A 230686-nucleotide genomic window follows, 5' to 3' on the forward strand; every position below is an offset into this window, starting at 1 on the left:
CTGACGGCGAAGGAAATTGCATATAACAGTCTGCTCATTGCCAGCGAAATATGCGTATTCACCAATGACAATATAATAGTAGAATCTATCGATTAAAGGAGCGTTTATATTGAAACAGAATTTGACTCCAAGAGAGATTACATCGAGGCTCGATGAGGACATCATCGGCCAGGATGAAGCAAAAAAGAAAGTTGCAATAGCAATGCGCAACCGGTTCAGACGCATGATGCTTGAAGATGAACTCCGTGATGAGGTCATCCCTAAAAACATATTGATGATTGGACCGACGGGTGTCGGTAAAACAGAAATAGCAAGACGTATGGCCAAACTGACCGGATCTCCATTTACAAAAGTGGAGGCGACCAAATTCACTGAAGTCGGTTATGTCGGACGAGACGTCGAAAGCATGGTCAGAGACTTGGTACAGTCAAGTGTCAAACTGGTCAAGGATGAAAAGATGGTGCTCGTCAAAGACGATGCTGAAGATCTTGCAAACGAAAGATTGATTGCATTGCTCGCACCAGGATTTAAAAAGGAAAAAACGACGACGAATCCTTTCGAAGCTCTGATGAACCAGCAGGGCAGTGAAGAACCAGAGGAAGAAGTCACTCCTGAAGTGAAGGACAAACGGCGAAATCTCCGCTCCAAGCTGCTGAACGGCTATTTGGAGGATGAGGAAGTCAGCATTGAAGTCCAGGAAGAACAAAATCCGATGGGCATGATGATGCCGGGCATGGACGAATCCGGAATGCAGGATATGTTCAAACAGTTTATGCCTAAGAAAAAACATAAACGTACGATGTCTGTTAAAAAGGCACGTGAGTATTTGATTCGGGAAGAAGCTGAAAAAATCATTGATACTGATAATGTCAACGACGAAGCCATTCATTTGGCGGAAACGATGGGCATCATCTTTATCGATGAAATGGATAAGATTGCCAAAGGCGGCCAGAATTCCGGCGATGTTTCAAGAGAAGGCGTCCAGCGGGATATCCTTCCGATTGTCGAAGGCAGCCGGGTCCAGACTAAATACGGCTCCATCGATACAGAGCATATATTATTCATCGGTGCCGGTGCATTCCATGTTTCCAAACCGAGTGATCTGATCCCTGAGCTTCAGGGCAGATTCCCGATCAGGGTGGAGCTGGATAAACTGACCGAAAAAGATTTCGAGAAAATATTGAAAGAGCCGAAGCGTTCATTGATCAGACAATATGAGGCATTGCTTCAAACCGAAGAAGTATCCATTTCCTTTACAGATGAAGCAATCGTCCAGCTGGCGAAAACTGCACATCAGGTCAATACGGACACTGACGATATCGGTGCGAGAAGACTTCATACGATACTGGAAACACTGCTCGAGGAACTGTTGTTTGAAGCGAGCAATATGCAAGGTGCACATGTGGAAATTACAGAACAGTATGTAAACAGTAAATTATCCCATATTCAGGGAGACAAAGAATTAAGTCAATTTATATTATAAAAAAATAAAGGAGAATTCTAAATGAGTTCACTATTACAAAAAACAAGAGAAATTAACACACTAATTCAAAGTGTTGCAGGCGTTAAAGTAGATTTTAATGAGGTCTCGGAAAAAGTAAGCCGGGTACTCGAATGTAATGTTTTCATCGTCTCCCGTAAAGGTAAACTGCTCGGTTTCGGTGTGAACCATAAAATTGAAAACGAACGTATTATTGAAATGCTTGAGAACCGCCGTTTCCCGGAGGAATATGTTAATAAAATTATGAGAGTCAGCGAAACAACAGAAAATATCGACTTTGATAATGAATTGACAATTTTCCCTACTGAGGATTCGTTCCAGGATTCTGAAACAACAATTCTGCCAATCTATGGCGGCGGAGAGCGCCTGGGTACATTGGCACTCGGCAGAGTGACAGAACAGTTCAGCCAGGACGATCTGGTACTTGCTGAATATGCAACAACTGTAGTCGGCATGGAAATTTTAAGAGAAAAACATGAAGAAATTGAAAAGAAAGCACGCGACAAAGCGAGCATTGCTATGGCGATCCGTTCATTGTCTTATTCAGAGAGAGAAGCCATCGAACATATTTTTGATGAACTGAATGCTGACGAAGGACTTCTTGTTGCATCAAAAGTGGCGGACAGAGTAGGCATCACACGTTCAGTAATCGTTAACGCACTGCGTAAATTGGAAAGTGCGGGTGTCATCGAATCACGTTCTCTTGGCATGAAGGGTACTTTCATCAAAGTGAAGAAAGAAGACTTCCTGCCTGAACTCAGGAAAGAAAACTAATATAAATTTGATTTATGTGTTTATATATGGTATATTATTTAACGGCAAAAAAATTGCCGATTACGCACAATGTTATGCATGATGAAATCGGTGCTCATCACTGAGTGGTTTCGTTTAGTAGCATTGGAGGTAACAACAAAAGGAGGAAATATCATGGCAGTAATTACAATGAAACAATTACTTGAAGCTGGTGTTCACTTCGGTCACCAGACACGTCGTTGGAACCCTAAGATGAAGAGATACATCTTCACTGAGAGAAACGGCATCTACATCATCGACTTGCAGAAAACAGTTAAGAAAGTTGCTGAAGCATACAACTTTGCTAAAAGCATTTCTGAAGACGGCGGTAAAATCTTATTCGTCGGTACTAAGAAACAGGCTCAGGACGCTATCAAAGAAGAAGCGGAAAGAGCTGGACACCTTTACGTCAACCAGAGATGGTTGGGCGGTATCTTAACTAACTACAAAACAATTTCAAAGCGTATCAGACGCATTGACGAAATTGAAAAAATGGAAGCAGACGGCATTTTTGACGTACTTCCTAAAAAAGAAGTTGTTGAGATTCGTAAGGAATATGACCGTTTAATCAAATTCTTAGGCGGTATCCGTGACATGAAAGAAATGCCGAAGGCATTATTCATCGTTGACCCTCGTAAAGAGCGCAACGCAATCGCGGAAGCTCACAAACTGGGTATTCCTATCATCGCAATGGTGGACACAAACTGTGATCCGGATGAAATAGACTATGTTATCCCTGCAAACGACGATGCAATCCGTGCAGTACGTCTTATGACAGGTAAAATGGCAGACGCTGTTTTAGAAGGACAGCAAGGTGTTTCTGATGATGAAGTGGCAGCAGAACAGAATATTGATTTGGAAGAATCAACTGAACCTGCTAAAGAAGAAGAAACAGCAGAAACTAAAAGCGAATAGTTTTTAATAGATTAAATGTTTAATATTGGTGATAAGTAAATTCTCTTATCACCTTTTTTAAAATATGATTCCAGGAGGATTAAGTAATGGCTACTATTTCGGCAAAATTAGTAAAAGAACTACGTGAAAAAACAGGTGCGGGAATGATGGATTGTAAAAAGGCACTTCAGGCAACTGACGGTGACCTTGATGCAGCAGTTGATCATTTACGTGAAAAAGGTATTTCAAAAGCGGCTAAAAAATCAGATCGTATCGCAGCAGAAGGTCTTGTACACGTTGCTTCCAAAGGCAACGACGGAGTGATTGTAGAAATCAACTCTGAAACGGACTTTGTTGCACGTAACGAAGATTTCCAAAAGCTTGTTCAAGATATAGCAAACCATATCCTCGATGTTAAACCAGCAGATGTCGATGCTCTAAACAAATCAGAGCTTGATGGTCAGACTGTTGAAGATAAAATTACAGAAGCAGTATCAAAAATCGGTGAGAAACTGACTTTAAGAAGATTCGTTCTTGCTGAAAAAACTGACAATGGTGCTTTTGGTGAGTACCTGCACATGGGCGGACGCATCGGTGTTCTTTCTATAGTGGAAGGCACTACTGATGAGGAAGTTGCAAAAGGTGTAGCAATGCACGCAGCAGCACTTAACCCTAAGTATGTATCTAAAGATCAAGTATCTGAAGAAGAGCTTAACCACGAGAGAGAAATTCTCAAACAGCAGGCGCTTAACGAAGGTAAGCCTGAAAAGATCGTTGATAAAATGGTCGAAGGCAGAATGCGCAAGTATCTTGAAGAAATCTGTATCGTAAACCAGCCATTCGTAAAAGACTCAGAAGTAACTGTAGAAAAATATTTACAACAGCACGATTCAAAATTGGTTGATTTTGTTCGTTTCGAAGTTGGAGAAGGTCTTGAGAAAAGAGAAGAGAACTTCGCTGATGAAGTTATGGGTCAGGTTAATAAGTAATAAAAAAGACACTTCGGTGTCTTTTTTTCTAAAATAAGCTCATCAAATATCATAAGTGAGGGAATTATAATGGCTGTATCTTCAACGTATAAAAGAATCGTTTTAAAATTGAGTGGAGAAGCATTGGCAGGCGATGATGGTTTCGGCATCAACCCTGAGGTCATCAAAAATATTGCTGATCAAGTATCAGAAGCAAAAGACCTTGACGTGGAAATTGCAGTTATCGTCGGCGGCGGTAACATATGGAGAGGTAAAGTAGGCAGTGACCTTGGCATGGACCGAGGCACGGCTGACTACATGGGCATGCTCGCAACTGTCATGAATTCACTGGCTCTTCAGGACAGTCTTGAACAGCTTGGCTGTGAAACAAGAGTTCTGACTTCAATTGAAATGAAGCAGGTTGCAGAACCATATATCCGCAGACGTGCAATCAGACATTTGGAAAAAGGGCGCATTGTCATTTTTGCTGCAGGCATCGGCAACCCATACTTTTCTACTGATACAACCGCGGCGCTCAGAGCTGCTGAAATCGAAGCAGATGTAATACTAATGGGTAAAAACAATGTCGACGGCGTTTATTCTGCAGATCCTAAACTGGACAGCGGAGCATTTAAATATGATAATTTAACATATATGGAAATGCTTCAGGAAAATCTGCAGGTAATGGATGCAACTGCATCTTCGTTCTGTATGGACAATGACATCCCGCTTGTGGTATTTTCAATTACAGAGCAGGGTAATATTAAACGTGCAGTTTCCGGTGAAACAATTGGAACGACTATTAATAAATAAAAAAATCAGTAGGAGAGAATCATATGAGTGATGCAATTTTAAAAGATGCTAAAAACAGGATGCAGAAAACTGAGGAGAGCCTTCAGAGGGAACTTGCAGGCATCCGTACAGGTCATGCAAATGCAAACCTTTTGGAAAGAGTGACTGTTGATTACTACGGCGCACCGACACCGGTCAACCAGCTGGCAACGATTGCTGTACCGGAGGCGAGAATGCTGACTGTTACTCCGTATGACAAAGGTTCGGTTGATGATGTGCTTAAAGCAATCCAGCAGGCGGATCTTGGCATCAACCCTACAAGTGACGGTACGATGATCCGTATTACAGTACCACAGCTTACCGAAGAACGACGCAAAGAATTTGTCAAAGATGCAAGAAAAGAAGGCGAAGATGCAAAGGTTTCTGTTAGAAACATACGTCGTGAAGCGAACGATAAGTTAAAGAAACAGGAAAAAGACGGTGAGCTTTCGGAAGATGAACTGCGTTCATACACAGATGATGTGCAGAAGATCACTGATCAATCAATTGCCAAAATCGATCAACTTTGCGATGAAAAAGAAAAAGATATTTTGGAAGTTTAGCCAAAAAAGAGCAGGTTGAACCTGCTCTTTTTTTTGTGTCCGGATTTTATGGTACAATAAACTAATTGAGTCAAGATAACTATAGATGTATACTAATAAATATAATTCTTGTGGAGGACCATATGTTAGGTAGAAAAAAAGAAGCAGACAAAACGAAGGACTTACCTTTACATATAGCAATGATAATGGACGGCAACGGGCGTTATGCAAAGTTAAAAAGGCGGCCGAGGGTGCACGGTCATTATGAAGGGATGCAAAATGTAAAACGTATCACGAGACATGCCTCTGATATTGGGATAAAATATTTAACATTGTATGCATTTTCAACAGAAAATTGGAGCAGACCAAGTGCTGAAGTGAGTTATTTAATGAAGCTTCCGGGAGATTTTTTAGGATCATTCCTGCCGGAGCTGATTGAAAAAAACGTTAAAGTGACGACGATAGGCAACATGGATGATTTACCGAAGCATACGATAAAGGCAGTCGCAAAAGCTGTGGATGATACAAGGGGTAACACCGGACTCAATCTCATATTTGCACTGAACTACGGCGGCAGAAATGAATTGATACAGGGATTCAAAAAAATGCATGAAGATATCAACGATGGAAAACTTGAAGTTGAAGATATTGATGATACTTTAATTCAGCAGTATTTGATGACGTATAACATACCGGACCCTGAAATGATCATCAGAACAAGCGGCGAGTATAGATTAAGCAATTTTTTATTATGGCAGTCTTCTTACAGTGAATTATTTTTCACTAATACTTTATGGCCGGAGTTCGGACCTGACGAACTGGATGAACTCATCATACAATACAGAAAAAGGGATAGACGTTTCGGCGGACTAAATGATAAGGAGGTTTAAAGATGAGGACAAGAACAATTACGGCGATTATTGCACTGATAATTTTCATACCGATTGTTGTCATCGGTTCTTTGCCGATGCTCATTGCAGTATACCTCCTTGCTCTTACCGCGCTTTATGAAATACTTAAGATGAACAGAATACATATATTTTCAATACCGGGGATACTGTCTCTTATTGCGTTATCCATATTGATAATGCCACGGGCGGATTATTCCTATATCACTGTCATTACCGAATCCCAGGTCGATATGATTATTGTCATGGCACTGTTGATGCTCAGCTTTACCGTCATCAGTAAAAACAGGTTTTCATTCGTTGATATGGGGTTTTGTGTGCTTGCTGTGGCCTATATCGGCATTGGTTTCATGTATTTTTACGAAACACGGGAAGCGGGGATATTATTTATCCTGTATGCACTGCTGATTGTCTGGATGACGGATACTGGCGCCTACCTTGCCGGAAGAACATTCGGTAAGAGAAAACTGTGGCCACAGATCAGCCCGAACAAAACTGTCGAAGGATTTATCGGTGGGATTTTATCGAGTGTACTGCTGGCAGTCATATTCAGCGTATTCGGCCTGGTTGACAACGTGCCGATGTTCATGCTGGTCATCTACACGATGATATTAAGTGCTGCGGGCCAGCTCGGCGACCTGGTGGAATCTGCATTGAAACGTCATTTTGACGTCAAAGATTCAGGGAACCTGCTGCCTGGACACGGCGGTGTTCTGGATCGTTTCGACAGCTTTATATTTGTCCTGCCACTGATGAACATACTGCCATTGGTGGGCTAGGGATATTGGAGTGAAAATCATGAAGAAGATTTCAATTTTAGGAGCAACAGGCTCCATCGGCACACAGGCAATCGAAGTTTTGAAAAATAATCGTGATCAGTTTAAACTGATCAGCCTGTCCGCCGGCAGAAATATAAATAAATTACGCGAGATTTTAAAAGTGGTGACCCCCGAACTCGTCTCAGTCATTGATGATGGAGATAGGAAGCTGCTTGAATCAGAGTACCCCGGGGTTACATTTTTAAGCGGGGAAAACGGCCTCGATACCATTGCAGGCGACGACAGTGATATGCTGCTCACTGCAATTATGGGAAGCGTCGGTCTCGGCCCAACTTTAAAAGCGATAGAGAACGGCAAAGACATTGCTCTTGCAAACAAAGAAACGCTGGTTGCTGCAGGCGGCCTGGTGATGGATGCAGCACATAAAAACAATGTGAACATCATCCCGGTCGATTCGGAGCACTCAGCGATTTTCCAATGTCTGCGCGGTGAAAAACATTCTGAAGTCAAGCAGTTGATCATTACGGCAAGCGGCGGCTCATTCAGAGACCTGACGAGGCCGCAGTTGGATAATGTTACGCTTTCGGATGCGCTGAACCATCCCAACTGGTCCATGGGACAGAAAATTACAATCGATTCTGCAACGATGATGAATAAAGGTCTTGAAGTCATTGAAGCAAAATGGCTGTTTGATCTGGAAGTGGATCAGATCTCCACGCTGCTGCACAAGGAAAGCACTATCCATTCCATGGTGGAGTTCGTCGACAACAGCATCATCGCACAGCTCGGCAATTCGGATATGAAAGTACCGATCCAATTTGCATTCAGCCATCCGGACCGTCTGCCGATGAATAATCCGCTTGATTTCAATTCACTCAGCCAGCTGAACTTCAGCCCGATGGACTTTGAACGCTTCAGGATGTTGGAATTGGCTTATGATGCGCTTAAAATCGGCGGTACGATGCCGGCGGTGATGAATGCGGCGAATGAGTACGCTGTAGACAGATTTTTACAAGGGGAGATTTCTTTCCTTGATATAGAAAAGATAGTAGAATTACGGATGAATGAACATGAAGTGATTGGCGACCCTGACCTGGAAACCATCCTTTATTATGATAAACTTTTTAAATCAAATATGAGGTGATAGATTTGACCGGCATTTTAGCTTTTATAGTAGTATTCGGTGTGCTGGTCACTGTTCATGAACTCGGCCATTTAATCGTTGCAAAACGTGCAGGTATAATGTGCCCCGAGTTTGCTATTGGAATGGGACCAAAGATTTTTTCTTATAAATTCAATGATACAGTTTATACGATACGCCTGCTCCCGGTCGGCGGTTATGTCAGAATGGCTTCCAGTGATATGGAAATCAACCCCCTCAATCCGGGAATGCGTGTCCAGCTCAAATTGAATGACCTCGGTGAAATCACTCATATATTACTTGATGACAAACACAACTTTAACGATATTGAAGAGATAGAAATCGTCAGCTCTGATATACAGGATGCGATGATCATCAATGCAATGCGTACATATGATAATGTGGAAACATCTTATAAGATTGCCCACGAAGCCTATTATGTACAGGACTCGGAACTTGAGCGCATTGCGCCTAAATCAGCCAGATTTGAATCGAAGTCGGCCATGGCAAGGTTCTGGACTTTATTTGCAGGACCACTTATGAACTTCGTTCTGGCTTTCGTATTGTTTACATTATTATTTTATATAAACGGCAAGCCGGTGGATGAACCGCTCGTCGGCATGGTTGCTGAAGATACGCCGGCTGAAGAGGCTGGACTTGTTGAAGGCGACAGACTGATGACCATCAATGATACTGAAGTCGACAGCTGGGACCATATGTCCGCCATCATCCAGGAAGAAGGCGAGACGACACTTGATATCGAAGTCGAGAATCAGGACAGCGGTGAAGTCAGAGACGTTGAAATGACGCCTGTGATAAATGTTACGGAATACCCGGATGGTGAAACGGAGGAACGGCTGATCATCGGCATCGGTGCAGCCTCTGAAGAAGGTACCGTTGCACCGTTGTGGTGGGGCGTCCAGCAGACTTATGAAATGGGTACGTTAATATTCGAACTCGTTGTCCAGCTGTTCATCAGCATTTTCGAAGGAACATTCTCATTTGATATGCTGAACGGTCCTGTCGGGATTTATAAAGTCACCGAAGAGGTGGCGGCACAAGGCCTGCTCGTACTGATGAACTTTACGGCGGTGCTCAGTGTAAACCTCGGCATCATGAATCTGCTGCCGATTCCGGCACTTGACGGCGGACGCATACTGTTCGTTCTGTATGAAGGTATATTCAGAAAACCGCTGAATAAGAAAGTGGAAATCAATATCCAGCTTCTCGGGGTATTGTTCCTGCTGATTATAATGGTACTGGTTACATGGAATGACATAAAAACATTTTTCCTATAGGAGTGAGTTGAATGAGACAATCGCAAATGTTTATCCCAACTTTAAGAGAAACACCGCAGGATGCTGAAAGTCTTAGCCACCGTCTGATGCTGAAAGCGGGTATGATCAAGCAGATGGCAAGCGGTATTTACACTTATTTACCGATCACAAAGCTTGTATTGAACAACATTGAACAGATCGTCCGTGAAGAGATGAATAGAATTGGCGGTGTGGAAATCCACATGCCTGTCCTTCACCCGAAAGAGTTGTGGGAAGAGTCCGGCAGATGGGATGCCTACGGCAGGGAGCTCATGAGAATGAACGACCGCCACGATCGAGAGTTTGCTCTCGGGCCGACGCATGAGGAAATGATCGTTGCAATGCTCCGCGATGAGCTGAGAAGCTATAAAAAGCTGCCGCTCACTTTATTCCAGATACAGACTAAATTCAGGGATGAATTAAGACCGAGATACGGCCTGCTCCGCGGCAGGGAATTCATCATGAAGGATGCTTACTCATTCCACACTGATGATGAGTCACTGACAAAGACTTACAAAGATATGTACGATGCATATTCAAGAATATTCAAGCGTGTCGGTCTGAACTACCGTGCAGTCGAAGCGGATTCAGGTGCGATCGGCGGCAGCCATACACATGAATTCATGGCGCTTGCAGATATCGGTGAAGATACGATTGCGTATACCGAAGAAAGTGACTATGCGGCGAATATCGAAAAGGCTGAATGTCAGCCGGTTGAAAAATCGACGGATGAAATGAAAGAAATGTCGAAAGTTGAAACACCGGGTGTCACGTCATGTCAGTCACTGGCGGATCATCTCGATATCCCGCTTCATGAAACGACGAAGACGATGGTCGTAAAGATCAACGGTGAATTCATCATGATTCTTGTACGCGGTGATCAGGAACTGAATGACGTTAAAGTGAAAGCTTTCTTCAATGCTGAAGAGGACATTGAATTTGCAACGGAAGATGAAATCATGCAGCACTTCAACGCGACACCGGGGAGTCTCGGTCCTGCAGGAACGGATATTCCTGTCTATCTGGATTATCAGGTGGATGCGATGGTGAACTATCCGACTGGCGCGAATGAGACGGATTATCACTTCATCAATGTCAATCACAACCGCGACTTTGACGTACGCGGTACAGGTGACTTCAGATTTATAAACGAAGGTGAAATGGCAATCGACGGCAGCGGTAAAGTGAAGTTCATGAAAGGTATCGAAGTCGGGCAGGTATTCAAGCTCGGTACGAAGTATTCCGAATCGATGGGACTGAATGTTCTTGATGAGAATGGACGCAGTGTGCCTGTAATGATGGGGTGCTACGGTGTCGGCGTTTCAAGGACGCTTTCAGCAATTGTTGAAAGCCACCACGATGACCGCGGGATCATCTGGCCGAAATCGGTCACACCGTTTGATATTCATATCGTTACTGCGAACAATAAAGATGAAGCGATTTTGAATACGGCTGAAGAATTATATGCATCACTGCAGAAAGAACATAAAGTTCTGTATGATGACCGTAAAGAAAGAGCCGGCGTTAAATTTGCAGATTCAGATCTGATCGGACTGCCATACAGAATCGTTGTCGGCCGCGGTGCCAAAGATGGCATGGTTGAAATTAAGAGACGTACCGATGAAAAATCTGTCGATGTAAATATTGCTGATGTTTTAAGCTTTATAGCAGAGGATTCAAAATAGCCCAACAATAGTGTTTAAAGTTCTAGGAGTGTTGTAAATGCAAGGGCATGAGCAATTTAAAATATTATTATCACAAGCAAAAATAGAAATGAATGAGCACCTCGCCAGCGGGGTGCTTAAAAAGGTTATAGTGGATGATGATGAACGGCTTTTCCAGTTCCATATCCATTTTGATAAAGTCATCCCCGCTTCTTTAAGGCAGCTGCTGATCAACAGCATAAAAAATGCTTTCGCTGAAATTGCGGATATAGAAGTGAAGCTCTACAGTGAATATTTTTCAGATGACAATGTGATCGACTATCTGGAAGATATTCTCTTATATCTGAATATTAACGATAACGTCAGGTTCCAGCTGCTCAACTGTAAAAAGGAATACAGGGACGGTGTGTTGATTTTCAATGTTCAAAATGAAATAACAAGAGCGCATTTCAATAAGCACGTCAACGGCAACCTGAAAGCGGCGTACCATGATTTCGGCATGCCGGTGGGGGAAATTGAATTTACCGTCGATGCGAATCTGGATGAGGAAAAGAGAAACAATCTTGAAAACCGTCTGCAGGAAGAGCGGACAGAACTGGTTCAAAACTTCATCAGCCAGCAGGAAGAGATGAAAGAACAGCAGAACAATGCTGAAGCACATGTTGAAAAACAGATCGGTAAACATGTGACATTCGACGGCGCAAGACCACTCAATAATATTTTTGATGAAGAATACAATGTAAAAGTTGAAGGTGTCATCTTCGATAAGGATGTCAAAGTGCTCCGCACCGGCAGACAGATCCTGAATATTAAAATTACGGATTACAGTGACTCGATCAGTGCAAAAATGTTTTCGAGAAACAATAAAAATGATGAAGCGGTATTTGCAGCACTCAGTGAAAATGACTGGGTCGTCATCGAAGGTCATGTTGAATATGATGATTTCGTCAAAGACCTGGTACTGAACATCAAAAACCTGACTGCAGTCAAAAAGCCGCCCAAACGGGATGATATGGAAGATAAACGCGTTGAACTGCATCTCCATTCGGCAATGAGCCAGATGGACGGCCTGAACAATGTCGGCGAATTTGTCAAACGGGCCAACGATTACGGTCATAAGGCAATCGCGATTACGGATCACAACAACGTTCAGGCTTTCCCTGATGCGTATTATGCATCCCAGGACACCGGCGTCAAGGTGATTTACGGCATGGAAGGGCTGCTTGTGGATGATGGCGCTAAAATCGCCTACAAGCCTCAGGACATCGATCTTCAAACACATGAGTTTGTCGTATTTGACGTAGAGACCACCGGCCTTTCTTCAAAGTACGATAAAATCATCGAGCTTGCGGGCGTCAAAGTAAAGGGCGGCGAGATCATCGACCGCTACGAGGCGTTCAGCAATCCGAACGAGCCGCTGACAGAAACGATTAAGGAAATTACGGGCATCACAGATGATATGCTTGTCGATGCGCCGCCGATCAGTGAAGTGATCACCGAATTCAAGGAGTGGGTCGGCGACGCGATTTTCGTTGCGCATAATGCAAGCTTTGATATGGGCTTCATAGAAGCTGCCTATCAGAAAGAAAACCTTGGAAGTTATGAAAACGGGGTAATCGATACGCTCGAACTGTCGAGGACGGTCAACACGGACTTTAAAAAGCATGGTCTGAACATACTGGCCAAAAAATATAACGTCGAACTCACACAGCACCACCGGGCAATCTATGATGCGGAAGCCACAGCATATATCTTCATCAAGATGCTCTACCAGCTGAAACAGCTGAATGTTGTGAACCATAAGGACATCAATGACAGGCTTATGACACAGGACGCATATAAACGCGCGATGCCAAGCCATATCACCCTATTAGTGAAAACGCAGGAAGGGCTTAAAAACCTGTTTAAAATCGTTTCTTATTCATTGACGGACAACTTCTACAAAACACCGAGAATTCGTAAAGATGTGCTTGAAAAATACAGGGACGGCATATTGGTCGGCAGTGCGTGTGACCAGGGTGAAGTATTTACTGCAATGATGCAGAAACCTTATGAAGATGCCAAAGAAATCGCTGAATTTTATGATTATCTCGAAGTATTCCCCAAACCGCTTTACAGAAGGCTGCTTGACAGGGAAATCGTCAGAAGTGAAGAAACGCTGGAAGAAATCATCACGAACATCATCAAAGTCGGGGAAGAGTTGGATAAGCCGGTCATTGCGACAGGCAATGTCCACTATCTGGATGAATCGGATAAACTGTGCCGTGAAATTCTTGTGAAAAGTAACCCGGGGAACCCGCTCAGCCGGGGCAACCTGCCTGAAGCGCATTTCCGTTCCACAGCTGAAATGTATGAAGACTTCGCATTTCTTGACGAAGCGACAAGAAGAAAAATCGTCATTGATACTCCGAATGAAATCGCCGACAGCATCGATGTCGTCAAGCCGATCAAAGATGATCTGTTTACACCGAACATCGAAGGTGCGAATGATGAAATCAGGGATATGAGCTACAACAATGCTAAAGCACTGTACGGTGAAGATCTGCCTGAAATTGTAGTGGAGAGAATAGAAAAAGAGCTCGACAGTATTATAGGTAACGGCTTCAGTGTTATTTACCTGATCAGCCAGAAGCTCGTCAAGCAGTCGCTGGATGACGGCTACCTGGTCGGTTCCCGTGGTTCCGTCGGTTCGAGTTTTGTTGCGACCATGACGGAAATTACGGAAGTGAACCCGCTGCCGCCGCATTATATTTGTCCAGGCTGTAAAAACACGACCTTCTTTACGGACGGCAGTGTGTCTTCCGGATACGACCTGCCTGACAAATCATGTGATGAATGCGGTACTGAACTCATTAAGGAAGGCCAGGACATACCGTTCGAAACTTTCCTTGGATTCAAAGGAGACAAAGTGCCGGATATCGACTTGAACTTCAGTGGAGACTATCAGCCGAAAGCCCATAACTATACTAAAGAGCTGTTTGGTGAAGATTATGTATTCAGAGCAGGTACAATCGGTACTGTTGCCGAGAAAACGGCGTACGGTTATGTCAAAGGTTATATGAATGACCACGGCATTACAAAACGCGGTGCAGAAATCGACCGCCTGGTCAAAGGTTGTTCGGGCGTCAAAAGGACGACCGGTCAGCACCCGGGCGGTATTATCGTTGTACCTGACAATATGGATATATTCGACTTTACACCGATACAGTTCCCGGCGGATGATATCGAAGCGGAATGGAAAACGACACACTTCGACTTCCATTCAATCGATAACAACCTGCTCAAGCTGGACATACTCGGCCACGATGACCCGACGATGATCCGTATGCTGCAGGACTTGTCAGGCATCGACCCGACAACACTGCCGACGGATGATGAGGAGACGATGGAGCTGTTCAGTTCACCTGGAACACTCGGCGTCACCGAAGATGAAATCGTCTGTAAAACAGGCACACTCGGTGTTCCGGAGTTCGGTACAGGTTTCGTCCGTCAGATGCTTGAGGATACGAAACCATCGACATTCAGTGAACTCGTGCAGATTTCAGGTTTATCCCACGGCACGGACGTCTGGCTGGGCAACGCCCAGGATCTGATCCGCAGCGGTACGTGTGACTTGTCCAACGTTATCGGGTGCCGTGACGATATCATGGTCACCCTGATGTATAAGGGACTTGAACCTTCACTTGCCTTCAACATCATGGAGAAAGTGAGAAAGGGTAAAGGTTTAACAGAAGAGCATGAAGCGGCGATGAGAGATAAAGGCGTTGAAAACTGGTATATCGATTCATGTAAGAAAATAAAGTACATGTTTCCGAAAGCGCACGCCGCAGCATACGTCCTGATGGCAGTGCGTATTGCATACTTCAAAGTGCATTACCCGCTGTTCTATTACGCAAGCTATTTTACTGTGCGTGCATCCGACTTCGACCTGCTTACGATGGTCAAGGATAAATCGACAATCCGTCACAGAATAAAAGAGATGAACAGCAATTTCCATGAGCTCTCCAAAAAAGAGAAAGATACACTGGTCGTACTGGAAATTGCGAATGAGATGGCACACAGAGGATTTAAAATGCATCCGGTGGATGTTGAGAAGTCGGAGGCATTTGAATTCAAAATTACCGAAGACGGACTGATACCGCCGTTCATCTCGGTTCCGGGCCTTGGTGCGAACGTTGCAAGACGTGTCGTAGAAACCAGAGAAGAGGAGCCGTTTATTTCCAAAGAAGATCTGAACAAACGCGGTGGCGTCGCCCAGAAGGTCGTTGAATATCTGACAGAGCTCGGCACGCTTGAACATCTGCCGGACAAAGCTCAGCTGTCCATATTCGACATTTGATGAATTTGCATAACAATTTTGATTATGGTATTATATTAATGATATTAATACTCATTGCACATGGAGAAGAACGGGTCCGCCCGTTCTTTTCTTACGTTTAAAGGAGGCGATTTGAACATGAATCATACTGAACAAAAAGTTTTTGACAATGCAGCTCCAGTAGTAGAGAAATTAAATTTCAAACTGATTGAAGTGGAGTTCGTCAAAGAAGGTAAAGATCACTTTTTAAGGTTATACCTTGATAAAAAAGGTGGTATTACTTTAGAAGATTGTGCTGCTGCCAGTGAAGTGGTCAGTGAAAAACTGGATGAGTGGGAGATTATTAAAGGTGCATACTTTCTGGATGTTTCCTCACCGGGAGCCGAACGTCCGATAAAAAATGATGATGATCTGGAATTGACGCTGGACAATGGTATATACGTGAAAACGTACCAGCATATCAACGGTGAGAAAGAATGGACCGGCGTATTGAAATCATATGATGAGGATACTGTCACGGTTGAATATAAAGACAAAGCCAAAAAGAAGACAATCTCTATTGAACGTAAAAAAATCGCTACTTTAAGAAAAGCAGTATTAATCTGATTGGAGGAGATAGGTTGTGAATCAAGAATTATTGAATGCTATGGACTACCTCGAAAAGGAAAAAAGCATTCCAAGAGAAATACTCATAGAAACAATCGAAGCAGCACTGCTCACTGCTTATAAAAAGAATTATACCCAGCATAAAAATGTCAAAGTGGATTTGAATTTGACAAATGGCAGTTACCGGGTAATTTCAAGAAAAGATGTGGTCGAAGAAGTTGAAGATGAGACGGCGGAAGTCAATCTTGAAACAGCACGCACGGTCAACCCTGCATATGAAATCGGTGACCCGTACGATGAAGATGTGACGCCGAAAGATTTCAACCGTGTCGGTGCACAGGCGGCGAAGCAGGCAGTAATGCAAAGGTTGAGAGATGCTGAACGCGGCATTTTATATGATGAGTTCGTCGACAAGGAAGATGAAGTCATGACCGGTCTGATCGACAGAGTCGACCACCGTTTCGTATATATTCAGCTCGGCCGTACAGATGCTGTACTGAGTGAGTCCGAAAGGATTCCGAACGAGGTTTACCGTCCGAATGAACGGATAAAGGTTTATGTGAATAAAGTCGAACAGACGACGAAAGGTCCACAGATTTTTGTTTCACGTACGCATCCGAACCTGCTCAAGCGCCTTTTTGAAAAAGAAGTGCCTGAAATTTATGACGGTACAGTTGAAGTCATGAGTGTTGCGCGTGAAGCGGGCGAACGTTCCAAAATCAGCGTCCATGCTGAAAACCCGGATGTTGATGCTGTCGGTTCATGTGTCGGAGCAAAAGGTGCAAGAGTCGAAGCGGTTGTGAACGAACTGTCCGGTGAAAAAATTGATATCGTTCTATGGGATACGGATCCAAAAGTATTTGTAAGAAATGCACTGAGCCCGTCACAAGTCGTAGATGTACAGGTGGATGAAGAAAATCAGTCCACAGTCGTCATCGTCCCGGATAATCAATTATCACTTGCAATCGGTAAAAAAGGTCAGAACGCGAGACTTGCAGCAAAACTGACAGGATGGAAAATCGACATAAAAAGTGAATCGGACGCGATAGAAGAAGGCATCGTTGAAGAAGAATAAAAACATTAATTTTAATGGGTGATAACATGGCAAGAAAAGTTCCACTTAGGAAATGTATATTGACCAATGAAATGTATCCAAAAAAAGAACTGCTCCGTATCGTGGTGAATAAGGAAAACGAAATATTCGTCGACCCGACAGGAAAGAAAAACGGCCGCGGCAGTTATGTCGTCAAAGATCTGGAAAAAGTAGAAACTGCCCGGGAGAAAAAGGTTCTTGAAAGAAGGCTGGACCTTTCGAGTGATGAATTAGAACCGATATATGATGAAATCATCAGGCTCATTTACAGAGAGGACATTCCAAAGCGATGAGAGATCCAATACTGAACCTGCTCGGACTGATTACTAAGGCCGGCAAACTGGTAAACGGTGAAGAGCGCACCGTGGAAGCGATCAGAAACCAAAATGCCAGAGTTGTTTTCATAGCTGCAGATGCAGGTGCATCAACATTTAAAAAGGTTACTGATAAAGCTGCATACTACGAAGTTTATTTAATAAAAAAATATAATAAAAGAGAACTGAGCATAGCTACAGGAAGTGAAAATCGTGTAGTACTAGCTGTCACAGATAAAGGTTTTGCCAATAAGTGCATCGACCTTTTTGAGAAAGGAAAGTGATTCAATGAGTAAAATCCGAATCCATGAATATGCCAAGAAAAATAATTTAACAAGTAAAGAAGTGATGGAATTTCTGCGTCAGGAAGGTATTGAGGTAAACAGCCACATGCGTTCTTTGGAAGATAACGAAATTCCGATGCTGGATAAGCACTTTAAAAAATCATCAAAAGAAAATAAATCCGGCGAGGCGAAAAAACCGCAGCAGAATGCTCAATCCGGTAAAAAACCTCAAAATAACAAACAGAAAAAGAATCACAACAATAAAAACAAACCTAAGCAGAAACAAAATCAGCAAAAGGATGCTAAAAGACAGCAGCCTAAAGAAGAGCAGGATACAGCATCCGATAAGAAAGTCTTCACTTACGAAGATGGCATTTCAGTCGGTGAGCTTGCTGAAAAAATAGGTGCTGATGCTTCTACTGTAATCAAAGATCTGTTCATGCTTGGCATCGTGGCCAACATCAACCAGTCCTTGGAAAAAGAATCAGTGGAAATCATTGCGGATAACTACGGCTTCACCGCCGAAGAAGAAGTCAATGAAGATGCGGCTGATCTGGAAAATTACTTTGAACTTGACGAAGAATCACTGACTGAAGAAAGACCAAGTGTCGTAACAATCATGGGCCACGTGGACCATGGTAAGACAACACTTCTTGACTCGATCCGTGAAACGAAAGTGACTGCCGGAGAAGCAGGCGGTATCACTCAGCATATCGGTGCATACCAAATTGAATCGAGCGGCAAGAAAATCACATTTCTGGATACACCGGGACACGCGGCATTCACAACGATGCGTGCACGCGGTGCGCAGGTGACTGACATTACAGTATTGGTTGTTGCAGCGGATGACGGTGTCATGCCTCAGACGATTGAAGCATTGAACCACGCCAAAGCTGCAGGCGTACCGATCATTGTTGCGGTCAACAAAATTGATAAACCGACAGCAAACCCGGACCGTGTCATGACAGAACTTGGCGAACATGGTCTATACCCGGAAGATTGGGGCGGCGACACAATTTTCGTACCACTTTCTGCTTTAAGCGGAGACGGTATTGAAGATCTGCTTGAAATGATTGGTCTTGTCGGCGAAATTCAGGAGTTGAAAACTCACAGCGACCGTCCGGCAGTCGGTACAGTCATTGAAGCTGAACTGGATAAATCAAGAGGACCTGCTGCATCACTGCTTGTACAGCATGGTACTTTGAATGTCGGCGACTCACTTGTTGTCGGTAACACTTACGGTAAAGTGCGTGCGATGGTCAATGACCTCGGCCAGAGAATCAAGAGCGCAGGCCCGTCAACGCCTGTTGAGATTACAGGTCTGAACGACGTGCCACTTGCAGGTGACCGTTTTGTAGTGTTTGCAGACGATAAGAAAGCACGTTCAATCGGTGAATCCAGACAGAGCGATCAAATTGTCCGCGAACGTGAACAGACGCAGAAGGTCAGCCTTGATAATCTGTTTGAACAGATGAAAGAAGGAGAAATGAAAGACCTCAACATCATCATCAAAGGTGATGTACAGGGTTCTGTCGAAGCATTGAGCGCATCACTGTTAAAAATAGATGTGGAAGGTGTCAATGTACGTATCATTCACACTGGTGTCGGTGCAATCAACGAGTCAGACGTTACTCTGGCCAATGCATCCAACGCAATCATCATCGGTTTCAACGTCCGTCCGGATACGAACGCGAAGAAAGCGGCGGAACAGGAAAAAATCGATATGAGATTACACCGTGTCATCTATAAAGTGATTGAAGAGATCGAGCATGCGATGAAAGGTATGCTGGACCCTGAATATGAAGAACAGGTCATCGGTAACGTCGAAGTCAGACAGATCTACAAAGTATCTAAAATTGGTACAATTGCAGGTTCCTACGTGACTGACGGTAAAATTACCCGTGATTCAGGTGTTAGAATCATCAGAGAGGGTATAGTCATTTACGAAGGTGAGCTGGATACCCTGAAGAGATATCAGGATGATGCCAAAGAAGTGGCTGCAGGCTACGAGTGCGGTATTACCATCAAAAACTTCAATGATATCAAAGAGGGCGACCAGATCGAACCTTATATCATGGTAGAGATTGAAAGGTGATTAGATGTCTAACAGAAACGAAAGAGTGGCTGAAGAAGTCAAGAAAGTGGTCAGTGAAGCTCTGAGAACTAAAGTGGACGACAGTGATATCGGCATGGTGACGGTCACAGAAGTCGAAGTGACCAAAGAACTTGAAACTGCAACAATCTACTATACTTCTTTAAACGACAATAAAGAACAGGTTGCAGAAGGACTGGACCGGGCAAAAGGCCTGCTCCGTTCCGAAGTGGCTAAAGAGATCAGATTGAGAAAAGCGCCGGAACTCGAATTTAAATATGACAGTTCGATAGAATACGGCAATAAAATCGAATCACTGCTCAACGAAATTAAGGATAAATAAAAATAATGGCAAACCGTACCGGTTTGCCATTTTAACTTATTACGGGTGATAAAAATGTATAATGGTGTATTTCCGATATTTAAGGAAAAAGGGCTGACGAGCCATGATGTCGTCTATAAAATGCGTAAAATATTACATATGAAAAAAGTGGGGCATACGGGGACTCTGGATCCGGATGTTACAGGCGTGCTGCCGATTGTCGTCGGGGAAGCGACCAAACTGACAGAGTATATGCAGATAAAAGATAAATCCTACAGTGCAGAAGTGACACTCGGAATTTCAACTGAAACTGAAGATGCATCCGGGGAAGTGACGGACACGCTGAAGATGGAGCCATTATCGGATGAGGCAGTCGATAAGGTGATTCAGTCCTTTACTGGAGCATATAATCAGCAGGTGCCCTTATATTCATCAGTCAAGGTGGACGGCAGAAAATTGTATGAGTATGCGAGAAGCGGTGAAGCCGTGGAACGTCCGACCAAGACGGTCTTCATACGAAATATTGAAAGAACAGGCGAAATCGAGTCTGATGGTTCTACAGTAAAATTCAATATTGATGTGACGTGTTCGAAAGGGACATATATCCGCACACTCGCTGTCGATATCGGACGCGCACTCGGCGTGCCTGCACACATGTCCGGACTGATCAGAACGGCATCGTGCGGCTTCAATATCAGCGACACGATCACTCTGGATGAACTTAACGCGCTTGAAGATGAGAAAAAGGAAGAATATGTGCAGCCGGTCAAAGATATTGTCAGCGCAGAAAATCTATTGGAGATTGAAGATGAACAGCTGCTTTTTAAAGTACAGCATGGGCAGAAACTGTTCAAATCTGATATTATGGAATTGGTCAGCCAAAAAGACAGATATATTGTATTTTTAAAAGATGGCAAACCTATTGGAATGTATCATCAGCATCCCGAAAAGGCAGAAGAGCTAAAACCATATAAGATGTTCAATAGACTATAGTTAAGAGGCGATTGTAATGGAAATTATTCAACTGAATTATACAGATGATGCAGGTATTGAAAAGCTGGAAGAAAGTGCTACAGCGATCGGTTTTTTTGACGGTCTTCACCGCGGGCATTTAAAAGTGATCAACAAAATGAATAAAATTGCTGAAGAAAAAAATCTGAAAAAAGGGATTATGACATTCGATCCGCATCCGTCGGTGGTGTTGAATCCGAAATTCCAGAGAACGACGTATCTGACCCCGCTTGAAATCAAACTGGAAATGTTTGAATCCATGGGGATTGATTATGTTTTCATCATCAACTTCTCAAGTAAGCTTGCAAAACTTGAGCCGGACGATTTTGTCAAAAAGTATATCATCGGCGCGAATGTAAGCGAATTGATTTCAGGGTTCGATTATACATACGGTGCAAGAGGCAGAGGCAATACTACCAATTTGACCCAGTATGATGAATTCAATACGACCATTGTCGGAAAATATGCTTTTACGGATGAAAAAGTGTCGACGACACAGATCCGTACAAGTCTCGCCAACGGTCAGCTTGAAGAGGCGAATAAAATGATCGGCCGCACGTACACGATCTCAGGCGTAGTGGTGCAGGGTGAAAAGCGGGGCCGTACCATCGGTTTTCCGACAGCGAACATTGAAGCGGATTTCAGATATTTCCTGCCTACGAACGGGGTTTATTCCGTCACTCTCAAAGTACACTCGACCGACGAGATTCATAAAGGCGTCGGCAATATTGGTGTAAAACCGACTTTCCATGATGATATAACCAAACCGATCATCGAAGTGCACCTCTTTGATTTCAATGAGAGTATATACGGTGAATCGGTGACCATCTACTTCCATCACTATATTCGCGGCGAAGTGAAATTTGACGGTGTGGATGAGCTCGTCGATCAGATGGAACTTGACCGTGAAGATGCGATAAAACTACTTGAAGATATAGACTGACATGTGTATAATGGTTTGAGTACCTTATCTTGGCTTTCAGAAACTCCAACTGTTGCTCGGATACAGGTGAATATTAATAAAGGAGGCGTTTCTTAATGGCTATTTCACAAGAACGCAAAAATGAACTGATTCAGGAGTACCGCGTACACGAAACAGATACAGGTTCTCCGGAAGTACAGATTGCTGTACTGACAGATGAGATTAACTCATTGAACGAGCATTTGAAAATGCACAAGAAAGATCATCACTCAAGACGTGGTCTTTTGAAGATGGTTGGTCGTCGTAAACACTTACTGACTTACCTTCGTGGAAAAGATGTTCATAGATACCGTGACTTAATCGGAAAGCTTGGCTTGCGCCGTTAATCACATGTGGCATATCCTAAAAGGATATGCCCTTTTTTTATATATATTTTAAAGTAAAAGTGATATGATTATTAATAAGTAGTCATACTAAGGAGAGAATATTGAACATGACAGGATCAGAAAAAAAGATATATAAAACAACAATGGGTAAACATGATTTAATAGTTGAATATGGTGAAATGGCAAAGCAGGCCAGCGGTTCAGTACTCATCAGATACGGTGATACTGTTGTGCTGTCAACAGCCACGGCATCAAAAGGCCCTAAAGACATCGGCTTTTTCCCTTTAACAGTAGCATACGAAGAAAAATTATATGCGGCAGGAAAGATTCCCGGCGGCTTCAATAAGCGTGAAGGCAGACCGAGTGAAGAGGCGACATTGACAAGCCGTCTGATCGACCGTCCGATTCGTCCGCTGTTCCCTGAAGGGTACAGAAGAGATGTCCAGGTCATTTCAATGGTATTGTCCGTAGACCCGGATGCTTCACCGCAGATGGCAGCGATGTTCGGTTCATCACTTGCCCTCAGTGTAAGTGATATTCCATTTGAAGGGCCGATTGCGGGCGTAACAGTCGGATTGGTTGATGGAAAATTCATCATCAATCCTTCAGCCGAAGAAATGGAAAACTCAGAACTTGATCTGCAGGTTGCAGGTACAAAGGACGCTGTAAACATGGTTGAATCCAGTGCAAAAGAAGTGACTGAGGACGTCATGCTTGAAGCGATTCTGTTCGGTCATGAAGAAATTAAAAAACTGGTCACTTTCCAAGAAGAAATCGTTGCAGAAATCCAGCCTGAAAAGCACGGGGCGGATCTGGAAGAAGACATTGAAGGCTTAAGAAGCGATATCGAAGAAAAAGTGAAAACACACGGTTTGTACGAGGCGATTCAGGAAGTCGACAAACAAACACGTGAAGCAGGCATTACAAATGCAAAAGACAGCATACTCGAAACTTTCGATGAAGAAAGTGAAAACTATGAAGAAACAATCAAAGAAGCGGGTAATATCATCGATGAACTGCTGAAAGCGGAAGTACGCCGCCTCATCACTGAGGAGAAACTCCGTCCCGACGGCCGTAAGCCCGATGAAATCAGACCGTTAGATTCACAAGTCGGACTACTGCCAAGAGCACACGGTTCCGGTTTATTTACACGTGGCCAGACTCAGGCATTGACTGTAGCGACGCTCGGCGGTCTGGGTGAATATCAGATCATCGACGGTCTGGGTGCCGAAGAACAGAAACGCTACATGCACCAGTATAATTTCCCGCATTTCTCAGTCGGTGAAACAGGTCCGATCCGTGGACCGGGACGCCGCGAAATCGGTCATGGTGCCCTCGGCGAGCGTGCATTGCTTCAGGTGATACCGAGTGCTGAAGAATTCCCGTACACAATCCGCGTCGTTTCCGAAGTGCTTGAATCGAACGGTTCATCTTCACAGGCATCAATCTGTGCTTCAACACTCGCATTGATGGATGCAGGTGTGCCGATTAAAGCACCGGTTGCAGGTATTGCGATGGGTATGGTTAAAAAAGGCGAAAACTATACGATTCTTTCCGACATTCAAGGGATGGAAGATGCACTTGGAGACATGGACTTTAAAGTTGCAGGGTCTGACAAAGGCATCACTGCGATTCAGATGGACATCAAAATTGACGGTCTAGGCGAGAGCATTTTAAAAGAAGCGCTTGAGCAGGCGAGACTCGGCAGACTTGCGATACTCGACAACCTGATTTCAACAATCAGCGAGCCGAGAGAAACACTTTCACGTTATGCGCCGAAAGTCGAAGTCATGAAAATCAAGCCGGATAAAATCCGTGATGTTATTGGACCGGGCGGTAAAAAGATCAATGAAATCATTGATGAAACCGGCGCTAAACTGGACATTGAACAGGACGGTACAGTATATATCGGACACAGCGATCCTGAAATGATTGAGAAGGCTAAAAAGATTATTGAAGATTTGACACGCATTGCAGAAGTCGGTCAGGTATACATGGGTGAAGTGAAACGCATTGAGAAATTCGGTGCTTTCGTACAGATATTCCCAGGCAAAGATGCTTTAGTGCATATTTCCAATATGGATACAAAACATATTAAAAATGTTGAAGACGTGGCAAAAATTGGTGACCAGTTCCTTGTCAAAGTCATCAACATTGATAATCAGGGACGTGTGAATGCTTCCAGAAAAGCAATGATGGAGGATAAGAAACAGGAGGATAAATAATGATTTTTGATACTTTAATTTTGAATGACAGAAAATTTGATGTTGAAGGCCAGCTTAGGATTAAAGAAAATCATGAAGTGAAAATCATTTTTGAAGATTTGGATTTAGGAACATACTTGAAAGAACTGCCTGATAATGACAGAGATATCGACCATTTGGAGCTCCGGAATGTTCAGGAGACAAGATACGATACTAAGGACGTGGCCCTCATCCACATTACGATTGATGGCAAACATTATCATGCCACGTTCAAGTGATACTAGGAGGTAAAGTTTTGAATTCAGCAAAAACAGAGACAGGAAATATCAAAATCATTCCGCTCGGCGGCGTTGGCGAGATTGCCAAAAATATGTATGTCGTTGAAGTGGATGATGAGATGTTCATTTTAGATGCAGGACTGATGTTTCCGGAAGATGAAATGTTAGGTGTCGATATTGTCATCCCTGATATTTCCTATATAAAAGAAAATAAAAACAGATTAAAAGGAATTTTTCTGAGCCATGGACATGAAGATGCCATCGGTGCGATTCCATACATTGTCAGTGAATTGAATGTGCCGATCTACGGCTCTAAATTAACATTGGCACTCGTTAAAGACCGTCTTAAACAGAAGGGCGTCAATAAGAAGGTCAAGTTTTATACCATCAACAGCAAATCAAAAATGAAATTTAAAAATGTTGCGATGAACTTCTTTGAAGTGAGTCACAGCATCCCGGATGCATACGGTGTGAGCCTTGAAACGAAATATGGCAATATCGTCTATACCGGTGAATTTAAATTCGATCAGAGTCTGACCGGCGACTACCGCTATAATATGGCGAAAATGTATGAAGTGGCAGGTCAGAATGGTGTGCTGGCGCTGATCAGTGACTCGACCGAGGCGGAGAAGCCGGGTTATAATACTGCAGAGAATGTGGTCGAAGAGCAGATACTGGATGGTTTCTATAAAGCGAACGGACGCATCATCGTGTCCTGTTACGCTTCGAACTTTGTCAGAATCCAGCAGGTGATCAACAATGCTGTAAAGACAAAGCGCAAAGTTTCATTTTTGGGCCGTACTTTGGAAAGTTCATTCAAAACGGCGAGAAATATGGGATATTTCAATATTCCTGATGGACTGCTGGTACCGATCCATGAAATCAAGGACTATCCTAAAAATGAGACGGTCATCATTGCCTCCGGCTCCCAGGGTGAACCGATCGAGGCACTCGGACAGATGTCGAGAGGCAGCCATGACGTAACAAACATTAAAGAAGGCGATACGGTCTTTATTTTAACGACACCGTCTTCAAATATGGAAGTCATTCTTTACAGTACATTGAATGACTTGGTGAAAGCAGGCGCGAATGTTGTTACGCCTTCTCAAAACACTCATGCTTCAGGCCATGGTCTGAGCGAGGAATTGAAAATGATGCTGAACGTCATGAAGCCGAAATACTTCATACCTGTTCAGGGTGAATTTAAAATGCAGATTGCGCACGCAAAACTTGCAGCGGAAACAGGTGTTGCACCTGAAAACATCTTTTTACTCGAAAAAGGTGACGTCGCATCATATGACGGCGATACAATGATCAGTGCTGAAAAAGTGACAGCTGGAAACACGCTGATAGATGGCAGCGGTGTCGGAGATGTCGGCAACATCGTACTCAGAGACAGACGTCTGTTAAGTGAAGACGGCATTTTCATCGCAGTCATCACAATCGACCCTGTCGAGCGTAAAATTATAGCAGGACCGGAGCTTCAGTCACGCGGCTTTGTTTATGTTAAAAAGAGCGAAGATCTGCTGAATGAAGCAGAGAGCAGAGTGACTGACATTGTCAACGATGCGCTGATGGAAAAGAAACTCGATTGGAGTACAATCAAGCAGGGCATCCGTGATGATCTGGGCAAGTACTTATATGACAGCACGAAGCGCAGACCGATGATCATACCAATCATATCTGAAATATAAACTATAGTGAGACTGCCGTTTTGGCAGTCTCATTATCAATCGAAAGAGGAGTTTTTATGACTTCAAAGCGTAAAAAAAGTACAACTAATAGAAAAAAACAAAAACAAAATAACAAAACTTATTATTCACTGTTAACATTTGCGTTCATTGTGATAATAATTATTGCAATTTTACGACTCGGAGTAGTTGGTGCTTTTTTAGATGCTAGTGTTGCATATATTTTGGGAACGAGTCGTTATTTTACATATATTATTGCGATTTTAGCGGGTATTTATATGATCAGGGAACAAAAAATACCATTCACTAAACGCATGTCCGGTTATTTGCTGTTTCAGTTCGGGCTGCTGTTCTTACTGCATTCCATTTTATTTTTATCCAACCAGCCGAGAACAGAAAACTACTTCACTTTTAATGAGATATTTTCAATCATCCGTGAGCCGGGCGGTCCCGAATTTTTCGGCGGCGGTGTATTTGGACAGTTGCTGTTCGCATTCTCCTCAACGGGCATCTCGCTGATCGGGACATTGCTCCTCAGCGTGATATTCATTTATTTCAGTATTTTAATGATTACCCATAAGAACATCGCAGACTCATTGACTGCCCATACAAATAAATTCGTTGAAGTCATCAGAACAATTGCTCTGGGTATCATGAGTCTTTTCGCATGGCTGTATAAAAGCATTGCCGAAGGCATCGGCAGACTTAACGACAACAGGAAGAAAACGGCAGCTGAAGGCAGTGGTGCAGAGAAGCCGGCCAAAAAGAAAAAGTCCGTCGCGGCCAATAAAAAACCAGAAAAAGATCCGAAGGCCGATGCGCTTGCTTATGCTGAACCGAAACAATTGGACGACTTTACGCATGATGAGACAATCATTGAAGATATGTACAGCTATGAGCGTGAAGATGAGGCAGAGGATGAGAAAGCGAACGAAAAAGCACTTGAAGAGCTGTCGGACAGTATTGACAGGGACGAGAATATCCAGGAAGAAACAAAGCCGGCAGATGAGCCTGTAAGGTCCGAACCTGACAGAGAAAACTCTCTTGAAATTGCGGAAGCGGAAGATGAACCGCAGCAGATTGAATATGAGAGTGAAGACTTCACAAATACCGTTGCACCGGCTGAAACATCAGGCGAGAGCACGGTTGAAGAATTCGATGATGATGAACTTAGACAGTTGAAACAGTATCAACTGCCTTCCATCAGCATTTTGGATGATGTGGAAGTTTCAGAGAAGATGGATAACAAAGAAGTATTAAAATTGGGTAAAATACTGGAAGAAACACTGCTGAACTTCGGCGTTAACGCAAAAGTGTCGAAAATCAGGGTCGGTCCGGCGGTCACACAGTTTGAAGTGCAGCCGGATATCGGTGTAAAGGTGAGCAAAATCATCAACCTTCAAAATGATATTGCGTTAAGTCTTGCAGCGAAAGATATCCGTATTGAAGCGCCGATCCCAGGTAAATCGGCAGTCGGTATCGAAGTGCCGAACTCTGTAGTCAGCATGGTCACGGTCAGAGAAGTGCTGAAGCGGAAATCATCGGATAATCCGCTTGAAGTGGTGCTCGGTAAAGATATATCCGGTGCACCGATTCTTGCTGAACTGAACAAGATGCCCCACCTGCTTGTCGCAGGGGCGACGGGCAGCGGTAAGTCAGTCTGTATCAACGGCATCATTGTGAGTCTGTTGATGAATGCGAAACCGCACGAAGTCAAACTGATGATGATCGACCCTAAGATGGTTGAGCTGAATGTCTATAACGGCATTCCGCATCTGTTGTCACCGGTCGTGACGAACCCGCAAAAAGCAAGTGACGCACTGAACAGAATCGTTTCTGAAATGGAACGGCGCTACGATCTGTTCTCACATTCTCATACGAGAAATATTGAAGCATACAATCAGTATTTGGAACGTGAAAGCGACGATCCGGAAAAAGTTCAGAAACTGCCTTATATCGTCGTCATCATCGATGAGCTGGCAGACTTGATGATGGTGGCTTCAAAAGATGTTGAAGCGAGCATCACGAGAATTGCTCAGATGGCAAGGGCAGCAGGGATCCACCTGATCATCGCAACCCAGAGACCGTCCGTCAATGTCATCACGGGTATCATCAAGGCGAACATACCTTCAAGAATTGCATTCAGCGTGAGTTCACAAATTGACTCAAGAACAATCATAGACTCTCAAGGGGCCGAGAAGCTTCTTGGCAGAGGGGATATGCTGTTCCTCCCTTCAGGAAGATCGAAGCCGCTCCGTGTACAGGGCGCATTCCTGTCGGACAATGAAGTTCAGGATGTGGTTGAATTTATTACAAGCCAGATGAAGGCGAACTATGAGAAGTCAATTATGAATAAAGAGCCTCAAAAAGAGGAAGTAGAATCAGAAGATGAATTATACCCGGATGCAAAATGGTTCGTCATCGAAGAGCAGCGCGCGAGCGCTTCGCTTCTGCAGAGACAGTTCCGCATCGGATATAACCGTGCGGCACGACTTGTGGACGATCTGGAGGCAAACGGCGTCATCGGTCCTGCCAGCGGCAGCAAGCCGAGAAACGTATTAGTCGAAAACGATGAGTAAGGAGTTAATTATGTATAATGTGCAATCAAAAACGATAGATAATATTCCAACGGTCTTTATTCATACAGAAAAATTCAAGACGATCAATTTGAAAATACAGTTCAGAAGCGGCCTTGAAAGAGAGCGGGTATCAAAAAGGTATCTGCTCAGCCGCATGATGGTGAAGAAAACCGGTTCATTTGAAACTGAAAGTGAATTTTTGAAGTATTTGGCGCATCATTACGGTGCGCATCTCACTTCAGCCGTGACGAAAAAAGGACGGGACCATCTCGTCGCTTTCAATCTGGAGTTCATCAATTCCATGTTCGTCAAGGAAGACTTGAACCTGCTTGAAAAAATGTCTGAAGTATTGAGAGGCGTATTGAAGACGCCGTTTGATTACAGCGCGGAAGACGCTCAGTTTTTCGAACGTGAAAAGCGTCTCTATATCAACAGGTTGAAAGGCCTTAAGGATAATAAAGCCCAGAAAAGCTTTGAAAATCTTTTAAATATCATGTTTGAAGATGAGCCTTATAAATATTTGTCCCACGGTATCCTTGAAGACATCGAAAATATCACTTTGGAAGATATTAAAGATGAGCATGAGGAAATGATGAAAAGCGATGAAGCGGTCATTTTGATTGCAGGCCATTTGGACGAAGTGACGGACGACAGTTTGAAAGGTCTGATTACCCGTGATGAAACCATCCGACTGCCGTATGAAGGATACAGCTTCAAAGAAGTGACGGAGAAAGAGCAGACGGATCAGGAAAGCGTCGAACAGGCGAAGCTTAATATGGGCTTCAGAGTGGATGTGGATTCAGCGGAAGAAAGAATGGCGCTGAATGTTGCCAACCAGATGTTCGGCGGCAGTGCGACGAGCTATTTATTTAAAAATATCCGTGAAAAGGAAAGTCTTGCCTACCAGATCCACTCCCAGACGGATATTAAAAATGGCTTTCTGTTTGTACTGGCCGGGATTTCTCCCGACCAGGTCGACAAGGCGAAAAGTGCAGTGCTGCATGAACTTCAAAGAATCAAGGACGGAGACTTCACAGAAGAATTTTTGCAAGAGACGAAGCATCTCATGCAGGTGAACAGAAACGAAATCGTCGATAAGCCGAAAGGTCTGATCGCTCTTGTCTACAATCAGTACTTGAACGACAGCACCGACGGTGACTGGGAAAAATCATTGAATAAAGTCGATCATGAGCTGATCGTTAAAGTTGCCAATCAAATTTATCTGGATACGGTATATACATTAACAGGGAAGTGAATGAATGAGACACATAGAATATAAAGATATAGACGAAAATGTTTACCAGGAGACTTTGGATAACGGTCTTGAAGTATTTATCATTCAGAAGGCGGGCTACAATAAAAAGTTTGTAACTTATACTTCAAAATACGGTTCGATCGACAATCATTTCAAAGTGGATGGTAAAGAACATCAGGTGCCGGACGGCATCGCACATTTTCTCGAGCATAAAATGTTTGAAAAGGAAGATGGAGACGTCTTTGATCTGTTTGCTAAAGGCGGCGCGAACGCCAACGCATTCACTTCATATGACAGGACGTCCTATCTGTTCAGCACGACGGAAGATTTTTATAAAAACCTCACATTGCTGATGGAGATGGTGGAGAAGCCGTACTTTACAGAGGAAAGTGTGGAACGGGAAATCGGCATCATCAATGAAGAAATCAAGATGTATCAGGACAATCCGGGATACAGATTGTATTTCGATACAATCGGCCAGATGTACGATGCGCTGCCTGTAAAAATTGATATCGCAGGCACATTGCCGTCAATCAGTGAAATCACAAAAGACCACTTATATTTATGCCACGACACATTTTATCATCCATCCAATATGGTCCTCATCATGGTGGGCGACTTCGATGTGGATGAAACGATGAATTTCGTCAAAGATCATCAGAACGCCCGCGGGGAAATAAAACCGTTGGATGTTGAAAGAATTCTGCCTGATGAGACGCGGGATGTAGTGAAACAAAAGCACAACCTCTATCTTGATGTTGCGGAGACAAAAGTGATGCTCGGTTTTAAAAATGAAAAGATTGATTCCGATAAAGAAAGACTGACACGTGACCTTGCGATGATGTTCGGTCTTGACATGGTCTTCGGCGAACAGTCAGACTACTATTATCAGATGCTGGAAGATGGCATCATCGATGATTCATTCAATTTCGCCCACAATGAAGAAAAAGACTTCGCCCATATACTGATGACCACACAGACCGATGATCCTGAGAAGTTTACACAGACGATTCTTGATATTATAGAAGATATTAAAAATAAAGATATTTTCGAAGAAGACAAGCTGATCAACCAGAAGCGTGAAGTGCTCGGAGATTATTTGTCGAGTTTGAACTCACCGGAGTATATAGCAAACCAATATACAAAATATCATCTGGACGGCTATGATCTATATCAACTGCCGGAAATCATCGAACAGATTACTGTTGAAGATATTAAGAAGTATATATTCGACGCTTTGAATCCGGAATATCTGGTCGAATGCGTGCTGCAGCCTGAAGATAAAAAAGTGAGTGCTGATGGCTGATAAAACATATCTCATCGTCGGTGCTTCCGGGGATATCGGACAGGCCATACACCATGACCTGGAAGATGAGAATATTATATCAGTGTCAAAAACACAGTTGCCAAAATATAAAAGTGAACATCACTTTATCGACCTGTCAACTGCGATTACCGAAGCGGACGTCCGTGAAATTACAGACCACCTCGATATCATCGACGGACTGATCTGGTCGCCGGGGGTCGACCTGTTTGAGATGTTGCAGGATACAAATGTGGAATCCATGGATGAACAATATAACGTTTCAATACGTTCACTGATTATTTTTATAAAAGTGATATTGCCAAAACTAAAATCAAGTAAAAGTGGTAGAATAATAGTAATTACTTCTGTATGGGGGACTGTGGGTGCCAGTTTTGAAAGCATCTACGCCACGATGAAAGGTGCACAGAATACACTGGTCAAGTCTCTTGCAAAAGAACTTGCAGCGACAGATATCACTGTAAACGCGGTCGCGCCGGGTGTCGTAAATGGCAGTATGACGCATAAACTTTCTCCGGAAGACTTGCAGGCAGTGCTCAGTGAACTGCCCCAGCAGAGGCTGGTCGAACCGTCAGAAGTCAGCAGTTCGGTCTGCTTTATACTGAAGGACAGCTCAAAAAGCATTAATGGTGAAATACTGAATATAAACGGAGGATGGTACACATGAGTGACGCAAAAGATATGTATCCTGAAACTGATTTAGAGCAGTACCCAGAACGTAATATGGAGCAGTATTTGGAGTATGAGAATGTCATCAACAGGGCCGGGCTTCTCGGGGATATATCATCTCTGCTTGGCAACCTCGGCATCAGTATCAATACGATCAACGGTGTGGAAAAAACACGCCGCGGATTAATTGTGCGTACAGATGATATCGATAAACTCAGACGGTTTGTATATATCAGCCAGTATGTGGACGACATCAATATCATCAAAGTCAGAGAACCGCAGGTCAGAGACCGTCTTGCAGTCAGACACGGCCGATTCATAAAAAGGGACGAAGATAAGAAGACATACAGATTTACACGTGATGAAATCGGTATACTCGTCGACTTTCTCGGTGAGATATTTCTTGAAAAGAAGCACCGCCTGATCGGTATCCGCGGGATGCCCCGGGTGGGAAAGACCGAGTCAATTGTCGCCGCGAGTGTCACAGCAAAGAAAAAATGGCTGTTTCTGTCGAGTACACTGATTAAACAGACAGAGCGTAAAAGTCTCTTGAAAGGCGAGTATGATGACGGGAATGTTTTTATCATCGACGGTGCGGTAACGGCAAATTCCTCCAACAGGGAGCATAAGAATCTGATTAGGGAATTAATGAGCTTCCCTGCTGTGAAAGTTGTCGAACACCCGGACCTGTTCAATGATGATATGAAGTATACGATGGATGACTTCGATTACATCATTGAGCTCAGAGAGCATGAAGATCAGAAAATCACATATGAAAAACATAAGAAGAAACATTGGTTCGAAAATGAGGACATGGACTTCTTCAGTGGGTTTTAGGAGGCATTATGAAACTAGGCGCGTATTTAAGAGATAAACGTGAAAAATCCGGCGTTACCTTAAAAGAAATGCAGCAAAAATCAGGCATTAGAAAAAGTATAATAAGAACAATCGAAGCGGACGATTTCACTCAATTGCCCGAACCGAACCATGTATACTTTTTAATTGAAAAATACGCTAAAGTCTTAGGACTCGATGCTGATAAATTATTTTTCAGATTCTCAGAAGACCTTCCTGAAGAGAATGAGCAGTCAAAAAAACGACAGCAGTCGGAAAATGAAGACTTCAAATATTTAAGGAAAGTATTGATCAGCTTTGGCGCAATGATCGGTATTTTGTTTGTACTTTGGCTGATTTTGCTGCAGGTCGGCTCTGAAACCGATGTGTTCGAGTCCAAACCTATTTATGAATCAACCGCATTTGATATTGAATCATACAGTTCGGAAGATGAATCTTCTGAAGAACAGCAGGAAGAGGAAAACGAGCAGCCGGCTGAAGAGGAAGAGAGTGCTGAAGAAGACGAGGCCTCTGAATCAGGCGCTTCAGCGGATGTCAGTTACGTCGGCATGGATAACAACACATTATTCTATGATGTGACTGTCAGTGGTGACCTTGTACTGACACTTTCAGGAGAGAATTCCTGGGTCAGCCTGTCTGACGATGCAGGCAACACTTATGCCTATGAAGAATTGTCAGAAGGTGAATTTGATATAGAGGAAAACGCCTCGGCATTGTATCTGACCATCGGTAATGCGCCGGCACAGGAACTGACTGTCGGCGGAGAAACGGTGGCGAGCAGTGAATCGACAGATGCAATCACAGTACATTATGAATTTAACATTGTAAGGGAGTGATAGTATGAACATACCTAATCAGCTCACAGTTTTCAGAGTTGTTCTGATACCTGTTCTAATGGTATTTGCTCTGGCCGATTTCGGTTTTGGAAATATGGAATTTCTCGGCGGAGAGCTTATCAGAGTGGAACAGTTCATCTCAGCAGTTATTTTTGTTGTAGCAACATTTACAGATTTTCTTGACGGCTACCTTGCCCGTAAATGGAATATGATTACGAACATGGGTAAATTCCTGGACCCGCTGGCAGATAAACTCTTGGTCACAGCAGGTTTGATTGTTCTCGTGGAGTGGCATACTATATCCTCCTGGATTGCTGTTGTCATCATCGCAAGAGAATTTGCGGTCACGGGTCTGAGACTGCTACAGATCGAGCAGGGCTTCGTCAGTGCTGCATCCAACCTCGGAAAAGTGAAGACGACCTTCCAGATGCTCGCACTGATCTTTTTACTGTTCGGAGATATATTCACACAGTTTTTACCATTTTCATTAGGTATGCTGATGATGTATATCGCAGTGTTCTTTACTGTTCTGTCCGGTATCGAGTATTTCTATAAAGGACGGGAAGTATTCAAGGTAAAGCCTGAATAAAAGTAGTTCTGTATGCTTTACCGTACAGAAACTGGATTTTGGTATATAAAAAAGTCGGGAATATGACTTGTACAACACAAAAATTGAATTTCTGCAGAATAAAAGCGAATATATGTTCGCTTTTTTATTTTCTACATGATATAATATTTTCGAAGTAACATTTGGAGGGATAATATGGACGATAGACAAAAAGCATTAGATACTGTAATTAAAAATATGGAGAAGTCTTTTGGTAAAGGATCCGTCATGAAACTTGGTGATGATACCGGGAGAAACGTATCCACAGTTTCTAGCGGTTCAATCACATTGGACAAAGCACTGGGTGTAGGTGGTTATCCGAAAGGAAGAATCATCGAGATTTACGGTCCTGAATCCTCTGGTAAAACGACAGTCGCACTGCATGCGATTGCAGAAGTGCAAAAAGAGGGCGGCATCGCGGCGTTCATAGACGCAGAGCATGCTTTAGACCCTGTATATGCTAAAAACTTAGGTGTCGACACTGAAAACCTGTATTTATCACAGCCGGACCACGGTGAACAGGGACTCGAAATTACAGAGGCATTTGTCAGAAGTGGTGCTGTTGATATCGTTGTCGTCGACTCGGTTGCGGCACTTACACCGAAAGCGGAAATTGAAGGTGAAATGGGAGACACCCACGTCGGCCTGCAGGCACGTCTGATGTCACAGGCACTGAGAAAACTCTCAGCGGCAATTTCCCAAAGTAATACAACAGCAATTTTCATTAACCAGATCCGTGAAAAAATCGGAGTGATGTTCGGCAACCCGGAAACGACGCCGGGCGGACGTGCACTTAAGTTCTACAGCTCTGTAAGGCTTGAAGTGCGCCGTGCAGAACAGCTGAAGCTGGGGCAGGAAATCGTCGGCAACAGAACGAAACTTAAAGTTGTTAAAAATAAAGTGGCGCCACCGTTCCGGGTGGCAGAAGTGGATATGATGTACGGTAAGGGAATTTCCAAAACCGGTGAAGTAATCGATCTTGCTTCTGAAGCGGAAATCGTTCAAAAGAGCGGTGCATGGTATTCATATAACGGCGAGCGTTTAGGCCAGGGGAAAGAAAATGTTAAAGAGCATCTTGAGCAGAACCCTGAATTGTTTGAAGAAATCTCAGGCAAATTGAGGGATGAACTCGGTTTCGGCAAAGATTCGAATGAAGATGTTCCCGAAGATTCAGTCGCAGATGAGAATTCACTTTTTAAAAACGATGATGAGTAAATAAAGAATTATTAGCACCAGCTCATATAAATATGAAGCTGGTGCTTGATTTTATTCATGTTTATATTTAGAATTGTTATATATAATATTTTAATAACTATATTATATATATTAGCTTGAGCCTTTTAAGGAGGTGTTTATTGTGGGTTTGATAGACATTCTCTTAATCTTGCTCGGCATAATTCTAGGCGTTGTAATCGGATATTTTATAGTTAAATCAATTTTGACTAAGCAACAGCAGGAAGCGCGTTCGTCAGCTGAACATATAATCGGTGAAGCTGAAAAGGAAGCAAACAGTATTAAGAAAGAAAAGCTGTTGGAAGCAAAAGAAGAAAACCAAAATCTCAAAGATGCCATGGAACGTGAAGTTGACAATCAACGAAATGATCTGAAGGCATTTGAATCCAGACTGCTTCAGCGTGAAGAGACTCTTGACCGTAAAAGTGAAACTATGGACAAGAAAGATGAGGCATTGGAGACAAAAGAGGCGAAAATTGAAGAAAAACAGCAATTGGTTGATGCCGAGGATGAAAAGATTAAAGAAATAATCAATCAACAAGAAACAGAATTATCCCGCATCTCCGGTTTAACACGTGTGGAAGCACGCGAAGAACTATTCTCTGAATTAGAGAAAGAACTGTCACATGATATGGCTGTTATGGTAAAAGAAAAAGAAAACCAGGTGAAAATGGATGTAGACAAAAATGCGAAGGAATTACTCGCATTGACAGCACAAAGATATGCTGCCGAGTACACTTCCGAGTCTACCGTCTCCGTTGTGAATTTACCAAATGATGAAATGAAGGGACGTATAATAGGTCGTGAAGGACGTAATATACGGACACTTGAAACTCTTACAGGTGTAGATTTAATCATTGACGATACACCAGAAGCGGTGATTTTATCAGGGTTTGATCCAATACGGCGGGCAATTGCCAAAAACGCATTGGAATCACTGGTACAGGATGGTCGCATCCACCCTGGAAGAATTGAAGAAATGGTGGATAAAGCAAAACGTAATATGGAATCGGACATTCGCGATGCAGGTGAAGCTGCTGCTTTTGAACTCGATATTCATAACTTGCACCCTGAATTTATCAAGCATCTAGGAAAGATGAAGTATCGTTTAAGCTACGGACAGAATGTGTTGAAACATTCGGTTGAAGTCGGATACCTCGCAGGTATGCTTGCAAGCGAACTGGGTGAAGACGTTGCGGTTGCGCGCCGCGCTGGCCTGTTACATGATATCGGTAAAGCGATCGACCATGAAATTGAAGGCAGTCACGTTGAAATCGGTGTAGAATTAGCGAAACGCTATAAAGAATCTGAAACTGTAATCAACGCGATTCATTCACATCACGGTGATGTTGAACCGAATAATGTAATATCTATTCTGGTGGCGGCAGCAGATGCATTAAGTGCTGCAAGACCGGGTGCACGTCGTGAAACACTGGAAAACTATGTGAAGCGTTTAGAGCGGCTGGAAGAAATTGCAGACAACTATCCAGGCGTTGAGAAAACGTTTGCAATACAGGCAGGCCGTGAAATCAGGGTGATGGTTGCACCTGACAGCATCGATGACCTGAATGCACATAGATTGGCGAGAGACATTAAGAAACAAGTAGAAGATGAACTGCAGTATCCAGGACACATTAAAGTGACAGTCGTCCGTGAGATGAGGGCAGTGGAATATGCCAAATAAAAAAATTCCCGAACTTTTAAAGTTCGGGTTTTTTAATGTCTTATTTCTGAGAAGTTTATGTATATTAAATGAAATTTTTAAAAAAGTACCCGTTTTGGCTTTAAAATCGCTCTGAACCGGTATAAGTCCAGGGCGATTTCATGTATAATTACATTTTGGAATCATTGTCCTTCAGCATCTGGAGGATTTCAGCAGTTTCCTGAGTATTGTGGGAGGTCGATAATCTCTCATATTTTTCAGCAAGACGATATGCTGTCAAATACAGTTCCAAACCTCCCATCGCCTTTTCCTCTGCTGTGGATTCAGTGGATGGATTAGCGATCAAAACATTTTTTGCAAACTCTTTCGGGTCGATTGATAGTGACACAATGCTCACTCCTATAAATTTTTATAATTTATAATACCCAAAGTTTTTCACTATAAACTTCAACATAAAAAATCAGTAAGGATGAAATTCATGCGGATCTTATTCATAGGTGACGTTGTCGGTAAAATCGGCAGACGAATGGTGAGAGACCATCTATTAAAATTAAAAAAAGAACACGGTGCCCAGATTGCGATAGTGAACGGCGAGAATGCCGCTCACGGCAAGGGAATCACAGAAAAAATCTATAAAGAACTGCTGGGTTATGGGGCGGACTTTATTACGCTCGGCAACCATGCATTTGCCAAAAGTGATGTTTATGAACTTTTGGACAGAGATATCAATATGATCAGACCTTTAAATTATCCTGAATCGGCACCCGGCCGCGGCCATAAGACGATTAACATCAACAATAAAAAGCTGCTCATCGTCAATCTGCAGGGCAGAAGTTTCATGCCGGCCATCGACTGTCCGTTTAAAGCGGCGGATAAAGTTCTTGAAGAAAATGAGCATGACTATGCATTTGTCGATTTTCACAGTGAAACGACAAGCGAGAGTCTGGCGATGGGTTATTATCTGGATGGCAGAGTGACAGCAGTTGTCGGCACCCATACACATGTACAGACGAATGATGAACAGATACTCCCTGGCAGAACTGCCTATATTACAGACGTCGGAATGACGGGATTCAAAGATGGCATACTCGGTATACGTAAAGAGGAAGTCATCGAACGGTTTTTAAACCAGCTTCCTGTCAGACATGATGTTCCGGAAGAAGGAAAAGGGATATTATCCGGCGTTATTATTGATACGGATTATAAAAAGATTGAAAAGATAAGAATAACTGAGTAATACGCTCGGACTCAAGTATGATTTTAAGCTGAAACGGCAGTCTCGTCATGCTTGAAGGACGTTTATCTGATATAGTTTTAATTGAATAAGGAGGCATTTATATGAAAGAACAGTTGTCTTGGAAAGTCGGCGGACAGCAGGGTGAAGGGATTGAATCCACAGGTGAGATTTTCTCAACCACACTTAATCGTCTTGGTTATCACCTTTACAGTTACCGCCATTTTTCCAGCCGTATTAAAGGTGGACATACAAACAACAATATAAGAATTTCAGTGGATGAAGTGCGTTCAGTTGATGATAATATAGATATTCTTGTGGCATTCGACCAGCAGACAATCGATGTGAACAGCCACGAGCTTTTTGAAGGCGGCATTATTTTAGCGGATGCGAAATTCAAGCCGACAGTGGATGAATCTTTGAACGTGACATTGGTTGTGATTCCATTTACGGAAATTGCCAAAGAGCAGGGCAGCCAACTGATGAAAAACATGGTGGCGATCGGTGCGAGCGCGAGACTGATGAATCTGCCGATGGAACCATTCAAAGATATGATTCACACGATGTTCATCAGAAAAGGTGAAGAGATTGTCCAGAGCAACCATAATGCACTGCGCCTCGGGTTTGAAGCGATGGATGAAAAATATAATGAGCTGTCGATCAATGGGGATTTCGACCTTGGTGAATCTGACGGTACGGAGAAGCTTTATCTTATCGGCAACGATGCCATAGGGTTCGGTGCAGTCAATGCCGGCGTACGTTTTATGCCTGCCTATCCAATTACACCGGCAAGTGAAATTATGGAATACATGATCAAGCATCTGCCGAAACTCGGCGGAACAGTCATTCAGACAGAAGACGAAATTGCTGCAGTGACGATGGCAATCGGTTCAAACTATGCAGGTGCGAGAAGTTTCACAGCATCAGCGGGACCAGGTCTGTCATTGATGATGGAATCGATCGGTCTGTCAGGTATGACGGAAACACCGCTGGTCATCGTCAACACGATGAGAGGCGGACCGTCAACGGGGCTTCCGACGAAACAGGAACAGGCCGACTTAAATCAGATGATTTACGGTACGCATGGGGATATCCCTAAAATTGTTCTTGCCCCGACCGATGTTGAAGATGCTTTTTATTCAACAATCGATGCATTCAACTTAGCAGAATATTACCAGGCGCCTGTCATTCTGTTGTCAGACCTGCAGATGTCGCTGGGTAAACAGACATCCGAACCGTTTGACCTTTCCCGCGTTGAAATCAACCGGGGTAAGACGATACTTGAAGATATAGAACGCGAAGAAGACGATACCGAATACTTTGAGAGATACGGCGACAGTGAAGACGGCATTTCATCACGTCCGATTCCTGGGTTGAAGGGCGGCATACATCACGTTACAGGTGTTGAACACAGCCCGACAGGTACACCGAGCGAAACGGCGGACAACCGCCAGGTCATGATGGAAAAAAGAATGCGCAAGCTGAACAACTTTGTAATGGATGAACCTTTCAAAGTGAACGGTAATAAAGACAGCGATCTTCTTGTCATCAGTTTCCTGAGTGTCAACGGTGTGGCAGCAGAAGCGATCAGCCGTTTCGACGAAGAAATCGTCGGTGACATTACTCATGTTCAGCTGAAACAGCTGCATCCATTCCCGGCGGAAGCTTTGTATCCGTACCTGGAAGGTGCAAAAGACGTACTCGTCATCGAACAGAACTACAGTGCGCAGTTATTCAATATCGTGAAGATGAACTATCCTATGCACAGCAAAATGAAGTCATTCACGAAATATAATGGAACGCCGTTTAAGCCGAATGAGATTGAAAAGTATATCAATTCGATTTTAAAAATAAAGGAAGTTTTATAAATGGCTACTTTTAAAGATTTCAGAAATAATATCAAACCCAACTGGTGTCCGGGCTGCGGAGATTTCAGTGTGCAGGCTGCAATTCAAAAAGCCTGTGCAGGCAACGGGCTTGAGCCGGATGAACTGGCAGTCATTACAGGTATCGGGTGCAGCGGCCGTCTGAGCGGCTACATCAAGTCATACGGTTTCCACGCGACTCACGGACGCAGTCTGCCGGTCGCTCAAGGCGTTAAAATGGCGAATAAAGACCTCACGGTTATCGCTTCAGGCGGCGACGGCGACGGGTTCGCCATCGGTATGGGACACACGGTCCACGCTCTGAAACGTAATATTGACATTACTTACATCGTCATGGACAACCAGATTTACGGACTGACAAAAGGTCAGACGAGCCCTTCTTCTTCTAAAGGTTTCGTTACGAAGTCAACACCGAAAGGTTCGATTGAACAGCCGATCCAGCCGATTAAAACTGCACTTGCGAGCGGTGCGACATTCGTTGCTCAAAGTGTGAGTTCGGACATCAAGGAATTGACGTCCATCATCCAGCAGGCGATTGATCATAAAGGATTCAGCTTCGTCAACGTCTTCAGTCCCTGTGTGACTTACAACAAGGTAAATACTTACGACTGGTTCAAAGAGAACCTGATTTCGATAGCGGACCTTGAAGGCTACGATGTTCATAATGCGACTGGCGCAATGAACTCAATCATGGAGAATGATGGCCTGCTAAAAGGGATCATCTATCATAATCCGGATGCGCCTTCTTACGAAGAGCATATTGAAGGATATGACGATCAGCCGCTCATCTCACGTGAAATGAGACTTGAGAGAGAGACTTTCGATGATATGATGGCAGAATTCAAATAGAATACGTTTATTATGTGCCCGGGGCCGTTATAGGTCTCGGGCATTTTTTATAGTCATTTACAGATTTGTAATTTTTGCTGCCGGAAATTGGATAATTGTAGAGTTTTGAAGCAGGTTTGCTATTTTGACGGTGAATCTCGTGCAGAAATTGAATTGCTGCGATATGACAACAATTCAAGGCCGGTATATGATGAAAATAAAAACCGGAGGCCAGTGAATTGAGAGAGAAAACAAGGCGTCATCAGCAGCTTGAGATATTGAACCGCAGATATCAATTGTCATCTTATGAAAAGGAAGAACTGTTGAAGCTTGAAGCGGGGCATGAAGGGGAGTTGATTTTTGACGGGGTGATCGAGGACTTTATTGCCGGAACAAATATCATTCATCTTAAGGATTATAATTTTTATCCTGAAAATATCGACCGGCGGCTTTTGACCCGTTCGAAGACGGATCGACCGTACGTGCAGATTGATAATGTGGTTTTAGCGAAAGATTTTCTATACACTTTTGAAATCAAAAACTACAGTTTCGATCTGGAATACAGAGATCTCCAGTGGTTTTTTGAGAATGGCAGTGAATTCCCTGACCCGCTCGTGCAGGTGACGAAACAGCGGAACATGGTGAACAAGCTGCTTGGCGGCCTCGGTCATCAGTTGCGGATGTTCAATGTATTGGTTTTTATTAACGAAAACCAGACCATCTTTAACCTGCCTTCAATCAATGAAATCATCGTCAGGAGTAATCTGCGTAAAAAATTGTCGAAGGCGATGGTGAGCAACCATTATGATTACAGCAGACTGGTCGCTGACCTGGAATCCCGGCGGTTGTCCGACTTGAAATACCAAGGCGACACGACGGTGGAATTCCGCAAACTGGGTAAAGGCGTGTTCTGTGTGAAATGCGGCGACCGGCTGGTGCGGGTGAACCGGTATAAATTCAAATGTATCAGATGTGTTAGTGAACTGGCAGTTTTAGATGTTTTGACTCAGCTTATATGGGAGTTGAAGACTTTAAATGGTACCTGGAATATTACGCCAACACTTATTCAACGATATTCTAATGACGAAATTAGTGATTACTGCATTAGAAGTAATAAAAAGAAAGGGTTACTGGATTTTTAATGCCTTTCAGGGTTTAAAACGATTTGAAAGTATCAAAAGTGGAACGCAAATCGGAATTATAAAGTGAAAACGATTTGGAGATTGAAAACTGTTAGGGCAAATCGGGATATCGTGTCTAAACCGATTTGAAGGGTTCGAAATGACAGCCTAAATCGGAATATCATGTGGAAAACGATTTGGATGTTGAAAAATAGTAGGGCAAATCGGATTGGAATGTCTAAACCGATTTGAAGGGGTCAAAATGTCAGGGCAAATCGGAATATCATGTGGAAACCGATTTGAAGGGGACGAAATGACAGCGCAAATCGGAGCCTTGATGAGATCGTCGTTTATACTGGATATTTGACTACACATGCATTCAGATTCCACCCCCAAGCTCTATTAAATGACCTCAACACCATAAAATAGTAAAATTGAATCAAATGATAGGAGGTTCGACAATGCTTGTTGCTATAGATTTGCAAAATGATATTTTTGATGACAGGGGATCGGGATACGCCAAATGGACTGAAAAAGTGAAAGACGGTATCGAGGCGAGGATTCAAAGGGCGGTCGAGGAGGATGAGCCGATTATATATACGAGAAATCTGTATCCCGAGTTTGAGTACGGGAAACGCTCGGAGGAGAGCATCCGTTTTGACGAGGCGATCTATCCGCAATTCCGTGAGCTTCTTGAAACGCACGGCGATGAATACACGAAAACGTTTTACGGGATTCCGCCGGACGAGGCGAAGAGCCTTCTTAAAAAGTACAGGGAAGATGTTGAGAGCAACCGTCCAATCGAGTTTGTCGGTGCTGAGACGAACATCTGTATCCTTGCGAATGTCATGGTGATACAGAATGTCTTTCCTCAGGCGGAGATCATGTTGAATAAAAATCTGGTCGCCAGTACGAGTGATAAACTTCATGATATGTCGATCGAAGTACTATCCAATATGAATGTGACAATTACTGGATAGGCCGGCTGTTCATAAGCAGCCGGTTTTTATTTTTTTGAAAAATCGGACTACTAATTATTACGAAATTATGTCATAATATAACTAATACTTCGGTACTCGAAAGAAATGTGGTGTGGCATGTGTTAAAGATTTTTAAGAAATCATTTAAATATAAGTGGTTTATGGCGATAGCGCTGTTATGTATGTTGACGGAACTGACTGTCGAGCTGCTGCAGCCATTTTTCATTTCCAAAGTGATTGATGACGGTATTGTCATGGAGGAGCTTGAAGTTGTGTGGTTGTACCTTGGTGTCATGCTTGGGCTCAGTCTCCTGTCATTCATTGCGGGAATCATCAACTCGTATTTTGCGAGTTTCGTCGCGACAAGTTTCAGTCACGACCTCAGAATGGCGATTTTTAAAAGGATTCAGAATTTCACTTTGACGACGCTGTCCAAATTTCCGACGTCGAGTCTGATTACACGTCTGACCCAGGATGTTCTGATGACAGAAATGCTGTTGTACATGTCGCTCAGAATCGTGCTCAGGGCACCGCTTCTTGTCATCGGTTCTCTCGTCATGTCATTTGTCGTCAATCCGACGCTCGGTTTTTATTTATCTTTACTGACGCCGGTCCTTTTAATATTTTTATACATAGCGGCAAAACACGGTGCAAAAATATTTTTACGCGTCCAGAGACGTCTGGACAAGCTGAACCGTTTCATCCAGCAAAACCTGGAAGCGGTGCGTCTGATCAAGGCGAACGATCGTGCATCATTTGAAAACAACAAGTTTTTCGGTGTTGCAGGCAAGCTTAAAAATGATACGGTCAGCGGGCTCAGATTGATGGAGTCGATACTGCCTGTATTGCTCCTCATCATGAACTCGAGTCTGTTGATTGTCATATGGGCATCCTCGGATCTGCTGTCAGCCGGCAATGTTCAGATTGGTGAAGTGGTTGCGGTCATCAACTACGGCCTCAGAATGCAGGGCGGATTCTCGATGTTTGCATTCATCATCATTGCATACTCACGTTCCAAAGCGAGTAGTGAGCGTATGAACGCGGTGCTTGATTCACCGATTACAGAAAATAATCATGAGACAATCAATCAGGAAGCGAAAGCAGGTTCTGTACGCTTCAGCAATGTATCGTTCAAATATCCGGGCTCGACCCGATATGTATTAAAAGATATTTCATTTGAAGTTGCTGAAAATGAAAATCTCGTCATCATGGGCGGTACCGGGTCCGGCAAGAGTACTCTGATCAGCCTGATTCCAAGAATGTATGATGTGGTCGAAGGGAATGTCTACGTCAATGACATCAATGTGCAGGACTGGAATGAAGAAGATCTCAGACAGACAATCGGCTATGTGCCGCAGTCAGCGATACTCTTTTCCGGTTCGATTTATGAAAATCTGCTGTGGGGCGACGACGAAGCGCTTCATTCCGATATCATCGCTTCGACAGAAAAAGCACAGATTCATGAAAACATCGAAGGGTTCGACCATCAGTATAAAACGATTGTCGGCCAGCGCGGTGTGACACTTTCCGGCGGACAGAAACAGAGATTGTCGATTGCGCGTGCACTTGTGCGTCGGCCGTCGATACTCATTTTGGATGACAGTACATCCGCACTCGACATCAAAACCGAGTCGGCTCTGTGGGAAGCCTTGAATGAAGAGAAGGCGACACGCATCGTCATCACACAAAAAATCGTCACTGCAGAAACGGCGGACAGGGTCATTCTTTTGGATGACGGCAGAATCAGCGCAACCGGGACGCATTCGGAGCTGCTTGAAAAGTCTGAGCTGTACCGCCGTATCAACGCATCCCAAAATGAAGGGGGGCATATCGATGATTGATAAAATAAAAAGACCGTTCGGCTATGAACCGATTTTAACGAAGGAAGATCTGAAGAGTAAAAAGAAAAAAGAGGATCAGCGTGCTAATGATTTCTGGGGGACGCTGGCCCGCCTCTGGCAATTCATGAGAGGGGAGCGGCGTTTATTATACTTCATCATCTTCGTTGTGATGATAACAAGTCTATTGACCATCGCCGGTCCGTTCCTCGTCGGACAGACGGTGGACAACTATCTCGTCGTCCAGGAGTTCGACGGACTGATCGGGGTATTAGTGTTCATCTTCTTTGTATATCTGATGTCATCGGTTACCCAGTACGTGGCATCATTTTTGATGGTGGGGCTCGCACAAAGGACAATCTATAATTTAAGGGTCCGTTTATTTTCACATATGCAGGAGCTGTCGGTCCGATTTTTTGATAAAAGGCAGCACGGTGAACTGATGAGCCGTATGACGAATGATATTGAAACATTGTCACAGACGATGAACTCGTCATTCATCCAGTTTACAACGAGTATAGTCACGCTGATCGGTACAGTTTCGGTGATGTTATATTTAAGTCCGCTGCTGACACTGCTTACCATGACCATCATCCCGGTGCTCATCTTCGGTGTGGCATTCGTGACGAAAAGGACCGGTCCGCTTTATAAACAGAGACAAAGGCGGACCGGAGAGCTGAACGGCTACATTGAAGAAGTCGTCTCCGGCCAGGAAATCGTCAAAGTCTTCTCTCAGGAAGACAGGACGATTGATGATTTTGAGAAACGTGCAGGCAAACTGAAGCACGTGACGTTCTGGGCGTTGCTTTATGCAGGTTTCATCCCTAAAATAATGAACATGCTGAACAACATCAGCTTTGCGATCGTTGCCGGTGCCGGCGGTCTGATGGCACTTTACACTGACGGTCTTGTGACGATCGGTACGATTGTTATTTTCGCAGAATTTGCAAGGCAGTTTACGCGTCCGCTTGCGGATTTGTCCAACCAGTTCAACCAGGTGCTGTCCGCAATTGCGGGTGCTGAGCGCGTGTTCCAGATTATCGATACACAAGAGGAATCCGATGACGGCACAATCGAAGATCAGACGATCGAAGGTAAAATCGATTTTAAAAATGTGTATTTTTCTTATGACAAGGAACAGTTTGAACCGACCATACGGGATCTGTCATTTTCCATCGATGCCGGTGAGTCTGTCGCCCTGATCGGTGCGACGGGCGCCGGCAAGACGACGGTCATGCAGCTGCTCGCCCGTTTCTACGAAGTGGACGGCGGGGAAGTGCTGATCGACGGAACGAATCTGACGGATTACAAACGTCATAATGTCCGTTCGCAGACGGCATTTGTCCTGCAGGATCCGTACTTGTTCGAATCGACCATCAGGGAAAATATCCGCTACGGCAAACTGGATGCAACGGACGAGGAAGTGGTTGAAGCGGCGAAGCTCGCGAATGCGCATGACTTCATCGTTCAGCTTGAAGACGGTTATGACACAGTACTCGAACTGGATGAAGGGTTTATTTCACAGGGACAGAAGCAGTTGATTTCCATCGCCCGTGCACTCATTACAGATCCCGCCATCCTCCTTCTTGATGAAGCGACATCCAGTATCGACACGGTGACCGAGCTCAAAATCCAGGAAGCGCTCGAGCATCTGATGAAAGGGCGGACGAGCATCATCATCGCCCACCGTCTGAACACAATCAAGGCGGTGGACAGAATATTTGTATTGGAACAGGGACAGATGCTGGAATCCGGTTCGGAAAAACAGCTCCTTGAGAAAAAAGGCCGCTACTATGAAATGATAAATGCCAAATAACTTCACAAAATACATTAAGTGTACTATCATACTAATTAACTGAATAATAAACACATCCACTAGGGGTGCCCGTCATGGGCTGAGATTTACCCTTATACCTGATCTAGATCATGCTAGCGTAGGAAAGTGGCATATTTCATATATGCACACCGTACGTTTGCGGTGTGTTTTTTTATTTGGAAATATAATTTTAGGAGTTTGGTTATGGCAAAAAGAAACGGTCTGACTTTGACGGATGTACTCATTACTGTTGTCATCGGTTTTGTATTTGCAGTGATTTATTCGCTATGGGGCGCAGTGTATACGGTGCTTCAGCCGCTCGGACTGCATTTGAATGAACTTGCATACGGCATGTGGTTCATTGCAGCAGTCGTTGCGTATTTAATTTTGAGGAAGCCGGGTGTTGCACTGCTCGCCGAGTTTGCGGCAGGTGCCGGTGAAACGATTGTCACGCTGCAGTTCGATGTATTTTTAATCGTCTATGCGCTGCTTCAGGGACTCGCATGTGAAATTGTTTTTGCCCTGTTCAAATATGAAAGCACAAAGATGATGACGGCGGTATACGCAGGAATTGCGGCGGCACTGATTACACTGCCAATCGACTGGTTTTACGGATATCTCGCTGAAGTGGCGACATGGAATATCGTATTGATGTTCTCGTTAAGAATTTTAAGCGCAGCATTAATCGCGGGTGTGCTTGCACATCTTATATACCAGGCATTGAAAGAGACCGGCGTACTGAAGTTTGTAGGCGGACGCAAATTAAATCACGATGAAGGATTGTAGACGACTTGGCTATTGAAATAAAGAACCTCAGGCTGAAATTTCCTGAAACAGACAAAAGACAGTTCAGCAATTTGAATATAAAAATAAACACCGGAGAAAAGGTGCTGATGCTCGGGCCATCAGGTTCGGGAAAAAGTACACTGCTCAATCTGCTCGGCGGCAATATACCGAGAAGCATGGACATTCCTTTTAAAGCGGACGTCCTTGATGTCGACACCGGTGCCGCATATGTCTTCCAGGATCCGGATTCACAGTTTACGATGCCGACCGTCGTTGAAGAGCTCGCGTTCATTTTGGAAAACAGAAGTGTCCCGCAGGGTGAGATGGAAGAGAAAATCCGGGATGCACTGGACAAAGTGGGGCTGAAAACGGATTTTAAGATGCCGATCAACAATTTATCCGGCGGCATGAAACAGCGTCTCGCAATCGCTTCGGCACTGCTTCAAAAGAGCGGCACGCTGCTCCTCGATGAACCGACAAGCATGCTTGGTGCGGCATCGGTCGGCGGGCTTTGGCAGACGCTTGAAAATGTCTGGGCGGATAAAACCGTCGTCATTGTGGAGCACCGCGTCAATGAAATCTGGGACAAAGTCGACCGGGTCATCTTAATGAACGCAGCAGGCGAACTGATCATGGATGAAACGCCGGGCACCATTATGAACAATCACATTGAGCTGTTGAACGAGTACGGCGTATGGCATCCGTACTCATGGGATTATGCGCCTGATTTCAACAAAATAGAGCCACATGATGAAACACTGATGGAAATAAACGGCATGACGCTCAAAAGAAGCAAAGAGACGCTTTTGAACATTGACAATTTAATAATTAAAAAAGGTGAATGGCTGACAATTGAAGGAGAGAACGGCACCGGAAAGACGAGTCTGATGCTCGCACTGATGAAACTGATCAAGTCAGACGGCATCATTCTTGTGAATGGCAAAAAAGTCAGACAGACGAAAGATATCGCCGGTACGGTATATCCCGTCTTTCAAAATCCGGAGCTGCAGTTTATTACGAACAGAGTTTACGATGAAGTATTCATCAATCTGGAAATGCATTACCCGCCTGATGAGGCACATGAAAAGTGTGAGGCGCTGCTCAGAAGAATCGGGCTCGATCATGTGAGTCATCTGCACCCGCTCGAGATTTCGACCGGGCAGAAGCGACGTCTGTCTGTTGCGACCGCAACCGGCGGTGTGCCTGAAGTGATGATCTTTGACGAGCCGACGTTCGGTCTCGACCAAAAACTTTCATATGAACTGCTCAAAATGTTTTATGAGCGTGTCGAAGACGGCGTCACTGTCATCATGATCACTCACGACCGCGGCATCACCGAAAGGTATCCGACAAGAAGGCTGATACTTGAAAATAAAGGGATTAAGGAAGTCCGGGGTGACGGTCATGCTTGAGCATATTAAAAAGTATTATACGTTCGTCGATAAGACGAATCCGCTCACTAAAATGTTGATTGGCCTGCTGTTATTCCTGCTCGTTGTCTTGATGCATAATCCGAACCAGCTGTTCTATCTGGCAATGATTATGCTCGTTGCTTTGGTTATTTTGTCAGGCATCCGGCTCCGGTATCTTTTGGTGATGCTGGCATTATTCCTGGTGTTCGGTGCATTTTCAGCGATGTACATGGTATTTTACGGCGCCGGAACGACGACGCTGTTCCGTTTCGGGCTCATCCATATTACCGAGGAGAGTCTGATAAGAGGGATCCACATTATGATGCGCGGTCTGACACTGTCGTTTTTTGGTGCGCTCGTCATATTCACGACCAAACTGACGGACGTCTTTTACAGCCTGATGATCCAGCTCAGGTTAAAGCCGAAATTTGCATACTCGTTCATGGCGGCGATCCGCATGGTGCCGATTATAGCCGGCGAGTATATGATGCTGAGGCAGGCAAGAAAAGTCAGGAAGCCGCTCATCCATAAAAGACATATTTCAGGACTGAAAGGCTTCATTACGACAGTGATCACTTTATTGTCACAAAGCATCAGACGGGCCTACCGTCTCGGTGTCGCAATGGAGGCGAAACAGTTCGATGACGGACCGAGAACGTACTACTACCAGACTTCATTCTCGAAGTATGATGTTTTATTTGTAGCGATGGTCATTGTAATCGCTTTTGTCTCATTCTTCCTGGGAACTGAATTCAGTCTCATTAATGTCACCGATGCAAGGTAATCGGTCAAATGTACTTTAAATTACAGATGAAAACCGATATACTATATAAAGATATTTCAATGGAGTAAATGGGGTTTTAAGATGAATGAAGAACAGAGACTGGATGCTTCAAAAGTCAAACAGAAAACAGAAGAAAAAGACTACAGCCAATATTTTCAACATGTCTATCAGCCGCCGAATTTAATAGATGCGAGAAGACGCGGAAAGACGGAAGTTGAGTATCATAAAGATTTTGAAATTGATGAACGCTTTAAAGATCTCGGCAAAGGGCGCAAGTTCTACATCAGAACATATGGCTGCCAGATGAACGTGCACGATACGGAAGTCATCGCCGGCATATTTACGGCACTCGGATATGAGCATACGGATACGACGGATGATGCGGATGTCATCCTGCTGAACACTTGTGCCATCCGTGAAAATGCGGAGAACAAAGTGTTCAGTGAGATCGGTAACTTGAAACATGTGAAGCAGAACAACCCGGAAGTACTGATCGGGGTTTGCGGATGCATGGCCCAGGAAGAATCAGTGGTAAATAAAATTCTCAAATCATATCAGAACGTCGATATCATTTTCGGCACACATAATATACACCGTCTGCCGAACATCCTGGACGAAGCATACATGTCCAAAGAGAAAGTGATAGAAGTGTGGTCCAAAGAAGGCGACGTCATCGAGAACCTGCCGAAAGTCCGCGAAGGCGGAACGAAAGCATGGGTCAACATCATGTACGGCTGTGATAAGTTCTGTACATACTGCATCGTTCCTTTCACACGCGGTAAAGAGCGTTCAAGAATGCCTGAAGATATTCTTGAGGAAGTCAGAGACCTCGCGGCGAGAGGCTACCAGGAGATTACGCTGCTCGGGCAGAACGTAAACTCATACGGAAAAGACCTGGATCTGGACTACAGCTACGATCTTGGTGACTTGATGAGCGATGTTTCAAAAACGGAAATTCCGCGCGTGCGCTTTACAACAAGCCACCCATGGGATTTCACAGACAATCTGATCGATGTGCTTGCGACAGGTGAGAACCTGATGCCGCATATTCACCTGCCTGTACAGTCCGGTAACGACGATGTACTTAAAATCATGGGCAGAAAGTATACAAGAGAAGCCTACCTCGAGCTCGTCGGAAAAATCAGAGCGAAAATGCCTGATGTAGCACTCACGACGGATATTATCGTCGGCTACCCGAATGAAACCGAGGCGCAGTTCCAGGATACGATGACACTTTATCAGGAAGTCGGATTTGAGCATGCCTATACGTACATCTACTCACCGAGAGACGGCACACCGGCAGCAAAAATGGAAGACAATGTGAGTGATCAGGATAAAAAAGACCGACTGCAGAGGCTGAACCGTCTCGTGACGCATTACACGCGTGACGCGCTCAGCAAATACGACGATGCGTATGTGAACGTCCTTTGCGAAGGTACAAGTAAGAAGCGTGATGATATTTACGCAGGTTATACAGATAAAAGTAAACTTGTGAATTTCACAGCGCCAAGTGATGATGTAATTGGTAAAATAGTCAAAGTAAAAGTCACGGAAACAAGGAATTTTTCTCTGATGGGTGAATTCGTAGAAGTGCTTAATGAAGAAAAGGTGGAAGCGTAATGTATACAAAGCAGGAAATAGTTGAAGAAGCGAAAAAGTTGGGCAAGATGATGGCTGAAACGGAACAGGTTGAATTTTTCAAAAAAGCAGAAGCTAAAATTCATGAAAACAAAGACGTTCGTGAAGGCATGGCGAGCTTGAAGAGTTTACAGAAGCAATCAGTCAATTTCCAGAACTACGGTAAGGAACGTGCCTACCAGATGACGGAAGAGAAAATAAAGAAAATCCAGGATGAACTGGATGAAATGCCGATTGTGGAACAGTTCAAAGATTCCCAGCGCCAGATGAACGAACTGCTGCAGCTGGTATCACATGCAATCAGCAGAACTGTTACAGAAGAAGTCATCACATCTACAGGCGGAGACCTGCTGATGGGTGAAACAGGGGCGGCAGTGGAAAACAGACCGAACCAAAACAATGACGAACTATAAATGAAATTTCAAAACCGGCTGGACATCTTTTATTGATGTGCAGCCGTTTTTTATTTAAGAAAAAGGGGAGATTCACTATGACAAGAAAGTTGACATTGACAAGCATACTCGTCGCACTGAATGTAGTACTCGGAATGATTGTAACAATACCGCTCGGCGCCATACGGGCGGCGCCTGTACAGCATCTGATCAATGTCCTCGGGGCGGTGCTCACCGGTCCGTGGGTTGTGCTGCAGGCTTTTGTATCATCGACGATCCGTATATTAATGGGGACCGGCACACCGTTTGCTTACCCCGGAAGCATGGTGGGTGCGCTGCTTGCGTGGCTGATGTACCGTCAGTTCAAAAAGCTGCATTATGCGGCCATCGGTGAAGTGGCAGGTACGGGGATCATCGGTGCGCTGATGACATACCCGCTCATATTGGTACTCGGACTGGAAGGCGAATTCTTCTTCGTACTGGCACCGGCGTTTATTATAAGCAGTCTGCTCGGAGCTGTTTTATCATGGTTCATACTGATGCAGCTGGAAAAGCGCAATGTTCTTCATAAAATGCAGGATTAGCCCTTATTTCTTCAATCATAAGTTTGAATGATGATATAATTAAAGAGATAAAATTATTAATTTGGAAGTGTTATTATGGCCGCGTCAACAACGCCGATGATGAAACAATATCTATCTATCAAAGATGAGCACCCGGATGCATTGTTATTTTTCAGACTGGGTGACTTTTATGAATTATTTTATGATGATGCAATCACAGCAAGCAAAGTGCTGGAAATCACTTTGACTGCACGGGATAAAAAGAAAGATCCGATACCGATGTGCGGTGTGCCGCATCATTCCGCGAGAAATTATATAGAAAAGTTAATAGAAAATGGTTTTAAAGTCGCCATCTGTGAACAGATGGAAGACCCGAGAGAAGTTAAAGGGATGGTCAAACGTGCAGTGGTGAGGGTCATTACGCCCGGTACTCTGATCGATGATTTCGGTATGGATGACGGCAGAAACAACTATCTGCTTGCACTGCACACTGACGGTCATCAATACAGCGCGGGCTATGCGGACATTTCAACAGGTGAATTATATTCATTCCAGACAGCTGACGAAAATGAGCTGAAAAATGAAGTGGAAAGAATCGGTCCGTCAGAACTTGTCGTCAATAAAGACAGCGAACGGTTAATTGAATTCATATATAATGATCCGCCGCTTTACACCGTCTATGAAAATATTCAGGAATATGATGTGGAAAAAGAAGACAATGTGGGTGAGGATGATGTCATCAATTTACTTCTGTCCTACATCACGGCCAACAATATGAAGAGTCTGATGCACTTCAGACCTGTAAAAAAACATAATATCAGCGGTGCGATGCAGTTGAGCAGTACCGCAATTTCAAATCTTGAACTGCTCAGCAATATTCAGACGAAAAAAGAGAAGGGATCGTTGTTCTGGTATTTGAACCGTACGGAAACCCCGATGGGAAAAAGGAAACTCAGAGCGTGGATAGAACGGCCGCTGATGAACGTCAACCAAATTAAAGCAAGGCATGACGTCGTCAGTATCTTTCTCGATCATTTCATTGAAAGGGCAGATCTGATCACACTGCTGAATCAGGTTTATGACATTGAACGTCTTGTCGGCCGCCTCAGTTTCGGTAACATTGATGCGAAGGATCTGGTGCAGATCAGAGATTCACTGGAAGGTCTGCCTGAAATAAAAAGCACACTGTCGGCCCTCGGTCTGCTGGATTTCCGCATTTTCAAGGGTTTTGATGCACTGGAAGATGTCTTTCATATTTTAAATGACAGTCTATTGGATCCGCCGCCGAAAACTGTACGGGACGGTAATATATTCAAATCGGAATATGACGAGAAACTATCTGAACTCAGATATATACAGGATAATGCGAGAAGTTATCTGAATGAATATTTGGAAGCTGAACGCGAGCGTACCGGCATTAAAAATATTAAGATCGGATTCAATAAGGTATTCGGCTATTTCATCGAAATATCCAAAGTGAATGCGATGAATTTTGATGCCGAAAAATTCGAATACAGCCGTAAACAGACATTGACGAATGCAGAACGTTTCATCACTCCGGAACTCAAGGAGATGGAGACGAAAATACTGACGGCTGAAGACGAGAGCATCGTACTTGAATACCGTCTGTTCACTGGACTGCGGACGCAGATGGAAAGTTACATCGAGCGCCTTCAACGGACTGCAGAAATGATTTCTTCATTGGACTGTCTATTGGCCTATGCGGAAGTGTCCAACACATACCGTCTGACTGAACCGGATTTCAGCCAGGATAAATTCGAAATCGAAGAAGGCAGACATCCGGTCGTGGAAAAGGTCATCGGAGAAAATACGTATGTACCGAACGACCTGAAAATGGATGAGGCAGATTTCATGTACTTGATTACCGGACCGAACATGTCAGGTAAAAGTACTTATATGCGCCAGGTGGCAATCATCAGCATCATGGCTCAGATGGGCATGTTCGTACCGGCGAAAAGCGCCACACTGCCGGTGTTCGATGCGATATTTACAAGGATCGGAGCGAGTGACGACTTGTCCAGCGGTAAATCCACGTTCATGATTGAAATGATGGAAGCGAATGATGCATTGAGAAAAGCGACGGAAAACAGTCTGTTGATATTCGATGAAATCGGCCGGGGAACGTCGACCTATGACGGTATGGCGCTGGCGGAAAGCATGCTTGTATATATTCACAACTTCATCGGAGCGAAGACTTTATTTTCCACGCATTACCATGAACTGACGAAGCTCGATTCAGAGCTCGACGGCCTTTCAAACTATCATGTTAAAGCGACTGAATATGACGGCAAACTGGTATTCCTTCATAAAGTGAAGCCCGGTGCGGTGGAAAAAAGCTATGGTATCCATGTGGCGCGGCTCGCCGAGCTGCCTGAAGAAGTCACTTCCTACGCACGAGAGAAGCTCGCAGCACTCGAGTCCGGCAAAAGTGCTTCCGGCGAGTCCGACAACTACCAGCTGGAACTGCCGCTGGATGATATGGAAACCGCCGGCAGAACTGACGAGGCACAGGACGTCATGGACAGATTGACGGCGGTCGATGTCAACAGCATGACACCGCTTGACGCGCTGCAGACTTTAAATGACTTAAAACACATGATTAAAGGTGATCAGAATGAGTAAGATCAAAATTCTAGACCCAAAAATACAAAATAAAATAGCCGCAGGAGAAGTGGTCGAGCGTCCGAGTTCGGTCGTCAAGGAACTGATCGAGAACTCACTTGATGCCAACGCCACTGAAATCCAGGTGAATATCGAAGAATCGGGCATGAAAGAAATCAGGATCATCGATAACGGGGACGGCATTGAAGCGGATGATGCAAAACTCCTGTTCGAACGTCATGCAACGAGTAAGATCAATGATGATTATGACCTCTTCCAGATCCGTTCACTCGGTTTCAGGGGAGAGGCGCTTGCGAGTATCGGCGCGGTGTCCAAAGTGACACTGGAAACGCTGAATGAGGATTCAGAGCCGGTGAAGTTACAGTATGACGGCGGTACAGAGACGAGCTATGAACCCGGCAGGGCAAGAGCAGGGACGGATATCACCATCAGGGAACTGTTTTTCAACACGCCTGCCAGACTAAAGTATGTGCGCTCACTCAGAACCGAAGCGGGCAAAGTCATCGGTATCATCCAGCGCATGGCACTGAGCTATCCGGATGTCAGTTTCCGACTGATGATTGACGGCAAAGAGAAGCTCCGCACGAGCGGCAAAGGAGATCTGAAGGCGGTCATCGCAGATATTTATGGCATCAATATCGCGCGGCTCGCCGTACCGATTGAAGCATCCTCACCGGACTTTCACGTGAGCGGGTTCCTGATTCGTCCCGAAGTGACGAGAAGCCACCGGAACTACATCAATCTGTCGGTCAATCAAAGATTCATCAAAAACTTCAGGCTCTCACAAAGTGTCATCAAGGGTTACCATACGCTGCAGCCGAAAGATAAGTATCCAATCGCAGTCATCAACATTGAAATGGACCCCAAAATCGTCGATGTCAACGTACATCCGGCAAAAACAGAAGTGAGATTCTCGAAAGAAGCAGAGCTGAATCAGCTCGTCGAGGATACAGTGAGAAATGCGCTGCGTTCGAAAACATTGATACCCGACGTTGAAAAGAAGCCCGAAAAGGAACCTAAAGAGAAGATAGAACAGTCTCAGTTCGATTTCATGAATAATCCAGACAGAAGGCCGGCCAGAAACGAGGGAAAACCAGAAACGACAGACTTCCGCCAAAGGGAAAACGTCAGTGAACCTGTCACTGAAGAGACAGAAGACCGTCCGGCAATCAACACCGGCAACGCTTTCATAAAGACTGAAGACACACCTGCCTATCGTAGGACTGAGCCTGTCCCGGAGCGTAATAAAAAACCATTCCAAAAGGTAGCGTCAACTTCTGTTCAGGACACACCGCCGTTGAAAAAAGAAAAACTGCCTTACCTTGAAATTATCGGCCAACTGCACGGTACGTATATATTGATGCAAAATGATACGGGTATGTACATGATGGATCAGCACGCCGCCCAGGAAAGAATCAAATATGAGTATTACTACGAAAACATTCAAAACGACGGTGACGGCGTACCGCTGCTGATTCCATATACATTCGAATTCCCGCTGGATGACGTCATTACAATCGATGAAAAAATGACCGATCTGAATGCACTTGGTTTCGAGATTGAAAAGACAGGCATAAAAAACTATTCAATCTCCCGCTATCCGAACTGGATCAAAGCGGATAAACCGGAAGAGGACATTGCATCACTGATCGATTTCATCAGCCATTCCGACAACTTCAGCGTCAACGACTACCGGGAAGAGATGTCCATCATGATGAGCTGTAAACAGTCGATCAAAGCGAATCATTATCTGGATAAAAGCCAGATGGAAGCGCTTCTTAAAGAGCTGAATGAGTGCGACAGTCCGTACACATGTCCGCACGGCCGTCCTGTAATCATACACATGACAACATATGAGATAGAAAAGATGTTCAACAGGATAATGAAGTAAGGGGGGATAAGGTGATTTCTTATAAAAAGGTATATAATGGGAATGATGAAATAGAGGCGAAAGTTTTTGCACCTGCCCATCCGGTAGCTGCCATACAGATTCTTCACGGCATGGCAGAACATCTGGAGCGGTATAATGAATTCTGCACCTGGCTGATGGCGAATGATATTCATGTAGTGATCCACAATCACAGGGGACATGGTAAAAATGCCGATAACCTGGGTCACTTTGACAGATTCAATGATTTGATTACCGACGCACTTGCAGTGAAGACACTGATTCCAGACCACTTGAAAACATTCATACTGGGCCATTCCATGGGTTCGGTTGTAGCGAGAAGACTGCTTGCGATAGATCGGTATGATGCCGGAATCATTGTCGGGACAGGCAATAAGGACGGTATTATGGACGGTCCCTTGGTACAGGCGATGAATCTAACAAAGCGCATCAGACCTCGGATGAAGGGTGATTTTCTTATGAACCTGGCTTTCCTCGGCTACGATAAACATTTTCCTGAACCACTTGAAAACCGCTGGCTGTGCAGTGACATGGAAGTGGTTCAAAGCTATAATGAAGATGAATACTGCGGGCAGCACATGACGTTCAATGCCCTGGCTGAAATCGTCAAAAATATCAGGCTGACAAACAGCAACCATGTCCTCGGCAAATATCAGACGGACATACCGATATTGCTGATCGGCGGGAAGCAGGACCCGTTTTCCGATTTCGGCAAAGATATCAGGGCGCTCGCAAAAAACCTGATCCGCTATACCGATTCGGTCACGGTCCAGCTCTATGAAAAAAGCCGTCATGAAGTGCTGAATGAAAAGAACAGGGAACAGGTATATCAAAAACTTTTGGAGTGGGTGATGTTACGTGTCGACTAATGAAAAATTAATCGTATTGATCGGCCCGACGGCGGTCGGGAAAACGACTTTATCAATTGACATAGCTGAAACATTTGATCTGGACGTCATCAGCGGCGATTCCATGCAGGTCTATCAGGATATGGATATTCTTACGGGGAAAATAAAACCCGAAGAGACAAAAGGGGTCATTCATCATATGATAGATATTAAAAAGCCGAGTGAAAGTTTCTCGGTGCATGACTTCAAGCATGAAGTGGATGATCTGATTGACACTTACCATGAAGATGATAAAGTGCCATTTATTGTCGGCGGGACAGGGCACTATATACGTGCATTGATTTATGATTATGACTTCCATGATGAAGACGACCAGGAAAAGCGGGACCTGATGGAAAAGTTCGATAAACTGAGCACGACAATCTTATACGGCAGGCTGAAAGAAATCTCGGAAGAACTGGCAGCGGGCGTCCATCCGAATAACCGCCAGAGAATTTTAAGGCAGCTCATTAAATTTGAACTGTCCGAGAGAATCAGCCACCGGGTGACCGGCAAGGACTCAAACTATCAACAAGAGCCCAAATATGATACATTTATAGTAGGATTAGAGCGTGAGCGCTCTGTATTATACGACAGAATCAATCAAAGAGTCGAAGAGATGTTTGAGGCGGGTATAGAGAAGGAAGCTGAGAAGTTATACAAGGAACACAGCTTGTCGACAACCGCAAAAGGCGCAATAGGCTATAAGGAGTTCATACCTTACTTTGAAGGCGAATGTCCATTAAATGATGTGAAAGAAAAAATACAGCAGAATACGAGACAGTTTGCTAAAAGACAGCTGACATTTTTCAGGAATCAATTGAATGTTGAATGGTATGATCTGGATGAAGAAGAGAGTAGAGAACAAATCTTTAAAGATATATCAGAATTTCTGAATAAATAAAGAGGGGAAGTGCAAAATGAGCAACTTAAATCTGCAGGATGAATTTTTGAATGGTATTAAGAGTGAAGATCTCGAAGTGACGGTAATTTTGCAAAATGGTTATCAGATGAAAGGCAAAGTGAAAGATTTTGATAAGTATGTCGTCAAAGTTGAATCCGGCGGCAAGACCCACCTGATCTACAAACATGCAATCAGTACATTTGTGAAACAATAAAAACCCATCCCACTGCCGGGTGGGTTTTATTTTAGCCGATTAAGAGCTGCTGGATTTCATCCTCCAGCTGCATGACGGATTTCTGCGGTGCGTACCTTGATACGACCTTGCCTTCCCGGGAGACGATGAATTTCGTGTAGTTCCATTTCACTTTATTGATGAACAGGCCGGATCTGCCCTCTGTTAAATATTGAAAAACCGGATGGATGTTATGTCCTCTCACGTGTACATCTTCCATTAGAGGGAATGTAGGAGTATAGGGCACTTTATTATCATTGTTTATGAGCGGGTTTTGAATAGGAAGTTTTTTGTTGAAATCATCGGAAGGAAAACCGAGGACTGCAAGCCCTTGATCTTTATATTTCTGATATATATGATCTGCATCGGTCAACTGCTCACTGTTCTCGGTTTCAACAGGAGTATTGATGATTAAAATCACTTTTCCTTTATAAGACTCCATCGACTGTTCTTCGCCTTGTGCGTCGTTGAACTTCAAGTCGTAGAAATGAGTTTTCACTTGAAGGGCCCCTTTCTGGTTAACAAAAAAATACTGTATATATATGTTATGTACACAACTTATTATGTTTTTAAACATTTATTAATGAAATTATTATTCCGATGGAGGTGTTTTGACAACATGGCGGAGAATTTTAAAGGCATCATCATCGCTGTGAATACATTCGATGTGAAAGATATCGATTCGGAGATCGAAGAGCTGAAGAGCCTGGCGGTAACGAGCGGCATAGAAGTGATCGGCTCACATATACAGAACAGAAACTCAATGGACCCGAAAAGCTATGTCGGCATGGGCTTTTTGGAAACTGTTGCCGAAAGCTATGACGAAGAAATCGATTATTGTATCATCAACAATGAAATCACTGCCAGTCAAAACAGAAAGATAGAATCAGTACTCGATACCAAGGTCATCGACCGGACCCAGGTCATTTTGGACATATTCAGTTTAAGGGCGCAGAGTAAAGCGGGCCAGCTGCAGGTTGAACTTGCCCAGCTCGAATATCTGGTGCCGAGGCTGAAAGGGCAGGGCATCAACCTGTCGAGACTCGGTGCGGGTATCGGTACGAGAGGACCGGGTGAAACGAAGCTCGAGACGGACAGACGTCATATCAATACAAGAATTAAAGAAATAAAAAACCAGTTGAAGACGATTATCAACCACCGGGAAAGATACCGCGAACAGCGGCGCAAAAATCAGGTGGTCAAAGTATCGCTCATCGGCTATACGAACGCGGGTAAATCCACGCTGTTCAATGTCATGGCGGAAAGCGACACGCTGGAACAGGATAAACTGTTCGCAACACTTGATCCGAAAACGAGGAAAATGGAATTGCCGAGCGGCTTCAACTGTGTGCTGACAGATACGGTCGGATTCATTCAAAATTTACCGACGACGCTCGTTGAAAGTTTCAAATCAACGCTTGAGGAAGCGAGTGACAGTGATTTCATCATCCATGTCATCGATAATGATGCCGACAATATTACGGCGCATTATGATACGGTCAAAGGGCTGATGGAAGCGCTCGATATGACAGATATCCCCCAGATCATCTTCTTCAACAAGACGGATCTCAATGATGAACTGAACCTGATTCCGTCCGAACACAGTGTATATGTTTCAAAAAATACACCGCAGCAGGAAATGAATCAGCATCTCGAAGATTTTATGAAAAAAGAATTTGAAGATTATAAAGTTGAATTACCGGCTGAAAGCATGCATTTATACTACTCGCTTAAAAGCGCAACGATTATCGAAAATAGTGAAATGGATGAAGACACCGGTACATTAAAAGTAGAAGGATATTCACCGGAAGGTGGATGGATTGAAAGGATTGTAGGCAGTGACGACATTAGCAGTACAAAATCTGATTGAAGAATCATTGGAAGAAATTGAACCAATCATCAAGGAAAATAAAAAGCTCGGCTATAAAAACTTTTCAAAAGTGATGAGGGCTTTTCTAGAGAATGAAGTGACGGATACTGATTTCTCCGGGACCACTGGCTACGGATACAACGATATCGGACGCGACAAGCTTGAAGATATATACAGGGACGTGTTCAGGGCTGAAGATGCACTCGTCAGAACACAGATCATCTCAGGTACACATGCCATCAGCCTGGCGCTGCTGTCTTTATTAAAAAAAGGGGATGAACTGTTATATATTACGGGCACGCCATACGACACGCTGGAAAAAGTGATCGGCAGCAGTGAAGCGGATATCGGCAGCCTGTATGACGAAGGCGTTTCCTACAAAGAAGTGGAACTGAAAGATGATACTTTCGATACAGAAGCGGTTTTAGAGGCGATTACAGAAAAGACAAAAGTCATCGGCATCCAAAGATCACGCGGATATTCGCTGAGAGCATCGACGACGATTGACGAAATAGAAAATATCTGCAGTAAAATCAAGGAAAAGCATCCTGAAGTCATCATTTTCGTCGACAACTGTTACGGCGAATTTGTAGAGGACAGAGAACCGTTGGAAGCGGGTGCTGATATTATCGCAGGCAGTCTCATTAAAAACCCGGGCGGCGGGCTTGCCAAAATGGGCGGCTATGTCGCAGGACGGGCAGATCTCGTTGAACGTGTCAGCTACCGTCTGACCGTGCCGGGCATCGGCAAGGAGATGGGTGCGAGCTTAAATGCACTGACTGATATGTTCCAAGGGTTCTATATGGCGCCGCATGCAGTGGTTGAAAGTCTGAATGGCGCTGTACTGACCAGTCATGTACTGGGAAAAATCGGCATGACGACGGATCCCGCGCCTGCAGATCAACGCACGGATCTCATTCAGACAGTGCGCTTCAACAGTGAAGATGAAATGATCAAATTTACTCAGATGATTCAAAAAGCGAGCCCGGTGAATGCGAAATTCATGCCGATTCCGGACCTCATTCCGGGTTACCAGAATCCGGTCATCATGGCAGCGGGCACATTTGTCCAGGGTGCATCACTTGAATTGAGTGCGGATGGACCAATCAGACCGCCTTATACGGTGTTCGTCCAGGGCGGACTTGTTATGGAACACGTCATCTATGCGCTGCATATGGCTTTGGAAGAACTTATTTAAAATGGAGATGAGAGAATGACATTTGGTTTCAATTTTGAAACGACGTACAAGAATTTATCTTCACACTTTTATACGGAGACAATGCCTGAAAAGGCGTCAAACCCTGAAATTGTACTTTTCAACGACCGTCTAGCAGACAGTCTTGGACTCGATAAAGAAGCCCTTAGTTCAGAGAAGGGTGCGGGTATACTTTCAGGCAATGAAGTGAGTGGTGAGACACCGCTTGCGATGGCATATGCAGGCCACCAGTTCGGGCAGTTCACCATGCTTGGCGACGGCAGGGCACTGCTGCTCGGTGAGCATAAGCACAAGGGTGAAAGATACGATGTCCAGCTGAAAGGTTCCGGACGGACTGAATATTCCCGTGCAGGTGACGGGCGTGCACCGCTCGGACCGATGCTCCGGGAATACATCATCAGTGAAGCGATGCATGCGCTTGGTATTCCGACGACACGAAGTCTTGCCGTCACTTTGACCGGTGACAGCATTATGCGGGAACAGGCATTGAAAAGTGCGGTGCTGACACGTGTGGCAAGCAGTCACTTGAGAGCAGGCACTTTCCAGTATGCAATTATAGAAAGTGAAGAAGCACTCAAAGAACTGACCGATTATGCCATCGAGCGCCATTATCCTGATTTTGCCGACAAAGAAAACAAGTATGAATTATTTTTGGAAGCGGTCATTCATGCACAGAGCTATCTCATTGCCAAGTGGCAGTCGATCGGTTTTATTCACGGTGTCATGAACACGGATAATATGGCCATCAGCGGCGAAACAATCGACTATGGTCCATGCGCATTCATCGACCATTATGATCCGGCAAAAGTATTCAGCTCCATCGATGTGCAGGGCAGATATCAATTCAGAAACCAGCCCGGCATCGCACAGTGGAATCTGGCAAAATTTGCTGAAACACTCATTCCGCTGCTTGATGAGGATCAGGACAAGGCGATAGAAATCGCCCAGGAAAAACTGGATAACTATAAAGATTTATACCAGACTTACTGGTTGACGAACATGGTGAATAAGCTCGGTATTGCAACACCTGAAGAAAGCGATGTGGAACTGGTCCTTGAGTTTCTGGAGATATTGGAAAAAGAGGCACTCGACCACACCTCAACATTCAGGGCGTTGTCACTCGGAAACGTGGCTGAAATTGAAGTGGAAGATCAGAAGACGTTCGATACATGGGTGAAGAAGTGGCAGACTGCACTGGAGAATAAAGACCAGTCGGCTGAAGATGCGTACACCCTCATGAAAAGTGTCAATCCGGCCGTCATCCCGCGTAATCACCTGGTGGAAGAGGCTTTATTCTACGCAGTGAAAACAGATGATATGTCGAAAGTTGAAAAGCTGGTGGAGATATTCAAAAATCCATACAGTGATGCACATGATGAATATTACAGAAGACCGCCGAAGGCAGAGGAAATGATCCAAAACACTTTTTGCGGCACATAAAAAGCTATCCGGCACAACTTGTGCGGGATAGCTTTTTCATTGGATAATTTAAGCGGGGGTGCCTCGGCAGCTATGCTGTAAACTGCCGTCCATTCAATTTTTCCCGACAGTATACCCCTTCAGTAAAGTGCATGTCACATCAAGGACCGGGGTATGGAGATCGCCTTTATTGTCATAGAAATATTGCTGGATAAACTCATATTCAGTCTCTTTTTTATCCATGACATCATAATACATACTGGTTCCCATATGGTCGGGATAGCTCTGAAACAGCTGGATTGAATGGTCTATAAAATCGTCGGTAATGATTTCTGAATGGCGGTTGATGATCTCCTGGCCTTCTTTCAACAGCTGTTCAGTCAGAGTGACAATATCCGCATCCTGAAATATTTGCGCAGTATTTTGGGATAAGGCGGTCATTGTATTTACGCCCAGGTTGATGAGCAGCTTTTCATAACGCAGTTTTTCAAACTGATCATTTTTAATGATTTCAAGTTCAACATCTTCATCGGCCGCCAGCAGGGCAATCAGTTCATCCAGGTGATGATATCTTTTATTTTCAATGATGAGCCTGCTGTCTCTGAAGTGTTCGATGTAATCCTGCTTCTTCTGTCCGCTGATATAGACGACCGACGGGATGCTGTTTTTAAACCAATGATCATAGCCCATGCCGTTCTCACACAAAATGATATCGGTGTGCTCATGAGACATTTGAGGGATGATATCAACCAGATACTTGAAAACTGTCGCTTTTGTGGAAATAAAGATCACATCGAATGTTTTATCTTCATGATCACTGATGGACTGAATTGGATAATCATACCGTGTATATTCATCATTTTCCAGTATGGTAAAGCCGCTCTGTTCTGTTCTTGAGTATAAAGTGACGTCCAAATCCATCGATTTTAATTCTCTTGCAATGATGCTGCCGACTGCTCCGATGCCGATACAGGCAATTTTCATGAATATTCCTCCGAATGATTATATATTAATATGGTAAAATAATTATAACTTATCTAACATACAGGGGGAAGATTAATGAAATCTACTATGGATTTTATTGAGATGAAAAAAAACGGTGAAAAGATTACGATGCTGACGGCATACGATTATCCGAGTGCGCGGCAGGCAGAGGCGGCCGGGGTGGACACAATACTCGTCGGGGACTCACTCGGTATGACGGTGCTCGGTTACAGTTCAACGGTTGAAGTGACTCTTGAAGATATGATTCATCATACAAAAGCGGTCAGAAGAGGGGCACCGGATACATACATCGTTGTGGATATGCCTTTTGGCACTTATCATGTGAGCAGTGAAGAAGCGGTGAGAAATGCCATCAGGCTGTATCAGGAAAGTGGCGCCAATGCAGTTAAGATTGAAGGCGGACATCTGCAGAATTTTGTACATACATTAGTCGATGCAGGTGTACCTGTTGTCGGCCATCTGGGACTGACGCCGCAGTCGGTGGGCATTACAGGTTTTAAAGTGCAGGCATCCACAAGAAAGGAAGCAGAAGAGCTGCTCGATACACTCGAGACATTTGAAACGCTCGGTGTCGTCATGACCGTTCTTGAAGCGATTCCAAGCGATCTTGCTGTGAAGGCTTCAGAACGCGTCGGTATCCCGCTGATCGGTATCGGGGCAGGCGTCGGCACTGACGGACAGGTACTTGTGTATCATGATATTTTAAAATACGGTTCAGGTAAGCTGCCAAAATTCGTAAAACAATATGCAGATTTTGATGAAATCGGGGTAAAGGGTATTAAGGAATATGTTCAGGAAGTAAAAGACCTTAAATTCCCTGATGAAAATACTACTTATAAAAAGAAGGTTTATGAGGATGAAAACAACCAGTAAAATTAATGAAATAAGAGACTTTTTAAGTGCTGAAAATATTGGAAAAATCGCATTGGTGCCGACAATGGGCTATTTGCACAGCGGCCATCTGAAGCTGGTAGACACCGCAAAAACACATGGTGATACTGTAGTGGTCAGCATATTTGTGAATCCTCTGCAATTTGGACCGGATGAGGATTTTGACAATTATCCAAGAAATCTTGAACGGGACCTTGATCTATTAAGGGAGAACGGCGCTGACTTTGTATTCCACCCTGATGTCGCGGAGATGTATCCGTCAGATTTGGAGCTGGACATCTCTTTGAACAGTATGGCGGATGTACTCGATGGTGTTAAACGCCCCGGCCACTTCGAAGGGGTGGTCACCGTCGTCAACAAATTGTTCAATATCATTAAGCCGGACTATGTCACTTTTGGCGAGAAGGACAGGCAGCAGCTGATGATTGTTCAGAAGATGATAGAAGACTTCAATCATGATATTGAAATTCTGCCGGTCAAAACTGAACGTGAGGACTCAGGACTCGCAAAGAGCAGCAGAAATACAAATTTGAGCGAACAGGAACTGCTCGAGGCACCGCATGTCTATGAAAGTCTTCAGCTCGGAAATAAACTGATTCAGAACGGCGAGAGGAATGTTGCAGAAATAGTGGGGCAGATGACTGCTCATATTAATGAAAATACTTCAGGCACCATGGACGATCTGCAAATCTTAAGCCATCCTGATCTGGATACGATGACGCATGTGGACTCGGATGTTATAATATTCATTGCTGTACAATTTGAAAAAGCACGATTGATTGATAACCTGATGGTGGAAATTGACAAATAGCGGACGCTCGCATCAATATTATCCCATTAGGATGATTGTTAACGGATAAAATGATAGTGTTAAATAGAACTGTGCAGAAATAAGAGCGACAGAATTTTATTGATAAATGATTTTATCGATACTGAAGCAGGTGAAGCCGTGATTAAAAAAACAACATCCTTTTTAATGTTATTACTGGTTTTATTTTTCATATATCCAGCTGTAGAATCATATAATTTTAAAAATGGATTAAATAAAAGTTATGCCAGTGAATGGCTGAATCTATATGTGCTGCCGAACTATGATACTTCTAAAATAGAACAGGTCAACAGTGAGCAGTCCTACTCGATTGAATACACTATAGGTGAGTCATTTGAAGCCGGAGATCATGACGTTGAAGCGGTGATTGACAGCGAATTCGGCGGGAAGTTCAATATCATTAACAAAGACGGAATCTTTCACATCCTTTTAGTGAACGAGGGGGAAATTACCGGTCTCTATACTAACAATGAGGAAGTATCCATTGATTCCATCAACATCCAGGGTATGGACCGGGACAGTATAAGAAAGATTTACGAACGTCCCGTGAAAACAGTCGATAAAGGCAGCAAGCACCTGATAGTGGAAAATGAAGAGTATGATGTTTTTGATATTAACGATAAATATGTTTACTTCTTTTACGATGTTTATGAAGAAGACAAAGTCAACGGCCTGCTGACAGTAAAAAAATCAGAGATGAAACACAGCGACAGTATGTATAATCATCCGCCTGAAGAAGATAATGAAGTATTAAACCATCATCTGATAAATGCAACAAGGATAAAGTATGGTGCCGCACCACTCGAACATGACCCGACAGTCAGTGAAGCGGCTGCAGGGCACAGCAAAGATATGTCGGACAATGACTATTTTTCGCATACTGCACCGGATGGAAGTACTTTAAAAAATAGAATCGAAGCAATGGATATATCATACAGGCTCGCTGGTGAAAATATAGCGATGGGACATACATCTCCAATATTTTCCCACCACAGTCTCATGAACTCCAAAGAGCACAGAGTAAATACACTGAATGATTCATATACACATCTGGGAATCGGAGTGGATTACAACACGGACGAAGTCCCGTACTATACAGAGAATTACATTAAAAAATAGAGGGTAATCGGAAAATAGTGTGGAAAGAGAGTTAAAAAGTACCCTCTTCCATAGCCTTAATCAGTGTGGAAAAGTCAGCACCATAGATTTCTTCATACACCCATTCATATTCTGGTTTTAACCAATTCGGCATTTGATCAGGCAACATTTTTCCGAAAGTAACTTCAACTTCTTTGAATTTCTTTTTCCTTTTAACTTTACGATAGCCTTGTGTAAACAAAATCTTCGCTCTGAGGGCTTCAAAGGAGTAACCACGACCAATATGATTTATCGTCTTAATTAAGCGATTCAAGGACTCTGTATAGGCGTTTGTGATAGGTGAAGTGAAATAGTTGAATATCTCTTCTTCCCAATTGGTCATAGCCTTAATGAGATCCCCGAAGTAGGTCATTAACTCTTTAGGTACATTTGAAAGCCATTCTTGATAGAGTTTATATGCTTCATCGACTGTTTTAGCTTCATAAATATCAAAGAACTGTTCTTTGAGTTCATAGGCATAACCAAGCAATGGGAACATATCAGTCCATACTTGTAGTTTTATTTCGTCATCAAATTCGTTGAGGTCTTTACGCCTTGTCAGAAGCACATAACGGTCTCTCATAAGTTGCCTACGTTCTTTGGCTGATACACTTTGACGATTAGCCTTTCGTATCTTCTCTAAGGCTTCATTTGCTAATTTAACAACGTGAAACTTGTCGATAACTATTTTGGCGTGTGGAATTACCATGTTAACTGCATCTTTATAAGGTCTCCACATATCCATTGCTACAAGTTCAATTTTATCAATGTCTTGGAGCTTCGAAAGATAACTGACAACAGTATCCTTATTACGTTTTCGTAAGATGTCAATTACTGACTTGTTTTCAACATCTGTGATGACACAACGATAGTTTTTAAGCAAATGGACTTCATCAATTCCAAGCTATTTAGGAGTTCTAAAATCAGTTTGAGTTTCAAGTTCAGTAACGTAGTCATTAAAGATGTTTCGTACAGTCTTTTCGTCAACACCAATCTCTTCTGCAACACTGGTAAACGTTTTTTCAAGGCTTGCTTCTTGAATCCAATTAATTAGCCTATTAGTAACAGATCGATTAACATCCATATCTGGTAGATTTTCAAAAAATGTTTCATTACATTCCCTACATTTATATCGTTGGCGATTGACATAGATACCGACACGTTTTGCGTGCATTGGCAGGTCAAAAAATAGCTGTTGTTTCTTACCATGTTTATATAAGTTTGCAACGGTTCCACATTTTGGACAGTGTGAAGGAGATATAGTAGTGGACTCAACTAAGAATCTATAATCATACTCACTTTCTTTCATATCCAGAATCTTAAAGTTTGATAGATTAATCATATTGGTTAACATTTTATACTATCCTTTGCTAAATATCGGTTCTTTGTTAAAACCTGTTTTAAAATCCTATTACCTTCTTTTAATGATAAGAGCACCTATCCCTACAATCCAAATATAAGCAAAGAAAAAGAGCCATAGATAAAGAATTGAAATCGACTCATTTCCTAAAAGTGTGAAAACTGCTAAAGCCACAAATAAAATAGCTAAGGAAATATGAGATGTATATGCAAAAAAACGGAAAACATTGTGGATGACTCGTTCATCTGCTTCGGGCAAATTATCTCTTTTGCGTTTCTGTTTAATCACCTGAATTACTGTCAAAATGATAGTTGCTACCAAACCACCTGTAAGCACTTCATACGGAAATTCACCTTGAAAAATATAAGCAAGAAATGAACCCAGAACAGCACCAATAAAAGTACAAGTAATAATAAAGTATGGAGTCCACTTTTCTAAAATCTTTCCCCATTTTTTTCTGTCCTTTACACTCATTTGTCATCCTCCTCTAAAATAAATATTTCATTTATTGGCATATCAAAATATGCTATTAATTTTAATGCCAACTCAAGACTGGGATTATACTTATTTTTTTCAATTGCATTTATAGTTTGACGTGTAACTTGTAGATCCTCAGCCATTTTAACTTGAGTTATCCCCTTTTTTTGGCGGATTTCTCGAATATGGTTAATTACCCTCATTAATCACCCCTCCAAATCAAAGTAAAGATATCTTTACACATACAATAACAAAAAACCGACCTAATGTAAAGAAGTCTTTACAGTCGGTCGGTATTATTTCTACACGATAATCCGATTTATGATATCGTAGCTATTATACTTTTTAACTGGTATTCCACACGATAATCCGAATACCCAAAATAGATTCGTCCGGTTAATCCGGACGAATCTATTTTTGTTTCAGATGATTATTTTGTTTTAAAATTCCCTGAACAGACCCACAACTTTTCCAAGGACAGTCACGCTGTCAAGGTAGATCGGTTCGAGTGCAGGGTTTTCAGGCTGCAGACGATAATATCCTTTTTCTTTATAGAAGCGTTTAACAGTTGCTTCATCCTCATCGGTCATAGCGACAATAATATCACCATTATGGGCGATATTCTGTTTGCGGACAATGACGCGGTCTCCATCAAAAATACCCGCATCAATCATACTGTCTCCGGCTACATTGAGCAGGAATATTTCACTATTGTGATTCGCAGTGAAATGTTCCGGTAAAGGGAAATATTCATCAACATTTTCAACTGCTGTAATAGGCAGACCAGCTGTGACCTTACCTAGAACAGGCACTTGAATTACTGGAGTATATGCCTGATTTTCCGCCTGGACAATTTCAATTGCTCTCGGCTTTGTCGGATCTCTCTTTATATATCCTTTATCCTGTAATTTTGCCAGGTGTCCATGAACGGTGGAGCTGGATTGCAAACCCACTGCATTACCGATTTCTCTGACACTCGGCGGGTAACCTTTTTCCTGAACTGTTCTCTTTATATATTGATAAATCTGTTTCTGTCTGTCACTGATTTCTTTCATAGTAAGACCTCCAGCCCTTTATTAAATATAATGATATCACAAATTTTAGTGTCTTACAAACGTTTGTTCGTAAAAGTATTGACTAAGAACAAGTGTTCTGTTACTATATGAATACAAACAAATGTTCGAGGAGGATGACTAATGCTTAAAGAAATCAAAGGTTTTTCTTTATTATTCATAGCAGTAGTGATGATCGGCACAATTTATATCTATTCTAACAATAATGGAAAGAACGCACATTCTGATAATATATACACACAGGAAGTACACAATGAAACAATGGCAATCGAACAGGATACGAACGCAATTGATGAAATCATAGAGGAAAAGATGCTTTCAGAACAGGAATCCGACAGTGGAATGAAGTCCGTCACAATGGGAAAATAATTATTTAAGTATGAGAATGTACTCATACTTTTTTTTGTGTTAAATTATATAAGAAAGGATTGAATTTTATGCTTGAAAAGAAGAAACTCGATCGCATCAATGAACTTGCGAAAAAGAAGAAAGAAGGTACTCTGACGAAGTCAGAAGCAAAAGAACAGCATGAATTAAGACAAGAGTATTTGAAAACTTTCCGCAAGTCATTCAAAGCTCAGGTCGAACAGACTAAAGTCATCGACCCCGAGGGCAGTGACGTGACTCCGGAAAAGTTAAAATCAATTCAACGAGAGAAAAATATTAGAAAATAGAGGAGATATTAAGATGGCTTTTGATAATACTGATCAATTAGCAATTAACACAATCCGTACTCTTTCAATTGATGCAATTGAAAAAGCAAATTCAGGTCACCCTGGTCTGCCTATGGGCGCTGCACCTATGGCCTACACACTATGGAGCAAACATTTGAACTTCAACCCGAATTCAATGGGCTGGTTCGACCGTGACCGATTTGTACTGAGTGCCGGACATGGCTCAATGCTGATCTACAGTTTACTTCATTTATCAGGTGGACTGGAACTTGAAGAGATTAAAAACTTTAGACAATATGAGTCCAAAACACCCGGGCATCCTGAATTCAAACACACTGAAGGTGTGGAAATTACAACAGGACCGCTGGGACAGGGCTTTGCTATGAGTATCGGTATGGCTATGGCTGAGAAGCATCTCGCCGCTAAATATAATACTGAAAATTATAAAGTGGTAGATCACTACACTTATGCACTTGTAAGTGACGGTGACCTGATGGAAGGGATTTCTCATGAAACAGCATCATTCGCAGGTCATTTGAAATTGGATAATCTGATTGTGCTTTACGATTCCAATGATATTTCACTCGATGGCGATTTGGATAAAAGTTTCTCCGAAGACATTAAAAAGAGATTTGAAGCTTACGGCTGGGATTATCAATTGGTAAAAGACGGCAATGATCTGGAAGAAATCGATCAGGCGATTAACAATGCAAAAAAAGCGGATAAACCTGCGATGATTGAAGTGAAAACTGTAATCGGCTATGGCGCGCCGAACAAATCAGGCAAGAGTGATGCACACGGTGCACCGCTAGGCAGTGAAGAACGTCAGGCAGCCTTTGAATACTACGGCCTGAATCCTGAAAAAACGTTCCATGTTGAAGATGAAGTTTATAAGCGATTCAATGAAACTTTAAACAAACGCGGTAACGAAGCGCAGGAAGCATGGGTTGAACTTGTTGAGGAATACGGCAAGGCAGAACCTGAAAAACATGCTGAGTTCATTGCAGCAATCAATGAAGAAGTACCGGAAAACTACGATGCAGATCTTCCGAAATATGAAGCGGGTACTAAAAAAGCGACACGCGGCACTTCAGGAGATATGATTCAGGCATTGTCCGAATCTGTACCTTCATTATTTGGCGGTGCAGCTGACCTTGCAGGAAGTAACAAAACTGCTGTCAACGGACAGGAAGATTTCAGCAGAGATAATTATGCAGGGAAAAATATCCGGTTCGGTGTGCGTGAATTTGCGATGGCAGCTGCACTGAACGGTATGTCTGCACACGGCGGAATCAAACCATACGGCGGAACATTCTTCGTGTTCAGTGACTACTTGAAACCGGCAATCCGTCTAAGTGCACTGATGAAGCTTCCTGTAACGTATGTTTTAACACATGACTCCATTGCAGTAGGTGAAGACGGCCCGACGCACGAACCGATCGAACAGCTTGCAGGATTACGTGCAATTCCGAACTTGAACACGATCCGTCCGGCAGACGGCAATGAAACAAGAGCTGCATGGAAAGTTGCTATTGAGGCGACAGATATGCCGACTGCATTGGTACTGACACGTCAGAACGTCGAAGTGACTGATGTGGATTACGATACGGTGGATGAAGGTGTAAAACGCGGCGGTTATATCATCTACGATAAAGGTGATGACGCGATTATCTTCGCTTCAGGAAGTGAAGTTTCCCTTGCAGTGAATGCAGCGAAGAAGTTAGAGGAACAGGGCGTTAACATTAAAGTTGCATCCATTCCTAACATGCAGGCATTCTTAAACCAGGACCAGGAGTATATCGACAGTGTCCTTAACAAAGATATTACGAACAGAACAGCTGTAGAGATGGCTGCGAGCCTGGGCTGGCACAAATTTACAGGCATTGACGGCAAAGTATTGACTATCGATACATTCGGTGCAAGTGCGCCTGGAGACATCGTAGTAGAAAAATATGGTTTCACAGTAGAACAAGTGATGAGAACCGTTTTAGAAAAATAGTTTGTTGAAAAAGTAATGATTTTAAGATAAACTATATAATGGTTTATGTACGGAGAAAGAGGTGAAGTCGCTTGGCTACATGGATTTGGATACTCATCGTTATCGTTGCACTTGTTGGTGGTTTAGCTCTAGGATTCTTCCTTGCGAGAAAGTATATGATGGATTATTTGGAGAAAAACCCGCCGATTAATGAAGATATGCTACGCATGATGATGATGCAAATGGGTCAAAAACCATCGCAGAAAAAAGTGAATCAGATGATGAGTATGATGAATAAAAACGTAGGCTCACAAAAAGAGCGCGCTAAAAAATAACGATGATTTTATAAATCGCCGGTCTTCCATTGAAGACCGGCGGTTTTTTTGTGTCTTTTCATTGCAATTCGATTTGTCTGTCAATTTTGAGGTGTACAAATCGGATTTGAGGACGTTTTTCGATTTGAGGATCTGTTTTAGCTGTTGCAAATCGGATTAGACTGCCGTATCCGATTTGTCTGTCAATTTTGAGGTGTACAAATCGGATTTGAAGACGTTTTTCGATTTGAGGATCTGTTTTAGCTGTTGCACATCGGATTAGACTGCCGTATCCGATTTGTCTGTCAATTTTGAGGTGTACAAATCGGATTTGAAGACGTTTTCCGATTTGAGGGTCTGTTTTAGCTGTTGCAGATCGGATTAAACCGCCGTATCCGATTTGAAGTCTTATTTTAGTATGGCGAAATCGAATTTGAAGAGTGAATCCGATTTGAATGGTGATTTTAGCTGAGGCACATCGGATTAGACTGCCGCATCCGATTTGAAGAGCGGTTACTGCAGATTCAAATCTGACTACGGCACCCATCCGCCCGAAAAGAGTATGGTGTTTATTTTAAAAATACATAAATCCTTTCAGCCTTCCGACATTCCAAGGCAGAGAATATATCAATTCTACAACTTTATAAGTATTTCATAAATCGAAATATATGGTAAAATTTTAGTGGGAGAGAAGTAGATGGGGGATTGAAAATGAAAGTCTTTAAAAAGCTATGGTGGTTTTTCAAAAGGGAGAAAAACAGCTATATATTCGGTGTTTTAATGCTGATACTTGTGGCATTGATGGAACTGATTCCACCTCAGATCATCGGCCGTGTGATAGACAATATCACTGAAGGTACATTGACACCGAGAGGTTTGACAATATTTTTAGCAGTTTTGCTGATTACGGCAATTTTTACATATATATTCAGATATTACTGGAGAATTTTAATCTTTGGTGCGAGCCACCGTCTGGGGAAAATTTTAAGGACGAGGATGTTCAGCAAATTTTCCCGGATGAGCCCTTATTTTTATCAGGAACGCCGGACGGGGGACCTGATGGCGCATGCGACAAATGATATCCGGGCTGTCCAAAACACTGCGGGACCCGGGATTTTGACCATCGCGGATTCCATCATCACCGGCGGGGCGGTACTGATTACGATGGCAATCACAATCAGTCCGAAACTGACTTTGATAACAATGATTCCGCTGCCGTTCATGGTCATTTTGACGAGTTATTACGGGAAGCTCCTAAACAGGGGATTCAGAAAAGCACAGGCGGCATTCAGTGAATTGAACGATAAGACGCAGGAGAGCATCGCGGGTATTAAAGTGACGAAGACATTCGGTTATGAAGAGAGTGACCAGAGAGATTTCAAGACTTTAAGTGATGACGTTGTGGAAAAGAATTTGAAAGTGTCAAAGGTTGATGCGCTGTTCGACCCGACGATCATGCTCGTTATCGGGACGAGTTATTTTCTTGCCATCATTTTTGGTGCGCAGATGGTTTTATCGGATGAAATCACACTGGGACAGCTGATTACTTTTACGACTTATCTTGGCATGATGGTGTGGCCGCTGCTTGCACTCGGCATGTTTTTCAATCTGGTGCAGCGCGGGCGGGCGTCATATGAACGGATAGAAGAAATTATGAACACGGAAAATGATATCGGCCATGATTACAGGATTGAAGATGCGCCGGATGGGGATATCGCCCTGAATATCGGGGCATTCAATTTTCCCGGCGACGATGAAGTCGCACTGCGCGATGTCAACTTTGATATAAAGAAAGGCCAGACTGTCGGTATCGTCGGCAGGACGGGGTCGGGTAAGAGCGCGGTCATCAGACTGCTGCTGCGTGAATTCGATACGACGAATCCGAATGATATCACATACGGGGATGTCGGTCTCAGAGATTATGACATAAAAAATCTCCGTGCACAGTTCGGCTATGTGCCCCAGGATCATTTCCTGTTCTCTACAACAATCAGGGAGAATATTGCATTCAGCAATCCGTTTCAAGATGATGAAGTCATTTATGAAGCGAGCAGATTAAGCAATATTCATGAAGATATACTCGCATTTTCCGATGGATATGAAACTGTTGTCGGTGAACGCGGCGTTTCATTATCGGGCGGACAGAAACAGAGAATTTCAATCGCGAGAGCACTCATTACCGACCCTGAAGTACTGATTCTCGATGATTCACTGTCTGCAGTGGATGCACAGACAGAAGTCAATATTTTAGAAAATATATCCAGAGTGCGGGCGGGCAAGACGAATATCATTACGGCCCACAGAATCAGCGCGGTTTCAAAAGCGGACCTGATCATTGTCATGGATGCCGGCACGGTTGTTGAACGCGGGACTCACGAGTCGCTCCTTGAAGCGGGCGGCTGGTATTATGAAACACACTGCCAGCAGGCCCTCAGGCAAAATTTGACGGATGAACTGGATGATCTGGTGAAAGGGGATGATTCACATGAATGATAATGTTAATCTGACTGCGCGTGACCAGCTGAAAGTGCTAATGCGCCTTCTGACATATACATTCCCTTTCAAAGGCGTCATAGCATTGGCTTTTGTCATGCTGATCCTGTCGACTGTTGCCGGAATGGTCATTCCTTATCTTGTGATGGTCTTTATTGATGATTATTTGACACCGGCTGTGTTCCCGGAAGGGGAGCTGACGATGCTGGTGGCGATCTATCTCATCGTACAGATTGTCGGCGCAATTACGACGTATATGAACATCTATCTGTTTCAGTATTTGGCATTCAAAGTGATTCAGCAGCTCAGAATCGATGCGTTCAATAAGATAGGAAAACTCGGCATGAAGTATTTTGATAAAGTGCCCGGCGGCAGCATCGTGTCACGGTTGACGAATGACACTGAAGCGATTGTCGAGATGTTCATCGGGGTATTTGCCACATTTTTAATGGCATTTTTCATGATGGCATCGAGTTATGTCATGATGTTCGTGCTGGATGTGAGACTCGCATTTATGGCGCTTATATTCATGCCGCTGATCTTTTTGATCATGCTCGTCTACCGTAAATATTCGGCAATCTTCTTCTCGCACGCAAGGCAGCTGCTGTCTGACTTGAACGCAAAACTGTCGGAATCAATTGAAGGGATGAAAATCATCCAGGTCTTCAACCAGGAAAAGCGTCTGCAGGAAGAGTTCAGACACATCAACGATGAACATTACGAATATAATATGAAAACCGTACGTCTGGACGGACTTCTTTTGAGACCGGCCATCAGCATGATACAAATACTGGCAATCGCAGTCATTCTCGGTTATTTCGGACTCCTCAGTTTTGAAGCGTCCATTACAGCCGGGCTGATCTTCGCTTTCATCCAGTATATGGAACGCTTCTTTGAACCGATCAACCAGGTGAGTCAGAACTTGAGCATATTCCAACAGGCGCTTGTCGCTGCGAGCCGTGTGTTCAGACTGATAGACGACGGTACTCTGGAGCCTGCTCAAAATCCGGTTCAGGAAAATAAAATCACCCACGGCCGCATTGATTTCAACAATGTCACTTTCAGCTATGACGACAAAGTGGATGTGCTGAAAAATATCAGTTTTACGGCTATGCCCGGGGAAACGGTCGCACTCGTCGGACACACCGGTTCCGGAAAAAGTTCAATCATCAATCTGTTCATGCGGTTTTATGAATTTGAACGGGGTGAAATTTTAATCGACGGTCAGTCCATTAAAAAGATGCCGAAGTCTGAACTGAAGAAAAATATCGGCCTGGTGCTTCAGGATCCATTCATATTTTACGGTACGATCGAGTCCAATATTAAGCTGTATCATCCGACGATGACTTTCGAGCAGGTGAAAGCGGCGGGTGAATTCGTCAGGGCGGATAGTTTCATTGAAAAGCTGCCCGGCAAGTACCATCATAAAGTATTGGAAAAAGGCAGCACTTTTTCAAGCGGTGAAAGACAGCTGCTCGCGTTTGCCAGAACAATCGCCGTCGAACCGAAGATTTTAATTCTCGACGAGGCGACGGCAAACATCGACTCGGAAACGGAAGAGGAAATCCAGAAGTCGCTCAATGTGATGAGAAGAGGACGGACGACCCTTGCGATCGCCCACAGACTGTCCACCATCCAGGATGCTGATCTGATACTGGTTCTTAACAAAGGTGAGATTGTCGAAAGAGGTACCCACGCGGAGCTGCTCGAGACAGAGGGCATCTATCATAAGATGTATCTGCTCCAAAACGGATAAGTCCATTTAAATGTCATAATTTATTCTAAATAAAGCCCCCTAAGACGCTGTTTCTTTGATAAAATACAGTTGAATAGGGGGTATTTATGTGGGCAGCGAAGTAACATTTTTACTGGCATTCGGCGCAGGTGTCCTCAGTTTTGTGTCACCTTGTGTGCTACCCGTATTCCCGGCATTTGTGTCATACATAACCGGGATGAGTTACAACGAAGTTGAAAATCAGAAATTTAATGCCCGTGCAATCTTCCATACATTATTTTTCCTGATCGGATTCAGTTTAATATATATTGCGCTCGGATTCGGAACCTCCTTTTTTGGCGGAGTATTCATAGAATACGGCAACCTGATCAGACAGATCGGTGCAATACTGATCATAGTGTTCGGTCTTGTCATTACCGGAGTTCTGAAATTCGACTTTTTAATGAAAGACAGAAAAGTGTCATTTAAAAACAGACCGTCCGGATTTATCGGCTCGATATTGATCGGTATGGCTTTCGCAGCAGGATGGACACCGTGTAACGGTCCGATCATCGGTGCAATATTTGCGATGAGTGCAACCGAGCCGAGCAACGCGCTAGTTCTGATGATTGTTTATTGTCTGGGCTTTGGCGTGCCGTTCTTTGTCCTCAGTTTCTTTGTTTCAAAGACACGCTGGATGCTCAAGTATTCAAACGGCATTATGAAAGCGGGCGGCATCGTGATGATATTGATGGGCATCCTGCTTTATTTTGACGGACTGACTCAGATTATAATTTGGTTACAGCCATTCTTTGGTGATTTCCAAGGATTTTAAGAAGGTATGATATGTTGAATATTGATATAGAAATGCTATTATTCACACTTGCATCCATCATGGCGGTCTTCATGGGCATCGGCGTCATCTTTGTCCGAAAGAAGGCATCGGAACGGCCGCTTTCAATCAAAAAGATATTGATACCGCCTGTAATGATGTCGACCGGGGCGTTGATGTTCGTCTTTCCTTATTTCAGGCTGTCGATGACTGAGATATTGGAAGCATTCGTCATCGGACTGATCTTCTCAGTGCTCCTTGTTATTACGACAAAGTATGAAGAAAAGGACAATCAGCTGTTCGTTAAACCTTCAAAGTGGTTCATCGGTATTTTATTGGCATTACTGATCATCAGAACTTCTTTGAAGTCGATATTATCGATGTCGATATCTCCTGGAGAAATCGGCGGGATGTTCTTTCTTCTCGCATTCGTCATGATTGTCGTATGGAGACTATCCATGTTAATTAAATTTAAGCAATTTAAAAAGCAGCAGGCCATTTAATTTAGCCTAGCTGCTTTACTTTTTCCGTCTGTTCGAATATCGAGAACTTCTCCTTCTCGCTGTCTGCATATTGGAACAGTGCCTCGTATGGACTATAGTCTATCTCCAGCTGATCCAGTTTTTTTTTCATGAATCTGTGATCTTTCTTCGGTGTTGCGATAATGTAACCTTTCATGATCTGGTCAAGCTCTATCTTTTCCACACCTTCATCCAGAGCGACCTTTGAAATTCTGCCGGCGATTCTTTCTTTCGCCACCTGTCTGAACAGCTCCGGCACCGGGCTCACGAGCTCATTCAACAGTGCTTTTGTATCTTCGTCCCAAAGCGGCAATCCTTTTTCTATATAATAATCCTGCCAGTCAAGTTCGCTGTATCCATCTTCTTTCGGCATTCTTCTTAAAAATTTCCTGAACATAAAAAATCCGCCTATGAACAATGCGCCGACCATTATGAACATCCACAGGGTAATTCCCCACATGAACAACGTATCAGTCATACCCTTCACCTCAACTACCATTATATTCAATTAAAAGAAATATGTCCATATACGAATTTGTGACGATATATAGTGTGAGGAGGTGAAGAGGATGCACAAAAGTACAAGTGCGAGATTTTATTACATTACGACAGATGCAGAGGGCAAAGAGCTTTTACGTTACCGTTCAGTACCGAATATCGATGTGGCATCAACGGACGCAGAGATCAATCAGGTTATGGAAGTATTTGAAACATTGACATTGGATGCATATGCGCTGGTTGAAAAACTGGAAACATACGTAATTGGTTAATTTAAAATAAGGAGGATACACAATGGAAAAGAGACTGGTTGTAGTTTTTAATACCGATGCCAACAGACGTTTTACGATGAATTTCCGTAATCCGAATGAAGCGATCACTGAAGCGGAATTACTGGAAGCGGCACAGAAATTGATCGACTCGGATGCGCTCGACCCGATGCAGGGGAAACCCATCGGCGTCCATTCCGCCAAAGTAGTCAGCACTGATACTTTAACCATTATATAGTGGACTGGATACCATTCGTGAGTGATGTCGGCTTCCCGGTAGTGATCACCTTTTTTCTGCTTCACCGCATGGAAAGAAAATTGGATGACCTCATCATCACTATCCGACAACTCCAAAATACGACACCCTGATTTTTATCAGGGCGTTTTTTTAGTATAATTGATTTGAGGTGTTTATATGAAAATTTTACATACTGCCGACTGGCATATCGGAAAGAAACTGAATGGCAGAGATTTAATAGATGATCAGAGATTTGTACTGGAACAGCTGATGGCGCAGATTGAGGAACTGCAGCCGGATATCGTCGTGGTAGCGGGCGATCTTTACGACCGCAGCAATCCGTCGAAAGATGCGCTGAACATGGTGAACCATTATCTTTATAAAATGAATAAGGAGATGGAGCTGCCTGTTCTTATGATTAGCGGGAACCATGATTCTAAAGCGTTACTCGATTACGGTTCAGAGTGGTTCAAGGCGTCAGACCTATTTATCCATACTTCACTTGAAGATATTTTTGAACCTGTCGTCATCGACGGACATCATTTCTATCTGGTGCCGCATATCGATGTACTGGAAGCAAGACACTATTTTGAAAATAAAGAACTCCGTACCCACCATGATGTTTACCGGCATATTGTTGAGCAGATTGAGCTTGACGCAGAAGCGAAAAACGTTTTGATCGGCCACCTGTTCATCCAGGACGGCAAGCAGAGTGAATCGGAAAGGGCATTATCCATCGGCCTGTCCGAAGAAGTGAGCAGTGAAGTGTTCGAAGCATTTGATTACGTTCTGCTCGGGCACTTACACCATCCGTTTGCAATCAACCATGACAAAATATTTTACAGCGGATCACCGCTCAAATATTCATTCAATGAAGTGAAGCAGCCGAAAGGCTTCAGATGGATAGATACTGATGATCATTCAGTGACATTCATTCCTTTGAAACCGGTGCATGACATTGTGGAATACGAGGGCAGCTATGAAGACATCATCAATGAAAAAATTGATTTTGAGGATAAGGCAGCCTATTTTAAATTCATACTGTCGGATTTAAGGCATGTAAAAGAACCGATGTCGAAAATCAAAATGATCTATCCGAACACATTGGAACTGAAAGTGACGACAGAAAATCATGATTTCAATATGTCGACAATAGATATGAAGGAAACAAGCGACTATGACATCTATGCATCTTTCATAGAAGAAATCGGTCAGAGGCCGCCGAGCGCAATAGAAACGGAATTATTTGAACGGCATTTTGGAGGTAGCACGCATGAGACCAATTAAACTGCATATGGAATACTTCGGACCATTTAAAAAGGAAACGATCGACTTTACCCATGCTGACGGCCAGATGTTTTTAATCAGCGGGAAAACAGGCTCCGGCAAGACGATGATCTTTGATGCCATCACATTCAGTCTGTACGGGCAGACTTCAACGACCGACCGCGATGAGTATTCGGTCAGAAGCCAGTTTGCCGCAGACAGTGATATTTCAAAAGTCAGTCTGGAGTTTATTGTCGGGAAAAACAGCTACACGGTTGAAAGGGAGCTCAGCTTCAGCAAAGAGGGCAGGAAATCGAAAGTGCCGTCGAAAGCTGCATTGTATGCCGCTGACGGCAGTGTCATCGAAAGCTCTGTCACGGGCGTCACGGGCAAAGTGATCGATATCATCCAGCTGACTGCGGACCAGTTCAGACAGATACTGATACTGCCGCAGGGTGAATTCAAAAAATTGCTCGTATCGACGAGTGAAGATAAGCAGAAGATACTCCGGACTTTATTCCAGACAGAACGCTTTGTCGACTTTGAAAACAGACTGAAAGCACTTGAGAAAAGTGACAGGACAGAACTGCATCAGCTGGAGGCGAAAATCGGCGAACAGCTGAGCACGCTGGAAGATAACGAGGCGCACCCAAGCTTCAACCATCAGATCGAATCATTGAAACTAAGAATTACCAATGTGAAAAAAGAGGCCGGTGTTCTTGAAAAAAGAATCGATGGCGTAAGAGAAAAGCGCAACAGTCTGCAGGCGGCACTGAAGAAAAAATATGCCCACAATGATAAAGTGGTGCAGCTTGAAAAACTGCTCGGACAACAGACCGCACTGAATGATCATGCGGGGAATATCAAGCAGATGGAAGCGGATATTTCCGACTACAACAGGGTAAAAACCATCGACTTCGAACTCAGACGGGAAGCGGAGCTCGAGAAGACGATTGATAAACTCCAGAAAAATGAAAGTGAACTGAATTCAAGATATGAAAGTTTACAGAAGCAATATGACCGGCTGATTGAAAATTTGAATGCACTGAAGAAAAATGAAGCCGGGATTTTGGGAAATGAAAGATATATTACCAGAAATGAGCGGTTCCTGACACCGAAATATGAAAAATTGACAGAAGAAATCAGCAGCGTCAAAGATCAGTTGAAGACACTGGAACATTCGACAGAAAAGCTTGAGGCGGCGCACGAATCGTATAAGAAAGAACTGGCAGGCATCACTGCAACAAGTGATGAAGTGGATGCGCTGACGACGAAAAAGCACCGTCTTGAGCTGAATCATAATGCGCTCAAAGGTCAATTGGAAGATGAGAAGAAGTATTCAGGCTACGATAAAAAACTTGAATCCATTGACGGGCTTTTGAAATCGAATGAAGAAAACCGTGCAGAATGTGAATCTTACCTTAAAGAGATGAAAGCGTCAGTACAAAGTAAGTATGCGAAAGAGGACCAGCCGCATATTGAGCATCTGCTCGGCCATCTGACAGTCGGAGAAGTATGTCCCGTCTGCCAGAGTCCGGTGGCCACCATTCCTGACGGCATTTCTTACTTAAGCGAGAATGAGGAAAAGGAGCTCAACCGTCTGAATGATCAGCTTGACAGTCTGGAAGCGGAAAATAAGTCGCTTTTAAATGATTCCGCTGTCTATAAAAAACTATTGGACGGGCTGGAGCGTCATTCATATGAAAAGCTGTCAGAAACACTCGGCAGTACGGAAAAAGAAATAGAAGAAATCACCGGTGATATCACATCAATGAAAAAGGAGATTGCCAGAAAAGAAGCCCTTGAAAAAGAAATATCGAAAAAATCCACAGAGATTCAGCAGTCAAAGTTCGACTATGAAAAAAATAATGATAAGATGAATCAGCTGAAAGAACGGCTTGAAGAATTCAAAGCGGAAACATCATTTGACGGACACTCTGATTTCCAAAATTATATGGACAGACAAAAAGAGGCAGTCAGGAAATTCAAACTGGAAAAAGGGCAGCTGGAAGCGCAGCAGGATGAATTAAATAAAGCACTCACTGAAGTCACGCAGTCGCTTAAACACAGCCGTGACAGCCTTAAAGAGAATCAGTCGGCAATTGTTGCACAGAGTAAAGTGGTGGATAGCTTTCTGGAAAAAGAACCGTTCATCGACCGCAGTGAACTGAGACAGATTTTAAGCCGCACGGATATCGCAGCGAAAGAGCAGGAAGTCCGTGCATTCCATCAGGAAAAAAGTTCAACCGATCAGCAGATCAGTGATATTGAAAAGGAATTGGTGCAAAAAGAATTTTACAATACTGCTGAAGATGAAGAGAAAATAAAAGCATCAGAAGAGGAAATCGATCAGTTCCAGCGGGAACTTGCCGTATTGAACAATAATATCAGACAGTTTAACAGAGTGCTTTCGACAGTATCTGAATACATCGTAAAATATGAAGAGAAGAAGACGCATTTTGAAGCGGTCAGCGATCTGGTGCAAAAAGTCGGCGGCAACAATGAAAGCAGAGTGTCGCTCGAGCGCTATGTACTGATGTACTTCCTGGAGAAAATATTGAACATCGCGAATGAAAGGCTGCTCGATATGACGAACCACCGTTACGCACTCGTCCGGAGCCGGGCCAGAATCAGCAGAAAAACGGGGCTCGATATCGAGGTGTTCGACTACTATAATAACTCATCCCGCCACATCTCTTCATTATCCGGCGGTGAAACGTTCCAGGCATCGCTGTCGCTCGCGCTTGCCCTCAGTGAAGCGGTGCAGCAGGAAGCGGGCGGCATCAGTCTTGATACGATGTTTATTGATGAAGGATTTGGTACACTGGACAAAGAAACACTTGAAATTGCGATTTCAACTTTAATCGATCTGCAATCAAACGGTAAGACAATCGGCATTATTTCACATGTCAGCGAATTAAAAGAAAGATTAAACTACATTTTAGAAGTCACATCGACGGATGAAATCAGTACAGCTAATTTTAACTTTTAATGGTTTATTTCTTATTTAAGAGAGTAGTGTCAATATGAATACCAATCAATCAAAGTTTTTTAATGAAAGAAATTTTGTAGTTGCCAATCTGATCATCGGGGCGTTCATCACAATATTGAACCAGACGCTGCTGGTGACGGCTGTGCCTTCGATCATGGAGGATCTGGACATTCCGTTCAGTACGGCACAGTGGCTGACGACGGGCTTCTTTTTAGTGAACGGCATCATGATTCCCGTCACCGCATTTCTGATCAATAAATTTACAACGAGGAAACTATATATTTTCGCAATGACCCTGTTCACCGTGGGCACGCTCATTGCAGCAGCATCTCCGGTATTTACGCTTCTCCTTGCGGGACGAATCGTCCAGGCGGGTGCAGCGGGCATCATGATGCCGCTCACCATGGTCGTCCTCCTCAAAATGTTCCCGGCTGAGAAACGGGGACGGGCAATGGGTTTATTCGGGCTGATCATCGGTTTTGCGCCGGCCATCGGTCCGTCGCTGTCCGGCTACATAGTTGAAATATGGCCATGGAGAACTTTATTCATCATTGTGGCGCCGTTTGCCGCCCTGAACATTTTCTTTGCATATAAATTTATGCGGAATGTCACGGAAACGACGGACCCGCCGGTGGATTACATTTCAATCATATTATCCACACTCGGTTTTGGCGGCATGCTTTATGGGTTTTCAGTCGCAGGTATAAGCGGATGGACATCGCCTGAAGTGCTCATCCCCATCATTGCCGGCGGGATCATCGTGGCGATTTTTGTCCGCAGACAGCTCAGGCTGGACATTCCGATTTTACAGCTCCGTGTGTTCAAAAATAAATACTTCCTGATCAGTTCGCTGATCGGGGTCATCGTCTTCACTTCGATGGTGAGTGCGAATAATATTCTGCCTGTACTGATGCAGGATATGCTTGGGTTTACAGCCTTCGAGTCGGGACTGTCATTGCTGCCGGGTGCAGTGCTTATGGGCGCATTCGGCCTGATCGCAGGCGTGCTGTTCGACAAATACGGCATTAAAACACTGACATTCACATCGATGGGGATCATTCTGGTCACGTCGATCATGCTGTCCGTGCTGGATGAAAACACTTCATGGACGTATATTACCATCGTCTATACATTCAGACTGCTCGGCACCGGGCTGTCCATGATGCCGCTCACGACGTTTGCGATGAATGCTTTGAAAGATCATCTGCTGCCGCACGGCACATCCATCAATAATACGATGAGGCAGATCGGCGGGTCTTTATTTACAGCATTGTTAATTACAGTGATGACAGGTTTTGCATTCAATATCTCTTCCGGCGGCACGCCGACAGTCGGCGATGAAATCGCAGGCGTCAACATGTCGTTTGTAGTTTCGGCGGTCCTTGCATTCATCGGTCTGGTCATGGCTTTCTTTTTAAAGGAACAGAAGTATATAAAGGCCGAAGAGCACTAATCACACGTTCTTGACATAATAATTTCACAATAAAATAAAAAAAGCGGCACCACGTCCATTTTATATTTGATATATTAAGGTGAGTTGGACATGGAGGGTGTTATTTTGAAAAAGTTTATATTATTCGGTTTGTTTTCTGTATTATTTTTAAGCGCCTGCAGTGATTCCGAAGTGGAAACCATGAGTCAATTTGGCAATGAAATACAGGAGTATTCAGTGACCAATCAAAATGAGGAAACAGTGACAGATGATGATATGGAAGGCAAAGTCTGGCTGTTGGACTTTATTTTTACAAACTGTGCGACAGTGTGTCCGCCGATGACGGCAAACATGACTCATCTTACCCAGGAACTTGAAGAACAGGGTGTGGAAGATTACGGTGTGCTCAGTTTCAGCGTCGATCCAAAAAAGGATACACCTGATGCATTATCACAATATATCAGTTATTATGAAGTGCCCGAAGATACAGAGTGGCATCTTCTGACAGGATACGATCACGATTTCATCCGCAGCTTTGCAGAAAAGAATTTTAAAACGATTGTGGCACCGGCACCGGAAGGCAGTGACCAGGTGACGCATGCGACAAGTTTTTACTTAATTGATTCTGAAGGTACGATCAGAAAATCCTATCCAGGACTCGATCAGGGTGACAAAGGGTTCCCTGTTTCAGAAATAGTGGATGATGTTGCTGCATTGACCGAAGAAATAGAAGAAGAATAAATAAGCAAAAGAGCAGGTGACTGCTCTTTTTTTGAGCAGAAATACTTATTATAATAGAGAATACATGATATGATATTGGAATTAATAGAAGGGGGACTGCGGTATGTCGGTGCGTAAAGAGCGGTATTATATCGCATTATTATTACTTGTTATCATCTTTGTCGGAGCGTCACTGCGCTCACCGATTTCGTCAATCGGTCCTCTGGTGCCGTTTTTCACTGAAGATCTCGGCATTAACAATACGACTGTCGGTCTGTTGAATACACTGCCGTTAATTGCCTTTGCGCTGTTTTCGCCGTTCATCCCGAAAATCGCCCGTAAATACGGCATGGAAATACCGCTTTTGATCGCGATGGTATTTTTAACTGCGGGCATTCTCGTCCGCGGCATGGACGGTACATTCATGCTGTTTTTCGGAACGGCGGTCATCGGCATGGCCATTGCGGTGGGTAATGTGCTGTCCCCGGGTCTGATTAAAGCGACATTCCCTTTCAAAGTGGGACTCATGACCGGGCTGTATACTTTCTCAATGAATATTGTCAGTGCGTTATCCGCAGGCCTGTCGGTGACGGTCGCAACGAGCCCAGACTTTGACTGGCGGACAGCGCTTGCCATGTGGGGGATATTCCCGCTGCTCGGCGTTGTCGTTTTAATTTTAAGGATGCCGAGAACACTGGAAGAGCGTAAGAAGATCTTCAAAAAGATTGATGATAAGCCATCAGAGAGCCTGTGGCAATCCAAACTTGCATGGGCGGTGACCTTTTATATGGGTCTCCAGTCGCTGATACCCTATACATTGTTTGCGTGGCTCCCAGCGATGCTCATAGAAAAAGGCTTCACCCAGACGACTGCCGACTGGTTGATGACCATCTATCAGCTCGGTATACTGCCGACGACGTTTATCGCACCGGTCATCGCATATAAATTTGCAGGGCAGAGGGTTCTTGGGATGACGAGCGGCCTGATGTGGTCCGTCGGACTCATCGGTATCTTCCTGATGCCTGAGCACTGGATGATCATTCCGTTTCTGATTGTTACGGGTGTCGGTGCTGGGACGACATTCAGTCTTGCAATGATGTTTTTCGTGCTGCGTACCAATACGGTTGAACAGTCGGCACAATTGTCCGGGATGGCGCAGTCGGTCGGTTACATTCTGGCGGCGACGGGTCCTTTATTCCTTGGAATGATTGCCGAATTTACAGGCACATGGAACATCCCGCTGATCATTTTAATCGCTGTTTCATTTCTGATTGCGTTTTTCGGCTACTTTGCCGGCAGCAACCGCACAATATCTGACTGAAAGTCCTCTGTTTAAGGGGACTTTTTTTTATCTTTTATGCTACGATGAGTTTAAAAGATTGAAAAGGTGATACGATGAGAAATGTTATTTTGGATTGTGATCCGGGGCATGATGATGCGATATCCATCATCATTGGGGCTTCGAAAAGAAGCGGGCTGAATATACTTGGCATTACGACCGTCGCAGGCAATGTGGAAGTGGAGAAGAATACAGTGAATGCACTGAAAGTCAGTGAGCTGATCGGACTGGATGTGCCGGTTGTGGAAGGTGCGGTGCGTCCGCTTGTCAGAGACAGTGAGATTGCGCCTGAAATACACGGTGAAACGGGCATGGATGGTCCGGTTTTAAAGGAACCGACAATAGAAAAGTTGCCGGGGCATGCCGTTGATTTCATTATCGAACAGGTTAAAAACAGTCAGGAAAAAGTGACGCTCGTACCGACAGGGCCGCTGACGAATATTGCGCTCGCTCTAATCAAAGATCCGTCGATCAAAGATAATATAGATGAAATTGTGCTGATGGGCGGCGGGACATTCGGCAACTGGACGCCGGCAGCCGAATTCAATATATTTGTGGATGCTGAAGCGGCTAAAGTCGTTTATGAAAGCGGACTGCCGGTGACAATGTTCGGGCTCGATGTGACGCATCAGGTCATCGCCGACACTCAAGTCATCGACAGAGTCGGTAAAATCGACAATGAAATTGCAGTATTTGTTAAAGAACTGCTTATATTCTTTGTAGAAACATATAAGGACCATTTCGGCTTTCCGGGCGGCCCGATTCACGATGCATGTACGACGATGTACTTGATCAACCCCGAGATGTTCACATTCGAAAGCGTCAACGTGACCATCGAGACGAAAGGTGAAGCCACGTACGGCATGACTGTCGTCGACCTGCTGAAGACGACCGGCAAGCCTGAAAACGTCAAATTCGCAACAGGTGTCGATACTGAAACATTCTGGAATATATTCCAGGACGTGCTCGTCTCTTATGGTGAGACGGATGAGTAAGCCTAAAATCACGATTGTCGGCAGCATCAATATGGACCTGGTCACTGTCACCGATCAAGTGGCAAATGCCGGTGAAACTGTTGCCGGTACAGATTTCAGGACAATGTTCGGTGGCAAGGGTGCCAACCAGGCGGTCGCAGCCGCAAGGCTCGGTGCAGATGTATCCATCATCGGCAAAGTCGGTGATGACGCATTCGGTACAGAAATGATTAAAAACTTCGAAGAGAATGGTGTCGATACTTCCGGTATCGCAGTTGAAGAAAAAACACCGTCCGGCATTGCGAACATCATCGTTTCCGACAATGACAACCGCATCATCATCATCGCCGGTGCGAACGGTGAAGTCGATAAGATGCATGTGAACCAATACGCATCGGTCATAAAAGACAGCGATATGGTGCTGTTCCAGTTTGAAATACCGATGGAAACCATCAGGCATACGCTGGATATATGCAAGAAGGAAAATGTGCCGGTCATCATCAACCCGGCACCTGTGGCCGAACTGGAAAAAGAGTATTTGGCTATGGCGACCTACATTACACCGAATGAACATGAGCGGGCCCGGCTGTTTAAGATGCGGGAAGACGGGCTGCCCGAGTATTATGAGAAACTGATCACCACCCAGGGTGCACAGGGCGCATCGTACTTCAAGGACGGTAGGGAAATCATGATTCCGCCCAAAAAAGTGGATGTAGTGGATACGACCGGTGCCGGTGATACGTTCAATGCGGCATTCGCAGTCGGCATTGCTGAAGGTATGACTGTGGAAGATGCGATTTACTTTGCAAACGAGGCAGCAGGCCTCGCTGTCAGAAAGCTCGGCGCCCAGAGCGGGATGCCGATGAGGGATGAGATGTAATAAATGGTTGGTCTGAACTTTTACAGGAACAGGGTCAAACATCTATTACACTGAAGTACCATCATCAAATGATTGGAACGATCAGAAGAAAACAATCTTTTAAAGGTGGTAAATTCATGCAATGGTATAACTTGACTTTGGCTTCCCTGCTGGTCATAGGGACGATTATTGTATTAATAGTCGCACCATTCCTTGACCTATCAGCGGGCTTGGCAACGACAGTATTTGTTGTAGGCATACTGTTCATATTGATTAATATCGGTCTCTATCTGTATCTTAGAACAAAAAGGATCAGACAGTGATTTAAACAATAGAATAATTTTCCCAAATGAGAAGCGGCGGACATATCAGATTGATATGCCCGCCGCTTTTTGTTGTTTAACATACAGAGTCATTCGATTTTGGTACGGATAATCCGAATAAAGGTCTCAGGTAAAGTGCAAGGAATGTACCGCCGATTGCGACGATGCCCCAAATATAGCCGTGAAGGCTGAATGAAGCGATGCCGCCGAAATATGCTCCGATGTTACAGCCGAATGCGAGGCGCGCACCGTAGCCCATCAACAGACCGCCGATGACCGACGCCATGAAGTTGCCTTTGGTGATCCTGGTAAATTTGAACAGTCCGCCTGCAGCAGATGCCAAAAATGCACCGAGTATGACACCGAAGTTAAGGACGGTAGTGGAGTCGGCAAATATTGAAGAGTTCAAAGCGGTTGCTGCTTCTCCCTGCCAGTATCCCCAGCCCGCGACATCGAATCCGATAAACTCTGCAACTTTGGATCCCCAAAGTGCAAATGCGGAAGTGATGCCCCATGGTTCACCGCGTGTCATGAGTGTCAAAGCATTCAACACTGCAAGAGCGACCGCAGCCGTCATCAACGGCCATGAACCTCTGAAAATTCTCTTCCAGCCGTGTGCACTCGGAAGCGGTGCAATCTTTGGAGAGTTTCTCTTCTTCTCAACCACTTTACTAATGACAGCAATCAGGACGAAAATTAATAATGATACAGCTAAAGCACCGCCATAACCGAGTCCGGTTGAAGTTGCGAGTGAGACCGGCGCCATTGAAGGCAGCTCTTCGGTCCAGAACGGCAGGTGAGCTGCACCGATTGTTGTCCCGATGATAAAGAAAATCAAAGTGATGAACATGACGGAACGTCCGCCGCCGATAGCGTACAGTGTACCGGAGGCACAACCGCCGCCGAGCTGCATGCCGATGCCGAATAAAAATGCGCCGACAACGAGGCTGACGCCGACGGGTGAAACATAACCCGTCACTTCAGCACCGAAAAATGAAATGCCGAGAGCGAGAATCGGAGCGAATAACAGTGTTGCCGTACCGAGCATCACCATATGCGCGCGCAGGGCCTCACCGTTACCGACCGACATCAGACGTCTGAATGCCGAAGTGAAACCGAACCTTGCGTGAAATAATGTATAGCCGAGCAGTAATCCGATAACCATAAGTACCGGCTGCATGATTGACTGCGTGATTGCTAAATATATAAATAAGACCAGACTGACTAGAACGCCGCCGCCAATAAGCACATTTTGCGGATCTTTCAGTGCATCTGTGTGACGATGTACCGGATCCATTGCCTTACTCACGGTATTTATATTACTGATCAAATGAATTCTCCTATTCCTTAGTTAATTAGTATGAATTCATCATTATAGGAGCATCAAGATTAATTGTCAAAGAAAATAATTCAAAATAAAGAGCAGCACTTTTTATATCAGCGCTGCCCGTAAAAAAATTTCTGGTTCATTTTACCCGGCTGTATTATGTCTGCATTCTCTTAGCACGTATGTACAGAAGAACATAAATGATCATGGACATCGCGACAGAGCCGGCAGAAGCGGCATATATCGACGCATAGCCGAATATGAAGGCCATCTGGCCGAACAGTATGGCACCGAGCCCGATTCCCAGATCAAAGAACGAGAAGAAAGTCGCATTTGCCATACCACGCCTGTTTGCAGGAGAGTTTTCTACCGACCATGCCTGCAGGGCGGGCTGGACACTGCCGAACCCGAGACCGTAAAGAGAAGCGGCAATAAGCAGCACCGCTGTGTTCGGCAGCCAGGCAAGGAGCAGCATTGCGATAAATATTGAAAAAGCACCCGGCAGAAATACATACAAATGGCCTTTCTTATCGTAAATCCTGCCTGCGAAAGTACGGGATATCATCAGAAATGCTGCATAGAGCAGGAAATATAATTCTATTCCTGCAATGTTTTTCTCAATGGCATATATCGGCAGGAATGTCGCAATACCGCCGAAGGTTGCTGTAATGAAGAATAACAGTACAGACGGTTTGATCGCAGTTTTTTCAAAGATGTCAAATTTGAGTTTTGCAGCTCTTGTTTCAGCTTCTTCCACTTTCTTATAGCGGATTTGTGAAGCAAACAATAATGCGATCAATCCTAAAGCGGCACAGATTAAAAACAATTGCGGGAATGAAATGACGCCGACCAGTGTCAGCCCGAGTGTCGGGCCGAGTGCGAGCGCCACGTTACCCGAAAGTCCGAAGTACCCGAGACCTTCACCGCGGCGTTTCGGCGGAACGATATCCGTTGCGATCGTACCCCCTGCAGTTGTTGAAAATCCCCATCCCATACCCTGGACAATTCTCAATAGGAATAAAAACAATATACTTGAAATAAAACTGTAGCTGGCTATTGATAGAACAAAGACAACCAGTCCTGTCTTATAAACGAAACCCCGGCCTTTTGACTCCAATGCATGACCTGCATAAGGTCTGAGCAGGAGCGCTGAAAATGTAAAGATACCGACGATGAGACCAACGAGCTGGTCATTCCCGCCCAGCTCCTTTAAAAATAAAGGCAGGGTCGGCAGCGTCATTTGAAAGCCGAGAAATACAAAGAAGTTAGCCAGACAAACAAAGACAAAATCTCTGGTCCAAATCCTGCCATCTAATTGCGCACTTTGTCCGTGCGACTCTGAATTCATGAATAGACCCCTTTTCTTTTCATAGTTGATTACCATTATACAGATTTAGTCGAAGAGACACTAGAGGACGAACTTGAACAGCTTTGATTATCATGAAATATTATTTTATCTAGTAAAGAAGGAACAGTTTAAATATAAAAGAAAGTACTGAAGCAGTAAATTTACTATAATGAAAGTAATAAAATATTAATTTGCTAAAGCAGGAGGAGCCATATGAAAAGAATAAAACTTCAGATGATAAGAGAAAGTTCGAAGAATATACCCATGTATGAATTGCCAAAAGGATACAGATTCAGAATGTTTAAAGACGGTGATCAGCAATTGTGGGCAAATATTGAAATGAGAGTGGATGAATTTAAGACCGAAAAAGATGCGCTTCAAAGGTTCAACCGTGAATTCGGTAATTATATTCATGAAATGGAGGAGAGATGTTTATTTATAGAAACAGAGGAGGGTGAAGCGATTGGGACAACCACTGCATGGTATGGAGATTTAAAAGGGGACGGAAAGATACGCGGAAGAATCCACTGGGTCGGCGTTGTTCCTGAATACCAGGGGAGAGGTCTGTCCAAACCCATGCTGAGTCAGGCGATGAATATACTTGCTGGTAGGCATGATGAATTTTACCTGACTTCGCAGACGACAAGCTGGCAGGCAGTCAATATGTACTTGAACTATGGATTTGAGCCGGTGCGACTGGATGAAAATTATGACGCGGCATGGTCAATGATGGAAGAGAAGCTGGGCAGGATGATCAGGTGATATATTGTGTTAAAAATACTCAATATTAGGAACATTAATAAATGAGTTGTAATTTGTACCCATTCTCTTATATCATTAATCAGCGGTATATTACCCCTGTTTAAAAAGGAGGATTATTAATGAAGAAAAAAAGAAGTATTAAAAATATAAATTTTGAAAAAATTAAGCTGTCAATCACGCCGAGAATCACAGCGCAGACACTTCTGAACATATTGTCTGTCATAGCCGGGTCATTCATTTTCTCGGTTGGTATCAACGTATTCATGATTTCGGGTAACCTTGGTGAAGGCGGTGTCACAGGGCTGTCCATCATCTTCTTATACGCCTTTGATATTCCACTCGCGATTTCGACATTGATACTGAATGGGCTTCTGTTGATTATCGGTTTCAGGTTTCTGTCCAAAAGAGCGATGTACTATACGATTTTTGCGGTCTTAATGATGTCGATGTTCCTCGGTCTAACACAGTCTTGGTCCATAGACAATGATGAAATTATACTGAATGTCTTATTCGGCGGGCTGTTCATCGGGCTGGGTAACGGTCTTGTAATCAGAATTGGTGCAACGACTGCAGGATCCGCCATCCTCGGCAGAATAGCCAATAAGTATTTTGATATGAAAATTGCGAACGCAATACTGATGGTTGACCTGTTTGTGATACTGCTCAGTCTGACAGTACTTTCCGTTCAGCAGGTGCTGTTTACGATTGTAGCGATGTTCACTGCAGTTAAAGTGATGGACTTTGTCATAGAGGGACTGAATCCTAAGAAGGCCATCACAATCGTTTCCTCCAAACCCGAAGCACTCGGTACGCTGATCAACAGTGAAATCGGTAGGGGAGTGACAATGGTGAACGGACAGGGGTTCTACTCAAGAGAACAGTTTGACATTCTATATGTCGTCATCAACAAATCGAAGCTGGTAAGATTGAAGCGGCTGATTAAGAAATACGATGAAAACGCATTTGTTGTTGTGAATGATGTTAACAGTGTGCTGGGAAATGCATTCCCAGAGTAAAATGATCATTAAGAAACCCGGACTCAATATATTGAATCCGGGTTTCTTAATGTATCAGTGTCCATTATTCCTAAAATTCTTTTCCATTTTTAATTCCTTATAACAGTAATTCACTCCCTGCCAGTTCAGATACTCGGTTGATTTATCAAATGAAGCATCGAAGAACTGAATAATTTCTTCGGGATTTGCATCTTCAAGAATGGATTTCATTTCAATCAGATATTCTGCCATTTGTTCACTGAAGTAACTGCCTTCGGGGAAGTCTTCTGTGACCTCAAGTTCTTTTCCGCTGACAAATGGATAGGGCAGGACAAAAAATGTCGGATATTCAAAGCTGTCATCACCCATCCAGAACCCAAACTCCACCATATGCTCGTCGAATGCCGCTCTTTCAATCACCTTGGAGTCATCGGGGAATGGCTCGTGTTCCTTATATATCAGTATACAGGAGACGTCAAAGGTGCCCCAGAACAAGCCTGGATAGACTTTTCTCTTTCTCAACGGTGCGATAAATTTCATCTCCACGTCATTCGCAAACTGGAACCACTTCAGAATCTGTGTGGCAGTTTCTCTGTTGTAATGATGGTGCTCGATATCCAAATCAATAGGTGTCTTTGTTTCCATTTCCTGCGGTTTTGTATTGATTACAATATCCAGCCCTAGATCTTGCGTGACCGTGATAATTTCATAATAATAATCCCTTACTGATTTACCGTCGGTCATTTGGATATTGTTTTCATTATCGGTTGTTCTTATAGTAATGACATTATTGGCTAAATTGGCTTCAATTTCAAAATATATGCCATTGCATTTTAAAGTGCCTGTGGAAAATCCTCTTGTCGTGATGTATAAAATGACATGCGCCCATTGCGGTTCCTGGGGAGCATAGTTTAGTTTAATCTTCCCCAGGATCTGTGAAATTAACTGCAGAGTCAGTATTTCCTTCTTATTATCTTTATAAAAGCTCATTAACATCACCTCTTGGTTACCATTATATAGAGTTTTCTTAATTGTAATAACTATTTTGATTGTAAAGAATTTGAAAATATACAGAAATTATAAAACTGCGTGCAGTTATTAGAAAACCGTGCACTTTTAATACAGTTTTCTAATTTTGGGGAGAAAATCTCTGCAGATTTTAAATTGTTGCGATTTTACAACAATTTAAGCTAGGCTTATGATGATTTTAGTTATTTAAGGAGGGAGTTAAATGACTATGTTAATTCTATTCGGCGGTGTCTGTGCTTCTTTTATATTCGCGCTTACATCTGCAAAAAACTCATCTTTTCTATTCAGAAGAAGTCGGTGTGATAGTTGCATGAGGCCATTAAAGTGGTATGAACTATTTCCCGTAATAAGCTTCCTTTTTATAAAAGGCAGGTGTCTTACCTGTAAAATGAAGATTCCTATTTCATATTTTGCTGTTGAAGTTTTGATGATATTACTATTTATTTGTCCTGTCTTTATTGAGCTGGGCCTGAAAGATCTGACTCTTTATTATTTGATAATTCTATTTCTGATTCCACTTTCAATATATGATTTTGAGACATTTACCATCCCAAATCATATAAATTTAATATTCCTGTTTAGCGGTTTGTATTTAACGGACTTACAGTATATTGAGATTGCTGGTGATCTGGCAGCCATCATGATACTCCATCTTTTTTACTTTTTATTTTACGGTTCAGTCGGTTACGGGGATATAAAATTATTTACAATACTCACGCTTCTCACGCCTTTGAATTTTTTTCTATACATTGTAATGTTCACATATTTAATAGGGGGTTTATTCGTTCTAATAATAAATTTATATAGAAACAACAGGGTGGATAAAGTGCCTTTGGTACCTTTTATTACAAATGGGGCACTGATTGTATTTTATTTGTATGACGATATTCACCTAATATATACTGGAGGATTTTTATGACACTTTTGATCAGAGAGATGCATGCTTCAGATAAACCGAGAGAAAGACTGATGACTTACGGCGCAGACAAATTGAATAACCAGGAGCTGCTCGCCATCATCATAAACTCTGGCAGTAAAGATGAGTCGAGTCTGACTTTGGCAAACAGAATAATCAAGGATTTTAAGACCATAAGAGATTTAAGAGACATCACATATCAGGAATTGACCAGTCTGAAGGGGATAGGACAGGCAAAGGCAGTCAGCATACTCGCGATGGTAGAACTTGCTGTACGGATGCACACACATTCTTTAGAGGAAGAGGTTTATATTAAAAGTCCTGAAGATGTTTCTTTATTGCTGATGGAAAAGTTGCGTTATTATCAGCAGGAACATTTTGTCGTATTGTATCTTTCTACAAAAAATATGGTCATTCATCAAAATACTTTGTTCAAAGGGTCTTTAAATACATCCATAGTACATCCGAGAGAGATATACAAAGAAGCTGTAAAGCGGAGTGCCGCGGCTATAATATGTGCCCATAATCATCCAAGCGGGGACCCGACACCCTCCCAGGAAGATATAGAGGTAACTAAAAGACTGAAAGAATGTGGGGAATTGATAGGAATAGATTTTTTAGACCATATTATCGTCGGTTCTGGTAAATATTTGAGTTTAAAAGAAATGAATTACATCAATTAAAGGGGTAAATTATGGGATTAGACATGTACTTATATTTAGAAGATAAAGAAACATCTGAAGTGATTGAGTATAGTTACTATAGAAAATTCAATGCTTTACAAGGTTATTTCGTAGAGAAATTTGATATTCCAAACTGCGGTAAAGTGAAGCTGACTGAAGAAATAATCGAGGATGTATATCAATTATTAAATGAAATTAGATACAACAGAGAAAAGGCCAATCTGTTACTCCCAACTTTTCCGGGACCATTTTTTGGTTCTTATGATTATGGAAGGATTTATCACACATATATTGATCAGGCAGCATCTGATTTTTACCATGCTAAATTTATTGATTTTAATAAGTATTATCTGTTCTACACATCGAATTGGTGAAATCCAAAAGATTTAATGCTGATGTCAGAGTGTTTCAACTCAGCCGGTGGAAATGTATAATTGAGGTCAGTAGATTAATAACGACTTACATTTTTACAGGAGGAATATATTCATGAAGCAGATAAAATTGAACAATGGTATAGAAATGCCGATTGAAGGTTATGGTGTTTTCCAAATAGAGCCTGAAGAAACAGAACGGTGTGTCATTGATGCGTTAGACGTCGGTTACCGCAGTCTCGATACGGCTGCAACTTATGGAAATGAAGAGGGTGTGGGCAAAGCCATTAAAAAAAGTGATGTCCCCCGTGAAGCACTGTTTCTGACCAGTAAGCTATGGGTTGCCGATCAGGGTTATGAAAGTACAAAGAAAGCTTTTGAAAAGACATTGCAAAAACTGGGCACTGATTATTTGGATTTATATTTAATTCATCAGCCGTTCGGAGATTATTACGGGTCATGGCGTGCGATGGAAGAGCTTTATAAAGAAGGTAAAATTAAAGCGATTGGTGTATCGAATTTCGATTCTGCACGCTTGGTGGATTTAATTTTAAATAACGAGATCGTGCCGGCTGTTAACCAGGTTGAGCTGCATCCATTCCTGCAGCAGGAGGATGCTAAAAAAGTTATGGAAGAATATGGAGTACAGATTGAATCCTGGGGACCGCTTGCTGAAGGCAAGCACGGCATACTTGAAAATGAAATGCTGAAAGGCATTGCTGAAAAGTACGGGAAAACTGTAGCACAGGTCATTTTAAGATGGCATCTTGATCGGGAAGTGATTATTATTCCTAAATCTGTGCGCAAAGCACGCATGAAGGAAAATCTGGATGTGCATGACTTTTCACTCGATGAGTCGGATATGGAAAAAATCTCCTCTTTAGAGGGGAAAAATAATCGTATTGTAGATCATAATAAACTGGATATTGTCACGGGTATGAACAAATCAAAAACGCCTGAATAATACACTGCAGGAAATCCATTTTGAGAAATCAATTTGGATTTTTTGTGTTATATGATAATTATTTTTAATTTGAAATATAAGTGATTAAAAGTTATTGACATCATAATATTGGGAATGTTATGATAAAAGTTTTATTAATTTAACGTTGTGTGCTATACTTATAGTTAAGAGAATATGGAGGCGATGCTTTGTATCAAGTAGGAGATAACATATTTTATCCGATGCATGGTGCTGGTCAAATAACCGCGATCGAGGAAAAAGAAGTTGCAGGCGAAATTTTGCAGTATTATATTATCAATATGATTAATGATAATATGAAAGTGATGATTCCGAAAAATAAGATTTCCAAGACGAATATCCGTCCTGTGACAGATTTGGACACTGTGAAAGAAATTGCCAGAATGATCGATAAAGTGGAAGCTGATAAAGACTTAACGTGGAAAAAAAGAAACAAGCTTAACAATGATATGATAAAATCGGGCAGTTTAAAGGCATGTGCTGAAGTAATATATGGATTATCCAATATGCAAAGAGAACAGAAGCTTAATTCCAGTGAAAGAACCCAGCTTAAACAGGCGCAGGCTTTTTTAATGAGTGAATTGAAGCTGGTCGAAGGTATGAATAATGATAGAAAAGAGCGTTTTTTATCCAGATTAACAGAAGATAAAAAAGAAGTTTCTTAAAAATATAAAGAATTTTATTATTTTCAAATGAGAGAGAAGGCCTTCAAGTAGGGCTTTAAGCCACATTTTCATTTGGTAAACAATATTACAATCAGGTTACAAATAAAGAAAATAGGTTTAAACCCTTGAAATGAGAATTAGATTAAAATATAATGAAGATAACATAACAAGGACGTCAACGAAGTATTTCGTTATATATTATTTGATTTCATCGACGTCTTCCGATAGAGTGACACTGCTTGTCCTCTAGATATCATATATTATATTATTTATCTGTGAATGAGACTGGAGATCCAGTCTCATTTTTTATGCCTAATATTAACTGTATAATCCTATATATTTCAGCTTTATCGGTACTTATAGTATATTGGAATAGACAGAATATATTATGGAAAGGAAGTATTTAAGATGGATGTTAAATTTCCTATCGGAAAGTTGGATGTACCTGAAATGGTAACACTTGAAAATATTCGTGAGTGGAATGCGCAGACTGAGACATATACGAAAAGACTGCGTGAGACGGTCGACCACTTAAGTGAAGATGAGTTGAACAAAACTTACCGTGAGGGTGCCTGGAATGTACGACAGCTTGTGCATCACATTGCGGATTCTCAAATGAACATGTTCCAGCGTCTGAAGCTTGCATTGACTGATGATGCGCCGACAGTACCGGGATTTGTGCAGGATGAATGGGCCGTACAGCCGGATACTGAGCTGCCGGTGGAGAGCTCCATTAAAATGCTTGAAGGTATCAATGAGAGAATTGTCGCACTGGGTAACTCTCTCACTGAAGATCAGCTTGAACGCTATTTCATCCATGAAGATAACGGTAAAGTAACAGTGGCAACAAAGGTTGCGAAGCTTGCATGGCATGAGGAGCATCATTTAGAACATATTAAAATCGCCTTATCGAAGTAGGCTGTTGATATGATAGATGGCATGAAGCTTTTGGAAATGATTGTTTTGTGTCATGTGTTACAAATCTGCCTTGCAAATTATACTGATTTACTATATTATTAATCTCAACTAAATATCCAATTATTCAGAGCAGACGGAGGGACTTGGCCCGGTGATGTCTCAGCAGCGGACTCGATTTGAGTACTGTGCTAATTCCAACAAGCGGATGCTTGAACGATAATCAGTTTAGTCATCTGTCCAGTGCAGATGGCTTTTTTTATTATAGGAAGAGGTAAAGGGAGGATTCATATGAGTATAGTCTTTAAAGATGTTTCAAAAACCTACTTACATAAAGGTAAGGAAGTCAATGCTTTAAGACCGACAAGCCTGACGATCAACGAAGGAGAAATATTCGGTCTGATCGGTTTCAGCGGGGCGGGAAAAAGTACGCTGCTCAGGCTGATTAATCTGCTTGAGGCGCCGACAACGGGTACGATTCATGTCGGTGATGATGAAGTGACGGCTTTAAATCAGAAAGATTTACGTGTGAAGCGTCAGAAAATCGGCATGATCTTCCAGCAGTTCAATTTGATTGAATCAAAGACGGTTGCGGATAATATCGCATTTGTTTTAAGAGCTGCGAAGTATCCGAAATCTAAAATTGACGGACGGATTGACGAGCTTTTAGAGCTGGTGGGTCTGTCGGATAAAAAGACGGTCTTCCCTAAAAACTTAAGCGGTGGCCAAAAGCAGCGTGTCGGTATTGCACGGGCACTTGCAAATAATCCTGATGTGCTCCTTAGCGATGAGGCGACGAGTGCGCTGGACCCGGAAACGACAAAGACGATATTGAATCTGCTGAAGCGGATTAATAAAGAGCTCGGTATTACGATTGTCGTCATCACCCATGAGATGGAGGTCATCAAGGAACTTGCAGAGCGTGTCGGTGTCATGTCGAACGGTGAAGTCATTGAAATGGACGATGTCTATAAAATTTTCAGTGAACCGACGCATGAAGTGACAAAAGGCTTTGTTCAGGATATTTACGATTTCCAGATTCCTCCCCATATCGTGCAGTCGGAAGATAATAAGATCATCACGATCAAGTTCCTTCAGGAAAGTGCGGAAGAGAGCTATTTGAATAAACTTTACAGGGAGTTTGATCTGTCCATCAGCATATTAAACGGCAGAATCGAGTATATCAACGGCATTCCGCTCGGTATTCTGATGCTTCAGGTGACAGGTGAGCCTTCTGAAATTGAACGGTTGACCCGTAATATCACTGAAACTCCAGGCATAGAAAGGGCTGAGATATATGAGTAGTTTAACGAACCTTGGACCATTACTTTATAAAGCATTTCTGGAAACGACTTTGATGGTTTCGATATCCATATTTTTCGCGGTATTGATCGGACTGCCGCTCGGTGTCTTATTATTTGTTACTCAGCACCACTTACTTTTTAAAGTGAAACCGTTGAATCAGGTGCTCGGCGCCCTTGTGAACGTCATCCGTTCATTCCCGTTCATCATTTTGATCGTTGCAATCATGCCGTTTGCCACCTGGCTGGTCAATGCTTCGCACGGCCCGGTCTTTGCGAGTGTTGCATTGTCGATCGCCGCAGTGCCTTTATTTGCAAGGCTGGTTGAATCGAGTTTCAACAGCATTCACAGCGGTGTCATTGAAGCGAGTATCGCAGGCGGCGCACCTTTATACATGATTGTCACGGATGTGCTGGTCCCTGAAGCTAAAAAAGGATTGATTCAGGCGATTACTCTGACAATCATTACGATTATCGCATTCAGTGCGACTGCCGGTGTTGTCGGCGGTGGCGGTATCGGTGACCTTGCGATCCGTTATGGTTATTACCGTTATGATACTTTGACAATGGCCGTGACGGTCATCCTGCTGATCATCATCGTTCAGCTTGTACAATTAATCGGTGACTTTTTAAGCCGTCGTGAGGAGGGGAAATAGATGCGTGGAATTATTTTATTTTTACTTGGCACTTTAGGAGTCATCATCGTTTCGAGTGTGCTTTTATATGAAGATGAAGGTGAAGTGATCACCATTGGTGCATCTACCGGCCCCTTCAGTGATATGGTCAACTTTGCTTTGAAGCCGCCGCTTGAAGAGATGGGATATTCGGTTGAAATCGTCGAATATACGGATTACGTCCAGCCGAACAATGCGCTTCACAACGGAGATCTTGATGCGAACCTGTATCAGAACCTGACATTCATGGAGAACTTCAATGAAGAGAACGGTACGGACCTGCATGGTCTGATCCAGGTCCCGACTGCACCGATGGGTCTTTATTCGAGTGAGTTTGAATCGCTTGAAGAAATAACGAATGGCAGTGAAGTTGCATTGCCGCTCGACCCGGTCAACTCTTCACGCGGGTTTCTGACTTTGGAAGAAGCAGGACTGATTACCATCAGTGAAGATGCGAACATGCTCGCGATAGAAGAAGAGGATATTACGAGCAATAATAAAAATCTCGAGTTCGTCTTCCAGGATGCCGGACAGCTGCCGAGAAGCGTCGATCAGATTGGTCTGTCACTCGTGCCGGGGAACTTTGCGCTGGCAAGTGATATGAATCTTGAAGATGCATTGGTACTTGAGAGCATGAATGAATATTTCAGAAACAGAATAGTGGTCAATACGGAAGATAAGGATTCAGAAATGGCCGATGATTTAATCGAAGCTGCGCAGTCTGAATACTTTGATCAGGTCAATGATGAAGACTTCCAGGGATTCGATAAGCCGGAGGAGGAATAGGACATGAATGAGTTATTGAAATCTGTACCGGAAAGTTATTTTGCGAGCGTCAGTACGCTGAATGAAGATCTTGAAATCGGCGAGAAACCGCTGATTAACCTGGCTGTCGGTGTTCCTGACGGCAGTGCACCGGACACTGTAAAAGAGGCGGTGAAGCGTGCTGTCGACATTACTGACAACCACAAATATCCGGGTTTCCGCGGCCGTCCTTCATTTAAAGCTGCGATCATAGATTTTTATAAACGGCATTACGATGTGGATCTGAAAGATGAGAACATCGCAATCCTTTACGGCACAAAAAGTGCACTCGTCCAGTTTCCGATGATATTCATCGAACCGGGGGAGGGGGTTTTTCTACCGAACCCGGGCTATGCAGACTATTCCGCAGGCGTGACGCTTGCGAAAGGTATCGAGTATGATCTGCCGCTGCTGAAGGAGAATAACTATATGCCGGACTATGATGCACTGGATCAGGAAGACCTGGATAATACACGGCTGATTTACTTGAACTATCCTTCGAACCCGCTCGGTACCGTCGCATCAAAAGAATTCTTTGATGAGACGATCCATCGCTTTAAGGATACAGACATAAAGATCGTTCATGATTTTGCCTATGCCGGTTTCGGGTTCGAAGACAAGCACCCGAGCATCCTTCAAAGTGATCCGGAATTATCGACGGCGATGGAAATATATTCATTTTCAAAAAGCTATAATATGTCCGGTTTCCGGGCTGGGTTTGCGGTCGGCAATAAAGAGATGATTGAAGCGATCAATATTTATCAGGATCATACCCAGACGGGTATGTGGGGCGTGCTGCAGGAAGCGGCGACCGATGCCTTGAATAAGGAAGACGATTTTCTGATTGCGCAAAAGGATATTTTCAAGAAACGGAAAGATATGGTGGTCAAGGAATTGTCTGAAGCGGATATTCCAATCGAGCCGATTGAAGGCGGCATATTCGGATGGATTAAAGTGCCGGATGAATTTGACGGAGAGAGTTTTGTAAAGTATCTGCTGAAAGAGGAATCGATACTGGCAACACCTGGCATTCCATTCGGTTCCAGGGGCAGGAATTATATCCGGATATCGATGGCCATCGAAGATGAGCAGCTTAAAGAATGTGTCGAGAGACTGAAAAGTATTGCGCATCTTTGGAAATGATAATAATAGCGTATAAATAGTTAAACCCGCGGCCAAAGACCGCGGGTTTTTATTAATTAAGCGAGTGTAATTTTTCTTTTTACGATATATGTGATGATCAGGGCCGCTACAGGTACCAGCGGCATAAATGTAAATCCGCTGATAAAGTAAACAACCGGTATGAAGAATGAAGTGAGGCCCAGGAAGAAGAACAGCTGGGATTGTTTCTGCAGTCCGTAGAAAAATAGGATGGCGCCTTCGACAGCTAAAATAACCAGTATGATATTTACCCACATTGCAAGTCACTTCCTATACATAATTTATTTCTTCCTATCAGTGTTAAAACATCTGCATCAGAGCTTGACCGATCGTCTCCCCATAATACATTGCAGTAACGATGATGATTGTGAACAGTACCGCAGGCAGCAGATTTGCGACGCGTATATTTAATATCCCGAGCAGCCTGATGCCGATTGCAATGATCATAACGCCGCCTGTGCCTGTTATTTCGACAATCATCTGGTCCATTAACTCTGGCGGGATAAAACGATCGATCTGGGCGGCGAGCAGGGTAATGGCCCCCTGAAATATAAAGACCGGTACTGCGGAGACCATAATTCCAATACCGAGTGTTGAAGTCAGAAAGATGGCAAGTGTACCGTCGATTAAAGATTTGGTGAAGAGGACTGTATGATCTCCTCTCAATCCGCTGTCCAGTGCACCGACAATGCCGACTGCTCCGACAACATACACAAGAGTGGCAGTGACAAAAGCGGCAGAGATGCCGCCTTCAGAAGCACCGGTTTTCGTTTCCAGCCAAAAACCGAAATGGTTCATCTTGCCTTCAATATCCCATTTTTCACCCACCATGGCGCCAATGGCAATACTTGCAACTACAATAATGATCTGGTTACTTTCAAGTGCCATATTTATACCGAGTATCAACACTGTAATAGATAATCCCTGAAGGATGGTCGTTTTCATCTTTTCATTGATATTACGCCAGAATAATCCGATGAAACTGCCGGCGATAATAGCAATGGCGTTCACAATTGTACCTAACAGAGCCATGTACAGACCACCATCCATTAATTTTTTCAATTTTACTCAATCAAGTGTATTATAATACAAATAAAAATGCTTTAATAGACAAAAAATGCCTTTTGAAGTTAAATCAAATGGCATTTTATATATGGGGTATATTTATTTAACGATGACTACAGGAGTGTTCACACGTTTTGCGATTTTATGCGTGACGTGACCGAGTACATGCTTGATGTCTCTTTTAGAACGTTTATTGCTCATGACGACGATATCGTAGTCATTGTTTTTTATTTCTTTTATAAGTGTCTTTTTAATCAGGCCGGATTCAAATTGTATCTGGTAGTTTAAACCGAGTGCGTCGAGTTGATCAGTGAAAGGTTCCATAAACGCTTTCTTTTCCTCTACGAGCGTATCAAAATGCTTGCCGTCATATCTGACGCTGTTGGCATGTTCGCTTTCTGAAATGATGTTAAAAATCGTAATCATATGGTCCGGGTTTTCACCGACGAGCTTATTTAACTGGCCTGGGACGTTGCTGAAAGAGTTGCCGAAATCGTATGGTACTAATATCTTTTTATACATGGTCACACATCCTTTTAATTCTTATAATATGGTTCTATTTAAAATACTAGGTTTATATGAAATACGCAATATAAATATTTCATAAAAATATAAAAGTTCGGGTACATATACACTGGTGTTGACGGTAGGAATTCTTACAGATAATATAGGCATGAACTCTGACATGATATATAAGGATGTGTAAAATGAAAAACTATCTGTATATGATACTCGGCGTTTTTTCTTTTGCTTTTTCTGTCGCAATATTTGCGATGCCGAACGCCCTGGCTGAAGGAGGCATCCCCGGCTTATCGCTGCTCCTGTACTTCGGACTCGGATGGTCACCGGCCATAGTCACTTTCATAACGAACGTCCTGGTACTTTCCATAGGCTACCGTTACCTTCCAAAATCCATGATTATCAAATCGATTGTTGCAATTCCGCTGTTTTCGTTTTTCTTATTCATCCTTGAGGGCACCGGTTCCAAGTTGGATGACCCGCTGCTTGCAGCAATATACGCAGGTGTCCTGACCGGTGTCGGCTTTGGATTCATATTTCTTTCCGGCAGTACGATCGGCGGGACTTCAACCATCGCCAAAGTGCTGAATTACAAATTCGGCTGGGAACTGACAAGCACGAATTTTGTGCTCGATGCATTAGTTGTTGCAGGCGGTGTATTCGTCATCGGACCGGTAATGATTTTGTATACTGTCGTCGCATTGTTTATCGGTAAAAAAGTGACCGACTATGTTCTTGAAGGTTTTGAGTCGAAAAAGGTCGTTCATATATTTTCAGAAGCGAGTGAGGAAATTTCAGCTTCCCTCCGTAAGAACTTGAATGCCCATACTTCGATATTGGAGAGTAAAGATGACGGCAGCGGCAACATCGAACATATGATTTATGTCGCTGTGCCGAAGCAGCAGGTGTTTTATTTGAAAAAATTGATTAATGAAGTGGACGAAGGTGCATTTACCGTCGTGCATTCCGCTAAAGACGTGAGCGGCGGTTCATTTATGAAAGCACACTATCCAACGCAGAAAGTCTTTAACAGTAATCAAGAAGAGAAAGAGTATTACAAAGACAAAGTAGAAGAATAGAATATTTAGAGATGCAGTTACAAATGTAAGGATGATTCATTACATTTGTAACTTTTTTTATTTGTGAGGTTATTTTACACTATCAATACATGCAATGATAGAAAAGGAGAAGATTTCTATGAAAAGTAATAAAATTTTTATTACTCTCGGTATTGTATGGACTTTGATTTTTGCGCTTATGAGTTTTTACTGGGCACTTGGGGGAATGATCGGCGTCCGGTCGCTCGGGGGAGAAATTTATGAAATATCATTGAATCCGGAACTTTCATTTATCATTGTCGTATGGATGACCGGTTTTATAAAACTCCTGGGTGTCATACTTTTACTGCTGCTTCTTGTAAAATGGCGGAGCACTGTAATGGATAAAACACTGTATTACATTACGAAATCTGTCGGCATATTACTGTTTCTTTACGGACTGCTCAACTTTACGACCATAGCATTGAGTGCCTTCAATATTCTGAATTTCAACCTGGATGGCTACGCGACATTTTGGAGGCTGGTCTTCTGGGAACCGTACTGGATGATCGGCGGCATATTTTATTTTTACTCGGTTGGAAAAGTGGAAGATCATTCACATTACATTAATCTGACGTCGAGGGACGCCGGATAGTGAGGGGATGGGAAGTGAATAAAATCATTAGAGAAAATAAAACCGATTGGATTGTGTATATCGGTCTGACGGTGATTCTCATGTCGGCACTTTGGATCGTCATTCAAAATGAAGGCATGATTGAAATCAGTGCAGATCATAATCTGACAGTACCATTCTGGCATCAATGGATCATCTCCGGAATACTGATTATATTGATTTTGGTGCTGCCTGCGAAGACCGTGGATAACACCCCTTTTAAAATGGCTGAGGAAAAGATCGTCGGGAGACAAGCCTTTATTCTGGTCATTCTGGCTGTTCTTTTTGCTGTCGTACTTATCGCTTTACCATCGGAATATTCGAGCATGTATTTCCCGCTGCTTAAAATCGTTTTGCTCATGATCGCCCCGATGATCATGCTCTGCTATTTTGAACATCAGCGGTTGAATAATAAAGTGCCGAAAGAGTCTTATTTAGAAAATAACCAGTGGCTGTTCCCATTGATAGTCACCATCACTTGGGCCATCCTATTTTTCTTCAGCCCGTTCGGACCGCCGGATGCTCCTGAATATCAAATCAGCTTTTTAATGCTCGGAGTGGGGGCACTGTTTTCATTTTTACTGAACAGTGTTCTGGAAGAAATATTTTACAGAGTCTGGCTGCAGACAAGGCTTGAGGCGCTGCTTGGCACATGGCCGGCCATTATGGTGTCTTCGGTACTCTGGGCGGTCTGGCATATGGCGATACAGGGCGGGGACTCGCTGGATATCGCATTTTCGAATGTCCTGGTCAACCAGGGTGTCACCGGGTTGTTCCTGGGGTTCTTATGGGCTAAATACAGAAACATATGGATACTGATCATCATTCATGGACTGATGAATTTTCCAATTCAGCTGATTACCGATTATTTGTAAAAGAATCTTTTAACGTGAAAAATGTTGATGGATTTTTAAAATTATATTGAAATATTACTTTTTATGGAATATACTGAAAATATCAAAGAGAAGGAGGACAAAACTATGTTTAAGATCATTGCAGCGAAATCACACAACAAAGAATTGAATAGGGCCTCCCTTTATGGTTGTTTTTAAACACGATTATCAATGATGACCAAATGCATACACATACACAGGGGAGGCGTGTACCCCCCTATTTTTATGCCTTATTTTAAGTGCGCACAAAAATGGTGCGCACTTTTTTATTGCAAAATTTACTCAACATAAGAAAGTTGGTTAATCATGATTGATTTTATTTACAAACTAAAATGGTATTTTTCAGAACATAAATTGAAGTATTTACTCATAGTCATACTGGCTGTAATTTCAAATTTCATGGAGGTGGTCCCGCCGCAGCTGATCGGCCGTACCATCGACCTGATCAACACGGGTGATATGACAACCCAGACCATGTGGCTTATATTCTTTTTATTCATAGCGGTTATCATCAGCACTTATGTGCTGCTGTACTCATGGTTTTATATGCTTTTCGGCAGTGCGTATGATATCGAAAGTATTTTAAGAATGCGGCTGATGCAGAAGTTTTTAACGCTGTCTCCAAGCTTTTATGAGCGTAATAAAACCGGTGATCTGATGGCAAAGGCGACCAATGATATGCGGAGTATCAACAGAGCGATGGGGTTCGGTCTGATTACGCTGCTCGATGCGAGTACGTTTCTTGCGACAATCGTCCTGGTCATGGCTTTTACCATCAATATGGAGCTGACATTTTTTGCGCTGCTGCCACTCCCGCTGTTGATTATCATTGAAGTATGCCTCGGCCGTATGATTAATAAACGTCATACAAAGAGTCAGAAATCTTTCGGTGTGATGAATGATTCGGCTCTCGAAGTTGTGGAGGGCGTGAGACTGACGCGGAGCTATGTGCAGGAAGAGGCGGAAGCGGCAAGCTTTAAAGTCAAAACGAAAGATTACCTGGACAGGTTCATGAAAGTGGAAAAGCTGGACGCATTATTCCAGCCGCTTACAATATTTGTAGTGTCTTTAAGCTTCATTATCGCCTTCGGTTACGGCGCTGTTTTGGTGAATGCAGGTGAAATGACTGTCGGGGAGGTCGTCACCTTCAATATATATTTGAATATGCTGATCTGGCCGATGTTTGCGATGGGCATGCTGTTCAATATAATGCAGCGCGGCAATGCGTCACTGAACCGTATTGAAGAAGTGCTCCAGACAGAAGATGATGTGGTTGATGAAGGCAATGGTATTACTGCCTCGAGTAAAATTGATTTTGACGGTGTGTCGTTCACTTATCCATCGAGCAGCCGTAAAAATCTGGATGAGGTGAGTCTCCATCTGAAAGCGGGCGATACTCTGGGCATTGTCGGTAAAACCGGCAGCGGTAAAACGACTTTGATCAGACAGCTGTTGAAAATGTATCCGGCGGGCACCGGCAGTCTGATTATCGATGGCATCAACATCACGCGGCTGAGTAAGAAAGCACTGAGACAAAAAGTCGGTTATGTATCACAGGAAAACATACTGTTTTCAAGGACTGTCAAAGAGAATATACTGTTTGGCAATCCTGATGCGTCTGAGGATGAATTGAACCGTGCGATAGTAGCCAGTGCATTTGATTCGGACCTCGCACTGATGCCTAAAGGACTTGAGACGATGGTCGGCGAAAAGGGCGTCGCATTAAGCGGCGGTCAGAAGCAGCGGATATCAATAGCGAGAAGTCTGATCAAAGACCCTGAAATTCTTATTTTCGATGATGCACTCAGTGCGGTGGATGCGAAAACGGAGCAGCGGATCATCGATAATATTAAAAGCGAAAGAAACGATAAAACGACAATCATAGTGACTCACCGTCTGTCGGCTGTCAGACATGCCGATGTCATCGTCGTTCTTGAGAACGGCAGAATTTCAGAAACCGGCCGCCACGAGCAATTGGTTCAAAATAACGGCTGGTACAGCAGGCAGAATCAGTACTATGAGACTGGAGGTGAGCGAAATGAATGAGATTAAACGATTGTTGAGTTACTCACTCGCATATAAATGGTGGTTTATTTCCGGCAGTATACTGATGATTCTGATGGTATCCTTTCAACTGATCGGACCCCTCATTATCATGACGGTACTGGATGACCACATCAGACTGGGAGCAGGTAATATTAATGTTGATGCTGTCATACGGCTCTTGATGATATATGCAATCCTCAAATTGGCACATGCGGTCGTGGCATATTTTGCTCAGATCATTTTGCAGTCGACGGGTGCAAAGGTCGTTCAAAGTATCCGCCACCAGGTATTTGAACATATACAGAAACTGCCGGTCAGGTATTTTGACAATCTGCCTGCCGGGAAGGTCGTTGCGAGAATTACAAACGACACCGAATCAATGCTTCAGTTTTTTACGTATGTGCTGCCGATGTTTCTTGTGAATGGTCTGACGATGATAGCCATCACCGTTGCGATTTTCATCGTCAACATATATGCAGGCATTATCATGCTGGTTTTTGTTCCGATCATTTTACTGTGGCTCATTTTGTACCGTAAATATTCAAATGACTATAACCATATGAAACGCGAAAGAAACAGTGATATGAATGCGGCGATCAACGAATCGATCAACGGCATGACAACCATCCAGGTATTCAATCGTGAAAAACAGGTTGAAAGTGAGTTCAGGACACTGAATGATGAATATACAGACAGCGCCACCAGACTTGTCAAACTGAACGGTTTGACAGGCGATAATCTGGCAAGCAGCATGCAGTCATTTGTCTTCGCACTTATGGTCATCGTCTTTTCCCTTGCATTTTTAAGTCCGGCAGAAGCGCTGACGGTCGGGACGATGTATTTGCTGGTGGACTATATCACACGCTTTTTCAACCCGCTTTATGAAATCGTCGGACAGATTGAAATATTTGAACAGGCCCGGGTGGCGGCTGTAAAAGTGTTCGAGATGATTGATGAAGAAGAAGAAGTTGAGGATAAAAGACGTTTGGGATATTTTGACGGGGATATCGATTTTAAAAATGTTTCTTTCTTCTATAAAGAGGGCCATCTCGTATTGAAAGATATTAACCTGAGTGTGGGAAGGGGAGAAACGATTGGGCTTGTCGGCCATACGGGGTCCGGGAAAAGCTCGATCATCAATCTTCTCATGCGTTTTTACGACCCTGCAGATGGACGGATTTTATTTTCAGGAAAAGACACAAAGGAAATCAATAAAAAAGATTTAAGAAAACATATATCGATTGTACTTCAGGACCCGTTCATCTATGCGGGCACCCTGCTTTATAATATCCGCCTCAACAATGATGGTATTTCACGTGAGGCGGCTGAAGCGGCACTTCTTGAAGTCGGCGGCAGGGAGCTCATGGGCAAGCTGGACGGCGGACTTGACGCCTATCTGCCTGAAAGAGGCGCGACTTTATCACTGGGTGAACGTCAGCTGATCTCATTTGCCAGGGCTCTTGCATTCGACCCTAAAGTACTGATACTCGATGAAGCGACGAGCAACGTAGACAGTGAAACGGAGCAGATGATTCAGCATGCGATGAAGGTGGTCAGCAGAAAACGAACGACATTTATCATCGCGCACAGACTGTCGACGATACAACATGCGGACCAGATCATCATATTAGAAGAAGGTAATATAATGGAGCGCGGGGATCACCAGAAGTTGATGGGTGTGAATGGTATTTATGCCGAGATGTTCAAGATGCAGGTGACGGCTAAGAATATGCCGAGTGCATAAGTAGTGTAATATGTACACTAAATTTCTGTGGATAACCTTGATTCGTGTTAATTAAATGGTTAACATATAAATATAATGACATTAACATAACAAGGTCACTTGTTTAGTTAACAAAACCTTTTGATAGAACTCCCGTTCTAGATATCATATATTATATTATTATCTTTTTAACAGGGGCCGGTGTATCCGGCCCCTGTTTTTGTAGTTTTTTTGCTATAAATTTATTTCTTAACCATAATAATATATGGTATTCTTTTATATACACAGTTTACTGGAGGAGTGCTCAGTGAATAAACTTTTTAACAGGAATAAGATGCTGGTTATTTTATTCGGTATCATTATATTGATATTATTCATCGGCTTTTCGATGACGGATAGAGAATCAACGACTAAAGCTGAACAATTTACGGGTGACACTGTTGCGGCTTCCCAGTCCATCATCGGTGCACCGGTTCAATTTGTATCAAATATATTCAGCAACTTTACAGGGCTCTTCGGTGCCTCGAATGAAAATGAAGCGTTGAAATCCCAGCTCGAAATGCTGCCTCAGATGTACTCTGACATTGAACGTCTGGAGTCTGAAAATGAGAAGCTGAGAGATGCGCTTGAAGTCAGTTCAAAAAGAGAATACGACACAATCAATTCACGGGTGATCTCACGTTCACAGGATCAGTGGCTGAATAATTTCACGATTGATAAAGGTGAAAATGACGGTATACAGGAAGGTATGGCTGTCATGACACCTGAAGGGCTGATCGGTATGATCAAGCGGGTCAACGGTAATTCAAGTTTCGTTGAAATGATTACAACAAACGTTTCCCAAAACAATCTGTCTGTTGAAATACAGCATGAAGATGAAGCGGTTTACGGCGCAATTGATCACTATGACAGTGAAAGGGGACTGCTGGTCATAGATAATATAAAAAATAATGCGACGGTAGAGGCGGGAGATGCAGTATATACAAGCGGCCTGGTCGGTGATTTTCCTGAAGGTCTGATTGTCGGCGAAGTCATGGAAGTCGAAAATGACGAACATGGTCTGAGCCAAAATGCTTTTATCCAGCTTGCGAGCGATCCGTCCGAAGTTGATGTCGTCTTTGTTCTGGAACGTGATCCGGAATCAATGGGAGATTAATATGAGAATTATAGTGATCTTCATTACGTCCCTTCTATTGATGTACGGCGATTTTTTATTTGCGGAATTCAGTCCTTTTGAGATCAGCCAGCTGACGGTCTATACGGTTCCGAAGCTGTTGCTCATGTATATATTGCTTTTATCGATTTATGTCAATCCGTCTATCAGCAGCTTCATTGCGATTGTCTTCGGTATTCTGATCGATATATACAGCGGACTTGTTTACGGTGTACATACTTTCGGCATGGTCGCATTCGTATTCTTCATGCACACCGCTTTCAGGGTTTTCTACAAAGACTTTGTTGCGATGGCATTTGTCGTCCTGTCATTGACATTTCTGTATGATGCCTATATCTTTCTGATCTATGGCATACTCGGACTGTTGAATATGCCGGTGTTCGATTATCTGGCGCTCCGCGCGGTACCGAGTCTGATAGTCAATGCACTGCTTTTCGTACTCGTATTTGTCATTACACTGAAAAGTTCTAAAGTGCGTAAAAACTTCCTGCCAAAACATTGACTTAGAGTCCACGGGTTGCTATAATCTAGAAGTTGATGATTTAGTAGACATCAACCGCACAATCATAGGTTAAAGTGACTAGGTCCACCTATGGATGGCGTGTCTTAATTAAAATCAGGAGGTGTAAGTATGTTTGCAATCATCGAAACAGGCGGTAAACAAGTTAAAGTAGAAGAAGGCCAGACAATTTTTGTTGAAAAATTAGAAGCAGAAGAAGGCGCAACTTTTACTTTTGACAAAGTACTTTTAGTTGGTGGAGACAGCGTTAAAGTTGGCGCACCGACAGTTGAAGGCGCAACTGTATCTGCGAAGGTTGAAAAACACGGTCGCGGTAAGAAAATCTCAGTGATCAAATTCAAGCGCAGAAAGAACTACAAGCGTAAACAAGGTCATCGTCAGCCTTATACAAAATTGACAATTGAAAAGATTGAAGCTTAATGATTAAAGTGAATATTCATGAAAATGATGATGGCCAGGTAGTATCTTTTAATATGAGCGGCCATGCTGACTTTGATGAATATGGAAAAGACATTGTTTGTGCTGGAGCTTCAGCAGTCGTTTTTGGAAATGTCAATGCCATCATATCCATGACGGATGCAAATCCGGATATAAAACTGGGTGATGACGGCGGATACTTAGAATTCAGTGTGGAACATCCAAAAGATGAAACACTGCAGATGCTTTTAAAAGCAATGATCATTTCATTAAAAACTATTGAAGAAGAATATAACGACTATATAAGAATAGAATATATGTGAGGTGAGTAACATGCTAAAGTTAAACTTACAGTTTTTCGCATCGAAAAAAGGGGTTGGGTCAACAAGAAACGGCCGTGACTCAGAGTCAAAACGTTTAGGTGCGAAGAGACAGGATGGTCAATACGTTTCAGGTGGATCAATTTTGTTCCGTCAGCGCGGTACTAAAATTCATCCGGGTGAAAATGTAGGTCGCGGTGGCGATGATACATTATTTGCTAAAATTGACGGCGTAGTTAAATATGAACGTTTTGGTCGCGACAAAAAACGTGTTTCTGTTTATCAGGAAGCAAAATAATTTTGTTACTAAAAGCATCAGCTACTGCTGGTGCTTTTTATTTTGAACGAATTGTATGATGATATATAGATACAAAGTCTTTATATCAGTGATATAATATTAAAGTAATTGAGGTGAAAATATGTTCGTAGATCAGGTCAAAGTATTTTTGAAATCAGGTGACGGCGGTAATGGTTTAGTCGCCTACAGAAGAGAGAAGTATGTTCCGATGGGCGGACCGGCCGGCGGTGACGGCGGTGACGGAGCAAGCATTATTTTCGAAGTCGATGAAGGTTTGAGAACGCTGCTGGATTTCCGTTATCAGCGTCACTTTAAGGCGAAACGCGGAGAAAACGGCATGAGTTCCAACATGCATGGTAAAAACAGTGAACCGCTTATTTTGAAAGTGCCGCCGGGTACTGTAATTAAAAAAGCGGAAGATGATGAAACAGTGGCCGATTTAACAACGCACGGCCAGCAGGCAGTAGTTGCCAAAGGCGGCCGCGGCGGACGCGGGAATTCACGTTTTGCTTCCAGCCGAAACCCTGCACCGGACTTCGCTGAAAACGGTGAACCGGGTGAAGAGTTTGAAGTGATAATGGAATTGAAATTGATGGCAGACGTTGGTCTGGTCGGTTTCCCAAGTGTCGGCAAGTCGACAATTTTAAACAGTGTTTCAAGAGCAAAGCCTAAAATAGGCGCGTACCACTTTACAACAATTGCACCGAATCTCGGTGTGGTTCAGTCTGGTGACGGGCGTTCATTTGTAATGGCGGACCTGCCGGGTCTGATAGAAGGTGCGGCAGAAGGGTCGGGTCTTGGCCACCAGTTTCTCAGACACGTGGAGAGAACGCAGGTGATTGTGCATGTTGTTGATATCAGTGAGTCCGAAGGCCGCGATGCCGTACAGGATTATCATACAATCAGGCAGGAGCTCGGAGAATACAATCCGGCACTGCTGGAACGTCCGGAAATCATTGTTCTGAATAAGACAGATTTGCTGGAAGATATGGAAATCATCGATATGTTCAAACAGGAAGTCGGTGAAGATAAAGAAATATTCGCCATTTCTGCTGCAACAAATGATAACCTTCAGCCGCTCCTATATAAAGTGGCGGACGTCCTGGATGCAAGTGAAGAAGAAGAAATAGAGCTTGATGAAACAGAAGAGCGTGTGGTTTACCGTCATGAAAAAGATCCTGATGCATTCAAGATCAGCAGAGATGACGACGGAGCTTATGTGGTCAGCGGACCGACGATTGAAAGAGTGTTCATAATGACAGACTTCAACAGAGATGCGGCAGTTCGAAGGTTTGCCCGTCAAATGCGCTCGATGGGCATTGATGATGCACTGAGAGAAAGAGGTATTCAGACAGGTGACACTGTAAGGATACTCGGCGGAGAATTTGAATTTGTAGAATAGGTGAGAAAATGTATCAATATATTGAAGGTACAATTGAAACTGTATCCCCGCACAACATCACAGTCGATGTGTCAGGTGTGGGCTATCTTATTCATGTCCCGAATCCTTTTCGTTTCGAAAAAGATAAAGGCACTAAATTGAAAGTTTATACAGAGTTGATTGTCAGAGAAGATAGCCATACACTGTACGGCTTTAAAAACATGGAAGAAAAAGAGTTGTTTCAAAATTTGCTCAGAGTGAAAGGCATCGGTCCTAAAAGTGCACTCGCGATATCCGCGGCGAGCTCTCCGGATGAAGTCATAACGGCAATTGAAAATGAAGATCAGGCCTTTATGAGCAAGTTCCCCGGCATTGGCAAAAAGACAGCCAGCCAGATTATACTGGATTTGAAAGGCAAGCTTGTACAGAGTGATAAAGTGGCTGTATCAACATCCGATAACGATTATGTCAAAGAAGCGATGCTGGCGCTGGAAGCGCTAGGTTACAGCAAGAGAGAGCTGTCGAAAGTGGATAAAAAGCTGCAGTCGGAGAGTTTTGAATCTGTAGATGCGGCAGTGAAATCAGGATTGAAATTACTAGTTCAATAGAGGTGTTATTATGTCAGAACATGATGACAGAATTTTAGATGAACATCAGATGGATGAAGACATGGAAGTGGAATTGTCCCTCAGACCGGAATATTTAAAACAGTATATCGGTCAGGATGCGATGAAAAACAATTTGCAGGTTTTTATCCAGGCTGCCAAGATCCGGGAGGAAGCATTGGATCATGTCATTTTGCATGGTCCGCCGGGGCTTGGAAAGACGACTTTATCTAATATCATTGCGAATGAAATGGAAGTTAATATCCGTTCCACATCCGGTCCGGCAATAGAGCGTGCAGGCGACCTTGCTGCGATATTATCGAGCCTTGAGCCGGGCGATGTTTTGTTCATAGATGAAATACACAGAATTCCGCGTGCGGTTGAAGAGATTTTATATTCAGCGATGGAAGACTTTTTCATCGATGTCATTATCGGTAAAGGCGAAGAGGCGAGAAGCATCCGTATCGATCTGCCGCCGTTCACACTGGTCGGGGCGACAACGCGCTTTGGCAGCCTGAGCGCGCCGCTCCGTGACCGTTTCGGGGTGCAGCTGAGACTGGAATACTATGATGTGGACAGTCTGATTACGATCGTTGAAAGAACGTCGGAAATCTTTAATGTGGAAATTAACCCTGACAGTGCCATCGAGCTTGCGAAGCGTTCAAGAGGGACACCAAGAATCGCAAACCGTCTGCTGCGCCGGGTCAGAGATTTTTCCATCGTGAAAGAAGAAGAGTCGATTTCAATGGAAACGACGAACCATGCGCTCAGCGTACTGGAAGTCGATTCGATGGGACTGGACCCTGTCGACCATCGTATCATGAATACGATTATCGATACATATGGCGGCGGTCCGGTCGGACTTGAAACAGTGGCTGTGTCGATCGGTGAGGAAGTTGTCACGCTGCTGGATGTATATGAGCCGTTTTTAATCCAGCAGGGGTTCCTTGAACGGACACCGAGAGGCCGTAAGGCAACAGGCAAAAGCTATGAATATTTTAAAGGTGACAGCAAGTGATTTGTGTGGAAATGAGGAATGATTTTGAAGCTTGAAGAATTTGATTTCGATTTACCGGAAGAATTGATTGCCCAGACACCGCTTAAGGACCGCTCGAGCAGCCGTCTTTTGGCACTGGATAAGACTGACGGACAAATAGAAGATAATACTTTCAATGAGGTATTAAAGTATTTTAACGCAGGCGATGTACTCGTATTGAATGATACGAAAGTGCTGCCTGCCCGTTTGTATGGAATTAAAGAAGACACCGGGGCAAAGATTGAAATGCTGCTACTCACACCTGTGGAAGACGGATATGAAGTATTGATCCGTCCCGCGAAAAAGGTGAAAGTGGGCACAAAAGTTGTCTTCGGCAATGGTGAACTTGCCGCTGAATGTACGGCTATTTTTGATGAGGGCATCCGTCATATGAAATTGCATCATGACGGCATTCTTGAAAACGTACTGGACGCGCTTGGTGAAATGCCGCTGCCGCCGTATATTAAAGAAACATTGGAAGATAAAGACAGATACCAGACAGTATATGCGAAAGAAACAGGTTCTGCCGCAGCACCGACAGCAGGTCTTCATTTCACGAATGAACTGCTGGATGAAATCAGGGATGCAGGTGTTAAAATCGTCACGATTACACTGCATGTCGGCCTGGGCACTTTCCGTCCAGTCAGCGTGGAAACGATTGAAGATCATAAAATGCATTCGGAGTATTATATGATGTCTGGCGATACTGCAGAAGTACTGAATACGGTAAAAGAAAATGGAGGAAAGATCATCAGCGTCGGAACGACAAGTACAAGAACACTTGAAACGATTATGTCTAAATATGATACTTTCAAAGCATCCAGCGGATTTACGGATATTTTCATCTATCCCGGATTTGAATATAAAGCGGTGGATGTGCTCATCACCAATTTCCATCTGCCCAAGTCATCACTCGTCATGCTGGTCAGTGCTTTTTGCTCCAGAGATAGGATTTTGAATGCTTATCAGCATGCTGTTAATAACCAATATCGTTTCTTCAGCTTTGGAGATGCGATGATTATTCATGGAGGTACCACTCATGGCAATTCGTTATGAACATATTAAAACATGTAAACAGACCGGCGCGCGCCTGGGTAAACTGCATACACCCCACGGTGTAATCGATACCCCGATATTTATGCCTGTCGGCACACTGGCAACCGTAAAGTCTATGACACCGGAAGAGCTTGCAGATATCGGCAGCCAGATCATTTTATCAAACACATATCACCTGTGGCTGCGTCCGGGCAGTGATATCATCAGAGAAGCAGGCGGCCTGCATCAGTTCATGAACTGGGACAAGCCGATCTTAACAGATTCCGGCGGTTTCCAGGTATTCAGCCTGAGCGACTCCCGTGAAATCAAAGAAGAAGGCGTTCATTTCAGAAGCCATCTGGACGGTTCTAAACTGTTTTTAAGTCCTGAAGGCGCGATGGATATTCAGCATGACCTCGGCTCCGACATCATGATGTCATTTGATGAGTGCCCGCCGATTCCGGCAGAATACGGCTATGTCAAAGATTCACTTGAAAGAACATCAAGATGGGCTGAAAGAGGCCTTGAGCACCATTTGAAAAAAGGTCATGACAAACACCAGGCGCTGTTCGGCATCGTGCAGGGCGGAGAGTATGAAGATCTGCGTGCTCAAAGTGCGAAAGATCTTGTAAGCATGGATTTTCCAGGCTATTCGATCGGCGGTCTGTCAGTCGGCGAACCGAAACCGGTAATGTACAGAATGCTTGAGCATACAATTCCTTTATTGCCTGAAAATAAACCCCGTTATCTGATGGGCATCGGTTCACCAGATGCACTTATTGAAGGTGTTATCCGCGGTGTGGACATGTTTGACTGCGTCCTGCCGACAAGAATCGCAAGAAACGGCACAACGTTGACATCACAGGGCAGAGTAGTGGTAAAAAATAAAAAGTTTGAAAGAGATTTTACACCGCTTGATCCGAATTGTGACTGCTATACTTGTAAAAATTACAGTAAAGCATACCTTCGCCACCTGATTAAAGCGAATGAAATACTCGGACTCAGACTTACTACTTATCATAACCTGTATTTTCTGTTAAAATTGATGGAAGGTGTTCGAAGTGCGATTTTAAATGATAGATTATCAGATTTTAAAGAAGCGTTTTTCGACTCATATGGATTAAATGAAAAAAATCCGAAAAACTTTTAGAGGAGTGTTTGAGAAAGAATGGAATTTTTAATGCCATTATTACCTTTTATTGCAATCATCCTGGTTATGTATTTCCTGATGATTCGTCCGGCTCAAAAGAAACAGAAACAGGTACAGGAAATGCAGGCGGGTCTTCAAAAAGGAGACGACGTCATCACTATAGGCGGCGTACACGGCCGTGTTGAGTCATTTGACCAGAAGCACATGTATATACTTACAGATGACCAGGGCACCGTACTTAAATTCGAAAGAGTTGCATTAAAAGAAGTTGTTAGATAATACGAAGTCGACACTAGTTGTCGGCTTTTGTGTTTTAATTTAAACTTATTAACGTTATAATAAGAACGTTAAGTTGTGAAAAATAGAGGTGTCACATTTGAGAAATAAACTAAGTTACATAATCATTGCTTTAGCTGTCGGAATCGGACTTATCACTGTTGTTGCTTTGACTGCGGATGATGTCGGCGAAGATGTCAATCTCGGACTCGATCTGCAGGGCGGTTTTGAAGTGCTCTATGAAGTCGAACCGCTGAATGAAGGGGATGAAATTGACGAAACCGCTGTCAGCAGTACAGCAAGCACGTTGGATTCGAGAGTCAACGTCCTCGGTGTATCGGAACCGAATATACAGATTGAAGAAGGCAACAGAATAAGGGTTCAGCTCGCAGGTGTGGAAGACCAGACCGAAGCGAGAGAGCTGCTCAGCACACAGGCGGAACTGACAATCCGTGATGTTGAAGATAACGTCCTGTTATCCGGTTCGGACCTTGTTGAAGGCGGCGCTTCCCAAAATTTCGATGAATTCAATAATGCGATGGTCACTTTGGAGCTTCAGAGTGCAGAGAAATTCAGGGAGATCACTGAAGAGATCTCTGAAAGGCCGGAAGGTGAAAACCTGATGGTCATTTGGATGGACTTTGTCGAAGGTGAAGATTCATTCGCCGAAGAAGCACAAAAAGAAAGTCCGAAGTTCGTTTCCGCTCCGACTGTCAGTGCACCAATCAACTCCAACGAAGTGATGATCTCCGGTGGATTTGAAGGCCAGGAAGGTGTGGAACGGGCACAGAACATTGCATCACTGCTGAATTCCGGGTCTCTGCCTGTAGAATTGAATGAAGTGTATTCAACTTCTGTCGGCGCGCAGTTCGGTGAACAGGCACTGCAGGAAACGGTATTGGCAGGGGCAATTGGTATTGCTCTGGTATTCATCTTTATGGTGGCCTTTTACAGACTGCCGGGGGTTATTGCGACTGTGACTTTATTCGTCTATATATATTTGACCGTATTCGGCTTCAACATGATTAACGGTGTGTTGACACTGCCGGGTATCGCAGCCTTGATTCTCGGTGTCGGCATGGCCGTCGATGCGAATATCATTTTGTACGAACGGCTGAAAGATGAACTGAGAATCGGCCGCAGTATTAAAAAGGCGTATAAAAAAGCGGCACAAAATTCGATCTGGACTATTCTGGATGCAAACATCACTACAATGATTGCCGGTCTAGTACTGTTTGCATTCGGTACGAGCAGTGTCAAAGGTTTTGCGACCATGCTCATACTGTCTATTGTGATGAGCTTTGTCACTGCTGTGTTCTTGACACGCGTGTTGATGAGACTGGTCGTCCACTCCGGATACCTGAATGATAAATTATGGCTCTTCGGCATAAAGGAAAAAGACAGATACAAGCTGAGCGAAGGAAAAGATATTGAAGACTTGACGACCCCGTGGGATCGTTTTGACTTTGTGAAACACACTAAAAAGTTCTTTGCTTTCAGTATTGCCTTACTGATACTGGGTATCGGCGCCCTTGCTGTATTCAACCTGAATCTCGGTGTTGATTTTACGAGCGGTACACGGGCGGATATTGAAATTTCCGACGAGGCCGGTGTGGATGATGTTGAAAACACACTTGAAGAACTTGGCATCGCTCCTGAAAGCATTACTACTTCAGGCGATAATACTGTCGTCGCGAGATACACAACTGATTTATCTCAGGATGAAGTGACTTCGATGCAGGACACATTCAATGAAATGTACGGCGCAACACCGATGATCAGTACGGTCAGTCCTGTAATCGGAAAAGAACTTGTACAAAATGCGATGCTCGCACTAATCATCGCTTCATTTGGAATCATCGCCTATGCAACGATACGTTTCGAGTGGCGCATGGCGCTGCCGGCTGTTATCGCCCTGATGCATGATGTATTCATCATGGTTGCACTGTTTTCCATCTTCAGAATAGAAATGGATATTACAATCATTGCAGCAGTATTGACGATTGTCGGTTACTCCATCAATGATACGATTGTGACGTTCGACAGAATCAGAGAGAACCTGCGCAAAGTGAAAGTAATAAAGAGCGAAGAAACGATAGATCAGATCATCAACCGTTCGCTCAAGCAGACAGCCACACGTTCGATCAACACTGTTTTGACAGTCTTTATCGTTGTACTGCTTCTTGTCACGCTTGGCAGCAGTTCGATATTCGGCTTCAGTCTCGGTCTTCTTATCGGCCTTATCAGCGGGGTATATTCATCATTCTTCATCGCCATCCAATTATGGGGCGTATTGAAGAAGCGTCAGCTTAGAAAAAATGGCGGCGAACTGGTCGTATATGAAGAAACGACGACAAATGATGAAAAAATATTAGTTTAATATTATTTGAAAATGCCTGGATTTTCCGGGCATTTTTTTAAAGGGTGTTTATTATATGTTTAAGTCTAAATATGAATGGAAAGTCCGTAAAAGTGATCAGGACATGCCACGGGAACTGATTGATAAATACCGTCTGAATGAATTGGAACAGCGCATACTGGAAAACAGGGGGTACGTCACTGACGAAGACCTGGTGCAGTTATACGACACTGAAACTTACGATGCACATGCGGTCTATGAGATCGACCACGCTGTGAAAAGAATTGAAGATGCCCTGAACAATGATGAACGGATTCTGATATACGGCGACTTTGATGCGGACGGCATTACCAGTACTGCGATATTGTATACAGCACTTAATAAAGTCAGCCAAAAAGTGGATTATCTTATTCCAAACAGAATCGATCACGGCTATGGCCCGAACATTGAACTGTTCGAAGAACAGGTGACAGGGCACTATGATCTGGTGATTACAGTGGATAACGGTATCGCCGCAGTGGATGAAATTGAATATTTAAGACAGCGGGATATTGATGTCATTATCGTCGATCACCATGAATTTTCTGAAACACTGCCGGATGCGATTATTGTGCATGCGGCGCATGAAGCTGGAGATTATCCTTTCAAATATTTGGCCGGTGTCGGGATTACTTACAAGCTGATCTGTGCACTCGGTCTGGACGATGATGAGATGCTCGGCCTCGTGGCCATCGGTACAGTGGCAGACCTTGTCAGTATTATCGATGAAAATAAACGGCTCGTCATAGACGGCCTGAAGCAGATCAATTCGAAGCCGTCGCTCGGCATACAGACTTTATTATCCGTCTCTGGACACAGTGGTCTCGTGGATGAGGAAACCATCGGTTTCGGCATCGCACCGAGACTGAACAGTTCAGGAAGAATTGCGGATGCGGCGATCGCTGTCGAGTTACTGCTCACCGGAGATACATCAGAAGCATTCGAACTGGCATCAGAACTCGAGCAGCTGAATAATGAACGCAAATTACTCGTACAGGAAACATTTGAAGATGCGGACACCAAGTATAAAGAAACCGAAGATGTCATCATCGTCCACAGTGATGATTATCATCCGGGAGTCATTGGCATTGTCGCTTCCAGGCTGAATGAAGCTTACGGCAAACCGGCAATTGTTCTGACACTGGACGGTGAAACTTACAGAGGGTCCGCCCGGTCGATAGACGGCCTCGACTTTCTTGAAATCATCAGGGAAAACGACACTTTCGTCAATAAAGCCGGCGGTCATTCCCAGGCCTTCGGCATAGAGATTGCAAAGGAAAGCATTAATGATTTCAGCCAGTCGATTGAACAATATTTCAAAGATCAGAATTTATCACTCAAACCGGAGAAGCATATAGATTTGATGGTTGAAAAAGATGAGTATAAAATTGCAGAGTTTGAACGCTTTGAAAATCTGAAGCCTTTTGGACAGGCATTCAACCGTCCTATTTTTATGATCAACCAGGGGCGGATAAAAAGTCTGAAGCAGGTCGGCAAAGACAGAAATCATATTAAAATCACTTTTCACGATATATCCATTGATACGATAGGATTTAATTTCGGACATCTGTTCCACGAAGTTTCCGTCGGTGATACAATCAGTCTTGTAGGAACCGTCAACATCAATGAATTCAATTCAAAAAGATCATTGCAGATGATCATTCAGGATGCGGAAATATCCAACGTCCAGATTTTGGATATGAGAAGCAAAGTGAACCAGAACTTCTCGATGATTTCTGCGGATGATCACTTCCTGATCAGAAACGGTGCTGAGAAGAAAGGGCAGAACTATTACCACTATGGTGAGAAACTGCCGTTTGCAATCGACACACTGGTATTGAGAGACCTGCCGGAGTCGCTGGATCTGCTCAGCGAATCACTGAATAATATCCACGTTTCAAAAATCATTATGATATTCAACAATAGAGAAGAACTTTATTTTACAGGTGTACCGGGTTTTGAACTGGTTGATGGTGTTTACGGATTTATCCGCGAACGTGAAAATGGCACAATCAATTTAATCGAAGATGCGCGCAGATTGGCGGACCATTTTAATATCAGCATGAAATTACTTAAGATGGTTACTGATATACTGGAAGAACTAGAGAAAATTGAAGTGAAAAATGGTATAATAATAAAGAAGGGCACCGATGATGGAATTGTTCAAAGTGAAGTTGAGCATTCAAAAGTCAAGACTGCCATTGAACAACAAATCCAGTCGGAATCAAAACTTAAAATGTCTTCAAATCAGGAATTAAAAACTTACATTAAAAGGTTAATCGTAGATGATGGAGGAAACAATGAATCTTAAAGATTATGTATCAGAAGTACCAAATTGGCCAAAAGACGGCGTGAGCTTTAAAGATATTACAACAATCATGGACAGTGGGGAAGCATACAAATATGCGACCGATCAGATTGTCGACTTCGCAAAGGAAAAAGAAGTGGATATTATCGTCGGCCCTGAAGCCCGCGGGTTTATCATCGGCTGCCCTGTGGCATACAGCATGGGCATCGGTTTTGCGCCTGTCAGAAAAGACGGTAAGCTGCCGCGTGAAGTGATCAAGTATGAATATGACCTGGAGTATGGTTCAAATGTACTGACAATGCACAGAGATGCCATCAAGCCGGGACAGCGTGTGCTGATTACGGATGATCTGCTTGCTACCGGCGGTACGATTGTTGCGACGATCAAACTGATCGAGGAACTTGGCGGTATTGTAGTCGGTATTGCATTTTTAATCGAATTGAAATATTTGAATGGTATGGAAAAACTGAAAGAATATGATACCATATCATTAATCTCATATGATTCTTAAGAAAAGTCTGTTAAATCAGGCTTTTTTTTATAGTAGCGTTTCTTTGTTTTATAAATTGTAGTATGATAGGTCTATCTATTTTATTGTTGAAGGTGGTGAGCTGATGGGCAGAGAATATCCATATACTAAAGATGATGTGTTCAATATGTGTGAGAGCTATTTGTCGGAAAATGACCTGAATATGATTAAAAAAGCTTATGGTCTGGCTTTTGAAGCACATGATGGACAGTTTAGAAAAAGTGGATTGCCTTACATACTGCATCCGGTTCAGGTGGCAGGTATTTTGGCTGAGCTTAAATTGGACGGCCCGACGATCATTGCCGGATTTCTGCATGATGTTGTCGAGGATACAGTTTACACCCATGATGACCTGGTGGACATGTTCAACGAAGAAGTGGCCATCATTGTTGATGGTGTGACAAAGCTCGAAAAGGTGAAGTACCGGTCTCAGCAGGAGCAGCAGGCAGAAAACCACAGAAAATTATTTGTGGCAATCGCAAAAGATATCCGTGTGATATTGGTCAAGCTTGCAGACAGGCTGCATAATATGCGGACATTAAAAGCGATGCCGGAAGAAAAACAGTACCGGACGTCTCTTGAAACATTGGAAATCTATGCACCGCTCGCTCATCGTCTGGGTATCTCAAGTATTAAGTGGGAACTGGAAGATACGGCACTCCGTTATATTGAACCCAAACAATATTTCAAGATTGTCAGTATGATGAAAAAGAAGCGCAGTGAACGTGAAGAGGTTATCAATGAAGCGATTGATAAAATCGAAGCCGAGATGGATAAGACAAGTATAGAGGGATCACTGTCCGGCCGGCCAAAACATATATACAGCATATATAAGAAGATGAAAAAGCAAAGTAAGCAGTTCGACCAGATTTTCGATTTGCTTGCCGTAAGAGTGCTTGTTGATAACATCAAGGACTGTTATGCCGTCCTCGGTGTCATCCACACGATATGGAAGCCGCTGCCGGGACGCTTTAAAGACTATATAGCGATGCCGAAACCGAATATGTATCAATCCCTTCATACGACCGTGGTGGGGCCGCAGGGAGACCCGCTTGAAATACAGATCAGAACACATGAAATGCATGAAATTGCTGAGCATGGGGTGGCTGCACACTGGGCTTATAAAGAAAACAAAGATGTAAAAGTCAAAGATTCCAGAATCAACTGGTTCAAAGACCTTGTGGATCAGGAAACCTCCTCACCGGATGCAGAAGAATTCATGGAAGCTTTAAAAACAGATCTGCTGAGTGACAAGGTCTACGTGTTTACACCGAACGGAGACGTTGTCGAGCTGCCGAAAGGCGCTGTTCCGATAGATTTTGCCTATCAAGTGCACTCGGAAGTCGGCAACCATATGATCGGTGCCAAAGTGAACGGAAAAATCGTGACGATTGACCATAATCTGGAGACTGGCGACATCGTTGAAATCCGGACGAGCAAGCAATCATACGGACCAAGCCTCGACTGGCTGAAACTGGTCAAATCCAGCAGCTCAAAAAATAAAATCAGGTCCTTCTTCAAAAAGCAGGACAGAGCCAGCAATATAGAAAAAGGCCGTTTTGGTGTCGAAGCTGAAATTAAAAAGCGTGAATATAAACCTGATAATATATTGAAAGATAAATATATAGAACCTGTTTTGGACCGGTATAACTTGAATAATGAGGATGATCTTTTTGCGATGATCGGCTTTGGCGGTGTGACTGCCCAGCAGGTGACCAACCGGCTGATGGAAAAATTCAAGGCTGCTGAAGGATCGACTGCAAATCAGATTGAAGAGATCGACCGCAGTCACCACTATAAGGAAATATCGACAGAATCCGGGGTCTATGTCGAAGGCATGGATAATCTGCTGATCAATCTTTCCAAATGCTGCAATCCGATACCGGGTGATGATATTACCGGATACATTACAAAAGGCCACGGTGTTAAGGTTCACGTTTCGCACTGTCCGAATATCGTCAATGAAACAGAGCGGATCATTGACGTAGAATGGGTGAAGAATAAGAATAAAGACCGTAAGTACCAGGCGGATCTGGAAATCAAAGGTTTCGACCGCACCGGCCTTGTCAATGAAATATTGAATGTCATAGCAAGCACGAAATTTCCAATCACTCATGTGAATGCAAAGAGTGATGTAGATAAATATGCAAGAGTCAACATATCCGTAATGGTGCAGAATACAACGGATCTGTACCGGATAGTGGATAAGATTAAACAACTGAAAGATATATACAGTGTGGAACGCGTATTTAAATGAGGTGAAAAAATGAGAGTCGTTTTACAGAAAGTTTCCGATGCAAGAGTTGTAAAAAACGATTTGTTCAATGAAATCAATCATGGTTATTTATTGCTGGTAGGGGTAAGTGAAGACTCCACTTCTGAAGATGCAAGAAAACTGGCAGAAAAGATAGCCAAATCAAGAAATTTTGAAGACGGAGACGGCAAGATCAACTTGTCGATCAATGATGTCAAAGGTGAAATATTAAGCATCTCACAATTCACACTTTATGCTGATACTAAAAAGGGGAACCGTCCGAGTTTTATACAAGCTGCAAAAAGTGAGAAAGCACTCGCGCTGTACAAAGAATTCAACGAAGTGCTCAGTTCTTTCGGTATAACCGTCAAAGAAGGTTTCTTCGGAGAACATATGAATGTTCAAATCAATAATGACGGACCGATTACGATTATTTATGAAGCCAGGGACGGAAAAATTATCTGATGGATATCATTAAAAGATGGATGAAACAGGCATCACATGCAACAATAAAATTTTTAAAATATAAAAAATCACTCTACATGATTCCACTATTTTTTATGGTTATGGCTGTCTTAATCGTTTCAGTATTATATTTTCTATTTCATACAGACTTGTTCAGCGATGAACCTGAAGAAGAGACGGAACATGAATCCATTATCATAGATTTTGACCAGGGTGCCGATGTCACTTTTAACGGGGAAACAATCGTCATCGATCCGGGGCATGGCGGAAAAGATCCAGGTGCATCGAGTGTATCAGGCCAGACGGAAGCGGAGATCGTTTATTCGATTGCTGAGAAGACTAAAGATATACTCGAGAGCAATGGTGCAAATGTAGAGTTTACACGGGCACAGGATGAATTTGCCTCCCTCGATGAACGTGAAGCAGACGGCGACCTGTTCATCAGCCTTCACAGTGATGCGATGGAAGATCCATCGATTACCGGGTTCACGACTTTCTATACTTATGATAATCAAAAAGAATTCGCAGAGGCGATGAATGCGTCTCTGGACAAATATTCCGACTTCCGCAACCGCGGGACTAAACAGTCAAATTATCAGGTGACATGGCAGCTGGATTATCCGGCGACTTTAATAGAACTTGGTTATTTGAGCAATGAAATTGATGACAGAATGCTGTCTACGGAAGATTATCAGGACTTGATGGCACAGGCTATCGCTGAAGGTATTTACAACTATTTAAATTGATTTCCTTGACTTTAAATAATGAAATGACTATTATTAACATAAATATAAACGAATTTCGTTTTATCCGAAGAGAATATATAATACCGGGTCAAAGAGAGTTTACAGTTGCTGAAAGTAAACACCTGCAAAATATATTTGCTGACACTTTGGAGAGAATCCTGTCAATATCAGGCGGTGGCAATCGTTATCATGCTAGAGGATTATTTCTTAGAGGAATAATCAAATTAGGGTGGCAACACGACGATATCGTCCCTTATACCATAATAGGTATAAGGGGCTTTTTTATTTTATAAGGAGTGAAAGTAATGATTCAGATACCAAGAGGTACACAGGATATACTGCCCGGTGAGAGTTACAAATGGCAAATCATAGAAAATCAACTGAGAGAAATTGCGACAAATTATAATTATCATGAGCTGAGAACACCGATTTTCGAGTCGACTGATTTGTTTGTCAGAGGCGTCGGCGGCTCAACAGATATAGTCAATAAGGAAATGTATACTTTTGAAGACAAAGGCGGCCGCAGCATGACTTTAAGACCTGAAGGCACAGCACCTGTTGTCAGAAGTTACATTGAAAATAAAATGCAGCATGATGTGAATCAGCCGGTAAAAGTATTTTACAAAGAACCGATGTTCAGATATGAAAGAAGGCAGAAAGGCAGATACCGGCAGTTCGTACAGTTCGGGGTCGAAGCGATCGGGGTCGAAAACCCTCTGATTGATGTGGAAGTATTGAGCATGCTGATGCATATTTACCAGTCATTTGGATTGAAAAATCTTAAACTTTACATCAACTCAATCGGTGACCATGACAGCAGAAAAGCATATAACGATGCGCTGGTCGAACACTTCAGACCGCGTATTGATGAGTTCTGTTCAGACTGTCAAACAAGGATCGATACAAATCCGATGCGAATATTGGATTGTAAAAAAGACCGGGATCATGAGCTGATTAAAAATGCACCGGTCATATACAACTTCTTAAATGTTGAATCAAAAGAGTATTTTGAAACTGTGAAAGCAAAACTGACTGAAATCGGCATTGATTATGAAGTCGACTACAACCTGGTCAGAGGGCTCGATTATTACACACACACAGCATTTGAACTGATGAGTGATGCTGAAGGGTTCGGCGCAATTACAACATTATGCGGCGGGGGCAGATATAACGGTCTGCTCGAACTGCTCGACGGACCGAAAGAAACAGGTATCGGTTTCGGCATGAGTATCGAGCGTCTGCTTCTGGCGCTTGAAGCTGAAGGCATCGAACTTGAACAGCCTGAAGGCATCGACCTCTATGTCTGTACGCTAGATGATAATTCATTCAATAAGGCAGGGACTTTATTACATGAATTAAGAACTGAAGGCATCAGTGCGGATATGGACTACAAGCAGAGAAAACTGAAAGCTCAGATGAAAGATGCAGACAGAAAAAGAGCACAGTTTGTTATCGTCTTAGGCGAGCAGGAGTTTGAAACAGGCCGGGTGGAACTGAAAAACATGAAAAATGGCGAAACACAAAACGTTCAGATTGATGAACTAGTAAAATATTTGGAGGATTAATAATGACAAGAATATTTGTATCCGAAGTAATTGAAAAAGACATAAACGAATCGATTCATCTGTCAGGCTGGGTTCAGAGACGCCGTGATCTTGGTGGATTGATTTTCATCGATCTGCGTGACCGCAGCGGTACGATCCAAATCGTTTTTAATCCTGAAGTATCAAAAAAATCTTTGAATATTGCAGAAGACGTCCGCAGTGAATTCGTCATCGATGTAAAAGGGACGGTTGCACAAAGAGACGAGTCACAGGTCAACCCCAATATTGAAACCGGAAAAATTGAAATCATCGTTGAAGATGTGGAAGTTATTTCTAAGGCGAAAACACCGCCGTTCCACATCCAGGATGAAACGGTGACAGAAGATGTCAGGTTAAAATACAGATATTTGGACTTGAGACGTCCAAAGCTTCAAGATACTTTAAAATTGCGTCATCAGCTTAAGCAGAGTGTCCATGCATTTCTTGGACAGGAAGGATTTATCGATGTCGAGACACCTGTGTTGTCCAAGTCAACACCGGAGGGCGCAAGGGATTATCTGGTGCCGTCACGGGTTCATGAAGGTGAATTCTTTGCTCTGCCGCAGTCACCTCAGATTTATAAGCAGCTGTTGATGCTGTCGGGTATGGAGAAGTATTATCAGATTGTAAAATGTTTCAGGGACGAAGACCTGCGTGCTGACAGACAGCCCGAATTCACTCAGATTGATATTGAACAGTCATTCGTTGACCAGGAAGATATCATGACATTGAATGAAAGATTGATTACTAAAGTGATGAAAGATATTAAAGGCATGGATATCACTACACCTTTCCCGAGAATCACTTATGATGATGCGATGGCGAAATACGGTGTGGACAAGCCGGATACCCGTTTTGACCTGCACCTTCATGATATTACGGAATTCAGTCAATCAGTTGATTTCAAAGTGTTCAAATCAACCGCTGAAAGCGGCGGTCTGGTCAATGCAATCGTTGTGCCGGACCAGGCGGATGCTTATTCCAGAAAAGATATTGATAAGCTTGAGAGTTTTGTTAAAATCCACGGTGCAAAAGGCTTGGCATGGATGAAGTTCACTGATGAAGGATTTTCAGGGCCGATTGCGAAATTCTTCGATGGTGATAAGCAGGGTGAACTGAAGCAGTTAATGGATATTAACGACAACGACTTGGTTCTGTTTGTTGCAGATAAGAAAAAAGTGGTGCACGCGTCACTCGGCAACTTGAGAAACAAACTGGCTAAGGATCTGGGACTGATCGATAAAAATCAGTACAACTTTATCTGGGTGACTGACTGGCCTTTATTTGAATACGATGAAGATGAAGACAGATATTCAGCAGCTCACCACCCATTCACTTCACCTAAAAAGGAAGATGAAGATAAGCTTGAAACTGCACCTGAAGCAGTTAAAGCGAATGCATACGATATTGTACTGAACGGCTATGAACTTGGCGGCGGTTCAATACGTATCCATGATAAAGAACTTCAGGAAAGAATGTTCAGAGCGCTCGGCTTCTCCGATCAGGAAAGAGACGAGCAGTTCGGATTCCTGCTTGAAGCATTCACATACGGTGCACCGCCGCACGGCGGCATCGCATACGGTTTCGACCGTTTTGTCATGCTTCTTGCCGGCACAGATAATATCAGAGACGTTATCGCGTTCCCTAAAACAGCAAGTGCGAGCGACCTGATGATGAACGCGCCGTCAGCAGTGTCGGAAGATCAGCTGAAGGAACTGCACATCGATTTGGATATCGAAAAATAAAAATCTTACTGCTCATTCATAAAGGATGAGCAGTTTTTTTATTTTGAAGAATCGGACGATGAGTGCTGCAGTGTGCAGCCAGAACGAAAAATAGCTGTAACTACACACTTGACGGGGTGAAACGTTTAGATGGGATAGAAAAATCGGTTATCTGCACAGCAGCGGGTATAAAATGTGCAGATGGCATAGAAAATGAGGCTATGTGCACACCACAAGACATTAAGTGTGAAGACAGCTTAAAATTTATCGCTATATGAACGGCGTACCTCCATCCACTTTGAAATTTGGATTCGTACTAAACCAACAGTCTTGTTTAAAATATCTGAAAAGTTTGATATTATTAAATTAAAATGGAGGAAAATGATATGAAATACTTTGCAGTATTTTTACCCATGCTGGATGAACAGAAAAGTAAGGATTACAGAGAAGAACATTTGAAGTTTCTTGAAGATTTGAGAAATAAAGAGACCATCATCATGAATGGCAAATTTACTGACGGGGCAGGGGGTCTCGTTATTTACAAAGGGAATGACCAGGATGAAATCAAAGCACTCGTCGAACAGGATCCATACATTGTGAATGGTGCACGAAATTATGAAATGCATGAATGGGAAATGGTATTTAATTATAAAATTTAGGAGTGGTTCAATGAATATCGGTTTTATCGGACTCGGAATAATGGGTAAGCCAATGAGCGTCAACCTGCTAAAAAATAATCAGAAAGTATTTATCAGCAGCTCTAATGATGATACCAATGATGAGCTCGCCAACTACGGTGCAACCGTGCTGGCTGATTATGAAGCGGTGGCAGAGCAGTCGGAAGTAATCATTTTAATGCTGCCGGATTCTAAAGAAGTGCGTGAAGTCGTCATCGACAGAGAATTATATAAAAAGTTCAATCCCGGAACAATTGTCGTTGATATGAGCTCGATCAACCCTGAAACGAGCAAAGAAGTCTTCAAAACGATAAAAAAGGACGGACATCAGTATATCGATGCACCCGTCAGCGGGGGCGAAGAAAAAGCGATAGACGGCACTCTTTCAGTGATGGCCGGCGGTGACGAAGAGACTTTTAATCAAATAAAACCAATTTTGGAATACATGGGTGCAAGTATTGTCCATACTGGACCTGTTGGTTCGGGCAACTCGGTGAAACTGGTCAACCAGGTGATTGTGGCGAATAATATCGGAGCACTTTCAGAAGGGATAACTCTTGCTAAACAATTGGACCTTAATCTGGATACAGTCTATAATGCAATCAGCGGAGGTTTGGCAGGCAGTACCGTGATGGATACTAAATTTAAAAAGATGGCAGAAGAAGAATACGGGCCGGGCTTTAAAATGAAGCTCCATATGAAAGATTTGAATAACGCATTTGAAAGTGTCGATGAAGATTTCTCCAAAAAAATTCCGATCACTAAACAGATGAAAGAAATCATGGCTGAATTATTGGAAGATGATGGTGTGAGCGAAGATGACCACAGCGCATTATACAAGTATTACACCAGCAAAAAAGACAACAGACAGTAATCATGTCTGTTGTCTTTATTTACTTACCAGAGCTTAAATCCTTTTGCACCCGGTATATTTTCTGTGAACATTTGTGTAATCGGTACTGTATAAGCAATAAGCAGCAGGAATACCGTTATGATGATCAGTACTCTCCAGTTTTCAACCCACTTGGTTGTCGGAACGCTTTGATCCATCATGGATGCTACAGGGAATGCTTCGACTTCTTTAGTTTTCGGTCCGGTCATCAGCTGAATGAACAGGATGACTGCTATGACAATCGCAACGAACAGGAAAGTGCCGCCGACAGCCTGGAGAACTTGATAAGTAATCCATTCCTGTGCGATGTTCGCTCCGCCATATTCAGAGAATGTAGAGCGTCTTGGTGCGCCTCTTAAGCCTGCAAAGTGCATTGCAGCCGACATCAGTCCCATTCCGAAAGTCCATGTATACCCAAGATAGAGTCCCATATTATTCAGCTGTTTTGTTATTTTACGTCCTGTAATATGCGGCAGCAGGAACATCATGATACCGAAGTATGTCAATATGACCGGCGCCCCGACAGTGATGTGGAAGTGACCCACCACCCAGATGGTGTTGTGCACCAGCTGGTTCATCTGTCCTGAAGCGTTAATGATACCGCCGATACCACCCGGAATAAAGAACAGCATACCGAGAAACGGCAGTACAAATCGTGCGTCTGTCCAAGGCAGTTTTTTAAACCAGTCCAAAATACCTGTCGTACCCATTTTGCGGCCGTGTGTCTCAAATACTGCAAATAAACTGAACGCTGTCATCAGGGAAGGGACAATAACTGCGAAAGTCAGTACGACCTGCAATCCTTTCCAGAATGCGTCTATACCCGGCTCAGTCAACTGATGGTGTATACCGACCGGTATACTGAAGAATAAAAACAGTACGAAACTCATTCGTGCGAGATTATCCGAAAAGCCTTTCGTTCCCAATATTTTTGGAACGACAACGTACCATGCCATATAAGCAGGCAGCAGCCAGAAATATACAAGTGCATGACCGAACATCCAGAATAGTGTGCGGCTCAATGAAACGTTGATTGTTTCCACAATGCCGAGTGACCACGGTATGTACTGGAAGATGACCGACATTGAAACACCGATTGTACATACGAGCCACATCACGTTATTCACTGATGCCATAAAGCTGAGAAGCGGCGTTTTATGCCCTTTAAATTCTTTTCTCCATCTGAAATATCTCATCAGTTGACCTGCAACGGAGAACCATGTCCCGATAATGATCACTGCAAGTGCTATGTAATGCAGGGCATGTGCCTGAAGCGGCGCATAGAACGTATAAAGCACCGAAGCTTCATTTGTCGCAATCATAGCAGCGGCAACGAGAGTACCGGCCGACATCAGCCAGAAACCAATCCAGCCAAGCGTTCTTTCCTTATCGTTGAAAGCCCCGGCAGAACGTGACAGTGAAGCGATCTGGAAGCCCATGATAAAGAAGAAAGTTAAAACTAAAGCGAGAATTACACCGTGTAAAGTGAGCAGCTGGTAGTAGCCGATGCCAAAAGGCAGTTCAACCATGCCCGCTCTGACGAGCGTCTGCAGCATACCTGCAGTCCCGCCGATAAACAATGCAAAAATGACCCAGATCATATTTGCGAGAACGAGCTTGCCATCTTTTGCATCCACTCTGTTATTGAGGGAGAATAAATGGTCCGGATGTATATTTTTACTCATTATTTTCAGCACCTCCATCGACGACTTTTATTGTGGATGTCATGTCAGTATGACCAACACCGCAATATTCATTACAGACAATCAGATATTCTCCGACCGTATCAAAATTTGTGTTATATGTAGAAACCAGTCCCGGTTCAACCATCATATTGATGTTCGTGTTGACGACCTGGAAACCATGTACAACATCCGTTGTTACCACCTGGATTTTTACTTTGGACCCCTGTGGAATTTCGACTTCACTCGGTTCATATCTGAATGCACTGGCTACAAAGTATAAATTGTAGTCAAAATCTTCGTCTTCCGATTCATGAAGTCCGGGTTCAGCAAATCTTGCATCATCCCTTACGTACTCCGGGTTTATCGTCTCGATGCCGCTAGCTGCAGGCGTGTGGCCTGCATGTACTGCTGAAACACCAAGGATGACCAGAAAAATGATCAACGATCCGGTTCCGACACTCATCCATATCTTTTCAAATTTATGCATTTTTAATCATCCTCTCTACATTCTTTCCAAAAATAGTATAAAAGCACCGAACCAGCTGACGAATATTAAACCGCCGAGAAACATAACCATCATAAACGTTCCTCTTAAATCCAGCTTTGAATGATCCACATCGTGCGTTTCAGAGTTTTCATGTCTTTTTTCAACATCTTTTTCAGTCATTATTTCACTCCTAGACAATAATTATTCTTAATTAAGATGTTAATTAAAATCGTCAAATAAAAAAGTGATAAAAGTCACATATTGTGATAATATTTTATTTAAGAAGGGGGTGTGTTGCCGTGACGGCTAAACCTATATTTAAGCCCGAATCAATTGTGAAACTGTTAAAAGAAAAGGGTAAAAAGGTGAACTTGCAAAAAGGTGAATATGTGTTCCATCCGGGAGATTCAGCGAGGTATGTCTATTGTTTGGAAAAAGGCGAAGTCTTTATCAGCAGAATGCAGGAAGACGGCCGTGAAATGATTACGAATTATTTATCCGAAGATGCTATATTCGGTGCATTGACCATTCATTCATTAAATAAAGAACACACTACATACGCGAAAGTGAAAACAGGTTGTACACTTTATAAATATGAAAAGAGACAGTTTGAACAATTTATATTTACGAATGAAGAGATTAAGATGGAATGGCTGCAGTGGCTCGACATAGACAGGGACAGAAATTCTTCCAAGATGAGAGATCTGCTGCTTTACGGCAAACAGGGGGCACTGTATTCTGTTCTGATCCGGCTGACGAATTCATTTGGAGTGAAGACCGGGGACGGTATACTGATCAATACACAGCTTACCAACCATGAACTCGCAGGATTGTGCGGCACTTCAAGGGAAGTGGTCAACAGAATGCTGTCGGATTTGAAAAAGCAGAAAGTGATTAAAGTGGAGAAGAAATATATAACCGTTCTTGATATTGATGTTCTGCGGAACAATATCAACTGTGACAGATGTACGATTGATGTGTGTCAGGTTTTTTAATAAAACTCTTTTTACTTCTCAAAATTTTAGAGGTGTGTTATAGTATATTTAATAGAAATATCTGAGAGGTACGTGATGTGTTGAATTAAATTTTGACCTAACACCTTTTAAATCGGGAGTCTAATAGGTTTTCCTTCAAAAAACACGCCTAACCAATTAGGACGTTTGGAGTTGGAAACAGGACACCCACCTGCACTTAGCAGGCCAAAATTATCAGCTAAAACACACGGCTTTAGCTTGGATATTTCGAAAATTAAGCACCGGTTGCATTTGCAACCGGTGCTTTTTCTACTGTTTTTTATTGAAAAGCATTTTTACTTTGGAATAGATTTCATCGAGCTGTGCCTCATATTTCGTGTTTTTTGTCGGCATGAAATATTCTTTGTTCATCAGAGTATCCGGTAAATATTGCTGTGCGACGATATTATTGGGATAGTTGTGAGGATATTGATATCCGACTGCGTTGCCTAATTTTTCTGCGCTTGCATAATGTCCGTCCTTCAAATGTTTCGGGACTGTGCCGGACTTTCCTTTTTTGATGTCGGCAAGTGCATTGTCGATACTCTTGTATGCACTGTTTGATTTTGGAGATAGCGCCAGTTCGATCACTGCGTTGGCAAGCGGTATTCGCGCTTCCGGGAAGCCCAGCCGTTCAGCGGATATGATTGCGTTTAAAGTCCGTGTCGCAAGCTGTGGATTTGCAAGGCCGATATCTTCATAGGCAATGACCAGAAGACGGCGGGCGATTGTAACGAGGTCGCCCGCTTCAATCAGTCTTGCAAGGTAGTGAAGACTTGCGTTCACGTCACTGCCCCTGATCGATTTCTGGAAGCCGCTCATCACGTCGTAATGGGCATCGCCGTCTTTATCGTGCAGAAATGCCGTCTGCTGCATGCAGGCTTTGGCATCCTCCAGCGTGATGTGGACAACATCATCCACCGGTTTTGTGCTTAGTGCTGCAAGTTCGAGGGCGTTGAGCGCACTTCTGACATCTCCCTGTGAGGATAATGTGAAGTGGTCCATCGCCGCATCGTCGATTTCAATATTCAAATTGCCGAGGCCGCGCTCACTGTCTTCGAGCGCGCGTGTAACCGCAGTCTTCACATCTTCCGTATCCAGCAAGTCCAGTTCGAATATTTGCGTCCTCGATCTGATGGCGGGGTTTATTGCATGATAAGGATTGGAAGTTGTCGCACCAATCAGTATGATCGTTCCTTTTTCAAGATGCGGCAGCAGAAAATCCTGTTTCGCCTTATCCAGACGGTGTATCTCATCGAGGAGAAGTATGACCGTCCCGCTCATCTTGCCTTCCTCAACAATCTGCTGCATATCTTTTTTCGAATTTGAAACTGCGTTCAAAGTTCTGAACATATATTTTGTAGAGCCTGCTATGGCGCTTGCTATACTGGTTTTTCCGATTCCGGGAGGACCGTATAAGATCATGGAAGACAGCCTTTTGGCATCGACCATGCGTCTGATGATCCCGCCTTCTCCTACCAGGTGTTTCTGTGAAATCACTTCGTCGATTGTTCTTGGACGCATGCGATAACTTAATGGTTGTGTCGTCATATTTTCACCCAACTGTTTTATTATGATATATTTAATATATTACAACAAAAATCAACTTATTAAAAAGTTTAGATATTAGAGGTGTATTATGAAGATATCAACGCGTGGCAGATATGGATTATATTTTATGCTGGCGCTTGCCAGGGATTATGATGAAAAGAGAAGAAGTGTGAAATCTGTAGCAACAGAACGGGGAATCAGTGATTTATATTTAGAGCAGATTGTTGCCAGTTTGAAAAAAGACGAACTCGTAAAGAGTACAAGAGGAGCGTACGGAGGTTATGAGCTGAACCGTCCGCCTGAAGACATTACTGTCGGTCAGATTTTCAAAACGGTCGAAGAAAACATTGTTGCTGTGGAAAGTGATGAAAAGGACAGTAAGAATGAAAGGTTTTTATGGGGCAGAATCAGAGATGCCATAAGCGACGTACTGGACCATACGACTTTAAAAGATATGGTGGACTATGACGGCGAGGGCCTTGATGATTATATGTTCCATATTTAAATAATTATTCTGGAGTTTTTTAAATGATAATAAAAAAACGTATCGAATATATAAACCGTTACAGGGAAATTGCGATTAATTTCTCATCGGCCGGCTTTGGCTTTCTAGTTGAAGAGCTCGGGCTGGATGAGTTATTAAGTCTGCCTAAAAGGATCATATTAAGACAGGCGAAAAATGATCATGAGCATTCCAGAGGTGAACGCATACGTATCTTTATCGAGGAGATGGGTACGACTTTCATCAAACTCGGCCAGATTGCGAGTACGAGACCGGATTTGATACCGAAGGACATCATTGATGAACTGGAAAAACTCCAAAGTAATGTGCCGCCGTTCGACTTTGAAGATGTGCAGAAAGTGATAGAGGGCTCTTTGGATGTAAAAACTGAAGATGTCTTCCGGTCAATTGAAGAAACCCCGATCGGCTCGGCATCGACAGGGCAGGTGCATAAGGCGGTGACTGCAGAGGGTCAGACCGTCGCGGTCAAAGTCCAGCGGCCAAACATAGAAAAAAGGGTCCGGACTGACCTTGAGATACTCCATCATCTTGCGACGCTGGCAGAACAAAGGATGGAGTGGGCGAGACGTTACCATCTGACCGATATGATCGAGGAATTCTCAGAAGCGATTCTGGATGAGCTTGACTATACCATTGAGGCGAATAATGCTGATAAGATCCGTAAACAGTTTGAGCGTGACGACAAGATTAAAGTGCCTGAAATGATCAGGGAACTGTCGACGAAAAATGTACTGGTCATGGAATTTATTGACGGCATACCGATCAACCACCATGCGGAACTGGAAGCCCATGGCTTTTCCAGGGAAGTGCTCGCTGAGCGGCTCGCCAACGCTGTCTTCCATCAGATTATAGTCGAAGGGTTCTTCCACGGCGACCCCCATCCAGGCAATGTCAGCGTTCTGGAAGATGAGACGATTGCCTTCATGGATTTCGGGATGGTCGGCAGGCTGTCACAGGATATGAAATATAACTTCGGCACACTGCTGATCGGCATGATGAGAAAAGATGCGTCCGGTGTGGTCAAAGCGATAGTGAAAATGGGCGTTGTGCCGACAGGTGTCGAGATGAATGTGCTGAACCGGGATGCTGAGAAGCTGCGGGATAAATATTATGATATACCGCTCAGTTATTTGAACATCGGTGAAGCGGTTCAGGATATTTTCCAGATTGCAAATAAACACCGCATCGGACTGCCCCAGGATTTCACCATTCTTGGGAAGTCAATCATTACACTGGAGAGCGTGGTCAGCAGACTGGACCCTGCATTCAGCATCATGGATGTTGCCGAACCATTCGGCAGGCTGCTTGTAAAAGAGAAGTATGATCCGAGAAATGTTGCTTCACGTGCATATAATAACCTGCAGGATGTCGGTGACACAGCAGTGGATGTGTCCAATAACCTGAAGATATTCTCAGAATCACTGCGTGAGAAGAAAGTGCCGGTGCAGCTGTCATTAAGAAGATTCGAAGAGCTGTTCAGAAGGATGGACAGGATCGGTAACAGATTATCGTTCAGTATCGTCCTGCTGTCATTCAGCATCATCATGGTCGGACTTATCGTCGGTGCTGCAATTGCCGGACAGACGACGGTAATATGGCAGATTCCAGCAATAGAAATAGGCTTCGTGCTTGCGGTCTTTTTATTTCTTGGACTGTTGTACTCAATATTCAAATCAGGAAGGTTTTAAAAAAGAGGTATCCGAAATCGGATACCTCTTTTTATAATCTTTAATCTATATTTCTGAAATATTCTTTGTAGACGGAATTCAATGCTTTTTCATGGTCGCTCATTTTAACTGCAAAGACCATACTGGATTCTGAAGAGCCCTGGTTCATCATTCTGATGTTGACATCATTTTCAGTCAGTGCTTTTGTCGCCTTATTTGCAAGGCCGACCGTATACTCCATACCTTCACCAACGATGACGAGTAATGCAAGGTTTTCTTCGATTTCCACCCATTCTGGTTCCAACTGATCTTTGATATCTTCCATCAACTGGCTGATTTTAGTGTTGCCCTTGAGATTTTTACTGCGAACGATGATTGAAATGTTATCGATACCGGAAGGCATGTGCTCGACTGAAACCTGGTGGTTTTCAAAAATCTGCAGCAGTTTTCTTATATAACCGACCTGTCTGTTCATCAGATAGTCTTTAACTGAAATTGCTGTAAAGCCGACGTCACAGCTGATGCCGATGACCGGAATATCTTTTAACAGTTCACGCTCGGGAACAATCTTTGTCCCTTCGATATGCGGGGCATTGGTATTTTTAATCATGACTGGAATCTTCACTTCGTAAAGTGGTGCAAGTGCCTCGTCATGGAAAATGCCGAATCCTGAATAGGATAATTCACGCATTTCCCGGTAAGTCAGTTCTTCGATTGCATGCGGGTTGTCTATAAATCCTGGGTGCGCTGAAAAAATATGGCTCTGATCCGTATAGTTTTCATAAATTGTGGCTTGCATACCGCGGGCAATGATCGCACCGGAAATATCAGAACCGCCTCTTGGGAACGTCACAATATTATCTTTTTTCGACAGGCCGAAAAATCCTGGGATGACGACAACTTCTTCTTTGCCTCTTAATTTTGCGATATTGTCGTAGGATTCATCGAGCAGTTGTGCGTTGGATGATTCATCGGTAACAAAGATACCTGCATCTTTCGGAGAATAATATTCTGCCGGTGTGCCGACGGACGTTAAATACTGGGCAAGCATCTGGGCGTTAAAATCTTCACCGCAAGATTTCAGTGCATCGAGCAATCTGTCATTATCCGTAATGTTTTCGAGATATGAAAGAATGGTCTTTCTGAATTTATCGAGCAGATTGAAGTCGATTTCGAGACCTGTAATGATTTCCTCATACCGGCTCAGTATTGCATCGAGTGCTTCATTGTACGGTAACCCCGTTATTTTGTTTGCATGAAGCGCAATCAATAAGTCGGTCACTTTAATATCTTCTTCGAATCTCTTACCCGGTGCACTGACGACAACAGCACCGATATCATTGTCATTTTGAACGATTTTGGAAACTTTTTTGAGTTGTGTGGATGATGACAAGGAACTGCCACCGAATTTTGCTACTTTCACATGCAGACATCCTTTAACTGAAATTTAGACCTAATAATACATTAAAAATTAAGAATTGTGTAGACTAAATCATTATTTTCTTGAATTTTTCAACTTTTCACTCTAATATGGATAGTTATAAAGTATTTAAATGGAGGATTCTAGCTTATGAAAATTGCAGTCTTAGGAATGGGCACTGTGGGTAGCGGTGTCGTTAATGTATTGAATACTAACAAAAACAAAATTGAATCATTGCTTGGTGAGGAAGTGACCGTCACCCACGTACTTGCAAAAAATATTGACAAGGCACGTGATATTGATTTATCCGGCATTCAACTTACTGATAAAGTTGAAGATATTTATGAAGCGGATATTGATGCTGTCATAGAAGTGATGGGCGGTATTGACAATACCTATGAGATTATACTTCAATTTTTGAAAAATAGAATCCATGTTGTCACTGCAAACAAAGATTTACTTGCTGAAAGAATAGATGATCTCGTTGCAGTCGCAAACGAGAATGAAGTCCACCTGAATTATGAAGCGAGTGTCGCAGGCGGCGTACCGATCATTAAAACGATTGAAAAGTCACTGAATGCCAATCAGATTTCAGAAGTGATGGGTATTTTAAACGGTACAACCAACTATATACTCACTAAAATGACCGTCGATGGATGGACATACGATGATGCTCTGGAAGATGCAAAGGCAAAAGGGTATGCAGAAGCGGACCCGACAAATGATGTCGAAGGCATCGATGCTCTCAGAAAGATCGTTTTATTATCAAGGTTGTCATTTAATAAAAAAGTCGACATCAACGATGTACCGAGTCTCGGTATTTCAAAAGTCGAAAGTGAAGATATCCAGATTGCTAAAAACCTCGGCTATATCATGAAACTTGTCGGTATCGGCAAATTCAGTGATAGCCTGAGCGCAAGTGTCGAGCCGATTTTCTTCAAGGCGGATCACCAGCTTGCTTCTGTCAATTATGAAAAGAACGCGGTGTATGTCATCGGCAACGCAGTGGGCGAGACGATGTACTATGGTCCGGGTGCCGGGAGTCTTGAAACGGCAAGTGCGGTCGTTTCCGACCTGATCGATGTTTTATCGACACCTGTCAAAGGCAACTTCGCACCGACTGAAAAGGCAGTCATTCAAAACGAAGATGTGGAGTATCAATACTACCTGCGTGTCAATAATGATGAAGATGCCGTCAAGTCTGCTCTGAATGATGCAGACATCGGCCATGAATTAAATAATGAAAACAATAAAGTTGTTGTTATCACTGAAAAAGTGAATAAAAATCAATTGGATGAAGCGCTCGGCAGTTTGGAAGTCGCAGCCAAGTATCCTGTCATAGGAGATGAGTAGAATGGCGTACTGGAAAGGTTTGCTTGAAGAATTCAAAGAATATTTACCGGTGACTGAAGATACACCGGCATTATCATTGCAGGAAGGCAATACGCCATTAATCCCATTGAATTCAATCAGTGAGGAATATAACATCAATGCCTTTGCAAAATTTGAGGGCTTGAACCCGACAGGCTCATTTAAGGACCGCGGCATGGTGCTTGCAGTCGCAAAAGCGAAAGAGGAAGGTGCACATACTGTGATTTGTGCTTCTACCGGCAATACTTCCGCTTCTGCTGCTGCGTATGCGTCCAGACTCGGGCTGAATACGATTGTTGTTATACCGGAAGGCAAGGTCGCACTCGGTAAAATTGCACAGGCAATCGTCTATGGCGCGAAAATCGTCTCCATTCAGGGGAACTTTGACGATGCGCTTAAAATTGTCCGTAAAATTGCGGAAAACAATGAGGGCATCACTCTAGTGAACTCAGTGAATCCATACAGAATCGAATGCCAGAAAACTTCTGCATTTGAAATTGTCGATGCACTGGATGATGCGCCGGACTATCTCTTTATACCTGTCGGCAACGCAGGGAACATATCCGCATACTGGAAAGGCTTTAAGGAGTACAATGAGAAAAAAGGGTCAAAACTGCCTAAAATGTTCGGCTATGAGGCGGAGGGTTCTGCTGCGATCACTAAAGATAAAGTGATAGAAGCACCTGAAACAGTGGGGACAGCAATCAGAATCGGCAACCCGACAAGCTGGACACTGGCAACAGGTGCACGCGATGAATCCGGCGGTATCATCGATTCCGTAACGGATGATGAAATTTTAAGTGCTTACAGCATGATTGCCCGTAAAGAAGGCATTTTCGCAGAACCGGGCTCCAATGCGAGTATTGCAGGTCTGATGAAAGCTCTCTCAGAAGGTAAAGTGGAAGCGGGCAGCACAGTAGTGACAGTATTGACGGGTAATGGTCTTAAAGACCCGCAGACAGCGATGGACGAAGCGGCTGTCCAGCCTAAAGTACTGCCGAACGATGAAGCGGTCATCATTGAATATATCGAAAGTCTGAAAAACGATGAAACAGATTGATTTAAGAATCCCGGCTACAAGTGCCAACCTTGGGCTGGGATTTGATTCCATCGGTGTCGCAGTCACTAAGTTTTTAAAGATTAAAGCGTATGAGAATGCGGAATTCAAAGTTGATTTCCTGAATTCGGACTTGGATATCCTGCCGTCAGGCGAGGACAACCTTGTGATTTCAACCGCTAAGAGTATTGCCCGTAAGTATAATAAAGAGATGCCGCCCATCAGAGTAGAGATGGACAGTGAAATACCGCTCGCTCACGGGCTCGGCAGTTCATCGTCCGCAATTGTTGCAGGTATTGAGGTCGCCGCTTATTTTTGCGACCTCAATCTTTCCGACCATGATAAGATCATGCTCGGCTGTGATATAGAAGGCCACCCGGACAATATCGGGCCGTGTATTACCGGCGGGGTATTTGTCGGCTATTACAATCATGGTGAACTTTATTATCATGTACTGGATGATATTGATTTTTCTCTGATCGTTTCCGTGCCGAACTACATGATTAACACGAACGAGGCGAGAAGAGCACTGCCGGATTCATATTCCAGGCAGACAGCGGTCAACCAGAACGCGATTAACAACGTCATGCTCTTCTCCTTATTCAACAAAGAGTATGTGGATATGGGCAGACTGATGATGAAAGACCAGTTCCATGAAATCTACCGCAGACCTTTGATCAAGGAATTTGACGATATTAAAGAGAATGCGCTGAAGAACGACGCTTATGCTACTGTCATCAGCGGTGCAGGGCCGAGTGTCATGACGCTGTGTGCGAAAGAAGATGTGCAGGAGATTCTTGCAGAGTTGAATAAAATTGATAGTGTCGAACATGAAGAACTTGAAATTTATACAAAATAACAGGCTGGGTGCCTGTTATTTTTTGTTTATATGGATTGTAACGGTGTCATTCGAATAAGTATAAGATAAGTATCGACTTATCCGAAACACAAAAGGCGGCCACTGTCATTTTCAGCTGTCATACTCCAAGTCCTTATACAACTGAGGGTATTTCCTGCAGTCAGAATCACTCGGTGTACATATTTCACGGCCGAAGGAAATCATGGACTGATGGACCCGCCCCCAATATTCAGGTGGAATGATTTCAGTCACCCGGGCTTCAATCTGACGCGGGGTCGCATTCTCAGGAACAATCTGGTGATGCCTGCATACCCGGGCGACATGTGTATCCACGGCAAATGCATTCTCACCGAATGCGACACTCAACATAATATTTGCAGACTTCGGTCCAATACCGGACAGTGTCCGGAGTTCTTTCCTCGTCATCGGTACTTCGCCGCCAAAGTTGTCCAGCAGCTGCCTGCTGCTTTCAAAAATGTAGCGGGCTTTATTTTTATAAAGGCCGACTGAACGGATGTATGTCCCGATTTCTTCGGGTGAAGATTTGACGACTGTTTCTGGATTTGGATAGCGTTCAAAAAGGCGGTCCCTGATTTTTCGGATGGAGGCATCGGTGGCCTGGGCGCTTAAAATGACAACCATCAGCAGTTTGAATGGATCATCATACCGCATTTTCGGCACTGCGTCCGGATACAGTTTCATAATTTCATAAATGACGCGGCGGGCGGATTCATCTGTGAGCATATTTTTTCGCTCCTTCAACATTTTGAGTCCAATATAGCACAGCTGCGGTTACCGCGGTGTGTTTCGCCTCACATGTTCGGTTTATTTTCAATTTGTGATAAAATGATTCATTGACAATCAATTGTAAAGGAAAGATGAGACATGAGTCAGTTAAAAGATAAAGGTTATGCAATTTACGATTATATGGCGTCACTGAGTTATGACGGCATTGAAAAAGATTATGAGGAAATCCTCGATTATTTTGAAAATCTGCCGATCGATGACTATGCGCCGGAACTGAACCGCTACAGAAGGTATGCACGCGCACTTGTACTGCCGACTTCTGGCAATATTGAATGGCTGCCGGATGTGAAGCGGGGCGGGACGGAGTATGCCGCTTACTTCCAGGGCAAATTCAACCCCGAACATCCGGGATCCTACCGCGAATTCCATTCGATCGATTCTGATATTAGAGAAAATAAACTGCTGAAGAAAATCATCATGGCCAATTACCATGAAACGTTCTGGCAGGAAGAAGATAAAATCATGCCGATACACGTCGGTGTGCATTTTGTGAAATTGATGGTCGAACATGATGAAGATAAAGCAGTATCCTCCCCGGACTGTCTGCATCAGGACGGTGAACCGTTCACTTTCGCACATCTGATCGAGCGGAAGAATGTTAAAGGCGGAACGAATGCGATCGGCATTCCAGAAGTCAGAGGCAAGCAGCCGGACGAGATCGATGCGAGAGACTTGCATGAAGTTTTCGAAATTTCGAAACCGCTCGAATCCTACGGTGTGGAAGATTCATCAGTCAGCCACTATGTGGGCCCGGTGATGAAAGGTTCAGAAGATGGCCCAGCAGTGAGATCAGTCATTTTGATTGATTATCAGCTGACAGTTGTCGCTGATATGGATGAGTAAAATAAAAAGCTGCAGGCGACTGATTAAAGTCGCCTGCAGCTTTTTTAGGGTGGAAAAGTGTTTGAGGAACGTATCCTTCCTACTCCGCATTATATTCTTTAACCAGCTCTTCGAACAGGTCATATGACTGCTTCAGGTCATCCATGTCATAGATGTACGACACGGCCATAATTTCATCGACATTGAACTGGCTCTGGAATAGTCTCAGTTCTTCCATGGCTTTTTCCTTGCTGCCGGAAAATGCGATGGGGAACTGTGATTTGACAGCCTGTTCTTCCCTCGGCGACCATCTTTGTTCCATATCTTCAACCGGCTTTGGCAGCTGGCCGCGTGTATTTCTGATCAGGTTGAGGATGTTCTGATAGTGCGTCGTTTTAATAAATTCCGCTTCTTCGTTCGTATCTGCCATAATGACGTTCAGGCTCGCCATTTTGTACGGCTTATCCAGCTGATCGGATGGTTTGAAGTTGTCTACATATATTTTAAAGGCATTTTCCATCTGCGCGGGAGCGAAGTGTGCAGCAAATGCGTATGGCAGTCCGAGGTCTGCAGCGATATGCGCAGAATCCGTCGAAGACCCGAGCACATACAACGGCACTTCCGTCCCTTGTCCCGGATAGGCGACCACTTGTGTCGGCACGGCAGATAAATATCTTTTCAACTCTTCAATTTCACTTTTAAAGGAGAATACGCCGTCGTGGTTGCTTCTCCGGATGGCGTTCGCCGTTGCCATGTCCGTCCCCGGCGCACGGCCGAGTCCGAGGTCGAGGCGGTCGCCGTAAATGGCATGCATCGTGCCGAACTCTTCCGCCACAACGAGCGGTGCGTGGTTTGGCAGCATGACCCCGCCGCTTCCGACTCTGATGTTTTTTGTATGTTCCAAAATATGTTTGATTAATATTCTTGTAGCAGATGAAGCGATTGAAGTCATATTATGGTGTTCAGAAATCCAGTATCTCTGATAGCTTGAACCGTCTATGTGTTGTGCAAGGTCCACCATATCTTCAATAGCCTGTGTTGCATTGGTTCCTGCCCTGACTGGAACCAGATTGAGTGCTGAAATATTTAACTGTTTAGACATTCTTTCATCTCCTGTTTTTATTATCTAATTAAAAGTGTACAAATATATATCACTTTTAGCTAATAATTGATTTCAAACATTATAATTTTACATTGAAACATGTTAGAATATATTAGTTAATAATTTAATTGTTGATAAGGGTGAATAAAATGTCAGTTTATGTCGATTACGCAGCCACTACGCCGTTTGACAAGGAAATACTCGAGGAAGTTGTCAATAATGCAGAAAGTTTCGGAAATCCTTCGAGCATCCACCGTATAGGTAAAGATGCCAAGGCTGACTTGCAGAACTACCGCCGGAAGATGGCAGAGTGCATCAATGCGAAGCCGAATGAAATCATTTTGACCAGCGGTGCGACAGAAGCAAATAACCTTGCGATTAAAGGCATTGCCGAAGCACACGATAAACCGCATTTTATTACAACTGACATTGAACATGCTTCCGTAAGGACAACTTATCAGGATTTAAGTGAAGCGTACGACGTGACATTCCTGTCCGCGAAGGAGAATGGACAGATTGATGCCGAAGAGTTGAAAAGCAGCCTGAAAGATAATACAGTATTGGTCTCCATCATGATGGTCAATAATGAAACGGGCAGCATGCAGCCGCTATTTGAGATAGCAGAAGTGTTAAAAGCGCACAAGGCGCTGCTTCATGTGGATGCGGTGCAGGGTTTCGGCCACATGGATATCAATGTGGAAGATATTGGCGCGGACCTTCTGACGCTGAGCGGCCATAAGATATACGGGCCGAAGGGCATCGGGCTTCTTTATTTGAAAGAAGGTATAAAGCTGTCCGCACAGATTACCGGGGGCTCGCATGAGCTATCAAGACGCGCCGGCACGGAAAACATCATGTGGATACATGCGTTCAGCCTGGCCATGGAAAAAGCGAAAGTGCACCGTTCAGAAAGAACCATCAAAGAGATGCAGATGAAAGAACGATTTATAAACGGACTGATTGAGAGAAAGATTCCGTTTGAAGTGAACGGGGACGTCAATAACCAGACAAGCCATATCATAAATGTATACTTCGACTGGACCGAGGCAGAATTTCTGCTGACGGCACTCGATATGGCGGGCGTCTATGTATCTGCAGGTTCTGCGTGCAACGCGGGCACGGTGCAGCCATCCCATGTGATACGGTCGATGTACAATGATGAACAGCGAGCGCTTCAGTCCATCCGCTTCAGCTTTTCACACTTGATGGCAGAAGAAGATATTACAGAAATTGTTGAACAGTTAGAAATAATTTATAACAGACTAAATAAAACAGAAATGATATAAATCAGAAAGGAATGTATGATATGGATCCGTCAAAAACAACAGTTGTCGTTGGTATGAGTGGAGGTGTAGACTCCTCCGTCACGGCACAATTATTAAAGGAACAAGGTTACAATACGATCGGTATTTTTATGAAAAACTGGGATGATACAGACGAATTTGGAGTATGTACAGCAACGGAGGACTATGAAGATGTGAGACTGGTTGCTGAACAGATCGGCATCCCGTATTATTCGGTCAACTTTGAGAAGGAATATTACGACCGTGTATTCAGATACTTTTTGGAGGAATACGAAAAAGGACGCACACCGAACCCGGACGTCATGTGTAATAAAGAGATTAAATTCAAGGCGTTTTTAGACCATGCGATGAAACTCGGTGCAGACTATGTGGCAACGGGCCACTATGCAAGAGTCGACCACGATGGCGATTCCGTGACGATGTTGAGAGGTGTCGACAATAATAAAGACCAGACTTACTTTTTGAATCAGCTGTCGAAAGATCAGCTTTCAAGAGTGATGTTCCCGCTCGGCCATATGGAAAAGTCCGAAGTGAGAGAACTTGCACACAAGTATAACCTGGCAACGAAGGACAAAAAAGACTCCACAGGCATCTGCTTTATCGGAGAGCGTGATTTCAAAGAGTTCCTGAGCGGCTACCTGCCGGCAAATCCCGGCCGCATGATCAACCTGGATACGAATGAAGACATGGGACAGCATGACGGTCTGATGTACTACACAATCGGCCAGCGCCAGGGTCTCGGCATCGGCGGAGACGGCGGACCGTATTTCGTTGCAGGGAAAAACCTGGAAACGAACGAATTGTATGTCGTGTCACAGTATGAGAATGACTCATTGTACTCAACGAAACTGATTGCTTCAGACATCAATTTCATCAATGATCCGGGCGATTCATTCAGCTGTACTGCAAAGTTCAGATACCGTCAGGGCGATGTACCTGTCACTGTCAATAAAATCGATGAAAATAAATTGGAAGTCATGTTCGATGAGCCGGCACGTGCGGTGACTCCTGGCCAGGCTGTCGTTTTGTATGATGGAGACATCTGTCTCGGCGGCGCAACGATCGATACTGTCTACAATGAAGAAAAAGTATTGGAGTATCTCGGATGAGCCTGCCATACGAAGACGCATTGAAAAACGGCAGACAGGAAGAAGCACTTAAACAGATTTTTGACAGTATTGAAGAAGAACCGGAAGTAGAAGTGCATTATATAAACGGCGGCAATCTGCTGCACAGCCTCGGACGGGATGAAGAAGCGGAAAAATTTCTGCAAAAGGCGATTGATCTGAACTCGCAGAGTACGAGTGCTTTCTACAGTCTCGCCAACATTTATTATAATCATGAACGCTATGATGAAGCGATCAGACTGTATCTCATCGCCTACAGCAGAAATGAAAAAGATGCAGATCTTAACTTCATGCTGGCGATGAGCCATATCAATACCCAGCAGCCAAAAGCCGCACTTCAGTTTTTCGAAGTGGCACATCAGGAAAAGCCGGATGATATCGATGTCTGTTTTCAATACGGCCTCCTATGCTGCCAGCTCAGCCTGTTCGACCCGGCTGAGAAACTGCTCGACAAAGTGGTGGACAAGACCCCGCATGCTGATGCACAATATAATTTAGGGTTGTTAAAACTTGTACGTGATGATGATAAAGTACAGGCGGCTGAACATTTCCAGCAGGCGATTGATGTACAAAAAGATCATCATCTTGCACATCATGCATTAAAAAAGATTTCAGAGTAGTATATTTTCCCGGCGGTGAAGAGAATGGAACAGTCGTCAATTTATGATGAGAAATATATTATCGGTGAAGTCGAGCGTGTTATTTTTCAAAGCGAAAAAACACGCTTTTTTGTATTGAAAGTAATCATCGATGAAACCAATACACACTTCACCTTTGATACCATCGTCACTGGATATTTCCATGACATTACAGAAGGTGATACATACAGGTTCACAGGAGACATCAAATCACATCCGAGATTCGGCGAACAGTTCAATGCGACACAGTTCAAGCAGGAACTGCCGAAGACGAACCAGGGCGTCATACAGTATCTTTCCAGTGATACATTTAAAGGCATCGGCTTGAAAACAGCAGAAAAAATAGTAGATAAACTGGGGCCGAATGCACTCGAAATCATCTCTGATGATAAAAATGCACTTAAAAAAGTGGGGGGCTTGTCCAAAGCCAAAATTGATATGATTCACCACACTATCCTTGAAAATAAAAAGACGGAAGAAATTATCATCCGTCTGAACGAGCTCGGATTTGGTGCCAGAATGAGTGCGAAAATCTTAAGGTATTATGGGGATCACACGTTAAACATACTTGAAAGCTCACCATACCGAATGGTTGCGGATATAGACGGCATCGGTTTCAATACCGCCGATAAAATAGCACTTGCACAGGGCATCGAACCATCGGATATCGGCAGACTGAAAGCGGGGCTGCTGTATATCGTGGAAGACATGACACTATCCACCGGGCACACGTTCATAGGCAAAGACATGCTAGGCACCGAAGTGAAGAAACTTCTGATGTTCAACAACCGGGATCAATTCAATGATGAGGAGATCGATGGTGTAATCAGGGAACTTCATGAAGATGAGAAATTGGTCATGTTCGATGAAAAAATCTACCTGCCGACCATCTTTTATGCCGAGCATAAATCGGCGGATGAAATTTATCGTATCATCAAGCATTCTGATGAAGATAAATTCACCGATAAAGAAGTCATCAAGCAAATAAAAGCCATTGAAAAAGCCGAACATATCGAATATAACTCGGAACAGATGAAAGCGATAGATCTTTCAATGAATGAGAAGATATCCATCATCACCGGGGGACCGGGGACGGGTAAGACGACGATAGTGAAAGGCATAATCGGCTGTTATCATGAGCTGAATGAACTGGAGGACATTGAGGAATATGAAGAAGGGGAATACCCGATTAAACTTGTCGCGCCGACAGGCCGTGCGGCAAAAAGGCTCAATGATTCGACCGGGGTCGAAGCCTCAACGATACACAGGCTCATCGGCTGGGGCCAGGATACGGAAAAAGATGACTTCATCGACGCAGAACTGAATGCGAAACTGATCATCATCGATGAAATGTCCATGGTGGACACGTGGCTGTTCTATCAGCTGCTCCGCAATGTGCCGAGTGATACAAAACTGGTATTTGTCGGTGACAGAGATCAGCTGCCCTCAGTCGGGCCGGGTAAAATATTCAACGACCTGATCGAGTCGGACGTCATGAAAGTGACAGAGCTGACGAAAATCTACAGGCAGGGTGAAGGGTCTTCAATCATCAAACTTGCCCATGAAATAAAAGAAGAGAAACAAATAGATATTCAGGAGAAATTTAAAGACCGGGTGTTTATTCATGCAAATATCAGCCAGATTTCCGGACTGGTGGATAATATTGTTACTAAGGCTGTAGCCAAAGGTTACGACATGCGTGACATCCAGGTGCTCGCCCCGATATACCGGGGTAACGCGGGTATCAATAAACTGAATCAAGTGCTTCAGGAAATCCTGAATCCGCTCGATCAAGACAAAAGAGAAATACAATTCGGGGATATCGTTTTCCGTACCGGTGATAAGGTGTTGCAGCTGATCAACAGGCGTGAGGATAATATATTCAACGGCGACTCCGGCATCATTGATGAGATCATCCTAAAAGCAGATGATGACAGCACCGATAAAGATATTATCGTAGTGGATTATGACGGGAAGCATATCTCTTATGAACGGAGAGACTTAAGTGAGCTGGCACATGCATACTGTACAAGTATCCATAAAGCGCAGGGCAGTGAATATCCGATTGTCATCATGCCGCTTGTAAAGAGCTACCGTCATATGCTGATAAAAAATATCATTTATACTGGGATTACAAGAGCGAAGGAATCCTTGATCTTATGCGGTGATGAAAATGCCTTTTACGATGCATTGAGCAACGAGGGCATTACCAGAAATACGACGATGATCCAGTCGCTGCATGACAAGTTCAATATTGCAAGAAAGAAGAAAGAAGCGAGTCAATCAGGATCCAAAACAAAAACCGATGCGTCTGGAACAAAAGATGGCGGCACACCGGATGAAGATGCTGCCCCGGAGTATTTGACAGAAGATAATCTTTTCAGAATCCCGGCGATGATCAATGTGGAAAAAACGCCGTATGATTTCATTTGACAGCAGTGGGATAAAATTTTATAATCAGTAACAATCAGACCTAAAGTGATTGAATGTATATATCATGTTTGACAGAGACATTGTGGCAGGTGAAAACAATGACAGGTATATATATGTGCTGCACTTTATTTCAAACGAATATTTAGAGTGATGGCTATGCCATAACCTGGGTGGTACCGCGGAAACTTCCGTCCCTATTTTTAGGGGCGTTTTTTTATTTTAATTTTAGGAGTGGTTCTTATGAAACAACTGACAGGAAATGAGATAAGAGATTTATTCATACAATTTTTCAAAGAGAAAAATCATATGCTGGAGCCGAGTGCACCGCTCGTTCCAATCGATGATGATTCTTTACTTTGGATCAACTCGGGTGTTGCGACGCTGAAGAAATATTTCGACGGCCGTGTCATTCCTGACAATCCGCGAATTGTAAATGCGCAGAAATCCATCAGAACAAATGATATTGAAAATGTCGGTTTCACAGCAAGACACCATACATTTTTTGAAATGCTCGGAAACTTTTCCATCGGCGATTATTTTAAAAAAGAATCGATTGAGCTTGCATGGGAATTTTTAACGTCTGAAAACTGGATGGATTTTGATGAATCATTACTTTATATAACGATTCATCCTGAGGATACGGATGCCTACAATATTTGGCGCGAGGATATCGGTTTGAGCGAGGACCGGATCATCAGAATCGAAGGCAACTTCTGGGACATCGGCGAAGGGCCGTGCGGACCGAACAGTGAAATTTTCTACGACCGCGGTGAAAGCTACGGCGTGAATGATCCGGCTGAAGAAATGTACCCGGGCGGTGAAAACGAAAGGTACCTTGAAGTCTGGAACCTCGTATTCAGTGAATTCAACCATAACAGCGACGGCACGTATACACCGCTGCCGAAAAAGAACATTGATACAGGCATGGGTCTTGAGAGAATGGCGAGCATCGTCCAGAACGTGCCGACGAATTTCGATACCGATCTGTTTACACCGCTGATCAAGACTATAGAAGAAGTGTCTGATAAATCCTACGGTGTGAGTGACAGTCAGGATATCGCGTTCAAAGTGATCAGTGACCACGTAAGAACGGTCAGCTTTGCGATTGCGGACGGTGCACTGCCGTCGAATGAAGGCCGGGGCTATGTGCTGCGCCGTCTGTTGAGACGTGCGGTCAGATTTGCAAAAGAACTCGGCATCAATGAAGCGTTCATGTATTCTCTCGTGGACACGGTTGGAGATATCATGAAAGGATTTTATCCGAATGTCCAGGAGAAAAGCGACTTTATCAAGGAAGTCGTGAGAAAAGAGGAAGAACGTTTCCTTGCCACATTGGATGAGGGCATACGTATTTATGAGTCCTTTAAAGCTTCCGTTCAGGACACGACGGGCGTCATATCCGGGGAAGATGCGTTCAAATTATATGATACGTACGGCTTCCCTTATGAATTGACTAAAGAATATGCAGAGAATGACGGTCTTGAAGTGGATGAGCAGGGCTTTTTTGATGAGATGGCCAAACAGAAAGAGCGTGCGAGAAATGCGCGTAAATCGAGCGAATCCATGCAGGTGCAGTCAAAAGTACTGTCCGACTTTACAACGCCGAGTCTCTTTACAGGATACGAGTCCCGTAATGAAGAGGCAGAACTTCTATTACTCGTCAAGGATGATGAATCACTCGAATCCTACGACGGAGGAGAAGTGGTCGAATTGATATTTGATAAGACACCTTTTTATGCAGTGAGCGGCGGTCAGATCGCTGACTACGGCACAATAAAAAGTGATACTGCAGAGCTTGAAGTTGAAGCGGTGTACCAGGGGCCGAACAAACAGAATGTGCACCTGGCAAAAGTGGTGAGCGGTACTGTGGAAGTTGGTTCCACATATAAATTGAGTGTGGATGCAGAAAAACGCAGCTTTATCGTCAAAAACCACTCTGCAACACACCTGATGCATCAGGCGCTGAAAGATACGATCGGTGAACACGCCAATCAGGCTGGTTCACTGGTCGAAGCTGAAAAACTCCGTTTTGACTTTTCTCATTTGAATCCTTTGACCGAAGAGGAAATCAAAACGATCGAAGACTCGGTGAACGAAAAAATATATGCAGGCCTGAATGTTGAAATTTCCGAAATGCCGATTGCAGAAGCTAAGGAAAAAGGGGCAATGGCGCTTTTCGGTGAGAAATATGGAGATATCGTACGTGTGGTCGATATGGATGATTACTCTGTGGAATTGTGCGGCGGTATCCATGTAGTGAATACGGCGGATATAGGATTATTCAAAATCGTGTCTGAAACAGGTGTCGGTGCAGGAATCAGAAGACTGGAAGCAGTAACGAGCAAGTATGCCGTGGAATACTACCAGGAAAAAGAAAGTCAGCTGCAGGAGATTGCAGGGATGCTTAAAGTTAAAGAAGATAACGTCCTCCGTAAAATCAACCAGCTGAATGACGAAAAATCGGAACTGAAGCAGGAAATCAAAGAACTGAAATCCGCGTCTTCCAAAGACAAGCTTTCAAATATCGATAACATTAAACAAAACATTGACGGCACAGATGTCATCGCAACAGAAGTCAGTGCAAAAAATGCAAAAGAGCTGAGAGCGATAATGGATGACATCAAATCTGCAAATCAGGATGCGGTCATCGCACTTGGAAGTGTCAATGAAGGCAAAGTATCACTGGTCGTAACCGTCCCTAAAGAACTGACAGACAAGTTCAAAGCGGGCGAAATAATGAAAGGCATGGCCGAACGTGTAGACGGTAAAGGCGGCGGCCGTCCGGATATGGCCCAGGGCGGCGGTACGAGCCCTGACAATTTAACAATTGCATTACAATTCGTTAACGAGTATATTACTATCTAACTTATATAGGATATAAATGATACAATGGTGACAAATCAATAGGGAGTTAGGAGTGCTTTTTGTGGGACAATTTGATGAGACTGTTAAATTTAATGTAGATGAAACCCGTGCCAAACACGTTAAAGAGATATTGACCAATGTGTATAAGACTCTTGAGGAAAGAGATTACAATCCTATCAACCAGCTGGTCGGATATCTTCAAAGTGGTGACCCTGCGTATATTCCCCGCCAAAATGAAGCGAGAAACCAAATCCGTCACGTCGACCGTGATGAAATTATCGAAGTGCTGGTAAGAACTTATATCAACCGTGAAATAAATGAGTAAAACTTTAGGCCTCGATGTCGGAACAAAGACGATCGGTGTCGCTATCAGCGACGCTTTCGGATGGACTGCACAAGGTTTGACCACCCTGAAAATCGATTATCATGATGAAAAGTACGGTATGGATGAACTGAGTAAAATAGTCGAAGAGCATAATGTATCATCAATCGTAGTCGGTTTGCCGAAGAACATGAATAATTCCATCGGCGAAAGTGGTGAACGTTCATTAAATTTCAGTGAAATACTTGCGAATCATATCCCAAATGTTAAAATAATCATGTGGGATGAACGTTTGAGTACTGTCGGTGCGGAACGGACACTGCTCGAAGCCGATGTATCGCGCAAAAAACGTAAGGCTGTAATAGATAAAATGGCGGCAGTCTTTATTTTACAGGGTTATTTAGACCAACCCATTAAAGGAGAGCTATAAACTATGTCTCATGAAATGAATTTTAATCACGATGAAGAACTTTTAACTTTATTCGATGAAGAAGAAAACGAGGTATTATACCGTAAGATGTTGGAATTCCATCATCCAGAATTCAACAAGGATTATATAATCCTTGCGGAAGAAGGCAATTTTAATGATGAAGATGGAGACATCGAGTTGATCCCGATGATTAACGTACCGGATGAGGACGGTGACGGCGGGAAGTTCCTTCCTGTGGAAACAGATGAAGAGTGGGACATGATTGAAGAAATTGTAAATACTCAAATGGATGAACCGGAAGAGTAAAAATACAGATGATTCAAAATAGCTTCCAATAAGATTGGAAGCTATTTTTAAAGAATAGGAGTCTTATATGAGTAGATATGATGACATTAGATTTTCAAAAAATGTATCTTCTTATCTGTCTTTAATTATTATTGGTGTTTTAGCAATCGGTGTTATCATCATTTCCATAATTGCTTATCTTTATATAACATCAATAGGTGACCCCCTGGATGCCAATTCTGAAGAGACTGAAGAAATTGTGATTGATTCGGGAACTTCGGCAGGTATGATTGGTGACCAGTTGGAAGAACAGGGAATTATAAACAACGGCAGAATGTTTGAAGTATACTTAAGATTGAACAGTATTACGAACTATCAGGCGGGCGAATATGAATTGTCCCCTTCAATGGACTTTGAACAGATTGCCCGCACACTGGAAACAGGCACCGTCTATCAGGAAGTGCTGCACAGGGTGGCGATCCCTGAAGGGTATTCTGTTGAACAGATTGCAGAGCAGTTCAGCCAGAATCTGCCTATTGCTGAGGACAGATTTTTAGAGCTGATGGAAGACAGGGAATTCATTGAATCACTTATAGAAGAATACCCTGAGATGCTGTCTGAAGAAATTCTGGATGAGGATATAAAGTATCCACTTGAAGGCTATCTGTTCCCGGCGACATATGACATTACAGAAGAAGAGCCGTCAATTGAAAGCCTGGTCAGAAAAATGCTGGATGCGACAGAGGTAAACAGTTATCCGATATATAATTCAGTGGATGAGTATACAATCAATTTTGAAGGTGAATCCCAAGCTCTGTCATTTCATGAGTTTCTGACATTCTCATCATTGATTGAGATGGAGGCAACATCGCTTGCCGACCGGTCCATGATTGCCAGCGTATTCATAAACAGGATGGCAGAACAGCCGGCAATGCCGCTGCAGACTGACCCGACAGTATTATACGCACTGGGTGAGCATAAGGAACGTACATTATTTGAAGATCTGGAAGTGGAAGATCCTTATAATACGTATATACATGCCGGCCTGCCACCGGGTCCGATCGCTTCTCCGGGTATCGAGTCGATTCAAAGTACTCTGAACCCGAGCAATACGAATTATTACTACTTCCTGGCAGACAGTGAAGGCAATAATCATTTTGCCGAAACCTTTGAGGGGCACACACAGAACAGGGAAGAATATATCAATAATCAGTAAAATAATCTTTTCAAGTAAAGATTAATATGTTAATATATTTATTAATGAATACACAACTGATAACTTTTGTTATCAGTTGTATTTTTTGTATGTGGTGATAGAAATGAATATTGAGCAGTATGTAAAAGATTTGAATGCCGTACACGAACTGTACCCGGAAATTTACAGCTATGCTATGGAACATCATGTGCCCATCATTGACGGTGATGCTTTGTCAGTACTTAAGCATCTCATTAAGATGTCAGGTGCCAGGACGTATTTGGAGATTGGAACTGCAATCGGTTACAGTGGGCTGCATCTCTTGTCAATCTTCGAAGATTCCCGGCTGATGACCATTGAAAAGCAAAGCGAAATGTTCGATATCGCCAGACAGAACTTTGAAAAACACAAAGTGAATAAGAGAGTCGATGCTTATCTGGATGATGCAAAAACAATAGATTTATCCATAGATGAAAAATCGGTGGATCTTTTATTTATCGATGCTTCAAAAGGCAACAATCAGCACTTCTTTGATAAATACAGTCCATTCGTTAAAGATGACGGTTTAATCGTCGTTGATAATATACTTTTACGCGGACTGATTACTGAAGACAACATAGAAAATAAAAACAAAAGAAAATTAAAAGAAAAAGTAGATTCATTTAATCAAAATATGAGCAACAGCGACTATGCCACTTCCTTTCTACCGATAGGAGACGGGCTATTAGTTATTTCAAAAAGTTAGGTGTAGAAAATGAATAAGCCGACAATCATTGGCATTGCAGGAGGTACCGGTTCCGGTAAAACTTCTGTCACCAAGAAAATTATATCTTCATTGGAAGAGCACGATATCACTTTGATTGAGCAGGATTTTTATTATAAAGATCAAAGTCATAAGACGATGGAAGAACGTCTTGAGACCAACTACGATCATCCGTTCGCATTTGATAATGATCTTTTGATCCAGCATGTTAAATCATTAATCAACAGGGAAAGTGTGGAACTGCCGACATATGATTATGTGAACCATACAAGAAGCGACAAGACGATAAAGGTTGAACCTAAAGATGTAATCATCGTTGAAGGCATTTTTGCGCTGGAAAATGAACAGTTAAGAGATCTGATGGATGTAAAAATCTATGTGGATACCGACTCGGATATCCGTATATTACGGCGTATGTCAAGAGACATCAAAGAACGCGGACGGTCCATGGAATCTGTAATCAATCAATATCTCTCGGTTGTAAGACCGATGCATCTACAGTTTATCGAACCGACAAAACGCTTCAGTGATATCATCATCCCTGAAGGCGGCGAAAATATTGTTGCTATCGATATAATCACTACAAAAATAAGAAGTCTTATCAAAAAAATATAACTGAAAGTTTTACGGAGGTTTTAATAATGACAACACAAAAAGAATACCCAATGACAGAAAGTGGATATAAACAATTACAGGAAGATCTTGAATACCTGATCACAACAAAAAGACCTGAAGTGGTTGAAAAAATAAAAGTCGCAAGAAGTTTTGGAGACCTTTCAGAGAACTCCGAGTACGATGCTGCAAAAGATGAGCAGGGCTTTGTTGAGCAGGACATCACAAGAATTGAAGAGATGATCCGCCATGCGAAAATCATCGAAGATACGAATGATAACAATTCAGTACAACTTGGAAAAACTGTAACGTTTACAGAATTGCCTGACGGTGACGAAGAGAAGTACCAGATAGTCGGCAGTGCAGAAGCAGATCCGTTTGAAGGTAAAATCTCAAATGAATCACCGATTGCGCAGTCTCTCCTTGGTGCTAAGCTTGATGAAGAAATCAATGTACCGCTGCCAAACGGTTCCAGCATGAAAGTGAAGATCGTTTCAATTGACTGATAAAGGTGTAAAGCCTGTTGTCGGTGTCATCGGTGCGATGAAAGAAGAAGTTGAAATACTGAAGCAGTGGATGGATATTTCCAAAACCGAATCGATTGCCCACACTGATGTGTATGTCGGCACTCTTGATTCACAGCCGATAGTTCTTGTGGAAAGCGGTATCGGCAAAGTGAACGCAACATTGATCACATCATTGCTGATTGACAGATACAGTGTTGATCTGATTGTCAACACAGGTGTCGCCGGTGCACTGTCCAATGAACTGGATGTAACCGATATGGTTGTTTCCACTTCAGTCGTGCATCATGACGTGGATGCGATGGAATTCGGCTATCAGTTTGGACAGGTACCGGGCATGCCGGCTTCATATGAAGTGGATAAAAACCTGTTCGATAGAGCGATTAAAGTACTCGGCAGTAATCAAACGGTAAAAGTTTTCAGCGGTCTGATTACAAGTGGAGATTCTTTCATTGCGGACAGCAGCCAGAAAGCATCCATCATCAGCAGCTTCTCCGATGCGCTTGCAGTCGATATGGAATCAGCGAGTATCGCTCAGACATGTCATCAGTTTAATGTGCCGTTTATTATCATCCGTTCAATATCGGATAAAGCGGACCAGTCTGCAGATATGACTTATGATGAATTTTTAAAGAAAGCTTGTATAAATTCTTCGGAAGCTGTAAAATTATTGTTAAATGAACTGTAATGTGGAGGGACCTTAATGACTATACTGATGGTATTATCAATTATAATTACTGTTGTAATTGGATATCTTGTTTACCGGGATACTGAAACTGAAGATAATGATATTATTGAATAAATAAAAGCACCTTAAATTTTAAGGTGCTTTTATTAATGTGATAAACTATAATAAATCAGTTAAGAGAGGAAAGCATTGAAAGTGATAAAAAAATACTTCCTACCAACTTCATATGTTGATAATTTTACAAATATTACTCCGGCCAGAATGAACCAGCTCGATGTCAGAGCTGTAATTATAGACTTGGATAATACATTGGTCGGCTATGATGAAATGGATGCAAATGAAAAAGTGATAAACTGGTTCAAAATGATGAATGACAATGGTTTCAAAGTAACAATAGTATCAAACGGCAAGAAAAAGAGAGTCAGTGAATTTGCAGACCCTCATGACATCGATTATATATTCAGTGCACAAAAACCTTTAACAAAAAACTATAAAAAAGCAATCCGGTTGATGGGTGTGCCAAAAAGGGAAACCATCATGGTCGGTGATCAGCTGATGACTGATATTTTTGGCGCAAACCTGATCGGTATAAAAAGTATTCTGGTGATTCCTGTGAAAAGTAAGGACGGTTATGCGACACTGTTGAACAGAAAGATTGAAGGCATAATCATGAAATACTTTAGAAAAAAAGGATTACTGGTCAAGGAGGACTAATTATTGACTGAAGTAAAATGTATCGGCTGCGGAGCCGTATTACAATCTGAAGATAAAGATAAAAAAGGCTATATACCTGCAAGCGGACTGAACAGGGAAGATGCAGTATGCAGAAGATGTTACCGCCTGAAGCACTATAACGAAATCATGGATATAGATGTGGACTCCGGGGAGTTCCTGACGATGCTGAATTCACTGTATGAGACGGATGGTTTAATCATCAAGGTGATTGACGCATTTGACTTCAATGCAAGTCTTATCCCGTCATTCAACCGCATCGTCGGTGATAAAAAAGTTATTGCCGTCATCAATAAAATTGATCTGTTACCTAAATCTACAAACACTGCCCGCCTGATCCACAGAGCCAAACATATGCTGAAACAGAACGGCATTACTGCAGTGGACACTATAGCAATCAGTGCCCTTAAAAATGAAGGGCTGGACAAATTGACCTCCCTGATGCAAAAGCATTCGAAAAAACAGGATGTATATGTAGTCGGAACGACGAATGTCGGGAAATCGACGCTCATCAATCAATTAATCAAGATGACGAGCGGTGAAAGCAATGTCATCACGACGAGCAGATTCCCGGGCACAACACTCGACTTGATAGACATTCCGATGGATGATGACACGTTCATATATGATACTCCGGGTGTAATTGTATCCAGTCAGATGGCACATTTCGTAAATGCTGATGAGCTGAAATACATTACGCCATCAAAAGAAATAAAACCGATGACTTTCCAACTCGAGGCCGGTCAGACATTATTCCTGTCCAATCTGGCGAGGATTGATTTCGTGAATGGCGAGAAGAGCAGTTTCAGTGTATACTCTTCCAATCAGATTACCGTTCACAGAACAAAACTATCCAAGGCAGATGAATTTTATGAAAAACATTATAATGGACTGCTCGCACCTCCAGAAATTGATGAACCGATTTTGTTAAATGATAAGAAGGAGTTCTCATTCAAAGTGACAGAGGACAGTGATATCGAAATCAGTGGTTATGCTTTCATAAACGTACAGACCGGAACAGAAGTGGTTGTTCATGTACCAAAAGGTGTGGAAGTAAATATCAGACCGACAATATTCAAAGGTGGTTTATAACAATGAATTTTGCTGTAATTGGGTCTCCAATTGAGCACACGTTATCCCCGGCAATACACTCTGCCAATTTCAATTCATTAAATTTAGACGACACTTACCGTGCACTGCATATCACGTCTGAAGATCTCGACCATATAAAAGATATCATCAGGCAGTATGATCTGAACGGTTTCAATGTGACCATACCGCACAAGGAAACAATTATGGGACATCTGGATTTTATTGACCAGAGGGCAATAGAAGTGAATGCGGTCAATACTGTACTCGTCAAAGATGACAAGCTTTACGGCTACAATACCGATGTCACAGGCTATAAACAGGCTTATACAGACCGTTTTGGCACAAAAAAGCGCAATATACTCATATTGGGTGCAGGCGGTGCTGCAAAGGCCGTCTATCGTGCGCACAGCGAACTTGAGGACGACATCACCATTTATGCAAGGCGCGAAGCGAGTTTTGAGACATTCACAGACCAGAACTTTGAGAAATTATCATCACTTCAGAATTTGGAAAGTTTTGATGTCATCATCAATACAACACCGATCGGCTTAAAAAATGAGGACTTGTATGATGTGATGTCTTTATCCCGTGAGAATATTACTGAAGATACTATAGGAATAGATTTGATTTATAATCCGGCAAACACACCATTCCTGCATGGGTTTGAAGATTTGAATGCCATGAACGGACTGTCCATGTTGGTTAACCAGGCAATCCACGCCTTTGAAATATGGTATGATAATAAGTTTGAAGGGGATTATACTGCTGTATATGCAGCTTTAGATAAAAAGTTTGGAGGTGGCGAGAAATGACGAAGTTAACATCAAAAAATATTAAACAGTTAAAAAAAGAATCCCATCATTTAAACCCTATTTTCCAAGTCGGTAAAAATGGTGTCACAGATAATTTTATCGAACAGATTGATGATGTATTGGAAAAGAGGGAACTGATCAAAGTCTCTGTCCTGCAGAACTGTCTTGAAGATAAAGATGTCATTGCCGAAGAAATCAGCAGGAATACAGAGAGCAATATTGTCAGTATCATCGGTAATACAATTATAATTTACCGGGAATCTAAAAATAATAAACAGATTGAACTGTCATGAAGGTAGGTATTTTCGGCGGGACTTTTGATCCGATTCATGTCGGGCACATCATTTCCGTGCTGGAAGTTAAAATTACTTTCGGTCTGGACAAGGTAATGTTTATCCCTGCAAGGCAGTCACCGCATAAGGAAACTATGCCGGCAGGCAATAAAGAGCGGACCGATATGATAGAAAGAGCGATTAGCGGATATGACGGCTTTACAATGGATACTTTTGAAATCGACAGGGACGGGAAAAGTTTTACGTACGATACTGCGAAATATTTGAAAGACCAATATCCTGGCGATGAACTTTATTTTCTGATGGGGACGGATCAGTACGAAAGTTTCGACAAATGGCATAAAAATGATGAATTAATCGACATGATGAATTTTATCGTAATGATGAGACACAGTGATGATATGGAAATATCAGCACCTTTTATACGAGCAGATCAGCTTGTTGTGGAAGTTTCTTCTACACTCGTTCGTACACGCATTAAAGAAGGGCTGCCTTATAAACATTTCCTGAATGAGGCTGTGTATGAATATATTAAGGAGAATGCATTATATGAAGCATAAAAAGGCACTTAACCTGATAGAGGAAAAATTACCTAAAAAAAGATATGCCCACTCTGTCAGAGTGGCTGAGACGGCTGTGAAGCTTGCTGAAATATTCCAGGCTGACAGGGACAAATGTTACCTTGCGGGCATACTGCACGACTACTCAAAATACGATGAGCTGGGTGATATGTATCAGTATGTCACCAAATACAATCTGGATCCGACGCTGCTGGCCTTCAACTCAGAGCTCTTGCACGGGCCTGTCGCAGCAACAAAAATGAGGTTTGAGCATGGTGTAAAAGACGAAGACATTTTTTATGCAATCTCCAGCCACACTTCCGGTCGTGCACAGATGCTTTTGACTGAGAAGATTATTTATGTGGCAGACTTTATCGAACCGGCACGCACTCAAAAAGGCGTGGATAAAATCAGGGAGATTATATTTGAGGATAAGAAATTGGATCTTGCGATATATGAAATTACGAGATTGACTCTAAAACAATTATTGAAGAAAAACCGACCGATTTATAATAGAACGATTGAATGTTACAACTATTATAATATGGTTAAGGAGTGAAAGAATGAATAGTGAAGCACTACTCGAAAAAATGGTTGAAGCATGTGATGATAAGCGTGCTGAAGATATTATGACCTTTGATGTCAAAGAAACAAGTACAGTTACAGATTACTATATCATCTGTCACGGTAACTCAGGGCGACAGGTTCAAACGATCGCGGATGAAATAAAAGATCTTGCAAAAGACCTTGATATCGAACCTTTAGTGGAAGGTTACAATGAAGGAAAATGGATTTTATGTGACTTGAATAATGTCATTCTGCACGTTTTTCACGGTCCTGAAAGAGAATACTATAATTTGGAACGGTTATTCAAAAATGGTGAGCACATTGACAACAGACAATAATCGGGATAAGGAAGTTCTTGGTCATTTTTACAATGAACTTACCTATGATATACCTTACAATCTGTGGCTTGATATAATTGAGCATTTTAAAAATAAAGACCAATCTGTTCTGGATATCGGATGCGGCACAGGCAGTCTGACAAGACGGATGAACTTTAAGACAAAGTATGGAATGGATATCTCTCAATCAATGCTTGATATTGCGCGCCGCCATAATGATGATATCAATTATTTTCAAGGGGATATGAAAGAATTCAAACTTGATGGGACATTCGATATGATTGTCGCTACTGTTGATGTGCTGAATTATTTGAAGGATAAAGATGAATTCATAAAAACTTTGAAAAATATTTATGACCATATGAATGATGACGGTGTTTTTATATTTGATATACACAGTAAATATAAAATGCAAAATGATTTTAACAATATGGTTTACACCGATGATACGGAACACGTCACCTACATCTGGCATGCAATTCAAGGGGAGGCGCCGCTTTCTGCAGTGCATGAAATGACTTATTTTGTGAAAAATGAAAATGATATGTATGACAGAGTGGATGAAGAATACACTCAAAGGACATATGAGCATAAAGAAGTAATTAAAATGATAGAGAAAGCAGGATTGTACCTTGACACTGCTTTCAGTGATTTCGATATAAATCACTCTGTGACCACCGTTTGTGACAGAAATTTCTATATCGTCAAAAAGGCTTTGTAACGAATAGTTACAAAGTTTTTTTGAATTAATTAATTTATTTGCAAAAAAAATAAATCAAAAACGGCATTTTCCTCCTAATAATAGTAAAGGGATATTTTAAGGAGAGATAAAATGCTTAAACATTATTATGAAAAGTACAAACAATTCATTCCGCTCATCGGTATCACTTTTGTGATTTTGATCATTGCCATATTTGTTGTGAACCTGGTGACTGCTGAAAATTCAATGACTATCAATGAGCCTCCAGTAAACGCTCTGGAGGTGATGGAAGAGTCTGAGGCGGATGAAGAACCTGCCGTTGCCGGCCTTTCAGAATACGTATTTGTGGAAGTGAAGGGCGCCGTTGAAAATCCGGGTGTTTATGAAGTCCCATCCGATGCAAGAGTGACGAACGTTTTAAGTATGGCTGTAGTTTTGAACAGCGCTGATTTGATAACGGTGAATCAGTCTGAAAAGGTCAGGGACGAAATGGTCATCTACGTGCCTGAATATGGTGAGATAGAAGATGGCAGCATGATACCCCCAGAGGATTCCGCTGAAGATGAAGTGCATGTAAATATAAACACTGCATCGATTGATGAATTGACCCAGTTGAACGGCATCGGCGAAAAGAAGGCACAGCTCATTTTGGATTACCGCGAAGAAAATGGGCTGTTTATGACCAAAGAGGATTTAATGAATATATCCGGCATCGGCGAGAAAACTTTTGACAGTTTGGAAGCATATATTACAATAGACTAGAAGGTGGGATAATTGATGAGAATTGACTGGCATGAATATTTTTTAGCACAAAGCCATTTATTGAGATTAAGATCTACTTGTGAACGATTGAAGGTCGGTGCACTGATTGTCAAAGACAACAGGGTAATTGCAGGCGGATATAACGGCTCGGTTTCAGGTGAAGATCACTGTATCGATGTCGGCTGTTATGTAGAAAACGGCCACTGTATACGCACCATTCATGCAGAAACAAATGCACTGCTGCAATGCTCGAAATTTGGTGTTTCCACTGAAGGGGCGAGTGTTTATGTTACTCACTTCCCATGTATTCATTGCACCAAATCAATGATTCAGGCGGGTATTAAAAACATCTTTTACGCTGAAGACTATAAAAATCATCCATATGCGATGGAATTATTGGATAAAACGAAAGTTAACTATACTAAAATCGAAATCGATTTACATAAAGTAGCCAGTTATTTTGAAGATTTCAAATGATTATGTTCTTCGTCTTTTTGTCCATCATCATAGGATATATATTAGTGATAAGCCCATTTTTGGGCTTATTTTTTTTGCTTTTATTATGTCTTATGTGCCATAGGAAAATTGCGAACAAAGTTTATATGTTTCTATTTTTATTTATAGCAGCAGTGAGTATGCTAGTTGCTGCGCATCCCGGTGACGCTGCACCTGTGGACGATATTGATGAACTGAAAATTATTGATTATAAATACTACCGCGATGAAATTCATTATATAACAGAAAATGACGGTCTGAAGTTTGATTTGTTCGTTGAAGAAGGCGGCAGGGTTGAAATCGGTACTGTATGCACCGGAAACTTTACTGTTGCCGAAATTAATGGACAGCGGAATTTTTTAAAGCGCAGCGATTACATGCAATTGACGGTAAATCAGATAAGCGGCCGTATTTATGAAAATACACTGGAAGGCAAGGATTGTAGGGCCGGAGAAAAGAGCTTTAAGATGGCGATTGCGGAATTGAGATATAAGTACATTGATAAATTACTCAAATATACTTCATATGATTACAAGTTTGATCTCTTGACACTCAGCATAGGTAATAAAAGTTATATAGAGAGTGACTTCTTTGATTCACTACAGAAACTGGGCATATATCATCTTTATGTTATTTCAGGTACTCACGTGGCGTTCATCAGTGCATTCTTATACTTCGCATTCCGAAAGATGAGGCTGACATTGAGAGCTATTAAAATACTGCTGATAATATCACTGTTGTTGTTTCTTTTAATAAACATTTTTAGTCCCAGTGTTTTCAGGGCTGTATTTATGGCTGTGCTCCTGATTGTTACTTCTTTTTTCAATAAAAAACCATACATGACGATCATCTCTTTATCCGCCATTATACAAATACTGTTCAACCCGTATATTGTATTTCATGCAGGATATCAACTATCTTATATCACGACTTATTTCATTCTTCTTGCCAGACCGTTCATACAAGGGCAAAAGGCATTTATACAACTGTTGCAGCTCACATTGATTTCAGAAGTGTCAACGCTGTTGGTCATCCTTATACAATTCAATGAAATCAGTATAAGCGGTCTAGTCATGAATTTATTTTTCGTGCCGTTATTTTCAATTGTCATATTTCCAATGGTCATTCTGTTCCAGGCAGTAATGATTTTGCCGAAAATAGATGTGATCGACAATTTTTATCATCTTATTTTTACATTTCTGCAGGAGATGATTTCTTATTTAGCCAACCTCATCAAACACAGGTATGCAGTGAAAAATCTGCCGGAAACTATTTACATACTTATTGCTGTAATGACTTTTCTAATCGCTCGAAACATATGCAGACTGGATTATATTAAGGTGATTGTAATTAGCCTGGGACTGATGATCACGGTATACGCATCAAATGTTATCGACAGGGATGATTTTACATTTACAATGATTGACATCGGACAGGGTGATGCTTTTTTGATAGAAGATCATAAAAATGATCAGGCTGTAATGATTGATACCGGCGGTGTATTTACATTCGATGACCGGGAATCCATGCTGGCTGAAAAAACCGTACTACCGTATTTGAAAGAGCGGGGGATTGATAATATCGAACTTTTAATTTTAAGTCATATGGATATCGACCACGTCGGTGAAGCAAAAGATATTATAAATAATAAAAATGTGAGGAATTTAATGGTCAACATGGATGATCCAAAATTTAACGAATGGTCTGAGGAGATTATGGAAGACGATTTTGGAGGAAATGTATTGTCTTCAAAAGATATAGAAACATTGACTGTGGGGGATATAATGATTGAAAATCTCATGAGCGGGAGACAGGATGGGTCTGAAGATTCGAATGAACATTCGATTGTTTTAAAGGTCACACTCGGCGAGTATAAGTTTTTGATGACCGGTGATATGACAGTGGCGATGGAAGAATTACTGGTGCACGAGAGGAGAGATATCGGAGTGGATGTATTGAAGCTCGCACATCATGGATCGGACACTTCAACCGGAAGTGCCATTGTTGAAGCTGTCCGGCCGACCTATGCATTGATTTCTGCAGGTGCAGATAATCAATACGGTCACCCGCATCAGGAAGTGCTGGACAGATTGGAAGGTATAAATATATTGAGTACAAAAGATGCTGGAATGGTACAATTGAATATCAAAAGTGATAAACTCTGTGTCCGGGCGAAATTAGATGAATCATTAAATGATTGCACAAAAAAAGAGCTGAACCATCAGCTCTCTAAATAAAATTTACCCGAACAATCTACCGACGATCTCAAATGCATGAGGTATAACGTAGATTGCTGTAAGACCTAGGAACCCGACTACAAAAGCCAAACCGGAGTCCACAACGTCATTATTTTTTGATTGTACATTCTTTTCGAACTTATTCATTTAGAAAACCCCCTAAACTATTCAACATCTATTATAGGATAATTCTCAAATAAAAGCTATAATATATTTATGATTTAATGTGGAGTGAACAAAATGAACTTAATCCAAGTGGTATTTGGAACAAATATTATACGTATAGAAGAAAAAGCCAAGAAAATGGCGAAAGATTATTTGGGAGAAATAGATGAATTCAGTCTGGTCTCCCTGAATTATAAAGAAACGCCGGTTGAGAACATAATTGAGGAAGCTCAGACGCTGCCATTCCTTTCCGACAAAAAAGCAATTATCATCAATGATGCCTTTTTATTGACCGGTGCAAAAACAAAAAGTGATGTCGAGCATAATATTGATATGTTCATAGACTACCTGGGCAATAAAAATGATGATACCTTACTGATTTTCAAAGTATTCAACGAACAGCTGGACAAGAGGAAAAAGATTACTAAACTTGTTCAGAAAGAAGGTGAGGTCACAGAAGTTAAGGAGATGACCGAACCTGAAATACGAACTTTTATATCAGATTATCTGAATGCGGAAAATATGACCATTGATGATATGGCATTGGATATGTTTTTGGAAAGAACGGGGATAAGTTATTCCAATGTTAAAGGTGAACTGGATAAAGTCATCTTATATGCAGATCATAATATTACTGCAGATGATGTGGATGACGTGGTCAGTATCAGCATGGAGCAGAATATATTTAAACTGACTGAGTTTGTATTAAACGGCAGGAAAGAAGAAGCGGTTAAACTGGTCAGACAGCTGATATTGCAAAAAGAAGAGCCAATGCAGCTGCTTCATCTGATCATCAGTCAATTCAGACTGTTGTATCAAGTTAAACTGCTTTCAAGCGAAGGGTTCTCACAGGATTATATAGCTAAAAACCTGAGGGTTCATCCTTACAGGGTAAAACTTGCACTGAGGGAAGTTAGAAAACACAGGCAGGATACATTAGAGGGTAAGATGGTCATCTGCCGTAATATGGATTATAAATTCAAATCCAGTTATTTGGACAGGAATACATTATTTGAGCTGTTTGTGATGGAAATTTAGTAAAGAAAAAACCTTCTTGAAAAAGAAGGTTTTACTTAGTCATTAATTTTGATTTCATACGTGATGCTTTATTTGCATGAATTAAGTTTTTCTGACTCGACTTGTCAATATGCTTTACTGCATGTGCAACAAGTGCATCTACGTTTTCAGCATTTTCAGCTTTCGCTGTTTCTGCACGTTTAACAGCAGTTCTCATCGCGTTCTTTTGAGCAATGTTTGCATCTCCCGCTTTTTGGCTGGAATTTACTCTTTTAATAGCTGATTTAATATTAGGCATAACGTCACCTCCACAATTTAGTTGTACAACTTTAATTGCAACAAGAAATATTTTACCAAATTAGAGTGTATTATGCAATATAAAGCCGGAAATGAATTGAAGATAATGGCGACAATTGGTATAATATTAACATTCGAGTGTATAGAAAGTTGGGTATTAATGAATGATAATGAGCGTATAGCAAGGCAAGAGAAAATTAGAAACTTTTCAATTATTGCCCATATCGATCACGGTAAATCGACTTTGGCCGACCGTATATTAGAAAATACAAAATCAGTGGCTGACAGAGAGATGAAGACACAGCTGTTGGATTCAATGGATTTGGAACGTGAGCGGGGAATCACCATAAAGTTGAATGCAGTCCAATTGAAATATACTGCAAAGGATGGAGAAGACTATATATTCCATCTCATAGACACTCCCGGACACGTCGACTTCACTTATGAAGTATCGCGTTCACTGGCTGCATGCGAAGGTGCGATATTAGTGGTGGATGCAGCCCAGGGTATCGAGGCCCAGACATTGGCAAACGTTTATCTGGCATTGGATAACGATTTGGAGCTTATGCCTGTAATCAACAAGATAGACCTGCCTGCAGCCGACCCTGATAGAGTCGCACAGGAAGTGGAAGATATTATCGGCCTGGATAAGAATGATGCGGTTCTTGCATCGGCAAAATCGAATATAGGTATCGATGAGATACTGGAAACGATTGTTGAAATGGTTCCGCCGCCGGACGGTGATGTGAATGCTCCTTTAAAGGCACTGATATTCGATTCCATGTATGATCCATACAGAGGCGTCATATCTTCAATCAGAATCGTCGATGGGGTTGTCAAACCCGGAGATAAAATACAGATGATGGCCACAGGCAAAACTTTCGAAGTGGCTGAGGTCGGTATCAATACACCTAAACCTATGCCGGTAAAGGAATTATCGGTCGGGGATGTTGGCTACATAGTTGCCGCCATTAAAAACGTCGGTGATTCACGTGTAGGTGATACGATAACTCTCGCGGACAATCCCGCAGCAGAGCCTCTGGAAGGTTATAAGACAATGAACCCCATGGTGTTCTGCGGTATGTATCCGATAGATTCAAATCAATATAATGATCTGAGAGAAGCATTTGAAAAGCTGGAGCTGAATGATTCATCACTGCAATATGAACCAGAAACTTCCCAGGCTCTAGGGTTTGGTTTCAGAACAGGATTTTTAGGCCTGCTCCATATGGAGATCATACAGGAGAGAATCGAAAGGGAGTTCGGTATTGATCTGATCGCAACTGCACCTTCAGTTATTTATGAAGTATCCATGACTGACGGATCAACTGTGAGAGTCGATAACCCTGCACAAATGCCGGACCCTCAAAAAATCGACCGCATAGAGGAACCTTATGTTAAAGCACAGATTATGGTACCGAACGATTATGTCGGTGCTGTGATGGAGCTTAGCCAGAAGAAGCGCGGTAACTTTATTACGATGGATTATCTGGACGATATACGGGTAAACATAATATATGAAATCCCGTTGTCTGAAATTGTATTTGATTTCTTTGACCAGCTTAAATCGAATACTAAAGGATATGCATCCTTTGATTATGAAATCATAGGATACAAAGAAAGCAATCTGGTTAAGATGGACATCTTATTAAATAATGAAAAAGTGGATGCCCTCAGCATTATTGTTCACCGTGATTTCGCATATGAACGCGGTAAGATTATAGTGGAAAAGTTGAAGAAACTCATCCCGAGACAGCAGTTTGAAGTGCCGGTTCAGGCCGCCATCGGACAAAAAATCATTTCGAGAACAAACATTAAGTCGATGGGTAAAAACGTACTCAGTAAATGTTACGGCGGGGATATAAGCCGTAAACGTAAACTGCTTGAGAAACAAAAAGAAGGTAAAAAGAAAATGAAATCCGTCGGTTCAGTAGAGATACCGCAGGAAGCATTCCTGTCTGTACTGAAAATGGATGAAGATTGATAAAGCCACATTTTGTGGCTTTTAATTTTGTAGGGAAGTGTTAAAATGAAAAGTTTGTATATCCATATTCCATTTTGTAATCGCATATGCACGTACTGTGATTTCACAAAAGTACTTATTAAAAACCAGCCGGTTGATGAATATATAGACGCATTGATTATGGAATTGAAGAGTTTGGAGCATAAAAACTTTGAAACAATATATGTCGGAGGAGGGACACCGACGGCACTCAGCTTGAAACAACTGGAAAGATTATTGTCTTTCATAGCTGATAGATTTACCGTTTCAACTGAATATACTTTTGAAGCGAATCCGGATGAGGTCACAACCGAGAAACTGGATCTGCTGAAAAATTATGGTGTGAACAGAGTGAGTCTGGGGGTTCAGTCTTTTAATGACGATATATTGAAAGTGTTGAACCGCAGTCACGGCTTTGATGATATTTTTAGAAGTATCAATCACCTTGAGAAGATTGGTCTGACGAATTACTCCATGGACCTGATGTATAATCTGCCAGGTGAAACAATGCAGGATATTGACACGAGCCTGAAATATGTAGAGGAATTAAAGCCGAAACATATTTCATGGTATTCATTGATTATTGAACCGCATACCGTATTTTATAATCAAATTAAAAAAGGTGCCTTGAAAATTGCGGATGATAATATAGAAGCGGAAAAATATGACCGCGTAATGGAGGGACTTCAGCAGCTTGGCTATCCTCAATACGAAATTTCAAATTTTGCGGTACCTGAGTTCGAGTCAGCCCATAATAAGACTTACTGGCTGAATGAACATTATTATGGAACTGGTGCCGGTGCGCATGGTTATGTCGGCAATCAGCGCTATTACAATATCAAACCTGTGCCACATTATATTAAATCGATGAATGAAAATAATACTGTTGTAAAAGAGACGATATCTCTAACTCAGGTCGAACAGATTGAAGAAGAAATGTTTTTAGGTCTCCGAATGACTGACGGTGTTTTAAAAAGCAGATTTAAGGATAGATATGGCATGAGTCTGGATGATTATTATAAAGATGAATTGAATTATCTTAAGGATAAAAAATGGATTAATGATGATGGTATCAATATCTCTTTAACAGAAAGCGGAAGAATCGTAGGTAATGAAGTTTTCATGTCTTTTTTAAAGTCCACATAAAATGAGTTTAATGATTGACATACTTTGACCAATTTGATAAATTGTATTTAGCACTCGGAGATAAGGAGTGCTAAAGAGGTGAAGTCAATGCTTACAAATAGGCAAGAACTCATCTTATTTTTAATTGTGGATGAATTTTTAGCCGCCATGGTTCCCGTTAGTTCGAAACAAATTATTCAAAAATATCAACTTGATATTTCCAGTGCTACGGTTAGAAACGAAATGGTTATACTTGAGGCATCAGGCTTTTTAACAAAACCGCATACATCAGCAGGAAGAATCCCATCAAGAGAAGCACTCAAGTTTTATATTAAAAAGTTAAGCGAAAAATTAGATGAAGATTCAAATCCTGAACCGATTCATCTCAATTTACAAAATCATCATACACCTGAAGAGTTGTCCGGAAGCATCGCTGAAAAAATCAGTACATTGACTAATTATTTGACCGGGGTATCGTTTCTTGGTAAAGATGAAATAGTCAAAGCGATTTACTTCACACCGTTAAGCGAAGTTATGCTGCTTGTGGTTATAGTTCTTGATTCCGGGAACATAAAAAAAGTACCGGTTAAAATGAACTATAATGTATCATTGGAAACTTTGAAGTTACTGACAAATTACTTTAATCAGATTGTCATTGATACACCATTACAGGATTTATCGCAGATGCTGCGTTCATCGTTGAAAAATACAGAGTTGCAGCACATGATTATCAGTGTTGCAGATAATATCAGCTTGGATATAAATGAACCGAGGAAATTCACTGGTTATTCAGGATTCAACCATTTAATCCATCAAATCAGTGAAGATACAATGACTTTACAGTTGCTTTATGATGATTTGGAATCCAAGCAGCTGGACAATATCGTGGATGTATCCGAAAAAACCGGAGTCGATGTCCATCTGGGTGACGAACTGCCGAGAAATTATCACTCTATTTCAATCATCACCACCGATTTGAGAATTGGCGGTTTTGAAGGGAATCTGATGATTGTCGGGCCCGAGATGATGGGTTATAAAAAAGTGATCAAACTATTACATGCTATTAATAATCAGAGCACAAAAGGAAGTGAATGATTTGTTCGATAATGAAAAAGAGCAACAGCCGGATGAGAATCTGGTCAACGAAGAAAGGTCGGATGATAATTCTTCAGTGTCGACTGAAACTGCTGAAAATGAGATTGAATCAGAAAGCAGTGCAGTATCGGAAGAAACGGTAGATGAGGTTGATCCGCATCAGCAGGAAATAGACAATTTAAAAGATGAGGTAAAAGTTCAAGAGGACAAGTATTTGAAACTCTATGCGGAGTTTGAAAATTTCAAACGACGTAACAAGCAGGAAATTGATCTTAATAATAAGTACAAAGAACAAAAATTTGCAGAAGATTTACTGCCTGTTCTGGATAATTTGGAAAGAGCAATGGATATCGAAGGAGAAACCGAAGCATTTGCTTCCTTGAAAAAAGGAGTAGAGATGGTTTATAACGATTTCCTCAATATTTTCGACAAGCATGATATTACGTTGATAGAATCAACCGGAAAAGAATTTGATCCGAATGTGCACCAGGCAGTAATGACAGAACCATCAGAAGATGGATCAGGAATTGTAATTGAAGAATTCCAAAAGGGTTATATGTTGAAAGACCGAGTGATTCGTCCATCTATGGTTAAAGTCAGTGAGTAATAGGTATAAAAAATAATATGATAAATAATTTAATATATGGAGGCTATTTTAAATGAGTAAAGTAATTGGTATCGACTTAGGAACAACAAACTCTGTAGTATCCGTTCTTGAAGGCGGAGAAGCTAAGGTAATTCAAAACGCTGAAGGTAACCGTACAACACCTTCTGTCGTTTCATTCAAAAATGATGAGATTCAGGTGGGTGAAGTTGCTAAACGTCAGGCAATCACAAACTCTGATACAATAATGTCAGTCAAAAGACATATGGGTACTGACCATAAAGAAAAAATTGGTGATAAAGAGTATACACCCCAAGAAATCTCAGCTATGATTCTTCAAAATTTAAAAGAAACTGCTGAAAGCTATTTAGGTGAAAAAGTAGAAAAAGCTGTTGTGACTGTTCCAGCTTACTTTAATGACTCTGAGCGTCAGGCTACAAAAGATGCTGGTAGAATTTCAGGTCTTGAAGTTGAAAGAATCATAAACGAGCCGACTGCAGCAGCACTAGCTTACGGTTTAGACAAGCAGGAAGTTGACCAGAAAGTATTGGTATTCGACCTTGGTGGCGGTACTTTTGACGTATCCATCCTTGAGCTTGGCGATGGTGTGTTTGATGTACTTGCAACTGCAGGTGACAACCGTCTTGGCGGGGACGACTTTGATGATGTAGTCATTGATTATCTTGTGGATACTTTCAAGAAAGAAAATGGTATCGACTTATCAAATGATAAAATGGCAATGCAGCGTTTGAAAGATGCAGCTGAAAAAGCTAAGAAAGAATTATCTGGTGTATCTTCGACTCAAATCTCATTACCATTCATTTCAGCTGGTGATGCAGGTCCATTACACCTGGAAACATCACTGACTCGTGCGAAGTTCGAAGAACTGACACATGATCTGGTTAGACGTTCAATGGAGCCGACAAAACAGGCAATCAAAGATTCAGGCATCAGCAAAGATGAAATTGACGAAGTTATTCTGGTTGGCGGTTCTACAAGAATTCCAGCTGTACAAGAAGCAATCACAAAAGAAATTGGCAAAGAGCCTAACCGCAGTGTAAACCCTGACGAAGTTGTAGCGATGGGTGCTGCAATCCAGGGCGGTGTGTTATCTGGAGACGTTAAAGATGTTGTACTTCTTGACGTAACGCCATTATCACTTGGTATCGAAACGATGGGTAACGTATCAACTGTTCTAATTGAAAGAAATACAACAATACCGACAAGTAAATCAGAAACATTCTCAACAGCGGCAGACAACCAGCCGGCAGTGGACATCCACGTATTGCAGGGTGAGCGCCCAATGGCAAGTGACAACAAAACACTCGGCCGTTTCCAATTGACGGATATTCCACCAGCTCCACGCGGTGTACCTCAAATCGAAGTTACTTTCGATATTGATAAAAACGGTATTGTAAACGTAACTGCAAAAGATCAGGGTACTGGTAAAGAGCAGAAGATCACAATCCAGTCTTCTTCCAACCTGACTGATGATGATATCGACAGAATGGTGAAAGAAGCTGAAGATAACGCAGAAGAAGATAAGAAGCGCCGTGAAGAAGTTGAAACACGCAACGCTGCGGATCAGCTCATATTCTCAACTGATAAAACAATCGAAGATTTAGGCGACAAAGTCGAAGCAGATGAGAAAGAAAAAGCAGAAGCTGCTAAAGAAGAGCTTAAAACAGCATTAGAAGGCGAAGACCTTGAAGAAATCAATGCTAAGAAAGATGCACTTGAAGAAATCCTTCAAGCTATGTCAATGAAGCTTTATGAAGAAATGGCACAAGAACAACAAGCTGGTGAAAATGCTGAAGGCAATGAATCAAAAGACGATGATGTTGTAGATGCAGACTTCAAAGAAGTTGAAGATGACGAGGAAGATAAAAAATAATCAGTGAAATCAAAGTCAAAGCCAATAGCATTTGGCTTTGACTTTTTTAAATGTTATGATTTGGAAGTTGGAGGGATATTTGGATGGCTAAAAGAGATTACTACGAAATTCTTGGTGTAGAAAAAAGTGCATCAAAAGATGAAATAAAAAAAGCATACCGAAAATTATCAAAGAAATATCACCCGGACATAAATCAGGAAGATGGTTCGGATGAGAAATTTAAAGAGGTGGCAGAAGCATACGAAGTATTATCGGACGAGAATAAACGTTCGCAATATGATCGCTTTGGTCACGAAGGCATGAAATCACAATTTGGAGGCGGCGGTGGCGGCTTCCAAAGCTCTGGTGGTTTTGGCGGCTTCGAAGATATATTCAGTTCATTTTTCGGCGGCGGCCGTCAGGCTGATCCAAATGCTCCCCGTAAAGGTGATGACCTGCAGTATACGATGACAGTTGATTTTGAAGAAGCTGTATTTGGGGTCACAAAAACAATAACAATCAAAAAAGAGGTTACATGTGATACTTGTGATGGTAACGGTGCGAAACCGGGTACATCCAAGTCGACTTGTAGCATGTGTAGCGGTGCCGGCCGTGTGGCGGTTGAACAAAATACACCATTCGGACGTATACAGACAGAGCGCACATGTCCGACATGTCAAGGAACAGGCCAAGAAATCAAGGATCCTTGTAATAAGTGTAAAGGTACAGGAACAGTGACAAAAGATGTAGATATCGAAGTTACAGTCCCTGAAGGTGTTGATAATGGCCAGCAGATCCGTGTTCAAGGGCATGGTGAACCAGGTGCAAACGGCGGACCTTCCGGCGATCTGTATATTGTTTTTCGTGTCAGACCGGATTCAAGATTCACACGTGACGGAGATGATATCCACTATGAACTGCCGATTACATTTGCACAGGCAGCACTGGGGGATGAAATAAAAGTACCTACAATCAGTTCTGAAGTCGTGTTGACTATTCCTGCAGGAACTCAGACAGGCCGACGATTCCGTTTGAAAGAAAAAGGGGTCAAGAACGTCCATGGCTATGGTTATGGCGATCAGTTCATTACTGTTAAAGTGGTTACACCGACTAAACTTTCAGATGAGGAAATTGAAATCTTTAGAAGCCTGGCTGAACAGGGTGGCGAAAAGATTAATGAGCAGCAGGAAAATATTTTCGACCGGACAAAACGTTTCTTTAAAGGAGATTAAAGATGAAATGGCATGAAGTGGCAATTCATACCGTAGAAGAAAATGAAGAAAAACTCTCAATTTTTCTAAATACAATATCCAAAGGTGTCTCCGTCGAACATTCTATAGATATACTGAAACAAAAGGTGGACAACTTCGATGAGAAGTTCAGGCTGGATCCAAAAGATTACCCCGAATCAAATATCAGACTGGTCGTTTATTTTGATGAAACACAGAATATCGATGATCGTTTAAAAGAGATTGAGGAATATATTACTCAAACAGATCTTATAAACAAAGAAGATATTGATATCGACCGTAAAATCATAGAAGAATCTGACTGGGAAAATGAATGGAAGAAATACTTCCATAGTTTCAGAGTGTCAGATACGTTTGTAATAGTGCCCTCATGGGAGATGGAAGATTACAGCTATGAAGAATCAGACCGTCTGATTAAGCTGGATCCGGGTATGGCTTTTGGAACGGGTGACCATCCGACAACGAGTATGTGCCTGAAATTTATAGAAAGTATTGTCAAACCTGAACATAACATCATCGATGTTGGGACGGGTTCCGGCATACTTTCGATTGCTTCACATCTGATGGGGGCAAGATCCATCAAAGCCACTGATATCGACGAATTATCCATTAAAGTGGCATATGACAATTTCATAATCAACGACTGTGAAAAAGATATCAATCTGGAAACTGCAGATTTGTTGAAAGATGAAAAAGGTCAGTATGATATAGTGATTGCCAATATCCTGGCGCACATCATAGAAGAGATGATCATTGATTCGTATGATAAGTTGAATACGAATGGTTACTTTATTGCGTCCGGCATCATTGTTGAGAAACGTGATGAGCTCGTTAATAAGATGACGGCAGCGGGCTTTATAATTAATGAAATTCTGGAAGATGGCGGCTGGGTAAGTATATTAGCGGAAAAGGTATGATTGCCATGCAGAGATATTTCACATTTGATCAACTGAATACCGAAGAAACTTTTGAAGTGATTAATGAAGATACGCATCATATGATAAATGTGATGCGTTTTCGTGTTGATGATACCTTTGAAATGGTAGACAGGGATAAGAATGTATTTTTATGTAAAATTGTTAATGTTGAAGAGCAGACTGTAATTTATCAACCGATTGAAAAATATGAAAACAGTTCTGAAATGCCAATTCGGTTTACAATTTTCTGTCCACTGTTAAAAGGTGAGAAATTTGAATGGATGCTCCAAAAATCCACGGAGCTTGGAGCAGCTCAGTTCATTATTTATGAAGCCGACCGGAGTATCGTCAAACTGGATGAAAAGAAAAAAGAAAAAAGACTGATACGCTATAGAAAAGTGATCAAAGAGGCCAGCGAGCAAAGCAAGCGTACAATCATCCCTGAAGTAGATTTTGCGCATAAGTTGAAACATATTGATTTTACGGCCTTTGACCATACTGTCATTGCTTACGAGGGAAATGTAGATGATGAATCGTTATCTCTGAACAAGCTAGAAAGGTTCGAGGAAGACAGTACAGTCGCTTTCATCTTCGGTCCGGAGGGTGGGCTTACAGAGAGTGAAGTCGGTTTTTACGACGCGATTACGCCTGTGAGGTTAGGCCCTAGAATACTTAGAGCTGAATCGGCGCCGTTATATTTCCTGTCTTCAATGAGCTATATATATGAATAGGCCTGATTGAAGGTCCATATATATTATGATATTATGTTTAAAGTTATCATAATATTTTTAAGAGAGATTTGATATATATGAATGAGAAAACAATCGCATTCCATACGCTTGGCTGTAAAGTGAATCATTATGAAACAGAAGCGATGTGGCAAATATTTAAAGATGATGGATATGACAGAATAGATTTTGAGAAGAATGCTGACGTCTACGTCATCAATACATGTACTGTGACGAATACCGGTGATAAGAAAAGCCGACAGGTGATCCGACGTGCCATCCGTAAGAACCCGGATGCTGTGATTGCTGTTACAGGCTGTTACGCACAGACTTCACCGAAAGAAATCATGGATATAGCAGGCGTCGATATAATCATTGGTACAGAGGACAGAGATAAGCTTCTGGGTTATGTCAATCAGTACCATGAAGAACGCCAGCCAATCAATGGCGTCAAGAACATCATGAAAAAACGTACATATGAAGAGATGGATGTACCATATTTTACAGACCGTACACGTGCGACTTTAAAAATTCAGGAAGGCTGCAATAATTTTTGCACATTCTGTATCATCCCATGGGCACGTGGGTTAATGCGTTCAAGAGACCCTGAAAAAGTAATACAACAGGCACAGAATCTCGTAGACGAAGGGTATAAGGAAATCGTTCTGACCGGTATTCATACTGGTGGGTATGGTGAAGATCTGAAAGATTACAATCTTGCCCAGCTTTTAAGAGATCTGGAAAAAATCGACGGGCTTAATCGTCTGAGAATCTCCAGTATTGAAGCGAGTCAGTTGACTGATGAAGTCATGGATGTCATCAGAGATTCCAACAAAATCGTAAGACATCTGCATGTACCTGTACAGTCTGCAAGTGACACAGTATTAAAGCGCATGAGAAGAAAATATACTATGGAATTTTTTGAATCTCGTATATTGAAGTTGAAAGAAATCATGCCGAATGTAGCGATCACGAGTGATGTGATTGTCGGTTTTCCGGGAGAAACAGAAGAAGAGTTCCAGGAAACATATGACTTTATCGATAAACATCATTTTTCAGAGCTTCATGTTTTCCCTTATTCCATCCGTACGGGCACTCCTGCAGCCAAAATGAAAGATCAGATTGATAATGATACTAAAAATGAACGCGTCCAAAGGCTGATCGATCTGTCAGACCGACTTGCACTTGAGTACGCCGAAGGATTCGAAGACGATGTTCTGGAAATTATCCCTGAAGAATTTAAAGATGGGAAGCTTGTAGGACATGCGGACAATTATATGAAAATAGCAATAGACGGTGATGAATCATTGACTGGAGAACTTGTAAAAGTCAAAGTTACAAAGCCAGGCTATCCTTTAAGCCATGGCGAAATCGTCAAGGTACTGGAAAAACCGATGGTTAAAAATTACGCTTATCTTGAGCGTACAATATAATTTATTTGGAGGCTAAATCATGAAAGTTTCAAAGTATATCGACCATACTTTATTGAAACCCGCCGTGACTCAGGATGAGATTTTCGAGTTATGTCAGGAAGCAAAAGAATATGACTTTTTCAGTGTGTGCATCAACCCGGCATGGGTTCAGACTGCGGCTGATCTTTTACAGGACACTGACGTTAAAGTATGTACTGTCATAGGATTCCCGCTCGGTGCTGCAACATCTGAAGTGAAAGCATTCGAAACAATGAATGCAATACAGAATGGTGCGGATGAAGTGGACATGGTCATCAATATCGGTGCACTGAAATCAGGCAACGATGACCTGGTATTCAATGACATTAAAGCAGTGTGCGATGCTGCAGGAACGAATGCACTGGTTAAAGTAATCATTGAAAGTGCGCTCCTCGACAGCGATGAAATTGTCAAAGCGAGTGAACTGAGTAAAAAAGCCGGCGCAGATTTCGTTAAAACATCCACAGGTTTCAACGGCGAAGGTGCTTCTGTTGAAGCCGTGACTTTAATGCGTATGACTGTCGGTGAAGAAATGGGCGTTAAAGCGAGCGGCGGTGTCCGTTCAGCTGAAGATGCCATGAAAATGATCGAGAGCGGTGCAACACGCATCGGCGCATCCAGCGGTATTGAAATTGTTACAGGCGGTATATCTGAATCAAATTATTAAAATTAAGTTGACCTAAAAAGTTACTTATATTATAATATTTGAGTACATAGTAATGCTATGTTCAGATTAGCCTTTTGTTTATTCGGAGGGAGGGAAATTTATGACTAAAACAAACGTTAAGAAGAACGAACCTATTGAAGATGCACTACGACGTTTTAAGCGTAATGTCTCAAAAAACGGCACAATTCAGGAAGCCCGTAAAAGAGAATTTTATGAAAAACCTAGTGTTAAGCGTAAGAAGAAGTCTGAAGCAGCAAGGAAACGTAAATTTAGATAATATATCCTCCCTCGGATAATTTATCATATTTAAAGACAGTACTATTTTATATAGTACTGTCTTTTTTCATACGTAATAGCACAGTATATTTATTTTTATACCTTTTATATGTATAATGAAAATGGAGGGGATTTACATGGCGATAATTGATACATTTTTGATAGGAAATATTGTGAATACATTCAGGGATGTTATTACTATGCCTGTAATTGCCTTTATATTACTAGCTGTCTTCATTATCGGACTGGTAATGCAACTATTTTCTGAACAATTCAATTTTTATGGTTTACTTTCTATCGCTGCTATTATTTTATTTTTCTCCGGGCATTTACTTATAGAAGGCAGTAATCTCCTGGCGCTCTCATTATTTGTACTCGGTGCATTTTTGATTATTATAGAGTTTTTTGTAATCGGTACCTTTTTGGGAATACTTGGGGTCATTCTACTGCTACTCAGTATTGTTCTTGTCAGCGGAAATATGATTATGTATTCAATTTTTCTGCTGATTATAATTATTATTGCATCCTTTATGGTGGTGGGGCTTATCAAATCTAAGAAAAGAAAAATTCCGTTTTTAAACAGATTGATTCTGAATGAAGCGACAGATACAGAATCCGGGTACACATCATTTGATGATCGTTCACATTTAGTTGGTGAAACAGCAATTACTGTTACACCGCTCAGACCATCAGGAACGATACGTTACGGAGAGGAAAGAATAGATGCTGTTGCTGAAGGGTCTTTTATTACAGCGGATAAGAAAGTTAAAGTTATACATGTTGAAGGAACCAGAGTCGTTGTCCGTCCTATTGAAGAATAACACTAATTTAAAGGAGAGTTTTACATGGATCTAATGTTTATATCCGGTGGATTATTAACAGTCATATTTTTAATTGTTGTAATCTTTATCGTATTGTCATTTATCCTGTCATTTGTCCCGGTCGGTTTATGGATTTCAGCAATTGCTGCCGGAGTCAAAGTGGGAATATTCACATTGGTAGGTATGCGTCTAAGACGTGTTAAACCGAAACGTGTCATTGAGCCGATGATTAAAGGTGATAAAGCGGGTATTGATTTGAATACGAATCAGCTCGAGGCTCACTTCCTCGCAGGAGGTAACGTTGACAGAGTGGTTGATGCTCTGATTGCAGCTCACCGTGCAGATATCAATTTAACATTTGAGCGTTGTGCGGCGATCGACCTTGCAGGCCGTGATGTTTTAGAAGCAGTTCAAATGAGTGTAAACCCGAAAGTTATTGAAACACCGTTTATAGCAGGTGTGGCAATGGACGGTATAGAAGTTAAAGCGAAAGCACGTATTACAGTACGTGCAAATATCGACCGTCTCGTTGGTGGTGCAGGAGAAGATACGATTGTGGCACGTGTAGGTGAAGGTATTGTATCCACTATCGGTTCTTCGAAAAAACATTCAGATGTACTTGAAAACCCAGATCGGATTTCTCAGACAGTACTTGCCAAAGGGCTGGATTCCGGTACTGCTTTTGAAATCTTATCCATAGATATCGCAGATGTGGATATCGGTAAAAACATTGGTGCAGACCTGCAGACTGAGCAAGCTGTAGCTGATAAGAACATTGCACAGGCAAAAGCTGAGGAACGTCGTGCAATGGCTGTTGCCCAGGAGCAGGAAATGAAAGCCCGCGTTCAAGAAATGAGGGCGAAAGTGGTGGAAGCAGAATCTAAAGTACCACTTGCATTTTCTAAAGCACTTGAAGACGGCAATATTGGTGTCACTGAGTATTACGATTTGAAAAATGTCGAAGCAGACACCAGTATGAGAGATTCTATCAATAAAATGACTAATCCGACTCGTTACAACGAAGAAGAAGAATAGGTCGTGATATTATGGAAGCGTTACTGCCCCTATTAATATTTGCAGGCGGCGTAATATATTCTGTCATAGCCAGTAAAGGTGACAAGAGTAAAGGCAAAAGAAATATCGACCCGAGTAAAATGGAAAGGCCAGGACGTGCGGCGCCACGTCGCAGACCGGCTAATAGTGAACCGGAAAGAGAACAGTCAGGCGGTCTTTTTGACGAATTGAAACGTGAATTCAAAAAAGAATACGATAAGGCGATGGGCGAACCAGAAACAGAGACGAAAAGCCAATCCCGCAAAATGTCACAAGAAAACATAAAACGACGGGTGGAAAAAGAGCGTCAAAATCTTGAGGACAGAAGACAGCGTGAGAAACAAAAAGCTTCTATGCGTCAAAGATCTCAGAATAAAACGTATGAAGATAAAAAACCGGTTGAAAGAAGACAGCCTGAAAGAGCATCAAGAGCAAGAGACAGTGTATATACCGGTGCGCATGATGCGAAAGATGATGTTGAAGTGGCTGGGTCCGCTGAAGGCATCGGCAGGGAAATTACCGAAAGAGCACGCTACACATATGGTGATGAACGCACAGAAATGCACGAACGCGACAAAAAGAAGAGTGAAGGTTTCACTTCAAGAGATCTTACATTCGATAAAAAAGCTGTTGTTAACGGTATTATTTTTAATGAGATTTTAGGCAAACCCAAGTCGAAAAGATAGTATTCAAAACACATATCAATTTATTGATATGTGTTTTTTATGTTTTAAATAGTACAATGAAGAGAATAGAAGTATTAAGCAGGAGGTGTGAATAGTGGATATAGATATTAAGAAAGGCGAGAATATGTTTTTCGTAGGTGAGGATGAATTAAACCCTGAAGCTTACGTTTCTTATAAAGTCGACGATGACGGTGATCTGATCATTGACAGTACAGAAGTCGCCAATCAGCTGAGCGGCCAGGGCGTCGGCAGCACACTCGTCAATATGGTCATCGAGTATGCCAAAGACGAAGATAAGAAAATCGTTCCGGAGTGCCCATTTGCGAGAGCAGTCATGGAGCGTGAGGAAGATACGAAAAAAATGATAAAGTAGAAAAATAAGCTCATTTATATTGAGCTTATTTTTTATGTTTAATTATTCACAAAAATGTACCAAAAGCATTATTATGAATGATTATTTTTAATTTATAATAGTGTTAAGAGGTGACATTATGAAATTCAAAAAACAAAATCAACACGGTGCGTGGGCAATGATGTTCATGCCGCTTATTCTTGGTATTGCAGCAGGAGGATTTCACCCGTCACAAATATTGTACGGAATCGGCTGGATGCTCATGTTTTTTGCAGCAGATCATGTTTTGATGTTCATTAAACGGATGAAAAGGAAAAAGGAGTACGGATATTTGAAAGCAGCCGGGATGTTTGGAGCAATTGCTGTCCTGCTGTTCATCTATCCTTTGTTTGTTGAGTACCGGATCATTTATTTCTTTTTGGCGATGATGCCATTAGGAGCGATAACCAGTTATTTTTCAATGATCAGGGACGAAAGAAATATCATTAATGACATTGTAGCCATTCTCATATTTTCGATTGCGGGCGGGGGCATTGCCTATTTAAACACTCATGAATGGACCCTTGGCATTACTGTTGTAATTCTGGTCAGTTTACTTTATTTTGTCGGTTCGGCACTGGTCGTGAAGACGATAGTCAGAGAACGGAAGAATATCAGGTACCGCAATGCTTCATACATATATCATGCAGTGTTATTTCTCGGCATGCTGCTGTGGCACTACACACTGGGTATCGCCTTCTTAATCGGTATTATCAGGGCGGTGGGTGTTTATGACAGAGGATGGACGCCGAAAAAGCTCGGGATTATGGAAATATTTCATGTGCTCTGGATCAGTGGGTGGGTAATTATATATTTGAATATCATTATTTAAAAGGACCCTTTTGAGGTCCTTTTTTAATGTCTATAAATCAACCTTAGGTTGATTTATATTATGAAAATTTCTAAATAAGAAGTATAAATTCACTTTTTACTGTTATAGAATATGTATAAGGAGGGCTTCACATCGATATTTTAATAGGAGAAAAAATAAAGAATCATCGTAAACAGTTAAATTATACACAGAGTGATGTCGCGGAATTTCTTAATATCAGTAAAGCTGCAATTTCGAAATGGGAAAAGGGCCACAGTATACCTGAGGTAGTTTACATTATACAGCTGTCCAAGCTGTTTAACACGACGATTGATGAATTGGTGAACAGTTCGGTAAAACATACCAAAGAAGATATTAAAAGACTTTATCACTTTTATTCAAGAAGATTTTCCACCGAACCTTTTGATTTTACGGTTGCTGAAGTGGATGAATATGCAAGAAAACATTTTAATGATTACAGTTTATTATTACAGTTCAGTGTACTTTTAATGAACCATCATCAGTTAAAACCTCAATCCAAAGTTGTCCAGGATAATGCTGTAAAATATATCAGTCGTATAATAAAACATTCCGATTCACTTTTTGAAAAAGAGCAGGCAACTTTCCTTTTGGCATCCATTTATTTGCAGCGTGGTCAAAATGACAGTGTAATAGAACTTCTGGAGGGTGCGCGGCTGCCAAAATTACCGGCCAATATAGTATTATCATTATCTTATTTGCAGAAGGATGAGCGGATGCAGGCGAACCAAACGTTGCAGGCTGAAGTCTATCAAAATATCATTTTTATTATGAACAGCCTGACAGTAATGATTCAGCATAAGGTGCATAGTAATTCTGATCAATTGATAGACAGGGGATTAAAAATAGCGCAGACTTTCGATCTAAATAATCTCCATCCGAATTCGATGATGAACTTTTATCTGGCCAGTGCAATATACAAAAGAGATGAACTGTACAGCTGCATAGCTTACTTGAAATCTTTTAATAAAATCGTTAAAAATATGATGGAAAACTATTACCTGCATGGAGATGATTTTTTTGATGAAATAGATGACTGGATCAAAGATTTTGACCTCGGAAACAATGCACCTCTCAATATCGATACATTCAAGCGTCAGGTGCTGATTCAGGTCAGGTCGAATCCGCAGTTCGAACATATTAAAGATACTATAGAATTTAAAAATATCATTCATGATTTATCAAATATAGTAGGGGCGTGATACCGTGTTGTCAGAATCCGATTGGATTGTGTTTCTTATACCGCTTATTCTTTTGCAGGTGATTTTGATGATTACAGCGCTTGTGCTGATCATCAGACAGACTCATTTCAAATATTTTAATAAAATAATCTGGATAGTTATTGTGCTGCTGCTCAATATTATCGGTCCGGTATTATATTTTATATTGGAGAGAAGATAATATGGATATATTAAAAATAGAAAACTTGTCGAAATCATTCAATGATAAAAATGTGATTGACAACTTAAGTTTAATTGTCAGGGAAAATGAAATATACGGTTTTATAGGGAGTAATGGTTCAGGTAAAACTACGACCATGAATATGATTCTTGGACAACTGGAACCAAATGGCGGGGATATTTATGTATGCGGTGAAAAAGTCACTTTTGGTAATACAGAGACCAACAAATATATCGGCTATTTGCCGGATGTTCCGGAATTTTATAATTATATGACTGCGCCACAGTATTTGAGGTTATGTGCAAAGCTGACGGATTTAAAGAAGAATGAAAGAGAATCACGTATCGATTACCTGCTTAGTATTGTCGGATTGTCGGGTGAGTGCTCAAAAATCAAGGCTTATTCACGCGGTATGAAGCAACGACTTGGTGTGGCCCAGGCACTGATACATCAGCCTGAACTTCTGATATGCGATGAACCGACCAGTGCACTCGACCCAAAAGGAAGAATGGAGCTGCTGAAGATATTAAAAGATATTACTGTAGAAACAACGGTGATATTCTCAACGCACGTTCTGACAGATGTTGAAAGAATCAGTGATCACGCCGGTATTTTATACGAAGGCAACATAGTGAAGGAAATTGATTTATCTAAAACTGATTTTGGTGATAAGGGGATTGATCTCAAGTTGGGCAGCAATGAATACAAAAGTTTGTCTGAGAGAATCGAGTTATTGCATTTACAAGGTGATAACTATCGGGCAGTTGATATTTCTTTACGCGACCTTTATCAACTGCTTTATACACTGGACATTCAGCCGTCCCAGCTCGAACTTTCCAAAAAATCTCTGGAAGATATTTATTTGGAGGTGACACGGTGAATCAGATAATGACACTGCTGAATAAAGAGCTTGTGGAATCTTTGAAGACTTTTAAATTGCTTGCAATCATTATCACTTTTTTAATCATCGGTGTACTCAGTCCGTTTATTGTTCTCATAATGCCTGATATCCTGGAGTCGGCAGTCGTGGACTCCGGCATTGAAATGGTGATACCCGAACCGACCGCTGACCAGTCATATATGCAGTTCTTCAGCCACATCAACCAGCTTGGCTTTATCGTATTTCTGTTGTTATTCGGTGGTATATTGACCAACGAGATTTCCAGGCGGACACTGATCAATCTATTAACAAAGGGGTTGAAGCGGCATAATGTTGTATTGTCAAAGGCATTATTCATTTTGATTATATGGACTGTTGTTTATTTTATGAGTGCCATGATCACTTATTTATATACAGTATACTTTTTTGATGAAAGAGTGCATCATCTGCCGGCAGCATTATCCACAACATGGCTTTATGGAATATTCCTGATCAGTCTGATATTTTTATTTTCCGCTGCTTTTAAAAATTTTATAGCGGTGATATTTTCCATAATAGGAGTAGTAGTCGTCATGATGATACTCACAGTATTTCCAAGTATAGAAATGTTTGTACCTCAGCATTTGCTTTCCTTGAATATGGAGTTGATCATCGGGGAGAAGGATTTAAGCGATACACTTACACCTGTGGCTGTCACACTCTCAGCCTCTATACTTGTTTTCATATTGAGCATTTTTATTTTTAACAGAAAAACATTGGTTTGATATTAAGGCTGTTCAGGTGTGTCCTGTACAGCTTTTTATAATTATTGATTGAAAATGATTGTTTATGATTGATTTTGATTGGTAAATGCATTATTCTATAGATGGTGATAGATATGATAACGACACAAAGATATGAAGCGATTTTAAATTTTTTAAATGAAAATGGTAACGGTACCATCAATGATTTTGTAAAACTGACGGGTACGAGCAGTGCAACGATCCGGCGTGACCTGACACACCTGGAGGATGAGGGACTGCTTTCCCGTATCCATGGCGGGGCGACGATCGACCGGATTGAGAGTGAGGCCAGTTACACAGACAAAGCAGTAAGGAATTTAAAGGATAAAATCCGGATTGCCAAAACTGCGGCTGCACTGATTGAAGATGGTGATACACTTTTTATCGATGCCGGGACCAGTACATATGAAATGCTGCCTTTCATCAATAAAAAGAATTTAACGATTGTGACGAACAGTGTCACTTTGATCAGTTCGCTGGTCGGGGAAGGTCACCTTGTATATCTGCTGGGCGGTAAAGTAAAACCGACGACATACGCAATTATCGGAACAGAAGCCGTAGATAAACTGAACAGTCTGTCCTTTGATAAATGCTTCATCGGTACAAACGGCATAGATAGCGCTCATGGTTATTCAACGCCGGATGGTGAGGAAGCGGCAATCAAATGGACAGCATTGAAGCAGTCCAAAGCGAAGTTCATATTGGGCGACGCTTCGAAATTTCACAAGACGGCCTTTGTTAAATTTGCCGCGCTCGGTGATGCAGCACTCATTACTAATGACTTAAAGTCTGAGTTTGTTAAAAAAATTGGAGAAGAAACAAACGTGATAGGAGAGGTGTAAATGATATATACCGTGACGTTTAACCCATCGGTGGACTATATTATGAAACTGGATGATTTTAAAGAAGGTGAGTTAAACCGCACTTCTTTGACTGAAAAGTACCCCGGTGGAAAGGGCATCAATGTATCAAGGATTTTGAAGGAACTCGGTGCTGAGACGACGGCACTCGGTTTCACAGGCGGATTTACCGGAGATTATATAAAATCTGAATTGGAACAGAGAAATATAATACATGATTTCATAGAAGTGTCGGGTGATACAAGAATCAATGTAAAACTTAAAACTTCACAGGAATCAGAAATTAATGCCGATGGTCCCAGGATTTCAGATGATAATTTCAAAGCTTTGGAAGAAAAATTGTCCAGTCTCAAGCCGGAGGACCATGTGATATTTGCGGGCAGCGTGCCCGGCGGTCACAAAGATGCGTACAAAAGATTGGCTGCAAAATTATATGAGAATGGAATTCCATTTTCTATAGATTCGGAAGAAGAGAAACTGACATCGACACTGCCTTTTAACCCGTACCTGGTCAAACCCAACTTGTTCGAGCTTGAGCAGATCACCGGAAAATCATTGAAATCATCAGAGGATATAAGAGATGCGGCCGACGCTTTGTTGGAGAGCGGTGCTCAAAATGTTCTGATCACGCTGGGTGGAGACGGTGCGATGTTTGTTAATGCAGAGTATGCTTTGAAACTGACCCCTCCTGATGGAGAGCTTGTCAATTCGGTCGGTGCAGGTGACTCGACTGTTGCCGGATTTATCAGCCAGCATGGCAAAGGTATTACAGAGCAGGTGAAACATGCGGTGGCTGCAGGGAGCGCCACTGCTTATAACAGCGATCTTGCGACATCTAAGGATATTATTTCTTTATTGGACAAAGTAAAAATCGAAAAAATTTAATCGGGGTGATATAGATGAGAATTACAGAACTGCTGACAAAAGAGACCATCAAGATGAACGTAGAAGCAAAAGATAAAGATGCCGTGATAAAAGAGCTGGTCAATGAACTGGACAGTGCCGGTATTATTACGGATGCCGGTAAATTTGAAGCGGCGATACAAAAAAGAGAATCACAGAGTACAACAGGTGTCGGTGACGGTATCGCCATACCCCATGCACAGACCGAGGAAGTTAAAAAGCCTGCAATAATGTTCGGTCGCAGTGCAGAAGGCATAGATTATGATTCACTGGATGGTCAGGATGCATATCTGTTCTTTATGATTGCTGCACCTGATGGCCAGGCGACCACACATCTGGATGCACTGGCCAAACTTTCAGGTATATTGATGAATCCTGAGGCAAAGGAAAGGCTTCTAAAAGCAGATAGTGCTGATGAAGTGTTAAACACCATCGATCATTATGATGAATCGGAACCATCGGAAGATACAGCCGAAACTGCCGTCAGCAATGAAGACAGACCGTACATTGTTGCAGTTACTGCCTGTCCAACGGGTATTGCACATACCTACATGGCTGCGGATGCATTGAAAAACAAGGCAAAAGAGATGAATGTTGATATCAAGGTGGAGACGAACGGTTCCGGCGGGGTGAAAGAACCTTTAAGTGAAGCGGATATAGAGAAAGCTTCGGGCGTAATCGTAGCTGCTGACACGAAAGTGGAAATGGCACGTTTTAATGGCAAACGACTTTTAGAAGTGCCGGTGTCTGATGGTATTAAAAGACCGGAAGCACTCATTCAGTCCACTCTTGATGGGCAGGGGGAAGTGTATGAAGGTTCAGGTGGAGGAAGCAGCCAGAGCAGTTCCTCTAAAGGAAAACCGTCAATCTATAAACACTTGATGAATGGTGTTTCCAATATGCTGCCATTCGTTGTGGCCGGTGGTATTTTGATTGCAATCAGCTTTTTCTGGGGTATAGAATCCGCAAACCCGGATCATGCAGATTATAGTCCGATAGCTGAGATGATCAACTTCATCGGAAGCAATGCATTTGAGCTGATGGTACCGATTTTAGCAGGCTTCATAGCGATGAGCATTGCAGACAGACCGGGTTTTGCACCGGGCATGGTCGGTGGTCTGATGGCAGCAACGATGGGCTCCGGCTTTTTAGGCGGTCTTGTTGCAGGTTTCCTTGCCGGTTATTTGATGGTTGCCATTAAAAAGTTGACTGAAAAACTCCCGCAGGCACTGGATGGCCTCAAACCGGTATTGATTTATCCATTACTCGGCGTATTTTTAACTGGTGTAATCATGTATTATATCATCGATCCGCCTGCAACGGCATTGAATGAAGCACTCAATTCATTCCTTGAAAACTTGAGCGGCACAAATATCGTCATACTTGGAGCGATTCTCGGCGGTATGATGGCGATTGATATGGGCGGTCCGATTAACAAGGCCGCATATGCGTTCAGTATCGCAACTCTGACAGCAGGAAATCCAGAACCGATTACGGCTGCAATGATCGGCGGAATGGTGCCACCGCTTGCGATTGCACTTGCAACGGTGGTGTTCAGAAACAAATTCACTCCTGTAGAACGTTCATCAGGGCCGACGAATCTGGTGATGGGCCTCTCGTTCATAACCGAAGGGGCAATCCCTTTTGCTGCGGCAGATCCACTCCGTGTAATTCCATCCATGATGGTCGGGTCGGCAGTTGCGGGTGCAATGGCACTTGGTCTGGGCGCAACCATACCGGCACCGCACGGTGGTATCTTCGTAGTCGGTGTTGGTGACAATGTACTGATGTTCCTGCTGGCACTTCTTGTCGGTACGATTGTCAGTGCGATTCTTCTAGGGGTTTTGAAAAGGAAAGAACAAATATAGATATAATAGAAGACTTCCAACCGTGATCAAAACTGATCCGGCTGGAAGTTTTTTATTTACAATTAAGATTTCTCTATACACCTTGACAAACCGACGGTCGGTTTGTAATATAAAATAAAAAGAGGAATGATATTAATGACTGAGCCGATTAAACTGACAAAGAGTCTCCGACAATTGATGGAAACGACAGAACATTTAATATTGGAAAAAGGATGTAAGAAAACGACTTTGCAGGATATCATTCGGCGTTCTGGATTGTCTAAAGGGGCCATCTATCATTACGTCAGGAGTAAAGAGGAGTTATATGGTCTTATATTACGAAACCATTCAGTTAACGTTGATGACAGTTTTTTTAAGCAGGCAAGTAAAGAAACAGCAGGATTAGATGAGCCGCTGTCGGCGATAGTAAGCCACCTGGATTATTTAACGGATAAAGATGATGTGAGAAATATTATATTCATTTATTTATTAGGTCTTAAAGATAATCCTGTAATCATTGAACTATTATCAAATATATATGAGGCTTCACTTAAAAATGCTATTTCATGGGTTGAAACGGGACAGAAAGCAGGGGTGATTAAATCTGAACTGGACCCACAATCTACTGCAAAAATGTTCATGAGCTTTTCATATGGTCTGAGAGTACGAGGGATGTTGGAAGAAGAAGATATTTCACATGAAATTAACGATTTTTATAATTTGATGAAAAACACTTTGCAGACATGAATATAAAAGGAAAGCATGGTGATAATAATGGCCACTTTTATTTTATTAGTCAGTTTTACAGTATTGTTCATTTTAAAACGATTTTATGTGAACATTACCTATCAGAAAATTGGAAGGTTTTCTATGAGTGCCATGCTCAGTTTCATAGGCATCAGTCATTTCTTTATTCCATCAAATCTTGCTGCAATGGTACCCCCGTTCATTCCATTTCCGATAACCATCGTTTATCTGACAGGTGTTGTTGAGCTTCTGTTCGCCATAACGCTCTTATTTGAGAAGACGTATAAATCATCAGGTATGATTCTCATTCTCTATTTTATTCTGATTTGGCCGGCTAACATATATAATGCCCTCAATACGGGAAATATACCTGGCGGTGTCGATGGACTTATCCCTTACTATCATTGGATACGAGTAATTTTAATTCAACCGTTATTTATAGTGTGGGTGTATCTGTCAATCACTCAGATGGAAAACATTAAAATGTTCATACAGAGAGGGGAGTAGCTATGTGTGAATTGGATAAAAATATAGAAGAAGCTATAATTTCATTCATAAATGGCTGGAGCTATTGCCGAAAGACTCTGTTAACTGAAGTAAATACAGCAGGCACTCTAAAAAGCGTAAATTTTCAGGAGAAAGTTTACGGACGTGATTTGGAGTATTTTTATTATTGTCACTCCCATCCATCATCGAAAGAGCTACAGTCCCTCAACTATCCACATTGGGTTACAATTTTCTCTAATGATGATGGTATGATCCAACGTATGGGAATGCTGGGATATAAATACCGATCAAGGGAGTATTTAATGAAATATTCTGGAAAAGATCAGTTGTTCCAAGAAAAAATATATAAAGTGCAGGAAGTTCGGACAGAAGAGGAAGCAGAGTCTATAAATAACATTCTTGGTTTCAAAAAGTTTAATCCCGATAGAATACAGGATGCACAGTTAAGATATTATTTCATTGTTAAAGATGACCGGCCTGTGTGTACCGGTGTCATGTCAATAAAAAACAATGTCTCTTGCTTGGATCGTATATATACAGATCAAGATTATAGAGGTCTGGGACTGGCCAGGGAATTATGTATCTTCATGTTAAAAGAGTCTGAACAAAACGAGACCAAAACAAATATATTGGGTTCTACCGAAGCAGGCTTTCACTTATATGAAAAACTAGGTTATAAAATGATTATACCCATGCATGTATTTGTTAAAGGATGAAATAAAAAGAGACTGATTCATTTTTATGTTTAAAATTACTGTATAAGAAGTACAAATTCATATTTATGGTATGATTTCGAGTAATAAAAGGGAGTGATGTGAAGATATGAAATTAGGCCGTCTCATCCGAAAGTTAAAAGGCAATGATAAGAATGAAGTTAATAAAAAATTTGAGATCAAATCAGATCATTCACAGTCAAAACCATTGGACATCAGTTTTTTAGGAGACTCGATAACAACATTCAAAGGATGGATACCAGCTGATGCGAAGTTCTGGTATTCAGATGATGCAGACAGAGGGACCGGGGTAGTGAATGTTGAACAAACCTGGTGGCATTTATTTTTAAAGCAGACGGGTAATAAACTGATGACGAATGACAGTTGGAGCGGTGCGACTGTATGTAATAAAGCCGACAACGGTGATACAGATGAAAGCTACAGAAGTTTCATCAGCAGATTTGATAAAACAATGGGACAAGGCAGGGTGCTGGAACCAAAGCCGGATGTAATCATTGTTTTTGGCGGTACAAATGACAGTGGTAAAAACTCGCCGGCAGGCACTGTTAAATACAGTGACTGGACCGAGGCTGACCTGGACACTTTCGGCGGTGCCTTTTCAAAGCTCATGATTGAATTGCAGTATTGGAATCCCTCGACAAGAATCATAAATATCCAAAGTGATTTATTGAAACCTGATTATGCCGTAATCATGGAAGAAGTGACTGCTGCGTTGGAGATAGAGAATGTTCTGATGCCTACCTATTCAAAAGTGGGTGCACATCCTGACACCCGTGGAATGAAAACAATCGCAAATACTTTGATGAAAGCTATTAATTAACAAGAGGGCGGAACCCATCACTTTTCTTTTCTAAGCCTGAAATGCATATGAACTTTATTCGTCAATTCAGTAATGTACGGTCAAATTAAAACGTGAAACTACCTTCCGAAATCATTGCAGTCGGGTTTTGATAATGGTAAATTTAATGTAATCACAATATAATTTAAAGGGGTTTATAAATGCCTAATATAATAAGTATAGATAGTCTCGAAGAGGCTCAGGCACTCATCGGGGCAAATGATGCGCATATCACCTATTTGGAAGACGAGTTTGATGTCACAATCCACACACTGGGAAATGAAATTACAGTAGGTGGGTCGGATGATGAAAATGTCGAACTTGCGGAAGATGTGCTCATTCATCTGCTGAAAATCATCCAGCGGGGGATGAAAATAAACTTAAGAGATGTTCAATCGGCATCCAGTATGGCTAAAAATGGCACGATTGAATATTTATTAGATCTATATAATGAAGTGATTGCAAAAGATACTAAAGGAAAAGGTATCCGTGCAAAAACCACAGGGCAGAGAATGTATATTGAAAATATTAGACGGCATGATTTGACTTTCGGTATCGGCCCCGCGGGGACAGGGAAGACTTTCCTTGCTGTTGTCCTTGCATGCCAGATGCTGCGTGACGGCCAGGTAAAAAGAATTGTACTGACACGTCCGGCAGTGGAAGCCGGTGAAAATCTGGGTTTCCTTCCCGGCGATTTGAAAGAGAAAGTCGATCCTTATTTAAGACCTCTCTACGACGGGCTGCACACGGTGCTCGGTACAGAACAGACCGACCGTCTGATTGAGCGCGGCGTTATCGAGGTGGCCCCGCTTGCCTACATGAGAGGACGTACACTGAATGATGCATTTTGTATTCTTGATGAGGCACAGAACACTACAGAGATGCAGATGAAAATGTTTTTGACCCGTCTCGGTTTCGGTTCGAAAATGGTAGTTACGGGAGATGAAACTCAAATTGATCTGCCGGGTGCTTCTAAGAGCGGACTGATTGAATCTGTGAGAAGGCTTGAAAAAGTAAAGGGCATTGCGGTTAATCGTATGGATGAAACTGACGTTGTCAGACACCCGCTTGTTTCAAAAATAATTAAAGCATATGAATAGAGGTGCACTATGCTATCAGTCGATTTTATAGATGATGAAAGCTATACATCAAGTGATGAGCAAAATGAGATTAATAGATTATTGAACTTTGCCTATGAGAAATTGGAAGCTGAAGCCGATGCTGAAATCAGTGTGTCATTTGTGGATAGTGAATCCATCCGCGGTATCAATCACCAGTACAGAGATAAAAATGAAGTGACCGACGTCATTTCTTTTGCAATGGAAGATGACGAATTCAATCTGATTCATGAAGATGCGCCGAGAACGCTCGGTGATCTCATCATATCGACAGATTGTGCCAAAGAGCAGGCAGACGATTACGGACACAGCTATCGCCGTGAATTACTTTTCTTGTCCCTTCACGGTTTTTTGCATTTGCTTGGATATGATCATATGAATGATGAAGATGAGAAAGAAATGAACCAGACACAGGATGAGATTTTGAATGCGTTTGGTATAACAAGAGATGAGTAGCGATGAAGCGGTTTAAATACGCATTTGCAGGTATCAAAGCGTTATTTGAAAAAGATTTTCACTTTGCAGGCCATCTGATGATTGCGCTGGCTGTTACGGTAATGGGTTTTTTATTCAGCCTGAATGCAGTTGAGTGGCTGTTTATCATCAGTGCAATTTTCATTGTGCTGATCACTGAAATCATAAATACAAGTCTCGAGTACACTGTAGACCTTGTAACAGATGATTATCATGAGCTGGCAAAGTATGCCAAAGATACGTCAGCACTTGCTGTACTGCTGTCAGCATTTTATGCGGTCATTACCGGGCTGATAATTTTCATACCAAAATTAATTGAGTTATTCACTTAGGAGAGAGACATATATGAACGATGGAATTTTTAAAGATGAATGGTTGGATGAAGTCATTGAGGCACAAAGCCGGGCCTACACACCGTATTCGAAATTTAACGTCGGTGCGCTGCTGGTAACGGAAGATGATGAATATATTTACGGCGCGAACATTGAGAATGCAGCTTATCCGGCATCAATCTGTGCAGAGCGGAGTGCATTAGTCAGTGCTTACTCTAACAACATCACCAAATTCAAAGCGATTGTCGTCGTCACGGATGCGGACGGTCCGGCCAGCCCTTGCGGTGTCTGCCGTCAGGTGATGAAAGAACTGTGTGATGATGATATGCCTGTTTATTTAACAAGTAAATCGGGGGAAGTCATCAAACGTACTGTAGATGACTTATTACCACTCGGTTTTTCAGGGAAGGATATGGACTAATGTCAGAAGATAATTTTAAATCCGGATTTATCAGTATAATCGGCCGCCCGAACGTTGGTAAATCCACTTTTATGAATAAAGTGCTCGGCCAGAAGATTGCGATCATGTCTGATAAACCTCAGACAACAAGGAATAAAGTTCAGGGTGTCTATACGACTGAAGACTCCCAGATGATATTCATTGATACCCCTGGCATACACAAGCCTAAACATCAGCTGGGCGAACATATGATGAAGGTTGCCCGTAATACATTAAAGGAAACTGAAGTAATACTGTTCATCATCAATGCTGCAGATGAAATCGGCAGAGGGGATGAATACATCATAGAGATGCTTAAAAATACTAGGACACCGATTATTCTTGTGCTGAATAAAATAGACCTGGTGCATCCTGATGATCTGTTGAAGCAGATCGATGTCTATAAAGACAAACTTGAGTTCAGTGATGTCGTACCGATTTCTGCTCTTCAAGGTAATAACGTGGAGACACTCCTTGAAGTGATTGGGAATTATCTGCCGGAAGGGCCGATGTATTACCCTGAGGACCGGGTGACAGATCATCCCGAACATTTCATAGTCAGTGAGCTCATCCGTGAAAAAGCACTGCATTTGACGAGTCAGGAAATACCGCATGCCATCGGTGTCGAAGTCGAAAAGATGAAAGCTGATAAAGGTGATAAAATTCATGTTCAGGCTGTCATCTATGTCGAACGTGAGTCCCAAAAGGGCATGGTAATCGGCAAGGGCGGTAAGATGTTGAAAGAAATAGGAAAGCTTGCCAGACAGGATATAGAAAATTTACTGGGGAACAAAGTCTATCTTGAACTTTGGGTCAAAGTACAAAAAGACTGGCGCAATAAATCCAACTTTATAAGGTCACTTGGATACAAAGATGATGAATACTAGGTGATGAGATGATATACCAGCAAAAAGGTATCATGATCCGGCAGACAAACTATAGCGAGTCTAGCCGGATTATTACTATTTTGAATGAAGAAGGAGTCATGGTGCCTCTGATGGCACGCGGTTTCAATAAAACGAAAAGCCCCTTTATCGTCTTGAGGCAGGGCTTCAAAGAGGCGTTGTTCACATACAGCCGATTTAAGGGCATGGGCACTCTGAACGAAGTTGATGTCATATCACAGTTTAAAGGCATCAATGATGATTTTGATATTTTTGCGTACGGCAGCTATATAATGGAGTTTGTTACGAGAATATTGACTGATGAAGATGTTACTCCAAAAAACTTCGAACTGTTGATGAAGTGTTTCAGGTTGCTTGAAAACAAGGAAGAAAATGAAAAGAATGCTGTCACTGCACTGGCTGCAATCAAGTTGATGCCGCAATACGGTATTGAAATCAACGTGGATGAATGTGCACTTTGTGGCAGCAGGGACTATAATACTTTCAACCATTACTCGTTTATGTATCACAGTGTCATCTGTGATTATTGTGCGAATGAGGAAACGCTTGAGCGGTCCGTAAATATCGGCAACAAAAGTATATACCTCGCAGCTTACATGAAAAATGTCAAACTGGATTTGATCAATTCTGTCAAAACAAGTCCTGAAAACGGCAGAGCACTGCTCCATTTTGTAGAGATGATCTATGATGAATATGCGGGTGTTTATTTTAAGACCAGAAAACTTGTAAAAGATATACAGAGGTGATCAGATGTATAAACTCAGCATTACTATTATGAGGATATTGGGATTTTTTGCGGTTCTGAATGCAATCATATTAGATTTTTATCATCATTTGGGATGGGTGAATGGCTATGTACAGTATGGTCTGATTGCTCTGTTTATACTGTATGTTTTAGCCGGGTCTTTCATGGCATCTAAATTGTATAAAGACCGTGAAGAACCTGAAGGAAGGCACTTGAGTCTTTTTATATATTCAATGATGATCACAACAGTTCTGACCGTGATATTTGCAATGAATATCTTTGTCGGTGAACCCAATTCGAATATATTCAACATTTCCAATTCTGAATTTTGGATTTTTGCAGTTGTGGTCCCAGTCATCTCGAAGATTATGTCGAGGAAAGAAGAGAATGTACCGGAGCATGCGTGAATCACTTGATATTACAGGGTAAGTTTACATGGAGCTCAGGAGGAATAGTATGGATTTCAGTTCTGAAACAGTGAAAATTTTGCTGCCTTTAATTATCGTCGCCGGAATTGCGATATTTGTGGTTTTCAGAATGGTTGATAAAGCTAAAAAAGGTACGCTTGGCAGAAAACAATCAAAGAAAGATCAAGATATTTTGGACAGTTTGATTCCATTTGGAATGATTGCCGGCTTGGCTTTTGCACTGCTCCTCAGTATGTTTACGCTAATATCCATGATGTCTGCTGCAGCACTCGGGCCGGGGCTAGGTTTACTTGCCGGCTATATTGCTTATGAAATTTACAGTAGATATTGAAAATTGTTTTAAGAGTTAAAATTCAAAAAGCAGGTATCACGGCTTCTGTACAGAAACCGGATACCTGCTTTTATATGAATGAAATATTTTTAGAATTTAATTTTATCTTTCAGGAAATCATTGACTTCATCGATCGGCATTCTTGTCTGTTCCATTGTGTCTCTTTCACGCACTGTCACCATGTTGTCTTCCAATGAATCAAAGTCGAAAGTGATGCAGTATGGTGTACCGATTTCGTCCTGACGGCGGTATCTCTTACCGATTGACTGCGATTCGTCGAATTCGATATTGAAGTCAGGTGCGATTTTTTCATACACTTTAAATGCATCGTCGCTTAACTTTTTGGAAAGCGGCAGTACTGCTGCTTTGAATGGTGCAAGGCTCGGATGGAATCTCATAACAGTTCTTGAATCGCCGTTTTCCAGAGCTTCCTCGTCGTACGCATCAGCCATGAATGCGAGTGTTACACGGTCAAGACCCAGAGCAGGCTCAATAACAAACGGGATGAACTTGTCTCCTGTTTCCTGATCGTGGTAAGTCAGATCTTCACCTGAATGTTCCATATGCTGTTTCAAGTCGAAGTTTGTACGGCTCGCAATGCCCCACAGTTCACCCCAGCCGAATGGGAATTTGAACTCGATATCTGTCGTCGCGTTTGAGTAGTGGGAAAGCTCATCATCATCATGATCACGCATGCGCAGGTTGTCTTCTGCAAGACCTAAAGTCAGCAGCCAATTCTGACAGAAATCTTTCCAGTATTTTTGCCATTCGACTTCAGTACCCGGTTTACAGAAGAACTCAAGTTCCATCTGTTCGAATTCTCTTGTTCTGAAAATGAAGTTCCCCGGTGTAATTTCATTACGGAACGATTTACCGATCATACCGATACCGAACGGCAGTTTTTTACGCATCGTTCTCTGAACGTTTTTATAGTTGACGAAAATACCCTGAGCCGTTTCCGGTCTTAAGAAAATTTCGTTCGTTGATGATTCTGTTACACCCTGGAATGTTTTGAACATCAGGTTGAATTGACGGATTTCAGTGTAATCCTGAGCACCGCAATTTGGACATGCGATGTTGCGCTCTTCAATGATGTTTTTCATTTCATCGAAGCTAAGACCATCTGCAACAAAAGTGTCATCTTCTTTTTGAATGACGTTTTCAATGAGTTTATCTGCACGATGACGGCTTTTACATTCTTTACAATCGATCATCGGGTCATTGAAGTTGTTTAAGTGTCCGGACGCTTCCCATGTTTTTGGGTTCATCAGAATTGCAGCATCGACACCTACGTTATATGGTGACTCCTGGATGAATTTTCTCCACCATGCTGCTTTGACGTTATTTTTCAGCTCGATGCCAAGTGGTCCATAATCCCATGTGTTCGCCAGGCCGCCGTAAATCTCACTGCCTGGAAATACAAAACCTCTTGCTTTTGACAAATTCACAATTTTGTCCATATCCATAATCAAACACTCCTTAAAATTTTTTGGCATATAAAAAGTCCCAGGATAGCTCAGCTATCCTGGGACGAGTATATACCCGCGGTTCCACCCAAATTAGTGTTTCCACTCAACTTTTAATATACAGTTATCTTTTAATCGTTTATATGCCATTTAACATGTTAAGCTCACACCAACCTTAACTCGCTTAATTCACATTATATAAAATGTCCTTTGAAAGTGCAAATGTTTCATTGTATTTCTTTATTTTATCAGATGTACTATAATTATTATTATTGGGAGTGAGGCCATGGAACTGAACAGCAGGCAGGAAAAGATACTGAAGATTGTAAAACAGCATGGACCGATAACCGGAAGCAAGATTGCAGAGCAATTGTCTTTGACAAGAGCCACATTGAGACCAGATCTTGCAATTTTGACGATGAGCGGTTATCTGGATGCTCGTCCGCGCGTCGGATATTTTTACACCGGAAAAGAACCGGCTGAAGTATTGACCAGCAAAATCAGAAATATTTTAGTCAGGGACGTTCAAAGTTTGCCGATAGTGATAAAAGAGGATACATCCATTTATGAAGCGATTGTAAAGATGTTCCTGGAAGACGTAGGTACATTATATGCAATCGATGATGACAGAGACCTCGTCGGGGTTATTTCAAGAAAAGATCTGTTGAAAGGCACGATGGGTAAAAATGATATCGAACGGACACCTGTCAGTATCATTATGACAAGGAAACCACATATCACTACATGCTATCCTAACGATTTATTAATTTATGCAGCAAATCAGTTAATTGAAAAACAGATTGATTCGATCCCTGTAATAGATAAAGATGCCGATAAAGATATTGTCATCGGCCGTATAACAAAAACAAATATCACCAAAGTATTTGTTAATCTAATGGAATAAGGAGTGTCTGGATGTCTAATATAAAAGTAATCATAGCGTCTGATTCTGTAGGTGAAACAGGAGAGCTGGTAGCTAAAGCATCGCTGGCGCAATTTAATATAGACAGTTCATCCGATGTATTAATAAGATATCCGTATATTGATTCGGAAGATAATGTGGATGAAGTGGTGGATCTGGCAAAAAGTAAAGAAGCGATTGTCGTCTATACAATTATCACCCCTAAATTCAGAAATTATATAAAAGAAGAACTTAAAAAAGAAAATATACCATCTGTTGATGTGATGGGCCCTTTAATGTCAATACTTGAAGGTAAAACTGAAGAAACACCATATTATGAACCCGGCCGTGTGCATAAACTTGATGAGGATTATTTCAAGAAGATTGAAGCAATCGAATTTGCGGTCAAATATGATGACGGTAAAGATGCGGGGGGACTCAACAAAGCGGATATGGTTCTGATTGGTGTATCAAGAACTTCGAAAACACCATTATCACAATTCCTTGCACTTAAAAAATATAAGGTTATGAATATGCCGCTGGTACCAGAGGTTACACCTCCGAAAGAACTGTTTGAAATACCTGCCTCAAAATGTATAGGTCTGAGAATAAAATCCTCCGCGCTGAATAAAATCAGAAAAGAGAGATTGACTCAGCTCGGCCTGAAAGATACGGCAAGCTATGCCAAAAACGAAAGAATTCAGGAAGAGCTTGATTATTTTGATTCAGTTATTGAAAAAATAGGTTGTCCTGTAATCGATGTATCTGAAAAAGCCATTGAAGAAACAGCAAATGAAATAATGAAGTATGTAGATGGTAAAATAGATATTAAAGGATGATAGCGTGTGAATATCCCACAGCAGACAATTGAACATGTTAAAGATAGGACCGACATTACAGAGCTCGTTTCCGGTTATATAAAACTCGAGAAACGCGGGCGAAACTACGTCGGTCTTTGCCCTTTTCACAATGAAAAGACGCCCTCATTCAGTGTCAGTCCGGAGAAGCAGATCTGCCACTGCTTCGGGTGTAAAAAAGGCGGCAACGTCTTCCAATTCCTTATGGAAATTGAAAATATATCATTCTCAGAATCAGTGAAAAGACTTGGGAAACCACTCGGTGTTGAAGTCGCCACAAATGAAAGCAGAGTGGACGACAATGATATGCAGTTCATTAAGATGCATGAACATATCGCTGATCTCTTTCATCATATATTAATCCACACAAATGAAGGTGAAGATGCACTAAACTATCTGGTCGAAAGAGGATTCTCCAGTGAAATCCTGAAAAAAGAAAAAATAGGACTTGCTCCGAAAATGTCTTCGTTTACCAAAAATGCGATTCTGGAAAAAGGGTTTACTGAGGAAGCGGCGTATAGCGCCGGTTTACTTTCCCGTAATGAAGAAAACTTTTCATATTACGATCGTTTCGTAAACCGTATTATGATACCGATTAAAAATCATCAGGACTATGTCATCGGTTTTACTGCAAGAAGCATAGACGGGTCTGAGCCGAAGTATTTAAATACACCGGAAACAAAAGTATTCCAGAAGCGTCATTTATTATTTAATTTGAGTGATGCGAGAAAATCAATCAGGCAGCAGGATGAAGTCATACTGATGGAAGGTCACCTTGATGTTTTAAAGGTGAAGTCAGTCAATGTAGAAAATATTGTAGGGCTTATGGGTACAGCCTTAAGTGATGAAAATATCAATCTTCTGGATAGATTGGCGTCGAATGTCACCTTGATGTTTGATGGAGATAATGCAGGTTCCAAGGCGACGATGAGCATCGGTGAGCAGTTGCTGAAACATGGACTGAATACATTTGTCATCCAGCTGCCGAAAGGGATGGATCCTGATGAGTTTATTGTTGAAAATGGAGAAGAGGCGTTCCGTGATCTTGTTAAAAACGAGAAGCGGCATTATGTACACTTTTTATCCGAAAAGCTTTTAAATGAAAGTATGCATAACGATCTTGCTTATTCCCAAAACCTCAATACACTGATAGATGCAATGAAGTATGTCACTGATGATGCAATACGGGCAAGATTAATCTTGCATATCAGTGAAAGGTATAATATAGATAAATCTCAGATAGAAAGTAAACTTCCTGTTAGAACTCCTGTAAAAAGGGAAAGTAATATACAACAGGTTGAAAGACTTTCCATACGTGAGAAAAAAGAACGCTATTTTTTAAAAGCACTGATAAATGATAAGAGCCTTTTTGAATATTGCAGAGAGCAAATAGATGCAGAAGTATTAACTTCACAGCAGTATTATGGTATATTTAAAGGGTTATGCAATTATTTTGACGACCATGACACATTTGAAGTATCATCCTTTATCCAGCAGATACCGAATGAATTATTAGAAGTTGTAATTAATATTGATAATTTGAAGATTCAAAGTGATGTCTCCCGGGATGAAATAGATGATTACCTCGATGATTTAAGTGGTAAAAGAAATAGTAACAAGGAGAAAAAATTATTATTTGCACAACTTGCTGAGGCCGAAGCGAATAATGATATTGATCTGCAGGCCAGTATAATGCAGCAATTGTTGGAGATTAACAGCAGATATAAAAGTTAGTCAATATAATTAGGAGGTACATTTATGTCTGAAAATAAAGTTGGAGCAACTGAGACTAAAGATGAAGAGTTGTTTACTTCTGTTGAACAAGTGAAACAGGCACTCCTTGAAAAAGGGAAAAAAGAAGGACATTTATCACACGAGGAAATTGCAGACAAATTATCTAATTTCGAATTAGATGCGGATACAATGGATGAGTTTTTTGATGAATTGAATGAAAATGATATACAATTAATAAATGAAAAAGATGCAACAGATACAGATGAAAAGCTGAATCTGCATGATATGAGTGCACCGCCGGGGGTTAAAATCAACGACCCGGTACGCATGTATTTAAAAGAAATCGGCCGCGTGGATCTTTTGAGTGCAAAAGAAGAAGTCGAACTTGCCAAGAAAATAGAGCAGGGCGATGAATTTGCCAAAAGCCGCTTAGCCGAAGCCAACCTGAGACTGGTTGTCAGTATCGCTAAAAGGTATGTCGGACGCGGTATGCTGTTCCTGGACCTGATTCAGGAAGGTAATATGGGTCTTATCAAAGCTGTTGAAAAATTCGACTTCACAAAAGGATTCAAATTCTCAACTTATGCTACATGGTGGATCCGTCAGGCAATCACAAGAGCCATTGCCGACCAGGCTAGAACGATACGTATTCCGGTTCACATGGTTGAAACAATAAACAAACTTATAAGAATACAGCGCCAGTTACTGCAGGACTTGGGCCGTGAGCCGATTCCGGAAGAAATCGGGGAAGAAATGGACCTGCCTGCCGATAAAGTTCGTGAAATTCTTAAAATTTCTCAGGAGCCTGTGTCCCTTGAAACACCTATCGGTGAAGAGGATGACAGCCACCTTGGAGACTTTATAGAAGACCAGGAAGCTCAAAGTCCGTCAGATCATGCTGCTTATGAGTTATTGAAAGAACAGTTGGAAGATGTTCTCGATACACTGACTGATCGGGAAGAGAATGTCTTAAGACTGCGTTTCGGACTAGACGATGGCCGTACAAGAACATTGGAAGAGGTCGGAAAAGTGTTCGGTGTGACCAGAGAAAGAATACGTCAAATCGAAGCAAAAGCACTTAGAAAACTGCGTCATCCAAGCAGAAGTAAACGGTTAAAGGATTTTATGGATTAAGTTGATATTAAAGGTGTAATATTATAACTAAAATCATTTTGACATTATGTATTTTTAATATACAATTATAATTGTATATGCATTTATATAAGGGAGGGTCAACATTTGAATAAGAATCCGATTATACCATTTTTACTTATCATCTTTTTAGGTGTGGGTCTTGTTTTCTTACTATCTTCACAAGGTGCAAACCAGGAAGAAGAAGGAGAAGACGTTGCGACTGAAGAAGGTTCAGAAGAAGGCGGCGGCGAAGAAGGCTCAGAAGAAGGTGCATCATCCGGCGATGTAGACGCAGAAGGCATTGCTCAAAACAGCTGTGCATCATGTCACGGTGAAGACTTCTCAGGAGGTATGGGACCAGCACTTGCAGGAACCAGTCTTGGTGAAGACGAGTTCACTGATATCGTAAGAAACGGCCAAGGTTCAATGCCGGCATTTGACGAAAGTCAAGTAAGCGGTGAGGAACTGACTGCACTTTACGAGTTTTTCTCAGAACAATAATTAATAACGAAACCTCCACAGATGTGGAGGTTTTTATTTTAGAGGATGGTAATGATGATTGATGAACGTTTACAATATGTGTCGAATTATATAATTGGAGATAAGATGGTGGATATCGGTTCGGATCATGCGTATCTCCCTATATACTCGATTCAGAACAATATAGTAAAAAGTGCAATTTGCGGTGAAGTGGTAGAAGGGCCATATCATTCAACGCTGAAAAATATTGATGTGTATCGTATGACTGATAAAATTGAGGCGAGGCTCGGAGATGGTTTAAAAGTTTTGTCAACAGAGGATACGGTGGATACAATTACGATTTGCGGCATGGGCGGCCCGCTGATTGCGAGTATAATAAAAGAAGGGTTCGACAATGTGAGCGGTCATCCGCGACTGGTGCTTCAGGCAAATAACTACACGCATCCCATAAGGAAAACCGTTACCGATTTAGATTACAAAATCACGCATGAAAAAGTATTGAAAATCGGCAAGCGTTATTATGAAGTCATAGTCTTCGATTATGATGGTGAAAAAGTGGATTTGACAGAGAAGGAATTGACGTTTGGCCCAGTAAACCTTTCGGTACGTGATGATGATTTCATCGGCAAGGTAGAATGGGAACATGATCATATGGTCAAGATATATAATGGTATTAACAGTGATAAGAGTATTGATAAAAAGGAAGAAGTGAAATCAAAAATCAAATTGCTGGAAGAGGTGCTTAATGATGAAGGTTAATGAACTGATGAAGAAGTTGAATGAAATTGCGCCGTTTAAGGATAGTGAAGAATGGGACAACACCGGTCTTCTGGTCGGGGATAACGAAGCAGAAGTTACAGGTGTACTGACTGCACTGGATTGTTCACTTGCGACAGTCGATGAAGCAGTCGAAAATAATGTAAACACAATCATTTCACATCATCCGCTCATTTTTCCAAAAGTGACCAGTGTAACTGATAATTTTTATGGCAAAATCATAAAAAAACTGATTAAAAATGATATTAATCTTATAACAATGCATACAAATTTGGATCATCAGCCAAATGGTGTCAGTCATATGATTGCTGAAGCTTTGAGTTTTACAGATACTGAGATTTTAATACCGAAAAAGTATGAACTGAAAAAACTGCGAGTGAACATACCAAAAGAAGATAAAGAAGATTTGAAAAAAGGCTTGTATGAGGGCGGTGTCGGTAATCAGGGCGATTACAGCGAGTGTTTCTTCGAATACCCGGTGACAGGGCAGTTCAGACCAAACGAAAATGCCAACCCGCATATCGGAACAAACAACGAATTAGAAATTGTTGATGAGTATATTGTCGAAGCGGTATTTGATTCCGAAGAGCAGAATAAAGTAATCGATACACTGCTTGAGGTTCATCCATATGAAGAACCGGCATTTGATATTTTTACTATAAACAATGTCCCGAACAAAGGATTGGGTATTAAATTTGATTATAATGATACTTTAGATTCTTTAATTAAAATTCTGGAAGATAAAATGGATGCGCCTATTGTAAATGTTGTTAAAGGAAATGATGATATTATATCAGCAGTCGGGATTATCGGCGGCTCCGGCATGAGCTATGCAAATGAAGCTTTCAAAGCAGGTGTCGATGTTCTGATCACCGGTGACGTAAAGTATCATGAAGCATATGATGCAAAACTTCTCGGCAGGAATGTTATTGACGCAGGACATTATCTTGAAATCTTCATGACTGAAGGCCTTGAAGATTTAATTAGAAAGCATATCGATATTACAGTCATTTCAAGTAAAGTGAATACAAATCCATTTCAACACTGAATGATAAGATAATCCAGCCGGGGCCCGTGCCCCGGCTTTAATAATATAATAAACTGATATATGGATTATTCTGTTATTATTGCGCCGCATCCCCGAAATATACGACTATCTCTACAATCATCCCATCTTTCAACCTGAAATATTCTGCATTTTTCAATCTCCCGAAATGTTCTGTTTCACATTCATATCTGAGCATCACATCATCTCCGTCACTCAGGATTGTTTTAAAATCATAATGACTGAAATTGGCATGTGGCGGCCAGCATATTTTCATATAAAGATTTTTGTCTATACGATTATCATATGGGCTGCTGAACCGAAAGTCGTTGCTCAACAATTGTTCAATCATCTGCCTGTCGCCTGCTTCATAAGCTTTAAAGTACTGTCTTACGATTTGTTCTGACTTTTCCATTTTACAGCGTCCCCCTTGTTAAATGATCTGTTTTATCCTCAAGTATAATGTATTTTCATTTATCCGGGTTATTCTAATCTTGTGAAAGATGGTTACTCATGAATATAAAAAGACGATGCAGCCAATCGCAGGATGCATCGTCTTTTTTAAAGTTATGTTAAACCGTGAGTCACGGTTTTCTTTATTTTAATCCATTATTTTAACTGGTTTCGGTTTCTTGATTTTTGGAAGAATCTTATCTTTTGGTACAGATGAAACCGGCTGGTCAGTCAATTCTTCGTTGTACTGGTTCAAGTACTCGATGACTTCTCTGACTATTGGAGTAGGGGTTGAGGCACCTGCCGTAACTGCTACTGAATTGATTCCGTGCAGCCATTCAGTCTTCAATTCACTTAAAGAACTGATTCTGTAGGCGTTGGTGTGTGCAATTTCTTTTGAAACTTGTGTCAGTCTGTTCGAGTTATTACTCTTAGGGTCGCCGACAACTATTAGAAGTTCAGCCTGATCTGCCTGTTCTGCAACAGCTTCCTGACGGACTTGTGTTGCCATACAGATTTCCTGCTGTACTTCAATGTGCGTATACTTCACTTTCAACTCGTCCATCAGATGGCCGACATCCCACTGGCTCATTGTCGTCTGGTTTGTAACGATGAGCTTTCTATCGTGGAGAACTTCAGGTAGTTCCTCAATATCATCCATCGTTTCGACCAGGTGTACGTGATCAGGGTTTACACCGACTGCACCTTCAGGTTCCGGGTGTCCTTTTTTACCAATATAAACGACATCATAGCCTTTTTCAGTTTTGCTGCGGATTAACTCGTGTGTTACCTGAACGTCAGGACATGTGGCGTCTATGCAAGTCAAACCTTTTTCTTTTGCACGCTTTTTAACTTCAGGAGATACACCATGAGCTGTGAAGATTACAGTACCTTCATTTATATTCTCTAAAATCTCCAACCTGTTTGGCCCATCCAATGTTACAATGCCATCCTCTTCAAAAGCATCTGTGACATGTTTGTTATGCACGATCATCCCTAATATATATAATGGTCTCGGTAATGATTTGTCCATCGCAGCATTTCTTGCGATGACCATAGCATCAACAACACCATAACAATAACCTCTTGGTGTAATCTTTATAATATCCATAGAGTCCATTCCTCCTCAATAATCATTATATCTAATATCGTTTATAATTAAAATCATCATGAAGTCCGAAATTACATTATAGCATGTAACGCGCTTTTCAGTTATAATTGAATTCGAATTTAATAATGAAAAGGTGATATCATGAGTCACGCATTTAAAAGATTTAACTTTGATGATAATTTGCTCGATGCAATAAAATCTATAAACTTTACTCATCCGACTTTAGTTCAGGAAAGGGTTATTCCAAAAGTCCAAAGAGGTGAGAACGTGGTTGCGATGAGTGAGACCGGGAGCGGAAAATCACATGCATTCATCCTGCCGATCCTTGAAAGTATTGATGTTGATAAACACTCGACTCAATCTATAATTCTAGCACCCACAAGAGAACTTGCAAGCCAACTGTTTCAGATGACCAATGAAATGATTGGAAATTATAAAGATATTAAGACAAACCTGTTCATCGGAGGGACCGATTTCAATAAAGATGCTGAAAAGGCCAAGAAATCTCCTCAGATTATTATCGGCACACCGACCAGGGTCAATGAACTGATGAAAGAGGGTGCGCTCAAAGTCCATGAGTCTAAAACCATCGTCATTGACGAAGCGGATCTGATGATTGATCTCGGTTTCCTGGATGATGTGGATATGCTTGCCAACACGCTTCACCGGGAAGCACAGTTCTTAGTGTTTTCAGCGACAATTCCGGAGATGCTTCAGCAATTCCTGGAAAAGTACATCGGCAATGTTGAAACGATAGTCATTGACCAGCCTAAAAATAAGGCTTCCATTAAATATTCACTTGTACCTGTCAAAGGTGATGATAAGATGGGCAAAGTCAAAGAATTGACTGAGGTGATCAACCCGTATATCGGTATCATTTTTGCCAATTCAAAAGCAAGAGCAGACGACTTGTATGATTACCTGAGAGAGCATAATATGAATATTGGTATCTTTCATGGCGGACTGAAGCCGCGTGAGAGAACAAAAGAAATAAAAAATATACGGGATTTAAAGTATGAATGGGTGATCGCAAGTGACCTTGCTGCCCGCGGACTGGATATAGACGGCGCCTCTCACGTCATCAACTTCGATATCCCGAAAGACATTGAGTTCTTTACACACAGAGTCGGACGTGTCGGACGCGGACAGTATGAAGGTGTCGCGATCACAATATATACGCCTGATGAAAACTATTTAATCGACCAGCTTGAGAAGAAAGGCTACCATTTTGAGGATGAGGATGTCAGACAGGGTGAATTAAAACCTGTAAAATCCAGAACATCCCGTGTCAGCAGGAAGAAAGTCGAAAAGAATGTGGCACAAAACTTAAACTACAAAGTAAGAAAGCCCAAGAAAGTAAAACCGGGCTATAAGAAGAAGATGTCAAAAGAACTGAATGATTTAAAGCAGCAGGAGAGACGCAAGTATTCAAAATCAAAAAGAAGAAAAAAATAAATTTTTAAGGATGGTATTATGTTAATAGGATCACATGTATCGATGAGTGGTAAAAAAATGTTGGAAGCTGCAAGCGAATCAGCTGCAAGCTTTGGAGCAAATACTTTTATGATATATACAGGTGCTCCGCAGAATACAAGAAGAAAAAAGATTGAGGACCTGAATATTGAAGCGGGCCAGGCGCATATGAAAGAACATGGGATGTCGAATATTGTTGTTCATGCACCTTACATCATCAATATTGCAAATACTGTTCGCGATGGAGTATTCGACCACGGCGTGGAATTCCTTCAGGAAGAGATCGTCCGGACTGAGCATTTAGGTTCCAATCAGATTGTTCTGCACCCTGGAAGCCATGTAGGCGCCGGAGCGGACAAAGGGATTGAATCCATTATAAAAGGCTTGAATGAAACATTCGGCAACGATAATGATGTACAGATTGCACTTGAAACGATGGCCGGCAAAGGCACTGAAATCGGGCGCAGCTTCGAAGAACTTGCACAAATTATAGATGGTGTGGAAAATAATGAACGTTTAAGCGTCTGCTTTGATACATGTCACGTCCATGACGCAGGTTATGACATCGTTAATGACTTCGATGGTGTCCTGGAAAAGTTCGATAAGATTATCGGCCTTGACCGTATCAAGGTCGTCCATGTGAATGACTCGAAAAACCCAGTCGGTGCACACAAAGACCGTCATGAGAATATCGGCTTCGGGCATATCGGTTTTGATACACTGACATATATCATCAATCATCCGGAACTGAAAAATGTACCGAAGATTTTGGAAACACCGTTTGTCGGTACGGATAAGAAAAATAAAAAAGCACCATATAAACATGAAATTGAGATGATTAAAGACGGTAAATTTAATCCGAATCTGCTTACAGACATTAACCCTTTAATGGCTGAAGTGGAATAGTTAAAAGCCACAGTACATACTGTGGCTTTTTTCGTAACCATTCCTATTTACAAATCGTAATGATTACTTTATAATAAATTGATTATATTTTTAAAGGAGCGAAATAAATGTCTGAACCAATCTTTGAATTAAAGAATATTTCATATACTTATAAAGATAAACTAGAACATACACCGGCGCTGAAAAATATTAATTTAAAGATTGATAAAGGCGACTTCGTTGCTCTGGTCGGACCGAACGGCTCGGGGAAAACCACATTAATCAAATTGATTCTCGGTGTGATCAAGCCTCAGGATGGCGAGATCTATATAAAAGGGGATAATTATCAGAAATACGCGAGCTGGCAGGAAATCGGCTATGTATCTCAAAAATCGAACAGTTTTGCCAAAGGTTTTCCGGCTTCTGTCAGTGAAGTGATTTTGAGCGGGCTGACAAAACAAAAAGGACTGTTCAACAGGTTTTCGCGGAAAGATAAAAAACGGTTGGAAGAAGTACTTGAACTGCTGGACATACAAGAACTGAAAGATAAAAATATTTCCTCATTATCCGGTGGTCAGACCCAGCGTGTATTCATTGCGAGAGCCTTGATCAATCAGCCTTCAATACTGGTATTGGATGAACCGACAGTCGGTATCGACAACCAGCATGTCAAAGAGTTTTACGATGTTCTTTTAAAATTGAAAGAGCAGTCCGTCACGATACTGTTAGTGACACATGATATCGGTGTAGTCGTAGATCATGCGAATGAAGTCGCCTGTCTGAATGGCCACCTGCATTTCCATGGAACCAATCATGAATTCAAAAACCTTGGAGAAGCTGAGCTGTCCAAGATATACGGTTTTCCTCTGCAGCTCGTCAGTCATGACCACGATAGGGAGTGCTGTGTATGATTCAAGCCCTGTTTGAGTACGAATTTATCAGATATTCATTCATCAGCGGTGTTATCGCCGGACTGATTGCTCCGCTGGTTGGAACTTTCATAGTGATCAGAAGATTATCTTTGATCGCTGATGCGTTAAGTCACGTTACTCTCGGTGGCATCGCATTCGGTGTCTATCTGTCATCTATATTTACTTTCACTATCAATCCATTAATTACAGGAATTATATTTTCAATAATGGGTGCGCTCGGAATCGAACGGCTGAGGTCTGTATATAAACACTACCAGGAACTTGCGATTCCAATCATAATGAGCCTCGGTATCGCGGTAGGTATCGTTTTCCTATCATTGGCAGATGGATTTAATCAAGATCTGTTCGGATATTTATTCGGCAGTATCAGTGCTGTGAGCATCAATGACCTGCTGTTGATCGCCAGCATCGGCGTCATAGTCATCCTGTTCATATTTTTTCTGTATAAAGAGCTGTTCATGGTCTCATTTGATGAAGAGTATGCAAATGTCATGAACATAAATAAATGGATTTATGTTGCTTTCATCATTGTCGTGGCACTGGTCATCAGTGCATCGATGCGAATTGTCGGCATACTGCTCGTCAGCGCACTGATGACATTGCCTGTAGCAAGTGCTATGAGGATAACTTCAAGTTTCAGGCAACTGATGATTGTCAGTGTGATCTTTGGTGAAATAGCTGTAATCATCGGTTTATTCCTAAGTTTCCACTTGAATATTTCTCCAGGCGGTACAATTGTTTTAGTCTCAATATTAATCTTGCTCGGAACAATCTTTTTAAATCGATTAGGGGTGAGTAGAAATGGCAGCAGAGCTCAAGAAGTATAAAACCAGATTGAGAGATCATGGTTTAAAAATAACCGAAAAAAGAATGACGATGATTGAATTATTTTTAAAAGAAGATCGTTATTTAAGTGCTAAAGAAGTGCAGGAACAGCTTCATAAAATCTATCCGACTTTAAGTTACGATACCATTTACCGCAATCTTTATACTTTAAAGGAAATTGAGGTTTTGGAGAATACCAACTTCGAAGGTGAGATGCAGTTCAAAATTTCGTGTTCGGATCATCACCACCATCATTTCATCTGCGAAGAATGCGGGGACACCAAAGTAATACACTACTGTCCGGTGGAAACGTGGCAGAGTGAACTTGAAGATGTGGAAATTACAAATCATAAAGTGGAGCTTTACGGCCTCTGTGCCGTATGCAAATAAAAAGAAGGGATATTCCATTTGGAATATCCCTTCTTTTGTGTCTTATTTACTTGCAGCTTCTTCTTTAGCTTTACGTTCTTTTTCATAGTGTGCTTCTGCTAAAATATCAATTTCTTTCTTAAGCTCATCAACCATTGTTTCTTCCGGTACTTTTCTGACCGTTTCACCGTGCATGAAGAGCAGTCCTTCATCGCGTCCGCCGGCAATGCCGATATCAGCTTCGCGTGCTTCACCCGGCCCGTTGACCGCACAGCCAAGTACAGCAACTTTGATCGGTGCCTGGATTTTTGAGATGTACTCTTCAACTTCGTTGGCAATCGAAATCAAGTCTATTTCTATACGTCCGCATGTAGGGCAGGCGATCAGTGTCGCTGCATTACTTGCAAGACCGTATGATTTCAACAGTTCTTTTGCAACTTTCACTTCTTCAACAGGGTCGGCTGACAATGAAATTCTGAGCGTGTTCCCCATGCCTTGTGAAATGATTGCGCCGAGTCCCGCAGCACTTTTAACAGTTCCGGCAAATAATGTTCCACTTTCTGTTATACCTAAGTGCAGTGGGTAATCAAATGCTTTAGCCGCTTTTGTATATGCTTCGATTGCAAGATTGACATCGGACGCTTTCATCGAAACGATGATATCGTGGAAATCAAGATCTTCAAGTATCTTAATGTGGTGCAGTGCACTTTCCACCATGCCGTCAGCAGTAGGGAAACCGTGTTTCTCTATGATGTGTCTTTCAAGACTTCCTGCGTTGACTCCGATACGGATTGGTATTCCTTTTGCTTTACATGCTTTTACAACTTCTTCAACGCGCTCACGGCGCCCAATGTTACCAGGGTTGATACGGATTTTATCCGCGCCGCCCTCAACAGCAAGTAGTGCGAGCTTATAATCAAAATGTATATCTACAACTAGAGGTATATTAATCTGTTTTTTAATTTCAGGAATTGCTAAAGCATCCTCTTCTTTCGGGCATGCCACTCGAACAATCTGACATCCGGCTTCTTCTAAACGGTGTATTTCCGCAACTGTAGCTTCCACATCATGTGTTTTCGTCGTTGTCATACTTTGAATGACAATCTGGTCTTCACCGCCAATAGTCAAGTCGCCGACTTTTACCTGTCGTGTTTTAGTACGATGTATAATTTCAGACATATCCAAACTCCTTAATATAAATACTTTCTTAAATCATTTGTTATTATACTAAATTTAAACGTGAAATGTAACTACTTCGCTTTATTAAATTTATCTTTTTATTATATCAAAGCGGTATTGTTTAATCATAATGTTTAAGACCATTCATACAAAGGTATGATAATACCAGTAAGGTAAACAATTCATTTGTTATTCTATCACTGAATTGTTATATTTAATATGTAAAATCTTATTGGAGGCGAATTAACTATGGCTTTTGAACTACCAGAATTACCTTATGCATACGATGCATTGGAACCACACATTGACAAAGAAACTATGGAAATTCACCATTCTAAGCACCACAACACTTATGTCACTAAGTTGAACGATGCAGTGAAAGGCACGGACTTAGAATCTAAAGATATCGAAGAAGTGATCAAAGATTTAAACTCAGTACCTGAAGATATCAAAACTGCAGTTCGCAACAACGGTGGTGGACACTACAACCACTCACTGTTCTGGCAAATGTTAACTCCTGATGCTTCTGAAGCAAATGGAGAAGTAAAAGATGCAATCGAAGCTAAATTCGGTTCAGTGGATGCATTCAAAGAAAAATTTGAAGCAGCAGGTGCTGGCCAATTTGGTTCAGGCTGGGCTTGGTTAGTTGTTAATAACGGAGAACTTGAAGTTGTAGGAACTCCAAACCAGGATAACCCGATCACTGATGGTAAAACACCAATTCTTGGCGTGGACGTATGGGAGCATGCGTATTACCTCAAGTATCAAAACAAGCGTCCTGAATACCTTAAAGCATTCTGGAACGTTGTTAACTGGGACAAAGTAAACGAACTTTACAAAAATGCAAAATAATGATTTTTAATAAAAAGACGGGACTTCGTTCCCGTCTTTTTTATATCTATAAATTCTCTGCTATGATAAAATAACGTTAGTATTTTTTATGGGTTAAGGAATGAAGTCTATTGAAAAGAGCAAAAGTTAAGAGCCTTGAAGCAATTAACAGACAAACGTTAAAAAGCAGAATCAATCTTGTAATCGTAGTTATATTCATTTTGTGCCTGCTGCTTATTTTGAGGCTGGGTTATCTTCAGATCGTCCAGGGTGACGAATATCAGGAAGAAATTGAAAACGCACAATATGTAGAAATAAACCAAAGTGTGCCGCGTGGTGAAATTTACGACCGCAATGGTAATCTGCTCGTAGGTAATGAATCCAAACCGGCCATCTATTTTACAAGGCACCGAAATATGAATACTTCGCAGATTATGGATGTTGCTATTGAACTGAGCGAGTACATACAAATGGATGTCGATTCGATTTCATTAAGGGATAAGCAGGACTTCATCATCAACAACTATCCCGAGGAGATGAATTCTTTGATGAGCGATGAGTTCACTTTATTGGAAGATGGCAATATCAGCCGTTCAGATTTTAATGAAGAATTTTATAATAGAGCAGATGAAGAATTTGTAGAAAGTATATTAACAGACGAGGACTTGAATACTTTAGGTATCTATGTCGAAATGGCGAACGCACCGGAGTTGAACCCGGTCGTCATCAAAAATGAGGATGTATCAGAAGAAGAGTTTGCAAGTGTCAACTCGGCACTCGAAGAACTTGAAGGTATTTCCACAGGTATGGACTGGGACAGGCATTACCCTTATGACGGCACTTTAAAAACCATATTCGGTGAAATCTCTTCACCTGACGAGGGGCTGCCGAGAGAGCTCCTGGAAGACTATTTATCAAGAGGATATTCTAGAAATGACAGAGTCGGTAAAACTTACCTGGAATATCAGTATGAAGATGTTCTCCAGGGAGAGAAAGAGCAGGTTAAGTATTCCACGGATAAATCCGGACGGATTATCAGTCAGGAAACTGTAGAGAACGGCAAGCCTGGAGATGATCTTTATTTATCCATTGATATAGAACTGCAGATTGAACTGGAAGAACTTGCAGAGCATCATTTAACTTCACTCAGAGAGATGGCAGAAGAAATCAATGAAAGAAATGAAGTCAGCGGTGATATAGATTATACAATCATTCCGGAACATCTGGATACTGTGCTGCTGGCGGTACAGGACCCGGATAACGGGGACGTCCTTGCTATGGTAGGGAAACAAATCGATGATGATGGCGATATCGTGGATTATCATTACGGAACACTGACTTCCACATTTGTGCCGGGATCTTCTACCAAAGCGGCGACAATCATCACAGGTTATCAGGAGGATGTTCTTGAAGCCGGTGAAGTCATGCTGGACGAACCGCTTAATTTCAGCGGCGATAATAATCCAAGAACATCATTCTTCAACCGAAATTCACAAATTCCGATAGATGACCAGGAAGCGCTCATGGTATCGTCCAACGTCTACATGTACAAAACAGCGCTTCGTCTCGCGGGTATGGAATATGCAGACAATATGTCATTGCCGCACGATATTACTGAAGCGGGTCAAACGCTCAGGAATGGCATGAATCAATTCGGACTCGGTGTTTCCACTGGAATTGATCTGCCGAATGAAGCGACCGGGCTGTCACCTGACTTTGGACAGTATCCTGCAAGTAATTACTTATACTTGTCAATCGGGCAGTATGACACTTACTCTGCATTGCAATTAAGCCAATATGTGTCCACCATTGCCACAAGAGGGGAAAGAATGAAACTGAACCTGGCAAAAGAGGTCCGAGGCAGCAATACGAATGAAGAAGGTCCTGTGCTGAAATCATTTAATCCTACAGTGCTGAATACTGTGGACATTACGAGTGAGGAATGGGATCAGGTGCAAAACGGCTTTTATGATGTATTCAATACTCATGATCAGTCGACGGACAGATATGGTACAGGCTGGGATGCCTATCATGAACTGGAACCGAAAGCTGCCGGTAAAACCGGAACAGCGGAGACTTACAAAGACGGTACGGATGTATTTAACCAGACTTATCTGGGATACGCACCATACGATGACCCGGATATGGCATTTTCTGTAATATTCCCTAATATGCCATATACAATACCTTTCTTCCCCGCACAGTATTTCGGGGCGGATGTCATCAATAAATTTTACGAACTTGAATATGGCCATGATGAAGAGGCACCGTTCAATTACGATACAGATTGGTTCTATCCACAACTTGAATACGGCGAATACTAACCTTTTAGAAGAAATTCTAAAAGGTTTTTTTCATGCTTTTTGAACTTTACACAATCTTTACAATTAGTTAATTACACATTTACATTCAACCGTTATTGTATATATGTAACACCAGTTACTACATTGACATTGGAGGAATTATAGTATGAAGAAGAGCTTGTTTTTATCAGCTTTACTTATGAGCTTGATGTTCATTCTTGCTGCCTGCGGCGGTGGCGGGTCTGAGGAGTCTGCAGAAGAATCGGGAGATGATGCTTCTACAGAAGAGTCTACAGAGGAAGATGCTTCAGCTGAAGAAAAGTCAACAGAAGAAGGTTCTGAAGAAGAATCGACAGAAGAGGACACTTCAACTGAAGAAGAGGGTTCTGAAGATGAGAACGCATCAAGCGGCAGTGACCTTGCTGTAACAGGTGATGTTAACGAAGATGATGAACAGATTGTTGGTGAAGGTTCATCTACAGTGTTCCCGATTTTAAACGTATTGGTTGAAGACTTTAACGCAGATTATGGCATACCGGTTGAACTTGGCGGTAACGGAACAGGTTCCGGATTCAGTGCATTAATTGATGAATCAGCCCAATTTGCTAACGCATCACGCGGCATTGCTGAAGAAGAAGAACAGCAGCTTGAAGATGCAAATCTCGAGTACAGTGAGATTTTAATCGCAACTGACGGGTTGACTGTAGCTGTCAATCAGGAAAATGATTTCGTTGACTCATTGACTTTTGAAGAACTTAACACTATTTACAGTGGTGAAGCTTCAAGCTGGTCAGATGTACGTGAAGATTTCCCGGATGAGCCTATCACAGCATACGGCCCGGACCAGTCACACGGTACGCATGATTTCTTCAATGAAGAAGTCATGGACGAAGAAGGTGTAGAAGGTCAGCTGATTCAGGACACTAACCAGGTGGTTTCATCTGTAGTAGGTGATCCTAATTCAATCGGATTCTTCGGTTATGCTTTCTACCTTGAAAACCAGGATACGTTAAAAGCAGTTCCGGTTCAGGGACCAGATAATGAAGAAGCAGTGGAGCCGACAAGCGAAAACGTTATGTCTTTTGAATATCCACTCGCTCGTCCACTTTATTCTTATGTAAGTAACGAAGCTCTTGAAAATAATGAAACACTTCATACTTTCTTTGAGTATGTAATCGTAAACTCAGGAGAAGCTGCTGAAGCGGTTGGATATGTTCCACTTGAAGCGGATGCTCAGCAGGAACAATATGATAAATTGCCAAATACAGGCAACTAAAAATAATACAGTATAGTATCAATGGACGGGGGACCATGCCCGTCCTTTTTCACTGAAAGCGAGGCTAATCATGAGCAATTATAATATTCAGGAAATGATTGAAAAAAATAAATCAAATAAGGGCGCTGGTTTTGAAAAACTGATTCCTGTCTTACTATTAATCATCACTTCTATTTCTGTTTTAGCGACCATCGGCATCCTTTACACTTTGATTTCACAATCTCTGGAGTTTTTCAGCAGAGAATCATTTACAGGATTCTTTACTTCAGCTACGTGGCAGCCATATAGTTCAGAGCCAGAGTTTGGCATATGGGCACTTGTGATGGGTACATTGAAAGTTGTTGTCATCGCTACAGCGTTTGCTGTGCCTATCGGTTTGGGTGCTGCAATTTACTTAAGTGAATATGCATCAGAACGAGCACGAAAAATTATTAAACCGATACTTGAAGTATTAGCAGGTATTCCGACAGTTGTATACGGCTTTTTCGCTATTAACTTTGTAACGCCTTTACTGCAATCATTGTACAGCGGCATATCTTTATATAATGCGATTAGTGCGGGTATTGTGGTCGGCATTATGATCATCCCGATGATTGCAAGTTTAAGTGAAGATGCAATGAGTTCAGTGCCAAACTCAACTCGTGAAGGGTCACTGGGACTTGGTGCGACAAAATTGGAAACAACATTTAAAGTTGTCCTGCCGGCTGCAGTTTCCGGAATTATCGCCTCGGTGGTCCTGGCAGTTTCCAGAGCAATCGGCGAGACGATGATAGTTTCCATCGCTGCAGGAAGTACACCGAACGCGAGCATGGACATCACATCCTCACTGCAGACAATGACCGGTTTTATTGTTCAGATCACTTCAGGTGATGCAGCGTACGGATCATCTTTATACTTCAGTCTGTTTGCAGTGGGCATGACATTATTCATCTTTACATTTGCGATGAATATCATTTCCCAATGGGTATCTAAAAGATTTAGGGAGGAATATTAAATGCAGCTTATAGATAAAAATCTGATTGCCAAAAAACGCTCTGGACGGCTGACATTCAATAAGGCAATGAAATGGTTGTTCTTTTTATGTACAATGATTGGTTTAGTCGTACTGGTGACATTAATCGTTGATACTCTCAGTGATGCAATAGGATTTTTAAACTTGGATTTCTTATCAAATTTCAGTTCCTCCCGAGTTGAAGATGCAGGCTTTTACGGAGCAATCATCGGGTCAGTATGGCTGATGATTGTCACTGTACCTGTAGCAATTTTCGTATCAGTCGCAACCGCACTCTACTTGGAAGAATATGCACCTCAAAACAAAGTGACTGAATTTATAAAAATTAACATTTCAAACTTGGCAGGTGTGCCGTCGGTAGTATTTGGACTGTTAGGTCTGGCCATGTTCGTCCGGGCGATGGCCATGGGTAACTCAGTTCTCGCTGCAGGTTTGACACTTGCGCTGATGATTCTGCCGGTAATTGTCGTATCTTCCCAGGAGTCGATTCGTTCAGTGCCGTCAACAGTGCGTGAAGCATCGATAGGTATGGGCGCCACAAAATGGCAGACAGTGTCACGTATTATTTTACCGGCCGCAATCCCTGGTATCATCACAGGCATCATACTTGCGGTATCACGGGCGATAGGTGAAACAGCACCACTTGTTGTCATCGGTGTGCCGACAACTTTGCTAGTTACACCTGACAGTGTTCTGGATTCCTTCCAGGCGATGCCGATGCAGATTTATGCATGGATCAAAATGCCGCAGGAAGAGTTCCAATATCTGGCTGCTGCCGGAATCATAGTACTGCTTGTCATTTTGTTGTTAATGAACTCTATAGCAATATTCATCCGTAATAAATTCTCGATTCGATATTAATTTGGAGGTATAAATCATGACTAATATAAAAGAAAGAAATGTAATCACAAAACCTGTAGAGACTGCTACTTTGGAGGATACAACTCAAGGTGAAACTAAAAATGAAATCATCAGAGAACCTATATTTAAAACAAACAATTTTAATTTATGGTATGGAGATAATCATGCGCTGCAGGATATCAATCTGACTTTCAATAAAAATGAAATTTCAGCAATTATCGGACCATCAGGTTGTGGTAAATCAACATTTGTAAAAGCGCTGAACCGCATGGTCGAACTTGTACCAATCGTTAGAACCGAAGGTGAAATTCTTTACCGTGATCAAGATATATTCGAAAAAAAATTCACAGTAGAAGAATTGAGAACAAAGGTCGGTATGGTTTTTCAAAAACCAAACCCATTCCCTAAGTCAATTTATGACAATGTTGCTTACGGACCACGTGTTCATGGTATCCGTAAAAAGAAGATACTTGATGAAGTTGTTGAAAAGAGTTTGCGTGACGCAGCAATATGGGATGAAGTAAAAGACCGTCTGCATGAAAATGCACTTGGCTTATCCGGCGGTCAGCAGCAGCGTATATGTATTGCAAGAGCACTTGCTACAGAGCCTGATGTCATTTTAATGGACGAACCGACAAGTGCACTTGACCCGATTTCGACTACTAAAGTGGAAGATTTGATGCAGCAGTTGAAAAAGGACTACAGCATCGTTGTAGTAACGCACAATATGCAGCAGGCTGCAAGAGTATCGGATACAACTGCTTTCTTTTACCAAGGTTACGTCGTTGAACACGATGAAACAAAAGTCATCTTCGAAAATCCGCGTGATCAGAGAACCGAAGACTATGTATCCGGCAGGTTTGGATAAGTATGTCCTACAGGGAAAAGTTTACCGGTGAATTACAATCACTGGTCAATGAAGTCATTGATTTGGGGGAACTTTGCTACGACCGCCTGCAGGGCGTAACAAATTTGCTGAGCATGAATGACATTGAACCTGCAAGAGAGTTGGTCTCAGGAGATGTTGAAGCGAACAGAAAAGAGTATAATATAAATACACAGGCAGTGACTTTAATAACGACACAGGCGCCTGTCGCAACCGATACGAGAATTATCATCTCAAGTATTAAAATTGCTTACGACTTAGAAAGAATCAGTGATAACATCAGTAACTTAGCAGAGGTAAGAAAACGTGTTAAAATCACTAATGAAAAATTACTGCTCCGTTTGAGAACAATGGAACAGCTGGCATCACTGATGCTTAAAGATGTCTACACAGCCTATATCGATCAGGACACCTCCTTATGTAAAGAAGTATATGAGCGGGATGAAGATATTGACAGCCTGTTTGTACACGTAACGACCTCTGATATATTTGAAGACAGTGACTTGTTTGTATCAGGACAGAGTCAGTTATGTGCGAAGTATCTGGAGAGAATAGGGGACCATGTGAAGAACATTTCTGAGCACGTATACTTTGTAATAACTGGTGAAAAGATCGAGAAAATAGATTAGTTTCGAATAAAAGTATCCTTAGGGATACTTTTATTTTGTTATAAACTTATGTATATTGATACTTGAGGTATAAAAGAAGAAAGTAGGGACAGCAAATGTCTAAAAAAGAATCTCGTAAGAATATGATCAACACTTTATCTGAACTGGATGAAGATTACAAAAAGGAACAAGAAAATATACTTAAAGAAGAATTGTTAAACTATATCAAGGTGAACAACTTTACATCAGTCGGCATTGTGTTATCAATGCCGCATGAAATGGATACGGACGGCATTATATCCACATTGCTTGAAGACGGCATAAAGGTATACAACCCGGTCGTTGATTATAAAGCAAAAGTGATGAATTTTTATCCATTCACAAATATGGAAGATATTTTAAAGGATAAAAAGGGGATCAGAATACCGCCTACAACTGTAAAGACAAACGATTTTCAACTCGTGGTTGTACCGGGTCTTGTCTTTGATGAGCAAGGTTACCGCATCGGCTACGGCGGTGGATATTATGATAAATTCCTTGCAGATTTCGAAGGACAGAAAGTTTCGGTGATTTTTGATGAGCAGTTCGGCACTGTCGAACATGAATCTCATGACGTTCCTGTAGACTATATTATTACACCAACCAGAAAATTAGATGCTGAAGCAGGGCGTTGACTTATGTCTGATATATGGAAACCAGCTTATGAAGTGATACGGTTTACCGACTATTCTTTTTTTAACTATGATGATTATAATAAAATCATCTGGCTGAAGAATAAAAAGAAACAGTCGGTAATGCTCATTAACCCGGAGCCACTGTCAGAAGAAAGAAGAAAACTGCTGTCGGATAATATCTTTAACAGACACGATGAATTTTCAAGAATGGCCGGCTTCAATATTAAGAGTGTCAAAAGCTATTATAAAACAGCCGAGCCATTTAAAGAAAAGGATAAAAACGACAGATTGAAGATTTCCCATAAAGGATTGACCAGTTTTACAGGTTTGATCAGCCATCCTTTTTACAGAATGGAAATGAATCAAAAATCAAATAAAAGCAATAATTATTATGCTAAAAAGGTGATGGCCAATCACCCGCTCGAAACACATTTGACTAAGTACACTCCGATGACATATATGCTCATCGCGGTGAACCTGGTCATATTTCTGTTGAATTTATTCTATCTGTACATCCAGAGTTCATTACAGATTACCGATAATCTGGCAGTCAGCTATCATGCGGTTGCCAATGGTGATTATTACAGGTTGCTGACAAGCACTTTCCTGCACAGCGGCGTGGAGCACTTTCTGTTCAATATCACCGCATTATATGTACTTGGCAAGTTTGTAGAATCACTCTACAGTAAATGGCATCTGCTCGCAGCTTATATACTGACCGGGATGCTCAGCAGTCTATTTTCACTGATGTTTCTTCAGGATGCGGTTTCACTCGGAGCCAGCGGTGCGATTTACGGTCTACTCGGTATTATCATAGTCCATCTGATGCTGAATAAGAAACTCAACTATAAATTGCTTTTTCAGGTTGCCTTGATTTTTATTGTCATTGCTGTCTTATCTTCACTTTTCAGCAATGTAAATCATTATGCACATATCGGGGGTCTGATCTTTGGTCTGCTTCTCGGATTAATTTTCAATCCGAATAAATTACTGAAGAAATGGTATTTCGGCTCAATCGCCGCTTTTGTCATCGTAGCGGTCCTGCCTTTGTTCTTCATCCAGCCCCCTGAAGAAGGGGAGCCGCAGGCGATGGAGACAGAGGTGTTGAATGCGATTGAGGATGGCAATTATGAGAGTGCGCTGGATATGGTGAATCAGACCTTCGCAATGAATAAAGAGACGGGGCTTACTTATTATGCTCTTGGATCACTATATCAGCACGCAGGGGAACATGAAAAGGCTGATGAGTATTATGACCTGAGTTTCCAAATGGACCAGCAGAATGACGTTATTGTTAAACACAGGCTGATTGAATTACGTAAAAATCAGCAGTTTGATGATATGAGGGCTGTCGTCAATCAATATAACGGTGATGTGGACGATCCTGATCTTGAGCTCATCATTGAGGAGTTAGATGAAGTTGAATAAAGATCTGACATATATAAATGACATACTGCTGAGGTTTGGAAGCTATGTTTATGATAGAGATATGATCAATCGGCTGGAACTGATGAAGATGGAAATTCAGGAGCTTCACAGAAATGGATTGATCAGTAAAGAGGAATATTTGAACAGCATATTAATAATCAACAAAAGGATGGATGAGGAAAAATGATTTTAGCGGCGGATATAGGGGGGACTACCTGTAAACTGGGTTTATTTGATTCATCTTTGAAATTAATTGAAAAATGGCAGATATCGACGGATACCACTGATGAAGGCGCCAATATACTGAAAGATATTCATCTTTCATTTAAAGAAAAATTGTCAGTGCATAACTTATCCCTCGATGAGTGTACAGGTGCAGGTCTAGGTGTGCCGGGCCCGGTTGATTTTGAAGCGGGCATAGTGAATGGTGCCATCAATTTAAACTGGCATGGTCATAAAGATATAAAGAAAGACTTTGAAGCAATCAGCGGAGTGCCGACGATTGTCGATAATGATGCAAATTTGGCTACTTTAGGTGAACAGGCATTCGGCGCTGGGCAAAACAAAGAAGATGTCGTCATGTTCACACTTGGTACCGGTGTCGGCGGCGGTGTGATTGTAAACAGTCTGCTTGTCCACGGTACAGGTGGCTCAGCCGGTGAAATCGGCCACATTAAAGTGGCGGTTGAAGAAAATCTCAAATGCAATTGCGGGGGCACAGGTTGTCTTGAATCCGTCGCTTCGACGCTTGGATTGAAGAATCTTGCAAAGAAATATCAGAATGAATACCGGCAATCTGCACTGGACGGTATGATATCCTCTGATTCCCTGAATGCCAAAGCGGTTTTTGAAAATGCGGAAAAAGGGGACCCGCTCAGTTTATATCTGGTGGATAAAATGACTTCATATCTTGGGATTGGAATCAGCAATATCGCAGCGACACTCAACCCTTCCCATATTATTTTAGGCGGGGGTCTCAGTCAGGCCGGCGAATTCCTTCGTTCCAGAGTATTGAAGCAGTTCCGCAATCATACATTTCCGCCTGCTGTAGACAGTACTGACATCGTATTTGCATCTCTCGGAAATGATGCAGGCATTTACGGAGCGGCCAAAATAGTTTCTCAATATAAAAAGTAACAGCTGTCAGCTGTTACTTTTATTTTTTTATAAGAAGTCGCTGATACTGAAGCTTTCGCTGAAAGCAAAATTGTCAGAGGTTATTACTCTTTTTAAAACATATGCGACTGTTTTCTTATTATATAGTTTATTTGTTTCTTTGAACTTTTTAAAACGTTCCACATCGGGGAATTCATTCTCTTCAGATGATCTGATGTTGCTCTGCATATCCGTATCGATTACTCCCGGGCGGAACGTTGCACTGAAAATCGGATACTTCAAACGGTCCATTTCAAGCCTCAGAACATCACTGACCATGTTTACAGCAGCCTTGGAACTGCAGTAGGCGGCCCATCCTTCCGTCGGATTCAACGCTGCGCCGCTTGATACTGTAAGTATACGCTTGGCGCCCTGATGGTCTTTAAACTTGTTTACAAAGCCTTTCATAAATAATGCCGGGGCGAGAACGTTCACTTTATAGTTGTTAAGAAACTCTTCTGCTTTAATATTCGCAACTGAACTTACCGGATCAATTACGCCCGCGTTATTGATGAAAAATACATCGTCACCGGGTTCAACATCTACTGATTCAAAAATTTCCTGCACAGAACTTTCAAGTTTTTTCTCATCAAGAAAATCAATATAAAATTCTTTGTACAAGGGATAATCTGTTTCCACTTTACTGCGCGAAATGCTGATGATCCGGTCTTCCTGAAACATTTCCAGCAATGCATTTCCCAGGCCTCTGGAAGTCCCTGTAATAAATACATATCTCATAACATTCTCTCCTCTTAATAAATATAAAAAAGAGATTAGGAAATCCTAATCTCTATAGTTTACAATTTAAGCTCCGAGTTCCGGATAGCCGTATGTAAGTATTGTGGCCACCGTAAAGAAGCCAAATGTAAGAGTTGCACCAATACTCATGATTACAGCCAATAAATTTCTTGCTCTAAGTGCGCCTACGATGCCCCAGATTGAAAAGGCAGTAACAATAATCATTAATAATGCTAAAGCATTGATACCGATGCGAATCGTAACACCGCCAATTTCAAATAGTTCACCTGTATCTAAGAAAGGCATGTTATCTAAACCCCCCATATTTCTCTTTAAGCTCATTATTATTGTATAATTAATATTGGACCTTGTCTAGAAGAATTTTTAGGAGTGATTGAATGAATGTAAAAACTTTAACGTTGGGGATGCTTGGGACAAACTGTTATATAATATCCAACGGAGAAGAAGTGCTGATTATCGATCCTGCCGCAGAAGCAGAAGTAATCATCGGAGCTGTCGAAGAGATTAACCTGCCGGTAGCAGGTATCCTGCTGACACATGCTCATTATGATCATATAGGGGCACTTGATGAAGTACAGAGGAAATATGATACACAGGTCTATATGGCCAGTGAAGAGAAGGATTGGATCGGCGATCCAAATTTGAATATGTCAATTAAACGTGTATCCATGGGAATAAAACCGATTGAAAGTGATATTGAACCTGTCATTCTTCAGGAGGGTGATTATTCCGTCCACAGCTTTAACTTTGAAATCTTTCACACACCGGGGCACTCACCGGGCAGCTTAAGCTTTTATTTTAAGGAAGAACAGAAAATATTTTCCGGCGATGTGCTCTTTAACGGAGGCGTGGGCCGGACGGATTTGCTTGAAGGCAGCTTCGATGTGCTGATGAACTCGATTAAAAATAAACTGTTTAAACTGGATGACGGGACGACAGTTTATCCGGGTCACGGAAACGCGACTTCCATTGAGAATGAAAAGCAGACAAATCCTTATATATTTTAAATTCAAACAAAAGAAGTTCAAACCTTTCGGTTTGAACTTCTTTGTTTTTTAGCCGAATGCCGGCTCCATTATAAACGTTGTGTAGTATGTAAATCCAACGAAGAAGAATACTAAATATGCTGCAAAAACATACATATACATTCTCTCAGTCAATTTCATATATCCAAGTAAGACGAAGAATCCTGTTTGAGCAAGGAAGAATAATGTCATTTCCATCATGTCGCCCACATAGAACAGAATACTAAACATCGCTGTCCAGAAACCTAAAGTTTTAAATACCTTATCCATCGGACCAGTCCTTTCATCGAAGTAAATATTTATAAACATTTCATCACTACTAATTATAGATAATCTATTTCTTAAAGTAAATAGGCTTTATATTAAATTTCATGGTAATAAATTACATTATACTGTAATACTTCCGTTTTATATATACAGAAATCCAAAAAGTGTGAAATTAAGTCAGA

238 protein-coding genes, 1 other RNA gene, 1 pseudogene, 2 riboswitches and 1 other annotated feature (1 of these 243 running past the window's edge) are annotated in these 230686 nt (G+C 42.2%); of the genes and pseudogenes, 209 read left to right on the forward strand and 31 right to left on the reverse strand.

All coding sequences use genetic code 11. The features are described from left to right. The 34 genes from hslV to rny form a co-directional block, all read left to right on the forward strand. Positions 1–96 carry the final stretch of an ATP-dependent protease subunit HslV gene (hslV, locus tag BO48_RS00580; protein WP_496365492.1) on the forward strand. 444 nt of this gene lie to the left of the window's left edge, so only the last 96 of its 540 coding nucleotides appear in the window; the start codon falls outside the window, past its left edge; it ends in the stop codon at positions 94–96. A 13-nt stretch (positions 97–109) separates the two neighbouring features. After that, complete coding sequence (hslU, locus tag BO48_RS00585; protein WP_496365493.1) at positions 110–1483, forward strand: ATP-dependent protease ATPase subunit HslU; 1374 nt, start codon at positions 110–112, stop codon at positions 1481–1483. Between the two features lie 21 nt (positions 1484–1504). Beyond that, positions 1505–2275, forward strand: coding sequence for a GTP-sensing pleiotropic transcriptional regulator CodY (gene codY, locus BO48_RS00590; protein WP_496365494.1), 771 nt, complete (start codon positions 1505–1507; stop codon positions 2273–2275). A 153-nt stretch (positions 2276–2428) separates the two neighbouring features. Beyond that, the gene (rpsB, locus tag BO48_RS00595) at positions 2429–3208 is read left to right on the forward strand and encodes a 30S ribosomal protein S2 (RefSeq protein ID WP_496365495.1); all 780 of its coding nucleotides are present in this window, start codon (positions 2429–2431) and stop codon (positions 3206–3208) included. Between the two features lie 86 nt (positions 3209–3294). Further along, the gene (gene tsf, locus BO48_RS00600) at positions 3295–4176 is read left to right on the forward strand and encodes a translation elongation factor Ts (protein ID WP_496365496.1); all 882 of its coding nucleotides are present in this window, start codon (positions 3295–3297) and stop codon (positions 4174–4176) included. 69 nt (positions 4177–4245) lie between these two features. Beyond that, on the forward strand, positions 4246–4968 hold the full coding sequence (gene pyrH, locus BO48_RS00605) for a UMP kinase (protein WP_496365497.1): 723 nt from the start codon (positions 4246–4248) through the stop codon (positions 4966–4968). A 23-nt stretch (positions 4969–4991) separates the two neighbouring features. Next, the gene (frr, locus tag BO48_RS00610; RefSeq protein ID WP_496365498.1) at positions 4992–5549 is read left to right on the forward strand and encodes a ribosome recycling factor; all 558 of its coding nucleotides are present in this window, start codon (positions 4992–4994) and stop codon (positions 5547–5549) included. Positions 5550–5671: 122 nt separating this feature from the next. Then, positions 5672–6418, forward strand: a complete 747-nt coding sequence (uppS, locus tag BO48_RS00615) for an undecaprenyl pyrophosphate synthase (protein WP_496365499.1) — start codon at positions 5672–5674, stop codon at positions 6416–6418. 2 nt (positions 6419–6420) lie between these two features. Beyond that, on the forward strand, positions 6421–7215 hold the full coding sequence (locus BO48_RS00620; RefSeq protein ID WP_496365500.1) for a phosphatidate cytidylyltransferase: 795 nt from the start codon (positions 6421–6423) through the stop codon (positions 7213–7215). A 19-nt stretch (positions 7216–7234) separates the two neighbouring features. Beyond that, positions 7235–8359, forward strand: coding sequence for a 1-deoxy-D-xylulose-5-phosphate reductoisomerase (gene dxr / locus BO48_RS00625; RefSeq protein WP_496365501.1), 1125 nt, complete (start codon positions 7235–7237; stop codon positions 8357–8359). Continuing rightward, positions 8356–9654 carry an RIP metalloprotease RseP gene (gene rseP / locus BO48_RS00630; protein ID WP_496365502.1) on the forward strand — a complete coding sequence of 433 codons (1299 nt, stop codon included), beginning with the start codon at positions 8356–8358 and terminating at the stop codon, positions 9652–9654. Before dxr ends, rseP begins: the two co-directional genes overlap by 4 nt. Before the next feature lie 11 nt (positions 9655–9665). After that, positions 9666–11357 (forward strand): proline--tRNA ligase, encoded by a 1692-nt coding sequence (locus BO48_RS00635; protein ID WP_496365503.1) that lies wholly within the window; start codon positions 9666–9668, stop codon positions 11355–11357. A 37-nt stretch (positions 11358–11394) separates the two neighbouring features. Beyond that, positions 11395–15675, forward strand: a complete 4281-nt coding sequence (locus tag BO48_RS00640; protein WP_496365504.1) for a PolC-type DNA polymerase III — start codon at positions 11395–11397, stop codon at positions 15673–15675. A 117-nt stretch (positions 15676–15792) separates the two neighbouring features. Continuing rightward, a complete protein-coding gene (rimP, locus tag BO48_RS00645) occupies positions 15793–16260 on the forward strand; it encodes a ribosome maturation factor RimP (protein WP_496365505.1) in 468 nt (155 codons plus the stop codon). Positions 16261–16276: 16 nt separating this feature from the next. Beyond that, a complete protein-coding gene (nusA, locus tag BO48_RS00650) occupies positions 16277–17335 on the forward strand; it encodes a transcription termination factor NusA (protein ID WP_496365506.1) in 1059 nt (352 codons plus the stop codon). 26 nt (positions 17336–17361) lie between these two features. After that, positions 17362–17646, forward strand: a complete 285-nt coding sequence (gene rnpM / locus BO48_RS00655) for an RNase P modulator RnpM (RefSeq protein WP_496365507.1) — start codon at positions 17362–17364, stop codon at positions 17644–17646. Beyond that, complete coding sequence (locus BO48_RS00660) at positions 17643–17951, forward strand: L7Ae/L30e/S12e/Gadd45 family ribosomal protein (RefSeq protein WP_496365508.1); 309 nt, start codon at positions 17643–17645, stop codon at positions 17949–17951. Before rnpM ends, BO48_RS00660 begins: the two co-directional genes overlap by 4 nt. 4 nt (positions 17952–17955) lie before the next feature. After that, complete coding sequence (gene infB, locus BO48_RS00665) at positions 17956–20046, forward strand: translation initiation factor IF-2 (protein WP_496365509.1); 2091 nt, start codon at positions 17956–17958, stop codon at positions 20044–20046. Positions 20047–20050: 4 nt separating this feature from the next. Then, positions 20051–20386, forward strand: coding sequence for a 30S ribosome-binding factor RbfA (gene rbfA, locus BO48_RS00670; protein WP_496365510.1), 336 nt, complete (start codon positions 20051–20053; stop codon positions 20384–20386). A gap of 54 nt (positions 20387–20440) precedes the next feature. Beyond that, positions 20441–21358, forward strand: coding sequence for a tRNA pseudouridine(55) synthase TruB (gene truB, locus BO48_RS00675; protein ID WP_496365511.1), 918 nt, complete (start codon positions 20441–20443; stop codon positions 21356–21358). 16 nt (positions 21359–21374) lie between these two features. Continuing rightward, positions 21375–22319, forward strand: coding sequence for a riboflavin biosynthesis protein RibF (ribF, locus tag BO48_RS00680; protein ID WP_496365512.1), 945 nt, complete (start codon positions 21375–21377; stop codon positions 22317–22319). A 95-nt stretch (positions 22320–22414) separates the two neighbouring features. Next, positions 22415–22684 (forward strand): 30S ribosomal protein S15, encoded by a 270-nt coding sequence (rpsO, locus tag BO48_RS00685; RefSeq protein WP_496365513.1) that lies wholly within the window; start codon positions 22415–22417, stop codon positions 22682–22684. 107 nt (positions 22685–22791) lie between these two features. Next, positions 22792–24909, forward strand: a complete 2118-nt coding sequence (pnp, locus tag BO48_RS00690; RefSeq protein WP_496365514.1) for a polyribonucleotide nucleotidyltransferase — start codon at positions 22792–22794, stop codon at positions 24907–24909. Then, complete coding sequence (locus BO48_RS00695) at positions 24909–25166, forward strand: hypothetical protein (protein ID WP_496365515.1); 258 nt, start codon at positions 24909–24911, stop codon at positions 25164–25166. The genes pnp and BO48_RS00695 overlap by 1 nt, the downstream gene beginning before the upstream one ends. Positions 25167–25183: 17 nt before the next feature. After that, positions 25184–26860 carry a ribonuclease J gene (locus BO48_RS00700; protein WP_496365516.1) on the forward strand — a complete coding sequence of 559 codons (1677 nt, stop codon included), beginning with the start codon at positions 25184–25186 and terminating at the stop codon, positions 26858–26860. Between the two features lie 56 nt (positions 26861–26916). Beyond that, a complete protein-coding gene (locus tag BO48_RS00705) occupies positions 26917–29436 on the forward strand; it encodes a DNA translocase FtsK (protein ID WP_496365517.1) in 2520 nt (839 codons plus the stop codon). A 10-nt stretch (positions 29437–29446) separates the two neighbouring features. Then, positions 29447–30691 carry an EF-P 5-aminopentanol modification-associated protein YfmF gene (yfmF, locus tag BO48_RS00710; protein ID WP_496365518.1) on the forward strand — a complete coding sequence of 415 codons (1245 nt, stop codon included), beginning with the start codon at positions 29447–29449 and terminating at the stop codon, positions 30689–30691. Between the two features lie 4 nt (positions 30692–30695). Continuing rightward, positions 30696–31997 (forward strand): EF-P 5-aminopentanol modification-associated protein YfmH, encoded by a 1302-nt coding sequence (yfmH, locus tag BO48_RS00715; protein WP_496365519.1) that lies wholly within the window; start codon positions 30696–30698, stop codon positions 31995–31997. Next, positions 31990–32682 carry an SDR family NAD(P)-dependent oxidoreductase gene (locus tag BO48_RS00720; protein WP_496365520.1) on the forward strand — a complete coding sequence of 231 codons (693 nt, stop codon included), beginning with the start codon at positions 31990–31992 and terminating at the stop codon, positions 32680–32682. The genes yfmH and BO48_RS00720 overlap by 8 nt, the downstream gene beginning before the upstream one ends. A gap of 14 nt (positions 32683–32696) precedes the next feature. Next, a complete protein-coding gene (locus BO48_RS00725) occupies positions 32697–33521 on the forward strand; it encodes a DUF3388 domain-containing protein (RefSeq protein WP_496365820.1) in 825 nt (274 codons plus the stop codon). Between the two features lie 8 nt (positions 33522–33529). Next, positions 33530–34375, forward strand: coding sequence for a helix-turn-helix domain-containing protein (locus tag BO48_RS00730; RefSeq protein ID WP_496365521.1), 846 nt, complete (start codon positions 33530–33532; stop codon positions 34373–34375). 4 nt (positions 34376–34379) lie between these two features. After that, positions 34380–34964, forward strand: a complete 585-nt coding sequence (gene pgsA, locus BO48_RS00735) for a CDP-diacylglycerol--glycerol-3-phosphate 3-phosphatidyltransferase (protein WP_496365522.1) — start codon at positions 34380–34382, stop codon at positions 34962–34964. A gap of 174 nt (positions 34965–35138) precedes the next feature. Beyond that, a complete protein-coding gene (gene recA, locus BO48_RS00740; protein WP_496365523.1) occupies positions 35139–36197 on the forward strand; it encodes a recombinase RecA in 1059 nt (352 codons plus the stop codon). Between the two features lie 142 nt (positions 36198–36339). Further along, positions 36340–37899: a ribonuclease Y gene (rny, locus tag BO48_RS00745; protein ID WP_496365524.1), complete on the forward strand. Its 1560-nt coding sequence runs from the start codon at positions 36340–36342 to the stop codon at positions 37897–37899. Positions 37900–38047: 148 nt separating this feature from the next. On the opposite strand, the gene BO48_RS00750 is transcribed toward rny, so the two are convergent. Further along, the gene (locus BO48_RS00750) at positions 38048–38266 is read right to left on the reverse strand and encodes a hypothetical protein (protein WP_496365525.1); all 219 of its coding nucleotides are present in this window, start codon (positions 38264–38266) and stop codon (positions 38048–38050) included. Positions 38267–38356: 90 nt separating this feature from the next. On the opposite strand from BO48_RS00750, the gene BO48_RS00755 reads away from it, so the two are divergent. The 18 genes from BO48_RS00755 to hfq all read left to right on the forward strand — a co-directional run bounded on the left by BO48_RS00755 (position 38357) and on the right by hfq (position 59713). Beyond that, positions 38357–39115, forward strand: a complete 759-nt coding sequence (locus tag BO48_RS00755) for a TIGR00282 family metallophosphoesterase (protein WP_496365526.1) — start codon at positions 38357–38359, stop codon at positions 39113–39115. Positions 39116–39216: 101 nt separating this feature from the next. Beyond that, complete coding sequence (locus BO48_RS00760) at positions 39217–40980, forward strand: 2-oxoacid:acceptor oxidoreductase subunit alpha (RefSeq protein WP_496365527.1); 1764 nt, start codon at positions 39217–39219, stop codon at positions 40978–40980. Continuing rightward, positions 40981–41847 (forward strand): 2-oxoacid:ferredoxin oxidoreductase subunit beta, encoded by an 867-nt coding sequence (locus tag BO48_RS00765; protein ID WP_496365528.1) that lies wholly within the window; start codon positions 40981–40983, stop codon positions 41845–41847. A 218-nt stretch (positions 41848–42065) separates the two neighbouring features. Next, positions 42066–42968: a nuclease-related domain-containing protein gene (locus BO48_RS00770; protein ID WP_496365529.1), complete on the forward strand. Its 903-nt coding sequence runs from the start codon at positions 42066–42068 to the stop codon at positions 42966–42968. A 440-nt stretch (positions 42969–43408) separates the two neighbouring features. After that, positions 43409–43927: a cysteine hydrolase family protein gene (locus BO48_RS00775; RefSeq protein ID WP_496365530.1), complete on the forward strand. Its 519-nt coding sequence runs from the start codon at positions 43409–43411 to the stop codon at positions 43925–43927. A 161-nt stretch (positions 43928–44088) separates the two neighbouring features. After that, a complete protein-coding gene (locus tag BO48_RS00780) occupies positions 44089–45768 on the forward strand; it encodes an ABC transporter ATP-binding protein (RefSeq protein ID WP_496365531.1) in 1680 nt (559 codons plus the stop codon). Then, the gene (locus BO48_RS00785; RefSeq protein ID WP_496365532.1) at positions 45761–47581 is read left to right on the forward strand and encodes an ABC transporter ATP-binding protein; all 1821 of its coding nucleotides are present in this window, start codon (positions 45761–45763) and stop codon (positions 47579–47581) included. The genes BO48_RS00780 and BO48_RS00785 overlap by 8 nt, the downstream gene beginning before the upstream one ends. A gap of 51 nt (positions 47582–47632) precedes the next feature. Beyond that, a riboswitch (TPP riboswitch) is annotated at positions 47633–47723 on the forward strand. 62 nt (positions 47724–47785) lie between these two features. Then, on the forward strand, positions 47786–48367 hold the full coding sequence (locus BO48_RS00790; RefSeq protein WP_496365533.1) for an ECF transporter S component: 582 nt from the start codon (positions 47786–47788) through the stop codon (positions 48365–48367). Positions 48368–48372: 5 nt separating this feature from the next. Further along, a complete protein-coding gene (locus tag BO48_RS00795) occupies positions 48373–49779 on the forward strand; it encodes an ABC transporter ATP-binding protein (protein ID WP_496365534.1) in 1407 nt (468 codons plus the stop codon). Then, on the forward strand, positions 49772–50563 hold the full coding sequence (locus BO48_RS00800) for an energy-coupling factor transporter transmembrane component T family protein (RefSeq protein ID WP_496365535.1): 792 nt from the start codon (positions 49772–49774) through the stop codon (positions 50561–50563). The genes BO48_RS00795 and BO48_RS00800 overlap by 8 nt, the downstream gene beginning before the upstream one ends. An 81-nt stretch (positions 50564–50644) precedes the next feature. Next, a complete protein-coding gene (gene miaB, locus BO48_RS00805) occupies positions 50645–52183 on the forward strand; it encodes a tRNA (N6-isopentenyl adenosine(37)-C2)-methylthiotransferase MiaB (protein WP_496365536.1) in 1539 nt (512 codons plus the stop codon). Beyond that, a complete protein-coding gene (locus BO48_RS00810) occupies positions 52183–52614 on the forward strand; it encodes a YlbF/YmcA family competence regulator (protein ID WP_496365537.1) in 432 nt (143 codons plus the stop codon). The genes miaB and BO48_RS00810 overlap by 1 nt, the downstream gene beginning before the upstream one ends. A gap of 77 nt (positions 52615–52691) precedes the next feature. Then, positions 52692–53177, forward strand: a complete 486-nt coding sequence (gene thiW / locus BO48_RS00815; protein WP_496365538.1) for an energy coupling factor transporter S component ThiW — start codon at positions 52692–52694, stop codon at positions 53175–53177. Positions 53178–53252: 75 nt separating this feature from the next. Continuing rightward, positions 53253–55799, forward strand: coding sequence for a DNA mismatch repair protein MutS (mutS, locus tag BO48_RS00820; RefSeq protein WP_496365539.1), 2547 nt, complete (start codon positions 53253–53255; stop codon positions 55797–55799). Next, a complete protein-coding gene (mutL, locus tag BO48_RS00825; protein WP_496365540.1) occupies positions 55792–57690 on the forward strand; it encodes a DNA mismatch repair endonuclease MutL in 1899 nt (632 codons plus the stop codon). The genes mutS and mutL overlap by 8 nt, the downstream gene beginning before the upstream one ends. Before the next feature lie 11 nt (positions 57691–57701). After that, positions 57702–58577: an alpha/beta fold hydrolase gene (locus tag BO48_RS00830; RefSeq protein WP_496365541.1), complete on the forward strand. Its 876-nt coding sequence runs from the start codon at positions 57702–57704 to the stop codon at positions 58575–58577. Continuing rightward, positions 58567–59499: a tRNA (adenosine(37)-N6)-dimethylallyltransferase MiaA gene (miaA, locus tag BO48_RS00835; RefSeq protein ID WP_496365542.1), complete on the forward strand. Its 933-nt coding sequence runs from the start codon at positions 58567–58569 to the stop codon at positions 59497–59499. The genes BO48_RS00830 and miaA overlap by 11 nt, the downstream gene beginning before the upstream one ends. Positions 59500–59515: 16 nt before the next feature. After that, positions 59516–59713: an RNA chaperone Hfq gene (gene hfq / locus BO48_RS00840; RefSeq protein WP_052256575.1), complete on the forward strand. Its 198-nt coding sequence runs from the start codon at positions 59516–59518 to the stop codon at positions 59711–59713. A gap of 31 nt (positions 59714–59744) precedes the next feature. Here hfq and BO48_RS00845 read toward each other — a convergent pair whose 3' ends face one another. Further along, positions 59745–60230, reverse strand: a complete 486-nt coding sequence (locus BO48_RS00845) for a glutathione peroxidase (RefSeq protein WP_496365543.1) — start codon at positions 60228–60230, stop codon at positions 59745–59747. 120 nt (positions 60231–60350) lie between these two features. On the opposite strand from BO48_RS00845, the gene hflX reads away from it, so the two are divergent. From hflX to BO48_RS00860, 3 genes are read left to right on the forward strand one after another with little or no spacing between them, the layout of a single operon-like run. Beyond that, a complete protein-coding gene (gene hflX / locus BO48_RS00850) occupies positions 60351–61601 on the forward strand; it encodes a GTPase HflX (protein WP_496365544.1) in 1251 nt (416 codons plus the stop codon). Then, positions 61570–62799 (forward strand): methionine gamma-lyase family protein, encoded by a 1230-nt coding sequence (locus BO48_RS00855; protein WP_496365545.1) that lies wholly within the window; start codon positions 61570–61572, stop codon positions 62797–62799. The genes hflX and BO48_RS00855 overlap by 32 nt, the downstream gene beginning before the upstream one ends. A 15-nt stretch (positions 62800–62814) precedes the next feature. Further along, the gene (locus tag BO48_RS00860; protein ID WP_496365546.1) at positions 62815–64257 is read left to right on the forward strand and encodes a protein adenylyltransferase SelO; all 1443 of its coding nucleotides are present in this window, start codon (positions 62815–62817) and stop codon (positions 64255–64257) included. 93 nt (positions 64258–64350) lie between these two features. On the opposite strand, the gene BO48_RS00865 is transcribed toward BO48_RS00860, so the two are convergent. Further along, positions 64351–65220: a ketopantoate reductase C-terminal domain-containing protein gene (locus BO48_RS00865; protein ID WP_496365547.1), complete on the reverse strand. Its 870-nt coding sequence runs from the start codon at positions 65218–65220 to the stop codon at positions 64351–64353. A gap of 75 nt (positions 65221–65295) precedes the next feature. Here BO48_RS00865 and panB point away from each other — a divergent pair, with 75 nt between their 5' ends. From panB to BO48_RS00880, 3 genes are all read left to right on the forward strand, one after another. Beyond that, a complete protein-coding gene (gene panB / locus BO48_RS00870) occupies positions 65296–66114 on the forward strand; it encodes a 3-methyl-2-oxobutanoate hydroxymethyltransferase (protein ID WP_496365548.1) in 819 nt (272 codons plus the stop codon). Further along, entirely contained in the window at positions 66098–66943 is an 846-nt protein-coding gene (gene panC, locus BO48_RS00875; RefSeq protein WP_496365549.1) for a pantoate--beta-alanine ligase, read from the forward strand. The genes panB and panC overlap by 17 nt, the downstream gene beginning before the upstream one ends. A 99-nt stretch (positions 66944–67042) precedes the next feature. Beyond that, the gene (locus BO48_RS00880) at positions 67043–68080 is read left to right on the forward strand and encodes a CAP domain-containing protein (RefSeq protein WP_496365550.1); all 1038 of its coding nucleotides are present in this window, start codon (positions 67043–67045) and stop codon (positions 68078–68080) included. A gap of 31 nt (positions 68081–68111) precedes the next feature. On the opposite strand, the gene BO48_RS00885 is transcribed toward BO48_RS00880, so the two are convergent. The 5 genes from BO48_RS00885 to lexA form a co-directional block, all read right to left on the reverse strand. Then, positions 68112–68996 carry an ISL3 family transposase gene (locus BO48_RS00885; protein ID WP_496365821.1) on the reverse strand — a complete coding sequence of 295 codons (885 nt, stop codon included), beginning with the start codon at positions 68994–68996 and terminating at the stop codon, positions 68112–68114. 6 nt (positions 68997–69002) lie between these two features. Further along, entirely contained in the window at positions 69003–69452 is a 450-nt protein-coding gene (locus BO48_RS00890) for a transposase family protein (protein ID WP_496365551.1), read from the reverse strand. Positions 69453–69509: 57 nt separating this feature from the next. Further along, complete coding sequence (locus BO48_RS00895; RefSeq protein WP_496365552.1) at positions 69510–69932, reverse strand: hypothetical protein; 423 nt, start codon at positions 69930–69932, stop codon at positions 69510–69512. Beyond that, positions 69929–70138, reverse strand: a complete 210-nt coding sequence (locus tag BO48_RS00900; protein ID WP_496365553.1) for a helix-turn-helix transcriptional regulator — start codon at positions 70136–70138, stop codon at positions 69929–69931. Before BO48_RS00900 ends, BO48_RS00895 begins: the two co-directional genes overlap by 4 nt. 237 nt (positions 70139–70375) lie before the next feature. After that, positions 70376–70990, reverse strand: a complete 615-nt coding sequence (gene lexA, locus BO48_RS00905; RefSeq protein WP_496365554.1) for a transcriptional repressor LexA — start codon at positions 70988–70990, stop codon at positions 70376–70378. A 141-nt stretch (positions 70991–71131) separates the two neighbouring features. Here lexA and BO48_RS00910 point away from each other — a divergent pair, with 141 nt between their 5' ends. The 8 genes from BO48_RS00910 (at position 71132) to BO48_RS00945 (ending at position 79516) form a co-directional block, all read left to right on the forward strand. Then, on the forward strand, positions 71132–71377 hold the full coding sequence (locus BO48_RS00910; protein WP_496365555.1) for a hypothetical protein: 246 nt from the start codon (positions 71132–71134) through the stop codon (positions 71375–71377). A 68-nt stretch (positions 71378–71445) separates the two neighbouring features. Beyond that, positions 71446–71682 carry a DUF896 domain-containing protein gene (locus BO48_RS00915; RefSeq protein WP_496365556.1) on the forward strand — a complete coding sequence of 79 codons (237 nt, stop codon included), beginning with the start codon at positions 71446–71448 and terminating at the stop codon, positions 71680–71682. Positions 71683–71695: 13 nt separating this feature from the next. Continuing rightward, positions 71696–73681 (forward strand): transketolase, encoded by a 1986-nt coding sequence (tkt, locus tag BO48_RS00920; RefSeq protein ID WP_496365557.1) that lies wholly within the window; start codon positions 71696–71698, stop codon positions 73679–73681. Between the two features lie 71 nt (positions 73682–73752). Beyond that, complete coding sequence (locus BO48_RS00925; protein ID WP_496365558.1) at positions 73753–73995, forward strand: YneF family protein; 243 nt, start codon at positions 73753–73755, stop codon at positions 73993–73995. A 690-nt stretch (positions 73996–74685) separates the two neighbouring features. Then, a complete protein-coding gene (locus BO48_RS00930; protein WP_496365559.1) occupies positions 74686–76467 on the forward strand; it encodes an ABC transporter ATP-binding protein in 1782 nt (593 codons plus the stop codon). Continuing rightward, the gene (locus tag BO48_RS00935; RefSeq protein WP_496365560.1) at positions 76460–78223 is read left to right on the forward strand and encodes an ABC transporter ATP-binding protein; all 1764 of its coding nucleotides are present in this window, start codon (positions 76460–76462) and stop codon (positions 78221–78223) included. Before BO48_RS00930 ends, BO48_RS00935 begins: the two co-directional genes overlap by 8 nt. Positions 78224–78311: 88 nt before the next feature. Further along, positions 78312–79016 (forward strand): cytochrome c biogenesis CcdA family protein, encoded by a 705-nt coding sequence (locus BO48_RS00940; RefSeq protein ID WP_496365561.1) that lies wholly within the window; start codon positions 78312–78314, stop codon positions 79014–79016. A gap of 32 nt (positions 79017–79048) precedes the next feature. Continuing rightward, positions 79049–79516: a CcdC family protein gene (locus BO48_RS00945; protein WP_496365822.1), complete on the forward strand. Its 468-nt coding sequence runs from the start codon at positions 79049–79051 to the stop codon at positions 79514–79516. Position 79517: 1 nt separating this feature from the next. Here BO48_RS00945 and BO48_RS00950 read toward each other — a convergent pair whose 3' ends face one another. Then, positions 79518–80012, reverse strand: coding sequence for a DUF2621 family protein (locus BO48_RS00950; RefSeq protein ID WP_496365562.1), 495 nt, complete (start codon positions 80010–80012; stop codon positions 79518–79520). A 91-nt stretch (positions 80013–80103) separates the two neighbouring features. On the opposite strand from BO48_RS00950, the gene BO48_RS00955 reads away from it, so the two are divergent. From BO48_RS00955 to BO48_RS01005, 11 genes are all read left to right on the forward strand, one after another. Next, positions 80104–80304, forward strand: coding sequence for a DUF1659 domain-containing protein (locus tag BO48_RS00955; RefSeq protein ID WP_496365563.1), 201 nt, complete (start codon positions 80104–80106; stop codon positions 80302–80304). Between the two features lie 22 nt (positions 80305–80326). Next, positions 80327–80539 carry a DUF2922 domain-containing protein gene (locus BO48_RS00960; RefSeq protein ID WP_496365564.1) on the forward strand — a complete coding sequence of 71 codons (213 nt, stop codon included), beginning with the start codon at positions 80327–80329 and terminating at the stop codon, positions 80537–80539. Between the two features lie 17 nt (positions 80540–80556). Beyond that, positions 80557–80670 carry a YvrJ family protein gene (locus BO48_RS00965; RefSeq protein WP_496365823.1) on the forward strand — a complete coding sequence of 38 codons (114 nt, stop codon included), beginning with the start codon at positions 80557–80559 and terminating at the stop codon, positions 80668–80670. A 46-nt stretch (positions 80671–80716) separates the two neighbouring features. Further along, entirely contained in the window at positions 80717–81826 is a 1110-nt protein-coding gene (locus BO48_RS00970; RefSeq protein ID WP_496365565.1) for a metallophosphoesterase family protein, read from the forward strand. Continuing rightward, on the forward strand, positions 81813–84797 hold the full coding sequence (locus tag BO48_RS00975) for an AAA family ATPase (RefSeq protein ID WP_496365566.1): 2985 nt from the start codon (positions 81813–81815) through the stop codon (positions 84795–84797). Before BO48_RS00970 ends, BO48_RS00975 begins: the two co-directional genes overlap by 14 nt. Positions 84798–84831: 34 nt before the next feature. Then, complete coding sequence (locus tag BO48_RS00980) at positions 84832–86250, forward strand: MDR family MFS transporter (RefSeq protein WP_496365567.1); 1419 nt, start codon at positions 84832–84834, stop codon at positions 86248–86250. 105 nt (positions 86251–86355) lie between these two features. Next, positions 86356–86970, forward strand: coding sequence for an SCO family protein (locus tag BO48_RS00985; RefSeq protein ID WP_496365568.1), 615 nt, complete (start codon positions 86356–86358; stop codon positions 86968–86970). Between the two features lie 103 nt (positions 86971–87073). After that, the gene (locus BO48_RS00990; protein ID WP_496365569.1) at positions 87074–88270 is read left to right on the forward strand and encodes a CynX/NimT family MFS transporter; all 1197 of its coding nucleotides are present in this window, start codon (positions 87074–87076) and stop codon (positions 88268–88270) included. A 74-nt stretch (positions 88271–88344) separates the two neighbouring features. After that, positions 88345–89283: a nucleoside hydrolase gene (locus tag BO48_RS00995; protein WP_496365570.1), complete on the forward strand. Its 939-nt coding sequence runs from the start codon at positions 88345–88347 to the stop codon at positions 89281–89283. Beyond that, positions 89276–90142, forward strand: a complete 867-nt coding sequence (rbsK, locus tag BO48_RS01000) for a ribokinase (RefSeq protein ID WP_496365571.1) — start codon at positions 89276–89278, stop codon at positions 90140–90142. Before BO48_RS00995 ends, rbsK begins: the two co-directional genes overlap by 8 nt. A gap of 116 nt (positions 90143–90258) precedes the next feature. Further along, a complete protein-coding gene (locus BO48_RS01005) occupies positions 90259–90444 on the forward strand; it encodes a hypothetical protein (RefSeq protein ID WP_496365572.1) in 186 nt (61 codons plus the stop codon). 76 nt (positions 90445–90520) lie between these two features. Here BO48_RS01005 and BO48_RS01010 read toward each other — a convergent pair whose 3' ends face one another. After that, positions 90521–91741, reverse strand: a complete 1221-nt coding sequence (locus tag BO48_RS01010; protein WP_496365824.1) for a YeeE/YedE family protein — start codon at positions 91739–91741, stop codon at positions 90521–90523. Between the two features lie 187 nt (positions 91742–91928). Then, positions 91929–93119, reverse strand: coding sequence for an MFS transporter (locus BO48_RS01015; protein ID WP_496365573.1), 1191 nt, complete (start codon positions 93117–93119; stop codon positions 91929–91931). Between the two features lie 213 nt (positions 93120–93332). Here BO48_RS01015 and BO48_RS01020 point away from each other — a divergent pair, with 213 nt between their 5' ends. Beyond that, on the forward strand, positions 93333–93881 hold the full coding sequence (locus BO48_RS01020) for a GNAT family N-acetyltransferase (protein ID WP_496365574.1): 549 nt from the start codon (positions 93333–93335) through the stop codon (positions 93879–93881). A 119-nt stretch (positions 93882–94000) separates the two neighbouring features. Then, positions 94001–94897, forward strand: a complete 897-nt coding sequence (locus BO48_RS01025; protein ID WP_496365575.1) for a YitT family protein — start codon at positions 94001–94003, stop codon at positions 94895–94897. 54 nt (positions 94898–94951) lie between these two features. Here BO48_RS01025 and BO48_RS01030 read toward each other — a convergent pair whose 3' ends face one another. Next, positions 94952–95866, reverse strand: a complete 915-nt coding sequence (locus BO48_RS01030) for a DUF5996 family protein (RefSeq protein WP_496365576.1) — start codon at positions 95864–95866, stop codon at positions 94952–94954. 241 nt (positions 95867–96107) lie between these two features. On the opposite strand from BO48_RS01030, the gene BO48_RS01035 reads away from it, so the two are divergent. The 10 genes from BO48_RS01035 to BO48_RS01080 all read left to right on the forward strand — a co-directional run bounded on the left by BO48_RS01035 (position 96108) and on the right by BO48_RS01080 (position 104359). Next, positions 96108–96824 carry a prepilin peptidase gene (locus BO48_RS01035; protein WP_496365577.1) on the forward strand — a complete coding sequence of 239 codons (717 nt, stop codon included), beginning with the start codon at positions 96108–96110 and terminating at the stop codon, positions 96822–96824. Next, positions 96821–97504 carry a RadC family protein gene (gene radC / locus BO48_RS01040; RefSeq protein ID WP_496365578.1) on the forward strand — a complete coding sequence of 228 codons (684 nt, stop codon included), beginning with the start codon at positions 96821–96823 and terminating at the stop codon, positions 97502–97504. The genes BO48_RS01035 and radC overlap by 4 nt, the downstream gene beginning before the upstream one ends. Positions 97505–97515: 11 nt before the next feature. Further along, positions 97516–97878 carry a hypothetical protein gene (locus tag BO48_RS01045; protein WP_496365579.1) on the forward strand — a complete coding sequence of 121 codons (363 nt, stop codon included), beginning with the start codon at positions 97516–97518 and terminating at the stop codon, positions 97876–97878. Between the two features lie 112 nt (positions 97879–97990). Beyond that, positions 97991–98839: an aldo/keto reductase gene (locus tag BO48_RS01050; protein ID WP_496365580.1), complete on the forward strand. Its 849-nt coding sequence runs from the start codon at positions 97991–97993 to the stop codon at positions 98837–98839. Positions 98840–99027: 188 nt separating this feature from the next. Continuing rightward, complete coding sequence (locus tag BO48_RS01055; protein WP_496365581.1) at positions 99028–99522, forward strand: CarD family transcriptional regulator; 495 nt, start codon at positions 99028–99030, stop codon at positions 99520–99522. Positions 99523–99930: 408 nt separating this feature from the next. Continuing rightward, positions 99931–100440: a YfiT family bacillithiol transferase gene (locus tag BO48_RS01060; RefSeq protein WP_496365582.1), complete on the forward strand. Its 510-nt coding sequence runs from the start codon at positions 99931–99933 to the stop codon at positions 100438–100440. A gap of 117 nt (positions 100441–100557) precedes the next feature. Further along, a riboswitch (SAM riboswitch) is annotated at positions 100558–100663 on the forward strand. 65 nt (positions 100664–100728) lie between these two features. Then, entirely contained in the window at positions 100729–101742 is a 1014-nt protein-coding gene (locus tag BO48_RS01065; RefSeq protein WP_496365583.1) for a methionine ABC transporter ATP-binding protein, read from the forward strand. Then, positions 101735–102394 carry a methionine ABC transporter permease gene (locus BO48_RS01070; RefSeq protein ID WP_496365584.1) on the forward strand — a complete coding sequence of 220 codons (660 nt, stop codon included), beginning with the start codon at positions 101735–101737 and terminating at the stop codon, positions 102392–102394. The genes BO48_RS01065 and BO48_RS01070 overlap by 8 nt, the downstream gene beginning before the upstream one ends. Further along, positions 102395–103198 carry a MetQ/NlpA family ABC transporter substrate-binding protein gene (locus BO48_RS01075; RefSeq protein ID WP_496365585.1) on the forward strand — a complete coding sequence of 268 codons (804 nt, stop codon included), beginning with the start codon at positions 102395–102397 and terminating at the stop codon, positions 103196–103198. A 3-nt stretch (positions 103199–103201) separates the two neighbouring features. Next, positions 103202–104359, forward strand: coding sequence for an aminotransferase class I/II-fold pyridoxal phosphate-dependent enzyme (locus tag BO48_RS01080; protein WP_496365586.1), 1158 nt, complete (start codon positions 103202–103204; stop codon positions 104357–104359). Between the two features lie 56 nt (positions 104360–104415). Here BO48_RS01080 and BO48_RS01085 read toward each other — a convergent pair whose 3' ends face one another. From BO48_RS01085 to BO48_RS01095, 3 genes are all read right to left on the reverse strand, one after another. Then, positions 104416–104634 carry a hypothetical protein gene (locus BO48_RS01085; RefSeq protein ID WP_496365587.1) on the reverse strand — a complete coding sequence of 73 codons (219 nt, stop codon included), beginning with the start codon at positions 104632–104634 and terminating at the stop codon, positions 104416–104418. Positions 104635–104677: 43 nt separating this feature from the next. Beyond that, positions 104678–105439, reverse strand: a complete 762-nt coding sequence (locus tag BO48_RS01090) for a DUF554 domain-containing protein (RefSeq protein ID WP_496365588.1) — start codon at positions 105437–105439, stop codon at positions 104678–104680. A gap of 102 nt (positions 105440–105541) precedes the next feature. Beyond that, positions 105542–105964: a universal stress protein gene (locus tag BO48_RS01095; RefSeq protein WP_496365589.1), complete on the reverse strand. Its 423-nt coding sequence runs from the start codon at positions 105962–105964 to the stop codon at positions 105542–105544. Between the two features lie 185 nt (positions 105965–106149). Here BO48_RS01095 and BO48_RS01100 point away from each other — a divergent pair, with 185 nt between their 5' ends. From BO48_RS01100 to BO48_RS01230, 27 genes are all read left to right on the forward strand, one after another. Next, positions 106150–107040 carry a YitT family protein gene (locus BO48_RS01100; protein WP_496365590.1) on the forward strand — a complete coding sequence of 297 codons (891 nt, stop codon included), beginning with the start codon at positions 106150–106152 and terminating at the stop codon, positions 107038–107040. Between the two features lie 118 nt (positions 107041–107158). Continuing rightward, on the forward strand, positions 107159–107653 hold the full coding sequence (locus BO48_RS01105; protein ID WP_496365591.1) for a DUF3995 domain-containing protein: 495 nt from the start codon (positions 107159–107161) through the stop codon (positions 107651–107653). Between the two features lie 14 nt (positions 107654–107667). Then, complete coding sequence (locus tag BO48_RS01110; protein ID WP_496365592.1) at positions 107668–108546, forward strand: CPBP family intramembrane glutamic endopeptidase; 879 nt, start codon at positions 107668–107670, stop codon at positions 108544–108546. A gap of 324 nt (positions 108547–108870) precedes the next feature. Then, complete coding sequence (locus BO48_RS01115) at positions 108871–110610, forward strand: ABC transporter ATP-binding protein (RefSeq protein WP_496365593.1); 1740 nt, start codon at positions 108871–108873, stop codon at positions 110608–110610. Next, the gene (locus BO48_RS01120; protein WP_496365594.1) at positions 110603–112354 is read left to right on the forward strand and encodes an ABC transporter ATP-binding protein; all 1752 of its coding nucleotides are present in this window, start codon (positions 110603–110605) and stop codon (positions 112352–112354) included. Before BO48_RS01115 ends, BO48_RS01120 begins: the two co-directional genes overlap by 8 nt. Before the next feature lie 286 nt (positions 112355–112640). Beyond that, the gene (gene mreC, locus BO48_RS01125) at positions 112641–113489 is read left to right on the forward strand and encodes a rod shape-determining protein MreC (RefSeq protein WP_496365595.1); all 849 of its coding nucleotides are present in this window, start codon (positions 112641–112643) and stop codon (positions 113487–113489) included. Position 113490: 1 nt separating this feature from the next. Further along, positions 113491–114009 (forward strand): rod shape-determining protein MreD, encoded by a 519-nt coding sequence (mreD, locus tag BO48_RS01130; RefSeq protein ID WP_496365596.1) that lies wholly within the window; start codon positions 113491–113493, stop codon positions 114007–114009. A gap of 42 nt (positions 114010–114051) precedes the next feature. Then, positions 114052–114124, forward strand: a sequence feature (ribosomal protein L21 leader region). A gap of 14 nt (positions 114125–114138) precedes the next feature. Next, the gene (gene rplU, locus BO48_RS01135; protein ID WP_496365597.1) at positions 114139–114447 is read left to right on the forward strand and encodes a 50S ribosomal protein L21; all 309 of its coding nucleotides are present in this window, start codon (positions 114139–114141) and stop codon (positions 114445–114447) included. Next, positions 114447–114767: a ribosomal-processing cysteine protease Prp gene (locus BO48_RS01140; RefSeq protein ID WP_496365598.1), complete on the forward strand. Its 321-nt coding sequence runs from the start codon at positions 114447–114449 to the stop codon at positions 114765–114767. Before rplU ends, BO48_RS01140 begins: the two co-directional genes overlap by 1 nt. A 10-nt stretch (positions 114768–114777) precedes the next feature. Continuing rightward, entirely contained in the window at positions 114778–115062 is a 285-nt protein-coding gene (gene rpmA / locus BO48_RS01145; protein ID WP_052256496.1) for a 50S ribosomal protein L27, read from the forward strand. A gap of 121 nt (positions 115063–115183) precedes the next feature. After that, positions 115184–116464, forward strand: a complete 1281-nt coding sequence (gene obgE, locus BO48_RS01150) for a GTPase ObgE (protein ID WP_496365599.1) — start codon at positions 115184–115186, stop codon at positions 116462–116464. Positions 116465–116472: 8 nt separating this feature from the next. Then, the gene (ruvA, locus tag BO48_RS01155) at positions 116473–117051 is read left to right on the forward strand and encodes a Holliday junction branch migration protein RuvA (protein ID WP_496365600.1); all 579 of its coding nucleotides are present in this window, start codon (positions 116473–116475) and stop codon (positions 117049–117051) included. A 10-nt stretch (positions 117052–117061) separates the two neighbouring features. Continuing rightward, entirely contained in the window at positions 117062–118066 is a 1005-nt protein-coding gene (gene ruvB / locus BO48_RS01160) for a Holliday junction branch migration DNA helicase RuvB (RefSeq protein WP_496365601.1), read from the forward strand. A gap of 24 nt (positions 118067–118090) precedes the next feature. Then, on the forward strand, positions 118091–119140 hold the full coding sequence (gene queA / locus BO48_RS01165; protein WP_496365602.1) for a tRNA preQ1(34) S-adenosylmethionine ribosyltransferase-isomerase QueA: 1050 nt from the start codon (positions 118091–118093) through the stop codon (positions 119138–119140). Continuing rightward, positions 119109–120269 carry a tRNA guanosine(34) transglycosylase Tgt gene (tgt, locus tag BO48_RS01170; RefSeq protein ID WP_496365603.1) on the forward strand — a complete coding sequence of 387 codons (1161 nt, stop codon included), beginning with the start codon at positions 119109–119111 and terminating at the stop codon, positions 120267–120269. The genes queA and tgt overlap by 32 nt, the downstream gene beginning before the upstream one ends. 18 nt (positions 120270–120287) lie before the next feature. Continuing rightward, positions 120288–120548: a preprotein translocase subunit YajC gene (gene yajC, locus BO48_RS01175; protein ID WP_052256491.1), complete on the forward strand. Its 261-nt coding sequence runs from the start codon at positions 120288–120290 to the stop codon at positions 120546–120548. A gap of 97 nt (positions 120549–120645) precedes the next feature. Further along, positions 120646–122925, forward strand: coding sequence for a protein translocase subunit SecDF (gene secDF, locus BO48_RS01180; RefSeq protein WP_496365604.1), 2280 nt, complete (start codon positions 120646–120648; stop codon positions 122923–122925). A gap of 55 nt (positions 122926–122980) precedes the next feature. Then, a complete protein-coding gene (recJ, locus tag BO48_RS01185; protein ID WP_496365605.1) occupies positions 122981–125254 on the forward strand; it encodes a single-stranded-DNA-specific exonuclease RecJ in 2274 nt (757 codons plus the stop codon). Further along, positions 125244–125762, forward strand: coding sequence for an adenine phosphoribosyltransferase (locus BO48_RS01190; RefSeq protein ID WP_496365606.1), 519 nt, complete (start codon positions 125244–125246; stop codon positions 125760–125762). Before recJ ends, BO48_RS01190 begins: the two co-directional genes overlap by 11 nt. A 103-nt stretch (positions 125763–125865) precedes the next feature. Continuing rightward, positions 125866–128037, forward strand: a complete 2172-nt coding sequence (locus BO48_RS01195; RefSeq protein ID WP_496365607.1) for a RelA/SpoT family protein — start codon at positions 125866–125868, stop codon at positions 128035–128037. Positions 128038–128046: 9 nt separating this feature from the next. Further along, entirely contained in the window at positions 128047–128499 is a 453-nt protein-coding gene (gene dtd, locus BO48_RS01200; RefSeq protein ID WP_496365608.1) for a D-aminoacyl-tRNA deacylase, read from the forward strand. Then, entirely contained in the window at positions 128499–129245 is a 747-nt protein-coding gene (locus BO48_RS01205) for an N-acetylmuramoyl-L-alanine amidase family protein (RefSeq protein ID WP_496365609.1), read from the forward strand. Before dtd ends, BO48_RS01205 begins: the two co-directional genes overlap by 1 nt. Before the next feature lie 5 nt (positions 129246–129250). Next, positions 129251–129538: a hypothetical protein gene (locus BO48_RS01210; protein WP_496365610.1), complete on the forward strand. Its 288-nt coding sequence runs from the start codon at positions 129251–129253 to the stop codon at positions 129536–129538. 12 nt (positions 129539–129550) lie between these two features. Beyond that, positions 129551–130810 carry a histidine--tRNA ligase gene (gene hisS, locus BO48_RS01215; RefSeq protein ID WP_496365611.1) on the forward strand — a complete coding sequence of 420 codons (1260 nt, stop codon included), beginning with the start codon at positions 129551–129553 and terminating at the stop codon, positions 130808–130810. Positions 130811–130812: 2 nt separating this feature from the next. Then, the gene (gene aspS, locus BO48_RS01220) at positions 130813–132573 is read left to right on the forward strand and encodes an aspartate--tRNA ligase (protein ID WP_496365612.1); all 1761 of its coding nucleotides are present in this window, start codon (positions 130813–130815) and stop codon (positions 132571–132573) included. A gap of 365 nt (positions 132574–132938) precedes the next feature. Beyond that, positions 132939–133211 carry a YciI family protein gene (locus BO48_RS01225; RefSeq protein WP_496365613.1) on the forward strand — a complete coding sequence of 91 codons (273 nt, stop codon included), beginning with the start codon at positions 132939–132941 and terminating at the stop codon, positions 133209–133211. A gap of 10 nt (positions 133212–133221) precedes the next feature. Continuing rightward, positions 133222–134103: an NAD(P)-binding domain-containing protein gene (locus tag BO48_RS01230; protein ID WP_496365614.1), complete on the forward strand. Its 882-nt coding sequence runs from the start codon at positions 133222–133224 to the stop codon at positions 134101–134103. A gap of 23 nt (positions 134104–134126) precedes the next feature. Here the strand turns inward: BO48_RS01230 and BO48_RS01235 are convergent, their stop codons facing one another. The 3 genes from BO48_RS01235 to BO48_RS01245 are packed head-to-tail and all read right to left on the reverse strand — an operon-like array spanning position 134127 to position 136473. Next, positions 134127–135806, reverse strand: a complete 1680-nt coding sequence (locus tag BO48_RS01235) for a cbb3-type cytochrome c oxidase subunit I (RefSeq protein ID WP_496365615.1) — start codon at positions 135804–135806, stop codon at positions 134127–134129. Next, a complete protein-coding gene (locus tag BO48_RS01240; protein ID WP_496365616.1) occupies positions 135799–136293 on the reverse strand; it encodes a cupredoxin domain-containing protein in 495 nt (164 codons plus the stop codon). The genes BO48_RS01235 and BO48_RS01240 overlap by 8 nt, the downstream gene beginning before the upstream one ends. Before the next feature lie 15 nt (positions 136294–136308). After that, complete coding sequence (locus BO48_RS01245) at positions 136309–136473, reverse strand: cytochrome c oxidase subunit 2A (RefSeq protein ID WP_496365617.1); 165 nt, start codon at positions 136471–136473, stop codon at positions 136309–136311. A gap of 119 nt (positions 136474–136592) precedes the next feature. On the opposite strand from BO48_RS01245, the gene BO48_RS01250 reads away from it, so the two are divergent. Both BO48_RS01250 and ssrS read left to right on the forward strand, forming a co-directional pair. Beyond that, on the forward strand, positions 136593–137288 hold the full coding sequence (locus BO48_RS01250; RefSeq protein ID WP_496365618.1) for a Crp/Fnr family transcriptional regulator: 696 nt from the start codon (positions 136593–136595) through the stop codon (positions 137286–137288). Between the two features lie 55 nt (positions 137289–137343). Further along, positions 137344–137536: non-coding RNA, 6S RNA (gene ssrS, locus BO48_RS01255), on the forward strand. Positions 137537–137576: 40 nt separating this feature from the next. Here ssrS and BO48_RS01260 read toward each other — a convergent pair. Continuing rightward, positions 137577–138857, reverse strand: coding sequence for a replication-associated recombination protein A (locus BO48_RS01260; RefSeq protein WP_496365619.1), 1281 nt, complete (start codon positions 138855–138857; stop codon positions 137577–137579). An 88-nt stretch (positions 138858–138945) separates the two neighbouring features. On the opposite strand from BO48_RS01260, the gene BO48_RS01265 reads away from it, so the two are divergent. Both BO48_RS01265 and BO48_RS01270 read left to right on the forward strand, forming a co-directional pair. Next, entirely contained in the window at positions 138946–139362 is a 417-nt protein-coding gene (locus BO48_RS01265; protein ID WP_496365620.1) for an RrF2 family transcriptional regulator, read from the forward strand. A gap of 23 nt (positions 139363–139385) precedes the next feature. Continuing rightward, positions 139386–141068: an ABC1 kinase family protein gene (locus BO48_RS01270; protein ID WP_496365621.1), complete on the forward strand. Its 1683-nt coding sequence runs from the start codon at positions 139386–139388 to the stop codon at positions 141066–141068. A 40-nt stretch (positions 141069–141108) separates the two neighbouring features. On the opposite strand, the gene BO48_RS01275 is transcribed toward BO48_RS01270, so the two are convergent. Next, positions 141109–142470, reverse strand: coding sequence for an aspartate kinase (locus tag BO48_RS01275; protein ID WP_496365622.1), 1362 nt, complete (start codon positions 142468–142470; stop codon positions 141109–141111). A 147-nt stretch (positions 142471–142617) separates the two neighbouring features. Here BO48_RS01275 and BO48_RS01280 point away from each other — a divergent pair, with 147 nt between their 5' ends. The 3 genes from BO48_RS01280 to thrB are packed head-to-tail and all read left to right on the forward strand — an operon-like array spanning position 142618 to position 145754. Then, the gene (locus tag BO48_RS01280; RefSeq protein WP_496365623.1) at positions 142618–143820 is read left to right on the forward strand and encodes a homoserine dehydrogenase; all 1203 of its coding nucleotides are present in this window, start codon (positions 142618–142620) and stop codon (positions 143818–143820) included. A gap of 1 nt (position 143821) precedes the next feature. After that, positions 143822–144898, forward strand: a complete 1077-nt coding sequence (gene thrC, locus BO48_RS01285) for a threonine synthase (RefSeq protein ID WP_496365624.1) — start codon at positions 143822–143824, stop codon at positions 144896–144898. Continuing rightward, positions 144885–145754 (forward strand): homoserine kinase, encoded by an 870-nt coding sequence (thrB, locus tag BO48_RS01290; RefSeq protein WP_496365625.1) that lies wholly within the window; start codon positions 144885–144887, stop codon positions 145752–145754. Before thrC ends, thrB begins: the two co-directional genes overlap by 14 nt. Before the next feature lie 111 nt (positions 145755–145865). On the opposite strand, the gene BO48_RS01295 is transcribed toward thrB, so the two are convergent. Continuing rightward, complete coding sequence (locus tag BO48_RS01295) at positions 145866–146498, reverse strand: endonuclease III domain-containing protein (RefSeq protein ID WP_496365626.1); 633 nt, start codon at positions 146496–146498, stop codon at positions 145866–145868. Positions 146499–146639: 141 nt separating this feature from the next. Here BO48_RS01295 and BO48_RS01300 point away from each other — a divergent pair, with 141 nt between their 5' ends. Then, the gene (locus BO48_RS01300; RefSeq protein ID WP_496365627.1) at positions 146640–147404 is read left to right on the forward strand and encodes a 2OG-Fe dioxygenase family protein; all 765 of its coding nucleotides are present in this window, start codon (positions 146640–146642) and stop codon (positions 147402–147404) included. A 79-nt stretch (positions 147405–147483) separates the two neighbouring features. Here BO48_RS01300 and BO48_RS01305 read toward each other — a convergent pair whose 3' ends face one another. Next, positions 147484–148485 (reverse strand): LLM class flavin-dependent oxidoreductase, encoded by a 1002-nt coding sequence (locus BO48_RS01305; protein ID WP_496365628.1) that lies wholly within the window; start codon positions 148483–148485, stop codon positions 147484–147486. 149 nt (positions 148486–148634) lie between these two features. Between BO48_RS01305 and BO48_RS01310 the strand changes: the two genes are divergently transcribed. From BO48_RS01310 to BO48_RS01425, 24 genes are all read left to right on the forward strand, one after another. Continuing rightward, positions 148635–149771 carry a cysteine desulfurase family protein gene (locus tag BO48_RS01310; RefSeq protein ID WP_496365629.1) on the forward strand — a complete coding sequence of 379 codons (1137 nt, stop codon included), beginning with the start codon at positions 148635–148637 and terminating at the stop codon, positions 149769–149771. Positions 149772–149791: 20 nt separating this feature from the next. Continuing rightward, entirely contained in the window at positions 149792–150898 is a 1107-nt protein-coding gene (mnmA, locus tag BO48_RS01315) for a tRNA 2-thiouridine(34) synthase MnmA (RefSeq protein WP_496365630.1), read from the forward strand. Further along, positions 150895–151536, forward strand: coding sequence for a tetratricopeptide repeat protein (locus BO48_RS01320; RefSeq protein ID WP_496365631.1), 642 nt, complete (start codon positions 150895–150897; stop codon positions 151534–151536). The genes mnmA and BO48_RS01320 overlap by 4 nt, the downstream gene beginning before the upstream one ends. A gap of 24 nt (positions 151537–151560) precedes the next feature. Beyond that, positions 151561–153987: an SF1B family DNA helicase RecD2 gene (gene recD2, locus BO48_RS01325; protein WP_496365632.1), complete on the forward strand. Its 2427-nt coding sequence runs from the start codon at positions 151561–151563 to the stop codon at positions 153985–153987. 240 nt (positions 153988–154227) lie between these two features. After that, on the forward strand, positions 154228–156852 hold the full coding sequence (alaS, locus tag BO48_RS01330; protein WP_496365633.1) for an alanine--tRNA ligase: 2625 nt from the start codon (positions 154228–154230) through the stop codon (positions 156850–156852). Positions 156853–156913: 61 nt separating this feature from the next. Further along, a complete protein-coding gene (locus tag BO48_RS01335; protein WP_496365634.1) occupies positions 156914–157177 on the forward strand; it encodes an IreB family regulatory phosphoprotein in 264 nt (87 codons plus the stop codon). After that, positions 157170–157604, forward strand: coding sequence for a Holliday junction resolvase RuvX (gene ruvX, locus BO48_RS01340; protein ID WP_496365635.1), 435 nt, complete (start codon positions 157170–157172; stop codon positions 157602–157604). Before BO48_RS01335 ends, ruvX begins: the two co-directional genes overlap by 8 nt. Before the next feature lie 3 nt (positions 157605–157607). Further along, positions 157608–157910 carry a DUF1292 domain-containing protein gene (locus BO48_RS01345; RefSeq protein WP_496365636.1) on the forward strand — a complete coding sequence of 101 codons (303 nt, stop codon included), beginning with the start codon at positions 157608–157610 and terminating at the stop codon, positions 157908–157910. Positions 157911–157977: 67 nt separating this feature from the next. After that, a complete protein-coding gene (gene mltG, locus BO48_RS01350) occupies positions 157978–159105 on the forward strand; it encodes an endolytic transglycosylase MltG (RefSeq protein WP_496365637.1) in 1128 nt (375 codons plus the stop codon). 103 nt (positions 159106–159208) lie between these two features. Further along, positions 159209–159829, forward strand: coding sequence for an O-methyltransferase (locus tag BO48_RS01355; RefSeq protein WP_496365638.1), 621 nt, complete (start codon positions 159209–159211; stop codon positions 159827–159829). 9 nt (positions 159830–159838) lie between these two features. Next, positions 159839–160462 (forward strand): uridine kinase, encoded by a 624-nt coding sequence (gene udk, locus BO48_RS01360; protein WP_496365639.1) that lies wholly within the window; start codon positions 159839–159841, stop codon positions 160460–160462. A 26-nt stretch (positions 160463–160488) separates the two neighbouring features. Further along, the gene (gene greA, locus BO48_RS01365; RefSeq protein WP_496365640.1) at positions 160489–160965 is read left to right on the forward strand and encodes a transcription elongation factor GreA; all 477 of its coding nucleotides are present in this window, start codon (positions 160489–160491) and stop codon (positions 160963–160965) included. Continuing rightward, positions 160958–161671: a 5'-methylthioadenosine/adenosylhomocysteine nucleosidase gene (locus BO48_RS01370; protein ID WP_496365641.1), complete on the forward strand. Its 714-nt coding sequence runs from the start codon at positions 160958–160960 to the stop codon at positions 161669–161671. The genes greA and BO48_RS01370 overlap by 8 nt, the downstream gene beginning before the upstream one ends. A 195-nt stretch (positions 161672–161866) precedes the next feature. Further along, a complete protein-coding gene (locus BO48_RS01375) occupies positions 161867–162385 on the forward strand; it encodes a YqeG family HAD IIIA-type phosphatase (RefSeq protein WP_496365825.1) in 519 nt (172 codons plus the stop codon). Between the two features lie 3 nt (positions 162386–162388). Then, complete coding sequence (gene yqeH, locus BO48_RS01380; RefSeq protein ID WP_496365642.1) at positions 162389–163495, forward strand: ribosome biogenesis GTPase YqeH; 1107 nt, start codon at positions 162389–162391, stop codon at positions 163493–163495. Between the two features lie 2 nt (positions 163496–163497). Next, positions 163498–164307, forward strand: a complete 810-nt coding sequence (gene aroE, locus BO48_RS01385) for a shikimate dehydrogenase (protein WP_496365643.1) — start codon at positions 163498–163500, stop codon at positions 164305–164307. Beyond that, positions 164304–164600: a ribosome assembly RNA-binding protein YhbY gene (yhbY, locus tag BO48_RS01390; protein ID WP_496365644.1), complete on the forward strand. Its 297-nt coding sequence runs from the start codon at positions 164304–164306 to the stop codon at positions 164598–164600. The genes aroE and yhbY overlap by 4 nt, the downstream gene beginning before the upstream one ends. Next, positions 164597–165160, forward strand: a complete 564-nt coding sequence (gene nadD, locus BO48_RS01395) for a nicotinate-nucleotide adenylyltransferase (RefSeq protein WP_496365645.1) — start codon at positions 164597–164599, stop codon at positions 165158–165160. The genes yhbY and nadD overlap by 4 nt, the downstream gene beginning before the upstream one ends. Continuing rightward, complete coding sequence (gene yqeK, locus BO48_RS01400) at positions 165150–165719, forward strand: bis(5'-nucleosyl)-tetraphosphatase (symmetrical) YqeK (protein WP_496365646.1); 570 nt, start codon at positions 165150–165152, stop codon at positions 165717–165719. Before nadD ends, yqeK begins: the two co-directional genes overlap by 11 nt. 4 nt (positions 165720–165723) lie before the next feature. Continuing rightward, a complete protein-coding gene (gene rsfS / locus BO48_RS01405; RefSeq protein ID WP_496365647.1) occupies positions 165724–166065 on the forward strand; it encodes a ribosome silencing factor in 342 nt (113 codons plus the stop codon). Beyond that, entirely contained in the window at positions 166040–166786 is a 747-nt protein-coding gene (locus BO48_RS01410) for a class I SAM-dependent DNA methyltransferase (protein WP_496365648.1), read from the forward strand. Before rsfS ends, BO48_RS01410 begins: the two co-directional genes overlap by 26 nt. Positions 166787–166897: 111 nt before the next feature. Further along, entirely contained in the window at positions 166898–167527 is a 630-nt protein-coding gene (locus tag BO48_RS01415) for a helix-hairpin-helix domain-containing protein (protein ID WP_496365649.1), read from the forward strand. Positions 167528–167539: 12 nt separating this feature from the next. Further along, positions 167540–168004 (forward strand): ComE operon protein 2, encoded by a 465-nt coding sequence (locus BO48_RS01420; RefSeq protein WP_496365650.1) that lies wholly within the window; start codon positions 167540–167542, stop codon positions 168002–168004. 92 nt (positions 168005–168096) lie between these two features. Further along, on the forward strand, positions 168097–170259 hold the full coding sequence (locus BO48_RS01425) for a DNA internalization-related competence protein ComEC/Rec2 (RefSeq protein ID WP_496365651.1): 2163 nt from the start codon (positions 168097–168099) through the stop codon (positions 170257–170259). Positions 170260–170262: 3 nt separating this feature from the next. Here the strand turns inward: BO48_RS01425 and BO48_RS01430 are convergent, their stop codons facing one another. Beyond that, on the reverse strand, positions 170263–170406 hold the full coding sequence (locus tag BO48_RS01430) for a YqzM family protein (protein ID WP_496365652.1): 144 nt from the start codon (positions 170404–170406) through the stop codon (positions 170263–170265). 93 nt (positions 170407–170499) lie between these two features. On the opposite strand from BO48_RS01430, the gene holA reads away from it, so the two are divergent. Next, a complete protein-coding gene (holA, locus tag BO48_RS01435; RefSeq protein WP_496365653.1) occupies positions 170500–171462 on the forward strand; it encodes a DNA polymerase III subunit delta in 963 nt (320 codons plus the stop codon). A gap of 31 nt (positions 171463–171493) precedes the next feature. Here the strand turns inward: holA and rpsT are convergent, their stop codons facing one another. Beyond that, complete coding sequence (gene rpsT / locus BO48_RS01440; protein ID WP_496365654.1) at positions 171494–171739, reverse strand: 30S ribosomal protein S20; 246 nt, start codon at positions 171737–171739, stop codon at positions 171494–171496. 159 nt (positions 171740–171898) lie between these two features. On the opposite strand from rpsT, the gene lepA reads away from it, so the two are divergent. The 36 genes and pseudogenes from lepA to BO48_RS01620 all read left to right on the forward strand — a co-directional run bounded on the left by lepA (position 171899) and on the right by BO48_RS01620 (position 201798). Further along, positions 171899–173722, forward strand: a complete 1824-nt coding sequence (lepA, locus tag BO48_RS01445; protein ID WP_496365826.1) for a translation elongation factor 4 — start codon at positions 171899–171901, stop codon at positions 173720–173722. 45 nt (positions 173723–173767) lie between these two features. Further along, positions 173768–174886, forward strand: coding sequence for a radical SAM family heme chaperone HemW (gene hemW / locus BO48_RS01450; protein ID WP_496365655.1), 1119 nt, complete (start codon positions 173768–173770; stop codon positions 174884–174886). Positions 174887–174973: 87 nt separating this feature from the next. Then, the gene (gene hrcA, locus BO48_RS01455; protein WP_496365656.1) at positions 174974–175960 is read left to right on the forward strand and encodes a heat-inducible transcriptional repressor HrcA; all 987 of its coding nucleotides are present in this window, start codon (positions 174974–174976) and stop codon (positions 175958–175960) included. Beyond that, positions 175953–176567, forward strand: coding sequence for a nucleotide exchange factor GrpE (gene grpE, locus BO48_RS01460; RefSeq protein WP_496365827.1), 615 nt, complete (start codon positions 175953–175955; stop codon positions 176565–176567). Before hrcA ends, grpE begins: the two co-directional genes overlap by 8 nt. A gap of 52 nt (positions 176568–176619) precedes the next feature. Beyond that, positions 176620–178458 carry a molecular chaperone DnaK gene (gene dnaK, locus BO48_RS01465; protein WP_496365657.1) on the forward strand — a complete coding sequence of 613 codons (1839 nt, stop codon included), beginning with the start codon at positions 176620–176622 and terminating at the stop codon, positions 178456–178458. Between the two features lie 83 nt (positions 178459–178541). Continuing rightward, the gene (gene dnaJ / locus BO48_RS01470; protein ID WP_496365658.1) at positions 178542–179669 is read left to right on the forward strand and encodes a molecular chaperone DnaJ; all 1128 of its coding nucleotides are present in this window, start codon (positions 178542–178544) and stop codon (positions 179667–179669) included. Positions 179670–179671: 2 nt separating this feature from the next. Continuing rightward, the gene (gene prmA / locus BO48_RS01475) at positions 179672–180604 is read left to right on the forward strand and encodes a 50S ribosomal protein L11 methyltransferase (protein ID WP_496365659.1); all 933 of its coding nucleotides are present in this window, start codon (positions 179672–179674) and stop codon (positions 180602–180604) included. Beyond that, entirely contained in the window at positions 180601–181335 is a 735-nt protein-coding gene (locus tag BO48_RS01480) for an RsmE family RNA methyltransferase (protein WP_496365660.1), read from the forward strand. Before prmA ends, BO48_RS01480 begins: the two co-directional genes overlap by 4 nt. 77 nt (positions 181336–181412) lie before the next feature. Continuing rightward, a complete protein-coding gene (gene mtaB, locus BO48_RS01485; RefSeq protein WP_496365661.1) occupies positions 181413–182765 on the forward strand; it encodes a tRNA (N(6)-L-threonylcarbamoyladenosine(37)-C(2))-methylthiotransferase MtaB in 1353 nt (450 codons plus the stop codon). Positions 182766–182784: 19 nt separating this feature from the next. Beyond that, the gene (gene deoC, locus BO48_RS01490; RefSeq protein ID WP_496365662.1) at positions 182785–183450 is read left to right on the forward strand and encodes a deoxyribose-phosphate aldolase; all 666 of its coding nucleotides are present in this window, start codon (positions 182785–182787) and stop codon (positions 183448–183450) included. 100 nt (positions 183451–183550) lie between these two features. Then, positions 183551–183727, forward strand: a complete 177-nt coding sequence (gene rpsU, locus BO48_RS01495) for a 30S ribosomal protein S21 (RefSeq protein WP_052256435.1) — start codon at positions 183551–183553, stop codon at positions 183725–183727. A 136-nt stretch (positions 183728–183863) separates the two neighbouring features. Continuing rightward, positions 183864–184547 (forward strand): NfeD family protein, encoded by a 684-nt coding sequence (locus tag BO48_RS01500; protein WP_092987836.1) that lies wholly within the window; start codon positions 183864–183866, stop codon positions 184545–184547. A gap of 24 nt (positions 184548–184571) precedes the next feature. Continuing rightward, complete coding sequence (floA, locus tag BO48_RS01505; RefSeq protein ID WP_496365663.1) at positions 184572–185582, forward strand: flotillin-like protein FloA; 1011 nt, start codon at positions 184572–184574, stop codon at positions 185580–185582. Positions 185583–185593: 11 nt separating this feature from the next. Next, a complete protein-coding gene (locus BO48_RS01510; protein WP_496365664.1) occupies positions 185594–186286 on the forward strand; it encodes a hypothetical protein in 693 nt (230 codons plus the stop codon). Positions 186287–186380: 94 nt separating this feature from the next. After that, positions 186381–186659 (forward strand): GNAT family N-acetyltransferase, encoded by a 279-nt coding sequence (locus BO48_RS01515; RefSeq protein ID WP_231634432.1) that lies wholly within the window; start codon positions 186381–186383, stop codon positions 186657–186659. 118 nt (positions 186660–186777) lie between these two features. Further along, positions 186778–187509, forward strand: coding sequence for a YwiC-like family protein (locus BO48_RS01520; protein WP_496365665.1), 732 nt, complete (start codon positions 186778–186780; stop codon positions 187507–187509). Positions 187510–187664: 155 nt separating this feature from the next. Further along, positions 187665–187823: pseudogene (locus BO48_RS01525) on the forward strand (helix-turn-helix domain-containing protein); the annotation flags it as partial. A gap of 3 nt (positions 187824–187826) precedes the next feature. Then, positions 187827–188729 carry a hypothetical protein gene (locus BO48_RS01530; RefSeq protein WP_496365666.1) on the forward strand — a complete coding sequence of 301 codons (903 nt, stop codon included), beginning with the start codon at positions 187827–187829 and terminating at the stop codon, positions 188727–188729. Positions 188730–188736: 7 nt separating this feature from the next. Further along, a complete protein-coding gene (locus BO48_RS01535; RefSeq protein ID WP_496365667.1) occupies positions 188737–188928 on the forward strand; it encodes a PLDc N-terminal domain-containing protein in 192 nt (63 codons plus the stop codon). A 1-nt stretch (position 188929) separates the two neighbouring features. Beyond that, positions 188930–189808, forward strand: a complete 879-nt coding sequence (locus BO48_RS01540; RefSeq protein WP_496365668.1) for an ABC transporter ATP-binding protein — start codon at positions 188930–188932, stop codon at positions 189806–189808. Beyond that, positions 189805–190572 carry an ABC transporter permease gene (locus tag BO48_RS01545; RefSeq protein ID WP_496365669.1) on the forward strand — a complete coding sequence of 256 codons (768 nt, stop codon included), beginning with the start codon at positions 189805–189807 and terminating at the stop codon, positions 190570–190572. Before BO48_RS01540 ends, BO48_RS01545 begins: the two co-directional genes overlap by 4 nt. Before the next feature lie 113 nt (positions 190573–190685). Continuing rightward, positions 190686–191432, forward strand: coding sequence for a DeoR/GlpR family DNA-binding transcription regulator (locus BO48_RS01550; RefSeq protein WP_496365670.1), 747 nt, complete (start codon positions 190686–190688; stop codon positions 191430–191432). After that, positions 191433–192335: a 1-phosphofructokinase gene (gene pfkB, locus BO48_RS01555; protein WP_496365671.1), complete on the forward strand. Its 903-nt coding sequence runs from the start codon at positions 191433–191435 to the stop codon at positions 192333–192335. 14 nt (positions 192336–192349) lie between these two features. After that, a complete protein-coding gene (locus BO48_RS01560; protein ID WP_496365672.1) occupies positions 192350–194221 on the forward strand; it encodes a PTS fructose transporter subunit IIABC in 1872 nt (623 codons plus the stop codon). Positions 194222–194356: 135 nt separating this feature from the next. Next, a complete protein-coding gene (locus BO48_RS01565; RefSeq protein WP_496365673.1) occupies positions 194357–194947 on the forward strand; it encodes a TetR/AcrR family transcriptional regulator in 591 nt (196 codons plus the stop codon). A gap of 123 nt (positions 194948–195070) precedes the next feature. Further along, positions 195071–195454 (forward strand): DoxX family protein, encoded by a 384-nt coding sequence (locus tag BO48_RS01570; protein ID WP_496365674.1) that lies wholly within the window; start codon positions 195071–195073, stop codon positions 195452–195454. 2 nt (positions 195455–195456) lie between these two features. Then, on the forward strand, positions 195457–196170 hold the full coding sequence (locus BO48_RS01575; RefSeq protein ID WP_496365675.1) for a GNAT family N-acetyltransferase: 714 nt from the start codon (positions 195457–195459) through the stop codon (positions 196168–196170). Between the two features lie 106 nt (positions 196171–196276). Then, positions 196277–197008 (forward strand): SGNH/GDSL hydrolase family protein, encoded by a 732-nt coding sequence (locus BO48_RS01580; RefSeq protein ID WP_496365676.1) that lies wholly within the window; start codon positions 196277–196279, stop codon positions 197006–197008. Positions 197009–197187: 179 nt separating this feature from the next. Further along, on the forward strand, positions 197188–198126 hold the full coding sequence (locus tag BO48_RS01585; RefSeq protein WP_496365677.1) for a PhoH family protein: 939 nt from the start codon (positions 197188–197190) through the stop codon (positions 198124–198126). 9 nt (positions 198127–198135) lie between these two features. After that, entirely contained in the window at positions 198136–198600 is a 465-nt protein-coding gene (gene ybeY / locus BO48_RS01590; RefSeq protein WP_496365678.1) for an rRNA maturation RNase YbeY, read from the forward strand. 2 nt (positions 198601–198602) lie between these two features. Further along, positions 198603–198950 carry a diacylglycerol kinase family protein gene (locus BO48_RS01595; protein WP_496365679.1) on the forward strand — a complete coding sequence of 116 codons (348 nt, stop codon included), beginning with the start codon at positions 198603–198605 and terminating at the stop codon, positions 198948–198950. A gap of 13 nt (positions 198951–198963) precedes the next feature. Further along, entirely contained in the window at positions 198964–199371 is a 408-nt protein-coding gene (gene cdd, locus BO48_RS01600; RefSeq protein WP_496365680.1) for a cytidine deaminase, read from the forward strand. Beyond that, positions 199371–200276, forward strand: coding sequence for a GTPase Era (gene era / locus BO48_RS01605; protein WP_496365681.1), 906 nt, complete (start codon positions 199371–199373; stop codon positions 200274–200276). Before cdd ends, era begins: the two co-directional genes overlap by 1 nt. 8 nt (positions 200277–200284) lie before the next feature. After that, positions 200285–201040: a DNA repair protein RecO gene (gene recO / locus BO48_RS01610; RefSeq protein WP_496365682.1), complete on the forward strand. Its 756-nt coding sequence runs from the start codon at positions 200285–200287 to the stop codon at positions 201038–201040. Positions 201041–201044: 4 nt separating this feature from the next. Next, complete coding sequence (locus BO48_RS01615) at positions 201045–201446, forward strand: hypothetical protein (protein WP_496365683.1); 402 nt, start codon at positions 201045–201047, stop codon at positions 201444–201446. 49 nt (positions 201447–201495) lie between these two features. Further along, positions 201496–201798, forward strand: coding sequence for a hypothetical protein (locus BO48_RS01620; protein ID WP_496365684.1), 303 nt, complete (start codon positions 201496–201498; stop codon positions 201796–201798). Between the two features lie 89 nt (positions 201799–201887). Here BO48_RS01620 and BO48_RS01625 read toward each other — a convergent pair whose 3' ends face one another. Further along, on the reverse strand, positions 201888–203264 hold the full coding sequence (locus BO48_RS01625) for a glycine--tRNA ligase (protein WP_496365685.1): 1377 nt from the start codon (positions 203262–203264) through the stop codon (positions 201888–201890). Between the two features lie 286 nt (positions 203265–203550). Between BO48_RS01625 and ccpN the strand changes: the two genes are divergently transcribed. From ccpN to BO48_RS01660, 7 genes are all read left to right on the forward strand, one after another. Continuing rightward, positions 203551–204168 carry a transcriptional regulator CcpN gene (gene ccpN / locus BO48_RS01630; protein ID WP_496365686.1) on the forward strand — a complete coding sequence of 206 codons (618 nt, stop codon included), beginning with the start codon at positions 203551–203553 and terminating at the stop codon, positions 204166–204168. Positions 204169–204179: 11 nt separating this feature from the next. After that, on the forward strand, positions 204180–205004 hold the full coding sequence (locus tag BO48_RS01635; RefSeq protein WP_496365687.1) for a pyruvate, water dikinase regulatory protein: 825 nt from the start codon (positions 204180–204182) through the stop codon (positions 205002–205004). Positions 205005–205010: 6 nt separating this feature from the next. Continuing rightward, positions 205011–206756 (forward strand): DNA primase, encoded by a 1746-nt coding sequence (dnaG, locus tag BO48_RS01640; RefSeq protein WP_496365688.1) that lies wholly within the window; start codon positions 205011–205013, stop codon positions 206754–206756. A gap of 24 nt (positions 206757–206780) precedes the next feature. After that, on the forward strand, positions 206781–207890 hold the full coding sequence (rpoD, locus tag BO48_RS01645) for an RNA polymerase sigma factor RpoD (protein ID WP_052256416.1): 1110 nt from the start codon (positions 206781–206783) through the stop codon (positions 207888–207890). A gap of 105 nt (positions 207891–207995) precedes the next feature. Continuing rightward, entirely contained in the window at positions 207996–208391 is a 396-nt protein-coding gene (locus BO48_RS01650; RefSeq protein WP_496365689.1) for a c-type cytochrome, read from the forward strand. Between the two features lie 54 nt (positions 208392–208445). After that, complete coding sequence (locus tag BO48_RS01655; protein WP_496365690.1) at positions 208446–209129, forward strand: tRNA (adenine(22)-N(1))-methyltransferase; 684 nt, start codon at positions 208446–208448, stop codon at positions 209127–209129. Beyond that, on the forward strand, positions 209116–210195 hold the full coding sequence (locus BO48_RS01660; protein ID WP_496365691.1) for a Nif3-like dinuclear metal center hexameric protein: 1080 nt from the start codon (positions 209116–209118) through the stop codon (positions 210193–210195). The genes BO48_RS01655 and BO48_RS01660 overlap by 14 nt, the downstream gene beginning before the upstream one ends. Positions 210196–210271: 76 nt before the next feature. Here BO48_RS01660 and BO48_RS01665 read toward each other — a convergent pair whose 3' ends face one another. Together BO48_RS01665 and BO48_RS01670 are read right to left on the reverse strand one after the other, a co-directional pair. Next, complete coding sequence (locus tag BO48_RS01665) at positions 210272–210607, reverse strand: nuclear transport factor 2 family protein (protein WP_496365692.1); 336 nt, start codon at positions 210605–210607, stop codon at positions 210272–210274. A 186-nt stretch (positions 210608–210793) separates the two neighbouring features. After that, positions 210794–211756 carry a 4-hydroxy-3-methylbut-2-enyl diphosphate reductase gene (locus BO48_RS01670; protein WP_496365693.1) on the reverse strand — a complete coding sequence of 321 codons (963 nt, stop codon included), beginning with the start codon at positions 211754–211756 and terminating at the stop codon, positions 210794–210796. Between the two features lie 138 nt (positions 211757–211894). Between BO48_RS01670 and BO48_RS01675 the strand changes: the two genes are divergently transcribed. From BO48_RS01675 to BO48_RS01695, 5 genes are all read left to right on the forward strand, one after another. Further along, positions 211895–213211, forward strand: a complete 1317-nt coding sequence (locus tag BO48_RS01675) for a DEAD/DEAH box helicase (protein ID WP_496365828.1) — start codon at positions 211895–211897, stop codon at positions 213209–213211. Positions 213212–213229: 18 nt separating this feature from the next. Continuing rightward, the gene (locus BO48_RS01680) at positions 213230–214135 is read left to right on the forward strand and encodes a deoxyribonuclease IV (protein WP_496365694.1); all 906 of its coding nucleotides are present in this window, start codon (positions 213230–213232) and stop codon (positions 214133–214135) included. Between the two features lie 107 nt (positions 214136–214242). Next, on the forward strand, positions 214243–215025 hold the full coding sequence (locus tag BO48_RS01685; RefSeq protein WP_496365695.1) for a metal ABC transporter ATP-binding protein: 783 nt from the start codon (positions 214243–214245) through the stop codon (positions 215023–215025). Then, positions 215022–215873: a metal ABC transporter permease gene (locus BO48_RS01690; RefSeq protein WP_496365696.1), complete on the forward strand. Its 852-nt coding sequence runs from the start codon at positions 215022–215024 to the stop codon at positions 215871–215873. Before BO48_RS01685 ends, BO48_RS01690 begins: the two co-directional genes overlap by 4 nt. After that, positions 215848–216261 carry a Fur family transcriptional regulator gene (locus BO48_RS01695; RefSeq protein WP_496365697.1) on the forward strand — a complete coding sequence of 138 codons (414 nt, stop codon included), beginning with the start codon at positions 215848–215850 and terminating at the stop codon, positions 216259–216261. The genes BO48_RS01690 and BO48_RS01695 overlap by 26 nt, the downstream gene beginning before the upstream one ends. 42 nt (positions 216262–216303) lie before the next feature. Here BO48_RS01695 and ispG read toward each other — a convergent pair whose 3' ends face one another. Beyond that, positions 216304–217419, reverse strand: a complete 1116-nt coding sequence (gene ispG, locus BO48_RS01700; protein ID WP_496365698.1) for a flavodoxin-dependent (E)-4-hydroxy-3-methylbut-2-enyl-diphosphate synthase — start codon at positions 217417–217419, stop codon at positions 216304–216306. Positions 217420–217668: 249 nt separating this feature from the next. Here ispG and BO48_RS01705 point away from each other — a divergent pair, with 249 nt between their 5' ends. The 11 genes from BO48_RS01705 (at position 217669) to BO48_RS01755 (ending at position 228435) form a co-directional block, all read left to right on the forward strand. Then, positions 217669–218271 carry a superoxide dismutase gene (locus BO48_RS01705; RefSeq protein WP_496365699.1) on the forward strand — a complete coding sequence of 201 codons (603 nt, stop codon included), beginning with the start codon at positions 217669–217671 and terminating at the stop codon, positions 218269–218271. 110 nt (positions 218272–218381) lie between these two features. Beyond that, positions 218382–220574, forward strand: coding sequence for a peptidoglycan D,D-transpeptidase FtsI family protein (locus tag BO48_RS01710; RefSeq protein WP_496365700.1), 2193 nt, complete (start codon positions 218382–218384; stop codon positions 220572–220574). 145 nt (positions 220575–220719) lie between these two features. Next, positions 220720–221829 (forward strand): PstS family phosphate ABC transporter substrate-binding protein, encoded by a 1110-nt coding sequence (locus BO48_RS01715; RefSeq protein WP_496365701.1) that lies wholly within the window; start codon positions 220720–220722, stop codon positions 221827–221829. Between the two features lie 67 nt (positions 221830–221896). Continuing rightward, positions 221897–222823 (forward strand): phosphate ABC transporter permease subunit PstC, encoded by a 927-nt coding sequence (pstC, locus tag BO48_RS01720; RefSeq protein WP_496365829.1) that lies wholly within the window; start codon positions 221897–221899, stop codon positions 222821–222823. Then, the gene (gene pstA / locus BO48_RS01725; RefSeq protein WP_496365702.1) at positions 222824–223702 is read left to right on the forward strand and encodes a phosphate ABC transporter permease PstA; all 879 of its coding nucleotides are present in this window, start codon (positions 222824–222826) and stop codon (positions 223700–223702) included. 16 nt (positions 223703–223718) lie between these two features. Next, entirely contained in the window at positions 223719–224570 is an 852-nt protein-coding gene (pstB, locus tag BO48_RS01730) for a phosphate ABC transporter ATP-binding protein PstB (RefSeq protein WP_496365703.1), read from the forward strand. Between the two features lie 2 nt (positions 224571–224572). Then, entirely contained in the window at positions 224573–225217 is a 645-nt protein-coding gene (gene phoU, locus BO48_RS01735) for a phosphate signaling complex protein PhoU (RefSeq protein WP_496365704.1), read from the forward strand. Between the two features lie 95 nt (positions 225218–225312). Further along, positions 225313–225870, forward strand: coding sequence for a 5-formyltetrahydrofolate cyclo-ligase (locus tag BO48_RS01740; RefSeq protein WP_496365705.1), 558 nt, complete (start codon positions 225313–225315; stop codon positions 225868–225870). A 3-nt stretch (positions 225871–225873) separates the two neighbouring features. Continuing rightward, positions 225874–227298: a rhomboid family intramembrane serine protease gene (locus BO48_RS01745; protein WP_496365706.1), complete on the forward strand. Its 1425-nt coding sequence runs from the start codon at positions 225874–225876 to the stop codon at positions 227296–227298. Then, complete coding sequence (locus tag BO48_RS01750; RefSeq protein ID WP_496365707.1) at positions 227285–227485, forward strand: YqgQ family protein; 201 nt, start codon at positions 227285–227287, stop codon at positions 227483–227485. The genes BO48_RS01745 and BO48_RS01750 overlap by 14 nt, the downstream gene beginning before the upstream one ends. Beyond that, on the forward strand, positions 227482–228435 hold the full coding sequence (locus BO48_RS01755) for an ROK family glucokinase (RefSeq protein ID WP_496365708.1): 954 nt from the start codon (positions 227482–227484) through the stop codon (positions 228433–228435). The genes BO48_RS01750 and BO48_RS01755 overlap by 4 nt, the downstream gene beginning before the upstream one ends. A gap of 27 nt (positions 228436–228462) precedes the next feature. On the opposite strand, the gene BO48_RS01760 is transcribed toward BO48_RS01755, so the two are convergent. Beyond that, complete coding sequence (locus BO48_RS01760) at positions 228463–229191, reverse strand: SDR family NAD(P)-dependent oxidoreductase (RefSeq protein ID WP_496365709.1); 729 nt, start codon at positions 229189–229191, stop codon at positions 228463–228465. Positions 229192–229257: 66 nt separating this feature from the next. Then, on the reverse strand, positions 229258–229497 hold the full coding sequence (locus BO48_RS01765) for a DUF2759 family protein (RefSeq protein ID WP_496365710.1): 240 nt from the start codon (positions 229495–229497) through the stop codon (positions 229258–229260). A gap of 92 nt (positions 229498–229589) precedes the next feature. Between BO48_RS01765 and BO48_RS01770 the strand changes: the two genes are divergently transcribed. Further along, positions 229590–230219, forward strand: coding sequence for an MBL fold metallo-hydrolase (locus BO48_RS01770; protein ID WP_496365711.1), 630 nt, complete (start codon positions 229590–229592; stop codon positions 230217–230219). A 48-nt stretch (positions 230220–230267) separates the two neighbouring features. Here the strand turns inward: BO48_RS01770 and BO48_RS01775 are convergent, their stop codons facing one another. Then, entirely contained in the window at positions 230268–230507 is a 240-nt protein-coding gene (locus tag BO48_RS01775) for a DUF2626 family protein (RefSeq protein WP_052257041.1), read from the reverse strand. Between the last annotated feature and the right edge of the window lie 179 nt (positions 230508–230686).

This window comes from Lacicoccus kunmingensis DSM 17847 (genome assembly GCF_059568765.1).

Bases quoted from the DNA above. Each gene is read 5' to 3' on its own strand.
- thrC (WP_496365624.1), top strand. From the start codon at position 143,822: ATGGCGTACTGGAAAGGTTTGCTTGAAGAATTCAAAGAATATTTACCG.
- BO48_RS00955 (WP_496365563.1), top strand. From the start codon at position 80,104: ATGCACAAAAGTACAAGTGCGAGATTTTATTACATTACGACAGATGCA.
- BO48_RS01595 (WP_496365679.1), top strand. From the start codon at position 198,603: ATGAAGCGGTTTAAATACGCATTTGCAGGTATCAAAGCGTTATTTGAA.
- BO48_RS00780 (WP_496365531.1), top strand. From the start codon at position 44,089: ATGGCGATAGCGCTGTTATGTATGTTGACGGAACTGACTGTCGAGCTG.
- BO48_RS00760 (WP_496365527.1), top strand. From the start codon at position 39,217: ATGAAAGAACAGTTGTCTTGGAAAGTCGGCGGACAGCAGGGTGAAGGG.
- BO48_RS01320 (WP_496365631.1), top strand. From the start codon at position 150,895: ATGAGCCTGCCATACGAAGACGCATTGAAAAACGGCAGACAGGAAGAA.
- lepA (WP_496365826.1), top strand. From the start codon at position 171,899: ATGAATGATAATGAGCGTATAGCAAGGCAAGAGAAAATTAGAAACTTT.
- BO48_RS00995 (WP_496365570.1), top strand. From the start codon at position 88,345: ATGAGAAATGTTATTTTGGATTGTGATCCGGGGCATGATGATGCGATA.
- BO48_RS01310 (WP_496365629.1), top strand. From the start codon at position 148,635: ATGTCAGTTTATGTCGATTACGCAGCCACTACGCCGTTTGACAAGGAA.
- BO48_RS00620 (WP_496365500.1), top strand. From the start codon at position 6,421: ATGAGGACAAGAACAATTACGGCGATTATTGCACTGATAATTTTCATA.
- BO48_RS01010 (WP_496365824.1), bottom strand. From the start codon at position 91,741: ATGGATCCGGTACATCGTCACACAGATGCACTGAAAGATCCGCAAAAT.
- frr (WP_496365498.1), top strand. From the start codon at position 4,992: ATGAGTGATGCAATTTTAAAAGATGCTAAAAACAGGATGCAGAAAACT.
- pfkB (WP_496365671.1), top strand. From the start codon at position 191,433: ATGATATATACCGTGACGTTTAACCCATCGGTGGACTATATTATGAAA.
- rimP (WP_496365505.1), top strand. From the start codon at position 15,793: ATGAATCATACTGAACAAAAAGTTTTTGACAATGCAGCTCCAGTAGTA.
- miaB (WP_496365536.1), top strand. From the start codon at position 50,645: ATGAATGAAGAACAGAGACTGGATGCTTCAAAAGTCAAACAGAAAACA.
- BO48_RS01500 (WP_092987836.1), top strand. From the start codon at position 183,864: ATGGCGATAATTGATACATTTTTGATAGGAAATATTGTGAATACATTC.
- BO48_RS01715 (WP_496365701.1), top strand. From the start codon at position 220,720: ATGAAGAAGAGCTTGTTTTTATCAGCTTTACTTATGAGCTTGATGTTC.
- BO48_RS01115 (WP_496365593.1), top strand. From the start codon at position 108,871: ATGATTGATTTTATTTACAAACTAAAATGGTATTTTTCAGAACATAAA.
- BO48_RS01540 (WP_496365668.1), top strand. From the start codon at position 188,930: ATGGATATATTAAAAATAGAAAACTTGTCGAAATCATTCAATGATAAA.
- rpsU (WP_052256435.1), top strand. From the start codon at position 183,551: ATGACTAAAACAAACGTTAAGAAGAACGAACCTATTGAAGATGCACTA.
- codY (WP_496365494.1), top strand. From the start codon at position 1,505: ATGAGTTCACTATTACAAAAAACAAGAGAAATTAACACACTAATTCAA.
- BO48_RS00765 (WP_496365528.1), top strand. From the start codon at position 40,981: ATGGCTACTTTTAAAGATTTCAGAAATAATATCAAACCCAACTGGTGT.
- BO48_RS01225 (WP_496365613.1), top strand. From the start codon at position 132,939: ATGAAATACTTTGCAGTATTTTTACCCATGCTGGATGAACAGAAAAGT.
- aroE (WP_496365643.1), top strand. From the start codon at position 163,498: ATGAATTTTGCTGTAATTGGGTCTCCAATTGAGCACACGTTATCCCCG.
- ruvA (WP_496365600.1), top strand. From the start codon at position 116,473: ATGTATCAATATATTGAAGGTACAATTGAAACTGTATCCCCGCACAAC.
- rpsT (WP_496365654.1), bottom strand. From the start codon at position 171,739: ATGCCTAATATTAAATCAGCTATTAAAAGAGTAAATTCCAGCCAAAAA.
- mutL (WP_496365540.1), top strand. From the start codon at position 55,792: ATGAGTAAGATCAAAATTCTAGACCCAAAAATACAAAATAAAATAGCC.
- BO48_RS00775 (WP_496365530.1), top strand. From the start codon at position 43,409: ATGCTTGTTGCTATAGATTTGCAAAATGATATTTTTGATGACAGGGGA.
- BO48_RS00660 (WP_496365508.1), top strand. From the start codon at position 17,643: ATGAGAGATCCAATACTGAACCTGCTCGGACTGATTACTAAGGCCGGC.
- dnaJ (WP_496365658.1), top strand. From the start codon at position 178,542: ATGGCTAAAAGAGATTACTACGAAATTCTTGGTGTAGAAAAAAGTGCA.
- truB (WP_496365511.1), top strand. From the start codon at position 20,441: ATGTATAATGGTGTATTTCCGATATTTAAGGAAAAAGGGCTGACGAGC.
- BO48_RS01030 (WP_496365576.1), bottom strand. From the start codon at position 95,866: ATGAGCTTTTATAAAGATAATAAGAAGGAAATACTGACTCTGCAGTTA.
- recD2 (WP_496365632.1), top strand. From the start codon at position 151,561: ATGGAACAGTCGTCAATTTATGATGAGAAATATATTATCGGTGAAGTC.
- uppS (WP_496365499.1), top strand. From the start codon at position 5,672: ATGTTAGGTAGAAAAAAAGAAGCAGACAAAACGAAGGACTTACCTTTA.
- BO48_RS01005 (WP_496365572.1), top strand. From the start codon at position 90,259: ATGCAATGGTATAACTTGACTTTGGCTTCCCTGCTGGTCATAGGGACG.
- pstA (WP_496365702.1), top strand. From the start codon at position 222,824: ATGCAGCTTATAGATAAAAATCTGATTGCCAAAAAACGCTCTGGACGG.
- BO48_RS01105 (WP_496365591.1), top strand. From the start codon at position 107,159: ATGAAAAGTAATAAAATTTTTATTACTCTCGGTATTGTATGGACTTTG.
- BO48_RS01190 (WP_496365606.1), top strand. From the start codon at position 125,244: ATGAATCTTAAAGATTATGTATCAGAAGTACCAAATTGGCCAAAAGAC.
- radC (WP_496365578.1), top strand. From the start codon at position 96,821: ATGACACTTTTGATCAGAGAGATGCATGCTTCAGATAAACCGAGAGAA.
- ybeY (WP_496365678.1), top strand. From the start codon at position 198,136: ATGCTATCAGTCGATTTTATAGATGATGAAAGCTATACATCAAGTGAT.
- BO48_RS01770 (WP_496365711.1), top strand. From the start codon at position 229,590: ATGAATGTAAAAACTTTAACGTTGGGGATGCTTGGGACAAACTGTTAT.
- nadD (WP_496365645.1), top strand. From the start codon at position 164,597: ATGAAGGTAGGTATTTTCGGCGGGACTTTTGATCCGATTCATGTCGGG.
- BO48_RS00900 (WP_496365553.1), bottom strand. From the start codon at position 70,138: ATGAGGGTAATTAACCATATTCGAGAAATCCGCCAAAAAAAGGGGATA.
- greA (WP_496365640.1), top strand. From the start codon at position 160,489: ATGACAACACAAAAAGAATACCCAATGACAGAAAGTGGATATAAACAA.
- BO48_RS01035 (WP_496365577.1), top strand. From the start codon at position 96,108: ATGACTATGTTAATTCTATTCGGCGGTGTCTGTGCTTCTTTTATATTC.
- BO48_RS01620 (WP_496365684.1), top strand. From the start codon at position 201,496: ATGGATTTCAGTTCTGAAACAGTGAAAATTTTGCTGCCTTTAATTATC.
- BO48_RS00935 (WP_496365560.1), top strand. From the start codon at position 76,460: ATGAATGATAATGTTAATCTGACTGCGCGTGACCAGCTGAAAGTGCTA.
- BO48_RS01075 (WP_496365585.1), top strand. From the start codon at position 102,395: ATGCGTGGAATTATTTTATTTTTACTTGGCACTTTAGGAGTCATCATC.
- BO48_RS00890 (WP_496365551.1), bottom strand. From the start codon at position 69,452: ATGTTAACCAATATGATTAATCTATCAAACTTTAAGATTCTGGATATG.
- BO48_RS01660 (WP_496365691.1), top strand. From the start codon at position 209,116: ATGATGAAGGTTAATGAACTGATGAAGAAGTTGAATGAAATTGCGCCG.
- BO48_RS01355 (WP_496365638.1), top strand. From the start codon at position 159,209: ATGAATATTGAGCAGTATGTAAAAGATTTGAATGCCGTACACGAACTG.
- lexA (WP_496365554.1), bottom strand. From the start codon at position 70,990: ATGAAAGAAATCAGTGACAGACAGAAACAGATTTATCAATATATAAAG.
- tsf (WP_496365496.1), top strand. From the start codon at position 3,295: ATGGCTACTATTTCGGCAAAATTAGTAAAAGAACTACGTGAAAAAACA.
- BO48_RS01295 (WP_496365626.1), bottom strand. From the start codon at position 146,498: ATGCTCACAGATGAATCCGCCCGCCGCGTCATTTATGAAATTATGAAA.
- yqeK (WP_496365646.1), top strand. From the start codon at position 165,150: ATGAAGCATAAAAAGGCACTTAACCTGATAGAGGAAAAATTACCTAAA.
- BO48_RS00695 (WP_496365515.1), top strand. From the start codon at position 24,909: ATGATTTTTGATACTTTAATTTTGAATGACAGAAAATTTGATGTTGAA.
- BO48_RS00990 (WP_496365569.1), top strand. From the start codon at position 87,074: ATGTCGGTGCGTAAAGAGCGGTATTATATCGCATTATTATTACTTGTT.
- BO48_RS01585 (WP_496365677.1), top strand. From the start codon at position 197,188: ATGCCTAATATAATAAGTATAGATAGTCTCGAAGAGGCTCAGGCACTC.
- BO48_RS00915 (WP_496365556.1), top strand. From the start codon at position 71,446: ATGCTTGAAAAGAAGAAACTCGATCGCATCAATGAACTTGCGAAAAAG.
- rpsO (WP_496365513.1), top strand. From the start codon at position 22,415: ATGGCTATTTCACAAGAACGCAAAAATGAACTGATTCAGGAGTACCGC.
- recJ (WP_496365605.1), top strand. From the start codon at position 122,981: ATGTTTAAGTCTAAATATGAATGGAAAGTCCGTAAAAGTGATCAGGAC.
- rnpM (WP_496365507.1), top strand. From the start codon at position 17,362: ATGGCAAGAAAAGTTCCACTTAGGAAATGTATATTGACCAATGAAATG.
- tkt (WP_496365557.1), top strand. From the start codon at position 71,696: ATGGCTTTTGATAATACTGATCAATTAGCAATTAACACAATCCGTACT.
- tgt (WP_496365603.1), top strand. From the start codon at position 119,109: ATGGAGGTACCACTCATGGCAATTCGTTATGAACATATTAAAACATGT.
- dnaK (WP_496365657.1), top strand. From the start codon at position 176,620: ATGAGTAAAGTAATTGGTATCGACTTAGGAACAACAAACTCTGTAGTA.
- BO48_RS01065 (WP_496365583.1), top strand. From the start codon at position 100,729: ATGAGTATAGTCTTTAAAGATGTTTCAAAAACCTACTTACATAAAGGT.
- BO48_RS00960 (WP_496365564.1), top strand. From the start codon at position 80,327: ATGGAAAAGAGACTGGTTGTAGTTTTTAATACCGATGCCAACAGACGT.
- BO48_RS00950 (WP_496365562.1), bottom strand. From the start codon at position 80,012: ATGACTGATACGTTGTTCATGTGGGGAATTACCCTGTGGATGTTCATA.
- BO48_RS01415 (WP_496365649.1), top strand. From the start codon at position 166,898: ATGCTTAAACATTATTATGAAAAGTACAAACAATTCATTCCGCTCATC.
- BO48_RS01070 (WP_496365584.1), top strand. From the start codon at position 101,735: ATGAGTAGTTTAACGAACCTTGGACCATTACTTTATAAAGCATTTCTG.
- panB (WP_496365548.1), top strand. From the start codon at position 65,296: ATGAAATCTACTATGGATTTTATTGAGATGAAAAAAAACGGTGAAAAG.
- BO48_RS01235 (WP_496365615.1), bottom strand. From the start codon at position 135,806: ATGAGTAAAAATATACATCCGGACCATTTATTCTCCCTCAATAACAGA.
- BO48_RS01635 (WP_496365687.1), top strand. From the start codon at position 204,180: ATGTCTAATATAAAAGTAATCATAGCGTCTGATTCTGTAGGTGAAACA.
- alaS (WP_496365633.1), top strand. From the start codon at position 154,228: ATGAAACAACTGACAGGAAATGAGATAAGAGATTTATTCATACAATTT.
- BO48_RS01745 (WP_496365706.1), top strand. From the start codon at position 225,874: ATGTCTGATATATGGAAACCAGCTTATGAAGTGATACGGTTTACCGAC.
- mutS (WP_496365539.1), top strand. From the start codon at position 53,253: ATGGCCGCGTCAACAACGCCGATGATGAAACAATATCTATCTATCAAA.
- thiW (WP_496365538.1), top strand. From the start codon at position 52,692: ATGACAAGAAAGTTGACATTGACAAGCATACTCGTCGCACTGAATGTA.
- BO48_RS01510 (WP_496365664.1), top strand. From the start codon at position 185,594: ATGGAAGCGTTACTGCCCCTATTAATATTTGCAGGCGGCGTAATATAT.
- BO48_RS00930 (WP_496365559.1), top strand. From the start codon at position 74,686: ATGAAAGTCTTTAAAAAGCTATGGTGGTTTTTCAAAAGGGAGAAAAAC.
- BO48_RS01625 (WP_496365685.1), bottom strand. From the start codon at position 203,264: ATGGATATGGACAAAATTGTGAATTTGTCAAAAGCAAGAGGTTTTGTA.
- BO48_RS00970 (WP_496365565.1), top strand. From the start codon at position 80,717: ATGAAAATTTTACATACTGCCGACTGGCATATCGGAAAGAAACTGAAT.
- BO48_RS01205 (WP_496365609.1), top strand. From the start codon at position 128,499: ATGGATATCATTAAAAGATGGATGAAACAGGCATCACATGCAACAATA.
- panC (WP_496365549.1), top strand. From the start codon at position 66,098: ATGAAAACAACCAGTAAAATTAATGAAATAAGAGACTTTTTAAGTGCT.
- BO48_RS01670 (WP_496365693.1), bottom strand. From the start codon at position 211,756: ATGGATATTATAAAGATTACACCAAGAGGTTATTGTTATGGTGTTGTT.
- BO48_RS01085 (WP_496365587.1), bottom strand. From the start codon at position 104,634: ATGTGGGTAAATATCATACTGGTTATTTTAGCTGTCGAAGGCGCCATC.
- BO48_RS01750 (WP_496365707.1), top strand. From the start codon at position 227,285: ATGAAGTTGAATAAAGATCTGACATATATAAATGACATACTGCTGAGG.
- BO48_RS00720 (WP_496365520.1), top strand. From the start codon at position 31,990: ATGGCTGATAAAACATATCTCATCGTCGGTGCTTCCGGGGATATCGGA.
- BO48_RS01120 (WP_496365594.1), top strand. From the start codon at position 110,603: ATGAATGAGATTAAACGATTGTTGAGTTACTCACTCGCATATAAATGG.
- dtd (WP_496365608.1), top strand. From the start codon at position 128,047: ATGAGAGTCGTTTTACAGAAAGTTTCCGATGCAAGAGTTGTAAAAAAC.
- BO48_RS01680 (WP_496365694.1), top strand. From the start codon at position 213,230: ATGTTAATAGGATCACATGTATCGATGAGTGGTAAAAAAATGTTGGAA.
- ispG (WP_496365698.1), bottom strand. From the start codon at position 217,419: ATGTCTGAAATTATACATCGTACTAAAACACGACAGGTAAAAGTCGGC.
- BO48_RS00705 (WP_496365517.1), top strand. From the start codon at position 26,917: ATGACTTCAAAGCGTAAAAAAAGTACAACTAATAGAAAAAAACAAAAA.
- rplU (WP_496365597.1), top strand. From the start codon at position 114,139: ATGTTTGCAATCATCGAAACAGGCGGTAAACAAGTTAAAGTAGAAGAA.
- yfmH (WP_496365519.1), top strand. From the start codon at position 30,696: ATGAGACACATAGAATATAAAGATATAGACGAAAATGTTTACCAGGAG.
- aspS (WP_496365612.1), top strand. From the start codon at position 130,813: ATGACAAGAATATTTGTATCCGAAGTAATTGAAAAAGACATAAACGAA.
- thrB (WP_496365625.1), top strand. From the start codon at position 144,885: ATGAAACAGATTGATTTAAGAATCCCGGCTACAAGTGCCAACCTTGGG.
- BO48_RS00910 (WP_496365555.1), top strand. From the start codon at position 71,132: ATGCTTAAAGAAATCAAAGGTTTTTCTTTATTATTCATAGCAGTAGTG.
- pyrH (WP_496365497.1), top strand. From the start codon at position 4,246: ATGGCTGTATCTTCAACGTATAAAAGAATCGTTTTAAAATTGAGTGGA.
- BO48_RS01655 (WP_496365690.1), top strand. From the start codon at position 208,446: ATGATTGATGAACGTTTACAATATGTGTCGAATTATATAATTGGAGAT.
- udk (WP_496365639.1), top strand. From the start codon at position 159,839: ATGAATAAGCCGACAATCATTGGCATTGCAGGAGGTACCGGTTCCGGT.
- cdd (WP_496365680.1), top strand. From the start codon at position 198,964: ATGAACGATGGAATTTTTAAAGATGAATGGTTGGATGAAGTCATTGAG.
- BO48_RS01765 (WP_496365710.1), bottom strand. From the start codon at position 229,497: ATGCCTTTCTTAGATACAGGTGAACTATTTGAAATTGGCGGTGTTACG.
- ribF (WP_496365512.1), top strand. From the start codon at position 21,375: ATGGAAATTATTCAACTGAATTATACAGATGATGCAGGTATTGAAAAG.
- BO48_RS01020 (WP_496365574.1), top strand. From the start codon at position 93,333: ATGAAAAGAATAAAACTTCAGATGATAAGAGAAAGTTCGAAGAATATA.
- BO48_RS01695 (WP_496365697.1), top strand. From the start codon at position 215,848: ATGGCAGCAGAGCTCAAGAAGTATAAAACCAGATTGAGAGATCATGGT.
- mreD (WP_496365596.1), top strand. From the start codon at position 113,491: ATGAGAATTATAGTGATCTTCATTACGTCCCTTCTATTGATGTACGGC.
- rpmA (WP_052256496.1), top strand. From the start codon at position 114,778: ATGCTAAAGTTAAACTTACAGTTTTTCGCATCGAAAAAAGGGGTTGGG.
- hemW (WP_496365655.1), top strand. From the start codon at position 173,768: ATGAAAAGTTTGTATATCCATATTCCATTTTGTAATCGCATATGCACG.
- BO48_RS01580 (WP_496365676.1), top strand. From the start codon at position 196,277: ATGAAATTAGGCCGTCTCATCCGAAAGTTAAAAGGCAATGATAAGAAT.
- yfmF (WP_496365518.1), top strand. From the start codon at position 29,447: ATGTATAATGTGCAATCAAAAACGATAGATAATATTCCAACGGTCTTT.
- recA (WP_496365523.1), top strand. From the start codon at position 35,139: ATGGACGATAGACAAAAAGCATTAGATACTGTAATTAAAAATATGGAG.
- yhbY (WP_496365644.1), top strand. From the start codon at position 164,304: ATGACGAAGTTAACATCAAAAAATATTAAACAGTTAAAAAAAGAATCC.
- rpsB (WP_496365495.1), top strand. From the start codon at position 2,429: ATGGCAGTAATTACAATGAAACAATTACTTGAAGCTGGTGTTCACTTC.
- BO48_RS01230 (WP_496365614.1), top strand. From the start codon at position 133,222: ATGAATATCGGTTTTATCGGACTCGGAATAATGGGTAAGCCAATGAGC.
- BO48_RS01045 (WP_496365579.1), top strand. From the start codon at position 97,516: ATGGGATTAGACATGTACTTATATTTAGAAGATAAAGAAACATCTGAA.
- deoC (WP_496365662.1), top strand. From the start codon at position 182,785: ATGAAAGTTTCAAAGTATATCGACCATACTTTATTGAAACCCGCCGTG.
- BO48_RS00810 (WP_496365537.1), top strand. From the start codon at position 52,183: ATGTATACAAAGCAGGAAATAGTTGAAGAAGCGAAAAAGTTGGGCAAG.
- BO48_RS01615 (WP_496365683.1), top strand. From the start codon at position 201,045: ATGTATAAACTCAGCATTACTATTATGAGGATATTGGGATTTTTTGCG.
- obgE (WP_496365599.1), top strand. From the start codon at position 115,184: ATGTTCGTAGATCAGGTCAAAGTATTTTTGAAATCAGGTGACGGCGGT.
- BO48_RS00725 (WP_496365820.1), top strand. From the start codon at position 32,697: ATGTATCCTGAAACTGATTTAGAGCAGTACCCAGAACGTAATATGGAG.
- BO48_RS01690 (WP_496365696.1), top strand. From the start codon at position 215,022: ATGATTCAAGCCCTGTTTGAGTACGAATTTATCAGATATTCATTCATC.
- BO48_RS01430 (WP_496365652.1), bottom strand. From the start codon at position 170,406: ATGAATAAGTTCGAAAAGAATGTACAATCAAAAAATAATGACGTTGTG.
- BO48_RS01195 (WP_496365607.1), top strand. From the start codon at position 125,866: ATGGGCAGAGAATATCCATATACTAAAGATGATGTGTTCAATATGTGT.
- yajC (WP_052256491.1), top strand. From the start codon at position 120,288: ATGGAATTTTTAATGCCATTATTACCTTTTATTGCAATCATCCTGGTT.
- pstB (WP_496365703.1), top strand. From the start codon at position 223,719: ATGACTAATATAAAAGAAAGAAATGTAATCACAAAACCTGTAGAGACT.
- era (WP_496365681.1), top strand. From the start codon at position 199,371: ATGTCAGAAGATAATTTTAAATCCGGATTTATCAGTATAATCGGCCGC.
- BO48_RS00785 (WP_496365532.1), top strand. From the start codon at position 45,761: ATGATTGATAAAATAAAAAGACCGTTCGGCTATGAACCGATTTTAACG.
- infB (WP_496365509.1), top strand. From the start codon at position 17,956: ATGAGTAAAATCCGAATCCATGAATATGCCAAGAAAAATAATTTAACA.
- BO48_RS01705 (WP_496365699.1), top strand. From the start codon at position 217,669: ATGGCTTTTGAACTACCAGAATTACCTTATGCATACGATGCATTGGAA.
- BO48_RS01270 (WP_496365621.1), top strand. From the start codon at position 139,386: ATGATAATAAAAAAACGTATCGAATATATAAACCGTTACAGGGAAATT.
- BO48_RS01480 (WP_496365660.1), top strand. From the start codon at position 180,601: ATGATTGCCATGCAGAGATATTTCACATTTGATCAACTGAATACCGAA.
- rpoD (WP_052256416.1), top strand. From the start codon at position 206,781: ATGTCTGAAAATAAAGTTGGAGCAACTGAGACTAAAGATGAAGAGTTG.
- BO48_RS01240 (WP_496365616.1), bottom strand. From the start codon at position 136,293: ATGCATAAATTTGAAAAGATATGGATGAGTGTCGGAACCGGATCGTTG.
- floA (WP_496365663.1), top strand. From the start codon at position 184,572: ATGGATCTAATGTTTATATCCGGTGGATTATTAACAGTCATATTTTTA.
- BO48_RS00945 (WP_496365822.1), top strand. From the start codon at position 79,049: ATGCTATTATTCACACTTGCATCCATCATGGCGGTCTTCATGGGCATC.
- BO48_RS01570 (WP_496365674.1), top strand. From the start codon at position 195,071: ATGAGTGCCATGCTCAGTTTCATAGGCATCAGTCATTTCTTTATTCCA.
- BO48_RS01685 (WP_496365695.1), top strand. From the start codon at position 214,243: ATGTCTGAACCAATCTTTGAATTAAAGAATATTTCATATACTTATAAA.
- pgsA (WP_496365522.1), top strand. From the start codon at position 34,380: ATGAACATACCTAATCAGCTCACAGTTTTCAGAGTTGTTCTGATACCT.
- BO48_RS00640 (WP_496365504.1), top strand. From the start codon at position 11,395: ATGCAAGGGCATGAGCAATTTAAAATATTATTATCACAAGCAAAAATA.
- prmA (WP_496365659.1), top strand. From the start codon at position 179,672: ATGAAATGGCATGAAGTGGCAATTCATACCGTAGAAGAAAATGAAGAA.
- ccpN (WP_496365686.1), top strand. From the start codon at position 203,551: ATGGAACTGAACAGCAGGCAGGAAAAGATACTGAAGATTGTAAAACAG.
- BO48_RS01060 (WP_496365582.1), top strand. From the start codon at position 99,931: ATGGATGTTAAATTTCCTATCGGAAAGTTGGATGTACCTGAAATGGTA.
- BO48_RS01245 (WP_496365617.1), bottom strand. From the start codon at position 136,473: ATGACTGAAAAAGATGTTGAAAAAAGACATGAAAACTCTGAAACGCAC.
- BO48_RS01050 (WP_496365580.1), top strand. From the start codon at position 97,991: ATGAAGCAGATAAAATTGAACAATGGTATAGAAATGCCGATTGAAGGT.
- BO48_RS01755 (WP_496365708.1), top strand. From the start codon at position 227,482: ATGATTTTAGCGGCGGATATAGGGGGGACTACCTGTAAACTGGGTTTA.
- BO48_RS01260 (WP_496365619.1), bottom strand. From the start codon at position 138,857: ATGACGACACAACCATTAAGTTATCGCATGCGTCCAAGAACAATCGAC.
- BO48_RS01300 (WP_496365627.1), top strand. From the start codon at position 146,640: ATGAGTCAGTTAAAAGATAAAGGTTATGCAATTTACGATTATATGGCG.
- BO48_RS01100 (WP_496365590.1), top strand. From the start codon at position 106,150: ATGAAAAACTATCTGTATATGATACTCGGCGTTTTTTCTTTTGCTTTT.
- BO48_RS01140 (WP_496365598.1), top strand. From the start codon at position 114,447: ATGATTAAAGTGAATATTCATGAAAATGATGATGGCCAGGTAGTATCT.
- BO48_RS00755 (WP_496365526.1), top strand. From the start codon at position 38,357: ATGCGGATCTTATTCATAGGTGACGTTGTCGGTAAAATCGGCAGACGA.
- BO48_RS00790 (WP_496365533.1), top strand. From the start codon at position 47,786: ATGGCAAAAAGAAACGGTCTGACTTTGACGGATGTACTCATTACTGTT.
- BO48_RS01015 (WP_496365573.1), bottom strand. From the start codon at position 93,119: ATGAATTCAGAGTCGCACGGACAAAGTGCGCAATTAGATGGCAGGATT.
- ruvB (WP_496365601.1), top strand. From the start codon at position 117,062: ATGTCAGAACATGATGACAGAATTTTAGATGAACATCAGATGGATGAA.
- BO48_RS01520 (WP_496365665.1), top strand. From the start codon at position 186,778: ATGAAATTCAAAAAACAAAATCAACACGGTGCGTGGGCAATGATGTTC.
- BO48_RS01095 (WP_496365589.1), bottom strand. From the start codon at position 105,964: ATGTATAAAAAGATATTAGTACCATACGATTTCGGCAACTCTTTCAGC.
- BO48_RS01265 (WP_496365620.1), top strand. From the start codon at position 138,946: ATGAAGATATCAACGCGTGGCAGATATGGATTATATTTTATGCTGGCG.
- BO48_RS00860 (WP_496365546.1), top strand. From the start codon at position 62,815: ATGACATTTGGTTTCAATTTTGAAACGACGTACAAGAATTTATCTTCA.
- mnmA (WP_496365630.1), top strand. From the start codon at position 149,792: ATGGATCCGTCAAAAACAACAGTTGTCGTTGGTATGAGTGGAGGTGTA.
- dxr (WP_496365501.1), top strand. From the start codon at position 7,235: ATGAAGAAGATTTCAATTTTAGGAGCAACAGGCTCCATCGGCACACAG.
- BO48_RS01740 (WP_496365705.1), top strand. From the start codon at position 225,313: ATGTCTAAAAAAGAATCTCGTAAGAATATGATCAACACTTTATCTGAA.
- BO48_RS01280 (WP_496365623.1), top strand. From the start codon at position 142,618: ATGAAAATTGCAGTCTTAGGAATGGGCACTGTGGGTAGCGGTGTCGTT.
- BO48_RS01550 (WP_496365670.1), top strand. From the start codon at position 190,686: ATGATAACGACACAAAGATATGAAGCGATTTTAAATTTTTTAAATGAA.
- mltG (WP_496365637.1), top strand. From the start codon at position 157,978: ATGAGTAGATATGATGACATTAGATTTTCAAAAAATGTATCTTCTTAT.
- BO48_RS00865 (WP_496365547.1), bottom strand. From the start codon at position 65,220: ATGAAAATTGCCTGTATCGGCATCGGAGCAGTCGGCAGCATCATTGCA.
- hflX (WP_496365544.1), top strand. From the start codon at position 60,351: ATGGCGGAGAATTTTAAAGGCATCATCATCGCTGTGAATACATTCGAT.
- BO48_RS00980 (WP_496365567.1), top strand. From the start codon at position 84,832: ATGAATACCAATCAATCAAAGTTTTTTAATGAAAGAAATTTTGTAGTT.
- BO48_RS00635 (WP_496365503.1), top strand. From the start codon at position 9,666: ATGAGACAATCGCAAATGTTTATCCCAACTTTAAGAGAAACACCGCAG.
- hisS (WP_496365611.1), top strand. From the start codon at position 129,551: ATGATTCAGATACCAAGAGGTACACAGGATATACTGCCCGGTGAGAGT.
- hfq (WP_052256575.1), top strand. From the start codon at position 59,516: ATGAGCAACTTAAATCTGCAGGATGAATTTTTGAATGGTATTAAGAGT.
- BO48_RS01775 (WP_052257041.1), bottom strand. From the start codon at position 230,507: ATGGATAAGGTATTTAAAACTTTAGGTTTCTGGACAGCGATGTTTAGT.
- phoU (WP_496365704.1), top strand. From the start codon at position 224,573: ATGTCCTACAGGGAAAAGTTTACCGGTGAATTACAATCACTGGTCAAT.
- BO48_RS01575 (WP_496365675.1), top strand. From the start codon at position 195,457: ATGTGTGAATTGGATAAAAATATAGAAGAAGCTATAATTTCATTCATA.
- BO48_RS01345 (WP_496365636.1), top strand. From the start codon at position 157,608: ATGTCTCATGAAATGAATTTTAATCACGATGAAGAACTTTTAACTTTA.
- BO48_RS01665 (WP_496365692.1), bottom strand. From the start codon at position 210,607: ATGGAAAAGTCAGAACAAATCGTAAGACAGTACTTTAAAGCTTATGAA.
- BO48_RS01565 (WP_496365673.1), top strand. From the start codon at position 194,357: ATGACTGAGCCGATTAAACTGACAAAGAGTCTCCGACAATTGATGGAA.
- recO (WP_496365682.1), top strand. From the start codon at position 200,285: ATGATATACCAGCAAAAAGGTATCATGATCCGGCAGACAAACTATAGC.
- BO48_RS01560 (WP_496365672.1), top strand. From the start codon at position 192,350: ATGAGAATTACAGAACTGCTGACAAAAGAGACCATCAAGATGAACGTA.
- BO48_RS01425 (WP_496365651.1), top strand. From the start codon at position 168,097: ATGTGCCATAGGAAAATTGCGAACAAAGTTTATATGTTTCTATTTTTA.
- BO48_RS01025 (WP_496365575.1), top strand. From the start codon at position 94,001: ATGAAGAAAAAAAGAAGTATTAAAAATATAAATTTTGAAAAAATTAAG.
- rbfA (WP_496365510.1), top strand. From the start codon at position 20,051: ATGTCTAACAGAAACGAAAGAGTGGCTGAAGAAGTCAAGAAAGTGGTC.
- BO48_RS01080 (WP_496365586.1), top strand. From the start codon at position 103,202: ATGAATGAGTTATTGAAATCTGTACCGGAAAGTTATTTTGCGAGCGTC.
- BO48_RS00800 (WP_496365535.1), top strand. From the start codon at position 49,772: ATGCTTGAGCATATTAAAAAGTATTATACGTTCGTCGATAAGACGAAT.
- mtaB (WP_496365661.1), top strand. From the start codon at position 181,413: ATGAATGAGAAAACAATCGCATTCCATACGCTTGGCTGTAAAGTGAAT.
- BO48_RS00895 (WP_496365552.1), bottom strand. From the start codon at position 69,932: ATGAGTGTAAAGGACAGAAAAAAATGGGGAAAGATTTTAGAAAAGTGG.
- pnp (WP_496365514.1), top strand. From the start codon at position 22,792: ATGACAGGATCAGAAAAAAAGATATATAAAACAACAATGGGTAAACAT.
- hrcA (WP_496365656.1), top strand. From the start codon at position 174,974: ATGCTTACAAATAGGCAAGAACTCATCTTATTTTTAATTGTGGATGAA.
- BO48_RS01760 (WP_496365709.1), bottom strand. From the start codon at position 229,191: ATGAGATATGTATTTATTACAGGGACTTCCAGAGGCCTGGGAAATGCA.
- BO48_RS01305 (WP_496365628.1), bottom strand. From the start codon at position 148,485: ATGTCTAAACAGTTAAATATTTCAGCACTCAATCTGGTTCCAGTCAGG.
- rsfS (WP_496365647.1), top strand. From the start codon at position 165,724: ATGAATAGTGAAGCACTACTCGAAAAAATGGTTGAAGCATGTGATGAT.
- BO48_RS00975 (WP_496365566.1), top strand. From the start codon at position 81,813: ATGAGACCAATTAAACTGCATATGGAATACTTCGGACCATTTAAAAAG.
- holA (WP_496365653.1), top strand. From the start codon at position 170,500: ATGAACTTAATCCAAGTGGTATTTGGAACAAATATTATACGTATAGAA.
- rbsK (WP_496365571.1), top strand. From the start codon at position 89,276: ATGAGTAAGCCTAAAATCACGATTGTCGGCAGCATCAATATGGACCTG.
- ruvX (WP_496365635.1), top strand. From the start codon at position 157,170: ATGAGTAAAACTTTAGGCCTCGATGTCGGAACAAAGACGATCGGTGTC.
- BO48_RS00730 (WP_496365521.1), top strand. From the start codon at position 33,530: ATGAAACTAGGCGCGTATTTAAGAGATAAACGTGAAAAATCCGGCGTT.